The 190,178-nt window shown below is 70.8% G+C and carries 173 protein-coding genes, 4 tRNA genes, 1 pseudogene and 1 riboswitch; of the genes and pseudogenes, 97 read left to right on the forward strand and 81 right to left on the reverse strand.

Going from position 1 to position 190,178, the window contains the following annotated elements:
• From ACIRPX_RS22400 to ACIRPX_RS22475, 16 genes are all read right to left on the reverse strand, one after another.
• A partial coding sequence (locus tag ACIRPX_RS22400; RefSeq protein WP_404197279.1) for a carboxyl transferase domain-containing protein occupies positions 1 to 1,556 on the reverse strand: 1,556 nt, incomplete at its 3' end.
• Positions 1,553 to 2,533, reverse strand: a complete 981-nt coding sequence (fabD, locus tag ACIRPX_RS22405) for an ACP S-malonyltransferase (RefSeq protein WP_404197282.1) — start codon at positions 2,531 to 2,533, stop codon at positions 1,553 to 1,555. The genes fabD and ACIRPX_RS22400, both read right to left, overlap by 4 nt.
• 29 nt (positions 2,534 to 2,562) lie before the next feature.
• Entirely contained in the window at positions 2,563 to 4,131 is a 1,569-nt protein-coding gene (locus tag ACIRPX_RS22410) for an MFS transporter (protein WP_404197285.1), read from the reverse strand.
• Between the two features lie 6 nt (positions 4,132 to 4,137).
• Complete coding sequence (locus tag ACIRPX_RS22415) at positions 4,138 to 4,974, reverse strand: alpha/beta fold hydrolase (protein ID WP_404197288.1); 837 nt, start codon at positions 4,972 to 4,974, stop codon at positions 4,138 to 4,140.
• Positions 4,971 to 6,017: a beta-ketoacyl synthase N-terminal-like domain-containing protein gene (locus ACIRPX_RS22420; protein WP_404197291.1), complete on the reverse strand. Its 1,047-nt coding sequence runs from the start codon at positions 6,015 to 6,017 to the stop codon at positions 4,971 to 4,973. Before ACIRPX_RS22420 ends, ACIRPX_RS22415 begins: the two co-directional genes overlap by 4 nt.
• Complete coding sequence (locus tag ACIRPX_RS22425) at positions 6,014 to 7,216, reverse strand: beta-ketoacyl-[acyl-carrier-protein] synthase family protein (protein ID WP_404197293.1); 1,203 nt, start codon at positions 7,214 to 7,216, stop codon at positions 6,014 to 6,016. Before ACIRPX_RS22425 ends, ACIRPX_RS22420 begins: the two co-directional genes overlap by 4 nt.
• A complete protein-coding gene (locus tag ACIRPX_RS22430; RefSeq protein WP_404197295.1) occupies positions 7,216 to 7,695 on the reverse strand; it encodes a 3-hydroxyacyl-ACP dehydratase FabZ family protein in 480 nt (159 codons plus the stop codon). Before ACIRPX_RS22430 ends, ACIRPX_RS22425 begins: the two co-directional genes overlap by 1 nt.
• Positions 7,688 to 8,140: a 3-hydroxyacyl-ACP dehydratase FabZ family protein gene (locus tag ACIRPX_RS22435; RefSeq protein WP_404197298.1), complete on the reverse strand. Its 453-nt coding sequence runs from the start codon at positions 8,138 to 8,140 to the stop codon at positions 7,688 to 7,690. The genes ACIRPX_RS22430 and ACIRPX_RS22435 overlap by 8 nt, the downstream gene beginning before the upstream one ends.
• Positions 8,137 to 8,877 carry a 3-oxoacyl-[acyl-carrier-protein] reductase gene (gene fabG, locus ACIRPX_RS22440; RefSeq protein ID WP_404197300.1) on the reverse strand — a complete coding sequence of 247 codons (741 nt, stop codon included), beginning with the start codon at positions 8,875 to 8,877 and terminating at the stop codon, positions 8,137 to 8,139. The genes ACIRPX_RS22435 and fabG overlap by 4 nt, the downstream gene beginning before the upstream one ends.
• 31 nt (positions 8,878 to 8,908) lie before the next feature.
• Positions 8,909 to 9,625 (reverse strand): 2-hydroxychromene-2-carboxylate isomerase, encoded by a 717-nt coding sequence (locus ACIRPX_RS22445; RefSeq protein WP_404197302.1) that lies wholly within the window; start codon positions 9,623 to 9,625, stop codon positions 8,909 to 8,911.
• Positions 9,622 to 11,370, reverse strand: a complete 1,749-nt coding sequence (locus ACIRPX_RS22450; RefSeq protein WP_404197305.1) for an alpha/beta fold hydrolase — start codon at positions 11,368 to 11,370, stop codon at positions 9,622 to 9,624. The genes ACIRPX_RS22445 and ACIRPX_RS22450 overlap by 4 nt, the downstream gene beginning before the upstream one ends.
• On the reverse strand, positions 11,367 to 12,218 hold the full coding sequence (locus ACIRPX_RS22455; RefSeq protein WP_404197308.1) for a beta-ketoacyl synthase N-terminal-like domain-containing protein: 852 nt from the start codon (positions 12,216 to 12,218) through the stop codon (positions 11,367 to 11,369). The genes ACIRPX_RS22450 and ACIRPX_RS22455 overlap by 4 nt, the downstream gene beginning before the upstream one ends.
• Positions 12,215 to 13,369 (reverse strand): beta-ketoacyl synthase N-terminal-like domain-containing protein, encoded by a 1,155-nt coding sequence (locus ACIRPX_RS22460; protein ID WP_404197310.1) that lies wholly within the window; start codon positions 13,367 to 13,369, stop codon positions 12,215 to 12,217. The genes ACIRPX_RS22455 and ACIRPX_RS22460 overlap by 4 nt, the downstream gene beginning before the upstream one ends.
• Positions 13,347 to 14,516: a beta-ketoacyl synthase N-terminal-like domain-containing protein gene (locus ACIRPX_RS22465; protein WP_404197312.1), complete on the reverse strand. Its 1,170-nt coding sequence runs from the start codon at positions 14,514 to 14,516 to the stop codon at positions 13,347 to 13,349. The genes ACIRPX_RS22460 and ACIRPX_RS22465 overlap by 23 nt, the downstream gene beginning before the upstream one ends.
• A complete protein-coding gene (locus ACIRPX_RS22470; protein WP_404197314.1) occupies positions 14,513 to 15,718 on the reverse strand; it encodes a beta-ketoacyl-[acyl-carrier-protein] synthase family protein in 1,206 nt (401 codons plus the stop codon). Before ACIRPX_RS22470 ends, ACIRPX_RS22465 begins: the two co-directional genes overlap by 4 nt.
• A 4-nt stretch (positions 15,719 to 15,722) precedes the next feature.
• The gene (locus ACIRPX_RS22475; RefSeq protein WP_404197316.1) at positions 15,723 to 15,983 is read right to left on the reverse strand and encodes an acyl carrier protein; all 261 of its coding nucleotides are present in this window, start codon (positions 15,981 to 15,983) and stop codon (positions 15,723 to 15,725) included.
• A 244-nt stretch (positions 15,984 to 16,227) separates the two neighbouring features.
• Here ACIRPX_RS22475 and ACIRPX_RS22480 point away from each other — a divergent pair, with 244 nt between their 5' ends.
• Positions 16,228 to 17,028 (forward strand): 4'-phosphopantetheinyl transferase family protein, encoded by an 801-nt coding sequence (locus ACIRPX_RS22480; protein WP_404197318.1) that lies wholly within the window; start codon positions 16,228 to 16,230, stop codon positions 17,026 to 17,028.
• Here ACIRPX_RS22480 and ACIRPX_RS22485 read toward each other — a convergent pair.
• Positions 16,991 to 17,428 carry an ATP-binding protein gene (locus ACIRPX_RS22485; RefSeq protein WP_404197320.1) on the reverse strand — a complete coding sequence of 146 codons (438 nt, stop codon included), beginning with the start codon at positions 17,426 to 17,428 and terminating at the stop codon, positions 16,991 to 16,993. The two genes, ACIRPX_RS22480 and ACIRPX_RS22485, sit on opposite strands and share 38 nt — an antisense overlap.
• Positions 17,429 to 17,651: 223 nt before the next feature.
• Between ACIRPX_RS22485 and ACIRPX_RS22490 the strand changes: the two genes are divergently transcribed.
• From ACIRPX_RS22490 to ACIRPX_RS22530, 9 genes are all read left to right on the forward strand, one after another.
• Complete coding sequence (locus ACIRPX_RS22490) at positions 17,652 to 18,470, forward strand: hypothetical protein (protein WP_404197322.1); 819 nt, start codon at positions 17,652 to 17,654, stop codon at positions 18,468 to 18,470.
• A gap of 136 nt (positions 18,471 to 18,606) precedes the next feature.
• A complete protein-coding gene (locus tag ACIRPX_RS22495; RefSeq protein ID WP_404197325.1) occupies positions 18,607 to 19,338 on the forward strand; it encodes a YcnI family protein in 732 nt (243 codons plus the stop codon).
• Between the two features lie 89 nt (positions 19,339 to 19,427).
• A complete protein-coding gene (locus ACIRPX_RS22500; protein WP_404197328.1) occupies positions 19,428 to 20,078 on the forward strand; it encodes an SCO family protein in 651 nt (216 codons plus the stop codon).
• A complete protein-coding gene (locus tag ACIRPX_RS22505) occupies positions 20,075 to 20,524 on the forward strand; it encodes a copper chaperone PCu(A)C (protein ID WP_404197331.1) in 450 nt (149 codons plus the stop codon). Before ACIRPX_RS22500 ends, ACIRPX_RS22505 begins: the two co-directional genes overlap by 4 nt.
• A 13-nt stretch (positions 20,525 to 20,537) precedes the next feature.
• The gene (locus ACIRPX_RS22510) at positions 20,538 to 22,556 is read left to right on the forward strand and encodes a copper resistance CopC/CopD family protein (protein ID WP_404197334.1); all 2,019 of its coding nucleotides are present in this window, start codon (positions 20,538 to 20,540) and stop codon (positions 22,554 to 22,556) included.
• Positions 22,557 to 22,564: 8 nt separating this feature from the next.
• Complete coding sequence (gene efeB / locus ACIRPX_RS22515) at positions 22,565 to 23,854, forward strand: iron uptake transporter deferrochelatase/peroxidase subunit (protein WP_404197337.1); 1,290 nt, start codon at positions 22,565 to 22,567, stop codon at positions 23,852 to 23,854.
• An 81-nt stretch (positions 23,855 to 23,935) separates the two neighbouring features.
• A complete protein-coding gene (pheA, locus tag ACIRPX_RS22520) occupies positions 23,936 to 24,868 on the forward strand; it encodes a prephenate dehydratase (RefSeq protein WP_404197340.1) in 933 nt (310 codons plus the stop codon).
• A gap of 551 nt (positions 24,869 to 25,419) precedes the next feature.
• Positions 25,420 to 26,697: a serine--tRNA ligase gene (gene serS / locus ACIRPX_RS22525; RefSeq protein WP_404197343.1), complete on the forward strand. Its 1,278-nt coding sequence runs from the start codon at positions 25,420 to 25,422 to the stop codon at positions 26,695 to 26,697.
• Positions 26,694 to 27,512 (forward strand): HAD family hydrolase, encoded by an 819-nt coding sequence (locus tag ACIRPX_RS22530; protein WP_404197346.1) that lies wholly within the window; start codon positions 26,694 to 26,696, stop codon positions 27,510 to 27,512. The genes serS and ACIRPX_RS22530 overlap by 4 nt, the downstream gene beginning before the upstream one ends.
• 20 nt (positions 27,513 to 27,532) lie before the next feature.
• On the opposite strand, the gene ACIRPX_RS22535 is transcribed toward ACIRPX_RS22530, so the two are convergent.
• From ACIRPX_RS22535 to ACIRPX_RS22560, 6 genes are all read right to left on the reverse strand, one after another.
• Positions 27,533 to 27,620: transfer RNA gene (locus tag ACIRPX_RS22535), tRNA-Ser, on the reverse strand.
• 271 nt (positions 27,621 to 27,891) lie between these two features.
• Positions 27,892 to 28,092 carry a hypothetical protein gene (locus ACIRPX_RS22540; protein WP_404197348.1) on the reverse strand — a complete coding sequence of 67 codons (201 nt, stop codon included), beginning with the start codon at positions 28,090 to 28,092 and terminating at the stop codon, positions 27,892 to 27,894.
• Between the two features lie 94 nt (positions 28,093 to 28,186).
• Positions 28,187 to 28,906 carry an ABC transporter permease subunit gene (locus tag ACIRPX_RS22545; RefSeq protein WP_404197350.1) on the reverse strand — a complete coding sequence of 240 codons (720 nt, stop codon included), beginning with the start codon at positions 28,904 to 28,906 and terminating at the stop codon, positions 28,187 to 28,189.
• A 10-nt stretch (positions 28,907 to 28,916) separates the two neighbouring features.
• Positions 28,917 to 29,828, reverse strand: a complete 912-nt coding sequence (locus tag ACIRPX_RS22550) for an ABC transporter ATP-binding protein (protein ID WP_404197353.1) — start codon at positions 29,826 to 29,828, stop codon at positions 28,917 to 28,919.
• Positions 29,825 to 30,742, reverse strand: a complete 918-nt coding sequence (locus tag ACIRPX_RS22555; RefSeq protein WP_404197356.1) for an ABC transporter permease — start codon at positions 30,740 to 30,742, stop codon at positions 29,825 to 29,827. Before ACIRPX_RS22555 ends, ACIRPX_RS22550 begins: the two co-directional genes overlap by 4 nt.
• Complete coding sequence (locus ACIRPX_RS22560; protein ID WP_404197704.1) at positions 30,732 to 31,706, reverse strand: ABC transporter ATP-binding protein; 975 nt, start codon at positions 31,704 to 31,706, stop codon at positions 30,732 to 30,734. Before ACIRPX_RS22560 ends, ACIRPX_RS22555 begins: the two co-directional genes overlap by 11 nt.
• Positions 31,707 to 31,964: 258 nt before the next feature.
• Here ACIRPX_RS22560 and ACIRPX_RS22565 point away from each other — a divergent pair, with 258 nt between their 5' ends.
• The 7 genes from ACIRPX_RS22565 to ACIRPX_RS22595 all read left to right on the forward strand — a co-directional run bounded on the left by ACIRPX_RS22565 (position 31,965) and on the right by ACIRPX_RS22595 (position 38,627).
• Positions 31,965 to 32,807 (forward strand): M24 family metallopeptidase, encoded by an 843-nt coding sequence (locus ACIRPX_RS22565; RefSeq protein ID WP_404197359.1) that lies wholly within the window; start codon positions 31,965 to 31,967, stop codon positions 32,805 to 32,807.
• Positions 32,804 to 34,564, forward strand: coding sequence for an SDR family oxidoreductase (locus ACIRPX_RS22570; protein ID WP_404197361.1), 1,761 nt, complete (start codon positions 32,804 to 32,806; stop codon positions 34,562 to 34,564). Before ACIRPX_RS22565 ends, ACIRPX_RS22570 begins: the two co-directional genes overlap by 4 nt.
• A 61-nt stretch (positions 34,565 to 34,625) precedes the next feature.
• Entirely contained in the window at positions 34,626 to 35,558 is a 933-nt protein-coding gene (locus tag ACIRPX_RS22575) for a MerR family transcriptional regulator (RefSeq protein WP_404197364.1), read from the forward strand.
• A gap of 123 nt (positions 35,559 to 35,681) precedes the next feature.
• Complete coding sequence (locus tag ACIRPX_RS22580; RefSeq protein WP_404197366.1) at positions 35,682 to 36,260, forward strand: RNA 2'-phosphotransferase; 579 nt, start codon at positions 35,682 to 35,684, stop codon at positions 36,258 to 36,260.
• Positions 36,257 to 36,715 carry a hypothetical protein gene (locus ACIRPX_RS22585; protein ID WP_404197369.1) on the forward strand — a complete coding sequence of 153 codons (459 nt, stop codon included), beginning with the start codon at positions 36,257 to 36,259 and terminating at the stop codon, positions 36,713 to 36,715. Before ACIRPX_RS22580 ends, ACIRPX_RS22585 begins: the two co-directional genes overlap by 4 nt.
• Before the next feature lie 42 nt (positions 36,716 to 36,757).
• Positions 36,758 to 37,663 (forward strand): LLM class flavin-dependent oxidoreductase, encoded by a 906-nt coding sequence (locus ACIRPX_RS22590; RefSeq protein WP_404197372.1) that lies wholly within the window; start codon positions 36,758 to 36,760, stop codon positions 37,661 to 37,663.
• Between the two features lie 94 nt (positions 37,664 to 37,757).
• A complete protein-coding gene (locus ACIRPX_RS22595; protein ID WP_404197375.1) occupies positions 37,758 to 38,627 on the forward strand; it encodes a Cof-type HAD-IIB family hydrolase in 870 nt (289 codons plus the stop codon).
• A gap of 52 nt (positions 38,628 to 38,679) precedes the next feature.
• Here ACIRPX_RS22595 and ACIRPX_RS22600 read toward each other — a convergent pair whose 3' ends face one another.
• The 4 genes from ACIRPX_RS22600 to ACIRPX_RS22615 all read right to left on the reverse strand — a co-directional run bounded on the left by ACIRPX_RS22600 (position 38,680) and on the right by ACIRPX_RS22615 (position 46,472).
• Positions 38,680 to 40,365, reverse strand: a complete 1,686-nt coding sequence (locus tag ACIRPX_RS22600) for a GAF domain-containing sensor histidine kinase (protein WP_404197378.1) — start codon at positions 40,363 to 40,365, stop codon at positions 38,680 to 38,682.
• Positions 40,366 to 40,436: 71 nt separating this feature from the next.
• Positions 40,437 to 43,928: a thiol reductant ABC exporter subunit CydD gene (cydD, locus tag ACIRPX_RS22605; RefSeq protein ID WP_404197380.1), complete on the reverse strand. Its 3,492-nt coding sequence runs from the start codon at positions 43,926 to 43,928 to the stop codon at positions 40,437 to 40,439.
• Between the two features lie 12 nt (positions 43,929 to 43,940).
• Positions 43,941 to 44,945 carry a cytochrome d ubiquinol oxidase subunit II gene (gene cydB / locus ACIRPX_RS22610; RefSeq protein WP_404197383.1) on the reverse strand — a complete coding sequence of 335 codons (1,005 nt, stop codon included), beginning with the start codon at positions 44,943 to 44,945 and terminating at the stop codon, positions 43,941 to 43,943.
• A gap of 18 nt (positions 44,946 to 44,963) precedes the next feature.
• Positions 44,964 to 46,472: a cytochrome ubiquinol oxidase subunit I gene (locus tag ACIRPX_RS22615; RefSeq protein WP_404197386.1), complete on the reverse strand. Its 1,509-nt coding sequence runs from the start codon at positions 46,470 to 46,472 to the stop codon at positions 44,964 to 44,966.
• Positions 46,473 to 46,683: 211 nt separating this feature from the next.
• On the opposite strand from ACIRPX_RS22615, the gene ACIRPX_RS22620 reads away from it, so the two are divergent.
• Positions 46,684 to 47,058 carry a cyclophilin-like fold protein gene (locus ACIRPX_RS22620; RefSeq protein ID WP_404197389.1) on the forward strand — a complete coding sequence of 125 codons (375 nt, stop codon included), beginning with the start codon at positions 46,684 to 46,686 and terminating at the stop codon, positions 47,056 to 47,058.
• A gap of 16 nt (positions 47,059 to 47,074) precedes the next feature.
• Here ACIRPX_RS22620 and hisC read toward each other — a convergent pair whose 3' ends face one another.
• Positions 47,075 to 48,154, reverse strand: coding sequence for a histidinol-phosphate transaminase (hisC, locus tag ACIRPX_RS22625; RefSeq protein ID WP_404197392.1), 1,080 nt, complete (start codon positions 48,152 to 48,154; stop codon positions 47,075 to 47,077).
• 397 nt (positions 48,155 to 48,551) lie between these two features.
• Here hisC and ACIRPX_RS22630 point away from each other — a divergent pair, with 397 nt between their 5' ends.
• The 3 genes from ACIRPX_RS22630 to ACIRPX_RS22640 all read left to right on the forward strand — a co-directional run bounded on the left by ACIRPX_RS22630 (position 48,552) and on the right by ACIRPX_RS22640 (position 52,003).
• A complete protein-coding gene (locus ACIRPX_RS22630; protein ID WP_404197395.1) occupies positions 48,552 to 49,664 on the forward strand; it encodes a LacI family DNA-binding transcriptional regulator in 1,113 nt (370 codons plus the stop codon).
• A gap of 201 nt (positions 49,665 to 49,865) precedes the next feature.
• Entirely contained in the window at positions 49,866 to 50,942 is a 1,077-nt protein-coding gene (locus tag ACIRPX_RS22635; RefSeq protein WP_404197398.1) for a metallophosphoesterase, read from the forward strand.
• A 194-nt stretch (positions 50,943 to 51,136) separates the two neighbouring features.
• Positions 51,137 to 52,003 (forward strand): hypothetical protein, encoded by an 867-nt coding sequence (locus ACIRPX_RS22640; protein WP_404197400.1) that lies wholly within the window; start codon positions 51,137 to 51,139, stop codon positions 52,001 to 52,003.
• 104 nt (positions 52,004 to 52,107) lie between these two features.
• Here the strand turns inward: ACIRPX_RS22640 and ACIRPX_RS22645 are convergent, their stop codons facing one another.
• The 3 genes from ACIRPX_RS22645 to thiC form a co-directional block, all read right to left on the reverse strand.
• Entirely contained in the window at positions 52,108 to 52,806 is a 699-nt protein-coding gene (locus ACIRPX_RS22645) for a GAF and ANTAR domain-containing protein (protein WP_404197403.1), read from the reverse strand.
• A gap of 69 nt (positions 52,807 to 52,875) precedes the next feature.
• Positions 52,876 to 53,634: an ANTAR domain-containing protein gene (locus tag ACIRPX_RS22650; RefSeq protein WP_404197406.1), complete on the reverse strand. Its 759-nt coding sequence runs from the start codon at positions 53,632 to 53,634 to the stop codon at positions 52,876 to 52,878.
• Positions 53,635 to 54,379: 745 nt separating this feature from the next.
• Positions 54,380 to 56,212, reverse strand: a complete 1,833-nt coding sequence (gene thiC / locus ACIRPX_RS22655) for a phosphomethylpyrimidine synthase ThiC (RefSeq protein ID WP_404197408.1) — start codon at positions 56,210 to 56,212, stop codon at positions 54,380 to 54,382.
• A riboswitch (TPP riboswitch) is annotated at positions 56,205 to 56,393 on the reverse strand. (Overlaps the previous gene by 8 nt.)
• A gap of 70 nt (positions 56,394 to 56,463) precedes the next feature.
• Between thiC and ACIRPX_RS22660 the strand changes: the two genes are divergently transcribed.
• Positions 56,464 to 57,963: a YibE/F family protein gene (locus ACIRPX_RS22660; protein ID WP_404197411.1), complete on the forward strand. Its 1,500-nt coding sequence runs from the start codon at positions 56,464 to 56,466 to the stop codon at positions 57,961 to 57,963.
• Positions 57,964 to 58,063: 100 nt separating this feature from the next.
• Here ACIRPX_RS22660 and ACIRPX_RS22665 read toward each other — a convergent pair whose 3' ends face one another.
• From ACIRPX_RS22665 to ACIRPX_RS22680, 4 genes are all read right to left on the reverse strand, one after another.
• Positions 58,064 to 58,501, reverse strand: a complete 438-nt coding sequence (locus ACIRPX_RS22665; protein ID WP_404197414.1) for an SsgA family sporulation/cell division regulator — start codon at positions 58,499 to 58,501, stop codon at positions 58,064 to 58,066.
• 98 nt (positions 58,502 to 58,599) lie between these two features.
• Positions 58,600 to 59,334: an IclR family transcriptional regulator gene (locus ACIRPX_RS22670; protein ID WP_404197707.1), complete on the reverse strand. Its 735-nt coding sequence runs from the start codon at positions 59,332 to 59,334 to the stop codon at positions 58,600 to 58,602.
• 445 nt (positions 59,335 to 59,779) lie between these two features.
• Positions 59,780 to 59,992 (reverse strand): DUF5326 family protein, encoded by a 213-nt coding sequence (locus tag ACIRPX_RS22675; protein WP_393866393.1) that lies wholly within the window; start codon positions 59,990 to 59,992, stop codon positions 59,780 to 59,782.
• Between the two features lie 151 nt (positions 59,993 to 60,143).
• Entirely contained in the window at positions 60,144 to 60,461 is a 318-nt protein-coding gene (locus ACIRPX_RS22680) for a cupin domain-containing protein (protein ID WP_404197416.1), read from the reverse strand.
• A 59-nt stretch (positions 60,462 to 60,520) separates the two neighbouring features.
• On the opposite strand from ACIRPX_RS22680, the gene ACIRPX_RS22685 reads away from it, so the two are divergent.
• From ACIRPX_RS22685 to ACIRPX_RS22705, 5 genes are all read left to right on the forward strand, one after another.
• Positions 60,521 to 60,898: a phage holin family protein gene (locus ACIRPX_RS22685; protein ID WP_404197418.1), complete on the forward strand. Its 378-nt coding sequence runs from the start codon at positions 60,521 to 60,523 to the stop codon at positions 60,896 to 60,898.
• Positions 60,899 to 60,905: 7 nt separating this feature from the next.
• The gene (locus ACIRPX_RS22690; RefSeq protein WP_404197420.1) at positions 60,906 to 61,397 is read left to right on the forward strand and encodes a low molecular weight protein-tyrosine-phosphatase; all 492 of its coding nucleotides are present in this window, start codon (positions 60,906 to 60,908) and stop codon (positions 61,395 to 61,397) included.
• Entirely contained in the window at positions 61,394 to 62,563 is a 1,170-nt protein-coding gene (locus ACIRPX_RS22695) for a cystathionine gamma-lyase (RefSeq protein ID WP_404197423.1), read from the forward strand. The genes ACIRPX_RS22690 and ACIRPX_RS22695 overlap by 4 nt, the downstream gene beginning before the upstream one ends.
• A 256-nt stretch (positions 62,564 to 62,819) precedes the next feature.
• Entirely contained in the window at positions 62,820 to 63,725 is a 906-nt protein-coding gene (locus ACIRPX_RS22700; protein WP_404197426.1) for a LysR family transcriptional regulator, read from the forward strand.
• Between the two features lie 88 nt (positions 63,726 to 63,813).
• A complete protein-coding gene (locus tag ACIRPX_RS22705) occupies positions 63,814 to 64,296 on the forward strand; it encodes an NUDIX domain-containing protein (protein ID WP_404197429.1) in 483 nt (160 codons plus the stop codon).
• A 10-nt stretch (positions 64,297 to 64,306) separates the two neighbouring features.
• On the opposite strand, the gene ACIRPX_RS22710 is transcribed toward ACIRPX_RS22705, so the two are convergent.
• Positions 64,307 to 65,494: a globin domain-containing protein gene (locus ACIRPX_RS22710; protein WP_404197431.1), complete on the reverse strand. Its 1,188-nt coding sequence runs from the start codon at positions 65,492 to 65,494 to the stop codon at positions 64,307 to 64,309.
• 555 nt (positions 65,495 to 66,049) lie between these two features.
• Here ACIRPX_RS22710 and ACIRPX_RS22715 point away from each other — a divergent pair.
• The gene (locus tag ACIRPX_RS22715) at positions 66,050 to 66,916 is read left to right on the forward strand and encodes a GNAT family N-acetyltransferase (protein WP_404197434.1); all 867 of its coding nucleotides are present in this window, start codon (positions 66,050 to 66,052) and stop codon (positions 66,914 to 66,916) included.
• A 38-nt stretch (positions 66,917 to 66,954) separates the two neighbouring features.
• Complete coding sequence (locus ACIRPX_RS22720) at positions 66,955 to 67,407, forward strand: GNAT family N-acetyltransferase (protein WP_404197436.1); 453 nt, start codon at positions 66,955 to 66,957, stop codon at positions 67,405 to 67,407.
• Positions 67,408 to 67,491: 84 nt separating this feature from the next.
• Here the strand turns inward: ACIRPX_RS22720 and ACIRPX_RS22725 are convergent, their stop codons facing one another.
• Both ACIRPX_RS22725 and dnaB read right to left on the reverse strand, forming a co-directional pair.
• Positions 67,492 to 68,877, reverse strand: coding sequence for a serine hydrolase domain-containing protein (locus tag ACIRPX_RS22725; protein ID WP_404197438.1), 1,386 nt, complete (start codon positions 68,875 to 68,877; stop codon positions 67,492 to 67,494).
• A 95-nt stretch (positions 68,878 to 68,972) separates the two neighbouring features.
• Entirely contained in the window at positions 68,973 to 70,451 is a 1,479-nt protein-coding gene (gene dnaB, locus ACIRPX_RS22730; protein ID WP_404197440.1) for a replicative DNA helicase, read from the reverse strand.
• A gap of 452 nt (positions 70,452 to 70,903) precedes the next feature.
• On the opposite strand from dnaB, the gene ACIRPX_RS22735 reads away from it, so the two are divergent.
• Entirely contained in the window at positions 70,904 to 72,250 is a 1,347-nt protein-coding gene (locus ACIRPX_RS22735; protein WP_404197443.1) for an MATE family efflux transporter, read from the forward strand.
• 122 nt (positions 72,251 to 72,372) lie between these two features.
• On the opposite strand, the gene rplI is transcribed toward ACIRPX_RS22735, so the two are convergent.
• The 4 genes from rplI to rpsF form a co-directional block, all read right to left on the reverse strand.
• A complete protein-coding gene (rplI, locus tag ACIRPX_RS22740; RefSeq protein WP_010032778.1) occupies positions 72,373 to 72,819 on the reverse strand; it encodes a 50S ribosomal protein L9 in 447 nt (148 codons plus the stop codon).
• Between the two features lie 18 nt (positions 72,820 to 72,837).
• Complete coding sequence (gene rpsR, locus ACIRPX_RS22745) at positions 72,838 to 73,074, reverse strand: 30S ribosomal protein S18 (RefSeq protein ID WP_003949403.1); 237 nt, start codon at positions 73,072 to 73,074, stop codon at positions 72,838 to 72,840.
• 56 nt (positions 73,075 to 73,130) lie between these two features.
• Positions 73,131 to 73,727, reverse strand: coding sequence for a single-stranded DNA-binding protein (locus tag ACIRPX_RS22750; protein ID WP_404197446.1), 597 nt, complete (start codon positions 73,725 to 73,727; stop codon positions 73,131 to 73,133).
• Between the two features lie 74 nt (positions 73,728 to 73,801).
• Positions 73,802 to 74,092 carry a 30S ribosomal protein S6 gene (gene rpsF, locus ACIRPX_RS22755; RefSeq protein ID WP_006604399.1) on the reverse strand — a complete coding sequence of 97 codons (291 nt, stop codon included), beginning with the start codon at positions 74,090 to 74,092 and terminating at the stop codon, positions 73,802 to 73,804.
• Between the two features lie 286 nt (positions 74,093 to 74,378).
• Here rpsF and ACIRPX_RS22760 point away from each other — a divergent pair, with 286 nt between their 5' ends.
• From ACIRPX_RS22760 to ACIRPX_RS22770, 3 genes are all read left to right on the forward strand, one after another.
• Positions 74,379 to 74,693, forward strand: a complete 315-nt coding sequence (locus tag ACIRPX_RS22760; RefSeq protein ID WP_404197448.1) for a hypothetical protein — start codon at positions 74,379 to 74,381, stop codon at positions 74,691 to 74,693.
• A 179-nt stretch (positions 74,694 to 74,872) separates the two neighbouring features.
• Entirely contained in the window at positions 74,873 to 75,994 is a 1,122-nt protein-coding gene (gene femX, locus ACIRPX_RS22765; RefSeq protein ID WP_404197451.1) for a peptidoglycan bridge formation glycyltransferase FemX, read from the forward strand.
• Positions 75,995 to 76,095: 101 nt separating this feature from the next.
• A complete protein-coding gene (locus ACIRPX_RS22770) occupies positions 76,096 to 77,127 on the forward strand; it encodes an alanine racemase (RefSeq protein WP_404197453.1) in 1,032 nt (343 codons plus the stop codon).
• A gap of 113 nt (positions 77,128 to 77,240) precedes the next feature.
• Here ACIRPX_RS22770 and ACIRPX_RS22775 read toward each other — a convergent pair whose 3' ends face one another.
• Both ACIRPX_RS22775 and ACIRPX_RS22780 read right to left on the reverse strand, forming a co-directional pair.
• A complete protein-coding gene (locus ACIRPX_RS22775; RefSeq protein ID WP_404197456.1) occupies positions 77,241 to 78,749 on the reverse strand; it encodes a glycosyltransferase family 87 protein in 1,509 nt (502 codons plus the stop codon).
• A 148-nt stretch (positions 78,750 to 78,897) separates the two neighbouring features.
• On the reverse strand, positions 78,898 to 81,555 hold the full coding sequence (locus ACIRPX_RS22780) for a transglycosylase domain-containing protein (RefSeq protein ID WP_404197459.1): 2,658 nt from the start codon (positions 81,553 to 81,555) through the stop codon (positions 78,898 to 78,900).
• A 354-nt stretch (positions 81,556 to 81,909) separates the two neighbouring features.
• Between ACIRPX_RS22780 and ACIRPX_RS22785 the strand changes: the two genes are divergently transcribed.
• The 4 genes from ACIRPX_RS22785 to ACIRPX_RS22800 all read left to right on the forward strand — a co-directional run bounded on the left by ACIRPX_RS22785 (position 81,910) and on the right by ACIRPX_RS22800 (position 85,659).
• Complete coding sequence (locus ACIRPX_RS22785; RefSeq protein ID WP_404197462.1) at positions 81,910 to 82,593, forward strand: PadR family transcriptional regulator; 684 nt, start codon at positions 81,910 to 81,912, stop codon at positions 82,591 to 82,593.
• A gap of 44 nt (positions 82,594 to 82,637) precedes the next feature.
• Entirely contained in the window at positions 82,638 to 83,720 is a 1,083-nt protein-coding gene (locus tag ACIRPX_RS22790; RefSeq protein ID WP_404197465.1) for an inositol-3-phosphate synthase, read from the forward strand.
• Between the two features lie 93 nt (positions 83,721 to 83,813).
• Positions 83,814 to 85,076 (forward strand): MFS transporter, encoded by a 1,263-nt coding sequence (locus ACIRPX_RS22795; protein WP_404197468.1) that lies wholly within the window; start codon positions 83,814 to 83,816, stop codon positions 85,074 to 85,076.
• 124 nt (positions 85,077 to 85,200) lie between these two features.
• Positions 85,201 to 85,659 carry a hypothetical protein gene (locus tag ACIRPX_RS22800; RefSeq protein WP_404197471.1) on the forward strand — a complete coding sequence of 153 codons (459 nt, stop codon included), beginning with the start codon at positions 85,201 to 85,203 and terminating at the stop codon, positions 85,657 to 85,659.
• 136 nt (positions 85,660 to 85,795) lie between these two features.
• Here ACIRPX_RS22800 and ACIRPX_RS22805 read toward each other — a convergent pair whose 3' ends face one another.
• Complete coding sequence (locus tag ACIRPX_RS22805; protein ID WP_404197474.1) at positions 85,796 to 87,238, reverse strand: CCA tRNA nucleotidyltransferase; 1,443 nt, start codon at positions 87,236 to 87,238, stop codon at positions 85,796 to 85,798.
• Positions 87,239 to 87,515: 277 nt separating this feature from the next.
• On the opposite strand from ACIRPX_RS22805, the gene ACIRPX_RS22810 reads away from it, so the two are divergent.
• The 7 genes from ACIRPX_RS22810 to trxA all read left to right on the forward strand — a co-directional run bounded on the left by ACIRPX_RS22810 (position 87,516) and on the right by trxA (position 97,265).
• Entirely contained in the window at positions 87,516 to 89,906 is a 2,391-nt protein-coding gene (locus ACIRPX_RS22810; protein ID WP_404197477.1) for a DUF6049 family protein, read from the forward strand.
• A 43-nt stretch (positions 89,907 to 89,949) separates the two neighbouring features.
• On the forward strand, positions 89,950 to 92,223 hold the full coding sequence (gene murJ / locus ACIRPX_RS22815; RefSeq protein WP_404197479.1) for a murein biosynthesis integral membrane protein MurJ: 2,274 nt from the start codon (positions 89,950 to 89,952) through the stop codon (positions 92,221 to 92,223).
• 138 nt (positions 92,224 to 92,361) lie between these two features.
• Positions 92,362 to 94,080 carry a serine/threonine protein kinase gene (locus ACIRPX_RS22820; RefSeq protein ID WP_404197482.1) on the forward strand — a complete coding sequence of 573 codons (1,719 nt, stop codon included), beginning with the start codon at positions 92,362 to 92,364 and terminating at the stop codon, positions 94,078 to 94,080.
• Positions 94,081 to 94,111: 31 nt separating this feature from the next.
• Positions 94,112 to 94,837, forward strand: coding sequence for an RNA polymerase sigma factor SigM (gene sigM / locus ACIRPX_RS22825; RefSeq protein WP_404197485.1), 726 nt, complete (start codon positions 94,112 to 94,114; stop codon positions 94,835 to 94,837).
• Positions 94,834 to 95,751: an anti-sigma factor family protein gene (locus tag ACIRPX_RS22830; RefSeq protein WP_404197488.1), complete on the forward strand. Its 918-nt coding sequence runs from the start codon at positions 94,834 to 94,836 to the stop codon at positions 95,749 to 95,751. Before sigM ends, ACIRPX_RS22830 begins: the two co-directional genes overlap by 4 nt.
• A gap of 168 nt (positions 95,752 to 95,919) precedes the next feature.
• A complete protein-coding gene (gene trxB, locus ACIRPX_RS22835) occupies positions 95,920 to 96,888 on the forward strand; it encodes a thioredoxin-disulfide reductase (RefSeq protein ID WP_404197489.1) in 969 nt (322 codons plus the stop codon).
• 44 nt (positions 96,889 to 96,932) lie between these two features.
• Positions 96,933 to 97,265 carry a thioredoxin gene (trxA, locus tag ACIRPX_RS22840; RefSeq protein ID WP_384259281.1) on the forward strand — a complete coding sequence of 111 codons (333 nt, stop codon included), beginning with the start codon at positions 96,933 to 96,935 and terminating at the stop codon, positions 97,263 to 97,265.
• Between the two features lie 95 nt (positions 97,266 to 97,360).
• Here the strand turns inward: trxA and ACIRPX_RS22845 are convergent, their stop codons facing one another.
• From ACIRPX_RS22845 to rpmH, 9 genes are all read right to left on the reverse strand, one after another.
• Positions 97,361 to 97,978: a GNAT family N-acetyltransferase gene (locus ACIRPX_RS22845; protein ID WP_404197492.1), complete on the reverse strand. Its 618-nt coding sequence runs from the start codon at positions 97,976 to 97,978 to the stop codon at positions 97,361 to 97,363.
• A gap of 329 nt (positions 97,979 to 98,307) precedes the next feature.
• Positions 98,308 to 99,402, reverse strand: coding sequence for a ParB/RepB/Spo0J family partition protein (locus ACIRPX_RS22850; protein ID WP_404197495.1), 1,095 nt, complete (start codon positions 99,400 to 99,402; stop codon positions 98,308 to 98,310).
• Positions 99,399 to 100,472, reverse strand: a complete 1,074-nt coding sequence (locus ACIRPX_RS22855; protein WP_404197710.1) for an AAA family ATPase — start codon at positions 100,470 to 100,472, stop codon at positions 99,399 to 99,401. The genes ACIRPX_RS22850 and ACIRPX_RS22855 overlap by 4 nt, the downstream gene beginning before the upstream one ends.
• 298 nt (positions 100,473 to 100,770) lie before the next feature.
• Entirely contained in the window at positions 100,771 to 101,487 is a 717-nt protein-coding gene (rsmG, locus tag ACIRPX_RS22860; protein WP_384259289.1) for a 16S rRNA (guanine(527)-N(7))-methyltransferase RsmG, read from the reverse strand.
• A gap of 116 nt (positions 101,488 to 101,603) precedes the next feature.
• Entirely contained in the window at positions 101,604 to 102,116 is a 513-nt protein-coding gene (locus tag ACIRPX_RS22865; protein WP_404197497.1) for a protein jag, read from the reverse strand.
• A gap of 15 nt (positions 102,117 to 102,131) precedes the next feature.
• Entirely contained in the window at positions 102,132 to 103,412 is a 1,281-nt protein-coding gene (gene yidC, locus ACIRPX_RS22870; RefSeq protein WP_404197500.1) for a membrane protein insertase YidC, read from the reverse strand.
• A 3-nt stretch (positions 103,413 to 103,415) separates the two neighbouring features.
• Positions 103,416 to 103,769: a membrane protein insertion efficiency factor YidD gene (yidD, locus tag ACIRPX_RS22875; protein WP_404197503.1), complete on the reverse strand. Its 354-nt coding sequence runs from the start codon at positions 103,767 to 103,769 to the stop codon at positions 103,416 to 103,418.
• Entirely contained in the window at positions 103,766 to 104,137 is a 372-nt protein-coding gene (gene rnpA, locus ACIRPX_RS22880; RefSeq protein WP_404197506.1) for a ribonuclease P protein component, read from the reverse strand. Before rnpA ends, yidD begins: the two co-directional genes overlap by 4 nt.
• A 21-nt stretch (positions 104,138 to 104,158) precedes the next feature.
• Entirely contained in the window at positions 104,159 to 104,296 is a 138-nt protein-coding gene (gene rpmH, locus ACIRPX_RS22885) for a 50S ribosomal protein L34 (RefSeq protein WP_003956500.1), read from the reverse strand.
• A 385-nt stretch (positions 104,297 to 104,681) separates the two neighbouring features.
• On the opposite strand from rpmH, the gene dnaA reads away from it, so the two are divergent.
• The 10 genes from dnaA (at position 104,682) to ACIRPX_RS22935 (ending at position 117,980) form a co-directional block, all read left to right on the forward strand.
• Positions 104,682 to 106,706 carry a chromosomal replication initiator protein DnaA gene (gene dnaA / locus ACIRPX_RS22890; RefSeq protein WP_404197509.1) on the forward strand — a complete coding sequence of 675 codons (2,025 nt, stop codon included), beginning with the start codon at positions 104,682 to 104,684 and terminating at the stop codon, positions 106,704 to 106,706.
• 892 nt (positions 106,707 to 107,598) lie between these two features.
• Positions 107,599 to 108,729, forward strand: a complete 1,131-nt coding sequence (gene dnaN / locus ACIRPX_RS22895; RefSeq protein ID WP_404197512.1) for a DNA polymerase III subunit beta — start codon at positions 107,599 to 107,601, stop codon at positions 108,727 to 108,729.
• Positions 108,730 to 108,906: 177 nt separating this feature from the next.
• Positions 108,907 to 109,782 carry a phosphogluconate dehydrogenase (NAD(+)-dependent, decarboxylating) gene (gene gnd / locus ACIRPX_RS22900; protein WP_404197515.1) on the forward strand — a complete coding sequence of 292 codons (876 nt, stop codon included), beginning with the start codon at positions 108,907 to 108,909 and terminating at the stop codon, positions 109,780 to 109,782.
• 99 nt (positions 109,783 to 109,881) lie between these two features.
• Complete coding sequence (recF, locus tag ACIRPX_RS22905; RefSeq protein WP_404197518.1) at positions 109,882 to 111,003, forward strand: DNA replication/repair protein RecF; 1,122 nt, start codon at positions 109,882 to 109,884, stop codon at positions 111,001 to 111,003.
• Positions 111,000 to 111,533: a DUF721 domain-containing protein gene (locus ACIRPX_RS22910; protein WP_404197520.1), complete on the forward strand. Its 534-nt coding sequence runs from the start codon at positions 111,000 to 111,002 to the stop codon at positions 111,531 to 111,533. The genes recF and ACIRPX_RS22910 overlap by 4 nt, the downstream gene beginning before the upstream one ends.
• Positions 111,534 to 111,906: 373 nt before the next feature.
• Positions 111,907 to 113,991 carry a DNA topoisomerase (ATP-hydrolyzing) subunit B gene (gene gyrB / locus ACIRPX_RS22915; RefSeq protein ID WP_404197523.1) on the forward strand — a complete coding sequence of 695 codons (2,085 nt, stop codon included), beginning with the start codon at positions 111,907 to 111,909 and terminating at the stop codon, positions 113,989 to 113,991.
• A 42-nt stretch (positions 113,992 to 114,033) separates the two neighbouring features.
• Complete coding sequence (gene gyrA / locus ACIRPX_RS22920; RefSeq protein ID WP_404197526.1) at positions 114,034 to 116,625, forward strand: DNA gyrase subunit A; 2,592 nt, start codon at positions 114,034 to 114,036, stop codon at positions 116,623 to 116,625.
• An 18-nt stretch (positions 116,626 to 116,643) separates the two neighbouring features.
• On the forward strand, positions 116,644 to 117,420 hold the full coding sequence (locus tag ACIRPX_RS22925; RefSeq protein WP_404197529.1) for a DUF3566 domain-containing protein: 777 nt from the start codon (positions 116,644 to 116,646) through the stop codon (positions 117,418 to 117,420).
• A 124-nt stretch (positions 117,421 to 117,544) separates the two neighbouring features.
• Positions 117,545 to 117,618, forward strand: a tRNA-Ile gene (locus ACIRPX_RS22930).
• A gap of 104 nt (positions 117,619 to 117,722) precedes the next feature.
• A complete protein-coding gene (locus ACIRPX_RS22935; RefSeq protein WP_404197532.1) occupies positions 117,723 to 117,980 on the forward strand; it encodes a hypothetical protein in 258 nt (85 codons plus the stop codon).
• A 161-nt stretch (positions 117,981 to 118,141) separates the two neighbouring features.
• Here ACIRPX_RS22935 and ACIRPX_RS22940 read toward each other — a convergent pair whose 3' ends face one another.
• A complete protein-coding gene (locus ACIRPX_RS22940; RefSeq protein WP_404197535.1) occupies positions 118,142 to 118,507 on the reverse strand; it encodes a DUF6344 domain-containing protein in 366 nt (121 codons plus the stop codon).
• Positions 118,508 to 118,836: 329 nt separating this feature from the next.
• Here ACIRPX_RS22940 and ACIRPX_RS22945 point away from each other — a divergent pair, with 329 nt between their 5' ends.
• Both ACIRPX_RS22945 and ACIRPX_RS22950 read left to right on the forward strand, forming a co-directional pair.
• On the forward strand, positions 118,837 to 118,965 hold the full coding sequence (locus ACIRPX_RS22945; RefSeq protein WP_003999697.1) for a DLW-39 family protein: 129 nt from the start codon (positions 118,837 to 118,839) through the stop codon (positions 118,963 to 118,965).
• A 220-nt stretch (positions 118,966 to 119,185) separates the two neighbouring features.
• Entirely contained in the window at positions 119,186 to 120,478 is a 1,293-nt protein-coding gene (locus ACIRPX_RS22950) for a hypothetical protein (RefSeq protein ID WP_404197538.1), read from the forward strand.
• A 287-nt stretch (positions 120,479 to 120,765) separates the two neighbouring features.
• Here the strand turns inward: ACIRPX_RS22950 and ACIRPX_RS22955 are convergent, their stop codons facing one another.
• Positions 120,766 to 122,403, reverse strand: a complete 1,638-nt coding sequence (locus ACIRPX_RS22955; protein WP_404197541.1) for a protein kinase — start codon at positions 122,401 to 122,403, stop codon at positions 120,766 to 120,768.
• A 183-nt stretch (positions 122,404 to 122,586) separates the two neighbouring features.
• On the reverse strand, positions 122,587 to 123,135 hold the full coding sequence (locus ACIRPX_RS22960) for a helix-turn-helix domain-containing protein (RefSeq protein WP_384269150.1): 549 nt from the start codon (positions 123,133 to 123,135) through the stop codon (positions 122,587 to 122,589).
• Positions 123,136 to 123,317: 182 nt separating this feature from the next.
• Between ACIRPX_RS22960 and ACIRPX_RS22965 the strand changes: the two genes are divergently transcribed.
• Positions 123,318 to 123,390 (forward strand) — tRNA-Ala (locus ACIRPX_RS22965).
• Positions 123,391 to 123,491: 101 nt separating this feature from the next.
• Here the strand turns inward: ACIRPX_RS22965 and ACIRPX_RS22970 are convergent.
• Positions 123,492 to 124,187: a ScbR family autoregulator-binding transcription factor gene (locus ACIRPX_RS22970; RefSeq protein ID WP_404197544.1), complete on the reverse strand. Its 696-nt coding sequence runs from the start codon at positions 124,185 to 124,187 to the stop codon at positions 123,492 to 123,494.
• Between the two features lie 161 nt (positions 124,188 to 124,348).
• Here ACIRPX_RS22970 and ACIRPX_RS22975 point away from each other — a divergent pair, with 161 nt between their 5' ends.
• Positions 124,349 to 125,374 carry an NAD-dependent epimerase/dehydratase family protein gene (locus ACIRPX_RS22975; RefSeq protein WP_404197546.1) on the forward strand — a complete coding sequence of 342 codons (1,026 nt, stop codon included), beginning with the start codon at positions 124,349 to 124,351 and terminating at the stop codon, positions 125,372 to 125,374.
• A gap of 89 nt (positions 125,375 to 125,463) precedes the next feature.
• On the opposite strand, the gene ACIRPX_RS22980 is transcribed toward ACIRPX_RS22975, so the two are convergent.
• On the reverse strand, positions 125,464 to 126,165 hold the full coding sequence (locus ACIRPX_RS22980) for a DUF5324 family protein (RefSeq protein WP_404197549.1): 702 nt from the start codon (positions 126,163 to 126,165) through the stop codon (positions 125,464 to 125,466).
• Positions 126,166 to 126,539: 374 nt separating this feature from the next.
• Here ACIRPX_RS22980 and ACIRPX_RS22985 point away from each other — a divergent pair, with 374 nt between their 5' ends.
• Complete coding sequence (locus tag ACIRPX_RS22985; RefSeq protein ID WP_404197551.1) at positions 126,540 to 127,073, forward strand: peptidylprolyl isomerase; 534 nt, start codon at positions 126,540 to 126,542, stop codon at positions 127,071 to 127,073.
• A 98-nt stretch (positions 127,074 to 127,171) separates the two neighbouring features.
• Entirely contained in the window at positions 127,172 to 128,083 is a 912-nt protein-coding gene (locus tag ACIRPX_RS22990) for a rhomboid family intramembrane serine protease (RefSeq protein ID WP_404197554.1), read from the forward strand.
• Between the two features lie 281 nt (positions 128,084 to 128,364).
• Here the strand turns inward: ACIRPX_RS22990 and crgA are convergent, their stop codons facing one another.
• Positions 128,365 to 128,619, reverse strand: a complete 255-nt coding sequence (gene crgA, locus ACIRPX_RS22995) for a cell division protein CrgA (protein WP_404197557.1) — start codon at positions 128,617 to 128,619, stop codon at positions 128,365 to 128,367.
• Positions 128,620 to 128,760: 141 nt separating this feature from the next.
• Between crgA and ACIRPX_RS23000 the strand changes: the two genes are divergently transcribed.
• The 6 genes from ACIRPX_RS23000 to ACIRPX_RS23025 are packed head-to-tail and all read left to right on the forward strand — an operon-like array spanning position 128,761 to position 132,966.
• Positions 128,761 to 129,540: a DUF881 domain-containing protein gene (locus ACIRPX_RS23000; protein ID WP_404197560.1), complete on the forward strand. Its 780-nt coding sequence runs from the start codon at positions 128,761 to 128,763 to the stop codon at positions 129,538 to 129,540.
• Positions 129,541 to 129,564: 24 nt separating this feature from the next.
• Positions 129,565 to 130,257, forward strand: a complete 693-nt coding sequence (locus tag ACIRPX_RS23005; protein WP_404197563.1) for a class E sortase — start codon at positions 129,565 to 129,567, stop codon at positions 130,255 to 130,257.
• 53 nt (positions 130,258 to 130,310) lie between these two features.
• Positions 130,311 to 130,472 (forward strand): hypothetical protein, encoded by a 162-nt coding sequence (locus ACIRPX_RS23010; RefSeq protein WP_384256072.1) that lies wholly within the window; start codon positions 130,311 to 130,313, stop codon positions 130,470 to 130,472.
• Positions 130,469 to 131,107, forward strand: a complete 639-nt coding sequence (locus ACIRPX_RS23015; protein WP_404197566.1) for an aminodeoxychorismate/anthranilate synthase component II — start codon at positions 130,469 to 130,471, stop codon at positions 131,105 to 131,107. The genes ACIRPX_RS23010 and ACIRPX_RS23015 overlap by 4 nt, the downstream gene beginning before the upstream one ends.
• Positions 131,104 to 132,207 carry a class E sortase gene (locus ACIRPX_RS23020; RefSeq protein ID WP_404197569.1) on the forward strand — a complete coding sequence of 368 codons (1,104 nt, stop codon included), beginning with the start codon at positions 131,104 to 131,106 and terminating at the stop codon, positions 132,205 to 132,207. The genes ACIRPX_RS23015 and ACIRPX_RS23020 overlap by 4 nt, the downstream gene beginning before the upstream one ends.
• Before the next feature lie 6 nt (positions 132,208 to 132,213).
• A complete protein-coding gene (locus ACIRPX_RS23025; RefSeq protein WP_404197572.1) occupies positions 132,214 to 132,966 on the forward strand; it encodes a class E sortase in 753 nt (250 codons plus the stop codon).
• Between the two features lie 75 nt (positions 132,967 to 133,041).
• Here the strand turns inward: ACIRPX_RS23025 and pknB are convergent, their stop codons facing one another.
• From pknB to ACIRPX_RS23055, 6 genes are all read right to left on the reverse strand, one after another.
• A complete protein-coding gene (gene pknB / locus ACIRPX_RS23030; RefSeq protein ID WP_404197575.1) occupies positions 133,042 to 135,027 on the reverse strand; it encodes a Stk1 family PASTA domain-containing Ser/Thr kinase in 1,986 nt (661 codons plus the stop codon).
• 169 nt (positions 135,028 to 135,196) lie between these two features.
• Complete coding sequence (locus ACIRPX_RS23035; RefSeq protein WP_404197577.1) at positions 135,197 to 136,684, reverse strand: peptidoglycan D,D-transpeptidase FtsI family protein; 1,488 nt, start codon at positions 136,682 to 136,684, stop codon at positions 135,197 to 135,199.
• Positions 136,681 to 138,123: an FtsW/RodA/SpoVE family cell cycle protein gene (locus ACIRPX_RS23040; RefSeq protein ID WP_404197580.1), complete on the reverse strand. Its 1,443-nt coding sequence runs from the start codon at positions 138,121 to 138,123 to the stop codon at positions 136,681 to 136,683. Before ACIRPX_RS23040 ends, ACIRPX_RS23035 begins: the two co-directional genes overlap by 4 nt.
• Before the next feature lie 27 nt (positions 138,124 to 138,150).
• A complete protein-coding gene (locus ACIRPX_RS23045) occupies positions 138,151 to 139,707 on the reverse strand; it encodes a Stp1/IreP family PP2C-type Ser/Thr phosphatase (protein ID WP_404197713.1) in 1,557 nt (518 codons plus the stop codon).
• A 90-nt stretch (positions 139,708 to 139,797) separates the two neighbouring features.
• A complete protein-coding gene (locus ACIRPX_RS23050) occupies positions 139,798 to 140,313 on the reverse strand; it encodes an FHA domain-containing protein (RefSeq protein ID WP_384256089.1) in 516 nt (171 codons plus the stop codon).
• A gap of 10 nt (positions 140,314 to 140,323) precedes the next feature.
• Complete coding sequence (locus ACIRPX_RS23055; RefSeq protein WP_404197583.1) at positions 140,324 to 141,187, reverse strand: FhaA domain-containing protein; 864 nt, start codon at positions 141,185 to 141,187, stop codon at positions 140,324 to 140,326.
• Positions 141,188 to 141,688: 501 nt separating this feature from the next.
• On the opposite strand from ACIRPX_RS23055, the gene ACIRPX_RS23060 reads away from it, so the two are divergent.
• The 5 genes from ACIRPX_RS23060 (at position 141,689) to ACIRPX_RS23080 (ending at position 145,364) form a co-directional block, all read left to right on the forward strand.
• Positions 141,689 to 141,775, forward strand: a tRNA-Leu gene (locus ACIRPX_RS23060).
• 230 nt (positions 141,776 to 142,005) lie between these two features.
• A complete protein-coding gene (locus tag ACIRPX_RS23065; protein ID WP_404197716.1) occupies positions 142,006 to 143,442 on the forward strand; it encodes a DUF2252 domain-containing protein in 1,437 nt (478 codons plus the stop codon).
• A gap of 40 nt (positions 143,443 to 143,482) precedes the next feature.
• Positions 143,483 to 143,962 (forward strand): hypothetical protein, encoded by a 480-nt coding sequence (locus ACIRPX_RS23070; RefSeq protein ID WP_404197586.1) that lies wholly within the window; start codon positions 143,483 to 143,485, stop codon positions 143,960 to 143,962.
• 185 nt (positions 143,963 to 144,147) lie between these two features.
• The gene (locus tag ACIRPX_RS23075; protein WP_404197589.1) at positions 144,148 to 144,990 is read left to right on the forward strand and encodes a hypothetical protein; all 843 of its coding nucleotides are present in this window, start codon (positions 144,148 to 144,150) and stop codon (positions 144,988 to 144,990) included.
• A gap of 44 nt (positions 144,991 to 145,034) precedes the next feature.
• The gene (locus ACIRPX_RS23080; RefSeq protein WP_404197719.1) at positions 145,035 to 145,364 is read left to right on the forward strand and encodes a rhodanese-like domain-containing protein; all 330 of its coding nucleotides are present in this window, start codon (positions 145,035 to 145,037) and stop codon (positions 145,362 to 145,364) included.
• A gap of 197 nt (positions 145,365 to 145,561) precedes the next feature.
• Here the strand turns inward: ACIRPX_RS23080 and ACIRPX_RS23085 are convergent, their stop codons facing one another.
• Positions 145,562 to 146,695 carry an acyl-CoA dehydrogenase family protein gene (locus ACIRPX_RS23085; RefSeq protein WP_404197593.1) on the reverse strand — a complete coding sequence of 378 codons (1,134 nt, stop codon included), beginning with the start codon at positions 146,693 to 146,695 and terminating at the stop codon, positions 145,562 to 145,564.
• Between the two features lie 687 nt (positions 146,696 to 147,382).
• Between ACIRPX_RS23085 and ACIRPX_RS23090 the strand changes: the two genes are divergently transcribed.
• The 3 genes from ACIRPX_RS23090 (at position 147,383) to ACIRPX_RS23100 (ending at position 150,352) form a co-directional block, all read left to right on the forward strand.
• On the forward strand, positions 147,383 to 148,291 hold the full coding sequence (locus ACIRPX_RS23090) for a DUF5819 family protein (protein ID WP_404197722.1): 909 nt from the start codon (positions 147,383 to 147,385) through the stop codon (positions 148,289 to 148,291).
• Positions 148,288 to 149,502 (forward strand): HTTM domain-containing protein, encoded by a 1,215-nt coding sequence (locus ACIRPX_RS23095; RefSeq protein WP_404197596.1) that lies wholly within the window; start codon positions 148,288 to 148,290, stop codon positions 149,500 to 149,502. The genes ACIRPX_RS23090 and ACIRPX_RS23095 overlap by 4 nt, the downstream gene beginning before the upstream one ends.
• Before the next feature lie 79 nt (positions 149,503 to 149,581).
• A complete protein-coding gene (locus tag ACIRPX_RS23100; protein ID WP_404197599.1) occupies positions 149,582 to 150,352 on the forward strand; it encodes a TrmH family RNA methyltransferase in 771 nt (256 codons plus the stop codon).
• On the opposite strand, the gene paaN is transcribed toward ACIRPX_RS23100, so the two are convergent.
• The gene (gene paaN, locus ACIRPX_RS23105) at positions 150,349 to 152,052 is read right to left on the reverse strand and encodes a phenylacetic acid degradation protein PaaN (protein ID WP_404197602.1); all 1,704 of its coding nucleotides are present in this window, start codon (positions 152,050 to 152,052) and stop codon (positions 150,349 to 150,351) included. The two genes, ACIRPX_RS23100 and paaN, sit on opposite strands and share 4 nt — an antisense overlap.
• Before the next feature lie 160 nt (positions 152,053 to 152,212).
• On the opposite strand from paaN, the gene ACIRPX_RS23110 reads away from it, so the two are divergent.
• Positions 152,213 to 153,730, forward strand: coding sequence for a 3-hydroxyacyl-CoA dehydrogenase (locus ACIRPX_RS23110; RefSeq protein WP_404197605.1), 1,518 nt, complete (start codon positions 152,213 to 152,215; stop codon positions 153,728 to 153,730).
• A complete protein-coding gene (locus ACIRPX_RS23115; RefSeq protein ID WP_404197608.1) occupies positions 153,727 to 154,317 on the forward strand; it encodes a TetR/AcrR family transcriptional regulator in 591 nt (196 codons plus the stop codon). The genes ACIRPX_RS23110 and ACIRPX_RS23115 overlap by 4 nt, the downstream gene beginning before the upstream one ends.
• A 10-nt stretch (positions 154,318 to 154,327) precedes the next feature.
• Here the strand turns inward: ACIRPX_RS23115 and ACIRPX_RS23120 are convergent, their stop codons facing one another.
• Positions 154,328 to 154,828, reverse strand: coding sequence for an Lrp/AsnC family transcriptional regulator (locus tag ACIRPX_RS23120; RefSeq protein WP_404197611.1), 501 nt, complete (start codon positions 154,826 to 154,828; stop codon positions 154,328 to 154,330).
• A gap of 176 nt (positions 154,829 to 155,004) precedes the next feature.
• On the opposite strand from ACIRPX_RS23120, the gene pdhA (ACIRPX_RS23125) reads away from it, so the two are divergent.
• From pdhA (ACIRPX_RS23125) to ACIRPX_RS23155, 7 genes are read left to right on the forward strand one after another with little or no spacing between them, the layout of a single operon-like run.
• Complete coding sequence (pdhA, locus tag ACIRPX_RS23125; protein ID WP_404197613.1) at positions 155,005 to 156,141, forward strand: pyruvate dehydrogenase (acetyl-transferring) E1 component subunit alpha; 1,137 nt, start codon at positions 155,005 to 155,007, stop codon at positions 156,139 to 156,141.
• A complete protein-coding gene (locus ACIRPX_RS23130) occupies positions 156,138 to 157,142 on the forward strand; it encodes an alpha-ketoacid dehydrogenase subunit beta (protein ID WP_404197616.1) in 1,005 nt (334 codons plus the stop codon). Before pdhA (ACIRPX_RS23125) ends, ACIRPX_RS23130 begins: the two co-directional genes overlap by 4 nt.
• Complete coding sequence (locus ACIRPX_RS23135; RefSeq protein WP_404197619.1) at positions 157,142 to 158,458, forward strand: dihydrolipoamide acetyltransferase family protein; 1,317 nt, start codon at positions 157,142 to 157,144, stop codon at positions 158,456 to 158,458. Before ACIRPX_RS23130 ends, ACIRPX_RS23135 begins: the two co-directional genes overlap by 1 nt.
• A 54-nt stretch (positions 158,459 to 158,512) precedes the next feature.
• A complete protein-coding gene (locus tag ACIRPX_RS23140; protein ID WP_404197622.1) occupies positions 158,513 to 159,433 on the forward strand; it encodes an NTP transferase domain-containing protein in 921 nt (306 codons plus the stop codon).
• Positions 159,430 to 160,827: a molybdopterin molybdotransferase MoeA gene (locus ACIRPX_RS23145; RefSeq protein WP_404197625.1), complete on the forward strand. Its 1,398-nt coding sequence runs from the start codon at positions 159,430 to 159,432 to the stop codon at positions 160,825 to 160,827. Before ACIRPX_RS23140 ends, ACIRPX_RS23145 begins: the two co-directional genes overlap by 4 nt.
• Complete coding sequence (locus ACIRPX_RS23150; RefSeq protein WP_404197628.1) at positions 160,824 to 161,921, forward strand: potassium channel family protein; 1,098 nt, start codon at positions 160,824 to 160,826, stop codon at positions 161,919 to 161,921. The genes ACIRPX_RS23145 and ACIRPX_RS23150 overlap by 4 nt, the downstream gene beginning before the upstream one ends.
• A gap of 57 nt (positions 161,922 to 161,978) precedes the next feature.
• Positions 161,979 to 162,959, forward strand: coding sequence for an NAD(P)H-quinone oxidoreductase (locus tag ACIRPX_RS23155; protein WP_404197631.1), 981 nt, complete (start codon positions 161,979 to 161,981; stop codon positions 162,957 to 162,959).
• 21 nt (positions 162,960 to 162,980) lie between these two features.
• Here the strand turns inward: ACIRPX_RS23155 and ACIRPX_RS23160 are convergent, their stop codons facing one another.
• The gene (locus ACIRPX_RS23160; RefSeq protein ID WP_404197634.1) at positions 162,981 to 163,331 is read right to left on the reverse strand and encodes a hypothetical protein; all 351 of its coding nucleotides are present in this window, start codon (positions 163,329 to 163,331) and stop codon (positions 162,981 to 162,983) included.
• A gap of 645 nt (positions 163,332 to 163,976) precedes the next feature.
• On the opposite strand from ACIRPX_RS23160, the gene ACIRPX_RS23165 reads away from it, so the two are divergent.
• Both ACIRPX_RS23165 and ACIRPX_RS23170 read left to right on the forward strand, forming a co-directional pair.
• Entirely contained in the window at positions 163,977 to 164,525 is a 549-nt protein-coding gene (locus tag ACIRPX_RS23165) for a PadR family transcriptional regulator (protein ID WP_404197636.1), read from the forward strand.
• 66 nt (positions 164,526 to 164,591) lie between these two features.
• Complete coding sequence (locus ACIRPX_RS23170) at positions 164,592 to 165,131, forward strand: bacterial proteasome activator family protein (RefSeq protein ID WP_404197639.1); 540 nt, start codon at positions 164,592 to 164,594, stop codon at positions 165,129 to 165,131.
• Between the two features lie 139 nt (positions 165,132 to 165,270).
• Here ACIRPX_RS23170 and ACIRPX_RS23175 read toward each other — a convergent pair whose 3' ends face one another.
• Entirely contained in the window at positions 165,271 to 166,887 is a 1,617-nt protein-coding gene (locus ACIRPX_RS23175; protein ID WP_404197642.1) for a protein kinase, read from the reverse strand.
• A 334-nt stretch (positions 166,888 to 167,221) separates the two neighbouring features.
• Between ACIRPX_RS23175 and ACIRPX_RS23180 the strand changes: the two genes are divergently transcribed.
• Positions 167,222 to 168,799: a protein kinase gene (locus ACIRPX_RS23180; RefSeq protein ID WP_404197645.1), complete on the forward strand. Its 1,578-nt coding sequence runs from the start codon at positions 167,222 to 167,224 to the stop codon at positions 168,797 to 168,799.
• Between the two features lie 4 nt (positions 168,800 to 168,803).
• On the opposite strand, the gene ACIRPX_RS23185 is transcribed toward ACIRPX_RS23180, so the two are convergent.
• From ACIRPX_RS23185 to ACIRPX_RS23195, 3 genes are all read right to left on the reverse strand, one after another.
• A complete protein-coding gene (locus ACIRPX_RS23185; RefSeq protein ID WP_404197648.1) occupies positions 168,804 to 169,805 on the reverse strand; it encodes a phosphotransferase in 1,002 nt (333 codons plus the stop codon).
• Between the two features lie 92 nt (positions 169,806 to 169,897).
• Entirely contained in the window at positions 169,898 to 170,320 is a 423-nt protein-coding gene (locus ACIRPX_RS23190; RefSeq protein ID WP_404197651.1) for a pyridoxamine 5'-phosphate oxidase family protein, read from the reverse strand.
• A gap of 73 nt (positions 170,321 to 170,393) precedes the next feature.
• Positions 170,394 to 171,053, reverse strand: coding sequence for a response regulator (locus ACIRPX_RS23195; RefSeq protein ID WP_404197654.1), 660 nt, complete (start codon positions 171,051 to 171,053; stop codon positions 170,394 to 170,396).
• Positions 171,054 to 171,396: 343 nt separating this feature from the next.
• On the opposite strand from ACIRPX_RS23195, the gene pdhA (ACIRPX_RS23200) reads away from it, so the two are divergent.
• Genes pdhA (ACIRPX_RS23200) through ACIRPX_RS23210 form a run of 3 tightly spaced genes read left to right on the forward strand, consistent with a single transcriptional unit; the run spans position 171,397 to position 174,993 of the window.
• Positions 171,397 to 172,575, forward strand: a complete 1,179-nt coding sequence (gene pdhA, locus ACIRPX_RS23200) for a pyruvate dehydrogenase (acetyl-transferring) E1 component subunit alpha (RefSeq protein WP_404197657.1) — start codon at positions 171,397 to 171,399, stop codon at positions 172,573 to 172,575.
• Positions 172,576 to 172,577: 2 nt separating this feature from the next.
• Positions 172,578 to 173,558, forward strand: coding sequence for an alpha-ketoacid dehydrogenase subunit beta (locus ACIRPX_RS23205; RefSeq protein WP_404197660.1), 981 nt, complete (start codon positions 172,578 to 172,580; stop codon positions 173,556 to 173,558).
• 10 nt (positions 173,559 to 173,568) lie between these two features.
• Positions 173,569 to 174,993: a dihydrolipoamide acetyltransferase family protein gene (locus ACIRPX_RS23210; protein WP_404197662.1), complete on the forward strand. Its 1,425-nt coding sequence runs from the start codon at positions 173,569 to 173,571 to the stop codon at positions 174,991 to 174,993.
• Positions 174,994 to 175,079: 86 nt separating this feature from the next.
• On the opposite strand, the gene ACIRPX_RS23215 is transcribed toward ACIRPX_RS23210, so the two are convergent.
• Positions 175,080 to 175,967, reverse strand: coding sequence for a D-alanyl-D-alanine carboxypeptidase family protein (locus ACIRPX_RS23215; protein ID WP_404197665.1), 888 nt, complete (start codon positions 175,965 to 175,967; stop codon positions 175,080 to 175,082).
• Between the two features lie 216 nt (positions 175,968 to 176,183).
• Here ACIRPX_RS23215 and ACIRPX_RS23220 point away from each other — a divergent pair, with 216 nt between their 5' ends.
• Both ACIRPX_RS23220 and ACIRPX_RS23225 read left to right on the forward strand, forming a co-directional pair.
• On the forward strand, positions 176,184 to 176,846 hold the full coding sequence (locus ACIRPX_RS23220) for a GntR family transcriptional regulator (protein ID WP_404197668.1): 663 nt from the start codon (positions 176,184 to 176,186) through the stop codon (positions 176,844 to 176,846).
• A complete protein-coding gene (locus ACIRPX_RS23225) occupies positions 176,843 to 178,159 on the forward strand; it encodes a nitrate/nitrite transporter (protein ID WP_404197671.1) in 1,317 nt (438 codons plus the stop codon). The genes ACIRPX_RS23220 and ACIRPX_RS23225 overlap by 4 nt, the downstream gene beginning before the upstream one ends.
• 171 nt (positions 178,160 to 178,330) lie before the next feature.
• On the opposite strand, the gene ACIRPX_RS23230 is transcribed toward ACIRPX_RS23225, so the two are convergent.
• Positions 178,331 to 179,155 carry a maleylpyruvate isomerase family mycothiol-dependent enzyme gene (locus ACIRPX_RS23230; protein WP_404197674.1) on the reverse strand — a complete coding sequence of 275 codons (825 nt, stop codon included), beginning with the start codon at positions 179,153 to 179,155 and terminating at the stop codon, positions 178,331 to 178,333.
• Positions 179,156 to 179,337: 182 nt separating this feature from the next.
• Here ACIRPX_RS23230 and ACIRPX_RS23235 point away from each other — a divergent pair, with 182 nt between their 5' ends.
• Positions 179,338 to 180,135 (forward strand): carbon-nitrogen family hydrolase, encoded by a 798-nt coding sequence (locus tag ACIRPX_RS23235; RefSeq protein ID WP_404197677.1) that lies wholly within the window; start codon positions 179,338 to 179,340, stop codon positions 180,133 to 180,135.
• Positions 180,136 to 180,229: 94 nt separating this feature from the next.
• On the opposite strand, the gene ACIRPX_RS23240 is transcribed toward ACIRPX_RS23235, so the two are convergent.
• Complete coding sequence (locus ACIRPX_RS23240; protein ID WP_404197680.1) at positions 180,230 to 180,721, reverse strand: LURP-one-related/scramblase family protein; 492 nt, start codon at positions 180,719 to 180,721, stop codon at positions 180,230 to 180,232.
• Positions 180,718 to 181,779 (reverse strand): helix-turn-helix domain-containing protein, encoded by a 1,062-nt coding sequence (locus ACIRPX_RS23245; protein ID WP_404197683.1) that lies wholly within the window; start codon positions 181,777 to 181,779, stop codon positions 180,718 to 180,720. The genes ACIRPX_RS23240 and ACIRPX_RS23245 overlap by 4 nt, the downstream gene beginning before the upstream one ends.
• 52 nt (positions 181,780 to 181,831) lie before the next feature.
• Between ACIRPX_RS23245 and ACIRPX_RS23250 the strand changes: the two genes are divergently transcribed.
• On the forward strand, positions 181,832 to 182,224 hold the full coding sequence (locus ACIRPX_RS23250; protein ID WP_404197687.1) for a cupin domain-containing protein: 393 nt from the start codon (positions 181,832 to 181,834) through the stop codon (positions 182,222 to 182,224).
• A gap of 191 nt (positions 182,225 to 182,415) precedes the next feature.
• Positions 182,416 to 184,242, forward strand: coding sequence for an NHL domain-containing thioredoxin family protein (locus tag ACIRPX_RS23255; protein ID WP_404197690.1), 1,827 nt, complete (start codon positions 182,416 to 182,418; stop codon positions 184,240 to 184,242).
• On the opposite strand, the gene ACIRPX_RS23260 is transcribed toward ACIRPX_RS23255, so the two are convergent.
• The 3 genes from ACIRPX_RS23260 to ACIRPX_RS23270 all read right to left on the reverse strand — a co-directional run bounded on the left by ACIRPX_RS23260 (position 184,230) and on the right by ACIRPX_RS23270 (position 187,872).
• On the reverse strand, positions 184,230 to 184,484 hold the full coding sequence (locus ACIRPX_RS23260) for a DUF6458 family protein (RefSeq protein ID WP_404197693.1): 255 nt from the start codon (positions 184,482 to 184,484) through the stop codon (positions 184,230 to 184,232). The two genes, ACIRPX_RS23255 and ACIRPX_RS23260, sit on opposite strands and share 13 nt — an antisense overlap.
• Positions 184,485 to 184,595: 111 nt before the next feature.
• Positions 184,596 to 185,927 carry a M18 family aminopeptidase gene (locus tag ACIRPX_RS23265; RefSeq protein ID WP_404197695.1) on the reverse strand — a complete coding sequence of 444 codons (1,332 nt, stop codon included), beginning with the start codon at positions 185,925 to 185,927 and terminating at the stop codon, positions 184,596 to 184,598.
• Positions 185,928 to 186,045: 118 nt separating this feature from the next.
• On the reverse strand, positions 186,046 to 187,872 hold the full coding sequence (locus ACIRPX_RS23270) for an acyl-CoA dehydrogenase (RefSeq protein WP_404197698.1): 1,827 nt from the start codon (positions 187,870 to 187,872) through the stop codon (positions 186,046 to 186,048).
• Between the two features lie 156 nt (positions 187,873 to 188,028).
• Between ACIRPX_RS23270 and ACIRPX_RS23275 the strand changes: the two genes are divergently transcribed.
• The 3 genes and pseudogenes from ACIRPX_RS23275 (at position 188,029) to ACIRPX_RS23285 (ending at position 189,878) form a co-directional block, all read left to right on the forward strand.
• Positions 188,029 to 188,496 (forward strand): SseB family protein, encoded by a 468-nt coding sequence (locus ACIRPX_RS23275; RefSeq protein ID WP_384256189.1) that lies wholly within the window; start codon positions 188,029 to 188,031, stop codon positions 188,494 to 188,496.
• 107 nt (positions 188,497 to 188,603) lie between these two features.
• Positions 188,604 to 188,813, forward strand: a pseudogene (locus tag ACIRPX_RS23280) (pirin family protein); the annotation flags it as partial.
• 93 nt (positions 188,814 to 188,906) lie between these two features.
• Positions 188,907 to 189,878: a pirin family protein gene (locus tag ACIRPX_RS23285; RefSeq protein WP_404197701.1), complete on the forward strand. Its 972-nt coding sequence runs from the start codon at positions 188,907 to 188,909 to the stop codon at positions 189,876 to 189,878.
• The last annotated feature ends 300 nt before the right edge of the window (positions 189,879 to 190,178 follow it).

A 190,178-nucleotide genomic window follows, 5' to 3' on the forward strand; every position in this document is an offset into this window, starting at 1 on the left:
TCCAGGGCGCGGGCGGCGCGCTGGAGGGCTTGTTCGCGGGTGGCGCCGGTGACGATCAGTTTGGCGAGCAGGGAGTCCCAGGCGGGGCCGATGACATCGTCGACCAGGCCGCGTTCGGCGGCGTAGTACGGGCTCATCAGCTCGCTCCGGTACTCCTTGATCCGCTGGGCGCGCACCGACTCGGGGTCGTCCGAGGCGGCGATCTCGCGGCGGAAGATGACGTTGGCCGCGCCCTCCGCGCCCATCACGGCGATCTCGTTGGACGGCCAGGCGAGCGCGACGTCGGCGCCGATGGAGCGGGAGTCCATGACGATGTACGCGCCGCCGTACGCCTTGCGCAGGATCAGGGAGATCCGCGGGACGGTGGCGTTGCAGTAGGCGTACAGCAGCTTGGCGCCGCGGCGGATGATGCCGTCGTGCTCCTGGCCGACGCCCGGCAGGAAGCCCGGTACGTCCACCAGCGTCACCAGCGGGATGTTGAACGCGTCGCAGAACTGCACGAAGCGGGCGGCCTTCTCGGACGCCTCGATGTCGAGGACCCCGGCGAGGCCGGCGGGCTGGTTGGCCACGATCCCCACGACGTGGCCGCCGAGCCGGGCGAGCACGCACAGGACGTTGGTCGCCCAGCCCTCGCTGACCTCGAAGCACTCGCCGTGGTCGACGACCTCCTCGATGACCGCGCGCATGTCGTACGAGCGGCCGGGGTCGAGGGGCACCAGGTCGACGAGGGACTCGGTGGCACGGTCCGCCGGGTCGTCGCACGCCAGCTCGGGGGCCAGCTCACGGTTGTTGGAGGGGAGCAGGGACAGCAGGTAGCGGACCTCCTCCAGGCAGTGCTCCTCGTCGTCGTGGACGAAGGCGGCCACCCCGGAGGTGCTCGCGTGGACGTCGGCGCCGCCGAGGCCGTCCTGCGTGACCTGTTCACCGGTGACCGTCCGGACGACGTCGGGCCCGGTGATGAACATCTGCGAGGTGCCGCGCACCATGAACACGAAGTCCGTCAGGGCCGGCGCGTAGGCGGCACCGCCCGCGCACGGCCCGAGCATCACGCTGATCTGCGGGATCGCCCCGGAGCAGCGGGTGTTGCGGCGGAAGATACCGCCGTAGCCCGCGAGCGCGGTGACGCCTTCCTGGATCCGGGCGCCCGCGCCGTCGTTCAGCGAGACCAGCGGGGCGCCGGTCCGCTCGGCCAGGTCCATGACCTTGTGGATCTTCTCGGCGTGCGCCTCGCCGAGGGCGCCGCCGAAGATGCGGAAGTCATGGGCGTAGACGAAGACGGTCCGGCCGTGGACCGTGCCCCAGCCCGTGATCACCCCGTCGGAGTGCGGCCGGCGCCGCTCCAGGCCGAAGCCGGTGGCGCGGTGCCGGCGCAGCGGCTCGATCTCGGTGAACGACCCCTCGTCCAGGAGCAGTCCGACGCGCTCGTGGGCGGTGAGCTTGCCCTTGGCGTGCTGGCGCTCGGTCGCGGCGGGGTCGGGTCCCGCGCGCAGCGAGCCCTTCAGCTCCCGCAGTTCCGCCAGGCGCTCGCCGAGGGCGCCGGCCTCGGCCGTGCTCATGCGACCACCTCCGCCGGTGCGGCGCCGAAGCGCGCCAGGGTCTTGGACAGCGCGCGCTCGTCGTCGGTGCCGTGCACCTCCGCCTCGCGGGCGATACGGCGGCACAGTCCGCCCAGCACCTTGCCGGGCCCCACCTCGACGAAGGCGGTGACGCCGCTGCGGGTGAGGGTGCGCACGGCCTCGGTCCAGCGGACCCGGCCGGCGAGCTGGCGGCGCAGGCCCACGGCGATCTCGCCGGCGGTGGTGACGTGGTCGGCGGTCACGGTGGACACCAGCGGGACGCGCGGGGCGCGCAGGGGGACGCGGTCGAGTGCGGCCGCGAACTCCGCCTCGATGTCGGCCATCAGGCTGGAGTGGAAGGGCGCCGAGACGTCCAGGGCGATCGCCCGGACCGCGCCCGCCGCGTCGGCCGCGGTGCGCAGCCGCTCCACGGCGGTGCGCCGGCCGGAGACGACGACCTGGCGCGGTTCGTTGTCGTTGGCGACCTCCACCACGCCGGCGTCCGCGCCGAGTTCGGCGGTGACACGGGCGCACAGCGCCTCCACGACGGCGAGGTCCAGGCCGAGGACGGCGGCCATCCCTCCCGGAATCCGCTCGTTGACGCCCGCCATGAGGCGGCCCCGGTGCCGGACGAGACGCAGGGCGTCGCGCCAGTCGAGGACGTCCGCGGCGACGAGGGCGGTGTACTCGCCGAGGCTGTGGCCCGCGACGGCGTCCGGCGCGAGACCCTCGTCGCGCAGCACGTCCAGGGTGGCGAGGCTGGTCAGGAAGACGGCCGGCTGGGTGATCGCGGTGTTGCGCAGGGCGCTCGCCGGTCCCTCCCAGCACAGCGTGGACAGGGGGATGCCGAGGATGTCGTCGGCCTCCCGGTAGTAGGTGCCGAGCAGATCGGGCCGCCGGCCGAGCAGGTGGCGTCCCATGCCGACCCGCTGCGAGCCCTGACCCGGGAAGACGAACGCGGTCGTCGTGCCGGTCATGGGAGCCCCGCCTTTCTTGTCGGTTGGCTTCAGTTGGGGTGTGTCAGCTGATGTGCGTCGGCCGCCGGTGCCGCGGCCGGCTGCTGCTGCGCGGCGTGCGGCAGGTTGCGGACGAAGAGCAGGACGACGACCACGGCGGCGGCCGTCACCGCGGCGGCGAACCACACGCCGTGCTGGAGGCCCTCGGTGACGGCCCGCTGCCGGATCGCGGCGATCCGGTCGGGGGTGAGGGCGCCGCCCGCGGCCTGCCGCCTGATCTCGGCGGCGGCATCGTCGGCCCGCGAGGTCATCAGGACGCCCATGACGGCCACGCCCACCGAGTTGCCGACCTGGCGGAACATGGTGCCCGCGCTCGCGGCCACGCCGATCTGCTCCTGGGGCGCGGCGGCGACCGTCAGCTCCGAGGACAGCGGCATCAGGATGCCCAGGGTCAGGCCGGTGATCAGCAGGCCGGGCAGCAGGCGGGTCCACGAACCGGCGTCGCCCGCCGGGTCGACCAGCGCGTACAGGGCGATGCCGGCCGCCATCAGGCCGAAGGCCACGGCCATCGCGGCCCGCACCCCCAGCCTGGCGGCGAGGCGCCCGCCGAGCGGGGCCCCCAGGATGAGCATCAGGGTCAGCGGCAGCAGCCGTACGCCGGTCTCCAGGGCGTTCATGCCGAGACCGTTCTGCAGGTAGATGGAGAGGTAGAACATCACCGAGAACATCCCGGCGCCCAGCAGGAACCCGGCGAAGACGCTGCCGCCGAAGGACGGGCGGCGGAACCAGGCCAGGTTCATGATCGGCGCCGCCGAGCGGGCCTCCACGGCGAGGAAGGCCGACAGGAGGGCGACCGCGCCGGTGAACAGGCCGATCTCGCGGCCCGAGGTCCAGCCCCAGGACTGGCCGTTGATGAGCGCGAGGTTGAGGCAGAACAGGGAGCCGCTGACGGTGATCAGACCGCCCACGTCCAGCGAGGCGCGTCCGGCGCCGGGGGCGCGGCCGGGTTCGCGGATGCCGGTGGCGGCGGCGATCACGACGACGCCGATGGGCAGGTTGACCAGGAAGATCCACTCCCAGCCGGCGTGGTCGACCAGGACGCCGCCGATCAGCGGGCCGAGCGCGGTGGCCAGACCGCCGACCGCGCCCCACAGCATGATGCCGAGCCTGCGCAGCCTGCCCTCGAACGAGGAGTAGATGATGGCGAGCGTCAGCGGCATGATCACCGCGCCGCCGATGCCCTGCACCACCCGGCCGGCGTGCAGCGTGGTGATGTGCGAGAGGCCGAACAGACCGTACTTCCCGGCACCGCCGCAGATCAGCGAGCCGGCCAGGAAGATCAGGACGCCGACGGTGTAGATCCGGCGCTGCCCGTACAGGTCGCCGAGGCGGCCCGCGGTCACGATGAACACCGCGAGCGCCAGCATGTAGGCGTTGGCCACCCACTCCAGGTCGGAGAAGGAGGCGTGCAGGTCGGAGCCCATGGTGGGCAGCGCGACGGTGACGACGGTGACGTCCAGCAGGGCGATGAACAGGCCGAGCAGGGCGGCGACCATCGTCAGGGCCGGGTTGCCCGGCCTCCGGGTCTCGTGCGCCCGATGTGCTGCATGCGTAGGCACGGCGGGTCAACTCCTTTGCAGCGGTTGGGTGGTGGGGGCGTGGCCGGGTGAGGTGGTCGCGGTCCGGTCCAGGAACTGGAGGATCAGCCGGGCCACCTCGTCGGGCTGGTCCACGTGGCTGAAGTGCGACAGCCGCGGATCCAGGTGCAGTTCGGCCACGGGCAGGTCGGCCTGGAGCGCCTCGGCCCGCTCGCCGGCGAGTCCGAGGTCGTGGGGAGAGCCGACGATCAGCGTGGGGATGTCGATGTCCTGCAGCGCGAGCGTGGTGGCCGCGCTGTACTGGTCGAACAGGGCGATGAAGGCCTGCGGCCCCATCCCGTCGAGCATCTTGCGTGCCATCGCGGTGAAGACGTCGGGATCCATGGTCTGCGCCCGTGCCCCGAGGCGGGTGCGCAGCCCCATCGTCATCACGGTGGCGAAGTCCTCGCGGAACCCGTCGAAGGTCTGCCAGTCGGGGCGCTGCGACGGCGGCCAGTAGAACGGCGACAGCAGGACCAGCGCGTCCAGCTTCGGGCGGGCCCCGGCGGCGAGCCACTGCAGCACCGCGTTGGCACCGAAGGAGTGCGCCACGACGACGGAGACCGGGTCGGGCACCAGGCCGACGCCCGCCTCCACCCACTGCGCGGCGGCGCCGCGGCTGCGCCAGCGGTAGCTGCCGCCGGTGCGCCAGGGCAGATCGAGGGGGTAGCCCCGCAGCCGCCCGGCGAGGCGCGCGGCGAGCTGGTTCCAGCAGTCCCAGGCGTCCTCCAGGCCGTGCACGAACGCGGCGGCGGGCGGGGCGGCGAAGCGGTGGACGGCGACTTCCTCGCCGAAGAGGGTGGACTCGCTGACGGGCCCGCTCATGGCGTGCCCCCGTCCCGCGAGACGCGCAGCGCGACCAGGTGGCCCTGCGGGCCGAGGGTCACGAACGCGACGTCCCCGTACGGCAGTCGGCCCGCCGGGCGGGCCAGGTGCTGGGCCAGGGCGAGGACGCCGGTGGCGCCGGTCTGCGCGCCGCCGCGGATCACCGTCACGCCGTCCGGGACCTCACGCCGGGCGGCCCAGCGGCCGACGGCCTCCGTGGCGTGCGCGGCGGGCCCGCAGAAGGGGACGTGCAGGCGTACGGCGGAGAGGGGCTCCTCGCCGAGGCGGTCGAGGACGGACTCCAGCACGCGGGCGGCCGCGGCCGGTTCGTCCGGCAGCATGCGGTGCGCGCCGCCGGTGACCAGCCCGTGGACCGGGGCCCCGCGGTTCCGTGCCGCCTGGGCCGGCTCCAGATGCAGCAGACAGGCGCTGCCCTCGTCGGCCTCGGGGCCGCACAACGGCCCGGCGCCGTCCGGCGGAAGTCCCTCGACCGCGCCGGTGAGCACCGCCTGCGCGCGGCCCGCGCGCAGGGCGCGGGCACCGAGCAGCAGGGAGGTGCAGCCGGCGGTGAGCAGGTCGACCAGCGTGACGTTGAAGGCTTTCAGGCCGTACGTCAGCGAGACCTGGCTGACCGGGACGTTGACGGCGAAGTTGGGGCACTCGACCGGGCTGATGCCCGAGACGCCCTCGGCGAGGAGGGTGCGGTCGATGCGGTCCACGACCTCGTCGACGGCGAAGTTGGTGCCGATGACGACCCCGGTGCGCTCGGGGGGTGGCGCACCGAGGTCGTCCTGGCCCGGCAGGGCCAGCCGGGCGGCGGCCAGCGCCATCCGGGTCGCCCGCGGCAGCAGACGCCAGCCGCGGCGGCCGAGGAACTCCGCCGGATGGAAGTTGTCCAGCTCCCTGATCTCCGGCGCGCCCCCGGCCGGGCCGGCCGCCCCCGCGACGGTCGGCGCGGCGGCCAGTTCCTTGGCGCCGATGCCCAGCCGGCTCACGGGCCCGATGCCCGTGACCGCGACCTGTGCTGTCCCGTTGCCCCTCATGGGCTCTCCTCCCCCGGTGCGCCGATGGCGACGGAGATGTTGTTGCCGCCGAAGGCATAGGCGTTGACCAGGACCGTTCCGGCCGCCGGCGGCTCGGGGGCGTCGCTGACGACCCTGAGCGAGCAGGCCGGGTCCAGGCGGCGCAGGGTGCCGACCGGCGGCACGAGGCCGTGCCGGACGACCAGGGCCGCGGTCAGGCAGGCGAACGCCCCGGCCGCTCCTCCGCTGTGCCCGAGGGACGCCTTGACGGCGGTCACCGGGACGTCGGGGGTGCGCTCGCCGAGCAGGTGCGCGGTGACCCGGCTCTCCACGGCGTCGTTGGCGGGCGTGCCGGTGCCGTGCGCGAGGACGGCGCCGACGGCGGCGGGGGCGACACGGCCCCGGTCGAGGGCGTCCCGCACGGCGCGCAGGGACTGGGTGCCCTCCGGGTCCGGGGCCGTGACGTGGTAGGCGTCGCAGCTCCAGCCGGAACTGAGCACGCGCGCGTACGGCGTCCTGCCGCGGGCCGCCGCGTGCCCGGCGGACTCCAGGACCAGGAAGGCGGCGCCCTCGCCGTAGACGGTGCCCGCGCGGTCGGCGTCGAAGGGGCGGCAGTGCTCGCCGTCGCCCGCGCCCAGCCGCAGGAACGCCCCGACGGCCGGCCGTGAGACCGCCTCGGTGCCGCCGGCCAGGACCACGTCCGCCTCGCCCTCGGTGATCATCTCCGCGGCGACGGCGACCGCGTAGGCGCCGGCCGCGCAGGCCGTGGAGACCGTCAGCCCCGGCCCGTGCAGGCCGAGTCGGCGCGAGAGCAGTCCGGCGGTGCCGTACGGGTACCAGTCGAGTCCGGTGCTCTCCCGGCGCCCGTCGCGGCGGGCCTCCTGGAGATCGCTGTCGCCGTTGCCGGTGGCCACGCACAGGCCGACGTCGGTGAGGTCGCCGGTCCCCCGGGTGCCGAGCCCGGCGTCGGCGAGCGCGTCCCGGGCGGCGGCGAGCGCGAAGGCACCGGACCTGCCCGACGGGGCCGCGTCCGCGGCCGGTTCGGCTCCGGGCGCCTCCCGCACCAGATAGGCGACGGCTCCCGGCATCGCCGCCCCCGGGAAGGTGAGCGGCCGCACCGGGACCTCGCCGCGCAGCAGTCCGTGCCAGAAGGAGCGCACGTCGTGCCCCAGCGGCGAGACGACCCCCAGGCCCGTGACGACCACGTCGGGCGCGGACATCAGGCGGCGCCCCAGGTCAGTCCGTCGGCCGGGCGCAGGACGGCGATGGCGTAGCCGATCTCGGCGACCTGCTCGTCACCGACGTAGGACGCGCCGCTCATGATGACGCTGCTGCCGGAGTACTGGTCGACGCGGACGACGTGCCGCAGGGTGTCCCCGGGGAAGACCTCGCGCGCGAAGCGCATGCCGCGGGCCGCGGCGAGGATCGGCGCCCCGGCCTGCTCGCCCTCCTTGTCCCGGACGCGCTGCATCCACAGGATCGCGGCGCCCTGGCCCCAGGACTCCATCAGCAGGGAGGGCGGATAGGCGAAGGCGCGGTGGGGTGCGCCCGGTGCCAGGCCCTTGTAGCAGGGTTCGCTGCCGGTCACGTTCTTGACGGTGACGATGCGGTCGTAGGGCTGGATCTCCGTCACCCGGTCGACCAGGAGCATCGGGTGCGCGTGCGGGATCAGGCCGCGGATGTCGGCGTACTCAAGCATGGCTGCCGCCCTCCGGCGCCTTCGGTGTGCGGGCGAAGGTCATCCGCACCTGGGCGGCCTTGTTGCCGGCGGTGGTGCACACGGCCGTCGCCTCGATCTCGTCCGGGGCCTTCTCGGTGCACACGCAGTGCACGTCGAGGGTGTCGCCGGGGGCCAGCGCGCCGGTGAAGCGCACCGAGTCGACCGAGACGGGCCGCGCCCAGGCGTCCGTGCCGCGGGTGTGCCAGAGCAGATGGAGCACCGCCTGGTAGACGGACTCGACGATGAAGGCTCCCGGATAGACGGTGAACTCCGGGTAGTGGCCCTCCAGATAGGGGTCGTCGGCCGAGACGAGCCGGCTCACCGACACCTCGGTGGGCGAGTGCACCGTGACCGTGTGGGCCGGGTCGACCGAGGTGGCCCGCGGGCGGGGCCCGGTCACCACGACCGGGCCCGCTCCGCTCACAGCGCCACTCCGCCGTCGATCTGGACGACCTCGCCCGTGATGTAGGCGGCCCGGTCGGAGACCAGGAAGGAGACCAGGTCGGCGACCTCGTCCGCGCCGCCGTAGCGCCGCAGCGGGATCGACTTCAGGGCCTCGGCGCGCACCTTCTCGGGCAGCCGGTCGGTCATGTCGGTCTCGATGAAGCCGGGCGCGACGACGTTGACGCGGATGCCGTAGGGCGCGACCTCCTTGGCGAGGGAGGCGCTCATGCCCTGGATGCCGGCCTTGGACGCCGCGTAGTTGCTCTGCGTGGCGTGGCCGTAGACCCCGGCGATGGACGACATGTTGACGATGACGCCCTGCTTGCGCTTCATGAAGCCGAAGCCCACCGAGCGGCAGAAGTTGAAGGTGCCGGTGAGGTTGGTGTCGATGACGGTGTGCCAGTCCTCGACCGGCATCAGGACCATCGGGTTGTCCCGTACGACGCCCGCGGAGTTGACCAGCGCGGCGACGGGTCCGAGCCGCCTGCCGGTCTCGGCCACGAACTCCTGCACGGCGTCGAAGTCGGCGACGTCGCAGGGCGCGTGGTGGACCTGGGCCCCGGCCTCGCGCACCAGCTTCTCGGTCTCGGCGGCCGCGTCGGCGCCGCTGCGGTAGCAGAAGGCGATGTCGTAGCCGTCGGCGGCGAGCCGGACGGCCACGGCGCGTCCGATGCCGCGGGACCCGCCGGTGACGAGGGCTACCTGGCGTTCGGTCATGTCTGTTCTCCCTTCGCTGAGCCGGCGGCGGTCAGCCGCAGCCGCCCGCGGTGTCGTGGTCCATCGAGCCGGTCCGCTCGCGCAGTTGGCCGGGGACGCCGGCCAGGGGGTCGTCCGGCGCGGGGGCGAGGGTCCCCTCGAGGGCGTCCAGGAAGTCGTCGAGCCGGTCCAGGCCCCAGAAGCGGTGGCGGCCGAGGCGGAAGTAGGGGACGCCGAAGATGTCGTCCTCGTAGATCCGCATGAGGGCCTCCAGGCCCTGCTTGCGGATGTGCTCCTCGTCCGGCGCGGCGACCAGGAGGGCGCCGTCGAGGCCGGCCTCGTCGCAGACCCGGCGCAGGTTCCCGGGGTCGCAGATGTTCTCGCCGCGCTCCCAGCGGGCCGCCATCACCGCGTCGTAGTAGGCGCGTTCGGCTCCGAGCTCGCCGGCCTTGAACCAGGCCAGGTGCGGCAGGTCCCACCACTCGTCGCCCTGGTCGATGGGCCACTTCATGGCGTAGCCGTACTTGGCGGCCAGCCGCTTGGTGTCGTTGAGGATGTAGAGGTGCTTGGCCTTGGACATGGCCACGTAGTGGAACTCGCCGCCCGCGGCCTGAAGCGCCGCGGCGCTGGTGGCGTCCGGCTCGGAGAACGGCACGAACTCGATGAGCTCCCGGGCGTTCGGCACCCGCTCCTCCAGGCGCCGCAGCGCCATCCAGCTGAAGGGGCTGCGCAGCGAGAAGTACAGCCGGGGCGGCCTGCGCGGGCTCATGCGGCACCCCCGAGGAGGGCCGCCTGCGTCCGGTCGTCGAGGACGGCGACGGAACCGGCCTGCTCGCCGCGGCTGATGGCGTAGCCGTGCATGATCGTGGCGGTGGCGGCCCGCTCCAGGCGGTCGCCGCGGCGGACGTAGCAGTCCATCCGGGCCGTGTACATGGTGTCGCGCAGGATCTCGTCCACCCGGAAGACGGTGTGGACGGTCTCCTCCATGAAGACGTCGGACAGCAGCTGCACCCGGGCCCGGGAGACCACCGGGATCCAGCCGCGCTCCTGGAGCAGGTGCCCGATCGCGAGGCCGCGGTCGTGCAGGAAGCGGTCGACGACCTCCTCCAGGGTGCGGATGTACGCCGAGTGCTGCAGCCGGTCGGAGAAGTGGCAGTAGAAGTAGGGGGCGCGCCAGTCCCACAGGTAGGCGCCGGAGCCCTCGGGCGCGAGGACGTCGGCGACGTCCTGGCCCTCGGCGATCGGCAGGCTGCCGGCGGCCGCGTTGTGCAGGGCGGCCACCTCGGGCACCACGTACGGCTCCAGGAAGGGCGGGACGGGCTCGCTGCCCGAGCCGTCCTTGACCGCGACGAGGGCGGCGCGCACCTTGCCCTTGAGCACGGAGACGGTCTGCCCGTCGCGCTCCACCGTCAGGGTCACCGTGAACGGCGCGCCCTGGCCGGGCCTGGCCCGGCCGGAGACGACGGTGGCGTACACCTGCTCGCCGGCCTCCAGGGCCACCGGCAGCTGCACGGACGAGTCGACGATCTCCAGGCCGAGCCCGTAGGTGTGGTACAGCGTCCTGGCGTCCACGCCGCGGTCGGCGAAGTACTGCAGGACCGACTCCTCCACCAGGTACATGAAGTGCTTGAAGCCGATCCAGGTACGGATGTTGGCGCCTTCGTAGCGCGGCTGCCCCACGTAACTGGTGGGCTCGCCGTCGAGCAGTTCGGGCATGGGTGGATCTCCTTGAGGGGTACGGGCCAGGAACGCGGCGGCCTCGCGGCTCGTCGGCCCGGCCTGTGCGACATGGCAGAAGTGGCCCAGGGCCGGCAGCAGCCGCACCGTCGCGGCGGGCATGTCCCGGTCGAGGGCGGCGGCCCGCATCGGGGTGAGGGATTCGTCCCGGGTCCCGGCGACGACCAGGGTCGGCACGGTGATCCGGGTCAGGTCGAGGAGCCCGGAGCGCGCGAACTCCTCGTAGAACACCGGGAATCCGCCCGGTACGGCGCGCTCCAGGAGCTTGTCGACCATCAGGCGGCGCACCTCGGGGTCGAGCGCGTCGTACCGGCGGCCCAGGTTCAGCCGCAGCCCCTCGACGATCACCTTGCGCAGCGCGGCGAGCGAGCGTGTGCGCAGCTGCTCGGTGAGCGGGAAGTCGGCGGGCCGGTAGAAGGGGGCGGCGAGGACGACCGACGTGAGCTCCGGGTCCACCGGGCCGGTGGCCAGGTGCTCCAGGATGGCGTTGGCGCCGAAGGAGTGGCCGAGCAGCGTGACGGGCCGCTCGGGCACCAGGCCGAGCGCCCGGGCCAGCCACTCGCCGGGCGACCCCTGCGGCCGCCACTCGTAGGAGTTGCCGCCGTGCCAGGGCAGCTGGAGCGCGTACGGGGTGTGTCCGGGCAGCCGCTCGGTGAGCGCCTGCCAGCACCGCCAGGAGTCCTCGATGCCGTGCGCGGCGACCAGCGCCGGTCCGGTGCCGGGTCCGCGCCACACCTCCAGGCCGGTGTCGTCGGCGGCCACCTTGGTCCAGCTCATGCCGGGACCTCCGTCGCCTCGTCCGCGACGGTCAGGTCCACGGCGGCCCAGCCGTCCTCGGCGTCGCCGCAGCCGATGGTGCACGCCTCGCCGCGGGCGGCGGCGACGGCGGCGCGGATGACGCCGGCGGCTCCGTAGAAGTCGCCCGGCTCCGGACCGGGCGGAGCCTGCGGCCCGGTCGTGCGTCGTACGGCGCCGAGCCGCACCCCGGTGCCGCCGGGCCAGGCGCCCGGCTCACCGAGCAGCAGGCAGCCGGCCCCGGCGGCCAGCGGGGCCGGCCCCTCTTCGCGCAGCGCGGCCAGTCGGCCGGCGACCGGGTCGGCCGGTTCCACGCCGACGACGACCGCGCGCGGGGCGCGGCCCGCGAGGATCAGGCGCCGGGCCAGCGAGAGCGCGTCGAGCCCGGCCGTGGCGCCGCTGCACACGGCGAGGTTGGGCCCCGTGAAGCCGTAGCGGATGGCGAGGGTGCTGGCGATGACGTTGCTGGAGGCGTTCGGCGCGTCCAGCGGGCTGACCACGGAGCCGCCCCGGCCGCGCACGTCGGTGAGGACCGAGCAGACCGTCTCGACGTTGCCGAGGTTGGAGGCGACGACGACCGCGGTGCCGGGGGCGTAGGGCAGGGGTGCCGGCAGCGGGCCGGGCGGCAGCCCGAGGGCGCGGTGGACGGCGCACAGGGCGAGCCGGGTGGCGGGCTCCTTGCCGAGCAGTCCCTTGCGGCCGAGCACCTCCTTGGCGTCCTCGGGCGGGCAGGCGGGGCTCCCGGGCGAGCCGGGCAGGTCCGCCGCGGACAGCCCGGGGACGTGCACGGACCAGCCGGCCAGGTCGAGGGTGCGGGGGACGGCGGTCATCGGACGGCCTCCACGATCATGACGGCGTTGACCCCGCCGAACCCGAAGGCGTTGACCTGCGCGAGCCGGGCGTCGGTCGGCGCGGGCTTCCCGCGGACCAGGCCCAGCGTGGCGGCCTCGGCGACGGGGGTGCGCAGTCCGGTGACCGGCGGCACGAGACCGGCGTCGAGGGCGGCCACCGCGACCAGCAGGCTCATCAGGGCCGCACCGCCGGAGGTGTGCCCGACGGCGCCCTTGACTGCGGTGACGAGCGGGCCGCCCGCCTCCTCGGTGGCTTCGCGTCCGAAGGCCTCCTGCAACGCGGCCGCTTCGGTGGGGTCGTTCAGGGCGGTGGAGGTGCCGTGGGCGACGACGAGGCCGATCTCGTCCGGCTTCACCCCCGCACGCGCGTGCGCGTCCCGGATGGTGGCGACGATGCCGGCCCGGTCGGGCGCGGTCTCGTGATGCGCGTCGCAGCCCAGCCCGACGCCCCGCAGCAGCGCCGACGGGCGCCTGCCGTCCGGGAGTTCGTCCTGCCGTTCCAGTACGACGGCGACCGCGCCCTCGCCGAGCAGCACACCGTCGCGGTCCGCGTCGAACGGGCGGACCATGTCGGCCGTGGCCGTGCCGACCCGCCCGATCATGGCGAGCATGCTCTCCGTCATGGTGTCGCAGCCGGCCGCCACCACCGCGTCGGCCTCCCCGAGTTCGAGCAGGTCGGCGGCGAGCGCCAGCGCGTAGCCGGAGGCGGCGCAGGCGTTGGCCAGCGTGTGCACCTCGGTGACCTCCGGCGCGACGGAGCGCACCGCCGCGGCGAAGTGCAGCTGGGCCAGCCGCAGTCCGGCCCCGTCGGCGTGCCACTGCTCGACCGCGCGCAGCTCCCGCAGCCCGGTGCCCACGACGACGGCGACCCGCCGCCGCGCCGGATCGACACCGGCGTCGGCGAGGGCGGCGGCGACGGTGCGGGCGAGCCAGCCCGCGGCGAGGCGGGGGGTGCCCGCGTCGGCACCGTCCCCCTCGGTGATCGGGTAGGCGTTGCGGACGTTGAGCCGGTCCGGGTCGCCGCACCGCAGCGGCCCCACGCCGCTGCGGCCCTCCAGCAGGGCCTCGAAGGTCGCGTCGAGGTCGCCCAGGCAGCTGATCATCGCGCTACCCGTGATCGCCGTCGGCACGGCTCCACCCCCTGACGACCGCGGCACCGGCGGCGCCGTCCGCGCCCAGGGTGGTGATCACCGACAGCTCGCCGTCGCGCGCGGGCTGTGTGCGGTGGCGGGCCAGCAGCGCGGCGAGCTGGAAGGCTCCGGACGCGCTGAACGCCTCGCCCGTCACCTCCTTGATCCGCAGCCGCTCGGGGCCGGCCCCGAGGACGGCGGTGACGGCGGCCTCCTCGGCCTCGTCGAAGCGGGGCATCCCGCTCGCCGCGGTGGCCGCGGTGCTCACCTCGTCCGCCCGCACGCCCGCCCTCTGCAGGGCGCGGGCCAGGCAGGACGTCAGACCCTCGACGAACCGGTCGGTCCCCGGGGGGTCGTAGACGCCGGTCTCCACCGCGAGGATCTCCGCGTCGGGGCGGCGCCCGGCCGCCCGGACGGCGGCCGCGCTCTCCACCACGAACACCGCCGCTCCCTCGCCGGGGGCCAGGTGCCCGCCGTCGGTGCGCTGGGCGTAGTGCACCGCCCAGGCCGCCTGCGGGCTGAACTCCTCGACGGAGCCCGCCAGCAGCGCGTCCGCGTAACCGCAGCCGATCAGGTTGCGGCTGTAGCGCAGCACGTTGAGCATCGCCAGGTGCCCGCCCGCGATGGTGGCGTTCACGCCCTTGAGGCCGTAGCGGATCGCGCCCTGCCCGGCCGCGCAGTTCATCACGGCGTTCGGGAAGAGCAAGGGGTTGACCAGGTACGGCCGCTCCTGGACGAAGGTGTCGCGGCTGTAGTCGCTGGTGGACTTGACGCTGCCCGCGGTGGTGCCGAGGGTGATGCCGATCCGGTCCCGGTTGCCGTCGCCGACCTCCAGGTCCGTGTCGGCGAGCGCCTCCTTGCAGGCGACCATGGCGAGCGAGGTGCTGCGGTCGAAGAAGGACGTGCCCTTGCGCCCGAGGTGGTCGCGGACCTTGAAGTCCACGAGCGCGTGGGCCCGCCGGCGCGGCAGCGGGTCCTCGAACATCCCGGAGACGTCCGCCGCGGGCGCGTGCCCGGCGGCGAGCGCGCCCGCGAGTGCCTCGATGCCGATCCCGGGGCCGGAGAGCACACCGAACCCGGTGATCGCGAGGGCGAGCGGGGCGGTGGACGGGGCGGGGGCGGACAGCTGTGCGGCTGTCGCCGTCATGAGTACCTCCCGAGCATGACGATGGCGTTGTTGCCGCCGAACGCGAACCCGTTGACCTGGGCGATCGCCACGTCGGCGTGGCGCGCCTCGTTCGGTACGGGGTCGATCAGCGGCATCTCGGGGTCGGGGGTGCTGTAGTTGATCGTGGGCGGCAGGAACGACCCGGTGATGCCGAGCACCGACGCGATCGCGCCGAGCCCGCTCGCGGCGCCCATGGTGTGGCCGAGCATCGACTTGGTGGAGCTGATCGGCGGCGGCCTCTCGCCGAAGACGTCGACCACCGCTCCGGCCTCCACCTGGTCGTTGGCCGGCGTGCCGGTGCCGTGGGCGCAGATGTAGTCCACGTCCTTCGCCTCGACACCCGCGTTGCGGTGGGCGAGACGCATACAGGCGGCGATGGACTCCCGCAGCGGCGCCACCATGTGGTTGGCGTCGCAGTTGACGCCGTAGCCGAGCACCTCGGCGTGGATGCGGGCGCCGCGGGCGAGGGCCGAGTCGAGGCTCTCCAGGAACAGCGCCGCGCCGCCCTCGCCGGTGATGATCCCCGACCGGTTCTTGTCGAAGGGCGAGCACGCCTTCTCGGTGAGCGCGCCCAGCCGGTAGAAGCCGGCGTGCGACCAGCGGCCGACCGAGTCCGCGCCGCCCGCGATCATGTAGTCGGCCTCGCCCGTCCTGATCAGGTCGTAGGCGTAGCCGAGCGCGTAGTTGCTGGCGGAGCAGGCGGTGGAGAGCGTGACGGCCTCGCCGGTCAGGCCGAGCTCGCGGTTGACCGCCTGCGAGAGGCGGGCGCTGGAGACCTGGCGGACCAGCCCGGCGTCGAGCCGGTGGACGCCCTGCTCCAGCGCGTCGCCCGTCAGCCGCTCCAGCACCTGCGACTCGCCGCCGGTCGTGCCCATGCTCGACCCGGCGCGGGAGGCGGCCAGTTCCTCCTCGTCGATCCCGGCGTCCGCGACCGCGAGGCGGGCCGCGGAGGCCGCGAAAAGACTGGTGCGTCCCCATTCGTCGACGGACAGCCGTCGCACCAATTCCGTCGGCCGGAATTCGTGCACTTCACCGGCCATGAAGTAGGGAAAGCCAGTCGAGTCGAAACAGGCGATCGGCGAAACTCCGTTCACGCCCGAACGCAGCGCCTCGTCATATGCGGACGCCCCAATACCGATGCTCGACACGGGTCCGAGTCCCGTGATGACTACCCGTCGCATACGGTCAGTCCTGCCAGCCGGCGTGCTGGCCGAGTATCCGGTGCACCTCGGTCAGGTTGACCATCTTCGGCAGTTCGGACTGCGGGATCTCGACCTTGTACTTCTTCTCCAGGCGGGCCAGGATCTCGATCGCCCGCAGCGAGTCCGCCTCGTGGTCCTCGACGAACAGGCTGGTCTCGGTGATCTCCTCCGGCTCCAGTTCGAGCACCTCGGCGACAATCTCGCGGATTTCGTCGAGCTGCTGCTGCTTGCTTTCCTCAGACATGTGAAGCCCTTCTCCTGGATATTCCACCGACCGATTCGGTGAGTCCGACATTAGCCAGCGGCGCGACGGCGGAGCCAGCATCCATGGGCGTTCACAATTAACCGGGGGAATCCGGCGATTTCCTTTAACCGGGCCACGGAAAGGAGGCAAGAGACGGTGCAGGAAGCTGCCATGCCGAAGGCCGCGTGACCGGTTGCTGACACCGCGGCCGGGAACCGCGGGGGCGCGCCTACGGTGGGTTCACATGTCCCCGGTGTTCCCGCACGCTCCGTCGTCCCCGGCACGGGTGTGGTGGTGGCGGCTGCCGCTCACGTACACGCCCGCCGATCTGGCGCTGCTGAGCCCCGCCGAGCGCGACCGCGTCGACCGCACGCGCAGCACGCGCGCGAAGGCCTCCCTCGTCGTCACGCGCGCGCGGGCCCGCCGCGTCCTGGGCGAACTGCTCGGCGTCCCGCCCCGCCGGATCCGGCTGGGCCGGGCCCCCTGCCCGTGCTGCGACGCCCCGGACCAGGGCCCGCCCGTCGTCCTGCACCCCGGCGGCGCACCGCGCATCAGCCTCTCCCACACCACGGGCTGCGCCGCGCTGGCGGTCTGCGAGGGCCCGGTGGGCGTGGACGTCGAGGAACGACGCCCGCTGCCGGTCTCCACGCTGGCGGCCTCGACGCTCACCCCGGGCGAGGCGGAGCACCTGGCGGACATGCCCGCCGGTCCCGGACGCGACGCCGCCTTCCTGCGCTGCTGGACCCGCAAGGAGGCGGTGCTCAAGGCGGTGGGCACCGGCATCACGTCCGACCTGACGGTCCTGGAGACGCTCCCGGGCTCGTCCGGCCCCGTCCGGGTGGAGGCCGGCGCACACCCCGCGGCACCACGCCCCTGGTCGGTGACCGACCTGCCCCTGCCGGCCCCGTGGACCGCGTCCCTGGCGACACCGCACGGCACACCGGGACCACCGCTCGTGACGCGCTACGGCGACTCGGTGCTCACCCCGGACGGCGGCACGGCTCCGCTCACACCGCCATCAGCGGCGCGTCCTGGCGCCACTTGAGGATCTTGTCGAAGCTGACGATCGTGCCCTCGCGGCCGGGCTTGACGGCGATGTCGACGTGGTCGGCGAGTTCGCGGATCAGATAGAGGCCCCGGCCGTGCTCGGAGTCGGCGCGGACGGGGCGCAGGGCCGGGCGGGGGGCGAAGCCCGGTCCCGAGTCGGTGACCTCGATGCGGCACTTCTCGCCGTCTAGGTAGGCGGTGACCCGGTAGGCCTCCGAGGGCACGCCGCCTCCGCCGTGCTCGACGGCGTTCGCGCAGGCCTCGCTGAGGGCCACGGACAGGTCGTAGGAGATGTCGGGGTCGACGCCCGCGGACTCCATCGTGCCCAGCAGCAGCCGTCTCGCGAGCGGAACGCTCGCAGCTTCACGCCGCAAGTGGAGTGACCACCAGATGCTCATGCTCCAGCCTCCAGGCAGCGGCTCGACATACCGTTTCTTATTGCCGCGCGTACGCCGGTGTAAGCACAGAGTTGACGTGATGCAGCCCATATGGGCGATGCGTCCGGAACGGAATCGGTGTATGGGCGGGCGGCTCGTACCGGAGAGTGACCGTCCGGCCCCCGCGGAACCTTGCGGACCTGCCGTACGGCGCCGGCGGCGCCAGTGCGATGATGGGCCCGCCATGACTGCCCCCCACCAGCGCGCGGCGCGCTCCGGAAAAGGTCTCCGGACGTTCAGGGCCTCGGTGTTCGCCGCGGTCTGTGTCGTGCTGGCCGCGGGAGGCCACGTCCTCGCCTCCTGCGCGACGGTCCCGCTGTGGACCATGGGCGCGGGCTTCCTGGCCACCGCCCTGGTCGTGGTGCCGCTCGCCGGACGCGCCCGCTCCCTCCCCGGCATCGTGGCCCTGCTCGCGGCCGGGCAGGTCGCGCTGCACACGCTGTTCGGGCTGGGCCAGCACACGGCCGCCGCGGCCTCGGCGGCCGACGCCACCCTCGTCGAGCGCGCGGCGCACCTCGTCTGCGGCACCACGGCCGCCGCGATCAGTCCCGCCCAGGCCCGCAGGATCCTCGCCGACGCACGCCTGTCGCCGGACACCGCCACCGGCATGGACATGAGCTCCATGCGCCACCCGGGGGACGCGCTGTCCGCCTCCGGCACCATGAGCGCACTGCTGCCGTCGCTGCCGATGCTGCTCGCCCACGTCCTCGCGGCGATCGGCGCCGGCTGGCTGCTGCGCCGCGGCGACCTGGCCCTGCTCCAGCTCACCGAACTGTCCGCGCTGTCGGCCCAGTCGGTCGCCGAGAGCGCGCTCGTACGCTCCCTGCGCGGGGCGCTGGCGCTGGTGCGCGCCCTGCGTGCCGGGCTCCCGGCCGCGCCCGCCGCGCGCCCGCGCCCGCCGCGGCCCGCCCTGCTCGCGCCACCGAAGCCCCGTACCACCGCACTTCAGCACACGGTGATCAGGCGCGGCCCCCCGGCCGCCGCACTCTCCCTCGCCGCCTGACACGACGACACCGCCACTCCGCCGAGACCGGGAGAGGGGCCGCCGTCGTGCGGCACACGAGCGTGCCCGCGTCTTCGCGCCGCGCGTCCCCCGTCACCGGTCCTCACTCGAAACCCGAAGTGGAGTGCATCCGTTCATGAAGGCTTCCCGCCTCGCGGCCACCGGCGCCCTCGCCGCCTCGGCCGTCGTCGTCCTGTCGTCGCCCGCCTTCGCCCACGTCACCGTGCAGCCCGAGGGCACGGCCGCCAAGGGCGGCTACGCGGTCATCGACTTCAAGGTCCCCAACGAGCGGGACGACGCCTCGACCACCAAGCTCGAGGTCACGTTCCCCTCCGACCACCCGCTGGCCTCCGCCATGCCGCAGCCGATCGACGGCTGGGACGTCAAGGTCACCACGTCCAAGCTGGCCAAGCCGATCGAGATGCACGGCAAGACGATCGACGAGGCCGTCTCCAAGATCACCTGGACGGCGAAGAACGGCGGCGTCGGGCCCGGCTTCTTCCAGAAGTTCCCGGTCTCCGTCGGCACCCTGCCCGAGGACGCCGACCAGCTGACGTTCAAGGCGCTGCAGACCTACTCGGACAAGGACGTCGTCCGCTGGATCGAGGTGCAGCAGAAGGGCCAGGAGGAGCCGGAGCACCCGGCCCCGGAGCTCACCCTGACCGCGGCCGGGGACGGCCACCACGGCTCGACCGCCGAGGACGCGTCCGCCGGCTCCAAGAACTCGGAGAACACGGCCGCCGACACCTCCGCGGGCTCCGGCGGCAGTGACACGACCGCGCGCGTGCTGGGCGTCGTGGGCATCGCCGTCGGCGCGCTGGGCGTGGCGTACGGCGTGCTCGCCGGCCGTCGCCGCGGCGACGCCTGAGGACCGTCCGTCCGCGTGTGCCACCGGGGGCGCGTGCCGTGCACGCCCCCCGGTGCACACCAGAGCTCTCACATCTGGGACATTTTTCTATGCGCAAGAAGACGTTCGCCGCGGCCGCGCTGCTCGCCGCCGCCTCTTTGACCCTCTCCGCCTGCGGCAGCGGCGACGACGGGTCGCCCGTCTCCGTGGTCTCCGAGGACACCTCGCAGAAGGCCGTGACCATCCTCGACCAGCCCTTCGAGAAGCCGGACCTGGTCCTGACCGACACCCAGGGCAAGAAGTACGACCTCCGCAAGGAGACGGCGGGCCGCCCGACGCTGGTCTACTTCGGCTACACGCACTGCCCCGACGTCTGCCCGCTGACGATGAACAACATCGCGGTGGCGAAGAAGGCGCTGCCCAAGGCCGCACAGGACAAGCTGCGGGTCGTGTTCGTCACCACCGACCCGGGGCGCGACACCCCCTCCGAGCTCGGCAGGTGGCTCAAGGGCATCGATCCGCAGTTCGTGGGCCTGACCGGCGACTTCGCCACCATCCAGGCCGGCGCCCGCACCCTCGGCATCTCCATCGAGCCGACGCACAAGGACAAGAAGACCGGCAAGACGGTCTCGGTGCACGGCACCCAGGTCATCGTGTTCTCGCCGAGGACCGACGCCGGGTACGCCCTCTACGACGACCAGGCCACCGTCGACGACTACACCAAGGACCTCCCCAAGATCGTCAAGGGGGAGAACCCGTGAGGCACCTCGCCGCGCCGGCCGCGCTGATGGCCGGTGCCCTGGCCCTGACGGCCTGCTCCGGCTCCGGTGACGCGAAGGCCGACCTGTCCGTCAGCTCCTCCTACATGCCGCAGCCGGTCTCGGACATGGCCGCGGGTTTCCTCACGATCGCCAACGAGGGGGGTGCGAAGGACGAACTGACCTCCGTCACCAGCGACGCCGCGGGCAGCGTCACCGTCCACCGGACGGTGGGGCAGTCCATGGAGGAGGTCGCCTCGCTCGACGTCCCCGCCCACGGCCGGCTCGTGTTCCGCAGCGGCGGCAATCACCTGATGTTCGAGAACCTGAAGCGAAGGCCGAAGCAGGGCGAGAAGGTGACGGTCGAGCTCCACTTCGCCGACTCCGGTCCGATCAAGGTTGAGATGCCGGTGAAGTCCGCCACGTACACCCCCGCGACCGGACACTGAGGGAGGGACCACCGTGACGCAGCCCATCACCCCACGCCGTATGCGGACCCTGGCGCTGCTGTGCCTCACCGTCATCGGCGTGCTCCTCGCCGGGGCCGGGCCGGCCTCCGCGCACGCCGCGCTGACCGGCAGCGACCCCGCGCAGGGGGTGGTGGTCGACAAGGCCCCGGGCCAGGTCACGCTCACCTTCTCGGAGAAGGTCGCCACGTCGGACGACTCGCTGCGCGTGCTCGACCCCAAGGGCAAGCGCGTCGACGCCGGAAAGCCGTCCAACGTGAGCGGCACCTCCTACGCCGTGCAGCTCAGGAGCGGCCTGGCCGACGGCACCTACACGGTGTCCTGGCAGGTCGTCTCGGCGGACAGCCACCCCGTCGGCGGCGCCTTCACCTTCTCCATCGGCGCCCCGTCCACCACCTCGGTCAAGGTGGTCGGCCAGGAGGTCGGCGGCGGGGTGGTCGGCTGGCTGTACGGCTTCGGCCGCTACCTCTCGTACGCCGGCTTCATCGTCATGGTCGGCGGCGGCGCCTTCGTCCTCGCCTGCTGGCAGCGCGGTTCGGGGGTACGGCCGCTGCAGCGGCTCGTCGTCTCCGGCTGGCTGTCGCTGACCGCCGCGACCCTGCTGCTGCTCCTCCTGCGCGGCTCCTACACCAGCACCGGGAAGGCCGGCGACATCTTCGACCTGGGGCTGCTCGGGCAGGTGCTGCAGACCAAGACGGGCGCGGCACTGGTGTCCCGGATGCTGCTGCTCGCCGCGGCGGCGCTCTTCATCGCCGTGCTGTTCGGCGCCTACGCCCGCCCGCCCGCCACCACCCCGGCCGACGGCGCCGCGCCCCGGCAGGCCGATGCGCGCGACGACGAGGAGAAGGGGGACCTCACCTTCGGGCTCGCGATCGGCGGGTTCGTCGTGTCGGCGGGGCTCGCGGCGAGCTGGGCCATGGCCGAGCACGCCTCCACCGGGCTCCAGCCCGGCATCGCCATGCCGGTCGACGTCGTCCATCTGCTGGCCGTCGCCTCCTGGCTGGGCGGACTGTGCGCCCTCCTGGTCGCGCTGTACCGCTCGGAGACCCCGATCGAGTCCGCCGCGGTACGGCGCTTCTCCCGGGTCGCCTTCGGCAGCGTCCTCGCGCTCGTCGCGACCGGCATCTACCAGTCCTGGCGCCAGCTCGGCTCCTGGTCGGCCTTCACCGACACGTCGTACGGACAGCTGCTGCTGGTCAAGATCGGCCTGGTGGGCGTGATGGTCGGCATCGCGTGGTTCTCCCGGCGGTGGACGGCGCGGCTGGCGGACACGGCGCCCGCCGCGTCCCGCCGGCGGGAGAAGGCGCACGTCAGCGCCGGTTCCACCACGGCCCAGGAAGCCGTGGCCGAGGAAACCGCGGCCGAGGAAACCGCGGCCGAAGGCGGCACGAAGGGCAGGAAGCCGGCCGCCGGCCACGGGGCGTCCGGCGGCCCCGAGCGCGCCGCCCAACTCGCCCGCCAGCGGGCCGCCGTCGCCACCGCGGAGAAGAAGCGGCTGCGCGACGCGGACCCGCACCGCTTCGGACTGCGCCGCTCGGTGCTCGCCGAGGCGGGTGTCGCCGTCGCGCTGCTCGCCGTCACCACCGTCCTGACGCAGACCGAGCCGGGGCGCACCGAGCAGGACGCCGAAGCGGCCAGGGCGGCCTCGTCCCAGGCCTCCGACTCCTCGTCCGGGGCGCTGACGCTGACCATGCCGTTCGACACCGGCGGCACGGACGGCAAGGGCGTCGTGTCGGTGGACGTGGACCCCGCGCGCGTGGGCGGCAACGAACTGCACGTCTACGTCACGCGGCCCAACGGCCGCGCCTTCGACGTCCCGGAGGTGAAGCTCGCCCTCACGCTCGACGCCAGGAAGATCGGGCCGCTGCCCGTCACACCCGACCGTGTCAGCACCGGACACTGGACGGCGGACAACCTGCAGATCCCGATGGCCGGGGACTGGAAGGTCGCCGTGACCGTGCGCACCTCCGACATCGACCAGGTGACCGTCTCCAAGAACGCGCAGATCGGCTGAACCGCACCATGACAGACCCCTCCACCCCGCAGGCCCGCACTCCCGTGGACGCGGGTGCCCCGACCGAGGCCCCCGCCGCGCGGGGCGTCTCGCGGCGCGCCCTGATCGGCACCGCCGGCGCCACCGGGCTCGTCCTCGGCGTTTCCGGCGGCGCCGCCGGATACGCGGCCGCCCCCTCCACGGCCACACCGCTGACCTCCGTCGGCTCCGGGCGGGCGATGTTTCACGGGAAACATCAGCCCGGCATCACCGAGGGCCTGCAGGCCAAGGGCCACCTCGTCGCCTTCGACCTGACGGCGGGCGCGGGCCGCCCGGAGGCGGCGGCACTGCTGCGCCGCTGGTCGGCCACGGCCGAGCGGCTGATGGCGGGTGAGCCCGCGGCGCACGCCGACACGGGCGTGGCCCGGGACGCCGGGCCCTCGTCGCTGACGATCACCTTCGGCTTCGGGCACAGCTTCTTCGCCCGCACCGGACTGGAGAAGCAGCGCCCGGCCTCCCTCGACCCGCTGCCGGACTTCTCCTCCGACCAGCTCGACAAGGCCCGCAGCAACGGCGATCTGTGGGTCCAGATCGGCGCCGACGACGCCCTCGTGGCCTTCCACGCCCTGCGCGCGATCCAGAAGGACGCGGGCGGCGCCGCCCGGGTGCGCTGGCAGATGAACGGCTTCAACCGCACGCCGGGCGCCACCGCCCGCCCCATGACGGCACGCAACCTGATGGGCCAGATCGACGGCACCCGCAATCCGAGGCCGGGCGACTCCGACTTCGAGCGGCGGATCTTCGTGCCCGCGTCCGGCTCGGCCGGCCCGCCCTGGATGGCGAACGGTTCCTACGCCGTCGTACGCCGCATCCGCATGCTGCTCGACGACTGGGAGAAGCTGACGACGCAGGCCCAGGAGAACGTCATCGGCCGTCGCAAGGCCGACGGGGCGCCGCTGTCCGGCGGTTCCGAGACGACCGCGATGAACCTCGACAAGACCGACGCCCAGGGCGAGTACGTCGTCCCCGTCAACGCCCACGCGCGCATCACCCGGCCCGACCAGAACGGCGGTTCGGCGATCCTGCGGCGCCCGTTCTCCTACCACGACGGCATCGACGCGGACGGCGTGCCCGACGCGGGCCTGCTCTTCATCTGCTGGCAGGCCGACCCGCTGCGCGGTTTCGTCCCCCTGCAGCGCAAACTCGACCGCGGCGACGCCCTGTCGAAGTACATCCGGCACGAGGCGAGCGGCCTGTTCGCGGTGCCGGGCGGGGCCGCGCGGGGGGAGTACGTGGGGCAGCGGCTGCTGGAGGGATGAGAAACCGGCCCGGTTCACCCGCCCGAGGGGCCCGTGTGAGACGTGTGAGCCGCGTCCCCGTGAGCCCATTAGGGTGAAGGCATGCCAGCGAGCTACGCGTATCTCGGTCCCGAGGGCACCTTCACCGAAGCCGCCCTGCGCACCCTTCCCGAGGCGGCCACCCGGGAGCTGATCCCGTACGTGTCCGTGCAGTCCGCGCTGGACGCGGTCCGCGCCGGGGAGGCCGAGGCCGCGTTCGTGCCGATCGAGAACTCCGTCGAGGGCGGCATCACCACCACCCTCGACGAACTGGTCGCGGGCGCACCGCTGATGATCTACCGCGAGGTGCTGCTGTCGATCACCTTCGCGCTGCTGGTCAGGCCGGGCACCCGGCTCTCCGACATCAAGACGGTCTCCGCGCACCCGGCCGCCCAGCCGCAGGTGCGCAACTGGCTCAGGAACAACCTCCCCGACGCCCACTGGGAGTCGGCCGCCTCGAACGCGGACGCGGCCCGCCTGGTCCAGGAGGGGCAGTACGACGCCGCCTTCGCGGGCGAGTTCGCCGCCGCGCTGTACGGCCTGGAGGCGCTGGAGACCGGCATCCACGACGCCGAGAACGCGCAGACCCGCTTCGTGCTGGTCGGCCGGCCCGCCCGGCCCGCGGCGCCGAGCGGCGCGGACAAGACCTCCGTCGTGCTCTGGCAGCGCGACGACCACCCCGGCGGTCTGCGCGATCTGCTCGGCGAGTTCGCCACCCGCGGCATCAACCTGATGCTGCTGCAGTCCCGGCCCACCGGCGCCGGCATCGGCAACTACTGCTTCTGCATCGACGCCGAGGGCCACATCTTCGACCGCCGGGTGGCCGAGGCCCTGATGGGACTCAAGCGGATCTGCCTGGAGGTGCGGTTCCTCGGGTCGTACCCGCGTGCGGACCTCGGCTTCGAGGACGTGAGCGCACCGCGCAGGGGCACGTCCGACCAGGAGTTCGTGGCGGCGGCGGACTGGGTGGCCCGCTGCCAGGACGGCCGTTTCTAGCCAGTCGCACCCATCTGCCCGCCAGTCCTACCTGCAGATTTTCGTTGTCCACAGGAGTTATCCACAGACGCGCGTCTCGACCTGGGGACAAGTCGACAGTGAAGCGTCAGTCAGTCGACAAATCGCTGTGTGAGCCCCCACCGCGTCCACCCGCGCGCATGTCACCGTTCGTCCACTCGTTTCCTATAGGCAATCCTTTGGGGCGACCGCTTTCCACCGAAAGTGGCGGTAAAAGCTGGTTCGCTCGGGGAATCCACAGGGTGACGCGGCGGTTTCGGAGTGATCAATTCCGAAATCCACAGACCCTCCACACACCCTGTGGATAACTCTTGGGGGGTTGTGGACCGCTGTGGACAAACGGCCTCCCAAGTCCCGCTCCGCACAAGGGAATCGAGTCAACCCCACACCGGCCACCCCTCCCCGTTCCAGGGAGTGGGACACTTTTTGTTGACACTGTGCGCAATTCGCTCATAACGCAACGTACGCCGCAATTCAGGACCGGCGGCCGTGACGTGTCGTGGCCGTATCCCCGCACCGGTAGCCTTGACCGCGTGATTGACCTTCGCCTGCTCCGTGAGGACCCCGACCGTGTGCGCGCGTCCCAGCGCGCCCGTGGAGAGGACGTCGCGCTCGTCGACGCTCTCCTGTCTGCCGACGAGCGGCGCAGGTCGTCCGGCGTCCGCTTCGACGAGCTGCGCGCCGAGCAGAAGCAGCTCGGCAAGCTCATCCCCAAGGCCTCGGGCGACGAGAAGGCCGAGCTGCTGAAGAAGACCGGCCAGCTCGCCGCCGACGTCAAGGCCGCCGACGCCGAGCGCGACGCGGCCGACGCCGAGACCCAGGAACTCCTCCTCCGGCTCGGCAACCTCGTCCACCCGGACGTGCCGGTCGGCGGCGAGGAGGACTTCGTCACCCTCGAGACGCACGGCACGATCCGCGACTTCGGCGCCGAGGGCTTCGCCCCCAAGGACCATCTGGAGCTCGGCACGCTCCTCGGCGCGATCGACGTCGAGCGCGGCGCGAAGGTCTCCGGCTCCCGCTTCTACTTCCTCACCGGCGTCGGCGCCCTCCTGGAGCTCGCCCTCGTCAACGCGGCGATGGCCCAGGCCACGGCGGCCGGCTTCACCCCGATGCTGACGCCCGCCCTGGTCCGCCCCCAGTCGATGGCGGGCACCGGCTTCCTCGGCCAGGCGGCCCAGGACGTCTACCACCTCGACAAGGACGACCTCTACCTGGTCGGCACCTCCGAGGTCCCCCTCGCCGCGTACCACATGGACGAGATCCTGGACGCCGACCGGCTGCCCCTGCGCTACGCCGGCTTCTCGCCCTGCTTCCGCCGCGAGGCCGGCTCGCACGGCAAGGACACCCGGGGCATCTTCCGCGTCCACCAGTTCGACAAGGTGGAGATGTTCTCCTACGTCGCCCCCGAGGACTCGGAGGCGGAGCACCGGCGCCTGCTGGACTGGGAGAAGCAGTGGCTGACGTCGCTGGAGCTGCCGTTCCGCGTGATCGACGTCGCCTCGGCCGACCTCGGCGCCTCGGCGGCCCGCAAGTTCGACTGCGAGGCGTGGATCCCGACCCAGGGCAAGTACCGCGAGCTGACCTCGACCTCGGACTGCACCGAGTTCCAGTCCCGCCGCCTGTCCATCCGCGTCCGTGACGGCAAGCAGGTCAAGCCGCTCGCGACGCTCAACGGCACGCTGTGCGCCGTACCGCGCACGATCGTGGCGATCCTGGAGAACCACCAGCAGGCCGACGGCTCGATGTACGTGCCCAAGGTGCTGCGTCCGTTCCTCGGCGGCCGGGAGGTCCTGGAGCCGGTCGCCAAGTGAACGAGGCGTCTCCCGCGGGGGGTTTCCCGTACCGGCTGATCGCGACCGACCTCGACGGAACGCTTCTGCGCTCCGACGAGTCGGTCTCCCCGCGCACCCGTGAAGCGCTCGCCGCGGCCACCGCGGCGGGCGCCGCCCACATCGTCGTCACCGGCCGCGCGGTCCCCTGGACCCGGCACGTCCTCGACGACCTCGGCTACCAGGGCCTCGCGGTCTGCGGCCAGGGCGCCCAGGTCTACGACGCCGGGGCACACCGCCTGCTCACCTCCGTGACCCTGGACCGGCAGCTCGCGGGTGTGGCGCTGGCCAAGATCGAGTCGGAGGTCGGCCCGCTGCACCTGGCGGCGAGCCGTGACGGTCTGTCGGGCGAGGTGCTGGTCGGCCCGGGCTACGCGGTCACCGGCGCGCTCCCGGCCACCCCCTTCACGGACGCGTCCGACCTGTGGGCGGCCCCGCTGAACAAGATCTACATACAGCACCCGGACCTGACCGACGACGAGCTCGCGGAGGCGGCCCGCCGGGCCGCGGGCGGCTTCGTCACGGTCGCGATGGCGGGCGAGGGCATCGTCGAACTGCTGCCGCTGGGCCTGTCGAAGGCCACTGGCCTGTCCCTGGCGGCGCGCCGGCTCGGCCTGAAGGCCGCGGAGACGATCGCCTTCGGCGACATGCCGAACGACATCCCCCTGTTCGCCTGGGCGTCCCACGGCGTGGCCATGGCCAACGCCCACGAGCAACTCAAGGCGGTGGCCGACGAGATGACGTCCTCCAACGAGGAGGACGGGATCGCGGCGGTGCTGGAGCGGTTGCTGGGCTGAGCCGGCTGGACCGCTGTCCGCGGAGGATGCACGGATCGAACGTGCGCGGGCTTTCCAGGCCCGACCTTGGCTTAGCAAGCCAGTGCCTTACCACTCGGCCAATCCTCCGGGTGGGCGGCCCACGCGAGAGACACATCGCGTGCTCGAAGCGGCCGCCCCGGGCAGCTCCGGGTGTGCGGAGCGGGCTCGACGGTGGGGTGACTACACCGGAGACCGCCGCGGGCTGCCCTGTCGGGAGCTGGACGTACTGTCGTGCATGGACATCGCCCGGCTCCTCTCCCCGTGTGCGGCGCCGGACTCACCGTCCGGCGACGTGGACACCACCACTGTGCCTGTCGGGCGAGTCGGGCGCCACCGAATAAGACGGCCCCCGCGAGGGTCAGGGCCGGCGCCACCTGCGCCGGCGCGCCTTGCTGAAGAACCAGCCCGCGGGCGGCTCGTCGGAGCGCCAGGGCTGCGGCTCGGGCTCCTCCTCGCGCCAGCGGGCGGCGAGCATACGGGCCCGGGCAGACGGCTCGGTGGTCCCGGCGGACCGTACGAAGTCCTCGTCGAGGACCAGGTCGTCGAAGTCGTCTGCCATCCCTGCTGCCTCCTGTGCGTCCTTCCAGCCGTACGTCCGTACATGTCCAGTCTGCCCGGACACGGGTGAAGTCCCTGTCAAGAGCCGGGACCTGTCACTCCTCGCCGGCCAGCGTCAGCGACCGCAGCTTCTGGCCCGCGTACCAGGTGGCCAGCACGGTCACCGCGATCAGCAGCACCGTCGCCGTCGTGAGCCCGACGTCCGAGGTCACCAGGTCCCCGCCGGCCACCTTGTGGGCGACGGCGAGCGACCACTGCTGGACGCTCAGCGTGCGCGCGCCGGGCACCAGGGAGCCGAACAGGGCTTCCCAGACCAGCGCGTAGACGAGCCCGAAGACCACGGCGTGCCGGGAGACCGTGCCGAGCAGCAGGAAGAGCGCCGCGTAGGCGATGGAGGAGACGAGGGCGGCGACCGTGTAGGCGACCGCGATCTGCTGGCCGTTGCCGTTCAGGATGAAGCCCGCGACGAACGTGGGCAGCGCCGAGAACACCATGGTCACCGCGATCGCCACGATCAGCTTGGTGAAGATGATCGTCGGCCGCTTCAGCGGCTTGGACAGCAGGTACACCACCGAGCCGTCGTCGATCTCGGGCCCGATCGCGCCGGTGCCGGCGATGACGCCGATGATCGGCACCATGGTGGCGAGCGCGAGCCCGCCCAGCAGGTCGGAGGCCGTCTGGTCGTCGGCGCCGGCCAGGGCGCGGACGACGACGGAGATCGCGATCAGCAGCAGGGGCAGGGCGCCCAGGATGAGGGCCCGGCGACGGCCGAGCAGGGCCCGGTAGGTGAGCCGGGCGACTGTGGGGTCGTACATCTTCGGCCTCCTACGCCGCGACCAGGTACGAGAAGACGGACTCGAGGGACTCGTCGGACGGCGAGACCGTGAGCAGCCGGATGCCGTGGTCCCTGGCCACCCGCGGCAGCAGGACCGTGAAGCGGCCGAAGTCGACGGCCTGGACGCGCAGCGCGCCCTCGGCGAGGTCGACCTCGATGCCGGACGTCGACGGGTCGGCGATCAGCGCGGCCGCGAGCGCGCGGTCGTCGCTGGAACGCACCAGGTAGCGGTGCGGCCGGTCGGTCATCAGGCGGCGGATCTTGCGGAAGTCGCCGCTGGCCGCGTGCCGTCCGGCGACCACGACCTCGATGTGCCAGGCGAGTTGCTCGACCTCTTCGAGGATGTGGGACGAGAACAGCACCGTGCGGCCCTCGTCGCCCATGCGCCGCAGCAGGTCCATCAGCTGCATGCGCTGACGCGGGTCCATGCCGTTGAACGGCTCGTCGAGCAGCAGCAGCGAGGGGTCGTGCACCAGGGCGGAGGCCATCTTCACGCGCTGGCGCATGCCCTTGGAGTAGGTGGAGATCTTGCGGTCCTGCGCGTACTCCATCTCGACCGTGGCGAGGGCCCGTTGGGCGGCCTTGGCGCCCAGGCCGTGCAACTCGGCGTTGGCCACGACGAATTCACGCCCGGTGAGGAAGTCGTACATCGCCTCGCGCTCGGGGACGATGCCGATGTGCCGGTAGATGTCCTCGTTGCGCCACACCTGCTGCCCGTCGAGGGTGACGGTGCCGGTGGAGGGGGCCAGGAAGCCGCCCATCATGTTGATGAGGGTGGACTTTCCGGCGCCGTTGGGGCCCAGCAGGCCGGTGACGCCGGGGCCGATGGTCATGGTGATGTCGTTGACGGCGACCACGTTGCCGAACCAGCGGGAGACGTGGTCGATGCTGAGCGTGGTCACAGTCCGACCTTTCGGTAGCGGCGCATCAGGAGGCCGTAGCAGGCGGCGATCAGGCCGAGGACGACGAGGACGTAGACGACGCCCTGGCCGTGGCTCGGGCCGACCTCCCCGGGGAAGGCCGAACTCGCGCCCAGGAAGGCCGACTGCACCCCGTCGACGAGCGTGACCGGCGAGAAGAGGCCGATCCAGGGGATGGCGCCCGAGCTGTTCTGGGTGTCCGCGATCGCCTGGAGGGTGGAGACGGCGCCGTAGGAGATGGTCATGACGGCGATGACGGCCGCGATGCCGAAGCCGCGGCGCGGGGTCACCGAGGCGATGACCAGGCCGATGCCGGCGAAGAGGAGTGAGAGCAGTGCCACGGAGACGAGTCCCTGCGCGAATCCCTTGGTCTGGTCGGCGAAGTCGAGCTTGGCCAGCAGCGCGCCCACGTAGAGCACGATCAGGGGGGCCGCGGTGAGGACGAACAGCGCGGAGGCCAGGGCGGCGTACTTCGCCCGAACGTAGTCGGCGATCTCGATCGGCCGCGAGAAGTACAGCGGCACGGTCTTGAAGCGCAGGTCGCGCGAGACGGACTGCGGTGCCTGCGAGGCGACGTACAGGCTGATGACGGCCTGCATGATGATCGCGTAGCGCGTGTAGTCGACCGGCAGGTCCTTGGCCTTCGTGGCGACCGCGACGGCCACCATGATGGCGGCGGGCACGCACATCACCACGAACAGCAGCATCGGCAGCACCTTGGACTTGATGGAGCGTCCGAGGCCGTAGGCGCCGCGCAGCGACTGCGAGTAGAGCGAGCGGGTGGCGTAGGCGCGGCCGAGGCGGGGCCCGTCGTAGTTGCGGTAGCCGATGTTGTGGATACGGGTCTGGTCGCCCGGCCCGCCGGCTGCTGTCTGCATCGGCTGCTCAACCGCCATGGACGGCCGCCTCCTTCGTCACGTCCCGGTCCTCGGCGCCCGTGTGGAAGACCTCCGAGATGTGGTGCCTGCGCTGCTCCATGCGCACCAGGCCCAGGCCGAGGTCGGCGACGACGTCGCGCACGAGGTCGTAGGTCTGGTCGCCCTGTGCGGTGAGCAGCAGGATGTGTCCGGCGCCCGGCAGGCCGTCGCTGCCGTCGAGGACCTCCACCCCGCGCGCGTGCAGCGCCTCGCGCACCGCGCGCGTGCCGTCCGGGTGGTCGTCGGTGTCGGTGACCTCGATCGCGAGCGTCGTGGTGGTCTGGGTGAAGTCCGTGGTGGAGCTGGACCGCAGCAGCTTGCCGCCGTCGATGATCACCACGTGGTCGCAGGTGCGCTCCAGTTCGCCCAGCAGGTGCGAGGTGACCAGGACCGAGATGCCGAAGTCGGTGTGGATGCGGCGGATGAGGCCGAGCATCTCGTCGCGGCCGACCGGGTCGAGGCCGTTGGTCGGCTCGTCCAGGAAGACCAGCCGCGGGTCGTGCACCAGGGCCTGGGCGAGCTTGACGCGCTGCTTCATGCCGGTCGAGTAGCCGCCGATGGGGCGGTAGCGCTCCTCGTACAGACCGACGTGGCGCAGCGTGTCCGCGGTGCGCTCGCGCGCGGCCGTGGGCGGCAGCCCGGACATGCGCGCCATGTGGACGACGAACTCGGTGGCCGAGACGTCCGGCGGCAGGCAGTCGTGCTCCGGCATGTAGCCGACCCGCTCACGGATGGCGGCACCCTTGGTCGCGACGTCGAGCCCGAGCACTTCGGCGCGGCCCTCGGAGGCGGGGGACAGACCCAGCAGGATCTTGATCAACGTGGACTTGCCGGCTCCGTTGGCTCCGACGAGGCCGGTCACACCGGGCCCGACGTCGACGGAGAGCCAGTCAAGCGCGGTCACCCGGGGGAACCGCTTGCTCAGGCTTTCGGTCGCGATCACAGTCACGTCCCCGACGATAGTGACGCGCACCACGCCGGTCGTCAGACCGCAGAGCTGTCTTGGCCTCAGACTCCAGATGTACGGGTCCGTAGGGGAGTCCCCTACCTGAGAGTTACGGAGCGTGGTCCACCGCCCCGGCCGTGCCGTCGTCCACAGCCCCGGCCTCCCCATTGACGCGACCTCTAACAACTGTCACATTCATCGGTGTCAAGTTACGGACACGTACCGCAGTCGGCTCGGGCGAGGTTGGGCGGTGGCATGACGACGGCAGTGGCAGGCGAACTCTCCGCGCGGCTGGCGGGGTTCAGGCGGGTGCAGCGCCTCGCCTACGAGTGCGCGGAGGCGGTCGCCGCGCAGCTCCGGCCCGGTGTGACCGAGCGCGAGGCGGCCCGCATGCAGCGGGAATGGCTGCGCGAGCGGGGCGTGCGGGACTGGTTCCATCTGCCCTTCGCCTGGTTCGGCGACCGCACGGCGTTCGCGGACTTCCGCATCCCGCTCCAGTTCTTCCCCACCGGCCGGCGGCTGGAGCCCGGGATGCCGTTCATCCTCGACATGGCCCCGGTGTACGACGGCTTCACGGCCGACATCGGCTACTCGGGCTCGCTCGGGATCAACCCCGTGCAGGACCGGCTCATGGCCGACCTGGAGGCGCACCGCGAGCTGATCCTGCGCGAGGTGCGCGAGCGGCGGTCGCTGCGCACGATCTACGAGGACGTCGACCGCCTCATGGTCCGCCAGGGCTACGCCAACCGGCACCGCGCGTACCCCTTCGGCGTGATCGCGCACAAGGTGGACCAGGTGAAGGAGCGCCGCTGGTCGCCGCGTCTGTTCGGGTTCGGCACGCAGTCCCTGAAGGGACTCGCCTCGGACGCGCTGCACGGCCACCGCGACGGCTGGTCCCCGCTGTGGTCGCCGTACCGCTTCTCCGACCACCCGCCGCGGCCGGGCCTGTGGGCGGTCGAACCCCACCTCGGATTCCGGGGGACGGGCGCGAAGTTCGAGGAGATCCTGGTCGTCACCGACTCCCGGGACCCCGCGCAGAGCGCCTTCTGGCTGGACGACGATCTGCCGCACGTGCGGCGCTGGGCGGAGGACGCGTGACGTTGCTGAAGGGCGCCCGGGAGCGCCGGATCCGGACCGGCGGCGTCGAGCTGCAGGTGGCCGAGATGGGAGACGCCGCACAGCCCACGGTGGTCCTCGTCCACGGCTACCCGGACAGCAAGGAGGTGTGGTCCGAGGTCGCCGTCCGGCTCGCGGAGCGCTTCCACGTCGTGCTCTACGACGTCCGGGGCCACGGCCGCTCGACGGCACCGAAGCCGCTGCGCGGCGGCTTCACCCTGGAGAAGCTGACCGACGACTTCCTGGCCGTGGCCGACGCGGTCAGCCCCGGCAGGCCGGTGCACGTGGTCGGGCACGACTGGGGCTCGGTGCAGTCCTGGGAGTTCGTCACCGTCCGGCGCACCGAGGGACGCATCGCCTCCTTCACCTCGCTGTCGGGCCCCTCCCTCGACCACTTCGGCCACTGGATCGACCAGCGGCTGAAGCGGCCCACGCCGCGCCGGGTCGGCCAGCTCCTCGGCCAGGGCGCCAAGTCCTGGTACGTGTACCTGCTGCACACGCCCGTGCTGCCCGAACTGGCCTGGCGCGGCCCCCTCAGCAAGCGCTGGCCGGGCCTGCTGCGGCGCGTGGAGAAGATCCCCGCGGGCGACTACCCGACCGCCTCGCTGCCCTCGGACGCGGCCCACGGCGCCTGGCTGTACCGCGACAACGTGCGCCCCCGGCTGCGCAGGCCCCGCCAGGACGCGTACGCCCACGCGCCCGTACAGCTCATCACCCCCCTCGGCGACGCGTTCCTGTCGGAGCGGCTCTACGACGACCTGGAGCACTGGGTCCCGCAGCTGACCCGCCGCACCCTGCCGGCCAAGCACTGGGTCCCCCGCACCCGCCCCGACCAGCTGTCGTCCTGGATCACCGAGTTCGTCACCTCCGTCGAGGGCGGGCGGCCCGAGACGGCGCGGCCCACCGGCAGGTACGCCGAACGCTTCGGCGGGCAGCTCGTCCTCGTCACCGGCGCGGGCAGCGGCATCGGACGGGCCACGGCGTTCGCCTTCGCCGAGGCGGGTGCGCGCGTGGTGGCCGTCGACCGGGACGCCGAGGCGGCGGCCCGCACCGCCGAGCTGTCCCGCCTGGTCGGCGCGCCCGAGGCCTGGGCGGAGACCGTCGACGTCTCCGACGAGCAGGCCATGGAGAAGCTCGCCGACAAGGTCGCCGCCGAGTACGGCGTGGTGGACGTCCTGGTGAACAACGCCGGCATCGGACTGGGCGGTTCCTTCTTCGACACCACTCCGGCGGACTGGAAGAAGGTCCTCGACGTCAACCTGTGGGGCGTGATCCACGGCTGCCGGCTGTTCGGACGGCGGATGGCCGAGCGCGGACAGGGCGGCCACATCGTCAACACCGCCTCGGCGGCGGCGTATCAGCCCTCCCGGGCGCTGCCCGCCTACAGCACCTCCAAGGCGGCCGTGCTGATGCTCAGCGAGTGCCTGCGCGCGGAACTGGCGGGCCAGGGGATAGGCGTGAGCGCGATCTGCCCCGGCTTCGTCAACACCAACATCACCTCCACCGCGCGCTTCGCGGGCGTGGACGCCGACGAGGAGCAGCGGCGCCGGAGGAGGACGGCGCGCCTGTACGGCCTCAGGAACTACCCGCCGGAGAAGGTCGCCGACGCCGTCCTGCGCGCGGTCGTGCGCAACGAGGCCGTCGTGCCGGTCACTCCGGAGGCCCGGGGCGCCCACCTGATGTCCCGGTTCACCCCACGCGCGCTGCGGGCGATCGCGCGGATGGAACCACCGCTGTGAGCGCGCGGACCGGGCCGCCCGTGGCGGTCGCCCGGCCCAGCCGCTGAGGGAGGCCGCGAGGATGCCGGCGCCGTACCGGATCGAGGACCTGGCGCACGCCAGCGGCGCCTCGGTCCGCACCATCCGCGCCTACCAGGACCGCGGCCTGCTCCCCCGGCCCGAGCGCAGCGGCCGTGCCAACCTCTACTCGGACACGCACCTGGCCCGGCTGCGCCAGATCGCCGAACTCCTGGACCGCGGCTACACCCTGGCCTCCGTCAAGGAACTCCTCCAGGCCTGGGACGCGGGGCGCGGCCTGGGCGGGGTGCTCGGTCTGGTCGCGGAGGTCAACCGGCCGTGGACCGACGAGGAGGCGGTACGGATCTCCCGCGCCGACCTGGACGAGCGCTTCGGCGGCTCGCCCGACGACGCGGCCGTCGCCGAGGCCGTCGAACTCGGCGTGCTGGAACCGGTCCCGGGCGACCCCGGCTCCTTCCTGGTGCCGAGCCCCCAAGAGCTGTCCGTGGCGGTGGAGTTGCACGCGGCAGGCGTACCGCTGTCGGCGATTTCAGCCCATTTGCGGGAATTGAGGGTCCAGGTCGAGCATATCGCCGCCCGTTTCCTGGAGTTCACCACCGAGCACGTCTTCGCCCGGTACCTCGACGGATCGCACCGTCCGACCGATGCGGACGCGGCGGAAGCGGCTTCCCTGGTGCGACGGCTGCGGCCGCTCGCCCAGCGGACGGTGGACGCTGAACTGGCCCGCGCCATGCGGGTGTTGGCGGTGGGGCAGCTGCGGCGGCAGCTGGGGGAGGAGGGGCCGCGGACGACCCGCCGAACGTCACGCTCCGTGTCCTTGCCCGAGGAGACAATGCGCGCGGTGGAGGAGCTGGTTGGGGTGCGGGACGCCGCACGGTTCGTGGCACTGGCGGCCGAACGGGAGGTGCGGGCACGGGCGTTGGATGCGCTCACGTCAAGGGGCTTGCCCCCGAACGATCTTGACGAACAGGGCTGACGTGTCGGGAAGTTGTCCACAGATTCTCCAACTGGCCTGTGGATAACTACAGTTGGTTGTGGATCAAACCTGCCCGGCATAATTGATCCGCGTGATCCGCGTCTCTCCCGTCATGCTGAGCGGATGGACGAAAGACGCACCGTGAAGGTGTCGAAGTATCTCGCGAAGCACCTGCGCCACCAGCCCGAGCGGATCGGGCTGACGCTCGACGAGGCGGGCTGGGTGGAGATCGACGTGCTGATGGCGGCCGCCGCCGCACACGGCTTCCGCATCACCCGCGACGAGCTGGACCACGTCGTCGCCGGGAACGACAAGCGGCGCTTCGCGGTCGACGGCACCAGGATCCGCGCCAGCCAGGGCCACAGCGTCGAGGTCGACCTCGGACTGCCCCCGGCGACCCCGCCCGCCTACCTCTACCACGGCACCGTGGCCCGCAGCCTGGACGCGATCCGCGCCGAGGGGCTGCGCCCCATGAACCGCCACGCCGTGCACCTCTCGCCCGACCGCGAGACCGCCACCCGCGTGGGCGCCCGGCGCGGCCGGCCGGTGGTCCTCCCGGTCGACGCCGGCGCGATGCACCGCGACGGGCACGTCTTCCACGTCAGCGCGAACGGCGTGTGGCTGACACAGGCCGTTCCGCCGCGCTACCTGCGCTTCCCCGAGGCGCACCGGCGCCCGCCGGGCCGCACCGCTCCGGCATGATCAAGGGCATGGACCACCTCCCCACCACCGAGGCCGCCGTCGCCGCCCTGCGTGCCCTCGCCGACGCGTACGCGCGCGAGTTCGAGGTCGACCACGACATCGGCGCCGACCGGACCTCGCGCCGCAGCGCCGCGGGCGTCGGCGTCACCGCCGACCCGGACGGCTCCCTGCCGCACGAGGCCCACGTCGAGTTCGGCGGCCTGCCCCGGGTGAGCGTCAGGCTCTACCCCGACGACGACGCGCTGATCACCGTCGAGGGCGTCGAGTGCCCCGACGTCGACCGGGACGACGTCCCCGCCTTCGTCCGCTCCCTCTTCGACGACCGCGCCTTCGTCAGGGCACGCCGCTTCCCGCCCGGCCACTTCCTGGTCGTCCCCCTGCCCCGCGACCGCACGCACCGGGAGTACCTGCCGCTGATCGGCCTCACTCCGTGGCTGAGCGCACGCGTGAGGTGACCGTTTCGTCCACCGCCGGCACGGGCCCGTAGGCTCGCACGCATGAGTCTGCGTCTGAGCACCGTGATCCTCCCCCACCGCCGCTGGCACGAAGGCGGCCGTTCGGCGTGGCAGCGGGCCGAGCAGCTGGGTTTCCACACCGCCTACACCTACGACCACCTGTCCTGGCGCGTGCCGTTCCGCGACGGGCCGTGGTTCGGCGCCCTGCCGACCCTGACCGCCGCCGCGGCCGTCACCGACCGGCTGCGCCTGGGCACCCTGGTGACCTCGCCGAACTTCCGGCACCCGGTCACCCTGGCCAAGGAACTCATCTCCCTCGACGACATCTCCGGCGGCCGCGTCACCCTCGGCATCGGCGCGGGCGGCACCGGCTTCGACTCCACCGCGCTCGGCCAGGAGCCCTGGACCCCGCGGGAGCGGGCCGACCGCTTCGCCGAGTTCGTGCCGCTGCTCGACCGGCTGCTCACCGAGGACACCGTGTCGCACGAGGGCGCCTTCTACTCGGCGCACGGCGCGCAGAACATCCCGGGCTGTGTGCAGCGGCCCCGGCTGCCCTTCGCGGTGGCCGCCACCGGGCCGCGCGGACTGCGGCTCGCCGCGCGCCACGGACAGGCATGGGTGACCACCGGCGACCCGAAACTGTACGAGAACGGCACTTCTGAACAGTCGATTCAAGCCATTCGCGGACAGGTCGCGAAACTCGCCGACGCCTGCGCCGAGACCGGCCGGAACGTGGCCGAAATGGACAAGGTGCTGCTCACCGGCTTCACCCCGGACCGGGCCCGCCCGCTGGAGTCGCTCGACGCGTTCGTGGACTTCGCGGGCCGCCACCACGAGCTGGGCTTCACCGAGATCGTGATCCACTGGCCCGTCCCCGGCACCTCCTTCGCCGCCGACCGGAAGGTCTTCGAGCAGATCGCCATGGACGCCCCGGCCCAGCTCGGCTGAGCCGACGGAGGGTGACGGTGCCGGAGAGGGCGGTAACCACTCAGATGTGCGCGGTCCCGCACGGTCGTGCAGGCATATGCGGGAGAATGGCCCGGTGACCTCAGCGACTCGACAGCCCGAGACCCCGGCCCCGGCCGTCCCGCCGCGGCTCATAGCCACCGATCTCGACGGCACGCTCCTGCGCGACGACAAGTCGGTCTCCCCCCGTACGGTCGCCGCCCTCGCGGCCGCCGAGCAGGCCGGCATCGAGGTCTTCTTCGTCACCGGCCGGCCGGCCCGCTGGATGGACGTCGTCAGCGACCACGTGCACGGCCACGGCCTCGCGATCTGCGGCAACGGCGCGGCCGTGGTCGACCTGCACGGCGGCCCCGGCGCCCACCGGTTCGTGAAGGTGCGCGAGCTGGCGCGGGACAACGCGCTGGACGCCGTACGGCTGCTGCGCGACGCGGCTCCCGGCACCATGTACGCGGTGGAGCAGACCTACGGCTTCCACCAGGAGCCGGACTACCCGAAGATGCACATGGAGACCCCGGACCACCTCGCGCGGGCCGAGGAGCTGCTGGCGCCGGACGGTCCGGGCGGCGCCGAGCCGGTGCTCAAGATCCTCGCCTACCACCCGTCCCTCGACCCGGACGCCTTCCTCGCGACGGCCCGGCTCGCCGTCGCCGACCGGGCCAACGTCACCCGCTCCAGCCCCAGCGCCCTGCTGGAGATCAGCGGCCCCGGCGTGTCCAAGGCCAGCACGCTCGCGCTGTGCTGCGCCGAGCGCGGCATCTCGTACGAGGAGGTCGTCGCCTTCGGGGACATGCCGAACGACGTCGAGATGCTGACCTGGGCGGGCCGGTCGTTCGCGATGGGCAACGCGCACCCGGACGTCGTCGCCGCCGCCTCCGGGCGCACGGTCGCCAACAACGACGACGGTGTGGCGGTCGTGATCGAGCGGATGCTGGCCGCCCGCCCGTAGCGCCACCCGGCCCACCGGGGCCGCCCGCCCCGGACAGGGCGGCGCGGGTGGTTCAGTAGGGCGCCTGCCACACCACCGTCGTACCGCCGCCGTTCCCGCCGAGCCCGGGACCGTGTCCGGCGTCGCCGCCCAGGGACTCGGCGCGCCGCTTCAGGTTGCTCAGGCCGCTGCGCCGGCCGCCCTCGGGAATGCCGACGCCGTCGTCCGCCACGGTCAGGCGTACGCCGCGGCGGCCGTCCGGCAGGATCGCGGTCGCGTCCACGACGACGTCGATCCGGGTGGCACCCGCGTGCCGGAAGGCGTTGGAGAGCGCCTCGCGCAGGGCGGCGACGAGGTTCTTGCCGGTCAGCTCGCCGACCAGGGCGTCGACCGGGCCGACGAGACGGTGCGAGGGCCGGAAACCGAGCGGCACGGCGGCCATGTTGATCTCCCGCAGCACGCGGGTGCGCAGCCCGGAGGGCACCTCGGCGGGCCCCTGCCGGAGGGCGAAGATCGCGCTGCGGATCTCCTGGATGGTGATGTCGAGCTCGTCGACGGCCTTGCCGACCCCGTCCCGCACCTCGGGCACGACCGAACCGCGCTGGGCGCTCTCCAGCAGCATCCCGGTGGCGAACAGCCGCTGGATCACCAGATCGTGCAGGTCGCGGGCGATACGGTCGCGGTCCTCGAACACCGCGAGCCGTTCCCGGTCGCGCTGCGCCTCGGCCATCATCAGCGCGAGCGCGGCCTGCGCGGCGAACTGGACCGCGAGTGTGCGCTCCGCCTCGGTGAAGGGGTGCTCCCCCCGTGCGCGCGGCATGACGAGACTCCCGAGCACCCGGCCGTCGCTGTGCAGGGGCAGCATCATGGCCGGCCCGTAGCGGCGGGCGAGCCCGGTGACCATGCGCCGGTCGGTGGCCGCGTCATCGGTGAACACGGCGCGTCCGGCGAGGAGTGCGGCGACGACCTCACTCTGCGGCGGGACGACCGTGCCGAGCAGCCCCGACGGCCGGTCGGCGGCCACGGCGACGATCTCCAGGCCGCCCTCGTCGGCGGGCAGCAGCACGATCCCCGCCGCGGACCCGGACAGCCGGCGGGCCTGTTCGGCGACGACCTGGAGGGCGTCGTCGGCGTCGCCGCCGGCCAGCAGGGCGGTGGTGACGGCGACCGACCCGTCGATCCAGCGCTCCCGCTGCTGGGCCGCCTCGTACAGCCGGGCGTTGCCGATGGCGATACCGGCCTCGGTGGCCAGCACCCGGACCATGTCGAGGTCCTCGTCGTCGAACGGGCCGCCGCCGTGCTTCTCCGTCAGGTACAGGTTCCCGAAGACCTCGCCCTGCACCCGGATCGGCAGACCGAGGAAGCTGCGCATCGGCGGATGGTGCTCGGGGAGGCCCCGAAAGCGCGGATCGGCCGTCAGATCCGTGAGGCGGACCGGCTCCGGGTCGCGGACGAGCGCGCCGAGCAGCCCCCTGTGCCCGTCGGGCGGCCGCCCGATCAAGCGGGCGGCCGTCTCGTCGACGCCCTGCTGGACGAAGTCGGCGAGACCGTCCCCGTGCGCGTCGACGACGCCGATGGCCGCGTAGCGGGCACCGGTCAGCGCGGCCGCGGTCTCGCAGATCCGCTCCAGGGTGGAGTGCAGTTCCAGCCCGCTGCCGACGGACCGCATGGCCGCCAGCAGCCGGGGCACGCGGGCGACGGGGTCGGCCGGGAGTCCCGGGGCCGGCCGCCCGGGGCCGGGGAGCGGTACGACGGACATGCTCCGAGCGTAATAAGTCCTGTTTGACGCAGAAAGTCGGGAGCTGCGGGCGCGGCGCCCGTGCGCCGCGGTCACGCCGGTGTGAGCAGCGACTCGGCCTCCGCCTCCCGCTCCGCCATCCGCCGCAACGGCCCCGGAACGGCGGCCAGTCCCGCGTACGTCCCGCGCTGCACCACGCGCCCCTCGTCCAGGACGACGACCTCGTCGACCGCCTCCAGGCCGGCCAGCCGGTGCGTGATCAGCAGCGTCGTACGGCCTTCGGTCGCGGCCAGCAGGTCGGCGGTCAGGGCGTCGGCGGTCGGCAGGTCGAGGTGTTCGGCGGGCTCGTCCAGGACGAGGACGGGGAAGTCGGCGAGCAGCGCGCGGGCCAGCGCCAGCCGCTGCCGCTGCCCGCCCGACAGCCTGGCCCCGTGCTCGCCGACCAGGGTGTCGAGCCCGTCGGGCAGCCGGTCGGCCCACTCCAGCAGCCGGGCCCGCCCGAGCGCGTCGCGCAGGTCGTCCTCGGTGGCGTCCTTCTTCGCCAGCAGCAGGTTCTCGCGCACCGAGCTGTCGAAGAGATGCGCGTCCTGCGCGCACAGCCCGACCAGCCGCCGTACGGCGTCCCCGTCGAGCGCGTACGCGTCCACGCCGGCCAGCGTGTACGAACCGGCGCCCGCGTCCAGGAAGCGCAGCAGCACCTGTGCCAGGGTCGTCTTGCCGGAGCCGGACGGCCCGACCACGGCGATCCTGCGCCCCTGGCCGAGCGTCAGGTCGAGGCCGTCGAGCGCCGCGCGCCGCTGCCCCTCGTACCGGGCCGTCAGGCCCTTGAGGACCACCGGGAAGGGGGAGGCGGGTGCCTGCCGGGGCCGCTCCGGCTCCCGTACCGGCTCGGGCGCGTCCAGGACCTCGTACACGCGCTCCGCGCTCCTGCGCACCCGTCGGCGGTACTGGACGGCCAGGGGGAGTGCCATGACGGCCTCGAAGGCGGCCAGCGGGGTCAGGACCACGACGGCCATCGCCACGCCGCCGAGCCGCCCGTCCGCGACGGCCCGGGCGCCCACGAGGGCGGCCGCCGCGACCGTCAGACCGGAGACCAGCGAGGTGAGTCCGTCGCCGAGCGCCGTGGCGGTGGCGGCGCGCGAGGCGATCCGGGTGAGGGTGTGGTCGGCGCGCCGGGCCTCGGCGGTACGGGCGGGCAGGGCACCCGCGACCGTCAGCTCCGCGGTGCCGCTGAGCAGATCGGTCACCCGCGTCGCGAGCGCCCCGCGGGCGGGTGCCAGCCTGCGGTCGGCGCGACGGGCCACGGCACCGGTGACCAGCGGGACGCCGACTCCGGCCGCCAGCAGCCCGACGGCGAGCACGAGACCCGCCCCGGGCAGCAGCCACGCCGTGAACGCCACGGCCCCGGCGGACACGATCGCCGCGGAGCCGGCGGGCAGCAGCCAGCGCAGCCAGTAGTCCTGCAGGGCGTCCACGTCGGCGACCAGGCGGGAGAGCAGGTCGCCCCGGCGGGTGCGGCGCAGCCCGGCGGGAGCCAGCCGTTCCAGGCGCCGGTAGACGGCGACCCTGGTGTCGGCGAGCATCCGCAGCACGACGTCGTGCGACACGAGCCGCTCGGCGTACCGGAAGACGGCCCGGCCGATGCCGAAGGCGCGCGTCGCCGTGACGGCCACCATCAGGTACAGCACGGGCGGCTGCTGCGAGGCCCGCGAGATGAGCCACCCGGAGGTGGCCATGAGCCCGACGGCGCTGCCCAGCGCGAGGCTGCCGAGCAGCAGGGCCAGCGCGAGCCGGCTGCGCCGCGGGCCGGACAGGGACCGGACACGGGACAGCACACCGCGGCTGCTCACGGCGGACACGGCGGCTTCGGGCCGGTAGGGCACGGACGTCCCGTGCGCCTCCCGCGGGGCCGGGCGCGCCTCGGCCGGCTTGGGCTCCACGGGCGCCGGAACCGCCGGAGCGTCCAGCCGGACCACGCGGTCCGCCGGTGCGAGCAGGGCCGGACGGTGCACCACCAGCAGGACCGTGCGCCCCGCCGACAGCCGCCGTACCGCCGCCACGACCTCGGCCTCGGTGGCACCGTCCAGCGCGGCCGTCGGCTCGTCGAGAAGGAGCACGGGCCGGTCCGCGAGGAACGCCCGGGCCAGCGCGAGCCGCTGGCGCTGCCCGGCGGAGAGCCCGGCGCCGTCCTCACCGAGCAGGGTGTCCGTGCCGTCGGGCAGCGCCCGGACGAACTCCAGGGCTCCCGCGTCCGCCAGCGCCTGCTCCACGGCCGGGCCGTCGGCGTCCGGACGTGCGAGCCGGACGTTCTCGGCGACCGTCCCGGCGAACAGGTGCGGACGCTGCGGCACCCAGGCGATCCGCGAGCGCCACCGCTCCAGGTCGGCCTCACGGAGATCGACTCCCCCGATCCGCACCCGTCCCTCGGCCGGCCGCACAAAGCCCAGCAGGACGTTGAGCAGCGTCGACTTGCCGATGCCGCTCGGCCCGACGAGGGCGACGGTCTCTCCCGGCCCGACCGTGAAGGACACCGCCGACACGGCGTCCTCGGAGCGCCCGGGGTAGCGGACCGTCACGTCCTCGAAGGCGATGGCGCCCGCCGGGACGTCCGCCGTGCCCGAGGCCGGCACCGGCGTCTCCAGGACGGTGAAGATCTCCTCCGCCGCCGCGAGTCCCTCCGCCGCCGCGTGGTACTGCGCCCCGACCTGGCGCAGCGGCAGATACGCCTCCGGCGCGAGCACGAGGATGACCAGGCCGGTGTAGAGGTCCATCTCCCCGTGCACGAGCCGCATGCCGATCGTCACGGCGACCAGGGCCACGGACAGCGTGGACAGCAGCTCCAGCGCGAAGGACGAGATGAAGGCGATCCGCAGCGTGCGCATCGTGGCCTGCCGGTACTCGCCCGTGATCCGGCGGATCGACTCGGCCTGTGCCTTGGCCCGCCCGAACACCTTCAGCGTCGGCAGTCCCGCGACCACGTCCAGGAAGTGCCCGGACAGACGGGACAGCAGCCGCCACTGCCGGTCCATCCGGGACTGCGTGGCCCAGCCGATCAGCACCATGAAGACGGGGATCAGCGGCAGGGTGCCGACGATGATCGCCGCCGACACCCAGTCCTCGGTGACGACCCGCGCCAGCACCGCGACCGGCACGACCACCGCGAGCCCCAGCTGCGGCAGATAGCGCGCGAAGTAGTCGTCGAGGGCGTCGACTCCCCGGGTGGCCAGGGCGACCAGGGAGCCCGTCCGCTGCCCGCCCAGCCATCCGGGCCCGAGCGCGGCCGACCGCTCCAGCAGCCGGCCGCGCAGCTCCGACTTCACCGCCGCGCTCGCCCGGTGCGCGGCGAGCTCGGTGAGCCAGGACACCAGCGCACGGCCGCAGGCGACGGCGGCCAGCAGCAGCAGGGGAGTGCCGAGTCCGGACACGGGCATCCGGTGCTGGAAGGCGCCCACCACCACCTCGGCGATGAGCATCGCCTGGGCGATGACCAGGCCCGCTCCGACGACCCCCAGGCCGACGACCGCCACCATGAACCGGCGGGTGGCGCGGGCGTACCGGAGCAGACGCGGGTCGATTGGTTTCACGTGAAACACACCTCAGTGCACAGTCTCGGCGATGTGCTGCGTTCCGATGCGCTTGCGGAACACCCAGTAGGTCCATCCCTGGTAGAGCAGGACGATCGGGGTGGCGATACCGGCACACCAGGTCATGATCTTCAGGGTGTACGGACTCGACGAGGCGTTGGTGACGGTGAGGCTCCAGTCCTCGTTGAGCGACGAGGGCATGACGTTCGGGAACAGCGTCAGGAAGAGCATCGCGACCGCCGCCACGATGGTGACGCCGGACAGGGCGAACGACCAGCCCTCGCGCCCTGCCTGGTTGGCCGCCAGCGCGGCCACCAGCGCGGCCACCGCCACGATCATGGCCACCAGACTCTTGCCGTCCCCCCGGTCGACCTGGGTCCACAGCAGGAAGACCAGCGCCGCCACGGCGGTCACCACACCGACCTGAAGGGCCAGCTTCCGCGCCCGCTCACGGATCTCACCGACGGTCTTCAGGGCCGTGAACACCGCACCGTGGAAGGTGAACAGCGTCAGGGTGACCAGACCGCCGAGCAGGGCGTACGGGTTGAGCAGGTCCCAGAGGTTCCCGACGTACTCGAAGTTCTTGTCGATCTTCACGCCGTGCACGATGTTGCCGAAGGCGACGCCCCACAGGAACGCGGGGATCAGCGAGGTCCAGAAGATCGCGTGCTCCCAGTTGCGCTGCCAGTTCTCCTCCGGCCGCTTGGCCCGGTACTCGAAGGCGACGCCGCGCACGATCAGGCAGACCAGGATGATCAGCAGCGGCAGGTAGAAGCCGGAGAAGAGCGTGGCGTACCACTCGGGGAAGGCGGCGAAGGTCGCGCCGCCCGCCGTGAGCAGCCACACCTCGTTGCCGTCCCAGACCGGGCCGATCGTGTTGATCAGCACCCGCCTCTCGGGCCGGTTGCGGGCCAGCAGCCTGGTGAGCACGCCGACCCCGAAGTCGAAGCCCTCCAGGAAGAAGTAGCCGATCCACAGGACGGCGATCAGGACGAACCAGACGTCGTGCAGTTCCATGACTCGATCTCCCTCGGCCTAGTACGAGAAGGCCATCGGCTTGTCGGCGTCACGGGTGTCGCCGCCGATCTTCGTGGGCGGGTTGAGGTCGGCCTCGGTGAGCTCGGGCGGTCCTGCCTTCACGTACTTCACCAGCAGCTTGACCTCGACGACCGCGAGGACGGCGTACAGCAGGGTGAAGACGGTCATCGAGGTCAGCACCTCGCCCTGGGAGACTCCGGGGGAGACCGCGTGCCGGGTCTGCAGGACGCCGTAGACGACCCACGGCTGGCGGCCCATCTCGGTGAAGATCCAGCCCCAGGAGTTGGCGATCAGCGGGAAGCCCAGGGTCCAGATGGCCAGCAGCCAGTAGAGCCGGCCGAGCTTGGGGCTGAGGGCCTTGTTGCGGAACAGGACCAGATGCGGCACCTCGTCCTCACCGACCCGCAGGTGCTGCGGCAGCATGAACTTCTTGCGGGTCAGCCACAGTCCGAGCAGGCCGACTCCGAAGGACGCCATGCCGAAGCCGATCATCCAGCGGAACGCCCAGAAGGTGACCGGGATGATGGGCCGGTAGTCGCCGGGGCCGTACTTCTCCTGCTCGGCCTTGTTGGTGTCGTTGATGCCGGGGACGTAGGAGTTGAAGTTGTCGTCGGCGAGGAACGACAGTATGCCGGGGACGGACAGTTCGACGCTGTTGTGTCCCTTGCTCACGTCTCCGTAGGCGAAGACCGAGAACGGCGCGGAGTCCTGGCCGTCCCACAGGGCCTCGGCCGCCGCCATCTTCATCGGCTGCTGCTTGAACATGACCTTGCCGAGCGTGTCACCGCTGATCGCGGTGAGCAGGCCGGCGATGACGACGGTGACCAGCCCCAGCCGCAACGAAGTCTTCATCACCGGGACGTGCTTCTTGCGGAACAGGTGGAAGGCCGCGATGCCGACCATGAACGCGCCGCCGGTCAGGAAGGAGGCCGTGAGCGTGTGGAACGCCTGGGCGAGCGCGGTGTTCTGGGTCAGCACGTGCCAGAAGTCGGTGAGCTCGGCGCGCCCCCTGGCCTTGTTGATCCGGTAGCCGACGGGGTGCTGCATCCAGGAGTTGGCCGCGAGGATGAAGTACGCCGACAGGATCGTGCCGATCGACACCATCCAGATGCAGGCCAGATGGATCTTCTTGGGCAGCCTGTCCCAGCCGAAGATCCACAGGCCGATGAAGGTCGACTCGAAGAAGAAGGCGATCAGGGCCTCGAAGGCGAGCGGCGCTCCGAAGATGTCACCGACGAAGCGCGAGTAGTCGGACCAGTTCATGCCGAACTGGAACTCCTGCACGATGCCCGTGACCACACCCATCGCGATGTTGATCAGGAAGAGCTTGCCCCAGAACTTCGTCGCTCTGAGGTACTTCTCCTTCTCCGTTCGCACCCAGGCGGTCTGCAGGCCGGCCGTGAGGGCGGCCAGGGAGATCGTCAGGGGGACGAACAGGAAGTGGTAGACGGTGGTGATGCCGAACTGCCATCGCGCCAGTGTCTCCGGCGCCAGAGCCAGGTCCACGTCGTCATTCTCCTTACGTCGCCGTGGTACAGCGGCAGTTTGCCCCTTTTGTTACACACATCACTGGAGCAACCGGGACACGCTTGTGAACGCGTTCACATTCACAAGCAATTATGACGCACTGATTATCGAAGCCCGCAGGGGGGTCGCGCTTGGGCCGATCGGCACCCCGTCTTGGCAGCAAGTTCAACATCTTGTTGAATTGCCACTCGTGCAGATACGGATCTCGTGGCCCGCCGGCCACCTCACCGCGACCCTCGACGACACCCCGACCGCCCGGTCCCTGGGCACGGCACTGCCCATGACCTCCACCGCCCGCACCTGGGGCGAGGAGGTCTACTTCGACACGGGTGTGCGTGTTCCACGTGAAACGACGGCCCGGCAGGTCGTGGAGGCGGGCACCGTCGCCTTCTGGACCGACGGGGACGCGCTCGCCCTCCCCTACGGGCCCACACCGATCTCGCGAGGCGCCGAGTGCCGCCTCGCGAGTCCCTGCAACGTCCTCGGCCGCCTCGACGGCGACCACCGGCTCCTCGCCACGGTCCGCGACGGCGACCCCGTACGCGTGGAACTCGTGGCCGGCTGAGGCCGGCCGCGCGGTCTCACCACTCCTTGCGGAACGCTTCCGTCACCTTCAGGAAGATGTCGTTCGCCTCGGTCTCGCCGACCGTCACCCGCACACCCTCGCCGGGGAACGGCCGGACCACGACGCCGTGCTGCTCACACGCCTGCGCGAACGCCGCCGTGCGCTCCCCCAGCCGCAGCCACACGAAGTTGGCCTGGGTCTCGGGCACCGTCCAGCCCTGCGCGTGCAGCGCCTCGACCACGCGGTTGCGCTCGCAGACCAGGGAGCCCACCCGGCCGAGCAGTTCGTCCTCGGCCCGCAGCGAGGCGATGGCCGCCTCCTGCGCGAGCTGGCTCACCCCGAACGGCACCGCCGTCTTGCGCAGCGCCGCCGCGACCGGCTCCTGGGCGATCGCGAAGCCGACGCGCAGTCCCGCGAGGCCGTACGCCTTGGAGAAGGTGCGCAGCACGCAGACGTTCGGCCGGCTGCGGTAGAACTCCACGCCGTCGGGCACCTCGGGGTCGCGGATGAACTCGCGGTAGGCCTCGTCCAGCACCACCAGCACATCGCCCGGCACCCGGTCGAGGAACCGCTCCAGCTCCGCCCGCCGGACGACCGTGCCGGTCGGGTTGTTGGGGTTGCAGACGAAGACCAGCCGCGTCCGGTCAGTGATCGCGTCCGCCATCGCGTCCAGGTCGTGCACATCGCCCGCGGTCAGCGGCACCTGCACCGACCGCGCGCCGCTGATCTGGGTGATGATCGGGTACGCCTCGAAGGACCGCCAGGCGTAGACGACCTCGTCACCGGGGCCGCTGGTGGCCTGGATCAGCTGCTGGGCGACGCCGACCGAGCCGGTGCCGGTGGCCAGATGGGACAGGGGCACCCCGAAGCGCTCGGAGAGCTCGCTCATCAGGCCCGAGCAGGCCATGTCCGGGTAGCGGTTGAACGACGAGACCGCGGCCGTCACCGTCTCCATCACACCGGGCAGGGGCGGATAGGGGTTCTCGTTGGAGGACAGCTTGTAGGCCACCGGCCCACCGGCCGCGGCGGGCTTGCCCGGCTTGTAGGTGGGGATACCCTCCAGCTCGGCGCGCAGCTTGGGGCTCGTCTCGCTCACCGCAGTCCTCCTCATGACCCACCGGCTTCCAATACTCCTTACCTTATGAGGATTCGGCGTCCGTGCGTACAGCTGGGCCGGACCTCCTCCGTCACAGCCGCATCAGGGGCAACACCACCCTTAGGCAGACGAATCGTGGGGCGCCTTCACATATATCTACGCGCCGGTGGCTCACGCCGTAGCGCGCATCACCCGTGCAGGTGAGTTGAGACCTCTTCGAGACATCCGGAGCTTGGCAGGCTCATGCGTGCAGACAAGTCACGTAGTGCCATTGGATCGTTCAACTATCTTGGTTTCAAAGGCAGTTGACGTCTGATGACCTTGCAGAAACGTGCCTGTCAACGCGTGCATATGCGTCCGCCCTACCCCACTGCATGAGCCCTACTATCGGCTCGCCATGACAGCAGCAGGGAAGCACCAGGTGAGCCGCGCGGAAACCTCACGCCGAGGCAGCCGGCCGGGCCGGGCGGGCATCAGGGACGTTGCCGCCGCCGCCGGAGTCTCCATCACGACCGTCTCGGACGCCCTCAACGGCAAGGGCCGGCTCCCGGACGCCACCCGACGCCATGTCCGCGAGGTCGCAGACCGGCTGGGCTACCGCCCGTCGGCGGCGGCCCGAACGCTCCGTACCGGCAAGTCGGGCCTCATCGGCCTGACCGTGACGACGTACGGGGATGAACCTTTCACCTTCACCGAGTTCGCCTACTTCGCCGAGATGGCGCGCGCCGCCACCTCGGCCGCCCTCGCCCGCGGCTACGCGCTGGTCATCCTGCCCGCGACCTCGCGCCACGACGTGTGGTCCAACGTCGCGCTGGACGGCACGGTCGTCATCGACCCCTCCGACCAGGACCCGGTCGTCAGCGAGCTGGTCCGGCAGGGTTTACCGGTCGTCTCCGACGGCCGCCCGGCAGGCGCCCTCCCGGTCACCGCCTGGGTCGACAACGACCACGAGGCCGCCGTCCTCGGCATCCTCGACCATCTGGCCGCCGCCGGCGCCCGCCGTATCGGCCTGCTGACCGGGACGACGACCGACACGTACACGCATCTGTCGACGACGGCCTACCTGCGCTGGTGCGAACGCGTCGGCCAGGACCCGGTGTACGAGGCCTACCCGGCGCACGACCCCTGTGCGGGCGCCGTCGCCGCCGACCGCCTGCTCGCCCGCCCCGACCGGCCCGACGCCGTCTACGGCCTGTTCGACCCGAACGGCACCGACCTGCTTGCCGCGGCCCGCCGCTACGGCATGCGCGTACCGGACGACCTGCTTCTGGTCTGCTGCAGCGAGTCCACCGTGTACGCCAACACCGAGCCGCCGATCACCACGCTCTCGCTCAAGCCGCGGCGCATCGGCACGGCGGTCGTGCAGCTCCTCATCGACGCGATCGAGGGGGTCGACTCGGACCGGCCGGTCGAGCAGGTGATACCGACGGAGCTGATCGTGCGCACCTCCTCGCAGCGGCGCCCGCCGCGGACGACGGTCAGTGCGCCGCGATCACCCGAGGAGGAGTAGGGCAGAGTCGGTCAGCATGCGGTCCAAGCCCTGCCCAATCGGGGCGAAAGCCGCGGTGAACTGGACTCTTACTCCGATTCACCACCCCTGGGTCATCACATGGCGCGATCGGCATTCCTATGATGGGCCCACGACACCGCGGGCCGCTGCGACCAGGCAGTCCGAAGCGGTGCAGATGCGGCGCGATGGTGGAGGGGTCTGATGACTCAGGGGGCCGGTCAGGGACCCGAAGCGGAACGGACGGCGACGTTGCGCGACTTCCGGGTACCGGCGTACGTCCACGAGACCGGTCCGTACGGCCAGAACGCCCGTCCCGGTGACGTCGTCCCGCCCGAGGAGACCGCCCTTCCCGAGGGGTACACACCGACCGAGCGCGACCTGCCCGTCATCAACCGCGGTGACACGCTCCAGGTGCCCGTCGCGCCCGGGCCCCAGGCCGCCCCGCAGGAGACGGACGGCAGCGGCCCCCTGTACGTCGTCGGCGACGTGCACGGCTATCTGGACGAGCTGCTCGCCGCCCTCCGGGAGCAGGGCCTCGTCGACGCCGCGGGACAGTGGTGCGCCGGCACCTCCCGGCTGTGGTTCCTCGGCGACTTCACCGACCGCGGCCCCGACGGCATCGGCGTCATCGAGCTCGTGATGCGCCTGTCGGCGGAGGCGGCCGCGGCCGGCGGCTACTGCAAGGCGCTCATGGGCAACCACGAGCTGCTGCTGCTCGGCGCCAAGCGGTTCGGCGACACCCCCGTCAACTCCGGCGCGGGCACGGCCACGTTCCAGGCCGCCTGGCTCCTCAACGGCGGCCAGAAGACCGACATGGACCGCCTGCAGGACCACCATCTGCAGTGGATGGCCCGCCTCGACGCCATGGAGTCGGTCGACGGCTATCTGCTCGTCCACTCGGACACCACCGCCTACCTCGACTACGGCGACTCGATCGAGGCGGTCAACGACACCGTCCGCGAGACGCTCACGCGCAACGACGCCGACGAGTGCTGGGATCTGTTCCGCAAGTTCACCAAGCGGTTCTCCTTCCGCGACGAAGGTGGTGCAGACGCCGTCCGTTCCCTGCTGGATACGTACGGCGGCACACGGATCGTTCACGGCCACAGCCCCATCCCGTACCTGCTGGGCGAGGTCGGGTCCGAGGACGGCGAGGACAGCGCGGGCCCGGTGGTCGAGGGGCCGCACGTCTACGCCGAGGGGCTGGCCATCGCGATGGACGGCGGAGTGACCATGGCCGGAAAGCTACTGGTGCAACAACTTCCCCTGGATATCTGAACGTTCACAGGGCAGGCGACCTCCCGCAGGAGGAATCACGACGAACGGTGCAGGCCGGCGGCCAATTTCTGGAAACCCCCTGTCACCACGTGCCGTGACCGCTCTACCATCGGCTTATCCGTAGCAGGCTCCCCTCCGTTTCTGCCCGACGGCTCGTTGGCATGCGAGCCCCAAGCCCTACGGAGCATCGGGGGATGCACATGAACAGCGTTCCGCAGCACCTGCTGAGTGAGGACCGCCAGGAATACGAGCGGGTCCTCGACGAGGCGCTGCGCTCCGCCCCAAACCGCCCGGAACTGGCCGCTGTGGGACAGCGGCTCAACGCCGAACAGCTGCGCACCATGGCGCTCAACGCCTCCGCGCTCATCACGGCGGCCGCGGCGACCGAGTACCAGCACTACGTGAAGGTGCGCGAGGAACTGCGCCAGCCGGCGTCGTCCACCCCGTCGTCCACCCGCGAGGCGGGCTCCTCGGAGCCCGGCGGGCCGGCGATGGGGCTCGCCACCACCCTCGGCGAGGCCGCCGAGACAGCCGGCGCGGGCGCCGTCGCCGTCGCCGCCGTCCTCACGCCGGTCCTCGCCGGAACAGCCGCGGTGATCTTCCTGCTCGTCGGCTATGTCATCAGGTCGCTCGACCCCGGCCAGGTGTTCGGCAAGACCATGATCACCGCCGGCTGGGTGTTCGGCGCCCTGACCGCGGCGGCGATCCTGGTCGCCGCCGTCGGACTGCTGCTCACCGCTCTGCGCAACAGGCCGTCGTCGGAGAGCGGGCCGTACGGCGAACTGCGCGGGGACGTGGCGCTGGCCAGAGAGGCCTGGCGCGAGGCGCTTCTGGAGCGCGGCATCATGCCGTTCCTCGGGGAGGCCCTCGCCGACCCGGGCGCCGCAGCGGCGCTGCACAGCACCACACCGCGGACGCCGACCAGCCGTATGCCGAGTCTGGGCTACGACCGCCCCGGCTTCAGCAGCCCGGACGACGGCGCCACCGGACCGCGCCCGAGCTTCTCGAGCCCCGACTACACCAGCCCGGAGTTCGGAGGCCCGGAACACCAGCCGGAGTGACGGCCGGCTTGCGCCCTCCGCAGCGGAACCGTCCGCCGGGGCCGGCCGGGGGAGCGCAGGCCGAACACCCCTTGCGCCGTGCCCGCCTCGATCCCCTCACGTGGTCAGCGGGGTAGACCGTCCAGGTCGAACCCGTGGTCGACGACGTCGTGTGCCACGTCCATGAGGGGAATGTCGTGGGTGAAGGCGTAGGCGCGCAGGCGCGCGAGGGCTTCCTCCACGGAGATGCCGAGCAGAACGGTCAGGGCGCCGGTCGCCTGGTGGATCAGGGCACGATGCAGCGGCAGCGGGTTGCTGCTGCTCATGTCGTGGATGCCGTGGGGCGTGGTGAGGATCGCCGTGACGCCTTCGGCGAGGGCGAGCAGATCGCTCATCTCGGGGCGGGTGAGCATGCCGACGGTACTGCGGTGGCCGGTGAGGACGCCGAGCCGGGCCACCCCCAGATGGACGGGGACGGCATGTGCGGCCTGCGCGGGCTTGGGGTGCGTGGCGGCGAGCAGGGCAGGCCACCGGTCCTCGGGCACGGCGTGCAGATCGGGGACGAGTACGACGTCACCGGTGCGGGCCGCGTCCACGGTGGGGCCCTCACCGAGGGTGAACTGGAGATCCTCGAAGGCGACCCCGGCGGTGTCCGCCGGGTCGTACCAGACGAGTTCGAGGCCGGAGTGGTCGAGCAGGCAGAGGGTGAGGCTGTCGAGGCCGAGGGCGGTCGCGCAGGCTCCGGGCGAGAGCGCCGTCAGGCCGTGGCCCTCCTGGGTGGCGACGGCCAGCAGGCCGGGGATGTCGGGGGTTTCTGCGGGCACCGCGGGGCTCCTTGACTGAGTGCGGTGGGGCGCCGGCGGCGCGGGCCGCAGGACGGCACGAAACAAGCGTCACGAGCGGCGCGGGCGATCCTGCGCGGTGGCGAAGATCCCGGCGGACACGCGGCCCTCGACGACGAGTCGGCACAGGTCGGTCAGTGACCTCCGGTTGCTGCGGGCGTGGGCGCGCAGGCGGTCGAAGGCGATGTCGGGCGAGATGTCCAGCTGGGCCCCGAGGGCGCCTTTGGCCTGCTCGATGATGATCCGGCTGTTCAGCGCGGTCTGCAGCTGGCCGACCCGTTCGGCCTGGTCCTGGGCCAGGCGCTGGTGCAGGATGCCGATGGTCGCAGCGTCCGCGAGGGCCTGTCCCAGGCGCAGGCTCGCCGGGTGGAGGCCGACGGGGAGGGCGTGGAAGACGTTCACCGCGCCGATGACCTCCTCGCGCAGGCGCAGCGGGATGGCGGCCACCGCGGCGAATCCGGCCGTGCGGGCCGCCTTGGTGAAGCGTGGCCAGCGTTCGGCGGCGGCCTGCCGGGTCAGGTCCACGGGGCCGACCTGCTCGTGCTGACGGCAGCAGTCCTTCGACGGTCCCTCGTCGAACTCGATCTGCGCCTCTTCCAGTTGGTGCGCGGTGTGCGTGGACGCGGTCACGTCCACCAGCCGTCCCCGGGTGTCGACCATGATCACCCCGATCGCCGTCACATCCAGCAGTTCGAGCATGTGATCGGTGAGGACATGCAGGAAATCGACCAGGTAGAAGCCCTCCACCAGGGTGTCGGCCAACTCCAGGAATGCTTGCGCGATTCGTTCGTCGCGCTCCCCTTGCGCCATCGAGCACTCCTCCTTCGCCCCCTGCCACCGTCGCTGTGCGACGATCCGGCCCGGGGGCTTGGCCCGCTGTCATTGTCCCGCTGTCCCGCACGGGCGGGAACAGAACCACCGCATTCGCGACAACCGGCTCATGGAGCCCGACAGCCGTCAGGCGGTACTCCCCGGACGCACTCGTACGAACAGCTCGCGACCGGCGCCACGGCCCGCGGTGGGGGAAACGCGACGACCGGCCGGCCGCTGGGCACACGCCGGAGCCACGACACTCCGTGGCGCGGCACCGCGACGCCGTGGCGCGGCACCGCGACGCTCCGTGGCGCGCCGGCCGTCGTCTCCGGCGCGCGGCCCGTCGCGGTGGGCGTGCCCGGCTCGAACGGCTCCCTCCCTGGGGTGGGCCGGCCCGCCCGCCGCGCACGCCTTCGACCTCTAAGGACGGCGCCGGGCCGGACCCCTCCCGTACGGCGCCGGGCCGGACCCCTCCCGTACGGCGCCGGGCCGGACCCCTCCCGTACGGCGCCGGCAGGCGGGCCCTCTCCTCGGAGCCGTCCCGCAGTCCGCGTCGCAGCAAGCGGCGTCGGCGTGTCTTCTCCGTCCGGGCGATCACCCCGGAAACGGCGCCCGCGCGGACGCCGGCCGTGAAGGCGCCGGCCACCACGCCCACCCACGGCGGGTGCCGTGCCGCACCGCACGGGCCCTTCCCTCGCCGTCGGGGAGGGAAGGGCCCGTGGAGTGCGGACGCGCCGGGGGCTCAGTCCGCCAGGGGCAGATACACACGGTTCCCGCTCGCCGCGAACTCCTTCGACTTCTGGAGCATGCCCTCGGCGATCTCCTCGGGCGAGGCCCCCTCAGCCGCCGCACCACCGAACCGCTCCGTGATGCTCTGGCTGATCTTCATCGAGCAGAACTTCGGCCCGCACATCGAGCAGAAGTGGGCGGTCTTGGCGGGCTCGGCCGGCAGGGTCTCGTCGTGGAACTCCCGTGCCGTGTCCGGGTCCAGGGCGAGATTGAACTGGTCCTCCCACCGGAACTCGAACCGGGCGTCGGACAGCGCGTCGTCCCACTCCTGGGCACCGGGGTGCCCCTTGGCGAGGTCGGCCGCGTGCGCGGCGATCTTGTAGGTGATGACGCCGGTCTTGACGTCGTCACGGTTGGGCAGGCCCAGGTGCTCCTTGGGCGTGACGTAGCAGAGCATGGCCGTGCCCCACCAGGCGATCATCGCGGCACCGATGCCGGAGGTGATGTGGTCGTACGCCGGCGCGACGTCCGTGGTCAGCGGGCCGAGCGTGTAGAACGGCGCCTCCTCGCAGATCTCCTGCTGAAGGTCGATGTTCTCCTTGATCTTGTGCATCGGGACGTGTCCCGGACCTTCGATCATGGTCTGCACGTGGAAGCGCTTGGCGATCGTGTTGAGCTCCCCGAGCGTGCGCAGCTCGGCGAACTGCGCCTCGTCGTTGGCGTCCGCGATCGAACCCGGCCGCAGACCGTCGCCCAGCGAGTACGTGACGTCGTAGGCGGCGAGGATCTCGCAGAGCTCCTCGAAGTTCTCGTACAGGAACGACTCCTTGTGGTGCGCGAGGCACCAGGCGGCCATGATCGAGCCGCCGCGCGAGACGATGCCGGTCTTGCGGTTCGCGGTGAGCGGGACGTACGGCAGGCGGACCCCCGCGTGGACCGTCATGTAGTCCACGCCCTGCTCGGCCTGCTCGATGACGGTGTCCTTGTAGATCTCCCAGGTGAGCTCCTCCGCCCGGCCGTCGACCTTCTCCAGGGCCTGGTAGAGCGGCACGGTGCCGATGGGCACGGGGGAGTTGCGCAGCACCCATTCACGTGTCGTGTGGATGTTGCGGCCGGTGGACAGGTCCATGACCGTGTCGGCGCCCCAGCGGGTCGCCCAGGTCATCTTCTCGACCTCCTCCTCGATGGAGGACGTCACCGCGGAATTGCCGATGTTGGCGTTGACCTTCACCAGGAACCTCTTGCCGATGATCATCGGCTCGATCTCCGGGTGGTTGACGTTGGCCGGCAGCACCGCGCGGCCCGCCGCGATCTCCTCGCGGACCACCTCCGGCGCCACGTTCTCCCGGAGCGCCACGAACTCCATCTCGGGTGTGATCTCGCCCTGGCGTGCGTAGGCGAGCTGGGTGACCGCCTTCCCTTCGCGTCCGCGCCGCGGCTGGCGCGGACGTCCGGGGAAGACCGCGTCGAGGTTGCGCAGCCCGCCACGCGGCGAGGTGTGCTTGATGCCGTCGTCCTCCGGGCGTACGGGGCGGCCCGCGTACTCCTCGGTGTCGCCACGGGCGACGATCCAGTTCTCCCGCAGCGGGGCGAGCCCCCTGCGGACATCGGTGTGGGTGAGCGGATCGGTGTACGGGCCGGAGGTGTCGTACAGCGTGACCGACTGCCCGTTGGTGAGGTGCACCTGACGGACCGGCACCCGCAGATCGGGGCGTGAGCCCTCGACATACGCCTTGTGCCAGCCGACGGACTTCCCGGCCTCCGAGGACTGTTCTGCGGACTGTTCGCCCGGAAGGGACGGTGCGTCCTGGTCGGAGGCAGGCGTGCGTACGTCCTTGTTGGTCATGAGACCTACTCCCTACGCCGGCATTACCCGGTAACAGGTTCGGCGGTCGACGCAGCGATATCCGTCTGTCGACGTCTCGTCGGACCATCACCCGACTTCGGTGATGTTCCACGTGAAACATCGCAGGGACGGAGGTCAGCGCCCTCTCAGCCCGGTGCTCCGAGCTCCCGCGTGTGCAAAGGTGTCTCCACGCTAGCGTCAATTCCGGCGAGCTGAACAGGGGGCCCCGGCGTTCTTGCAATGATCGGGCCGTGACCACGACACACCGGCACCCCTACCCATCCCCGGAGCCGCCCCACGGTCCCGGCTCCGACAGCGGCCAGGGGTACGGCCACGATGCCCACCACGATCACGGCGCCGGACCACGTACCGGCCGTGATCACAGCGGGCACGCCGGCGGGCAGGGCAGCGGCCACGGGCACGGCGGCCATGCCGGCGCCGCTCACGGGCACTCGCACAGCCACGGTCCCGCCGCGCCCGTCTCCCGGCACCTGCGCAAGGTCATCGCGGCGGTGCTCATCCCGTTCGCCGCGGCCGTGGTGGTCGGGCTCGTGGTGCTGTGGCCCGGGGGCGCACCGGCCCACCAGCGATCCGGCGTGGGATTCGACCGGCAGACCCAGCAGGCGACGGTCGCCCAGGTCGTGAACGTGAGCTGCACGGCGGTGAACGGCTCCGGACAGGCCTCGGCGGGCGACACCTCCGGCACCGCGGGCTCCTCCGCCCGGCAGCCGGAGAAGGGCACCTGCAAGAAGGCGACGATCCACGTCGACACCGGCAAGGACAAGGGCCGCACGTTCACCGAGATCGTGCAGCCGGACCAGTCGCGGCAGCTGCACGAGGGCGAGAAGGTCGTGGCCGCCTACGAGCCCTCCGCACCCAAGGAACTGCAGTACTCGGTCACCGACGTCGACCGCCGCTTCCCCATGGCGCTGCTCGCCGGCATCTTCGCGCTCGCCGTCGTGGTCGTCGGGCGGCTGCGCGGTGTCATGGCGCTGGTCGCGCTGGCCGTCAGCTTCATGGTGCTGACCTTCTTCATCCTGCCCGCGATCCTGCAGGGCTCGAACCCGCTGCTCGTGGCGGTGGTCGGGGCGAGCGCCATCATGCTGCTCGCCCTCTACATGTGCCACGGCCTGTCCGCCCGTACGTCCGTGGCGGTGCTCGGCACGCTGCTCTCCCTCGCACTGATCGGCGTGCTCGGCTCGGGGTTCATCGGCTGGGCCGCCCTGACCGGCAACACGGACGACAGCACCGGCCTGATCCACGGCCTCTACCCGTCGATCGACATGAGCGGTCTGCTGCTCGCGGGCGTCATCATCGGCTCGCTCGGCGTCCTCGACGACGTGACGGTCACCCAGACCTCGGCGGTCTGGGAGCTGCACGAGGCGAACCCCTCGATGGGCCGCCGTGAGCTGTACCGGGCCGGAATCCGCATCGGCCGGGACCACATCGCGTCCGTCGTCAACACCCTCGTCCTCGCCTACGCGGGCGCCGCACTGCCGTTGCTGCTGCTCTTCTCCATCGCGCAGAGCGGCGTGGGGACGGTCGCCAACAGCGAGCTGGTCGCCGAGGAGATCGTCCGCACCCTGGTGGGCTCGATCGGCCTGGTCGCCTCCGTACCCGTCACCACGCTGCTCGCGGCCGTGGTGGTCGCGGCCGACCGGCCGGGGCCCGAGCCGGTCGCGGCGAGGGCGCCGGGAGCCGCCGCACCGGCTCCGGCACGGTCGGGCAGGGGCCGGCGCCGCAAGCGCTGAGCCGGCTGCTTCCGCGCCGGCGGACAGGCCCGGCGCAGAAGCGTTCCTGCAACCCTCCGCCGCGCGCAGAAGCGTTACGGCCGCTGCCTGGCGCCGGCCGTCAGCCCGCGCTCTGCTCCTCCGCCAGAATCCGGTCCAGCGCCTCGTCGAGATGGGCGTCGAAGTCCGCGAGGGAGCCCTCCTGGCCGAGCGGCACGAGCTTGTCGGTACGGTCCAGGAAGGCGATGAGCGGCACCGTGGACGAGCGGAACAGCGCCTGGTCACAGCCCACCTGAAGCCGGATCAGCACCTCGGTGAGCGAGTCCGGTTCGGCGGGCGAGACCCGTACGTCTCCCTCGCCGCACGGCCGGCCCACCCCGTCGATGAGCAGTTCACGGCCGAACGCCCAGGTCACCGGAGCATCACCGGGCAGGTGGAAGGTCAGCCGTACGGCATACGGATCAGAGGCCTCGTAGCGCAGTTCCACCGGGATGCGGAACGAGAGCTCCTCGGAGACGAGAAAGCTCATCATGACCTCTGCCTGTACGGACTCGCGCATCGCCTACCCCGTCTTGTGAAACCGAACGGCCGGGAATCATCCCCAGCCTCTGAGGGCATCTTGCTGAAAGTACACAGCAGATCACAAGGAGTGAGTTTTCAGATGCTGATAGAGAGCGCCAGTGACCCCAGCAGCTGTCCGATCTCGCGCTGGAGCTGCTCGACCGCCGGCACCAGCCGATCAGCCTGATGAGCAGGCAGGGAGATGGCCATCGTCCCGGCCGCGGTGCCCACGGTGATCGGGATCGCCGCGCAGACCGTCCCGAGTGCGTACTCCTGGCGTTCCGTCACCGGTTCCCGCCGATTAGCCCGTTCGAGTCGCCTCAGCAGCGCCTGGTTGTCACGCACCGTGTACGGGGTGAGGGGCCGCACGGGGTAGCGGTCGAGGTGGTCGCGGCGGGCGGTCTCGTCCAGCTGGGAGAGCAGGCACTGGCCGACCGCATGTGCGTGTGCGGTCTCACGGAAGTCGGCCCACTCCTCGACCGCCGGATTGCCCGGGGTGTCGGAGACGCACACGACCTCGATCTCGCCCTCCCGGTACACCGCGTAGTACACGGGCGCACCGAGCGCGTCCCGCCAGCGGGCGAGCGCGTCCACGATCGTGCCGCGACGTTTCTGCTGGGCCGCGCCGCTGCTCAGCCGGACCGCCGCGTCACCGAGGAAGAACAGGCCCCGGTCGCGGCACAGATAGCCCTCGTGGACCAGGGTGCGCAGCAGGTGGTACGCCGTCGGCAGTGCCAGGCCCGTCTCGCGGGCCAGCTGTTTGGCCGGAGCTCCGTTCTCGTGCCCGGCGACGCATTCCAGAAGGCGCATCGCGCGCTGGACGGACCCGATGAGGGTCGCGGACGGCGAGGGTGCGCAAGAGGCGTCCGTGGACGGCTCCGCGGGTGCCGCCGGACGGGACGGCGGAGGTGAGTGCGGACGCGACGGCGGTGGTGGCGCGGCCGGACGCGAGCGGGCGGGCGCCGGCGTCGCGCGCTCCTGCGTCGAAGGCCCCGGCTGTTCCGGGGGCCTGATGCGGTGTCGCGGAGGTGGAGCGGGAGGTGCGTGGGGATCCGCGAGTGCGGTGTCTACCGTGACCAAGGATTACTCCCGTAGCGCGAGGGGCAGACCGTGCCGGGGAACACGGGTGGGAAGGTACGCCGCCGACGGGGTCTTCCCCGCGTCGATTTCCGGACTCTAATGGCCGGTAGCCGCCTGGAGACGGCCTGTCCGGAAAACTTCCCTCGCGCGAGGGACCCGGTGATTCCCGTTACCGGTCACCGGAGTCCCAGGGGCCTCACCAGTCGCTTCGTGACGACGAGCTCGACATGAACTTCCGCACGACGTAGATCAGTCCGCCGACCAGTGCCACGAAGACCAGCACCTTGAAGAGCAGTCCGATGACGAAGCCGACCACGCTGGCTATCAGCCCGCCGAACACGACCAGGGCGATGACCGGCACCGCGACCCACTTCACCCACCACGGCAGTCCGCCGAAAATCTCTCCCATTGCCCTCGTCCTCATCTTTCCGCCCGGCTGCTGTGCGCAGGGCTCCATCGATGTCCTGCACTCAATGCTAGAGCCGGCAGGGGTGCCGGCGGGGGTCCCGCACCCCTTGTCCTCCCCTGACTGAACCCCTAGGGAACCCCGAGAGGGCGCCTCAGCTTTCGGGCGGAGAGAACACCACCAGGACCCGCAGGTCCTCGCTGATGTGGTGGAACTTGTGGGAGACGCCGGCCGGCACGTACACCACGCTGCCGCGCGCCACCTCCGTGGTCTCCTGGCCGACGGAGACGGAGGCGCGGCCGCTCACGACGAAGTAGACCTCGTCCTGATTGTGCGGCTTCTGCGGATCATGTTCGCCGGCATTGAGCGCGTACAGCCCGACGGACATGTTCCGCTCGCGCAGAAACTGCAGGTATGCGCCCTCGTTGGCGGCACGTTCCGCCTCAAGTTCGTCCAGCCGGAATGCCTTCATCGCGGTTGCCGCCCTCGCCCCACTGCTCGTAGCCGATCTCGTCTGCCACGATCAGACACATGAAGAATTTCGTAGTCAAGACGATCGCCAACGCGGGTGCCCTGGCGGTCGCCGTGTGGCTGCTCGACAAGATCACCCTGACCGGTGACAGCACGGGCAAGAAGGCCGGCACCCTGATCATCGTCGCGTTGATCTTCGGCTTGGTGAACTTCCTGGTCAAGCCGATAGTGAAGCTGCTGAGCCTGCCGCTGATGATTCTGACGCTGGGGCTGTTCACCCTGGTCGTGAACGCCCTGATGCTGCTGCTCACCTCGTGGCTGGCCGGCAAGTTCGACCTGAGTTTCCACGTCGACGGCTTCTGGACCGCGGTCCTGGGCGGCCTGATCATCTCGATCGTCTCGTGGGCACTGCACGTCGTCCTGCCCGACGAGGACTGAGACGGCGATGAGCTACCGCGTCTGCTTCGTCTGCACGGGCAACATCTGCCGCTCCCCGATGGCCGAGTCCGTGTTCCGCGCCCGGGTCGCGGAGGCCGGTCTCGACGGCCGCGTCGAGGTCGACAGCGCCGGCACCGGCGGCTGGCACGAAGGCGACGGCGCCGATCCGCGCACCGTCTCCGTCCTGGAGGGGAGCGGCTACGACACCGATCACCGGGCGCGCCGGTTCGAGGCGTCGTGGTTCTCCCGCCTCGACCTCGTCATCGCCCTCGACACCGGCCACCTCAAGGCGCTGCGCCGCCTCGCGCCCGCCCAGGAGGACGCGGCCAAGGTACGGCTGCTGCGCTCCTACGACCCGGCGGCCGGCCACGACCTCGACGTCCCGGACCCGTACTACGGGGGCCTGGACGGATTCGAGGAGTGCCTTGAGATGGTGGAAGCAGCGAGCGAGGGCCTCCTCGCCGCGGTACGCGAGCACCTGGAGGGACGGGCGGCATGAGTGATTCCGCGGAGGGCGGGCCCGCGGGCGACGGTGACGGCACGCGCGCGGTGCGGGCGGGCCTGCCCGAAGCGGTCAAGAACGAACCGACGCTGCCCGGACCGGTGTTCGCCGCCCACTTCCATCTGCCGGGCGAGGTGGGCGGCCCGTACACCTACGGCCGGGACGAGAACCCCACCTGGACGCTGCTGGAGCGGGCCGTCGGCGAGCTGGAGGCACCGGGGCAGGACGGCGCAGCCGGGCAGGACCGCGTGGAGACGCTGGTGTTCGCCTCCGGCATGGCCGCCGTCTCCTCCGTCCTGTTCTCCTTGCTGCGCGCCGGGGACACGGCGGTGCTGCCCGCCGACGGCTACCAGGCCCTGCCCCTGGTGCGCGCACAGCTGGAGGCGTACGGCATCGAGGTGCGTACGGCACCGACCGGCCAGGACGCCCAGCTGGACGTCCTCGACGGCGCGAAGCTGCTGTGGCTGGAGACGCCCTCGAACCCCGGGCTCGACGTGTGCGACGTCCGCCGTCTCGTCGAGGCGGCACACGCGCGGGGCGCACGCGTCGCCGTCGACAACACGCTCGCGACGCCACTTGGGCAGCGCCCGCTGGAGCTCGGCGCGGACTTCGCCGTGGCCAGCGGCACCAAGCAGCTCACCGGGCACGGGGACGTCCTGCTCGGCTACGTCGTCGGCCGCGACGCCGAGGCCATGGCCGCCGTACGCCGCTGGCGCAAGATCGTCGGCGCGATTCCGGGGCCGATGGAGGCCTGGCTCGCACACCGCTCGATCGCCACGCTCCAGCTCCGCGTCGACCGGCAGTGCGCGACGGCCCAGACCCTCGCCGAGGCGCTGCTGCGGCGGCCCGAGGTCACCGGGCTGCGCTACCCGGGGCTGCCCGGCGACCCCTCGCACGAGATCGCCTCGCGGCAGATGCGCCGCTACGGCTGCGTGGTGTCCTTCACCCTGCCCACGCGCGCGCGTGCCGAGCGTTTCCTCGACGCGCTGCGGCTCGTGGACGACGCGACGAGCTTCGGCGGGGTGCGGTCCACGGCCGAGCGGCGCGGACGCTGGGGCGGGGACGCCGTGCCCGAGGGCTTCATCCGCTTCTCCGTCGGCGCCGAGGACCCCGAGGACCTGGTGGCCGACGTGTACCGCGCGCTGGACGCGTCGGCGCGATGACCGCGGCGGAGCGCGGTCCGGCGGCCTCCGCGCGGCACGCGACCGCGTACCGCGCGGCCCCGTCGACGGACGGTCCGAGCCTCCCCCCTCGTGGCTCGGACCGTCCCCGGTCCCGCGCGCGAAGAACCGCGCGAACAAGGCTAGTTGACTCTGTGTCAGTGTCCAATCACTGTAGCGACAGAGACCTATCGACTTATTTATAGTTGGGCCCTGCCTGGGGGCCGGGAGAAGGGCAGGGAACTGGGGAGGACGAACGATGGATCTGGCCTTGCTGCGCACTTTCGTGACCGTGCACCGGGCCGGCTCCTTCACCCGCGCCGCCGCCCTGCTCGGCCTGTCGCAACCGGCCGTGACCTCGCAGATCCGCACGCTGGAGCGGCAGCTGGGCCGCCCTCTGTTCCTGCGGCAGGCCCGCGGCGTCACTCCGACGACCATCGGCGACGAACTCGCGCACAAGGCCGCCCCACATCTGGACGCCCTGGTGGAGATCGCCGAGACCGGCGTCGACGACGAGTCCTCCTTACGGACGCTGCATCTCGCCGGCCCCCCCGAGTTCACCGCCGAGCGGGCCCTTCCCGCGCTCACGGAGCTGACCGGCGAGGAAGGCCAGGGATTCGCCCTGCGCGCCTCCTTCGGCAACGCCGAAGAAATCCTGGAGGGGCTGGCCGCCGGACATCACGATCTGGCCATCAGCACCGCCCGTCCGCGCGGCGCCCTGCTCACGGCGACTCCGCTGTGCGACGAGGAACATGTCCTCGTCGCCGCCCCGCAGCGGGCCGAGCAGATCGGCTCCGGCAAGCCCGATCTCAAGGGAGCGCCGGCCCTGGAGGACGTCCCGGTGATCGAGGTGCACGAGTCGCTGCCTTTCGTCTCCCGCTACTGGGCCTCCGTCTTCGACTGCCGCCCCGGCGCCCCGGGCACCGTCATCGTTCCCGATCTGCGTGCCGTCCTCGCCTGCGCCGTCGCGGGCGCGGGGCTCGCGGTCCTGCCCCGCTATCTGTGCGTCACCGCGCTCGAACGCGGCGAGATCGTCGCTCTGCACGAACCGGCGGTGCCTCCGCTGCGGACCTACTTCCTGGTGGTGCGTACCGGCACTCTCGCGATGCCGCACATCGCGCGGGCTCACGAATGGCTGCTGCGGGCCGCCGACCGCTGGTGCTGACCTGCGCCTTTCCGCCCGTCACGGGGAGATCCCGGCCGGTCACGTCCCGCGATGTTTCACGTGGAACCAGCCGGGCCACATTTCCCCCATGACCGTCCGACCCGTGGTCAAGCGCACCGCCCGTGCCGTTCTGCTGGACGGCGACCATCTGATCCTGATCAAGCGCACCAAGCCCGGTGTCGATCCGTACTGGATCACCCCCGGTGGCGGGGTCGAGCCCGAGGACTCGACCGTCGTCGACGCCCTGCACCGCGAGGTGTACGAGGAACTCGGCGCCAAGATCACCGACGTGGTGCCCTGCTTCGTGGACACCGTGGAGCACATCGGTGAGGACGGCGGCGCGACCGGCGTGAAGGTGCAGCACTTCTTCGTCTGCCATCTGGAGTCCATGGACACGTCCCTGCGGCACGGCCCCGAAGTGGACGAGCCCGCCGGCGAGTACGAGATCGTACGGATCCCGTTCACCCGGGTGGGGATCGCGTCGGTCCATCTCGTGCCGCTGTCCCTGCGTCACTACCTCGACGGGAACATCGAGGGCGTGCGCGCCATGCACGCGCCGGACCTGGGCTGACGCCGCCGGGTCAGTCCCCCGCGACGCCGAGGTCCTCGACCGCGTCGTGCCTGATGCGCTCCGACGGGATGCCGGCGTACCTCAGGGCGCTCACACCGCTGCGGATCATCCCGGGTGGACCCGACAGATAGGCGTCGTACCCGTTCCAGGGCCCGTGCTCACGAAGGGCGTCCGGGAGCCGGCGCCGCGTCTGCTGGTCGACGACCGCGCGGACCGAGAGCCAGGGATGGGACTGCTGCAGCCTGAGCATCGTCTCGATGTCGTACAGGTCGTTGCCGGTACGGGCGCCGTAGAACACCTCGACCGTCCGCCGTGCGCCGTGCTCGGCCACGTCCTCGACGAGAGCCTTGATGGGCGCGATGCCCGTGCCGCCGCCCAGGCAGAGCAGTCCGTTGTCGGTGGTGTGGTCGACGGTCATCGAACCGGCCGGCGGCCCGAGCCGGATGACGTCACCACGGCGGGCACGGTGCACCAGCGCGGTCGAGACCCAGCCGGTGGGAACGGCCTTCACATGGAACGTCAGCAGACCGTCGGAACGCGGCGTGGAGGCGAAGGAGTAGTGCCGCCAGATCCGCGGCCACCACGGCGTCTCCAGGCTCGTGTACTGCCCGGCGAGGAACGGGTACGGCTGGTCGGGGCGGACCGTCACGACCGCCACGTCCGGGGTTCTGCGCTCGTGCGCGACGATCTCTGCGTGCCACCAGGCCGGCGCACGCCGTTCGTCCGCCGCCGCGGCGTCGATCATGATCTGCGAGATCGCCGTGTACGCCCGGACCCAGGCAGCCTCCGTCTCGGCGTCCCAGTGGACGGATGCATGCCTGCTCAGCGCATTCATGAGGCACTCGCCGACGGCCGGGTAGTGCGCGGCCGTGGCCCCGTACTTGCGGTGGCCGCGGCCGAGGCTGTGCAGCTGCGCGACGAGGGCCTCGGGGTCGTCGATGTGCTCGGCCGCGCCGAGCAGGGCCCTGAACAGCCGGTCCCGCTGCATGTCCATCGCCGCCGGGAACAGCGGTCGCAGATCCGGACGACGGACGAAGAGCAGCGCGTAGAAGTACGAGATGACCTGGTCGGCGATCGGTGCCACCTCGGCCATGGTCCGGCGGATGAGCAGGGCATCCGGCGAACCGCCGTCCCCGGCACCCTTGGTGCCGTCGGTGCCCTCGGTGCTCTTGTCGTCCGGTGTCGTCGAAGCGTTCATGGTGTGCCTCGCCTCGAACGGCTTTCAGTCGGTCTGCGCGCTTGCGCCGGGCGGTGAGTGAGGGATGAGCGCGGCGCTCTTTCCGCGGCACTGCTGGCACAGCGTCCCATCGTGCTGGGGCGCCCCTTTCACAAAACCGGGTATACGGGTCTTCGATCTCCTCGTGCCGTTAAACTGCGTCCACCCGTCTCCCCGTCGGTGCCGGATTCGGTCACCGGACGCGGCGCACCCGTTCATACGCCTCCCAGAAGGCGATGCAGTCGGCCCGCGCCACTCCGAATTCCCGGCGCAGCCGGTCGGCCGTCTCGACTTTGATCCGAACGCCGCGTACGCACCGAACGCGCTTCGGTGGAATGACGTCGCGCCATGGGGCCAGAGGGCGGACGCTCCGTCCCTGCGGCCCGGATCCTCCCCGCTCCAGGACGGTCCACGTTTCACGTGAAACGTCCACCGCATGCCGTCGGCTATGCGCTTGGCCACGACATGGCCAAAAGCTCCTGCTTCTCGTCGGAAACGGGTGGACGACGAGGGGGCCTGTCGGACAGCCTGACCTGCGTGCCCACTGACTCCCTCTCCCGTCTCCCCATCCGCCGTCTGACGCTCCGGGATCTCGCCGCCTGCGCCGACTTGTCCGAGAACCGGGGGTGGCCACGCGAGGAGCACAAATGGGGCTTCCTCCTCACGGCAGGAAAGGGCTACGGCATCGACGACCCTGACGGGGGCCTGGTCAGCGCCTGCGTCGTCACGGAGTACGGAGCTCAGGACCAGCCTTCCCTGGGGGCCGTCGGCATGGTTCTGGTCGCCGAACGGCATGCCCGCCAGGGCCTCGGGCGCCGGCTGATGCGGCACGTCGTCTCGTCGATGGGCACCACGCCGCTGACCCTGCACGCGACCCCCAACGGACGCCCGCTCTACGAGGAGCTCGGTTTCAAGGTCACCGGCCGGGCCGAGATGCTCAGAGGTCACTTCACGCCCGGCGATCCGGTGCCCGGGGTCGTGACACGGGCGGCCACCGCCGAGGACCTCACCGCGATCCTCCGCCTCGACGAGGAGGTGTTCGGCGCCGACCGCACGCCCGTCATCACGCGGCTGCCGGCGTTCGCGGACCGCATGCGGGTCGCCGAGGACGACGGCCGGCTCATCGGCTACGCGGCCGCCTGGCCCAACATGGACACCCATGTCGTCGGTCCGTTGATCGCCCGCGACACGGAGACGGCCAAGGCGCTCATCGCCACTCTCGCCGCCCACACCGACCGTCCCCTGCGCACCGACATCGACGTACGGCACGCAGAGCTGCTGACGTGGGCGAAGGAGCGCGGGCTGGCGGGCGTCTCCTTCAACTCGGTGATGACGTACGGGATCACGGAGCTGCCCGGTGACTGGACCAGGCGGTTCGCTCCGTTGACGGTGGCAGCGGGCTGAGCCCTGCCCACAAGCTCGGCTGTGCGTAGGGTGCGGGCATGGGAGATCTTGAGATACGGCCCGCCACGGAGGCCGACGTGGCCGCGATCGTCGCGATGCTCGCCGACGACCCTCTGGGGGCCCAGCGCGAGTCACCGGACGATCTGACGCCCTACCTGACGGCGTTGCGACGCCTCGCCTCCGACCCGAACCAGTATCTGATCGTCGCGGTGCGCGAGAGCAGCGTCGTCGGCACGCTGCAGCTCTCGGTCGTCCCCGGACTGTCGCGCCGCGGCGCCACCAGATCGATCATCGAGGCCGTCCGTGTCCACACCGACGAGCGCGGCAGCGGCCTGGGCACGCGGCTGATCGAGTGGGCGATCGACGAGTCCCGGCGCCAGGGCTGCCAGTTGGTCCAGCTGACCTCCGACAGCTCCCGCACCGACGCCCATCGCTTCTACGAGCGGCTCGGCTTCACGGCCTCACACGTGGGCTTCAAGCTTCCACTGTGAGGCCGTGCGGTGCGGTATCAGGTGATGCACGGTGCCCTGAGGTCATGTTTCACGTGAAACAGCCTTCGCGCCGGGCCAGCGGCGTCAGCCGATCCCCCGCCACCCCTCCGGGTCCACCCCACCCGGCGCAGAAGCCTCCTCGTCGTACGGCCGGCGGGTGAACACGAACGACCCGAGGTCCAGGTGACTCACGGTTCCGTCCGCGCGCCGTACGGCCTTCAGAAGCTCCCCGGCGTAGTAGCCCTCCCGGCCGGTCCAGGTGCCGTCGCCGTTCGCCGTGAAGCGCGAACGGCGGCCACTGCCGGACAGCGGCTCCAATGAGACCCCCTCGTCGGCGGACAGCCGCACGGCGAAGGCATACGTTCCCCAGTACCACGGTCCCGCCACCTCCAGAGTCGACGCGTCGACCTCGGACATCGGCCTCCATGGATCGGGAATGCGCGGCTCGGCGTCCGCCACGATCCGCACCAGGTCGGCACCGACGTCGGACAGCTGTGGTCCGGACGTGCAGTTGGCCAGCACCACCGCCGCGACATCGTCCTCGACACTGATGGTGAGGTTGGCGAGAAAGCCCGGCAGCGACCCGGAGTGTCCCACGAGCAACCGGCCGTCCTGGCGCCGGATCTGCAGCCCCAGCCCGTACGCCGAGCCGTCCAGCACATCGGACGCTTCGGCCGGCGCCGCGGGCGTCCGCATCTCCCGCACGGTCTCGGCACTCAGCACCCTGTCGTCGCCGCGGGCCAGGAAGACGGCAAAGCGTGCCAGGTCACCCGTGGTGGACCAGAGCTGCCCGGCGGGGGCCATCCGTCCCAGGTCCTCAGTGGGTTCGGGCAGCAGAACGTCGGCCCAGGGATGTACCGCCCAGCCGCCGGCGTGCGGTGCCCTCGGCCGGGCGCTCGTGCGGTCGAGGCCCAGGGGTTCGAGCACGTCACCCCGGAGTACCTCCTCCCAGGGCTCCCCGCGCAGCTTCTCGACGAGCGCGCCCAGCACGGTGTAGCCCGGATTGGAGTAGTGGAAGCGTCGGCCCACCGGATGCAGAAGGGGCTGCTCGCCCAGCACGTCGGCGAGTTCGGGGCGCAGCGATCCTGGAGTGCGCTCCCACCAGGGGGCCGGCGACTCCGCCGCCAATCCGCTCGTATGGGCGAGGAGATCGGCGATGGTCGCCTCCCCCGCGCCGGTTCCCGGGAGGTGCTTCTCCAGCGGATCGCCGAGGTCGAGAGCGCCCTCGTCCCGCAGCCGCAGCACGAGAACGGCCGTGAACGTCTTGGTGATCGAGCCGACGCGGTACTGCACGTGCTCGTCCGGACCGTGCCCCTCCACCGAGGTCCGCGCACCGTGCCAGACCGCGCGGCCGTCCCTCGCGACCGCCGCGACCAGGGACGGCGCGCGCCCTTCGGCCTGGGCCAGGGCGATCCGGCGCAGCAACGCCCGACGTGTACCGGGGAGCAGGTCTTCCTGAGGTGTCGTCATGCACACAGTCCATCCCGCGGGACGCGAGAGAGTCGAGTGCATGGGTGCGGGTCAGCGATCGGCGCACGAAGGGGCCGGCCCCGGCGGCGGACGGATCAGGTCTGCGCCATGTCCACGAACCGCGAGTAGTGGCCCTGGAAGGCGACCGTGATCGTCGCCGTCGGGCCGTTACGGTGTTTGGCCACGATCAGGTCGGCCTCGCCCGCGCGCGGCGACTCCTTCTCGTAGGCGTCCTCGCGGTGCAGCAGGATGACCATGTCGGCGTCCTGCTCGATCGATCCGGATTCACGCAGGTCGGAGACCATCGGCTTCTTGTCGGTGCGCTGCTCGGGACCGCGGTTGAGCTGGGACAGCGCGATGACCGGGATCTCCAGCTCCTTCGCGAGGAGCTTGAGGTTACGGGACATGTCCGAGACCTCCTGCTGGCGGTTCTCGGCGCGCTTGGAGCCGCCGGACTGCATCAGCTGGAGATAGTCGATGACGACCAGCCGGATGTCGTTGCGCTGTTTGAGGCGGCGGCACTTGGCCCGGATCTCCATCATCGACAGGTTCGGCGAGTCGTCGATGAACAGCGGTGCGGCCGAGACGTCCGGCATCCGGCGGGCCAGACGCGTCCAGTCCTCGTCGGTCATGGTGCCGGAGCGCATGTGATGCAGTGCCACGCGGGCCTCGGCGGACAGCAGACGCATCGCGATCTCGTTGCGTCCCATCTCGAGCGAGAAGATGACGCTCGGGAGATTGTGCTTGATCGAGGCGGCCCGGGCGAAGTCCAGCGCCAGGGTGGACTTGCCCATCGCCGGACGGGCCGCGATGACCACCATCTGGCCCGGGTGCAGACCGTTGGTGAGCGAGTCGAAGTCGGTGAAGCCCGTGGGTACCCCGGTCATCTCCCCGGAGCGGGAGCCGATCGCCTCGATCTCGTCGAGCGCGCCCTCCATGATGTCGCCGAGCGGCAGGTAGTCCTCGCTGGTGCGCTGTTCGGTGACCGCGTAGATCTCCGCCTGGGCGCGGTTGACGATCTCGTCGACGTCGTCGTCGGCCGCGTATCCCATCTGCGTGATGCGGGTGCCGGCCTCGACCAGGCGGCGCAGGACCGCCCGCTCGTGCACGATCTCCGCGTAGTACTCGGCGTTGGCCGCCGTCGGCACGGTCTGGACGAGGGTGTGCAGATACGACGCCCCGCCCACCTTGTTGATCTCGCCGCGCTTGGTGAGCTCGGCGGCGATGGTGATGGGGTCGGCCGGCTCGCCCTTGGCGTAGACGTCGAGGATCGCGACGAAGATCGTCTCGTGCGCGGGCTTGTAGAAGTCGTGGCCCTTGAGGATCTCCACGACGTCGGCGATGGCGTCCTTGGAGAGCAGCATGCCGCCGAGAACGGACTGCTCGGCGTCGAGGTCCTGGGGCGGCACCCGCTCGAAGGAGGTGCTCCCGCCCTCCCACTCGCCGCTGTCGCGGCCCCGGTCGTGCTGCTCGTCGCGACCGCGTCCTGCGTCGCCGCGACGACGGGAGGCGGGCAGACGATCGCTGGGACCGCTGTCGGCCCACGGGTCGTCCAAGGGCTCGGAAATGCTCACCGAGCCACCTCCTCCCGTCCGCCCCCGAGCGGACCTAGCCATGCCCTTATTTCTACGGCACGGCACTGACAAATGAGAGGCCCAACTCCGGTTGGTGGACGTCGGTTCTGGGTTGGTCTCCCTGCCGACGAACGGAGCGGGCGCCGGACCACGGTAGGCCCGCGGACGGCGTCAGCCAATCTGGTTATCCACAGGCCATGTGGACGACGGCCCCGATGCTGTGGAGAACTCCGCAAAACCTGTGCACGACCCGGTGGACAGCCCTGTGAACAAGCGCGTACATCACCCAGAAAACCTCTTCTGACCTGCAACTTTCCCATCCACCGGCTGTGCAGAAGAAAAACTTCCCCGGTCGGACCAAGATCTCTTCGAACGACGCCCGAATGCGTAGACACAGCGTGACGAGGTAAGGGTCACATTGCCGTTGTATCTCTTACCTGTGGACGATTACATTGGTGCACATGACACAGGCTCCAGCGCCCCCCAAGGCCACCCGGCGACAGCACGATCGAGAGATCGTCGCGCTGGCCGTCCCGGCCTTCGGTGCGCTCGTCGCCGAGCCCCTGTTCGTCATGGCCGACAGCGCGATCGTCGGCCACCTGGGCACCGCACCACTCGCCGGTCTCGGTGTCGCCTCCGCCCTCCTGACGACAGCGGTCAGCGTCTTCGTCTTCCTCGCGTACGCCACCACCGCGGCCGTCGCCCGACGCGTCGGCGCCGGCGACCTCCAGGCCGCCATCCGGCAAGGCATGGACGGCATCTGGCTGGCACTCCTGCTCGGCACGGCCGTCATCGCCACCGTCCTTCCCGCAGCGCCGTTCCTCGTGAACCTCTTCGGCGCTTCGGGCACCGCGGCGCCCTACGCCACCACCTACCTCCGCATCTCGGCCCTCGGCATCCCGGCCATGCTCGTCGTCCTCGCCTCGACCGGCGTGCTCCGCGGCCTCCAGGACACGAAGACACCCCTCTACGTCGCCGTCGGCGGCTTCGTCGCCAACGCCGCCCTCAACGCATGCCTGGTCTATGGCGCCGACCTCGGCATCGCAGGTTCCGCCTGGGGCACGGTCATCGCCCAGTACGGCATGGCCCTCGTCTACCTCACGGTGGTCGTCCGAGGAGCACAGCGGCACGGAGCCTCCTTGCTCCCCGATGCCGCCGGGATCCGGCTCTCGGCCCAGGCCGGTGTGCCCCTGCTGGTCCGCACGTTGTCCCTGCGGGCGATCCTGCTGATCGCCACCGCCGTCGCCGCCCGCCTGGGGGACGCCGACATCGCGGCCCACCAGATCATCCTGTCCCTGTGGAGCCTGCTGGCCTTCGCACTGGACGCCATCGCCATCGCCGGCCAAGCCATCATCGGACGGCATCTCGGCGCAGGTGACGGGCAGGGCGCCCGGGACGCCTGCCGCAGGATGGTCGAGTGGGGCATCGCGGTCGGGATCGTGCTCGGCGCCCTGGTGATCGTGGCGCGCCCCGTGTTCCTGCCGCTGTTCACCAGTGACTCCGTGGTCAAGGACACGGCCCTGCCCGCTCTGGTGATCGTGGCGCTCTCACAGCCGATCAGCGGCGTGGTCTTCGTCCTGGACGGCATCCTGATGGGCGCGGGCGACGGGCCCTACCTGGCCTGGGCCATGGTGGTCACCCTGGCGGTCTTCAGCCCGGTGGCGCTCCTGGTCCCGGCCCTCGGCGGCGGACTCACCGCGCTGTGGGGAGCGATGACCCTGATGATGACGGTCCGCCTGATCACGCTCTGGCTGCGTGCCCGCTCGGACCGCTGGATCGTCACCGGCGCGACGCGTTGAGCCGTTTCACGTGAAACATCGCGGTTGCCGCGTTTCACGTGAAACCAGCGCCACAGCATGAAAGAGGGGCCGCACCTCAGGGGTGCGGCCCCTCTCACCACTGCACAGGCAGACCGCAGCGATCAGGCCGCGACGACCTCGATGTTGACCTTGGCGGCAACCTCGGGGTGCAGACGCACGGACGTCTCGTGGGCGCCCAGCGTCTTGATCGGCGAGCCCAGCTCGATGCGGCGCTTGTCGACCTCGGGACCACCGGAGGCCTTGATCGCGGAAGCGATGTCGGCCGGGGTGACGGAACCGAAAAGACGACCGGCGTCGCCGGAGCGGACGGCCAGGCGGACCTTGACGCCCTCGAGCTGGGCCTTCACCTGGTTGGCCTGCTCGATGGTCTGGATCTCGTGGATCTTGCGAGCACGACGGATCTGCTCGACGTCCTTCTCGCCGCCCTTGGTCCAGCGGATGGCGAACTTCCGCGGGATCAGGTAGTTGCGAGCGTAACCGTCCTTGACGTCGACGACGTCGCCGGCGGCACCGAGGCCAGAGACCTCGTGGGTGAGGATGATCTTCATGATTCGGTCACCCTTCCCTTAGCGCGCGGTGGACGTGTAGGGCAGCAGCGCCATCTCACGGCTGTTCTTCACGGCCGTGGCGACGTCACGCTGGTGCTGCGTGCAGTTGCCGGTCACGCGGCGGGCACGGATCTTGCCGCGGTCGGAAATGAACTTCCGCAGCATGTTCGTGTCCTTGTAGTCCACGTACGTGACCTTGTCCTTGCAGAAAGCGCAGACCTTCTTCTTAGGCTTGCGCACAGGCGGCTTCGCCATGGTGTTTCTCCTGTGTGATCAAGAAGTTTGGGTACGACCCGCCCTCGGCCCGAGGCCTAGAAGGGGGGCTCGTCCGAGTAGCCGCCGCCACCGCCACCGCCGCCGGAGTTTCCACCCCAGCCGCCACCGCCGCCCTGGTTGCCACCGGCGGGAGCGCCGGTCGCCCACGGGTCGTCAGCGGGAGCGCCGCCGCCCTGCTGACCGCCGCCGGGGCCACCGCCCCAGCCGCCGCCACCCTGGCCGCCGCCACCGCCGCCGCCACCGTTGTAACCACCCTGGCCACCGCGGCCGCTGGTCTTGGTGACCTTGGCCGTGGCGTTGCGCAGGCTGGCGCCGACCTCGTCGACGTCCAGCTCGTAGACCGTGCGCTTGACGCCCTCACGGTCCTCGTAGGACCGCTGCTTCAGCCGGCCCTGCACGATGACGCGCATGCCTCGCTGGAGCGACTCGGCGACGTTCTCCGCCGCCTGACGCCAGACCGAGCAGGTCAGGAACAGGCTCTCGCCGTCCTTCCACTCGTTCGTCTGACGGTCGAAGGTGCGGGGAGTGGACGCGACACGGAACTTCGCGACCGCCGCACCGGAAGGGGTGAAGCGCAGCTCGGGGTCATCGACAAGATTGCCGACGACCGTGATGACGGTCTCGCCTGCCATGGGGAACCTCTCGGCGGGTTTGCTGCTGGCTGCTTGTGCTGCTACTCGAATCCCGGGATCGACTGAGCCGGAGCTCAGTGGGTCTCGGGACGGAGGACCTTGGTCCGGAGGACCGACTCGTTCAGGTTCATCTGGCGGTCGAGCTCCTTGACGACCGCAGGCTCGGCCTGCAGATCGATGACCGAGTAGATGCCCTCGGGCTTCTTCTTGATCTCGTACGAGAGACGACGACGGCCCCAGGTGTCGACCTTCTCGACCTTTCCGTTGCCCTCACGGACGACGGAGAGGAAGTTCTCGATCAGCGGGGAGACAGCGCGCTCCTCGAGATCGGGGTCGAGGATGACCATCACCTCGTAGTGACGCATGTGGAACCCACCTCCTTTGGACTCAGCGGCCACGGTCGTTCCGTGGCAGGAGGGTTGTGATGCGTACGCAACGGTATCGGCCGCCACTGACAATCGGGGGCCGTCGAGCGGCTCCCCGGTCTGGCCTGGGCGGTTTCCCCGGCTGTGCCTGGGCAGACACCGGTGCAGACCGTACAGAGTACCCGCACACCGGCTTCCGGTTGAAATCCGAGCACCAGGGCCGTCAGTCTGTACACATCGGGTGTGCATGGCGCTACGATGCGCCGTCTTCCGCAGGAGGTGCCCCATGGCACAAGCATTGCGACCCAATACCGTCGGAGGTCTCTTCGCCACGGACGGAAAGCCCCATCCCCTCCAGGACACGCTGCTCGCGGTGACCCTGGTGCTCGGCCTGGTGGCGTTCGTGACGGGCTTCTTCAACCACCTGCATCTGCTGAGCTCCTGGGCCGGCCTGGTGGGGATTCTCACCGGCGCGTACGGCCAGTGGATCTCGGAGACGACCCGCGAACGCTTCGGCCTCATCCTGGGCCTCGGCGCTTCGGGTGTCGGATTCTTCCTCGGCATGGCGCACGGCGGTCTCTTCGGCGGGGTCATCAGCTGACGCCAGGGACACCGTCTCCCCAACTCTCCATAAAACGCCACGGAACGCCACGGCGGCCCACGAGCCGGGGCGCGGGTTTCGTACGCCCACTCGGGGCGCTCGCACGGCGCAGTAGGCTTCGGCGCGAGAGCCGGAGCCCCTGAACCCATGGGGACACACCAGCCCGAGGAGCGCCCCGAATGAGCCTGACCCTGAGGACGATCAGCCGCGAGCAGCATCTGGCGTACATCCAGAGCCTGCCGTCGGCGAGCCACATGCAGGTTCCGGCCTGGGCGGACGTCAAGGCGGAGTGGCGCTCGGAGAACCTCGGCTGGTTCGACGGGCGCACCGGCGAGATGGTCGGCGCGGGTCTCGTCCTCTACCGTCAGCTGCCCAAGATCAAGCGCTACCTCGCCTACCTGCCCGAGGGACCGGTCATCAACTGGTTCGCGCCGAATCTGAACGAGTGGCTGGAACCGATGCTCGCGCACCTCAAGCAGCAGGGTGCCTTCTCCGTGAAGATGGGCCCGCCGGTGATCATCCGGCGCTGGGAGGCCGGCTCCATCAAGCAGGGCATCCAGAACCCGGACGTGAAACGGCTGCGCGACATCGAGGCCGACTTCATCGAGCCGCGGGCCTTCGAGGTCTCCGACAAGCTGCGCCGGATGGGCTGGCAGCAGGGCGAGGACGGCGGGGCCGGCTTCGGCGACGTCCAGCCGCGGTACGTCTTCCAGGTGCCGTTGGCCAACCGCTCCCTGGAAGAGGTCCACAAGAACTTCAACCAGCTGTGGCGCCGCAACATCAAGAAGGCCGAGAAGGCCGGTGTCGAGGTGGTCCAGGGCGGCTACCAGGACCTCGAGGAATGGCAGCGGCTGTACGAGATCACGGCTGTGCGCGACCACTTCCGGCCCCGCCCGCTGTCGTACTTCCAGCGCATGTGGTCGGCCCTCAACTCCGAGGACCCCAACCGCATGCGGCTGTACTTCGCCCGGCACAACGGCGTGAACCTGTCGGCGGCGACCATGCTGATCGTCGGCGGGCACGTCTGGTACTCCTACGGCGCCTCCGACAACATCGGCCGTGAGGTCCGGCCCTCGAACGCGATGCAGTGGCGGATGCTGCGGGACGCCTATGCGCTCGGCGCGACCGTCTACGACCTGCGCGGCATCTCCGACTCGCTGGACGAGACCGACCATCTCTTCGGCCTCATCCAGTTCAAGGTGGGCACGGGCGGCCAGGCCGCCGAGTACCTCGGCGAGTGGGACTTCCCGCTCAACAAGCTGCTCCACAAGGCGCTCGACATCTACATGTCGCGCCGCTGAGCCCCATCGGACCCGGACGTTTACTTCGATAAGTCCGACAGCTTCGTTCGCTTCCATACCTCTGATACACCGCAGCCACCAGAAAGGTTCCAGGTCCGGCCATGGCGCTCACGCTCTACGTCGACACCGCGCGCTGGCGGGCGCATCACAAGCACGTACAGGAGCAGTTCCCCGGGCTCGTCCCGGTCTGCAAGGGCAACGGCTACGGCTTCGGGCACGAGCGGCTGGCGGAAGAGGCCACGCGGCTCGGCTCGGACATCCTCGCCGTCGGCACGACGTACGAGGCCGCGCGCATCAAGGACTTCTTCAGCGGGGACCTGCTGGTGCTGACGCCGTACCGGCGCGGCGAGGAGCCCGTGCCGCTGCCCGACCGCGTCATCCGTTCCGTGTCCTCGGTGGACGGCGTCTACGGCCTCGTGGGTGCCCGCGTGGTCATCGAGGTGATGTCCTCGATGAGGCGGCACGGCATCAGCGCGCAGGAACTGCCCCAGCTGCACGCCGCCATAGAGAACGTCCGCCTCGAAGGCTTCGCCATCCACCTGCCGCTGGACCGCACCGACGGCTCGGACGCCGTCGAGGAGGTCATCAGCTGGATGGACCACCTGCGGGCGGCCCGCCTGCCGCTGCACACGATGTTCGTCAGCCACCTCAAGGCCGAGGAACTGCACCGGCTTCAGCAGCAGTTCCCGCAGACCCGCTTCCGTGCCCGCATCGGCACGCGGCTGTGGCTGGGGGACCACGACGCCACCGAGTACCGCGGGGCGGTCCTGGACGTCACGCGCGTCGCCAAGGGCGACCGCTTCGGCTACCGCCAGCAGAAGGCGGCCTCCGACGGTTTCCTGGTCGTCGTGGCGGGCGGAACGTCGCACGGGGTGGGTCTGGAGGCCCCGAAGGCGCTGCACGGCGTCATGCCGCGCGCCAAGGGCGTCGCACGCGCCGGCCTCGCCACGGTGAACCGGAACCTTTCTCCGTTCGTCTGGGGCGGCAAGCAGCGCTGGTTCGCGGAGCCGCCGCACATGCAGGTGTCCATCCTCTTCGTACCGTCGGACGCGCCCGAACCGCAGGTCGGCGAAGAGCTGGTGGCCCATCTGCGGCACACCACCACGCAGTTCGACCGGCTCATGGACCGCTGAGCGGGGCGTCGCGCAGCCGAAAGGCCGTGCACGGGCCTTCCCGTGCACGGCCTTTCGCATGGCTCATCGATGGCTCGTGGAGGTCGTGCGCCCGCCCGCCCCGGACTGTTCGCTCAGAGCGAACGTTCCGTGGAGGATGCCGTTCCACCGCTTCCCCACTCGACCGGCGGTCCGTCGAAGTGGGCGGCGTGCCGCGGCGGATGGGCCGCCGGACCCAGGGCGAAGGCGTCCTGCGCGCCGTCGAGCACACCCCCTGACGGATCGTCGTCGCCGGCCCGGCGCACCGGGTCATGTTCCGGCATGAGGATGTCGCGCACGATGACGGCGCACAGGTACAGCGTCGCCAGCAGGTGCACGCCGATGGCCCAGTGGTAGCCGTCCTGCGGCAGTCCCTTGTGGGCGTCGCCGCTGGTCGTGTACGCGAGGTACAGCCAGATGCCGAGGAAGTACGCCACCTCGCCCGCCTGCCAGATCAGGAAGTCCCGCCACTTCGGCCGGGCCAGCGTGGCCAGCGGGACCAGCCACAGCACGTACTGCGGGGAGTAGACCTTGTTGGTGAGGATGAACGCCGCGACGATCAGGAAGGCGAGCTGGGCGAAGCGCGGGCGGCGCGGCGCGGTCATCGTGAGCACCGCGATGCCCACGCAGCACAGCGCCATCAGGGCCGTGGCCAGGTTGTTGACCGTGTCGGTGGTCAGCGGGCTGTCCGAGTTCTGGGCCAGGATCAGCCAGAAGGACCCGAAGTCCACGCCCCGGTCGTGGCTGAACCGGTAGAACTGCGACCAGCCGTCCCAGGCGAAGAGCATCACCGGCAGGTTCACCACGATCCAGGCGACGGCCGCTCCCGCCAGAGCTCTGCCGAAGTCCCGCCACCTGCCCGCACGCCAGCACAGCAGGAGCAGGGGACCGAGCAGCAGGACCGGATAGAGCTTGGCGGCCGTGGCAAGGCCCAGGAGGACGCCGAAGGCGAGGGAACGCCCCCGGGACCACATCAGCATCGCGGCGGCCGTCAGAGCGACCGCCAGCAGGTCCCAGTTGATGGTGGCGGTCAGCGCGAAGGCGGGCGCCAGAGCGACCAGCAGGCCGTCCCAGGGGCGCCGGGCGTGCGTACGGGCCACGCAGACCGCGATGACGGCCGCGCACACCATCAGCAGTCCGGCGTTGACCATCCAGTACCACTGCTCCTGGTCCTGGATGCTGCCGCTCCCGGGCGTGAGCCAGGCGGCCACCTCCATGAACACACCGGTCAGCACCGGATACTCGAGGTACGGCATGTCACCGGTGAGCTTGTCGAAGTACGGCACGAGCCCGTCCGCGAAACCGCGCCCCTGATAGAGGTGCGGGATGTCGGAGTAGCACGCCTTCGTGTACTGCGAGCTGGCACCGAAGAACCAGGCGCCGTTGTAGCACGGCGCCTTCTGGACCAGTCCGAGGGCGAACATGCCGATCGCCACCAGCGCGACGACCCGGACGGGAGTCCACCAGGACGTCCCGAGCAGGGCACGCCGCCCGAGGGGGCCACCGATCAGCTCGCTGCCGGACGCGGCGACCTCGTCCTCCTTGGTCGGCCGCACCGGGTCCGGTTCGTGCACGCTCGTTTGCGTCGATTCTGCGCTGGGCATGCCGCACATCCTGCCGTACGTGTCTAGGTATACGCCGAGGGTCTAGGTATACGCCGAGGGCCGCCGCACCGTTCAGGTGCGGCGGCCCTCGTTTCACGTGAAACATCGACCTGTTCCACGTGAAACACCCATGCCGGGCGTTTCGGTGCTAGCCGTTGCCTCCGAAGAGGCCTCCATTGCCGTTGCCTCTGCTGTTGCCGGTCCCGCTCGTGTCCGTGACCGTCGGCGACGGGGAGACACCTCCGTCCGTGCCACCTGTGGTGGTGCCGCCCGTGTCGGTGCACTGCCAGCTGAAGCGGCAGGAGTCGGTAGGCGTCGGCGTCGGACTCGTCAGCGTCTCGCTGGGCGTCGGAGTCGGGGTCGGCGTGGCTTCCTGGGTGTCGCTCACCGTCGGACTGGGAGTGGGCGACGGCACGTCGTTGACGACCTCACCGAAGGGCTCCGGCTCGGGGAAGTGCTTCGCCGGCTCGTTCTTCAGTGCTTCCGCCATGTAGTCGTGCCAGATTTCCGCCGGGAACGAGGCACCGTGGATCTTCTTCTGGCCACCCGTCCCGTACATCTCCAGGAACTCGCGCTTCTTGTTCTTCTCGTTGTCGTCCAGGCGGAACATCGTGACGGCCGTGGACAGCTGCGGGGTGTAGCCCACGAACCAGGCGGACTTGTTGCCGTCGGTGGTACCGGTCTTGCCGGCCACATCGCGGCCGGGCAGCCTGGCGTTCGTACCCGTGCCCTTGTCGACCACCGTCTTCAGCACGTCGGTGACGTTGTCGGCCACCTGTGAGGTGAAAGCCTGCTTCGGCTTGTCCTCGTGGGTGAAGATCGTCCCGTCCTTGTTCGTGACCTTCTTGACGGAGAACGGTTCGTGCTGCTCACCGCTGGCCGCGAAGGTGCCGTACGCACCCGCCATGCGAATCGCGCTCGGGTCGGAGATACCGATGGAGAACGACGGGAAATTGGTGCCGGTCAGGCTGCTCTTCAGGATGCCCGCGTCCTCCGCGGACTCCTCGACCTTGTCCAGACCCACGTCCATGCCCAGCTGGACGTAGGCGGAGTTCACCGAGAACTGCATCGCCTCACGAAGGTCGATCTTGTAGTCCGGAGCGTTGCCCACCGACTCGTTGCCGTCGTTCGTCTGCAGCCACTCCTTGCCCTTGTCGTCCTTCCAGAAGTCCCCGTTGTACTCCTTGATCTTCAGCTTGTTCTTGCCGCTGTAGAGGCTCTTGGGTGAGATCTGGGTGCGCTCGTCCTGCGCCTGCTCCTGTCCGAGGTCAGGGTCACGCACCCCCCACTTCATGGCCGCCGCGAGCACGAACGGCTTGAACGTCGAACCCACCTGGGCGCCCGTCGCGTCGGCGTTGTCCGTGAAGTGCTTGGTCGCGTCCTCACCGCCGTAGATGGCCTTGATGGCGCCGCTCGTCGGGTCCACCGAGGCCCCGCCGAACTGGACGTGAGTGTCCGTGTCCGGGCGATCCTTGGGCTTGATGTTGGCCTTCTGGACCTTCTTGACCGAGGCCTCGAGCTCCTTGACCTTCTTCTTGTCGAAGGTCGTGTAGATCGAGTAACCGCCCCGCTGCAGGTCGTCAGCGGTGATCTTGGTGTTGTTGATCAGATAGCTCTTGGCCAGGTCGACGAGATAGCCGGTCTGACCGCTGAGGGCGGTGTTCGACCGTGGATTCTTCACGTCCGGGAGCTTGGTGTACTTGGCCCGTTCCGCCTGGCTCAGGTGCCCGTAGTTCACCATCTTGTCGAGGGTGTTCTGCATCTGGTTCAAGGCACGCCTCTGGTTGGCCTCGGGCGTGGCGGCCGGGTCGATGGAGGTCGCCCCTGCCGGGTCGAAGTAGGTGGCGCCCTTGAGCATCGCCGCCAGGAAGGCGCACTCGCCCGGATTCAGCTTGACGGCGTCCTTGTTGAAGTACGCCCGCGCCGCCGCCTGAATGCCGTAGGCGTTGCGTCCGTAGTACGCGGAGTTCAGGTAGCCGGCCATGATCTGGTCCTTGGGGACCGTGGCGCCCACCTTGATGGAGATGAAGATCTCCTTGAACTTACGCGTGATCGTCTGCGACTGGTCGTCCAGTCGCGCGTTCTTGACGTACTGCTGGGTGATGGTGGAGCCACCCTGCGTCTCGCCGCCCTTGGCCATGTTGAAGACCGCGCGGGCGATACCCTTCGGGTCGATGCCGCTGTCGGTGTAGAAGGACTTGTTCTCCTGGGAGACGACGGCGTACTGCATGGATTTGGGGATCTGCGAGAGGTTGACGATCTGGCGGTTCGTCTCGCCACCCGTCGCAACCATCTGGCTGCCGTCGCTCCAGTAGAAGACGTTGTTCTGCGCCTTCGCCGCCAGCGCCACGTTCGGGACGCCCACCATGGCGTACCCGATGCCCGCCACCGCCACGATGCTGCCGAAGAAGCCGATGAACAGGCCTGTCACCAGCTTCCACGACGGCATCCAGCGTGCCGCTCCGTATTTGCCCGCGCGCGGGTAGTCGATGAAGCGCTTGCGGGCCGGACCCGCGGCACGTCCCCTGCCCGGCCCCCCAGGGCCGCCGGGTGCGCCGCGTCGACCTCCGCGGCCCGGCTCGGCCGCTCTGCGACGGCCGCCTCCAGTTCTCTGCGCCGCGCGGCGGGCCTCGGCGCGGCCACTGTAGGGCCGCTCCTCGTCTCCCGACCCATACGCGTCGGAGGGAGATCCGGTGGCGCCTCGCGGTGCCGCACGGCGGCCGGAGGACGAGCCGGACGGGCCGCGTCGTGCCGCGGCGCGCCCTCCTCCCTGCGGCTGCGGCGGTTTGCGACGGTGCTCGCTCATCGAACGACTACTCCTCGGGCAGGCGCACCCCTGTGCACCTGGAAACGGCAGCTGGTTTCCGGTCCCCCCGAAATACGGATGGGGTCGATCGCTCATTCATCCGTACGGCACCTAGGACGAGGACGCCCCCCTTGCGCCACTCGGTTCCCGCTGGTGTCCATGGCGCACAGACTACGCACCGTCAAAACCCACCGAGCCCCGAAGTTCACCCCAAATCAGGCAACTTGCCTCGGATGAATAAGTGGTGTGATCCCGTTCACGGTCTCCCCACTTGTCGCATCCGGAAGGCCGTTCTATCGTCTAGATGTATCGAGTCGATACATCGGAGCGAGATAAGGACGAGGAGGCGAGGGGATGAGCCGGAGGTCCGGGATCCTCGAGTTCGCCGTACTCGGTCTGCTCCGCGAGTCCCCGATGCACGGCTACGAGCTGCGCAAACGGCTCAACACGTCACTGGGCGTGTTCCGTGCGTTCAGCTACGGGACGCTCTACCCCTGCCTCAAGACGCTGGTCGCCAACGGCTGGTTGATCGAGGAGTCGGGGCACTCTCCTGAGGACGCCCTCGCCGCACCACTCGCAGGGCGTCGCGCCAAGATCGTCTATCGGTTGACGGCGGAAGGTAAGGAGCACTTCGAGGAACTGCTCTCGCAGACGGGTCCGGACGCGTACGAGGACGAGCACTTCGCCGCCCGTTTCGCCTTCTTCGGGCAGACGTCACGCGATGTGCGCATGCGCGTCCTCGAGGGCCGTCGCAGCCGGCTGGAGGAGCGTCTGGAGAAGATGAGCGCCTCCCTGGCGCGCACCAGGGAGCGCCTCGACGACTACACGCTCGAGCTCCAGCGCCACGGGATGGAGTCCGTGGAGCGCGAAGTGCGCTGGCTGAACGAGCTCATCGAGAGCGAGCGGGCCGGACGGGACCGGAAGGGTCCCGCCTCCGGGGGGTCCGCTCAGCAGGACAACACCACTGGATCGACGGGCGGCCTGCCCCGTCCCGGGGAGACCCCCAGGACGGATACGCCCGGCGACACCGCCACGTGAGAGCCCGGTCAGGGCCTCACTCGTACACACAGGGAGCAACCGGAATGGGTTCGGTTCGCGTAGCCGTCGTCGGCGTGGGCAACTGCGCCGCGTCGCTGGTGCAGGGAGTCGAGTACTACAAGGACGCCGACCCGGCGTCGAAGGTCCCCGGCCTGATGCATGTGCAGTTCGGTGACTACCACGTGCGCGACATCGAGTTCGTCGCCGCGTTCGATGTCGACGCGAAGAAGGTCGGCCTCGACCTGGCGGACGCGATCGGCGCCTCCGAGAACAACACCATCAAGATCTGCGACGTGCCCTCCACCGGTGTCACGGTGCAGCGCGGCCACACCCTCGACGGTCTCGGCAAGTACTACCGCCAGACGATCGAGGAGTCCGACGCCGAGCCGGCCGACGTCGTCCAGGTCCTCAAGGACAAGCAGGTCGACGTCCTGGTCTGCTACCTGCCGGTCGGGTCCGAGGACGCGGCGAAGTTCTACGCCCAGTGCGCCATCGACGCCAAGGTCGCCTTCGTCAACGCCCTTCCGGTCTTCATCGCCGGCACCAAGGAGTGGGCGGACAAGTTCACCGCGGCGGGCGTCCCGATCGTCGGCGACGACATCAAGTCCCAGGTCGGCGCCACCATCACGCACCGCGTCATGGCGAAGCTGTTCGAGGACCGGGGTGTCATCCTCGACCGCACGATGCAGCTGAACGTCGGCGGCAACATGGACTTCAAGAACATGCTCGAGCGCGAGCGCCTGGAGTCCAAGAAGATCTCCAAGACGCAGGCGGTCACCTCGCAGATCCGCGACCGCGAGCTCGGCGAGGGCAACGTCCACATCGGCCCGTCGGACTGGGTGGCCTGGCTCGACGACCGCAAGTGGGCGTACGTCCGCCTCGAGGGCCGTGCCTTCGGCGACGTCCCGCTGAACCTGGAGTACAAGCTCGAGGTCTGGGACTCCCCGAACTCCGCCGGTGTCATCATCGACGCCGTGCGCGCCGCGAAGATCGCCAAGGACCGCGGCATCGCGGGCCCGATCCTGTCGGCGTCCTCGTACTTCATGAAGTCCCCGCCGGTCCAGTACTTCGACGACGAGGCCCGCGAGAACGTCGAGAAGTTCATCAAGGGAGAGGTCGAGCGCTAAATCGCGCCCCCCTCGCTCAAAACGCTCCTGCCAGGGCTGAAGGTCCCCGGGTCACCCGACCCGGGGACCTCCCCATGTGTGAAGCTGTGCCTCATGGCCGTCGTCCGTGATCTGCGCGTCCTTCTGCGCTTCGCGGACTTCCGGCGCCTGCTCGCCGTCCGGCTGCTCTCCCAGGGCTCCGACGGCGTGTACCAGGTCGCACTGGCCGCCTACGTCGTCTTCTCGCCGGAGAAGCAGACCTCGGCCGCCGCGATCGCCTCGGCGATGGCCGTCCTGCTGCTCCCGTACTCCCTCGTGGGCCCCTTCGCCGGCGTCCTGCTGGACCGCTGGCGCCGCCGCCAGGTCTTCCTCTACGGCAACCTGCTGCGCGCCGTGCTGGCCTCGGGGACCGCCCTGCTGATCCTCGGCCACGTCCCCGACTGGCTCTTCTACGTCTCCGCGCTGTGCGTGACCGCCGTCAACCGGTTCGTCCTCGCGGGGCTGTCCGCCGCGCTGCCGCGCGTCGTGGACGACGAGCGCCTCGTGATGGCCAACTCGCTGTCTCCGACCGCCGGCACCCTCGCCGCGACCGCGGGCGGAGGCCTCGCCTTCGTCGTACGGCTCGTGGGGGCGGACTCCGACGCGGCGGTGGTCCTGCTCGGCGCGGTCCTCTATCTGTGCGCGGCACTGGCGTCCCTGCGCCTGAAGCCGGAACAGCTCGGCCCCGACCAGGAACTGGTGCAGCCGCACCTGGCAGCGGCTCTCGGCGGCACGGCCCGGGACCTGGCGGCAGCGGTACGGCATCTCGCCACGCCACCCCGGCGGGAGGCCGCCTGGTCGCTCCTCGCGATGACCCTGATGCGCTTCTGCTACGGCGCTCTGCTGGTCATGTTGCTGATGCTGTGCCGGTACACCTTCACCTCGGACACGGACCAGGGACTGCGGCTGCTGGGGACCGCGCTGGGGACGTCGGCGGCCGGCTTCTTCGCGGCGGCCGTGGTGACTCCCTGGGCCGCGGGACGGCTCGGCCCGGGCCGCTGGATCGCCGTGTGCGCCGCCGCGGCCGCGGTCCTGGAGCCGGCTCTCGGCCTTCCGTTCGCCGTCGGCCCGATGCTCGTCGCGACGTTCGTCCTGGGGCTGACGACCCAGGGCGCGAAGATCGCGACGGACACGGTCGTCCAGTCCTGCGTGGAGGACGGCTTCCGCGGCCGGATCTTCTCCGTCTACGACGTGCTCTTCAACGTCGCCTTCGTCGGCGCCGCCGCGGTGGCCGCGCTGATGCTGCCGCCGGACGGCCGTTCCGTACCGCTCGTGATCGCTGTCGCCGCTGTCTACGGAGCGGTTGCTGTGGCTATGGCCCGCTTTGAACGTCGGTAAGTGTCACATCAAAGCCACAGAGTCCCCCTCAACTGCAGAAGTGTCAGTGGGGCCCGGTAACTTACGTGCGTCTTACGCACCTCTTATGCGTGCAGCTCATCCACTCCTCCAGGGGGATCCCCAAGTGACGACTCCGCCGCCTCAGGGCCAAAACCCGTTCGCACAGGGCCAGCAGCAGCCTTACGGCCAGGCCCCGGCCCCGGCCCCGTACCCGCCCCAGGGTGGCGCGCCCTACACTCCGGCGCCTCCGGCGCCGCCCGCCCGACGCTTCAACAAGAAGCTGCTGCGCATCGTCGGGATCATCGTGCTCGCGATAATCATCGGCGTGGTCAAGTGGCAGCTCGGCAAGACCGACGCCGAGACCACCTCCAAGGGCAGCTGCATGCACAACTCGGGCACGCAGAGCGACCCGGACCTCAAGACGGTCGACTGCTCCTCGAGTGACGCCCAGTACAAGGTCGTCGAGAAGTTCGACAACACCAGCGACGACAGCAAGTGCAAGAACGTCGCCGACGCGGAGATCGCCTACTACCAGACGGGCGACAGCCATGACGTCGTCCTGTGCCTGAAGGCAGTCAAGTAGGTCGAGAACGCCATGCCTTGAGCGATGTTTCACGTGAAACATCGCCGCTGAAACCCTGAGAGCGCCGCACCGGAAACATCCGGTGCGGCGCTCTCGTGCGGGCATGTTTCACGTGAAACATGACCCCTCTGCCATGTCAGCTCTGCCCGGCCCACCACTCCTTGAGTGCCGCCACCGCCGCGTCGCGCTCCATCGGCCCGTTCTCCAGCCGCAGTTCCAGCATCTGCTTGTACGCCCGACCGACGACCGGGCCGGGGCCGACCCCCAGGATCTCCATGATCTGGTTGCCGTCGAGATCCGGGCGGATGGAGTCCAGCTCTTCCTGCTCCTGGAGCTGGGCGATGCGGTCCTCCAGGCCGTCGTACGCACGCGACAGGGTCGCCGCCTTGCGCTTGTTGCGGGTCGTGCAGTCCGAGCGGGTCAGCTTGTGGAGGCGGTCGAGGAGCGGGCCCGCGTCCCGGACGTAGCGGCGGACGGCCGAGTCCGTCCACTCGCCGGTGCCGTAGCCATGGAAGCGCAAGTGGAGCTCGACCAGTCGTGAGACGTCCTTCACGAGCTCGTTGGAGTACTTGAGCGCCGTCATGCGCTTCTTCGTCATCTTCGCGCCGACCACCTCGTGGTGGTGGAACGAGACCCGGCCGTCCTTCTCGAACCGGCGGGTGCGCGGCTTGCCGATGTCGTGCAGCAGCGCCGCCAGCCGGAGGGTCAGATCGGGACCGTTCTCCTCCAGCGCGATCGCCTGCTCCAGGACGATCAGCGTGTGCTCGTAGACGTCCTTGTGCCGATGGTGCTCGTCGCTCTCCAGGCGCAGCGCCGGCAGCTCCGGCAGGACGTACGAGGCCAGGCCGGTATCGACGAGCAGCGTCAGGCCCTTGCGCGGGTGCGCGGAAAGGATCAGCTTGTTGAGCTCCTCCCGCACCCGCTCCGCCGACACGATCTCGATCCGCCCGGCCATCTCCTTCATCGCCGCCACGACCTCGGGAGCCACCTCGAAGTCGAGCTGTGCGGCGAAGCGCGCCGCGCGCATCATCCGCAGCGGGTCGTCGGAGAAGGACGCCTCGGGAGTGCCGGGGGTGCGCAGTACACGTGCCGCCAGATCGGCCTGTCCGTCGTGCGGATCGATGAACTTCTTCTCGGGAAGCGCGAGGGCCATGGCGTTGACGGTGAAGTCGCGCCGGACGAGATCTTCCTCGATGGAGTCGCCGTACGACACCTCGGGCTTGCGCGAGGTCCGGTCGTAGGCCTCCGACCGGTAGGTCGTCACCTCGATCTGATAGCCGTCCTTCTGCGCCCCGACCGTGCCGAAGGCGATGCCGACCTCCCACAGGGCGTCCGCCCACGGCCGGACGATCTTGAGGACGTCTTCGGGGCGGGCGTCGGTCGTGAAGTCGAGGTCGTTGCCGAGCCGGCCGAGCAGCGCGTCCCGCACCGAACCGCCGACGAGGGCGAGTGAAAATCCCGCCTCCTGGAAACGGCGGGCGAGGTCGTCGGCGACAGGGGCAACCCGCAGTGACTCGCTCGGCACGCGGTGCGACTCCTGGCCCGGGACACTGAGGTGAGCTTCGTTGGCGTTCGGCACAACAGAAGAGGGTACGTGGCCCCGGCATGCGCGAGCGCCCCTATTGGGCCCGAGCGACTCCACCGGGAGGGAACGCACATCTCCCTGGATACACGTGCGGGACCTGCCCCGGACACGTACGGTGGCGCTCTGCTTTATACACCTACATAAGGGACGACCTGCCTCCGTTCCCCGATCTTGAGGACCGGTCCGCGGCACTTCCCCTCAGCGCGCATCGTTACCATGCGTGGACGCACATTCCGACGACCACTGACGACGACGAGGGACGGGCGAGCGCGTGGCCGAGGCGGCAGACTTCCAGGGGACGACTCCCTCACCTGCCCGCCGCTGGCTGCGGCGCACCGGAGCGCTGCTCGCCGCGGCGCCCCTCCTGGCCGGCCTCCTCCAGCTACCCCTCGCCGCATCCGCGGAAGCCGCAGGTCAGACGTCGGTGAAGGACGCCTCCGGCTCGGGTTCCGTGGCGGTCTCCGTGGACACGCTCACCCCCAGCGTGCCCATGGACGGCGACACGGTGACCGTGTCGGGCACGGTGACCAACAACGGCAGGCAGACGGTCACCGACGCCCATGTGGGCCTGCGCGTGGGGCCCAAGCTGACCACGCGCTCGGCCGTGGACGACGCCGCCGGCAGCAGCGACAGCCTCCGGGACGCGATCGGCATCGAGGTCGATGGCAAGTACGTCGAGAAGTTCCCCAAGCTCACTCCGGGAGTCGCCGAACACTTCAGCATCTCCGTGCCGGTGACCAAGCTGGACCTGGGAAGCGACGGGATCTACGAGTTCGCCGTGTCGCTGAACGGCCAGACGTCCGCCGAGCCCTGGGACCACGTCCTCGGCATCCGGCGGACCTTCCTGCCGTGGCAGCCCGGCGAGGCCGACACGAAGCTGCGGACGACGTTCCTGTGGCCGCTCGTCTCCACGGTCCACATGACCGCGGAGACGGGCTCGGACGAGCAGCAGACGCCGGTCTTCCTCAACGACGACCTCGCCAAGGAGATCTCCCCGGGCGGCCGTCTCGACGAGATGCTGTCCCTGGGCAGGGAACTCGACGTCACCTGGGTGATCGACCCGGATCTGCTCGCCTCCGTGGACGCGATGACCCGCAACTACCGCGTCCGGACGGGCGACAACACCACGGCGGCGGGCACCCACCAGGCGGTCGCCAAGCAGTGGCTGGCCGACCTGCAGACGGCGGTGGCGGACAAGGAGGTCGTCGCCCTGCCCTTCGCCGACCCGGACGTGGCCTCCCTCGCCCACAACGGCACGAGGGTCACCGGTTCCCTGAGTCACCTCAAGGACGCCACCGACGTCATCGACAACACGGTCGAGCCGATCCTCCACGTGAAGCCGGTCACCGACTTCGCCTGGCCCGTGGACGGAGCCGTCGACCCGTCCATCGTCAAGGTCGCCACCTCCGCGGGTGCCGATCAGGTGATCGCGCGCAGCGACAGCCTCCGGGAGACCGGCGGCCTGCCCTACACGCCGTCCGCCGCCCGCCCGATCGGCGGCGGAACCACGGCGGTGGTCGCCGACGCCCGCCTGTCGACGGCCTTCCAGGGCGATCTCACGACCGCGTCCGCCGGCACGCTCGCCGTGCAGCGGTTCCTCGCCCAGAGCCTCTCCCTCGACCGCCAGTCGAACAAGCAGCGCAGCATCGTCGTGGCCCCGCAGCGCATGCCGACAACGGCCCAGGCCCAGACGATGGCTGCCGCGATCACCGCCCTCGAGGGCGGCACCTGGTCCGAGCCCCAGCAGCTCATGGCGGCCGCCAAGGCCAAGCCGGACCCGGGTGCCACGACGAAGGTGCCGTCGACCGCCGCGTACCCCTCCTCTCTGCGCAAGCAGGAGCTGCCGCGTGCGGCCTTCGAGGCGATCGCGGCCACGCAGGACAAGCTCGACAACTTCAGGGTGGTCCTCTCCGACGAGTCCCGGGTGGTGACGCCGTTCGGACGGGCGACGAACCGCGGGATGTCCACGTCGTGGCGCGGCCGCCCGGAAGCGGCGCAGAGCTTCCGCACCAACGTGGAAGAGCACCTCAACGTTCTGGCGGGCCAGGTCAAGCTGATCGACAAGTCCCCCACCAAGCTGTCCGGACGCAGCGCCACGATCCCCGTGACCGTCCAGAACAACCTGGTCCAAGGCGTCGGCCACCTGGTGCTGCGCCTCACCTCGACGAACCCCACCCGCCTCCAGGTGGGCGGTCACGCCTACGACGAGCAGCCCGTGACGGTCGCCGGCGGGCACAGCCAGACGGTGAAGTTCACCACCTCGGCCAAGGCCAACGGACAGGCGACGCTGGTCGCCCAGCTGTACACGGAGGACGGCCAGGAGTACGGCCAGGCCGTCACGTTCGACGTCAAGGTCACCGAGTTCACGGCCACCGTGATGCTGGTCATCGGCGGCGGCTTCCTCCTGCTGGTCCTCGCCGGCTTCCGCATGTACACGCAGCGCAAGCGGGCGGCCGCCCGCGAGGCCGAGGACGACGGCCCCGACGAGGCGGGCGAGGCCGCTGAAGGGCCTGAGAACCCCGAGGGCCCGAACGACCGTCTCACTGAGGAGTCCGGCGTCGACGGCCGGGCGGACGAGCCCGAGCAGCCGAGTGACCCGACACCGGACACCGCATCCGAAAGCGCCGACCCGTCCGGCACGGGTGAGAGAGTGGACCGTTGAGGATGCGTGGCCGGTGGGCCCGGGACGATGAGGTGGGGTAACCATGAACGCGCCGTACGACGGTGACCGCGGCCGGTCCGCGGGCGACTCGGGTCCACCCGAGGGTCCGCGGCCCGAGCACGGCCAGGCGCAGCAGCAGCCGCCCGCCGACATGTACCTCCAGGACGCGTACGACCAGGACCCCTACCGCGCACAGGACCTCTCCGCGCAGGACCCGGTCGCCGAGGCCCTCTACGACCGCGCCGCGCACCCTCCGCCGCCCCCGGGCACGCAGCAGCCGCAGCAGCCGCTGTACTCCCCGCCGCCGCAGTCCCCGTACGCGCCCGACCCGCGTGTCTGGGCCCAGACGCCCGCGCCGGAACCGGACGGCCCCGGCCAGCAGTACCTGCCGTACGGCGACGATCCCCGCAGAACCCAGTTCGTGGGCGTCGACGACCTGGTCACCCAGGCCGGCGAGGAGCACCAGGAGCCGGACGCCTTCGCGCACCTCTTCCGCGACCAGCAGCAGGGCAGCGGCTACCTGCCGTCGGACACTCCGTCGGTGCCGGGCCCGGCGCCTGCCCCGGGCGGACCGGCACAGGCGCCGCAGTACCGTGCGCCGAACGCCCCCGTACCGGCGGCCGACCAGACCCTGAATCTCGGCGCCGCGCCCGCCGCGGCCCCCGCGCCCGTCCCCGCGCAGAAGGGCGGAAAGGCCGGAAGCCTGCTCAAGTCGAGCGCCGTGATGGCGGCGGGCACGATGGTCTCCCGCCTGACGGGCTTCATCCGCTCCGCGCTGATCGTCTCGGCGCTCGGCGTCGGCCTGCTCGGTGACACCTTCCAGGTTGCCTACCAGCTGCCGACGATGATCTACATCCTCACCGTCGGCGGCGGACTGAACTCGGTCTTCGTGCCGCAGCTGGTGCGCGCGATGAAGGAGGACGAGGACGGCGGCGAGTCCTACGCCAACCGGCTGCTGACCCTGGTCATGGTCGCGCTGGGCGGCCTCACGGTGCTGGCGGTCCTCGGAGCCCCGCTCCTGATCCGCCTGCTGTCCGACTCGGTCGCCGGCGATCCCGCGGCCAACGAGGTCAGCGTCACCTTCGTCCGCTACTTCCTGCCCTCGATCTTCTTCATGGGCGTCCACGTGGTGATGGGCCAGGTCCTCAACGCCCGCGGGAAGTTCGGCGCGATGATGTGGACGCCGGTCCTGAACAACGTCGTCATCATCGTGACGCTCGGCATGTTCATCTGGGTCTACGGCACCGCGGCCGACTCCGGCATGAAGGTCTCCACCATCCCGCCGGAGGGGCAGCGGCTCCTCGGCATCGGCGTGCTGCTCGGCCTGGTCGTCCAGGCACTGGCGATGATCCCTTACCTGCGCGAGACCGGGTTCCGGCTGCGCCTGCGGTTCGACTGGCGGGGCCACGGCCTCGGCAAGGCCGTCACGCTCGCCAAGTGGACGGTCCTGTTCGTCCTCGCCAACCAGGCCGGAGCCATCGTCGTCACGCAGCTGTCCACCGCCGCGGGCAAGAAGTCACCCGTCGACGGAACGGGCTTCGCCGCCTACGCCAACGCCCAGCTGATCTGGGGTCTGCCGCAGGCCATCATCACGGTGTCCCTGATGGCGGCCCTGCTGCCGCGGATCTCGCGCTCCGCCGCCGAGAGCGACAGCGGCGCCGTACGCGACGACGTCTCGCAGGGCCTGCGCACCACGGCCGTCGCCATCGTGCCGATCGCCTTCGGCTTCCTCGCCCTCGGCATCCCGATGTGCACGCTGATCTTCGGCTCCTCGGGCACCAGCGAAGCCACCAACATGGGCTACATGCTGATGGCCTTCGCGCTCGGCCTGATCCCGTACTCGGTGCAGTACGTCGTCCTGCGTGCGTTCTACGCCTACGAGGACACCCGCACGCCCTTCTACAACACGGTCATCGTGGCCGCCGTCAACGCGGGCGCCTCGGTGCTCTGCTACGTGGCGCTGCCGGCGCGCTGGGCCGTGGCCGGCATGGCCGCCTCGTACGGTCTCGCCTACGCCATCGGCGTCGGTGTGGCCTGGAACCGGCTGCGCAAGCGGCTGGACGGCGATCTGGACGGCGCCCGCGTCCTGCGGACGTACGCGCGGCTCGCCATCGCCTCGGTGCCGGCGGCGCTCCTCAGCGGCGCGGCCTGTTACGAGATCGGCCACACACTGGGCCAGGGTGTCGTCGGATCCTTTGCCGCGCTGCTGGTCGGCGGAGCGGTTCTGCTCGGGATCTTCTTCGTCGCCGCCCGCAAGATGCGTATCGAGGAGCTGAACTCGCTGGTCGGCATGGTGCGCGGACGTCTGGGTCGCTGACAGAGGGGTACGCGCACAACCATCGTCCGCCACCGTGTGTCGTGCATAGCGGCGGACTGTGGGCACAATTGGTTTCGGCGTCGGACGGCGCGCACGGAAGTCGGTCGGCGCGCAAGGAATGGGGAGGCAGGAACGACGGTGGCGGAACGGAGCACGGCTGCCGTCGACGTGGCAGACAACAGCGGTGACGAGCCGCTGACCGCAGAGGCGGACCAGTCCACGGCCGACGGGGTGGCCCAGAACCGGGAGCGGGACACGGAGATCGACGAGGCACAGGGGAGCGGCGGGACCGAGGGTCCTGAGAAGGCCTCACCACTCGAGCTGCACAGTGGCCACAAACTTGCCAGACGGTACCGGCTCGAGGAGTGCGTCACCCGTCTGGACGGATTCAGCAGCTGGCGTGCCGTGGACGAGAAGCTTCGACGTGCCGTCGGCGTTCATCTTCTGCCCGCGGACCATGCGCGGGCGCGTTCGGTACTGGCCGCGGCCCGTTCCGCGGCGCTGCTCGGCGATCCTCGCTTCGTCCAGGTACTGGACGCCGTCGAGGAGAACGAACTCGTCTACGTGGTCCACGAGTGGCTGCCCGACGCCGTCGAGCTGACCACCCTGATCGCCACCGGCCCCATGGAGCCGCACGACGCCTACCAGATGGTCAACCAGATCGGCTCGGCGATGGCGGCCGCTCATCGCGAGGGCCTGGCCCATCTGCGGCTGAACCCCAACGCCGTGCTGCGTACCTCCAGTGGTCAGTGGCGCATCCGTGGCCTCGCCGTGAGTGCCGCGCTGCGCGGCATCAGTTCCGCGACGCCGCAGCGCACCGACACGGAAGCCATCGGCGCCCTGCTGTACGCGGGACTCACACAGCGCTGGCCGTACGAGAGCGACGCCTACGGCCTGTCGGGGCTGCCCAAGGACGTCGGCCTGATCGCACCCGACCAGGTGCGGGCCAATGTCCACCGCGGTCTGTCCGAGCTCTCCATGCGCGCGCTCGCCAACGACGGGGCGACCGCCTCGCGGCACGAGTCGCCGTGCACGACGCCGGAGGAGCTGGTGAAGGCGATCGGTGAGATGCCCCGCATCCGCCCGCCGGAGTCCACCTTCGCGGCACCCCCGGAGTACCAGCGCACCACCTACCAGCAGGGCACGTACGGCCGTCCGGCACCGCACCCCGGTGTCACGCAGCCGGTGCCGGCGCCCCCGGCCCCGCTGCAGAGCCGTACGGGCAAGGCGCTGAAGTGGGCCGTGTCGGCCCTTCTGATCGCGGCCCTGGGTCTGGGCAGCTGGCAGCTGGCGGACGCCCTCATGGACAACGGCAACCAGTCCGACGACACGCACAAGACCCAGACCACCGACGGCAACGACAAGAGCGGCGGCAAGCAGGCGCCGGTCAAACCGCTCAAGATCGACAACGCCCAGGAGTACGCCGCCGAGGGGTCCCTCCAGGCTCCTGAGGACGTCAAGCAGACGTACGACGGCAGCAGCTCCACCTTCTGGCGGACGAAGAGCTACAACTCCGGTCCCAAGCTGGCTCCGTACAAGCCGGGCGTGGGCATCGTCTACCAGCTCGGCTCTCCTCAGACGATCGCGACGGCGACCATAGGGCTTCGGTACGCGGGCGACCACACCACGGTCCACCTGTACGCCACCGACTCCCTGTCCCCCTCGACGTCGGTCGACGGGATGAAGGAGATCGGAACCGCCACCACGAGTGGCACCTCTCTCACGGTGAAGGCCTCGAACAAGGTCAAGACCCAGTACGTGCTGCTGTGGATCACGGACGTGCCGAAGGCGCCCCAGGACAGCTACAGCGGCGCCGGCTACAAGCAGGCCGTCACGGACGTGAAGTTCACCGGCTGATCAGGCACCGCATCCCAGGGGAGGGGGTCCGATGGCAGATGACACCGCATACGGCGACGCAAGCGATCAGGACCTCCTGGCCCGCCATGTGAAGGGCGACCCGGACGCCTTCGGTGAGCTCGTGCGGCGTCATCGCGACCGCCTCTGGGCCGTGGCCCTCCGGACGCTGGGGGACCGCGAGGAAGCCGCTGACGCCGTCCAGGACGCCCTGGTGTCCGCCTACCGGGCCGCCCACACTTTCCGGGGGCAGTCGGCCGTCACGACGTGGCTGCACCGGATCACGGTGAACGCCTGCCTCGACCGTGCGCGGAAAGCAGCCTCACGGAAGACCTCCCCGGTCGACGACACCGAGCGGCTGGAGCAGCTGCTGGAGCCGCACGAGGAGGCATCGGCACCGGCCGAGCGCAATGATCTGCACCGTCAGCTGCTGGAAGCTCTCGGCACGCTCCCTCCCGACCAGCGCGCCGCCCTCGTCCTGGTGGACATGCAGGGGTATCCGGTCGCCGAGGCCGCGCGCCTGCTCGATGTGCCGACCGGCACGGTGAAGAGCCGATGCGCCCGTGGCAGAGCCAGACTGCTGCCGCTGCTCACCCATCTGCGACCGCAGAACTCCGGCGAAGGAAAGGAACGGGGTGCAGGGCGGAACCGGACGCAGGGGACATCCGTCCCACCGGCAGCGGGGCCGCCGACCCACGGTCCACGCGATACCGGGCCGAGCGATTCAGCTGCTGTGAAGGGCGGAGGTGGGCGAGCGTGACATCCACGACGGACATGGCCGGGCACCCGGACGTCACCGAGATCTCCGACCTCACCGAAGGACTGCTCGAGCCGTCCCGGACCGCCGACATCCGGCAGCACCTGGACGCGTGCGAGCTGTGCGCGGACGTGTACGCGTCGCTGGAGGAGATCCGGGGCCTGCTCGGTTCCCTGCCGGGACCGGCGCACATGCCCGCGGAGGTCGCCGAGCGCATCGATGCCGCCCTCGCCGCCGAGGCGCCGCTGACCGCAACGGCGTCCGGTGACACGGACGCTCCGGCGCTCGTCGACGCGTCCCCTCCTACGAGTGACACCGGAGACGGCCCGCATGTTTCACGTGAAACATCCACGGGGGGCCGTCCCGTAGGCCACGCCCGTGCCTCCACCACCGGTCCGGGCCGCAAGCACCACGAGCGCAAGCGGAGCGGTCGCCGCAGGATCGCCGTTCTGGGCACTGTCTTCACCGTCGCCGCACTGGGCCTCGGCTCCGTCCTGCTGTCGACGCTGGACGACAGCGATCCGCAGTCCCAGGCTCAGGGCCGGCCGTCCGCCCCTGCGGACACCTTCTCGGAGGGCAAGCTGGGGAACCAGATCGCCGGTCTCCTCAAGGACCAGGGTTCGGGGAGCGGCTCCCACGCTCCGCACAGCCTCGGCGTGGAGGGCGGCACCAACCAGCCCAAGGTCTTCAAGGAGCCCACGGTCCCGCCCTGCGTCCAGAAGGGGATCGGACGGACCGATCCGGCGCTCGCCACCCGGCAGGGGACCTACCAAGGGACGGACGCGCTCCTCGTCGTGATGCCGGACCCGTCCGCCGCCACGCGGGTGAACGCGTACATCGTCGACGCGACGTGTGTGACCCATCCGTCGTCCGCCAAGGCGAAGGTCCTCCTGAAGCACTCCTACACCCGTCCCTGAACGCACACGCCTGGTCCTGTCGATGCGTGGTATCCCCTACGGTGTGGCGGCCCGTGTGCCCGGACACAGCGGGAATGCGCGCCCCTTAGGATCCGTTGGGTGGGGTGAGAGCTTCGAGAGAGGCTCCCTCCGGTCCGACGACGCAGTCCAGAGACGAGGAATCAAGCCGTGAGCGACGTCCGTAACGTGATCATCATCGGCTCCGGGCCCGCCGGCTACACGGCGGCGCTCTACACCGCGCGCGCGTCGCTGAAGCCGCTGGTGTTCGAGGGCGCCGTCACCGCCGGTGGCGCCCTGATGAACACCACCGACGTGGAGAACTTCCCGGGCTTCCGGGACGGCATCATGGGCCCCGAACTCATGGACAACATGCGGGCCCAGGCCGAGCGGTTCGGCGCCGAGCTCGTCCCGGACGACATCGTCTCCGTCGACCTGACCGGTGAGATCAAGACCGTCACCGACACCTCGGGCACCGTCCACAAGGCGAAGGCCGTCATCGTCACCACCGGCTCCCAGCACCGCAAGCTCGGCCTGCCGAACGAGGACGCGCTCTCCGGGCGCGGTGTCTCCTGGTGCGCCACCTGTGACGGCTTCTTCTTCAAGGACCAGGACATCGCCGTCATCGGCGGCGGTGACACCGCGATGGAGGAGGCGACCTTCCTCTCCCGCTTCGCCAAGTCCGTGACCATCGTCCACCGCCGGGACACCCTGCGCGCCTCCAAGGCGATGCAGGAGCGCGCCCTCGCCGACCCGAAGATCAAGTTCGTGTGGGACAGCGAGGTCGCCGAGATCCAGGGCGACCCGAAGCTCTCCGGGCTGAAGCTGCGCAACATCAAGACCGGCGAACTGTCGGACCTGGCGGTCACCGGGCTGTTCATCGCCATCGGCCACGACCCGCGCACCGAACTCTTCAAGGGCCAGCTCGACCTCGACGCGGAGGGCTACCTCAAGGTCGCCGCTCCCTCGACCCGCACGAACCTGACGGGTGTCTTCGCCGCCGGTGACGTGGTCGACCACACCTACCGCCAGGCCATCACCGCGGCCGGCACCGGCTGCTCCTCCGCCCTCGACGCCGAGCGCTTCCTCGCCGCCCTCGCGGACGAGGAGCAGGCCGAGCCCGAGAAGACCTCTGTCTGATCCTCACCATCCGCCTCACGCACCAACCAGTTAAGGAGCCCGCCGTGGCCGGCACCCTGAAGAACGTGACCGACGACTCCTTCGAGCAGGACGTCCTCAAGAGCGACAAGCCCGTACTGGTGGACTTCTGGGCCGCCTGGTGCGGCCCGTGCCGCCAGATCGCGCCGTCCCTCGAGGCGATCGCCGCCGAGTACGGCGACAAGATCGAGGTCGTCAAGCTCAACATCGACGAGAACCCGGGTACGGCCGCCAAGTACGGCGTCATGTCCATCCCGACGCTCAACGTCTACCAGGGCGGCGAGGTCGCCAAGACCATCGTCGGTGCGAAGCCCAAGGCCGCGATCGTCCGCGACCTGGAGACCTTCATCGCCGAGTAGTCGGCCGGAGCCCGTCGAACGGGCGGCGATGTTTCACGTGAAACACGAAGGGGCCAACCCCGTGGGGTTGGCCCCTTCGCTTGCCCGGACGCCTTTCACAGCGGTCTCAGCACCGGCTCCTTCTGCACCGCCCCCAACAGCCGGTCGAGTGCCATCTCCACGTCTTCCTTCCAGGAGAGGGTCGTCCGCAGCTCCAGCCTGAGGCGAGGGTGTGTCGGGTGGGGACGGACCGTCTTGAAGCCCACGGCCAGAAGATGGTCGGCCGGCAACATGCACGCGGGTTCTTTCCACCGGGCATCCCCGAAGACCTCGATCGCCTTGAAGCCACGCCGCAGCAGATCCTTGGCGACCGTCTGGACCATCACTCTCCCGAGCCCCTGTCCCTGGTGACCCGGCATGATGAACGCGGTCATGAGCTGTACCGCGTCCGGAGAGACGGGACTGGTGGGGAACGCGGTCGAGCGGGGCACATAGGCCGGAGGGGCGTAGAGGACGAAGCCGACCGGTACATCGTCGACGTAGACGACCCGACCGCATGATCCCCAGTCCAGCAGGACCGCCGAGATCCACGCTTCCTTCTCCAGTGCGGACGTGCCCGCCTTTACCGCGGCCTCACCGCTGACTGGGTCCAACTCCCAGAAGACGCACGCCCGGCAACGGTTGGGGAGGTCCGGAAGGTTGTCCAGCGTGAGCGGTACGAGCCGACGCCCCATGAAGCCTGTTCCTCGCTTCCCTCGCCCACGGCGTCGCGGGCGGCCGTCAGAGCGCTCCGTTCCCTGAGGAGGCTGCCGACGAAGCCGCCGACCGCGCCCAGCCCCAGGCCCGCGCTCACCAGTCCGGTGCGGCTCATCGTTCGCATGGCCCCTGCCTCCCTCTCAGAGGTATTGCCAGGTGGGATGCGCCATACCCGAACGCATCGTATCCACCAGGGGATTGCATCGATACCGCCTGAAAGCAAAGAGCAGGCCGTGTTCCGGTACACACCGGACACGGCCTGCTCTGGTGGCCGGACACGTGCATCACCTCGCCGGCCGGCGGCCTTCTACTCCTCGGTCTCCTCGGACTCGCCGTCCAGGAGACTTTTCTGCAGGACTGGTCCCTCGCCCGGAGCGAGGGAGCTGAGGATCCGCTCGAGGTCCTCCATGGAGGCGAACTCGACCGTGATCTTGCCCTTCTTCTGCCCCAGGTCGACCTTCACCCGCGTCTCGAAACGGTCCGAGAGACGGGTCGCGAGGTCCGTCAACGCCGGGGAGACCCGGGCGCCGGCCCGCGGGCCCTTGGAGCGCTGAGTGGTCTGCGGCCGCGAGCCCATCAAGGTCACGATCTCCTCGACGGCCCGCACCGACAGGCCCTCGGCGACGATCCGATGAGCCAGCCGGTCCTGCTCCTCCGAGTCCTCGACGGAGAGCAGCGCCCTGGCGTGACCGGCGGACAGAACACCGGCGGCCACCCGTCGCTGGACGGCGGGTGAGAGCTTCAGCAGACGCAGAGTGTTGGAGACCTGCGGACGGGAGCGACCGATACGGTCGGCCAGCTGGTCATGTGTGCAGTTGAAGTCCTTCAGGAGCTGGTCGTAGGCCGCGGCCTCTTCCAGCGGGTTCAGCTGGGCCCGGTGCAGGTTCTCCAGGAGGGCGTCCAGCAGGAGCTTCTCGTCGTCCGTGGCCCGCACGATCGCCGGGATCGCCTCAAGGCCGGCCTCACGGCAGGCCCGCCAGCGCCGCTCGCCCATGATGAGCTCGTAGCGGTTGGCGTTCAGCTGCCGGACGACGACGGGCTGGAGGAGACCGACCTCCTTGATGGAGGTGACCAGTTCCTGCAGCGCGTCCTCGTCGAAGACCTCACGCGGCTGACGCGGGTTCGGCGTGATGGAGTCGAGCGGGATCTCCGCGAAATGGGCGCCCATGGGCGGGGCGGGAGTCTCCGCGAAGCCGTTGACCGACGGCTCCTCGGTTTCACGTGAAACAGGCGGCAGGGTAGCCACCTTCGCCGCGGCCACCCCGCGATCGTTCGCCAGCACCGACGACGGGGACGCGGAACCAGCGCCCCCCGTCGCAGCCGGGGCCGGTGTCTTCTCCGTCGGTGCAGCAGGGATCAGTGCGCCGAGACCACGGCCCAAACCCCTCCGTCGCTCGCTCACTGAATACCCTCCACCATGCTGGGATCGCTCTGGGCGCCGATATGGGCATGCGGCGCCTCGTACGCCACGCCGACGCCCTTCAACGCGATTTCTCGTGCTGCCTCAAGGTAGGACAGCGCACCGCTCGAACCCGGATCGTAGGTCAGCACTGTCTGTCCGTAGCTCGGCGCCTCGGAGATACGGACCGAGCGGGGAATGCTCGTCCGCAGCACCTCTTCGCCGAAGTGGCTGCGCACCTCGTCCGCGACCTGGGACGCAAGACGCGTCCGGCCGTCGTACATGGTGAGCAGGATCGTCGATACATGCAGGTTGGGGTTGAGGTGCCCCCGCACCAGGTCGACGTTCCGCAGCAGCTGCCCCAGGCCCTCCAGCGCGTAGTACTCGCACTGGATCGGGATGAGTACCTCTGCTCCAGCCACCAGCGCGTTGACCGTCAGCAGGCCCAGCGACGGAGGGCAGTCGATCAGGATGTAGTCCAGAGGCTGCTCGTAGGCCTGAATGGCCCGCTGCAACCGGCTCTCCCGCGCCACCAGGGACACCAGCTCGATCTCCGCACCGGCGAGATCGATCGTGGCGGGGGCACAGAACAGACCTTCGACATCCGGGACGGGCTGGACCACCTCTGCGAGGGGCCTGCTCTCGACCAGAACGTCGTAGATGGAAGGAACTTCGGCGTGATGGTCGATCCCCAGCGCGGTGGATGCGTTGCCCTGTGGGTCGAGGTCGATCACCAGGACACGGCCGCCGTGCAGGGCCAGGGAGGCGGCAAGATTGACAGTCGTCGTCGTCTTGCCCACGCCACCCTTCTGATTGGCGACGACCATGACGCGTGTCTGCTCGGGCCGTGGCAGGCCCTCGCCGGCACGGCCCAGAGCCTCCACTGCCAATTGGGCAGCACGACCGATCGGGGTGTCGTCCATCGGGGGCGGTGTTTCACGTGAAACATCCTCCCCGAGTGACTCGGTACGGGGACCAGGGACCGGATCGGTCATCGGTCCCGCGATGTTGGCGTCGGACCGCAAGGATTCACTCTCCTCGACTTCAGGCTCGCAATGAACAGAGCCTCCCATGTCTTCGGGGTCGCGAACCAGTGAGGCCTGTTCTTCTGTGGAGAAATCCACCTCTGTGGACAACTCCGTGCCCCTCACGGGGGCCCGAGCGCCACCGGTGGGCGCCTCTTCCAATGACCCGAGAGGCTTGCGGTCGCGGGGTTCGGCCGCGGCGCGTCCGCGACTGATGATGCCGTGCAGCAGTGAGCGACGTTTCACGTGAAACACGATGCACAGCGGCGGTGGCCGAACTGTCGCGACACTCCGGCGTGTGTCGGTTTGGCAGCTTGTGTGGAGTACGTCTCGTCGTCAGCTCGGATCAGCGGCGCCGTCGTACCCGTCCGGCACGAGCGGCCTTGGCCTTCTTCGCGGCGAAGCGCACACCACCCGGGCTCTCCCCGACTTCGACCCGCACCACGGTGGACAGCGGATCGACCACGCCCTCGCCCACATGGAGGATCGACGTCTCCACGGCACCGAGCTTGCTCAGTGCCGTGGCCGCACTCTTGAGCTCCTCCTCGGCCGTGTCGCCCTTGAGGGCGAGCATCTCGCCGTACGGCCGCAGCAGGGGGATGCCCCAGGTGGCCAGACGGTCCAGCGGCGCCACAGCCCGTGCCGTCACGACGTGCACCGTCGGGATCTTGCCCAGAACCTCCTCCGCGCGGCCGCGCACCACCGTCACATGATCCAGGCCCAGCAGCTCCACGACCTCGGTGAGGAAGTTCGTCCGACGGAGCAGGGGCTCCAGCAGCGTGATCTTCAGGTCCTCGCGGACGAGGGCCAGGGGGATGCCCGGCAGGCCGGCGCCCGAGCCGACATCGCACACGGTCACGCCCTCGGGCACGACCTCGGACAGCACCGCACAGTTCAGCAGGTGCCTCTCCCACAGGCGGGGCACCTCGCGCGGCCCGATCAGACCGCGCTGCACGCCCGCCTCAGCGAGCAGCTCCGCATAGCGGACCGCGTCCGCGAAGCGATCGCCGAACACCTCACGCGCCTGCTCGGGCGCGGGGGGAAGCTCCGCTGCCTCCGTCACGGGAACCGTCCTTCCGTACCGCACGGGCGCGCTCGGCGCCGGCCACCAGAACTATCAGGCTGACAAAGTTCGGCCCCGTCTGCGCTACAGACGGGGCCGGGGAACGTACGAACCGATCAGGCGGGCAGCACGACGACGAAGCGCTGCGGCTCCTCGCCCTCGGACTCGCTGCGCAGCCCCGCGGCCTTGACCGCGTCATGCACGACCTTGCGCTCGAACGGGGTCATGGGCTTCATCTTCACCGGCTCGCCGGTGTTCTTGACGTCGGCGGCCGCCTTGGCGCCCAGCTCTGAGAGCTCGGCACGCTTCTTGGCGCGGTATCCCGCGATGTCCAGCATCAGCCGGCTGCGATCGCCGGTTTCCCGGTGCACGGCCAGTCGCGTGAGCTCCTGGAGGGCCTCCAGCACCTCGCCGTCACGGCCGACCAGCTTCTGCAGGTCTCGGCCGCCCGCGTCGCTGATGATCGAGACAGCGGCGCGGTCGGCCTCGACGTCCATGTCGATGTCGCCGTCGAGATCGGCGATGTCCAGCAGACCCTCGAGGTAGTCCGCCGCGATCTCGCCCTCCTGCTCCAGGCGGGACAGGGTGTCTGCACCCTCGGCAGCAGCGGAGGTGGTGCCTTCCGTCACGGGATGGGCTCCTTCTTACTTCTTGGACGGGGACTTGGGGCGCTGCGGGCCCTTGCGCTGCCCGGACTGGGCCTTGCTGCGAGCGCCGCTGCCGGGCTGCGAAGTGGTCTTCTTGGCAGCCGCTTCCGGCTTGGCGTCCTCGGGCTCGCCGGACTTGCTCAGCGATGTCGGAGATCCGGAGTCGGCCGGCTTCGTACCACCGGACTGACGCTGGGACTTCGACTGGCGCTTGGGCTGCTGGCGCTTGGGGGCGGCGCCGGTCGTCGGCGTACCGTCCTCGGCCACGGTCTGGGCAGCGGCGGCGTTGTCGCTCTGCACCACGGTGCCGTCGGCCTGAGCCGCGAGACCCGCCTTGTTCAGGGCGTTGATGAACTTGCGCTCGAACTCGTTGCGGTCACGGCCCTTGGTGACGATCGCCTTGATGATCGTGCGCTCGCTGCGCCGGCGGGTCTTGCCGTGGTGCGTGACGTGCTTGGTCAGGCGCTCCAGGTAGGCGGCCTGGGCCTTGGAACCCGGGGTCGGGTTGTTGTGGATGACGTACATCTGCTGGCCCATGGTCCACACGTTGGTGGTCAGCCAGTAGACGAGGACACCGACCGGGAAGTTGATGCCGAAGACGGCGAACATGACCGGGAAGACGTACATCAGCATCTTCTGCTGCTGCATGAACGGCGTCTTCACGGTGGTGTCGACGTTCTTCGTCATCAGCTGGCGCTGCGTGTAGAACTGCGACGCAGACATCAGGACGATCATGATCGCGGTGACGACGCGGACGTCGGTCAGGGTGGCGCCGAGCGCCGCGACCTTGTCGGAGCTGTCCGTGAACTTCGCGGCGAGCGGGGCACCGAAGATGTGCGCCTTACGGGCGCTGGCGAGCAGCTGATCGTCGATGACGCCGATCGTCTTGCCCGTCGCGATGCCGTTGAGCACGTGGTACAGGGCGAAGAAGAACGGCGACTGCGCCAGGATGGGAAGGCACGAGGAGAGCGGGTTGGTGCCCGTCTCCTTGTACAGCTTCATCATCTCTTCGGACTGGCGCTGCTTGTCGCTCTTGTAGCGCTCCTGGATCTTCTTCATCTCGGGCTGCAGCGTCTGCATGGCCCGGGTCGCCTTGATCTGCTTCACGAAGAGCGGGATCAGACAGATACGGATCAGAATCACCAGGGACACGATGGACAGGCCCCAGGCCCAGCCCGTGTCGGGACCGAAGATCTTCCCGTACACCGAGTGGAACTGGACGATGACCCATGAGACGGGTGTCGTGATGAAGCTGAAGAGGCTGGCAATCGTGTCCACTAATCATGCTCCTTGGACATGGGACGAGGTCTCTGCGGCCGGGCTCGAAGGATCGCTGCCTTCGGTGGCCGATTCGGCGGCGGAGGACCCGCCCTTGCGTGCACGCCAGGTGTTGCGCAGCATTTCGTGCCACCGCGGGCGCTTGCGCGGCGGGACATGGTCCACGCCGCCCAGCGACCACGGATTGCACCGAAGGATGCGCCAGGCGGTGAGTGCCGTGCCCTTGATCGCACCATGCCGGTCGATGGCCGTGTAGCCGTAGTGGGAACACGACGGGTAGTACTTGCAGACCGGCCCCAGCAGTGGACTGATCGTCCACTGGTACAGCTTGATCAGAGCCAGCAGCGGGTACTTCATCGCGCGCCCCCTCCCAGCAGCCGCTCCATGGCGGCATCCAGGTCTCGGGCCAGTTGTGCATGGTCGGCGTCGCCCGCACCGGGCAGCGCTCGTACGACTACCAGGCTACCGGGGGGCAACTGGGCTACTCGGTCCCGCATCAGATGACGCAGTCTGCGCTTGACCTTGTTGCGTACGACCGCTCCCCCCACGGCTTTGCTCACGACGAAACCCGCACGCGTCGGGGGAGCACTCTCCCCGGGTGCGTGCGGGTCCGTGGAACCGCTACGAAGATGGACGACGAGGGACGGGCGGCCCGCCCGGCGCCCCCGTCGTACCGCGGTCGCGAAGTCCTCGCGCCGCCTCAGCCGGTTCTCGGTGGGCAGCACGACGGCATGACCTGACCGTGATCAGGCGGACAGGCGGGCGCGACCCTTGCTGCGGCGGGACGCGAGAATCGCGCGGCCGGCACGGGTGCGCATACGCAGCCGGAAGCCGTGGGTCTTGGCGCGACGACGGTTGTTCGGCTGGAAGGTGCGCTTGCTCACTCGGGGGCTCCAGAAATCAAATCGGTGGTGGCGGGTGCCGTGCTGGCTGTCACCGTGCGCCCACGAGTAGCTCGCAGTAACGCCCGAGTGCACCGCTTCCCGATCACCTGACGCGATCTGTGCCCATCGGAGGCAGGCGGCAGCAGCCATCGACAACTCGACCTGGTTACGGTACGCGGGGCTACGCCATCCGGTCAAACCAGCGGTCACTGAGAGACACTATCCACAGGCTGGGGACAACAACTTGAACCGCACGGGCCGCGCTGACTACCGTGGCTGAACTCCGATTCGTTCCTGTGATCCCTTCTTCTTGGGCTCCACCCCATTTCCATCCCGACCCGTCCCACAACCACACGTTCGTGGGACCCGTGAGAGAGCGTGCCCTGTGGCTGACGTACCTGCCGATCTTGCCGCAGTGTGGCCACGCGTACTCGAGCAACTTCTCGGTGAGGGCCGCGGGCAGGGTGTGGAGACCAAGGACGAGCACTGGATCCGCCGCTGCCAGCCGCTCGCGCTGGTCGCCGACACCGCGCTGCTCGCCGTACCGAACGAATTCGCCAAGGGCGTGCTCGAAGGCCGCCTCGCCCCCATCGTGAGCGAGACGCTGAGCCGCGAGTGCGGCCGGCCGATCCGCATCGCGATCACCGTCGACGACTCCGCCGGCGAGCCGCCCGCCCCGCCGGCCCCGGCCCGCCCCCAGTCGCGCTACGAGGAGCCCGAACTCCCGTCCGGGCAGTACGAGGGCTACGGCCGCCACCGTGCCGACGAGCACCGGTCCGGCCGCCCCGAGCAGCTCCCCGACGACCAGCTGCCCGGTCCCCGCGGAGACCGCGGAGACCGCGGAGACCGCGGAGACCGCGGAGACCGCGGAGACCGTGGGGAGCAGCTGCCCACCGCGCGCCCGGCCTACCCCTCGGAGTACCAGCGCCCCGAGCCAGGGTCCTGGCCGCGCCCTTCGCAGGACGAGTACAGCTGGCAGCAACAGCGTCTCGGCTTCCCCGAGCGGGACCCGTACGCATCACCGCGCCAGGACTCCTACGGGGCGTCCGCCCAGGACTCGTACGGCTCGCCGGTCCAGGACTCCTACGGGCCCCCGGTCCAGGACGCGTACGCACCGCCGTCCCAGGACTACCGCCCGCAGTCGATGGAGCGCCCGCCGTACGACACGCAGCGCTCCGACTACGACCAGCCCCGCCCGGACTACGACCAGCCCCGCCCGGACTACGACCAGCGCGACGCGCGCCGCGAGCTGCCCGAGCAGCGGACCGGCACCGGGCATGTGCACCGGGGCGGGCCGGTCGGCCCCCATCTGCCCGCCAGTGGCGCGCCCGGCCCGCTGGCCGCTCAGCCCGCGCCGGCGCCCGGCCCCGGTGAGCCCACGGCGCGGCTGAACCCGAAGTACCTCTTCGACACCTTTGTCATCGGCGCCTCCAACCGCTTCGCGCACGCGGCCGCGGTCGCCGTCGCCGAGGCGCCGGCGAAGGCCTACAACCCCCTGTTCATCTACGGGGAGTCGGGGCTCGGCAAGACGCACCTGCTGCACGCGATCGGGCACTACGCGCGCAGCCTGTACCCGGGCACGCGCGTGCGGTACGTGAGCTCGGAGGAGTTCACCAACGAGTTCATCAACTCCATCCGCGACGGCAAGGGCGACAGCTTCCGCAAGCGGTACCGCGAGATGGACATCCTGCTCGTCGACGACATCCAGTTCCTGGCGGACAAGGAGTCGACGCAGGAGGAGTTCTTCCACACCTTCAACACCCTCCACAACGCAAACAAGCAGATCGTGCTCTCCAGCGACCGGCCGCCCAAGCAGCTGGTGACCCTGGAGGACCGGCTGCGGAACCGTTTCGAGTGGGGTCTGATCACCGACGTCCAGCCGCCCGAGCTGGAGACGCGGATCGCGATCCTCCGCAAGAAGGCGGTGCAGGAACAGCTCAACGCCCCGCCGGAGGTCCTTGAGTTCATCGCCTCCCGGATCTCGCGCAACATCCGCGAGCTGGAGGGCGCGCTGATCCGGGTGACGGCGTTCGCGTCGCTCAACCGGCAGCCGGTGGACCTGGGCCTCACGGAGATCGTCCTCAAGGACCTGATCCCCGGCGGCGAGGACTCGGCGCCCGAGATCACCTCCACGGCCATCATGAGCGCGACGGCCGACTACTTCGGCCTCACCGTCGAGGACCTGTGCGGCACCTCGCGCGGCCGCGCGCTGGTCACGGCCCGCCAGATCGCCATGTACCTGTGCCGGGAGCTCACGGATCTCTCCCTGCCGAAGATCGGGGCCCTGTTCGGCGGCCGCGACCACACCACGGTGATGCACGCGGACCGCAAGATCCGCAATCTGATGGCCGAGCGGCGTTCCATCTACAACCAGGTCACCGAGCTGACGAACCGCATCAAGAACGGCTGACAGCCGCGGGGACACGTTCCACGCACGTCGCCAGGGCGCCTCCGGAGGACATCCGGAGGCGCCCTTCCGCGTGCCGGCACCGGCCACGGCCCTCCTGTCCGCGTTGTCCGTTGTTCGATTACCCGCCGGGTTACGGCCTCTCTCCACAGATCGCGGTACTTTTTCCCGTCCACATCCTGGGGACTGCGAAGTTGTCCAGATCGCCGTCCACAGGAAGCCTGTTGAAGAACCATCAAGCCAGCTCAGGTGGTTGTGGATTCGTGGACGAAGGATCTCCACAGACTGTGGACAGCCGCGTGATCCACAAGCTGTGCACGAAGTTGTCCACCGGCAACCCACAGGAAGAGGGCGGTTGTCCCCAGGGATCGGCGTCTTCTCCACATCGCTGTCCACTGTTCGGCAACGTGACGCGCCTGCTCACCGTGTCGAGTGAAAGCCGTCACATGAAGGTGCCGGGTTGGGCTGTGGGAAAGGTGGGGAAAGCTGGGGACGGCGCTGGGGAGAAGTCGCCTCAGGCTGTGCACGGGGTGTGCAGAACTTCTTGTTCTCCACAGAACCCCGGAGTTGTCCACCGCCTCCGCCCACAGGGCCCGTGGACAAAATCTCGCCTCTGAGCTGGGAAAACGGGGTTATCCACTGTTTCCACAGCCCCTACTACTACTCCCAACTAGAGAGAGCGAGAAGTTCGTTTCGAAGAGGGGGCTGTGCACAACTCGCCGTCCGGTGCCCGGCTGCCCCTCGTCACGACTTGACCCCGAGAGGCACCTACTGTCAGTGCCGTGCGTCAGACTGGTCCCCGGTGTTCTTCCCCCGGCAGGGGCCGACGACACCGACACAGACCACGAAAGCCAGGCAGGGCGGGCAGCGCCGGCAACAGCAGGAGGCGGCAACAGTGAAGATCCGGGTGGAACGCGACGTACTCGCGGAGGCCGTGGCCTGGGCGGCACGCAGTCTCCCGGCCCGTCCGCCGGCGCCTGTCCTCGCCGGCCTCCTGCTGAAGGCCGAGGACGGCGCTCTGAGCCTCTCCAGCTTCGACTACGAGGTCTCCGCGCGCGTGTCCGTGGAGGCGGAGGTCGAGGAGGAGGGCACCGTCCTCGTCTCCGGCCGGCTGCTCGCCGACATCTGCCGCGCCCTCCCCAACCGCCCGGTGGAGATTTCCACAGACGGTGTACGGGCGACCGTGGTCTGCGGCTCCTCGCGGTTCACCCTCCACACCCTGCCTGTGGAGGAGTACCCGGCGCTGCCGCAGATGCCGACCGCGACCGGCACCGTCCCCGGTGAGGTCTTCGCCTCCGCCGCCTCGCAGGTGGCCATCGCCGCGGGCCGTGACGACACGCTCCCCGTCCTGACCGGTGTGCGCATCGAGATCGAGGGCGACACCGTCACCCTGGCCTCCACCGACCGCTACCGCTTCGCGGTCCGCGAGTTCCTGTGGAAGCCGGAGAACCCCGAGGCGTCCGCGGTCGCCCTGGTGCCCGCCAAGACGCTCCTGGACACCGCCAAGGCACTCACGAGCGGCGACAGCGTCACCCTGGCCCTCTCCGGCTCGGGTGCGGGCGAGGGCCTGATCGGTTTCGAGGGCGCCGGCCGCCGCACGACCACCCGCCTGCTGGAGGGCGACCTCCCGAAGTACCGCTCGCTGTTCCCGACGGAGTTCAACTCCGTCGCCGTGATCGAGACCGCCCCCTTCGTGGAGGCCGTCAAGCGTGTGGCCCTGGTCGCCGAGCGCAACACCCCGGTGCGGCTCAGCTTCGAGCAGGGCGTGCTGATCCTGGAGGCCGGTTCCAGCGACGACGCACAGGCTGTGGAGAGGGTCGACGCCCAGCTGGAGGGCGACGACGTCTCGATCGCCTTCAACCCGACCTTCCTGCTGGACGGCCTGAGCGCCATCGACTCCCCGGTGGCCCAGCTGTCGTTCACGACGTCCACCAAGCCCGCGCTGCTGAGCGGCAAGCCCGCCCTGGACGCGGAGGCGGACGAGGCCTACAAGTACCTGATCATGCCGGTCCGGCTGAGCGGCTGAGGCGCCGGGACGTTGTCCACAGGCCGTGGACGAAACTCCACGGCTCTGGGGAAACCCGCAGGTGGGGCCGTACGTATGAGCGCGTAGGCCCACAGCTGTGCGCGAGGGCCCGGGTTTAGGCTCGGACACAGGTACGAACGTGCCCCACACGCCACACAGCAACCTAAGGAACAACTGATGGAGCTCGGTCTCGTCGGCCTCGGCAAGATGGGCGGCAACATGCGCGAGCGGATCCGCCGCGCGGGCCACACCGTCGTCGGATACGACCGCAACCCGGACCTTGCCGATGTCCACAGCCTCGCGGACCTCGTGGGCAAGCTCAGCGGTCCGCGCGTGGTCTGGGTGATGGTCCCGGCCGGTGCGCCCACCCAGTCCACGATCGACGAGCTGGCCGAGCTCCTGGAGCCGGGCGACGTCGTCGTGGACGGCGGGAACTCCCGCTGGACGGACGACGAGAAGCACGCGGAGGAGCTGGCCGCCCAGGGCATCGGCTTCGTCGACTGCGGTGTCTCGGGCGGTGTCTGGGGCCTGGAGAACGGCTACGCGCTGATGTACGGCGGCGACGCGGAGCACGTCGCCACGGTGCAGCCGGTGTTCGACGCCCTCAAGCCCGAGGGCACGTTCGGCGCGGTGCACGCCGGCAGGGTCGGCGCGGGCCACTTCGCGAAGATGGTCCACAACGGCATCGAGTACGCGATGATGCAGGCCTACGCCGAGGGCTGGGAGCTGCTGGAGAAGGTCGACTCGGTCACGGACGTGCGCGAGGTCTTCCGCTCCTGGCAGGAGGGCACCGTCATCCGCTCCTGGCTGCTGGACCTCGCGGTGAACGCCCTCGACGAGGACGAGCACCTCGACAGGCTGAAGGGTTTTGCACAGGACTCCGGTGAGGGACGCTGGACTGTGGAAGCCGCGGTCGACCACGCCGTGCCGCTGCCCGCGATCACGGCCTCCCTCTTCGCGCGGTTCGCCTCGCGGCAGGAGGACTCGCCGCAGATGAAGATGGTCGCGGCGCTGCGCAACCAGTTCGGCGGCCACGCGGTCACCGCCAAGTGACGCACGCTACGAAGTAATCCACAGGACGAGAAGAAATCCACAGATCCGCCGGCCGCCCGGCCACGGATCCGGAGCGCAGGGGGAGGTCGGCGAACGACCATGCACGTCACGCATCTGTCGCTGGCCGACTTCCGCTCGTACGCCCGGGTCGAGGTTCCGCTCGACCCGGGTGTCACCGCGTTCGTCGGCCCCAACGGTCAGGGCAAGACCAACCTGGTCGAGGCCGTCGGCTATCTCGCCACCCTCGGCAGCCACCGCGTGGCCTCGGACGCCCCCCTGGTGCGCATGGGCGCCGACCGTGCCGTCATCCGCGCGCAGGTCAGACAGGGCGACCGGCAGCAGCTCGTCGAGCTGGAGCTGAACCCCGGCAAGGCCAACCGCGCCCGTATCAACAGGTCGTCGCAGGTCAGACCCCGTGACGTGCTGGGCATCGTACGGACCGTGCTGTTCGCCCCCGAGGACCTGGCCCTGGTCAAGGGCGATCCCGGCGAGCGGCGCCGCTTCCTCGACGAGCTGGTCACCGCCCGGTCCCCGCGCATGGCCGGCGTGCGCTCCGACTACGAGCGGGTCCTCAAGCAGCGCAACACCCTGCTGAAGTCGGCCGCGCTGGCCCGCCGCCACGGCGGCCGCTCCATGGACCTGTCCACCCTCGACGTCTGGGACCAGCACCTCGCGCGCGCGGGCGCCGAGTTGCTCGCCCAGCGCCTCGACCTGATCGCCGCGATCCAGCCGCTGGCCGACAAGGCCTACGAGCAACTGGCCCCGGGCGGCGGCCCGGTGACCCTGGAGTACAAGCCGTCGGCCCCCGGTGAGGCGCACACGCGCGAGGACCTCTACGAGCAGCTGACGGCCGCGCTCGCCGAGGCGCGCAAGCAGGAGATCGAGCGGGGCGTCACCCTCGTGGGACCCCACCGGGACGATCTGCTGCTCAGACTCGGCCAGTTGCCCGCCAAGGGATACGCCTCCCACGGGGAGTCCTGGTCGTACGCGCTGGCCCTGCGGCTGGCCTCCTACGACCTGCTGCGGACCGAGGGCAACGAACCGGTGCTCGTCCTCGACGACGTCTTCGCCGAGCTCGACACCCGCCGCCGCGAGCGGCTGGCGGAGCTGGTCGCCCCCGGTGAGCAGGTGCTCGTGACGGCCGCGGTCGACGACGACGTACCGCATGTACTGACCGGGACGCGGTACACCGTGTCGGGCGGGGCGGTGGAGCGCGTATGACGAACGAGGACCCCGCCCCCGAGAAGGCCGCCGAGCCGTCCGGCGTCGACCTCGCGCGCGTGGCGCTCAGGGCGGCGAAGGAACAGGCACGCGCGCGTGGGGACGCGGCGCGGCAGAAGAAGCAGGCACGGCGCGGCGGCCTGCGCTCCGGCGCGCGCGCGGACGGGCGCGACCCCATGGCGCTGGGTGCTGCGATCAACCGGCTCCTCACCGAGCGCGGCTGGGAGACCCCGGCGGCGGTGGGCGGAGTGATGGGCCGCTGGCCGCAGATCGTCGGCGAGGACGTGGCCAAGCACTGCGAGCCGGAGAAGTACGACGAGGACGAGCGGGTGCTCGTCGTGCGGTGCGACTCCACGGCCTGGGCGACGAATCTGCGCCTGCTCGCCCCGACGCTCGTCGCCCGCCTCAACGAGGACCTCGGGCACGGCGCGGTGGAGATGATCAAGGTGAACGGCCCCGCCGGCCCCACCCGTCGCTACGGCCCCCTGCGTGCCTCTGGCAGCACGGGACCCGGCGACACGTATGGGTGACAGACCTCACATCCACAGGCGGTCGTCGCTGTCCACAGGACGCCGGCGGACGCGTCGCCGCGCTCCTGCGTGCGGGTGCGAATCCCTACCTGACTCCCAAGTAGCCATGGGTTGACAGTCGGAAGCGCTGAGTGCCGCTGTGAGCCTCTTGGAGCCCTGCTCCGTATATGGGGACCCGGCAGACGGCGGTTGAGGGCGGCACATGAGGACTCAGGTACCGGCAAACCCCCATCACTGTCGGCGCTACCGGTAGACTGGAAGCCAATCCCGCCCCACTCGTGGGGACCGTCCGGGAAAAGCTGAGCAACGCTGACAAGGCTTACCAACGCAACATGCCGCAGCCGCTCCGGCAACCTGCCGACGAGCCTGGCTGGTGCTGTGCCAGAAAGGGCGCTTCGTGGCCGATTCCGGCAACCCCAACGAGAACATCCCGTCCACCGACGCCGGCGAGAACGGCGCGGTGACCTCGTCGAACGGCGAGGTCACCGCCTCGTACGACGCCAGCGCCATCACTGTGCTCGAAGGCCTGGACGCGGTCCGCAAGCGCCCCGGTATGTACATCGGCTCCACCGGTGAGCGGGGGCTGCACCACCTCGTGTACGAGGTGGTCGACAACTCCGTCGACGAGGCGCTGGCCGGCCACGCGGACACCATCGACGTGACGATCCTCGCCGACGGCGGCGTCCGCGTCGTCGACAACGGCCGCGGCATCCCGGTGGGCATCGTCGCCTCCGAGGGCAAGCCGGCCCTCGAGGTCGTGCTGACCGTGCTGCACGCGGGCGGCAAGTTCGGCGGTGGCGGCTACGCGGTCTCCGGTGGTCTGCACGGCGTGGGTGTGTCCGTCGTCAACGCGCTGTCGGCGAAGGTCGCCGTCGAGGTCAACACCGACGGCCACCGCTGGACGCAGGACTACAAGATGGGCGTCCCCACGGCGCCGCTCGCCCAGCACGAGGCCACCGAGGTGACCGGCACGTCGGTCACCTTCTGGGCCGACCCGGACATCTTCGAGACCACCGAGTACTCCTTCGAGACGCTCTCGCGGCGCTTCCAGGAGATGGCGTTCCTCAACAAGGGTTTGACGATCAAACTCACCGACGAGCGCGAGTCGGCGAAGGCCACCAGCGGTGCGGACGAGGCGGGTGCGGACGAGAAGGACGAGGTCAAGACCGTCACGTACCACTACGAGGGCGGCATCGTCGACTTCGTGAAGTACCTCAACTCCCGCAAGGGGGACGTGGTCCACAACACCGTCATCGACCTCGATGCCGAGGACAAGGACAAGAGCCTGTCCCTCGAGGTCGCGATGCAGTGGAACAGCGGTTACAGCGAGGGTGTGTACTCCTTCGCCAACATCATCCACACGCACGAGGGCGGTACGCACGAGGAGGGCTTCCGCGCGGCCCTGACCTCGCTGATCAACAAGTACGCCCGCGACAAGAAGCTGCTGCGCGAGAAGGACGACAACCTCACCGGTGACGACATCCGCGAGGGTCTGACCGCGATCATCTCGGTCAAACTGAGCGAACCGCAGTTCGAGGGCCAGACGAAGACCAAGCTCGGCAACACGGAGGCCAAGACCTTCGTGCAGCGTGCGGTCTACGAGCACCTCAACGACTGGCTGGACCGCAACCCCGTCGAGGCCGCGGACATCATCCGCAAGGGCATCCAGGCGGCCACCGCGCGCGTGGCGGCCCGCAAGGCCCGCGACCTGACCCGCCGCAAGGGCCTGCTGGAGTCGGCGTCGCTGCCGGGCAAGCTGTCGGACTGCCAGTCCAACGACCCGACCAAGTGCGAGATCTTCATCGTCGAGGGTGACTCCGCCGGCGGCTCGGCCAAGTCCGGCCGCAACCCGCAGTACCAGGCGATCCTCCCGATCCGCGGCAAGATCCTGAACGTGGAGAAGGCCAGGATCGACAAGATCCTGCAGAACCAGGAGATCCAGGCGCTCATCTCGGCCTTCGGCACGGGCGTGCACGAGGACTTCGACATCGAGAAGCTCCGCTATCACAAGATCATCCTGATGGCGGACGCCGACGTCGACGGCCAGCACATCAACACCCTGCTGCTGACCTTCCTGTTCCGCTTCATGCGGCCGCTGGTCGAGGCCGGGCACGTCTTCCTGTCCCGTCCGCCGCTCTACAAGATCAAGTGGGGCCGGGACGAGGTCGAGTACGCCTACTCCGACCGCGAGCGCGACGCGCTGCTGGAGATGGGCCGCCAGCGGGGCAAGCGCGTGCGCGAGGACTCCATCCAGCGCTTCAAGGGCCTCGGCGAGATGAACGCCGAGGAACTGCGCGTGACCACCATGGACCAGGAGCACCGCGTCCTCGGCCAGGTCACCCTGGACGACGCCGCCCAGGCCGACGACCTGTTCTCGGTCCTGATGGGCGAGGACGTCGAGGCCCGGCGCCAGTTCATCCAGCGCAACGCCAAGGACGTCCGGTTCCTCGACATCTGAGTCGGTCTCAGCTGACCGCACCAGGAAGGATCTTCACCAGCAATGGCCGACGAGAACACTCCCGTCACCCCTGAAGAGGGCGGCGACCTCGCGATGCGCGTCGAGCCCGTCGGGCTCGAGACGGAGATGCAGCGCTCGTACCTCGACTACGCGATGTCCGTCATCGTCTCGCGTGCGCTGCCCGACGTCCGGGACGGTCTCAAGCCCGTCCACCGCCGCGTCCTGTACGCCATGTACGACGGCGGCTACCGACCCGAGCGCGGCTTCTACAAGTGCGCCCGCGTCGTCGGCGACGTCATGGGCAACTACCACCCGCACGGCGACAGTTCGATCTACGACGCGCTGGTCCGCCTCGCGCAGCCGTGGTCGATGCGGATGCCGCTGGTGGACTCCAACGGCAACTTCGGCTCTCCGGGCAACGACCCGGCGGCGGCCATGCGCTACACCGAGTGCAAGATGGCGCCGCTGTCGATGGAGATGGTCCGTGACATCGACGAGGAGACCGTCGACTTCACGGACAACTACGACGGCCGCTCCCAGGAGCCGACCGTCCTGCCCGCCCGCTTCCCGAACCTGCTGATCAACGGCTCGGCCGGCATCGCGGTCGGCATGGCGACCAACATCCCGCCGCACAACCTGCGCGAGGTCGCGGCCGGCGCCCAGTGGTACCTGGAGAACCCGGAGGCCTCGCACGAGGAGCTCCTGGACGCGCTCATCGAGCGCATCAAGGGCCCGGACTTCCCGACCGGCGCCCTCGTGGTCGGCCGCAAGGGCATCGAGGAGGCGTACCGCACCGGTCGTGGCTCGATCACCATGCGCGCGGTCGTCGAGGTCGAGGAGATCCAGAACCGCCAGTGCCTGGTGGTCACGGAGCTGCCCTACCAGGTCAACCCCGACAACCTCGCCCAGAAGATCGCCGACCTGGTGAAGGACGGCAAGATCGGCGGCATCGCGGACGTCCGCGACGAGACCTCCTCGCGCACCGGCCAGCGCCTGGTCATCGTGCTGAAGCGGGACGCGGTCGCCAAGGTCGTCCTGAACAACCTCTACAAGCACACGGACCTGCAGACGAACTTCGGCGCCAACATGCTGGCGCTCGTCGACGGCGTCCCGCGCACCCTCTCCCTCGACGCGTTCATCCGCCACTGGGTGACGCACCAGATCGAGGTCATCGTCCGCCGTACGCGCTTCCGGCTGCGCAAGGCCGAGGAGCGCGCCCACATCCTGCGCGGCCTGCTGAAGGCCCTGGACGCCATCGACGAGGTCATCGCGCTGATCCGGCGCAGTGACACCGTCGAGATCGCGCGCACGGGCCTGATGGACCTCCTGGAGATCGACGAGATCCAGGCGAACGCCATCCTCGAGATGCAGCTGCGCCGACTGGCCGCCCTGGAGCGCCGGAAGATCGTCCAGGAGCACGACGAGCTCCAGGCGAAGATCACCGAGTACAACGAGATCCTGGCCTCCTCGGTCCGCCAGCGCGGCATCGTCAGCGAGGAACTCGCCGCGATCGTCGAGAAGTACGGCGACGACCGCAAGACGATGCTGGTGCCCTTCGACGGCGACATGTCCATCGAGGACCTCATCGCCGAGGAGGACATCGTCGTCACCGTCTCGCGCGGCGGTTACGTGAAGCGCACCAAGACGGACGACTACCGGGCGCAGAAGCGCGGCGGCAAGGGCGTACGCGGCACGAAGCTGAAGGAAGACGACATCGTCGACCACTTCTTCGTCTCCACCACCCACCACTGGCTGCTCTTCTTCACCAACAAGGGCCGCGTGTACCGCGCGAAGGCCTACGAGCTGCCCGACGCCGGCCGGGACGCCCGCGGCCAGCACGTCGCCAACCTGCTGGCCTTCCAGCCCGACGAGGCGATCGCCGAGATCCTCGCCATCCGCGACTACGAGGCGGTGCCGTACCTGGTCCTGGCCACCAAGGGCGGCCTGGTCAAGAAGACGCCTCTGAAGGATTACGATTCGCCGCGTTCCGGCGGTGTCATCGCGATCAACCTCCGTGAGATGGAGGATGGTTCCGATGACGAACTGATCGGAGCCGAGCTCGTTTCGGCCGATGACGATCTGCTTCTGATCAGCAAGAAGGCGCAGTCGATCAGGTTCACGGCCACGGACGACAGTCTCCGGCCCATGGGCCGGGCGACCTCGGGTGTCAAGGGCATGAGTTTCCGTGAGGGCGACGAACTTCTGTCGATGAATGTTGTTCGACCCGGTACGTTCGTGTTCACTGCCACAGACGGCGGGTACGCGAAGCGGACCAACGTCGACGAGTACCGCGTCCAGGGTCGTGGCGGCCTCGGTATCAAGGCTGCCAAGATCGTGGAGGACCGCGGATCGCTCGTCGGCGCGCTGGTGGTCGAGGAGACCGACGAGATCCTCGCCATCACGTTGTCGGGTGGTGTGATTCGTACGCGAGTCAACGAGGTCAGGGAGACGGGCCGTGACACCATGGGCGTCCAACTGATCAACCTGGGCAAGCGCGATGCCGTGGTCGGCATCGCTCGAAACGCCGAGGCGGGACGTGAGGCGGAGGAGGTCGACGGCGATGCCGTGGACGAGACCGCCGAAGGTGCCGCGGACACCGGCACGGACGAGGGTGAGGCGCCCTCGGCCGAGTAGCACGAGGAGAGAGTCATCGTGAGCGGAGCCACGGGCGCCGGATCTGCCGGTACCTCCACTGGTACGGATGCGGACGGCGGCGGCCGTGGCTCCGCCGCGCGTGCGGCGGATCCGCACACCACCCAGCTGCGCAAGATCGACGCCGACGCGGAGAACTCCTCCTCGCCCGGCACCCATGGATCCCAGGGGGGAACTGTGACGGACTCCCGAGGTCCGCAGACCCAGCAGTACGAGGCCGGAGCGGGCCCGGCCGCGCCGGGCGCCCAGCCCGCAGCACCGCAGGCGGCCTCTCCGCTCCCCGGGGACCGGCAGCCGCAGCAGCCCGCCGGGCCCTACCACCCGCCGCAGGCCTACCAGAACCAGCAGGCTCCGGGCCCGGCCGGCGCCGTACGGCGGCCGCGCACCGGGGCGCGCACCACGCCCCGTATCCGCAAGGCACGCCTGCGTGTGGCGAAGGCCGACCCGTGGTCGGTGATGAAGGTGAGCTTCCTGCTCTCCATCGCGCTGGGCATCTGCACGATCGTCGCGTCCGCCGTGCTGTGGATGGTGATGGACGCGATGGGCGTCTTCTCGACGGTCGGCGGCACGATCTCCGAGGCGACCGGCTCCAACGAGTCGAACGGCTTCGACCTGCAGTCCTTCCTGTCGCTTCCGCATGTCCTGATGTTCACGTCGATCATCGCGGTCATCGACGTCGTCCTCGCGACGGCCCTGGCGACCCTCGGCGCGTTCATCTACAACCTCTCCGCGGGCTTCGTCGGCGGTGTCGAACTGACCCTCGCCGAGGACGAGTGACCTTCACTCCGACAGCCGCTTCAAACCTCCTCCGCCCGCCCGGGGACAACCGATTTTGGGACTGCGCACGTCGTGCGCTAATCTTCAGGGGTCAGCGCGCGGGACATACACCGCAGAGCGCGGCGGGGCTATAGCTCAGTTGGTTAGAGCGCATCCCTGATAAGGATGAGGCCACAGGTTCAAATCCTGTTAGCCCCACCGGACGGAAGACCCCCGGTCCCCTCGGACCGGGGGTCTTCGACGTCATGGGCGTGAACGCCGACTGCCCGGTGAAGTGCGCGCCCTCGAGGGGGAGGGGAACCATGCCGGACGGCACGAGGCCTTGGCGCACACCGCGGCTCTGGGTGGGGCTCGGGGGAGCCGCGCTGCTGTCCGCGGCAGTCCTCAAGGGCGTGATCGAGGGAAACGGGAACGCGCGGATAGAAGGCGTCATGCTCCTGGTGGTCTGGTCCTTCCTCGCCGGTCTTGTGATCGGTCACCGCTCGGGCGTGCGCCGCGTCCTCGCCCAGGACGGGGTGACCGACGCCGACGGTGCCTCACGGCCGACCCGGCAAGGATGAGGCCGGAGGCCAGAGGTTCACGTCGTGATCGGCCCGCCAGGGTCCGCGCGCCCGCGGCCCGGTGGTGACAGCGGAAGACCCCCGACCGGCTCCCGGTCGGGGGTCTTGCTGAGACGGATGAGTACGCAAACTCGCCGCTGGGTCGGAGATGCGGGGCCGGCTCAGAGTTGAAGCGGAGTGCCTTGCTTGGGGACGGTGACGAATGCGTCCGTCGGCAGGTCGATCTCCATGCTCACGGTTCCCACGCACTCGTCCGTGTCCACCTGTGGACGGAGCCGGCAGCTGGGGGCCTTTCCGTGGGCCTCGGCGTGAATGCGCTGTTTCATCGTGGGGGGCAGGGCGCCGGCGCTGGACCAGGACCATGGGGGCACCGTCGGCGTCGCCGTGGGAGTGGCGCTGTTGCCGGTCGGCTCGGTCTGCGGTACTGCCGCGGCGGCGGTCGTCGTGATGAGTCCGAGCGCCGTGCACAGCGCGAGGAAGACGGTGACGATGGCGGTCCACAGCTTCATGACCTGGTTCTGGGCCATGGCCCCTCACTTTCGGGTCTGGGCGATTTGCGTACTTTCCTCATGATGTGTATGTGGGCCGCGAAGTGTGGGACCGACGCCCGCGCCGTGTCGAAGTTCGGATGAACACCACTCGGATGGGCGTAAACAGCAAGAAAAGATAAGAATCAGGTGCAAAATCACCGCGCGTGAGGGTGTGATCACCGTCAGATCGGAGCGGTGGGCTCCCCTTCTACGGCGTTGTCCCGGACGGGAGTTGGGGGGCCCACGCAGGTCACCGATCGGTATCGGCCGGTGTGTATAGTCGGGCGCCAGAGGTCCCCTACGTCAAGGAAAGACGAGGTCGCGCGGTGAAGAAGCTTCTCCTGGTCGCACTGGCCGCCATCGGCGGGCTCCTCGTGTACCGCCAGATCCAGGCGGATCGCGCCGAGCAGGATCTGTGGACGGAGGCGACTGACTCCGTGCCCACGGGTTCGTGAGTACCGACAACGGAATCTGAGCAGACCCCGGCCGTCTTGCGGTCGGGGTTTTGTGTTGCGCGGATGAGGCGCCTCCGGCCGGGGCAGGATGGGCCACGGTCCGGCTGACACCCGGCCATCGCGGTCCGGATGGGGCCGGGGGACGAGGAGGGGGCGCGTGATGGGGCGGGGTACGGCGCGGTGGCGCGCGGGGGCTTGGCGCGGGCGTCCGTCCGCACGCGTGCGCGTGGCGGCCGCGGCGGCCGTGCTGTATACGGCGGCGGTACCCGCGTCCTGGCCCGCCGAGGCGGCCCCTGCCGCCGGAGCCCCCGGCGCCTCCGCGCGCTCGGACGCCTCCTACGCCTTCGCGGAGGGCGCCCAGCACGTCACCGGGGCGAGCGGGACGACGGACGCGCCCCGCCTCCAGGTCGGCAGGACGTACCGCAGCTCCCTGGCGAAGGGCGCGAAGGTCTACTACAGCCTCGACCTCGACGCCGACTCGAACACCTACGTCTCCGCCACGGCCGTCCCCGGCAAGGGCGCCAAGCTCTCCGTGACCGACGGCATCAGGGTGTCGGTGCAGAACACCGACAGCAATTCCTGCTCGTACCAGAGCGCGAGCTTCGGCGCCGCCAAGAGCCCGCACCCTGTCACGGCCTGGGGCGCCCGTACGGTTTCCCCGGCCAGCCCGGTGTGCAAGGGCGCGGGTGCGTACTACGTGGTCGTCGAGCGCGTCGGCATGGCGGACTCCGCACCCGGCGCCTGGGATCTCGAACTCACGGCCGTTGCCGAGCCGCCGGTGGACAAGGCCGGTTCGACCAGTGCGCCCAAGGTGTGGGACTCCGCCTCGCCCACGCCCGTCTCCGGAGCGCCCAGGACCAGCCAGGGCGGCGCGGGGTACTCCCGGGCGACCGCCGTGGGCCAGGGCGTCTGGCGTGCCGACATCTCGCCCGGGCAGACGCTCTTCTACAAGGTCCCGGTCGACTGGGGCCGCCAGCTGTCCGCCACCGCCGAACTCGGCACGACGAGCGGTGGCGGCCGGGGCTATGCGGTCGAGGCGCTGGCACTGGCGCTCTACAACCCCGTGCGCGCCCACGTCGAGGACACGACCGTCGGCTACGACGGCCGGCAGCAGTCGGTCTCCCTCGCACCGGTGCCGCCCGTCGAGTACGCCAACCGCTACGCCGTCGGCGACCAGCTGAGCGGGATGCGGTTCGCCGGCTCGTACTACCTGGTGCTGCACCTCTCCAAGGGGGTGGCCGACGCCTTCGGCGACGGGCCGTTCGGGCTGACGCTGCGCGTACGGCTCCGGGGTGCGGCGCAGGACGGTCCCGGGTACACGGGGCAGTCCGTGCCGCGGAACGTCTTCCAGGTCACGGAGGAGGACCGGCACGACGCGGCGGCGGGGGGAGCCGGGGGCGGGAACGCCGCGATGACGGCGGTCGCCGCCGCCGGGATCGGCGCGGGCACGGTGGTGCTGGTCGTGCTCGGGGCGTGGACGGTCGTGGCACGGCGCCGGGCTGCCAGGGCTTGAGTTGGCGCGGCGTCCCCGGCGGGCGGGGCCTGGAGGCACGGGGGTTACAGCTGGCGGGCCTTCAAGAGGCGCGAGCTCCAGAGCGGGGTCGCCGGGGCCCGACGAGGCTCGGGGGACAGAACAGGCGGACGAGGCCTGAGCAGGCGTGGGTCGATGCCGGCGAAGGGTCCGGACGCGAAGGGCTGAGCGTCCGGCCGGCGACCGGCTCACGCCCGGCCGGTGACCGGCTCACGCCCGGCCGGTGAGCGGTGACCGGCTCATGCCCCGCCCAGGGACCGGCGACCGGTTCAGATCCGGGTCAGTGCCCAGAACCCCACGGCGTAGCAGGCCAGGGCGAGCAGCAGGAGTGGGATCGCCACCTTGGGCGGCGGGCCGGGGCGGCGTGCGGGGCGGGCACGGTGGGTGCGGCGTGTGGGTTCCTGCGAAATCTCCTGGCCTGGAGAGGGAACCTGAGGGACCTGGGCGGTGTACGAAGCAGTAGAGGCATCGGCACGCAGATGCGGCGCCGGATTCAGGGGCTCGGCGGCATACAGCGGTGCGCGCGACGGAGGGGAGGGCAGCACATGCGTGGGGTCGTGGGGGGAGACGTAGGCGGGCTGCTGGTGGCTGTCCTGACGGAGCTGTGTCTGCTGCGCCTGTGCGTGGGGCGGGGCCGGCTTCTGCGGCGCGGGAGTTCGGGCGGAGGAACCGGTCGCCTCCGGGGGCGGCAGATGGAAGCTGCCGGTGTCCGACATGGAGGGCGGCCCGGTGAGACCGGTGGGGACACGTGGCCCGGCGGGGTCGGCGGGGACGGGCGGACCGGACTCGGGCCCGGAGGGCCCGGTGTCCTGACGCGGGTCGCGCGGGTCGCGCGGGCCGCGCGGAGAGGCACCGCCTGTGGGCGACGCGGCGCCCGTGTCCGACGAGGACGGCACGGAGGACCCGCCCGTCCCAACGGACCACGAACGGGGCTCATTTGTGCCGTCGCCGCTGGAGCCGGTTCCCCCGCCGGTGCCGGTGCCGGAGGTGTCCGGCTCTCTCCTGGTCGCGGCGCCCGGAGCGGGTTTGAGAGGACCGGCGGGACCGAACCCGGGCGGCAGCGGCCCGACTTGGTCGAAGATCTCGATCAACTCGTCGTCGGGACCGGGATCCGGCAGGAGTTCGGCCGCCGCGGCGAGCGCCTTGCGCGCCCCCGTGGCCGTACGGAAGCGGGCCTGCGGGTCGGGCTGGAGCAGCGTGGCCACGACCTCCCACAGGGGCTCGGGGATGCCCTTGGGGGCGTTCGGCGTCCCGTGCGCGGCGAAGTACTGCACGAGTGCCTTGGCGTCCGGCTTGGCGCCCTCCAGCAGATACAGCGCGACCAGTCCGACGGCGAACAGGTCGGCGGGGAAGTCCGGTTCCGAGCCCATCATCTGCTCGGGCGCGAGATAGCCCGGCGTGCCGACGACGAGGTTGGTCTCCGTCAGGCGCGGCTCACCCAGTCGCATGGCGATTCCGAAGTCGGACAGCCGCAGTCGCGGCCGGCCCGTTCCGGTCGCCTCCAGGAGCACGTTGGCGGGTTTGATGTCGCGGTGCACGACGCCTTCCCCGTGCACCGCGGACAGCCCGGACAGGAGCTGGTCGAGCAGGACGCAGACGTAGCCCGGGGGCAGGGGGCCGTAGTCCCCGATCAGATGGACCAGGGAGCCGCCGGCGACGAGGTCCATGGTGAACAGGACCTTGTCGTCGTCGGCGGCCCAGCTGGCGGGGGCGAGCACATGCGGGTGATCGATCCGCAGGGCCTGTTCGCGCACGAAGCGCAGCAGGGAGTGCGCGTCGCTCTGCTGGAGGACCTTGGCGGCCACATAGCGGCGGCGGCGGTGGTCCCAGGCGCGCCAGACGGCGCCGACCCCTCCGCGTCCGATCGGGTCGACCAGTTCGTACCGGCCGGCGAAGACCTCACCCATGGCTGTGCGTCGCTCCTCCCCCTGCGGCTACCCCCTTGCTTGCCCCTCGACGAGCGATACGACTCCCCCGTGTGCCCCCTCGCGTCGTTTCCCGACGAGTGCGATGAGTGAGACGGACCCCGGCACCCCGCTCCGCCGTCGGCCCGGCTGCCGAACCCCCCTCGGCGACCGGGCCCCGGGGGCTCAGCTCTGGTGCGCCTGGTAGTGCGTGACCGCGTCCGAGGTGCGGCCGGCTCCATACACCCGGAGGAACTCTGCCAGCTCGGGGTGGCTCGGGGCGAGGGTGTCCGCGGCGTCGATGATGTCGCCCGCGGCGGCCACCGAGCGCAGCAGCGACTGGATCTCGCGGACCACCCGCTTGACCGTGGGTGCGCCCGAACTGCTGGTCGTGGTCGTGGTGTTGCTGAGCACCGATCCCCCCTGCGACTTCTTGATCTCTTCCATGCGCTCGGTGGCCTCGGCCGCGCTCACGCTGCCGTCCGCGACCTGCCCGGCCAGGTCCTGCAGCAGCTGCACCCGCTGTACGACGGCCGGGTTGCCGATCTTCGCCCGCTGGCCGCTCATCAGCTGCGACAGCATCGGCGCGGACAGGCCCAGTACCCCCGCAAGACGGGCCTGATTGAGACCGAGGTCTTCTATGAGCTTACGGAAGAGCGCCCCCAGCGGCTCCCCGTACCAGTTCCGCTGCAGTTCCCGCGCTCTTGCGGTGGCTTCCTGCTGTGCGGCGTCCATTGCGTCTCCCCATCGCTTCCCCAAGTACTGTGGTTCGCTGTAGCGAACCACGCCGAGCATCTTACGAAGCGTGGTGGTTCACCGGGACCCCCAATCTTTTTGCGAGATCCCGGGGGTGACCCGGTACTCTGGTCTGCGGCGCCCGCCGGTACGCGGTTTTTCCGGGGGGATGCTCCCATTCCGGGGCCTTAGCTCAGTTGGTAGAGCGCTGTCTTTGCATGGCAGATGTCAGGGGTTCGACTCCCCTAGGCTCCACCGCGAAAAGCCCCTCCACCTGCGGAAACACAGGGGGAGGGGCCTTTGCGTGGCCGGATCCGCCCGCGCGGTGCGGCACGATCGCGGTCCGCGGGACCGACTCAGCCCGTGCCGGCCCCGACCCCCGCTTCGGCGCCCTCCGCGGTCTCGGCCTCGTTCCGGACGTCGTCCAATGCGGTCGCGGTCACGGCCGCCGGGTCCGTGACACCCTCCGGGCGCAGCCGGGTGATCATGGCGGGGTGGGCGACGGACGGCAGGATGTGACGCCACATCACGGCGACGCGTCCGCGCAGATCGGCCCGCCGGTTGATGGCCTCGGACACCAGTTGGACCCCGGTGAAGGTGGCGACGATGAACTCCCCGGTCTCCCGGGGGACGACCTGAGGCAGCACCTCGCCCTGCTCCTGTCCTTCGGCCAGCAGCCGGGTGGTGAGGTCGAACCAGTCGCCCCACGGGTGCGTGCCGTTGAAGAAGACGCCCTCGATGGACAGCCGTGTGCCGGCCCGGGCGATGGCGTCGTGCCGCAGGCGATGGGCGAACTGGTGCGTGATGTCGATGATCGACTGCAGGGGGGAGAGCTGCGGCTCCACGGTCACCAGGCCGGTCTGCTCGTCCATGATCGCCTGGGCGAGCGACTCCTTGGAGGGGAAGTGGAAGTACATCGCGCCCTTGGTGACGTTCGCCCGGCGCAGGATCTCCGAGGTGGCCGCACGTTCGTAGCCGTACTCGGCGAACACGCTCGCTGCGGCTTCCACGATCGAGCGCCGTGTCTGCAGCGCGCGAGCCTGCTTGGCCATTTCTTTCCCTCCGGCCCGTAGTTTTGCGCCAACTCTACCCGACCAGACGGTCTGTTTTCGATAGTCGTTCCTCAAGGTCAGCGCGGGGCTATGTGCCCTCCCTGACAGCGCGTCTGATCCGCCGGTGAGCTGAGACACGGAGCCTGTGTCATAGTTTTGCGGTGAGAAGAGACCAGGTGGTCTGTTTCGGGTCCGGTGGGCCCGCACCGTCGGCCGAGCCCGAGACCGTTCTCGTCGTCGGCGGTACGGGGTTCATCGGCTCCTCCGCCCTGCGGGCCCTCACCGCCCCACAGCAGCGGTCCCGCACGGTGAAGGCACTGGTCAGACGGGTGCCCGAGGTGTCCGAGGCGGTGCCCGGCGTCGAGTACACGACCGGCGACCTCACGAACCCGGCCTCCCTGCGAGGGGCCTGCCGCGGCATCCGTACCGTGCTCCACTGCGCCTCGTACATCGGCGGTGACGAGGCGCGGTGCCGGGCGGTCAACGTCGACGGCACCCACGCGCTGCTGGCCGAGGCGGAGGACGCCGGGGTCCGGCGGACCGTCCTGGTCAGCACCACCGCCGTCTACGGCGCCGGTCCGCACCGTGATCTCACCGAACACGAGCACACCCCGCTGCCCGTCTCTCCCACCAGTCGCAGCCGGCTTGAGGCCGAGCGGGCCGTCCTGGCCGCCGGCGGCACGGTGCTCCGAGCTCCGCTCGTCTACGGCGCCGGGGACAGGTGGGTGGTCCCCTCCGTCGCCGAACTCCTGCGGCGTGTACCGGCGTTGCCCGGGGACGGCACGGCCCGGCTGTCGCTGGTGGCGGTCGACGATCTGGGGCGGCTGCTGGCCGTCCTTGCGCGGGTACCCGAACGTGTCCCGTCCCGCAGCGTCCATCACGCCGCCCACCCGCACGCACCGACCCTGCGTGAGTTCGTCTCGCTGCTCGGTGACACGGTCGGTCTGCCGGTCCCCACCGAGGTGCTCGCCCTCGACTCCTACCTGGCGCGGCTGCGCGATGCGCCCGGGAAGGTCAGTGCGCACCAAGCCGGTCTGCTCGCCGAGGACCGCTGGTACCGCTCCACGCTGTGGTCCCGGCTCGACTGCGCGACCGGGCCGGGGCACCGTGTCCGGCTGGCCGAGGCGGCAGCGTGGTACCGAGGCGTCCTCCCGCCGCGGCCGCCCTCGACGAGCGACACGGTGTGACCGGACACCCATGTTTCACGTGAAACACAGCCGTGGGACGGGAGACTCTCAAGTCTCCCGTCCCACGGGGAAGTTCGGCACGCGGAAGATCACCGGCCGTCGTCGTGCTTCGCAGCCTCCTCCTCGGCCTCCTTGGCCTGCACCTCGGGGTCCAGCACCGACTTGCCGCTGCCGTCCACCGAGGTCAGCCGGCTCGACTCCGGAACCTCCGTCGCCGCGGGCGGCTCGACCAGCCAGTCCGGGTTGGCCTGCTTGTCCCACCACTTCCAGGCGGCGAAGGCGCCGCCGGCGACTGCGCCGACCATCAGCAGGAACTTCACCGCACGGCCGGCCTTCTCGCGCCGCTCGTGCCGGCGGACCAGCTTCCGGATCTCCTTGGACGACACCTGGCCGCGCAGTGCGACCAGCGCGGCGGCACCGCGTGCGGTGGCCTCGTCCTTGATGGGACCGGCGGCGGCGACCGCCTGCTCGATCCTGGGCCGGGAATAGTCGGCGGCCTGCCGGGCGGCCAGCCGGGTGCGGACCGCGGCCTCATGGGCGGCCTGGTCGACCTTCGGCGGCACATGGGTCATGGCCTGCTCAAGGCGTGGCGCGACATGGGCGTCGTACTGGACGCGGGCCTGGTCGGCGGCCTGCGACACCTTCGGCGCGAGCCGTACGCGTGCCTCGTGTGCGTAGTGCGCGGCCCTGTCCTTGGCCGTGTCGGCGTAGGGCGCCACCACTTCCGCGGCGTGCAGCACGCTGTCCTTCGCCGAACCGGTCGCGGCGCGCACGCTGTCGATGCGGGTCACGGGTTCCTCCTCCTCGGTGGCGTACGGTATTTCGACTTTCCACCCTTTTACGGATCATGCCTTCGAACAGACCCCGGGGCATGTGAGGGCGGGCATCCGGGTCATGCAAACCGACTCCGACCGACTGCGACCGGGAGACGATCAAAAGCTGATCAAGAGCCGAGCGAGTCCAATAGAGGATGAATACGGGGCAACAGGCGCTTGTCGTCGACAATGCCACGGATCGCCGCCGAGCGCTCCCGGCCCGGACGGACTCGGCTGTTTTTACTGCAACCGGCTTCCCCATATCCGTATCTGTAGACGGCCGTCAGGCCACGAGTGACGTGGGCCGTGCGAGGATCGGGGCGTTACAGCAAGACAACGGAAGGCACACCGTGGCCGAGCAGCTCTACGCCACCCTGAAGACCAGCAGTGGCGACATCGAAGTCCGGCTTCTGCCGAACCACGCGCCCAAGACGGTCCGCAACTTCGTCGAGCTCGCCACGGGCGGGCGGGAGTGGACCAACCCGTCGACGGGCCAGAAGTCCACGGACAAGCTGTACGACGGCACGGTCTTCCACCGGGTGATCAGCGGATTCATGATCCAGGGCGGTGACCCGCTGGGCAACGGCACCGGCGGCCCCGGGTACCAGTTCGAGGACGAGTTCCACCCCGACCTCTCCTTCAACAAGCCCTACCTGCTCGCCATGGCCAACGCCGGCCCGGGCACCAACGGCTCGCAGTTCTTCATCACGGTCTCCCCCACGACGTGGCTGAACCGCAAGCACACGATCTTCGGCGAGGTCACCGACCCCGCCAGCCAGAAGGTCGTGGACGCGATCGCCGCCGCGCAGTCCAACCCGCGCACCGACCGCCCGCTCAACGACGTCGTCATCGAGTCGGTGGTCGTGGAGACCCGCCAGAGCTGACTCGCCGCAGGGCAGGAACCAAACGCCCCGCTCATCCGTAAAGATGGGCGGGGCGGTGCATTTCTGCACGGCGCACCAACGACGACGTAGGGGAACTCATGGACCAGGCGCCAGGCAGCCCGCAGGGCCCGGAGGATCAGGGACCCCAGCATGCCCAGAGCCTGCCCGGCTGCTACCGCCATCCCGATCGCGAGACCGGCGTCCGCTGCACCCGGTGCGAGCGGCCGATCTGTCCGGAGTGCATGATCGACGCCTCCGTGGGCTTCCAGTGCCCCGAGTGCGCCCGCGGCGACTCCGGCACCGGCCACTCCCCGGCGGCGTCGCGCCCCCGCACCCTCGCCGGGGGCAGCGTGGCCGCCGATCCGCGGCTGGTCACCAAGGTGCTGATCGGTATCAACCTGGCCGCGTTCCTCGTCCAGAGGTCCGTCGGGGACCGCTTCACCAACCGGTTCGAGCTGATCGGCCAGGCCTACGTGCCCCTCCTCGGCGACATCGAGGGCATCGCGCACGGCCAGTACTACCGGATGCTGACCGCGATGTTCCTGCACGGCAGCTACATCCACATCCTGTTCAACATGCTCAGCCTGTGGTGGATCGGCGGTCCCCTGGAAGCCGCGCTCGGCCGCGCCCGCTACGTGACCCTCTACTTCGTCTCCGGACTGGCCGGCAGCGCGCTCACCTATCTGATCGCCGCCCCCAACCAGCCCTCTCTCGGCGCGTCCGGTGCGATCTTCGGCCTCTTCGGCGCCACCGCGGTGCTCATGCGCCGCCTCCGCTACGACATGCGGCCGGTCATCGCGCTCCTGGTGATCAACCTGATCTTCACGTTCAGCTGGAGCAACATCGCCTGGCAGGCGCACATCGGCGGCCTGGTCGCCGGCGTGATCACCGGGTACGCGATGGTGCACGCCCCGCGCAAGCATCGCACCCTCGTGCAGTACGGCACCTGTGCGCTCGTCCTGGTCGTCGCCGTGGTCATGACCCTGGTCAGGACGTCCCAGCTCACCTGATGTGCCTGGTTGTCCACAGCGGGTGGCGAATCTTGTGCATAGCGTGCGGGAACAGCTGTGCCCCCTGTCACTGACCGTGTTTACGCAGGTCAGGCAGGGGGCGAACATGCTTGCGAAGAGCCTTGTGATGGTCGTACCAGCGTCAACGCCCGATGGGTTATCCACAGATCGTCGTTCTTTATCCCCAGGGGCTCTGTGGATTCTTCCGGAGGCTGTGGATAACTCTGCGGATAGCCCTGGGCAGAGCTGTGTTCACCGGGTCGTGGCCCCGGCTTCGGCCGCTACTTCCACTGCGTGGAGACGCCGAATCCGGCGGCGATGAAGCCGAAGCCCACCACGATGTTCCAGTTGTCCAGCTGGTCGATGGGCAGGGAGCCGTCGCTCACGTAGAAGACGACGATCCAGGCGAGCCCGATGAGGAACATGGCCAGCATCACGGGCGCGACCCAGGCACGGCTGTTCAGCTTGATGCTGGCCGTCTGCTTCGCCGGCGGCGGCGTGTAATCGGCCTTCTTGCGGATACGTGACTTCGGCACGAGGGTCTCTCCTGTCGATGCGCTGCGTGGCCGCGCAGGGAACTGTGGCTGGCTCCGGGGCAGCGTACAAGGGGACTCTTTGACTCCCCCGGGCGTCCGTTAGCGTAGTGCTTCCGCGGCGCCGAAGGAGATAAGGGTACGTTGAGCAATTCTGCCGACTCCCCCCAGGCCGGATCCAGCCCTGACCGCAAGCGGGGTTTCCGGCCCGTCCGTGTGCTCACGGTGGCCGTCTTCGCCCTCGCCGGGCTCATCTTCTTCACCAGCTTCAACACGGCCAAGGGCACCAACATCCGCACGGACACGTCCTTGCTGAAGCTTTCCGACCTCATCCAGGAGCGCAGCCGCAAGAACGGCGGACTGGACGACTCCAACGCCCGCCTGCGCCACGAGGTGGAGTCCTTCGCCCGGCGTGACGGCGGCAGCGGCACGGCGCAGGACGAGAAGCTCGCGGGCCTGGAGAAGGGAGCGGGCACGCAGAAGGTGAAGGGCACGGCGATCACCGTCACGCTCAACGACGCTCCGCCGGACGCCACCGCCAAGCTCCCCGGCTACCCCGACCCGCAGCCCGACTACCTGGTCATCCACCAGCAGGACCTGCAGGCCGTGGTGAACGCGCTGTGGCAGGGCGGGGCCAAGGGCATCAAGGTGATGGACCAGCGGCTGATCTCCACCAGCGCCGTGCGCTGCGTGGGCAACACCCTGATCCTCCAGGGCCGCGTCTACTCGCCGCCGTACAAGATCACGGCGGTCGGGGACCCCGGCAAACTGAACAAGGCGCTCTCGGCGTCCAAGGCGATCCAGAACTACATGGTCTACGTGAATGTCTACGGCCTCGGCTGGAAAGTCACTCAGGACGGGACGGTGACTCTGCCCGGCTACTCGGGCACAGTGGATCTGCACTACGCCCAGCCCGTGGAGTGAACCGGATCGTCTCGGGAGCTGCCGGTGCGTCTCGTCATCAGGACCGTCAGCGAACTGTGCATCACCGTGGGCACGCTGATCGTCCTGTTCGTCGTCTACGTCCTGTTCTGGACCGGTGTGAGCGCGAACGGCGCGATGAACCACCAGATCGACGTCCTGCACAACCAGTGGTCCAGGCAGACCGCCCACCCCACGGCGACGGCCGCGGCGGGCAGCCCGGCGAGCCCCCCGAAGCCGGCGCCGTACGTCGCGGGAAAGCCCTTCGCGATCATGTACATCCCGCGGCTCGGTTTCACGTGGAACAAGCCCGTGCTGGAGAACACCGAGGTGAGCACCCTGAAGAAGGGGCTCGGGCACTACGCGAACACCGCCCAGCTCGGCCAGGAGGGCAACTTCGCGGTCGCCGGGCACCGGCGCACGTACGGCGATCCGTTCGTGGACTTCCCCAGGCTGCGGCCCGGTGACGCGGTCGTGCTGACCGACGGGACGACCTGGTTCACGTATCGGATCGACAAAGGCCCCTACAAAACGGTGCCCACGGACGTTGAGGTGATCGACCCTGTGCCACGTAAGTCGGGGTATACGCGCGAGGGCCGCTATCTCACGCTGACCACGTGCGATCCGGAGTGGGGACACAGCCATCGCCTGATCGTGTGGGCGCATCTGGATTCCACACAGCCTGTGGAGGCCGGGAAACCAGCGGCTCTGCGCCGTTAGTCTGGTGCGGGTACGGCGGGCATCTGGTGCCGTGACGGAACGGAAGGGACGGCATGTACGGCTGGATCTGGCGGCATCTGCCGGGGAACGCGTGGTTGAAGGCGCTGATCTCCCTCGCGCTGGTCCTGCTGATTGTCTACGTCCTCTTCCAGTACGTCTTCCCGTGGGCCGAGCCGCTGCTGCCCTTCAACGATGTGACGGTGGACAACCAGTGAGCGCACGGATTCTCGTCGTCGACAACTACGACAGCTTCGTCTTCAACCTCGTCCAGTACCTGTACCAGCTGGGTGCCGAGTGCGAGGTGGTGCGCAACGACGAGGTGTCGACGGCGCACGCCCAGGACGGCTTCGACGGGGTGCTGCTGTCCCCGGGGCCGGGCAAGCCGGAGGAGGCGGGCGTCTGCATCGAGATGGTGCGGCACTGCGCGGCGACCGGGGTACCGGTCTTCGGCGTGTGCCTGGGCATGCAGTCGATGCAGGTGGCGTACGGCGGTGTGGTGGACCGCGCGCCGGAGCTGCTGCACGGCAAGACCTCGCTGGTCGAGCACGGAGGCAAGGGTGTCTTCGCCGGCCTGCCGACACCGTTCACCGCGACCCGCTACCACTCCCTCGCCGCCGAGCCGGGGACCGTGCCGGCCGAGCTGGAGGTCACGGCCCGCACCCACGACGGGATCGTCATGGGCCTCAGACACCGTGAACTCCCGGTCGAAGGCGTGCAGTTCCACCCCGAGTCGGTGCTGACCGAGCACGGCCACCGGATGCTGGCCAACTGGCTGGTGGAGTGCGGTCACCAGGACGCGGTGGCGAGGTCGGCGGGGCTCGCCCCGGTGGTGGGCAGGGCCACGGCGTGACCGCGCTGCGCCCCGAGCGCGAGTCCGGCGCCTCGTACGGGCAGGAGCCGTACGAGGCGTCCGGCGCGTTCGAGGAGTGGTCTGTCGGGCAGCAGGCGTACGAGCCGTCGGCCGACGAGACCGCGTATCTGCCACCCGTCGACGAGGAGACGGTCGCGCTGCGGATACCGGAGCCGCCGCCCAGCGGGTCCATAGCGTCCTCTGCCGCCTCAACAACCTCATCCGCCACAGGAACCGCCACGGGCGGCCGTGCGGCCCGCAGAAAGGCCGCCAAGCGCCGTCACGGGCGTCGTGGAGGTCATGCGGCGGGTGCCGCGGCTTCGGCCGGGGCCTCCGCGGGGAGTTCGGCCGGGCCTTCGGGTGCCGGTGACACCTCGTCGGCGCCGCTGTCGCGCGTCGAGGCGCGACGGCAGGCCCGCGCCCGCAGACCCGGCCCGGCGGTCGTGGCGAGCCGGGCGATCGGCGAGCTGTTCATCACCACCGGCGTGCTGATGCTGCTGTTCGTCAGCTACCAGCTGTGGTGGACGAACGTCCGGGCGCACGCGGCGGCGGACAAGGAGGCCAGCAGCCTGCAGAACGACTGGGCCAGCGGCAAGCGCGCGCCGGGCACGTTCGCGCCGGGGCAGGGCTTCGCGATCCTCCACATCCCCGAGCTGGACGTGGTCGTACCGATCGCCGAGGGCGTCAGCAACAAGAAGGTGCTCGACAAGGGCATGGTCGGCCACTACAGCGAGGGCAGGCTGAAGACGGCGATGCCCTCCGCCAAGACCGGCAACTTCGCGCTCGCGGGCCACCGCAACACCCACGGCGAACCGTTCCGGTACATCAACCGGCTGAAGAAGGGCGACGAGGTCGTCGTCGAGACGCAGGACAAGTACTACGTCTACAAGATGACGTCGACGCTGCCGGTGACGTCGCCGAGCAACACGAGCGTGATCTCGCCCGTGCCGCCGCAGTCGGGATTCACCGAGCCGGGGCGGTACATCACGCTGACGACCTGCACCCCGGAGTTCACCAGCAAGTACCGGTTGATCGTCTGGGGCAAGATGGTCGAGGAACGGCCGCGCAGCAAGGGCAAGCCGGATGCGCTCGTCGAGTAGGGGCGGATGAACGTGGCAGCGACCACCGACGGCACTCATGAGGACACCGACGTGCCGGTGGCACCACCGGCAGGGCGCCGGCGAGCGGGACCCGTCGCGACGGCGGTGAGCGTCTTCGGTGAACTCCTCATCACGGCGGGCCTGATCCTGGGCCTGTTCGTCGTCTACTCCCTGTGGTGGACGAACGTGATCGCCGACCGCAAGGCGGACCGGCAGGCCGACCGGGTCCGTGACACCTGGAGCCACCAGGACACCGGACCCGGCGCGCTGGACACGAAGAACGGCGTCGGCTTCCTGCACGTCCCCGCCATGAAGAACGGCGAGGTCCTGGTCGAGAAGGGCACCTCGACGGACGTCCTCAACGACGGCGTCGCCGGGTACTACACCGACCCCGTCAAGGCCGCCCTGCCGATGACCGGCAAGAAGGGCAACTTCACCCTCGCCGCCCACCGCGACGGCCACGGAGCGAAGTTCCACAACATCGACAAGCTCAAGAAGGGCGACCCGATCGTCTTCGAGACGCGCGACAAGTGGTACGTCTACAAGGTCTACGACATCCTCGCGGAGACGTCGAAGTACAACGTCAAGGTCCTCGCGCAGGTCCCGAAGGAGTCGGGGAAGACCAAGGCCGGCCACTACATCACGCTGACGACGTGCACGCCGGTCTACACGAGCCGCTACCGCTACATCGTCTGGGGCGAGCTGGTCCGCGTCGACAAGGTCGACAGCAGGCGGACACCGCCGAAGGAACTGCGCTAGGAACTCCGACGCCGTGAGCCCCGGTCCCCTGCGAACAGGGGGCCGGGGCTCTCGGCGTGACTGCCGGGGGAGGAACTAGCCGGTACCGCCGAAGAAGTTGGTGCCGCCGTTGTTCCCGCCGTTGTTGTTGCCCCCGATGGTGACCAGGTTGACCGAGGTGCCCTGGTCGACCGTGCTGCCGGGGGACGGGTTCGAGTTGACCACGATGGCGTTGTCGTCCTGGGAACCCTGGATGTTGCCCACCTGCAGATTCGCCTGCTGGAGGGCGTTCTTCACGTCCTTGAGCTTCTGGCCCTGGATGGCCGGAACCTGGGTCTGCTGGTTCTGCTGGGCCTTGCCGATCTGGATGTTGACCGAGGAGTTCTTCTTGACCTGGGTGCCCGCCTGCGGGTCCGTGCTGACGACCTTGCCGACGAGGTTGGGGTCCTGGGTCTCGACCTCGGTGCAGTTGCCGGTCAGGTTGTTGGCCGTCATCTGTGCCTTGGCCTCGTCGCAGCTCTTGCCGGAGACGTCGGGGACGACCGACTTCTCGGCGGCCTTGGCGATGGTGAGGGTGATCGTGGAGCCCTTCTGGACTTCCTTGCCGAGATCGGGGTTCTGGGCCAGGACGGTGTTCGGCTCCTCCGAGGACTCCTGCGTCTTCGTCTCGACGTTGAACTTGTACTTGTCGGCCTCGAGGATCTGCTTCGCCTCGTCGAGGCTCTTGCCGAGGACACTCGGCACCGCCACCTTCGGCGCACCCGTCGACACCACGAAGTCGACGGCCGACCCCTTCTTGACGTCGGAGTTCTTCGCCGGGTCCTGCGAGCAGACGTTGCCCTTCGACTGGTCTTCGCACGGCTGCCGCTTGATGGTGCCGACCTTCAGGTCGCTGTTGGTCAGCAGTTGCTTGGCGTCCGCCTCGCTCTGGCTGACCAGGTTCGGGACGGCCACCGTGTCGTTGCCGACACCGCCGTTGCCGCTGAACGCCCACTTGCCGATCAGGATCGCGCCCACCAGCACCAGGATGCCCGCCAGGATCAGCAGGATCGTCGAGGTGTTGGACTTCTTCTGGCGGCGGCGGTCCGGGCGTTCGTCGTAGCCGTAACCGCCGTCGTCCGGGTTCATCGGCGGCAGCATCGACGTGGCGCCGCCGTCGGCGGAGCGCAGGGCCGTGGTCGGCTGGTCGTCGCCGTAGCCGCCGTAGCCGACCGAGCCCATCGCCGCGGTGGCCGCGACGGGCTGGCCGTCGAGGCAGGCCTCGATGTCGGCGCGCATCTCGTCGGCGGACTGGTAGCGGTAGTTGGGGTCCTTGACCAGGGCCTTCAGTACGATCGCGTCCATCTCGGGCGTGATCTCGGGATCGAAGACCGACGGTGCCTGGGCCTCCTCCCGCACGTGCTGGTACGCCACCGCCACCGGGGAGTCCCCGACGAACGGGGGCCGCACGGTGAGCAGTTCGTAGAGCAGACAGCCCGTGGAGTACAGGTCGGAGCGGGCGTCGACCTGCTCGCCCTTGGCCTGCTCGGGCGAGAGGTACTGCGCGGTGCCGATGACCGCCGCGGTCTGCGTCATCGTCATGCCGGAGTCGCCCATGGCGCGGGCGATGCCGAAGTCCATGACCTTGACCTGGCCGTTGCGCGTGAGCATGACGTTGGCCGGCTTGATGTCGCGGTGGACGATGCCGTTGCGGTGGGCGTACTCCAGGCCCTGGAGGATGCCGACGGTCATCTCCATCGCCCGCTCGGGTAGGAGCTTGCGGCCGGAGTGCAGGAGCTCGCGGAGCGTGGAGCCGTCCACGTACTCCATCACGATGTACGGGATCGACACCCCGTCGATGTAGTCCTCGCCCGTGTCGTAGACCGCGACGATCGCGGGATGGTTGAGCGAGGCGGCCGACTGGGCCTCCCGGCGGAACCGGGCCTGGAAGGACGGGTCGCGTGCGAGGTCCGCGCGCAGCGTCTTCACCGCCACCTGGCGCCCGAGCCGGGTGTCATGAGCGTGGTAAACCTCCGCCATGCCACCACGGCCGAGCACTGGGCCCAGCTCGTACCGGCCGCCGAGGCGACGCGGCTCTTCCATAGCTACCTACCAGCCCTCTCCGTCGGTCCCGGCCGTCACTCGTGTGCGGCCGGAGGCTGCCGTCCGGGCCTACCGTACCCGGATCGCATTGTGTGACCTGGCCAAGCCCGTCACCCGATACAGGACCGGTATCGCAACGTGCACCGATGTGAAGGGGACGTGAGCGGGGTCACTTCTTGGAGTTGATGACCGCCTCCATCACGCTCTTGGCGATGGGCGCCGCGAGACCGCCGCCGGAGATGTCGTCACGGTTGGCGTTGTCGTCCTCGATGACCGTGGCCACGGCCACCGGCGAACTGCCGTCGGGGAGCTTGGCGTAGGAGATGAACCAGGCGTACGGGTTCTTGCTGTTGGCGACGCCGTGCTGCGCGGTACCGGTCTTGCCGCCGACGGTCACGCCGTTGATCTGCGCGTGCGTACCCGTGCCCTTCTGGACGACCGTCTCCATCATCGACTGCAGGATCTGCGCGTTCTTCGACGACAGGGGCTGGCTCAGCTCCTGCGGGTCGGTCTGCGCGATGGTGTCGAGGTTCGACGACTGGAGCTTGTCGACCATGTACGGCTTCATCAGCTTGCCGTCGTTGGCGACCGCGGAGGCGACCATGGCCATCTGCAGCGGGGTCGCGGCGGTGTTGTACTGGCCGATCGAGGACAGCGCGGTCTGCGAGGAGTTCATGTTGTCGGAGAAGACCGAGGCGGCGGAGCGCACCGGCGTGAACTGCTCCTCGTCGAAGCCGAACTTCTTGGCCTCGGCGAGCATCTTGTCGTTGCCGAGGTCGGATCCGATCTTGCCGAAGACGGTGTTGCACGAGTACTGCAGTGCGACCCGCATGGTCGCGTTCTTGCAGGGGATGTTGCCCTCGTTCTTCAGCTCGGTCGTGGTGCCCTTCATGATGTAGGGCAGCGGCGAGTCGGTCTTCTCGTCGGCGGAGTTGTAGAGGCCGTTCTCCAGCGCGGCCGCGGCCGTGACCACCTTGAAGGTCGAGCCGGGCGGGTAGGTCTCGCGCAGCGCCCGGTTGAGCATCGGGTCGGCCGGGTTGGCCTTCTTCTGCAGCTTCTGCCAGGCCTTGGCGTCCGTGTTCGTCGAGTTGCCGGCGAAGGACGAGGGGTCGTACGACGGGTAGGAGGCCAGGGCCAGGATCTTGCCCGTCGACGGGTCGATCGCGGCGACCGCGCCCTTGCCGCCCTGCTGCTTCAGCCCGTCGTACGCGGCCTTCTGCGCGGCCGCGTTGAGCGTGGTGACGACGTTGCCGCCCTGCTTCTGCTTGCCCGTGATCATGTCGAGGGTGTTGCGGAAGAAGAGCCGGTCGTCGGTGCCGGTGAGGATGCCGTCCTCGATGGACTCCAGCTGGTTGGCGCCGAAGGCCTGCGAGGCGTACCCGGTGACCGGCGCCCACATCGGGCCGTTCTTGTAGGTGCGCTTGTACTCGAGGTCGTTCAGGCCGCTCTTGCTGGTCTTGGTGGAGCCGGTGACCGGGTCGCCGTCGACGATGATGTCGCCGCGCGGCGTGGAGTAGCGGGCGATGGTGACGCGGCGGTTCTTCGGGTCGTCCTTGAGGCTGTCGGCCTTGAGGTACTGGAGCCAGTTGTCGCGCAGCAGCAGCGTGAGGACCAGCAGGCCGCAGAAGAGCGCGATCCGGCGCAGGGGCTTGTTCATGACGGGCGGACCACCTGGGTCATCTCGGCGTCGGGGTTGCCGGCGGGCGCGGGCGCCGGGCGGCGGGCGGTGTCGCTGATGCGGATGAGGATGCCGATCAGCGCCCAGTTGGCGAGGACCGACGAACCGCCGTAGGCCATGAACGGCATGGTCATACCGGTGAGCGGGATGAGTCCCATCACACCGCCGGCCACGACGAAGACCTGGAGCGCGAAGGCGCCGGACAGGCCGACGGCGAGCAGCTTGCCGAACGGGTCGCGCGCGGCGAGGGCGGTGCGTACGCCGCGTTCCACGATCAGGCCGTAGATCAGCAGGATCGCCATGATGCCGGCCAGGCCCAGCTCCTCGCCGAAGGTGGCGAGGATGAAGTCGGAGTTGGCGGCGAACCGGATCAGGTCCGAGTGGCCCTGGCCGAGGCCGGTGCCGAGGGTGCCGCCGGAGCCGAAGGCCCACAGCGCCTGCATGGACTGCTCGGAGTGGCCGATGACGCCCTGCTGGCTGAGCGTGTACTCCTTCATCGGGTCCAGCCAGGCCTGGACACGCTGCTGCACGTGCGGTTCGAAGCTCGCCACACCGACGGCGCCCGCCGCGGACATCAGCAGACCGAAGACGATCCAGCTGGTCCGCTCGGTGGCGACGTACAGCATGATGACGAACATTCCGAAGAACAGCAGCGAGGTACCGAGGTCGGTCTCGAAGACCAGGATGAGGATCGACATCAGCCAGACGACCAGGATCGGTCCGAGGTCGCGGCCGCGCGGCAGGTACAGGCCCATGAAGCGGCGGCTGGCGAGGGCGAGCGCGTCGCGCTTCACCATCAGGTAGCCGGCGAAGAAGATCGCCAGGGCGATCTTCGCGAACTCACCGGGCTGCAGGGAGCCGAAACCCGGGACGCGGATCCAGATCTTGGCGCCGTAGATGTTGGCGCCGAGGCCGGGCACCAGGGGCAGGACGAGCAGCAGCAGAGCGCCGAACATCGAGATGTACGTGTAGCGCTGCAGGACGCGGTGGTCCTTCAGGAAGATCAGCACGACCACGAACAGGCCGATGCCCAGCGCGGTGTAGAGCAGCTGGCGGGGCGCGGCCTGGAAGTAGTTGGGCAGCGACTGCAGCAGCTTCGACTGGTCCAGACGCCAGATCACCACCAGGCCGAGGCCGTTGAGCAGGGTGGCCAGCGGCAGCAGCATCGGGTCGGCGTACGGCGCGAACTTCCGTACGGCGAGGTGGCCGACGGCGGCGAGCAGACCGAGCCCGAGCCCGTAGCTCAGCAGCCCGGCCGGCACCTTGTCGTCGATGGCCAGGCCCACGTTGGCGTAGGCGAACACGGGGATGACCACCGCGAACACCAGGAGCGCGAGCTCCGTGTTGCGCCGGCTCGGTGCGCCGATCGCGCCGATCGTGGACGTGTGATGCGTCGATGTGTTGGTAGTACTGCTCATCGTGTGACGGGGCCTCTCACGGCTTGCCTACTGCTTACCGCACAGCGAGACGACCTTCTGCTCATCCTCCGAGAGGCTGGGGCCGGGGCTGGGGGTGGGAGCGGTCGCTGACGTGGACGGGGTCGGTGAGGTCGAGGGGCTCGGTGATGCCTTGGACGTGAGGGAGGCCTTCGTGGTTCCCGTGGTGCCGCCCGCCTGGCCCGTGCCGGTCTTCGAGCTGTTCTCGCTCTCGGCCGCCTGCCGTTCGGACTCCTTCTTGCACGCGGAGGCCTGCACGGCCAGCTCGTCGATCTTCGACCGGGCGTCGGCCAGACCGCCCTCGGCGATCGTGTTCTTGACCTGCTTCTGCTGGTACGGCGGCAGGTACTTGAGTTCGATCTCGGGGTGGTCCTTCTCCACCTTCGACAGCGAGACCCAGGCCAGGTCCTGGCTGATGCCCCGGTACAGCGCGACGTGTTCGTCCTTGGCGCCGACGTAGTACTGCGTCTGCGTCCAGCGCCAGCCGCCGTACAGGCCGCCGCCGATGACGGCGAGCGCGAGGACGATGTAGAAGGATCTCTTCGCCCACTTGCGGCCCTTGCGGGGCTTGACGAAGTCCTCGTCGGTGTAGTCGTCGAAGCCGCCCGCCGGGACGTAGCCGGTGGTGTCGCCGGAGCCGGGCGGGCCGAACTCGCCGCCCCCGCCCTGCCCGGGCAGCTGGCGGCCGAGGCCGGAGGCGCGGCCCGCGGGGGTCTGCATGATGCCGTTGTCGTGCAGCTGGTGCTGGTTCTCGGCGACCGCGCCGACCACGACCGGGGTGTCCGAGAGCTGCCCGGCGAGGGTGTCGGAGGTGTCCAGGTCCAGCACGTCGGCGACGATGACCGTGATGTTGTCCGGGCCGCCGCCGCGCAGCGCGAGCTGGATCAGCTCCTGCACGGTCTCCTGCGGTCCCTGGTAGCTGGCGAGGGTGTCCTCGAGCGTCTGGTGCGAGACCACGCCGGACAGGCCGTCGGAGCAGATCAAGTAGCGGTCGCCGGCGCGGACTTCACGGATCGACAGATCGGGCTCGACGTGCTCGCCGCTGCCCAGCGCCCGCATCAGCAGGGAGCGCTGGGGGTGCGTGGTGGCCTCTTCCTCGGTGATGCGGCCCTCGTCGACCAGGCGCTGCACCCAGGTGTGGTCCTGCGTGATCTGGGTGAGGACGCCGTCGCGCAGCAGGTACGCGCGCGAGTCGCCGACGTGCACGAGGCCGAGCCGCTGGCCGGTCCACAGCAGGGCGGTGAGGGTGGTGCCCATGCCCTCCAGCTGCGGGTCCTCCTCGACCATTCCGCGCAGCTGGTCGTTGGCGCGCTGCACGGCGGTGCCGAGGGAGGTGAGGATGTCGGAGCCCGGCACGTCGTCGTCGAGCGCGACGATGGTGGAGATGGCCTCGGAGGAGGCGACCTCGCCGGCCGCGGCGCCGCCCATGCCGTCGGCGATCGCGAGCAGGCGCGGACCGGCGTATCCGGAGTCCTCGTTGCCCTCCCGGATCATGCCTTTGTGCGATCCGGCGGCGAAGCGCAGTGACAGACTCATGCGCACCTCGCCCGTCGGCTCCGGGTACATCCGCACGGTGCCCACCCTCCGGTCGGGAGCGCGCCGAGGCCCCTGGTGGGGGCCGCCGCTGCGTGCTCGCTCCGCTCGCTCATTGTCGTACTACTTCCGCAGCTCGATGACTGTCTTGCCGATGCGGATCGGCGCGCCCAGCGGAATCGGCGTGGGGGTCGTCAGCCGGCTCCGGTCGAGGTATGTGCCATTGGTGGAACCCAGGTCCTCGACGATCCAGTTGCCGTCGCGGTCCGGGTAGATCCTGGCATGGCGGCTGGATGCGTAGTCGTCGTCCAGCACGATCGTGCTGTCGTGCGCCCGCCCCAGGGTGATGGTCTGGCCCTGCAGCGCGACGGTCGTGCCGGTGAGGGTGCCCTCGGACACGACCAGCTTGGTGGGGGCGTTGCGGCGCTGGCGCCCGCCGCCGCCCTGCTGACGCTGCTGCGGGGGCGCGGCCTGCTGCCGGGCGGCCTGCTGGGGCCGTCCGCTCTCGCGCCGGGACCCGCGCTGAGTGACGCGCGTTCCGAACAGGTCGCTGCGGATGACCTGCACGGCCACGATCACGAACAGCCACAGTACGGCCAGGAAACCCAGCCGCATGACCGTGAGGGTCAGCTCTGACATTGCCCCCGCTTCACCCTTCGGCTTGCCGGTAAATGATGGTGGTGCTGCCCACGACGATCCGCGAGCCGTCGCGGAGCGTAGCGCGGGTGGTGTGCTGCCCGTCCACCACGATGCCGTTGGTGGACCCTAGATCCTGGATCGTCGAGGGCGTTCCGGTCCGGATCTCACAGTGCCGGCGCGAGACGCCGGGGTCGTCGATCCGCACGTCGGCCTCGGTGCTGCGGCCCAGCACCAGGGTCGCGCGGGAGATCTGGTGGCGGGTGCCGTTGATCTCGACCCAGTGGCGGGTGCGGCCGCCGGCCGCGGGGGCGGCAGGGGGCCGCTGACCGCCGGCGGGCTGCGGGTAGCCGTAGGCGCCGGGGCGCGCGCCGGGCGGCGGCGCGGCCGGCATGGGCGGGGCGCCCGTGGGCGGCGCGGCCGGCGGATAGCCGTAACCTCCGCCGGGGCGGCCCGCGGCCGGCGCCGGCGGCGCGGCGGGCCCGCCCGCCTGCTGGTTCGTGGTGGAGGCGAGCGTGCGGCTGCGCACCCGGTACAGGCCGGTGTCGAGGTCGTCCGCCTTCTCGAGGTGGACCTTGATGGGGCCCATGAAGGTGTAGCGCTGCTGCTTGGCGTAGTCGCGCACCATGCCGGCGAGCTCGTCGCCGAGCTGGCCGGAGTACGGGCTGAGCCGCTCGAAGTCCGGCGTGCTCAGCTCCACGATGAAGTCGTTGGGTACCACGGTCCGGTCGCGGTTCCAGATCGTCGCGTTGTTGTCGCACTCGCGCTGGAGCGCGCCGGCGATCTCCACGGGCTGGACCTCTGACTTGAACACCTTGGCGAAGGTGCCGTTGACCAGACCTTCGAGACGCTGCTCGAACTTCTTCAGGACTCCCATGAGGCACCTCCTCCGATGTCGCTGCCGTCCTGCGTCCCGCCTGGCGGGCGCTGCCTTACCTGGTACTGCTTACTGATCGTATCCACGCGCGGGTGAATCGGCTGGTTCCCCCTGTCGGCCTGGTCGACGGGTGTCGACGCTGGACGAAGTCCGCTTCGGAGGTTCCCTCCGGAGCCGTCCTTCGAACTCCTCCCACGCTCTCCTTCTGCCCAGGATCGTAGAGGCGGCCGCAGACCAGTGTCCCGCACCTGACTGTGGACTCTGCCCGGCTCCTGGGGAGACGGACAGGACCGGTACGAGGTTGATACGTGAACCGGCCTCCGTCGACACCGAACGCCGGCCCCGGACGATCGACCGCTTCCGGGACCGGATCGGCAGACGTGCCTGGTGGGCGGCTGCCCCGGGGAAAGGGATGTGAACCCACCCCTGCCAGCGTGCTAATGTTCTGGATGTCGGAAGGCACCAGGTCCCAAGGGGCGGAGGCCGGAAGACACACCCAATGCGCGGGTGGCGGAATAGGCAGACGCGCTGGATTCAGGTTCCAGTGCCCGCAAGGGCGTGGGGGTTCAACTCCCCCCTCGCGCACCAGCCGGAAGCCCCCAGGTCCCAGACCTGGGGGCTTCCGCGTTTCTCCGGAGCGGTGTGAGGCTCCTTACCCCGTGAGGACAATCACAACCCTCGTTCCACATGATCGTGAACCGGGGTTTTCCACAGGCGCGTAGTTCTCCACAGGGTCTGACGCGCTCCGGCCACCGGCTGTACGGTCTCCACGAGTTGATGTTCGTGCGGGTGCGGGGGAGGTGGTCGGCGTGACCGGAATCGGTGAGGCACAGACCGGAATCGGTGCGGCACAAACGGCGGAGCCGGCGGTACGCCGGCTTCCGCAGGTGCGGGGGTTCGCCACCTGGCCGCCCGAGGGGTCGCCCAAGGCGGAGGGCAAGGCGCTGCGCAAGAGCGTGCCGCGCGGTGCGCACTCCGCGCTCGACCTCGACGGCGCCCGGCCGCACGCGGTCGCCGCGCTGGAGGAGTCCCACCGCGGCCGGATCCCCGAGCTCACGCCGATACGGGCGGGCCGGATGGCCGCCACCCCCTTCGCCTTCCTGCGCGGCTCGGCGGGCCTCATGGCGTACGACCTCGCGCGTACGCCCATGACCCGCATCCGCGCCCAGATCTGCGGCGACGCCCACGCCGGGAATTTCGGCCTCTACGGTGACCCGCGCGGCGGCCTGGTCATCGACCTGAACGACTTCGACGAGACGGTCCACGGCCCCTGGGAGTGGGACCTCAAGCGGCTCGCCGCCTCCCTTGTGCTCGCCGGCCGGGAGGCGGGCGCCGACGAGGACCAGTGCCGCAGGGCGGCCTTCGACGCGACCGGCGCCTACCGCCGCACCATGCGCCTGCTCGCCAAGCTCCCGGCCCTGGACGCGTGGAACGCCATCGCGGACGAGGAGCTCGTCTCCCACACCGACGCACACGACCTGCTCGGCACGCTGGATCGGGTCTCCGAGAAGGCGCGGGCCAACACCAGCGGGCGCTTCGCGGCGAAGTCGACGGAGGAGGCCGAGGAGGGCGGGCGCCGCTTCGTGGAGTCCCTTCCGGTGCTGCGGGGGGTGCCGGACGCCGAGGCCGTGGCGGTGGCGGCGGCCCTTGAGGAGTACGTGACGACGCTCGCCGAGGACCGGCTCCCGCTCCTGGCCCGGCACGCGGTGCACGACGTCGCGTTCCGCGTCGTCGGCACGGGCAGCGTGGGCACCCGGTCGTACGTCGTGCTGCTCCTGGACCACCGGGGGAAGCCGCTCGTCCTCCAGGTGAAGGAGTCGCGTCCCTCGGCGCTGGTGCCGCATCTGGTGACCGCGGGCTTCGCGGTGCCGGAGGTGGCGCACGAGGGCCGCCGGGTGGTGCTCGGGCAGAAGCGCATGCAGGTCGTCAGCGACATCCTGCTGGGCTGGACGTCGGTGGACGGACGGCCCTTCCAGGTGCGGCAGTTCCGCAACCGCAAGGGCAGCGTGGACCCCGCGGCCCTGGCCGCCGACCAGATAGACGACTACGGCCGCATGACCGGCGCCCTGCTGGCCCGGGCCCACTCGCACAGCGCGGACCCGCGGCTGATCGCCGGGTACTGCGGCAAGAACGAGGAGCTGGACGAGGCGATCGCGGACTTCGCCGTCGCCTACGCCGACCGCACGGAGGCCGACCACGCCGATCTGACCGCCGCGGTGCGGTCGGGGAAGGTCGCGGCGGAGCTCGGGGTGTGAGCGGCGGGGCCGGGAGGGACGGGGCCGGGAGGGGCACCGGATGAAGTACGTCGACCTCGACGCACGGGACGGTGAGGTGACGGGGATCGTGGACCCGCGCCCCTACCTGGCGCGGCTTCCGGTGCTGGCGGGGCAACTGCCGCCGGGGGCACGGGCGTTCGCCACGGACCCGGGGCACTACGACTTCACCGGCAAACGGTGCGTCAAGGACCTCGCGCCGCAGGGGGTCCGCCGGACCGGGGACGACGAGATCGAGATCCGCTTCGGCCACAACTGCTTCAAGCACGACGAGGACCTGCTCGTCCGCTACACCGGGGTCTCCCGCTTCCAGGTGGACGTCCTGGACGTCTGTGACGTGACCGCCCTGGGCGAGGTGATCCTGGACGAGGTCCTCCCGCACGACGGCGGCTGCACGCACGAGATCGCGTGCCGGCCCGGGACGATGGTGGTGGCCTGCCGGGACCTGGCGGCGCAGTGGGTGGAGGCCGACTGCCCCGAGGCACGGGGGCGCGGACGGTGAGCCGCGGATCGGCGGGGGCAGGACCGGTGCCGGCCGGGCCGTGCGTGGCCGCGACGGCGGTGCCGGCGGGGCGGCTGCGGGCGGTGTGGGTGTCGTCGGCGGATCCGCGCTGACGTCGTCGCTGGTCGGGGAGGTTGCCGTCGGTGCGGCGGAGGGCCCGGCGGGCCGTGGCCTAGGCTGGTCGCGTGACGAGCCCGGATGCTGAGCAGGGTGGTGTCGCCGGTGAGACGCGGGCGACGCCCGAGGACGGTGCGCCGCGCCCCGAGGAGCGCCTGGAACGGGCCGTTCGGGCGGCCGAGCAGGCACTGATCGAGTACGAGATCGCGGTGGAGACCTTCCGGGTGGAGGTCGAGAACTTCTCCCGGCTGCACCACCAGAAGCTCGGCCCGATGTACGCCCGCCTCGACGAGCTGGACGCACAGATCGCGGAGGCGCGGGCCGAGCGCACCGGCGACCCCGAGGACCGCCGCAAGGCCGAAGAGGCACGTGCCAGGGTGCTGCCGATGCCCGGCGTGGAGGAGCTGTTCCACGGCTGGATGGACGGCGACGGGCTCTTCCCCGAGGCCGCGGCGATGCTCACGGACCAGCCGGTGCGGCCCCCGCAGCGGGTCCGCCCCAGCGACGAGGCCCGCAAGCTCTACCGGGAGCTGGCCCGCAAGGCGCACCCGGACCTGGCGCAGGAGGACTCCGAGCGGGCGCGCCGCGAGGAGTTCATCACCCGGGTCAACGCCGCCTACGCGCGCGGCGACGAGCCCCTGCTGCGGGAGCTGGCCGAGGAGTGGGCGAAGGGGCCGCTGCCCGCGGAGCGCCGTCCCAGCGAGAGCGAGGAGCTCTACGCCCGTCTCGAATGGCTGGCGGAGCGCAAGGAGATGCTGACCCTGGTCGCCAAGGAGCTGGAGGAGAGCGCGATCGGCGCGATGCTCCGGCTGGCGCCGGACGATCCCGACCAGCTTCTGGAGGAGATCGCCGAGAAGCTGCTGGCGGACGTCTCCCGGCGCGAGGAGGAGCTGGCCGAGCTGCTGGCCTAGGCGGTCCGTCGGGTAACGTCTCGGACATGCATTTCGGAGCTGGTGTGCCCACGGTCGAGGTCTCGGACCTCAAGGACGGCGACTTCCTGCTGGATGTCCGCGAGGACGACGAGTGGCAGGCGGGCCATGCCGACGGGGCGCTGCACATTCCCATCGGCGAGTTCGTGGCCCGCTACGGCGAGCTGACCGAGGCCGCCCCGCAGGACGGCCGAGTCAACGTCATCTGCCGCTCGGGCGGCCGATCGGCGCAGGTCGCGATGTACCTCGTCCAGCAGGGCGTGGACGCGGTGAACGTCGACGGCGGCATGCAGGTGTGGGCGGCGGCGGGGCGGCCCGTCGTGACGGACGGGGGCCAGCCCGGGTTCGTCCTGTAGCCCTGTCTGCGGGGTCTCGGGGTCTCGGGGTTCTCGGCGGTATTGGGGGGGGCTCGCGGGTCTCGGCGGTATGGGGGGCTCGGGGGTCTGGCGTTTCTTCGGGGTGTCCTGGTTCTCCAGGGTGTCCCGGTTCTCCAGGGTGTCCGGGTTGGCGTGAGGGGCGGGTTCTTCGGACTCCGCGCCGGGTGGGCCGCAGGTCAGCCGAGCTGGTGGGCCGCCAGCAGGTCGCCCAGCGCCTCCTCGTGCGCCGCCGCCGGGCCCAGCTGGAGCTCCAGGTGCTTGGCCCAGGCGTGGTACCGGTGCAGCGGGTATTCGACGTCCGCGCCGAACCCGCCGTGCAGATGCTGTGCCGTCTGCACGACCCGTCGTACGCCCTCCGAGGCCCAGATCTTGGCGACCGCCAGGTCGCCGGAGGCGGGCAGCACGCCGGACGCCCCCGAGGCGATGCGCCACGCGGCCTGCCACAGGGTGACCTCCATCGCGCGCAGGTCGATGAAGCGGTCGGCGGCCTGCACGGCGACGGCCTGGAAGGTGGCCACGGGAAAGCCGAACTGCTCGCGTTGGCCGGTGTACTCACTCGTCATGGCCAGGACCCGTTCGCCCAGGCCGAGGGCGAGTGCACAGGTGCCGCAGGTCAGCAGGGAGCGCAGCCACTCCCAGGCGCCGTCGGCGTCGATGACGTCGTGGGCCGCGATCCGCGCCGACTCCAGGCGCAGTTCGCCGAGCCGTTCGCCGGCGGTGGAGATCTGCTCGCCGAGGCGGACGCCCGGGTGGGTCCGGGGGATCACGGCGAGGAGTGTGCACTCGGCGGCGGTACGGGCCGGTACGACGAGGAAGTCGGCGGTGTGGGCCCACGGCACCGCCGTCTGCACGCCGTCCAGAATCCATGCGTCGCCGTCCTGCCGCGCCGTCACGGCGAGTTCGGCCGGGTCGTGGCCGCTGCGGCCGTTCGCGGCGACGGTCAGCACCGCCTCGCCCCGCCCGGCCCGGGCGGGCAGCTCTGACGTCAACCTCTCGCCGCCGTAGGCCTGTACGGCGGCCGCGGCCGCCGCGGACTCCAGCAGCGGCACACGTGCCAGCACCTTGGCCGACTCCCGCAGCACCAGGCAGAAGGCGATGGCGTCCAGGCCCGCGCCGCCGTGTTCCGGAGGGAGCAGCAGGCTGAGCAGGTCCGCCTCGGCGAGTTTCGCCCACAGCCCGCGGTCGAAGTCGTCGGCGACGGCGCCCGCGACGAGCGAGGGACTGGGCACCGTGTCCGGCGCGACCGGGGCGAACACTCCGCGTGCGGCCTCGGCCGCCGCCTGCTGCTCCTTGGTGAAGGTGAAGTCCACGGTCCTGTCCCTCCGGCGGTCCGCTGAGCTGACGGGTCGTCAAGATAGAACAGGTTCTAGAAGAAGGGAACGGTGTGGCGGGGGTTCGGAATCTCTCCGACCGACCGTTCGGTTCTGTGGGCCGGGACTGGGCCGGACGCCGTAAGGTGTCACCCGCTGTGGACGACCCGTGCGCGTGGCCTGTGGACAACTGGGGGCGGCCTCGTGTGCGCCGCGGCGAGGTGGACCGTCCGGGCTGCACCGAGCAGGCGGCCTGAGTACCGTGCCCTGCGAATGCGGCGGCGCGGTACGGCGCGGCGCGGGCGGGCGGTACGGCGCTCCACGGCCGGCACCGGAAAACTGACCGGGATCGAAAGACGGGCGGCAATGGACGCGTACGGCACAGACTCCGACGCCCGGTACGGGCCGGACGGTCCTGGTGGTACGTCCGAGCCGGCAGCCCGGCCCGAGCCCGCCGCCCGGCCTGAACCGGCGGCCCGGCCCGAGCCCGCCGCCCGGCCCGAACCGGCCGCCCACCCCATACCGGCGGCTCGTCCCGAACCGGGTGGCCCCTCCGAACCGGTCCTCCGGCCAGAACCGGCAGTCCCCCAGGAGCCGGATGGTCGGCCCGCCCCGGATGGTCGGCCCGCCCCGGATGGTCGGCCCGCCCCGGATGGTCGGACCCAACCGGGTGCTGATGCTGAACCGATCCCGCACGCCGAACCGATCGCCCACACCGAGCCGGTCGTCCATCCCGAGCCTGACCATCACCCCGAGCCTGACCGGCTCCCCGAAACGAACCGTTACCCCGAAACGGACCGTCACCCCGAACCAGGCAGCCCTCCGGAACCAGGCAGCCCTCCGGAACCCGAACCAGGCAACCCTCCCGAAGCGGGCCGTCGCCCCGACCCTCACCTTCCCCCCGAGCCGATCGTCCCGTCGCCGTCGGGTGCCTCGTACGGCGAGGCCCGTGGCGGCGTCGCCGCGCTCTCTCCCCGGTACCAGATCGGGGCCGCGCTGGCGCTCGCGGTCGTCGCCGTCGCCGTCTGCGTGCACCTCGGGATGGTCTTCCTGCACGTCGCGCCGTCGAACACCCTGACCAAGGCGCACGGCAAGGCGATCGACGAGTGGGTCTACCCGGAGTTCGAGCAGAACTGGAAGCTCTTCGCACCCAACCCGCTCCAGCAGAACATCGCCGTCCAGGTCCGCGCCGAGGTGCAGGCGAAGGACGGCTCGGTGCGCACCACCGGCTGGTACGACCTGTCCGCCGAGGACGGCCGGGCCATCGACGGCAATCTGCTGCCCAGCCACACCCAGCAGAACGAGCTGCGCCGGGCCTGGGACTTCTTCGTCGCCACGCACGACAGCGACAACCGGCCCTCGGGCCTGCGCGGCGCCCTGTCCGAGAACTACCTGCGGCGCATCGTGGCGCTGCGCCTGGAGCGCGACGACGCGGCCGGGAAGGGCGGCGTCGTCGAGCGGGTCCAGGTCCGCTCCCGTACCACCAACGTGACCCCGCCCCGCTGGAGCGCCGAGAAGGTCTCGGACAAGCCCCTGTACCGTGTGCTGCCCTGGTGGCCGGTCACGGCCGCCGACACCGACGGAGGCGCCGAGTGAACCGCTTCGCCCTGTCGGTCTCCTCCGCCATCGCCCGCGTCACCGAGTCGGCGCTCGGCCCGCACCAGACGGCCGTCGTCCGTATCGGCTTCAGTGCGACCTGGCTGCTGTTCTTGGTGCGCGAGTTCCCCCACCGCGAGGAGCTCTACGGCCCCGGCGGCCCGTGGAGCTGGGACGACGCCCAGCAGCTGATCGCGGTCAACCATGCCTTCTCGGCCCTGATGTGGTCGGACGGCCGCGCCTGGTTCGAGATCGTCTACGTGCTCGCCGTGCTGTCCAGCGCGCTGCTGCTGCTCGGGTGGCGCACCCGCACCATGTCGGTGCTGTTCATGATCGGCGTGCTCTCGCTGCAGAACCGCAGCGTCTTCGTGGGGGACGGCGGCGACAACGTCCTGCACCTGATGTCGGTCTACCTCGTGTTCACGCGCTGCGGCCAGGTCTGGTCGATGGACGCGCGGCGGGCCCGGCGCGCGTCCGAGGCGCACGCGCGTGGCGAGCGTGTCGCCGACCGGATCGGTCCGGCGCTGTGGGCCGTGCTCGGGTTCGCGCTGGTCGCGGTGACCGCCGGCGGCAGGTTCGACGGCATCGACGCGACCGTGCCGGTGATCGTCTGGGTGGTGTGGCTCGCGCTCGCCGTGCGATGGGTCGTCGGGCACCGCGCGAAGAGCGACGAGCCCCGGATACTGCTCGACGTCGTCGGCAACATCGCGCACAACGGCGCCGTCCTCGTGATCATGGCCGAGGCCTGCCTGATCTACGCGACGGCCGGCTGGTACAAGATCCAGGGCACTCGCTGGCAGGACGGCACCGCGGTCTACTACCCCCTCCACCTCGACTACTTCTCGCCCTGGCCCGCGCTCGCCGACCTGATGTCGTCCAGCGGCACGATGGTGATGATCGTGACGTACGGGACCGTGATCGTGCAGGTCGCCTTCCCGTTCACGCTGTTCAACCGGCGGGTGAAGAACATCCTGCTGGCGGTGATGATGACCGAGCACGCTGTGATCGCCGTGGTCCTCGGCCTGCCGTTCTTCTCCCTCGCGATGATCACGGCCGACTCGGTGTTCCTGCCGACGTCGTTCCTGCGCCGGCTCGGCGGCTGGGCGGCACGCGCGCGTGGCAGCGCCCTCGCCCGCGGCGGCCGGGTGCTCCTGCCCGGGCCGCGCGTCCCCGAGGACCACGTACCCACGCACGCGAACTCCACGGCGTGAGCCCGCGCCGCACGCGCGCCTGAGCTCCGGGCGGGTGCGCAGGCGGGCCCCGGCCGGACGCACACGTAGGCTGCCCACCATGACCGACCCCACCGCCGACACCGTGAGCGCCTGGCGCCGGCTGGCCGGCGCCTGCGTGCTGCTCGACGGTTTCCACGCTCTCAAGCACGCCCTGCGCTTCGCGGCGGAGGTCCCGGTGGCGGTCACCGCCGACCGGCGGGCGGCCCTCGCGCTCGCCGGCGAACTCGCTCCCGACGTACGGGAGGAGCTGGCCGCGCTCCTGACCGAGGTGCCGGAGCAGACGTACCGGAGCCTGGTCCCGCGCCCGCACCCCACGGCCGTGGCGGCCCTGGCCGTACGGCCCTCCCGCGCGGCCGGGATCGAGAAGCTGGCGCACACGCCCCGCACCGCGCCCGTCGTGGTCCTGGACAACCCGCGCAACCTCGGCAACGCGGGCGCCGTGATCCGGCTGGCCGCCGGGTTCGGCGCGACCGGTGTGGTCACCACCGGCACGCTCGACCCCTGGCACCCCACCGTGGTCCGCGGTGGGGCGGGGCTGCACTTCGCGACCGTCGTGGAGCGGCTGTCCGCCGAGGAGCTGCCCGCGGGCCCGCTGTTCGCCCTCGACCCGGAGGGCGACGACATCCGGGGCGTGAAGCTTCCGGACGACGCCGTCCTCGCCTTCGGCTCCGAGCGCAGCGGCCTGTCGGCCGGACTGCGCGCCCGGACCGACCACCTGCTGTCCCTGCCGATGCGCCCCCAGGTCTCCAGCTACAACCTCGCGACCAGCGTGGCCATGACGCTGTACCACTGGAGCGCCACCGGGTACGGCTCCCAGGGCGTGGCCTAGGCCTGGCCCTCGGCCTCCCGGCGGACCTCGACCACCCGGAAGCGGTTCGCCACGAACGCGCCGTCGCACAGCGCCGCGTTGGCCGCCGGGTTGCCGCCCGAACCGTGGAAGTCGGAGAACGCGGCCGTCTGGTTGACGTACACCCCGCCCGTGAGGTTCAGCGACAACTGCGCCGCCTCCTCCAGGCAGACCTCCTGGACCGCGTCCTCGACCTCGCCGTCGGTCGTGTACGCGCCGACCGTCATCGCGCCCTTCTCGCGGATCGTGCGCCGCAGGAGCTCCACGCCGTCCGCCGCCGAGTCGACCGCGACGGCGAAGGAGACCGGGCCGAAGCACTCGCTCATGTAGGCGGCCTCGTCGTCCGGCTTGGCGCCGTCCAGCTTCACGATCACGGGCGTGCGCACCACCGCGCCCGGGAACTCGGGGTTGCTGATCTCCCGCGAGGCCAGGGCGACTTCGCCGAGCCCGGCCGCGGCCTCCAGGCGCGTCTTCACGTCCGGGTTGACGATCGCGCCGAGCAGCGCGTTCGCGCGCGCGTCGTCGCCGAGCAGGCCGTCGACCGCGCGGGCGAGGTCGGCGACCACCTCGTCGAAGGTCTTCGGGCCCTCGTCGGTGCGGATGCCGTCGCGGGGGATGAGCAGGTTCTGCGGGGTGGTGCACATCTGGCCGCTGTACAGGGACAGCGAGAAGGCCAGGTTGGAGAGCATGCCCTGGTAGTTCGCCGCCGAGTCCACCAGCACGGTGTTGACGCCGGCCTTCTCCGTGTAGACCTGCGCCTGCCGGGCGTTCGCCTCCAGCCAGTCGCCGAACGCCGTCGAGCCCGTGTAGTCGATGATCCGGATCTCCGGGCGCGTGGCGAGCGTCTTCGCGATGCCCTCGCCGGGGCGCTCGGCCGCCAGCGCCACGAGGTTCGGGTCGAAGCCGGACTCGGCGAGCACCTGGCGCGCCACCTGCACGGTGAGCGCGAGCGGCAGCACCGCGCGCGGGTGGGGCTTGACCAGGACCGCGTTGCCGGTGGCCAGGGAGGCGAACAGGCCCGGGTAGCCGTTCCACGTCGGGAAGGTGTTGCAGCCGATCATCAGCGAGACGCCGCGGGGAACCGGGGTGAACTGCTTGGTCAGCGCGAGCGGGGCGCGCTTGCCCTGCGGCTTGGTCCACTCCGCGGTGTCGGGCGTGCGGACCTGCTCCACGTACGCGTACGCGACCGCCTCCAGACCGCGGTCCTGCGCGTGCGGGCCGCCCGCCTGGAACGCCATCATGAACGCCTGGCCGGAGGTGTGCATGACCGCGTGCGCGAACTCGTGCGTGCGGTCGCTGATCCGCTTGAGGATCTCCAGGCACACCACCGCGCGCATTTCCGCGCCCGCGTCGCGCCACGCGCGCTGTCCGGACTTCATGGCGGGCAGCAGCTCGTCCAGGTCCGCGTGCGGGTAGCTCACGCCCAGCTCGATGCCGTACGGCGACGTCTCGCCGCCCACCCAGTCGTCCGTGCCGGGCTGGCCGAGGTCGAGGCGGGTGCCCAGGAGGGCGTCGAAGGCGGCCTTGCCCGCCGCCATGTCCAGGCTGCCGCTCTCGCCGTAGGCCTTGGGGTGTTCGGGGTGCGGTGACCAGTAAGCGCGCGTGCGGATCGCTTCCAGCGCCTGGTCGAGGGTGGGCCGGTGCCTGGCGATCAGCTCGTGCGTGGTCAGTTCGGCGGCCATGCGGGACCAACTCCTCGTCTTGTGAACTCTTCGTCGAGCCCATGACCTGGGCAGAAATAGGGGCGGAAACAGCCGGTCAGAGTTAGAGTAACCGAACGATCGGTCGGGACAAGGGGGTCCGCCGCTTCTGTGGAAAACCCCGTGCGGGAGGATCGCGCACATGACAGCACTGGACCTCAGCAGCCCTGTGGCCGTCGTCGGCACCGGCACCATGGGCCAGGGCATCGCCCAGGTCGCGCTGGTGGCGGGCCATCGGGTACGGCTGTACGACGCCGTCCCGGGGCGCGCGCGAGAAGCGGCCGCGGCGATCGGCGCCCGACTGGACCGGCTCGTGGCGAAGGAGCGGCTCACCGCGGCCGACCGGGACGCCGCGCACGGCCGGCTGCTGCCGGCCGCGGACCTCGCCGAGCTCGCGGACTGCTCCCTGGTCGTCGAGGCCGTCCTGGAGCGGCTCGACGCCAAGCAGGAGCTGCTGCGGGCGCTGGAGGACATCGTCGGCGAGGACTGTCTGCTCGCCACCAACACCTCCTCCCTGTCCGTCACGGCCATCGGCGGCGCGCTGCGCAGCCCCGGGCGCCTCGTCGGCCTGCACTTCTTCAACCCGGCGCCGCTCCTGCCCCTGGTCGAGGTCGTCTCCGGGTTCGCCACCGACGTCTCGTCGGCCACGCGCGCGTACGAGATGGCGCGCGCCTGGGGCAAGACACCGGTCGCCTGCGCCGACACCCCCGGATTCATCGTCAACCGCATCGCGCGGCCCTTCTACGCCGAGGCCTTCGCGGTCTACGAGGCCCAGGGCGCCGACCCGGCCACCATCGACGCGGTGCTGCGCGAGTCCGGCGGCTTCCGGATGGGCGCCTTCGAACTGACCGACCTGATCGGCCAGGACGTCAACGAGTCGGTCACGCACTCCGTGTGGCAGAGCTTCTTCCAGGACGTGCGCTTCACCCCCTCGCTCGCCCAGCGCCGGCTGGTCGAGTCGGGCCGGCTCGGCCGCAAGAGCGGGCAGGGCTGGTACGACTACGGCGACGACGCCGAGCCCGCCGAGCCGCACACCGCGGAGAAGGCGCGCCCGCCCGCGTACGTCGTCGCCGAGGGCGACCTGGGCCCCGCCGGCGAGCTGCTCGCGCTGGTCCGCGAGGCGGGCATCGCCGTGCGCGAGGAGGAGGAGGACCACGGCACCCGCCTGGTGCTGCCCGGCGGCGGCCAACTGGCGCTCGCCGACGGCCAGACCTCGGTGGAGTTCCGCGACGTCGTCTACTTCGACCTCGCCCTCGACTACCGCCGGGCCACCCGCATCGCCCTGTCCGCCTCCCAGGACACCGCGCCGCAGACGCTCGCCGAGGCCATCGGCCTCTTCCAGGCGCTCGGCAAGGACGTCAGCGTCATCGGCGACGTCCCCGGCATGATCGTCGCGCGCACGGTCGCCCGGATCGTCGACCTCGCGCACGACGCCGTCGCCAAGGGCGTGGCCACCGAGGAGGACATCGACACGGCGATGCGCCTGGGCGTCAACTACCCGCTCGGCCCCTTCGAGTGGAGCCGCAGGCTCGGCCGCAACTGGGCGTATGCCCTCCTCGACGACCTGCACCTGCGCGACCCCTCCGGGCGCTATGCGCCCTCCCTCGCGCTGTACCGCCACGCCTACGCCTCCGACAAGCGGGAGGGCAGCAGCTCATGACCACCGCCAAGCGCGACACGTACACCCCGGAGACGCTGCTGTCGGTGGCCGTCCAGGTCTTCAACGACCGCGGTTACGACGGCACCTCGATGGAGCACCTCTCCCGGGCGGCCGGAATCTCCAAGTCGTCGATATACCACCACGTGTCCGGCAAGGAGGAACTGCTGCGCCGCGCCGTCAGCCGGGCGATCGACGGCCTCTTCGGCATTCTCGACGAGGAGCACGCGCGCGTGGGAAGCGCCGCCCGGCGCCTGGAGTACGTGGTGCGGCGCATGGTCGAGGTGCTGATCGGCGAGCTGCCGTACGTGACGCTGCTGCTGCGGGTGCGCGGCAACACCGACACCGAGCGCTGGGCCCTGGAGCGGCGCCGCGACTTCGACCACCGGGTGGCCGAGCTGCTGAGGGCGGCGGCGGCCGAGGGGGACGTGCGTGGGGACGTGGAGGTGCGGCTCGCGACGCGCCTGGTCTTCGGGATGATCAACTCGATCGTCGAGTGGTACCGGCCGGACGGACGGGGCATGGACGAGCGCGAGGTGGCCGACGCGGTCGTGCGGCTGGTCTTCGGAGGGCTGCGGAAGGAGGGCTGACCGGCCGCACTCAGCCCTGCGGCTCCAGATCCTCCTCCTCGAACACCAGCAGGGTGCGCGTGCTGAGCACCTCGGGCATGGCCTGCAGCCGGGTGAGCACCAGCTCGCGCAGCGCCCGGTTGTCCGAGGTGTGCACCAGCAGCAGCACGTCGAAGTCGCCGCCCACCAGAGCGATGTGGGAGGCCCCGGGCAGCTGCCTGAGCTGCTCGCGCACCGTCCGCCAGGAGTTCTGGATGATCTTCAGGGTGATGTAGGCCGAGGTCCCCTGACCGGCCCGTTCGTGGTTGACGCGGGCGCCGAACCCGCGGATGACGCCGTCGTCGATGAGACGGTTGATGCGCGCGTAGGCGTTGGCGCGCGAGACGTGCACCCGCTCCGCGACCGACCGTATCGACGCGCGGCCGTCCGTCTGGAGCATCTGGAGGATGTCCAGATCGATGGCGTCGAGGGGACGGGCGGGCGGTGCGGCACCCGTTCCCTCCGGCCCCTCGGCCATTTGTTCAGGTGCCATGTCCCCCCGCCTCCCTGCCGTGGACGTACTGCTTTCATTCCAGGCTGTGGAGAACCGTTTGTCCACAGCGTGGAGCCGCCTGTAGCCAAAATGTGTCGGCGACCGAACAATCGGTAGGTGAGGCGCACCACAATGCCGTGGTACGCCCGAAGCCGCTCCCACGAGGAGGTGCCGTCATGACGGTCATGGAGCAGCGGGGCGCCTACCGGCCATCCCCGCCGCCCGCCTGGCAGCCCCGCACGGACCCCGCTCCGCTGCTGCCCGACGCGGAGCCCGTCCGCGTCCTCGGCACCGAGGCGGCCGCGAAGACCGACCCGGCGCTGCTGCGCCGCCTGTACGCGGAGCTGGTCCGCGGCCGCAGGTACAACGCGCAGGCCACCGCGCTCACCAAGCAGGGCCGCCTCGCCGTCTATCCCTCCAGCACCGGCCAGGAGGCCTGCGAGGTCGCCGCCGCGCTGGCCCTGGAGGACCGCGACTGGCTCTTCCCCAGCTACCGCGACACGCTCGCCGCCGTCGCCCGCGGCCTGGACCCCGTCCAGGCGCTCACGCTGCTGCGCGGCGACTGGCACACCGGCTACGACCCGCACGAGTATCGCGTGGCCCCCCTGAGCACCCCGCTCGCCACCCAGCTCCCGCACGCCGTCGGCCTCGCGCACGCCGCCCGCCTCAAGGGCGACGACGTGGTCGCCCTCGCCATGGTCGGCGACGGCGGCACCAGCGAGGGCGACTTCCACGAGGCGCTGAACTTCGCCGCCGTCTGGCAGGCCCCGGTCGTCTTCCTGGTCCAGAACAACGGCTTCGCCATCTCCGTCCCGCTCGCCAAGCAGACCGCGGCCCCCTCGCTGGCCCACAAGGCCGTCGGCTACGGCATGCCCGGCCGCCTGGTCGACGGCAACGACGCGGCCGCGGTGCACGAGGTGCTCGGCGCCGCGGTGCGCCGCGCGCGTGAGGGCGGCGGCCCCACCCTGGTCGAGGCGATCACGTACCGCATCGAGGCCCACACCAACGCCGACGACGCGACCCGCTACCGCGGCGACACCGAGGTGGACGCCTGGCGCGCGCACGACCCGATCGCGCTCCTGGAGCACGAGCTGACCGAGCGCGGACTGATCGACGAGGACGGCATACGGGCCGCCCGCGACGCCGCCGAGACCATGGCCGGCGACCTGCGCGAGCGGATGAACCAGGACCCGGTGCTCGACCCCATGGACCTCTTCGCCCATGTGTACGCCGAGCCCACCGCGCAACTGCGCGAACAGCAGGCCCAGCTGCAGGCGGAGCTCCACGCGGAACAGGAAGGCGGCCACCGATGACCACCGTCGCCGTCAAGCCGGCCACCATGGCGCAGGCCCTCACGCGCGCGTTGCGCGACGCCATGGCCGAGGACCCCGCCGTGCACGTCATGGGCGAGGACGTCGGCACCCTCGGCGGCGTCTTCCGGGTCACCGACGGGCTCGCCAAGGAGTTCGGCGAGGACCGCTGCACGGACACCCCGCTGGCCGAGGCGGGCATCCTCGGCACGGCCGTGGGCATGGCGATGTACGGCCTCAGGCCGGTCGTGGAGATGCAGTTCGACGCCTTCGCCTACCCGGCCTTCGAGCAGCTGATCAGCCATGTGGCCCGGATGCGCAACCGCACCCGCGGCGCCATGCCGCTGCCGATCACCATCCGCGTCCCCTACGGCGGCGGCATCGGCGGCGTCGAGCACCACAGCGACTCCTCCGAGGCGTACTACATGGCGACTCCGGGGCTCCATGTCGTCACGCCCGCCACGGTCGCCGACGCCTACGGCCTGCTGCGCGCCGCGATCGCCTCCGACGACCCGGTCGTCTTCCTCGAGCCCAAGCGCCTGTACTGGTCCAAGGACTCCTGGAACCCGGAGCACCCGACGGACGTCGAGCCGATCGGCCGCGCGGTGGTGCGGCGCGCCGGCCGCAGCGCCACGCTCCTCACCTACGGGCCGTCGGTGCCCGTCTGCCTGGAGGCTGCCGAGGCCGCGGCGGCCGAGGGCTGGGACCTCGAAGTCGTCGACCTGCGCTCCCTGGTGCCGTTCGACGACGAGACGGTCTGCGCCTCGGTGCGGCGGACCGGACGCGCGGTCGTCGTGCACGAGTCCGGCTCCTACGGCGGCCCGGGCGGGGAGATCGCGGCCCGCGTCATGGAGCGCTGCTTCCACCATCTGGAGGCACCGGTGCTGCGCGTGGCCGGGTTCGACATCCCCTACCCGCCGCCGATGCTGGAGCGTCACCACCTGCCCGGCGTCGACCGGATCCTGGACGCCGTGGCGCGCCTGCAGTGGGAGGCCGAGAGCTGATGTCACGCGCTTCTGACATGCACAGCCTGGAGTTCAGGCTCCCCGACCTCGGCGAAGGACTCACCGAGGCGGAGATCGTGCGGTGGCTGGTCGAGGTCGGCGACCTCGTCACGGTCGACCAGCCGGTCGTCGAGGTGGAGACGGCCAAGGCGATGGTCGAGGTGCCCTGCCCCTACGGCGGCGTGGTCACCGCCCGCTTCGGCGAGGAGGGCACGGAGCTGCCCGTCGGCGCCCCGCTGATCACGGTCGCGGTGGGCGCTCCGGCCGCCGCCGAGACCGAGGGCTCGGGCAACGTCCTGGTGGGATACGGCACCTCGCAGGCGCCCGCGCGCCGCCGCAGGGTGACGCCGGAGCGGACGGCGGCCGTCGCCCCGCCCCGCGAGGCGAACGGGCACGGCGGCACTCCGGGGCCGGTGGACGGCCCCGTCCCCGTGATCTCGCCCCTGGTGCGCAGGCTCGCCCGGCAGAACGGCCTGGACCTGCGCGAGATGACCGGCTCCGGCCCCGACGGGCTGATCCTGCGGGCGGACGTGGAGTACGCGCTGCGTGCCGCCGGGGCGCAGGCAGGCCCGTCCGAGGCCCCGGCCGAGGCCCCCGCGCGCGTGACGCCCGCCCCGGCCGCCGGCAACGGCCTGCGCGTCCCCCTCAAGGGGATCCGGGGCGCCGTCGCCGACAAGCTCTCCCGCAGCCGCCGCGAGATACCGGACGCGACCTGCTGGGTGGACGCCGACGCCACCGAACTCATGCGCACGCGTGCCGCCATGAACGCGGCCGGCGGCCCGAAGATCTCCCTGCTCGCCCTGCTGGCCCGCATCTGCACCGCCGCCCTCGCCCGCTTCCCCGAGCTCAACTCCACGGTCGACATGGAGGCGAGGGAGGTCGTCCAGCTCGACCAGGTGCACCTCGGCTTCGCCGCGCAGACCGAGCGGGGCCTGGTCGTGCCGGTCGTCCGGGACGCGCACGCCCGGGACGCGGAGGCGCTGACCGCGGAGTTCGCCCGGCTGACCGAGTCGGCCAGGACGGGAACCCTCACCCCCGGCGACCTCACCGGCGGCACGTTCACGCTGAACAACTACGGCGTCTTCGGGGTCGACGGCTCCACGCCGATCATCAACCACCCCGAGGCGGCCATGCTCGGCGTCGGCCGCATCGTCCCCAAGCCGTGGGTGCACGAGGGCGAGCTGGCGGTGCGTCAGGTCGTCCAGCTCTCGCTCACCTTCGACCACCGGGTGTGCGACGGCGGCACCGCGGGCGGATTCCTGCGGTACGTGGCGGACTGCGTGGAACAACCGGCGGTCCTGCTGCGCACGCTGTGATTGCGCGGCCGCCCACACGTTCCCTGTGATCGCCACGGCACGCATACTCGGGGGGTGACCTCGTACGAGCCCTCCGGCGACCGCGCCGACGCCGTGCCGTACGACGCCGTCGTGCTCGCGGGCGGCGTCGCCCGGCGGCTCGGCGGCGCGGACAAGCCCGGCGTCCGTGTGGGCGGCCGGGCGCTGCTCGACCGGGTCCTGACCGCCTGCGCCGACGCCCGCACGACCGTCGTCGTGGCCGACGCCCGGCCCACCGCCCGGCCCGTGCTGTGGACCCGCGAGGACCCGCCCGGCGGGGGACCCGTCGCCGCGCTCGGCGCCGGGCTGCACCACACCACGGCGGGAGAGCTCGTCGTCCTCTCCGCCGATCTGCCGTTCCTCGGGGCGGCCACGGTACGGCGGCTGCTGACCGCGCTGGACGCGAGCGGCGCCGACGGCGTCCTGCTCACCGACGCGGACGGCCGCGACCAGCCCCTCGTGGCCGCCTACCGCTCTCAGGCGCTGCGCCGCGGGCTGGCCGCGCTGTCCACGGAGCACGGCGGCCTCACCGGCCTCCCGCTGCGCCGGCTGACCGGCGCCCTCGACCTCACCCGTGTCCCGGACCCCGTCGCGTCCTTCGACTGCGACACCTGGGACGACATCGCCGCCGCCAGGGCACGTATCAGGGAGCATGGGCACGTGTTGGATGAATGGATTTCCGCAGCCAAGGACGAGCTGGGCATCGACCTCGACGTCGACACGCGCCTCCTGCTCGACCTCGCCCGCGACGCCGCCCACGGTGTGGCCAGGCCCGCGGCGCCCCTGACCACCTTCCTCGTCGGCTACGCGGCCGGCCGCGCGGGCGGTGGTCCCGAAGCCGTCGCCGAGGCCGCCCGCACGGCCGCCGCCCTCGCCCAGCGCTGGGCCGAAGAGGCCGCCGCCCAGGCGGACGCCGCACCGGGCGCCACGCCCGACGACCACCCGGACGCCGGATGACCGCCCGCTCCGCCCGCACCGGCGAGGACGCCGGGGACCTGGACGTCGAGGAGGTGCTCGCCCTGGTGAACGACCATGACGGCCGCATCGCCGGCGACAGCGTGCCCGCAGCGTCCGGCCCCCCTCACGGGGCGCCGCACCGGCCCGACGCCCGGCAGCACCGGGCCACCCCCTGGCCCGAGGCCCGGGAGATCGCCGCCCGTGCCGCCCGCACCCGTGGCCCCAAGGGCAGGGGAGATGCCTCCGGCGGGGCCCGGCGCGCCCTCGTCTCGGTCCCCCTCGACGCCTCCCTCGGGCTCACCCTCGCCGCCCCCCTCACCGCCCTCACCGACCTGCCCTCCTTCGACACCTCCGCGATGGACGGCTGGGCGGTCGCGGGCCCCGGCCCCTGGGAGGTACGGGACGAGGGCGTCCTGGCCGGGCACGCCGAGTCCGCGGCCCTCACCGACGGCGAGGCCGTCCGGATCGCCACCGGCGCCCGGATCCCCCTCGACACCACCGCGGTGATCCGCACCGAGCACGGCCGCACCGACGACAAGGGCCGGCTGCACGCCGTCCGCGCCATGCACCACGGCCAGGACATCCGCCCGCGCGGCCAGGAGTGCCGCTCCGGAGACCAGCTCCTGCCCGTCGGCGCCCTGGTGACCCCGGCTGTGCTCGGTCTCGCCGCGGCCGCCGGCTACGACACCGTCACCGCGGTCCCCCGCCCCCGGGTCCATGTCCTGGTACTGGGCGACGAGTTGCTCACCGAAGGCACCCCGCACGACGGACTGATCAGGGATGCCCTCGGCCCGATGCTGCCGCCCTGGCTGCGCGCGCTGGGGGCCGACGTCACCTCCGTACGACGGCTCGGCGACGACGAGAAGGCCCTGCGCAAGGCGGTCACCGGCTCGGACGCCGACCTGATCGTCACCACCGGCGGCACCGCCTCCGGCCCCGTCGACCACGTCCATCCCACCCTGCGCCGCATCGGCGCCGAACTGCTCGTGGACGGCGTGAAGGTGCGCCCCGGCCATCCCATGCTGCTGGCCCGCACCAAGGACGACCAGCATCTGGTGGGCCTGCCCGGCAACCCCCTCGCCGCGGTGTCCGGCCTGCTCACCCTCGCCGAGCCCCTGCTGCGCACGCTCGCCGCGCGCCCGGCCCCGGAGCCGTACACCCTGCCGCTCCAGGAAGCGGCCCACGGACATCCCCACGACACCCGGCTCATCCCCGTCGTGCTGCGCGGCGACCGTGCCGTGCCGCTGCACTACAACGGGCCCGCCATGCTGCGCGGCATCGCGGCGGCCGACGCCCTCGCCGTCGTGCCACCGGGCGGCGCCGGCTCCGGCCAGGAGCTGGAACTCCTCGATCTGCCCTGGGCCTCCGCCGGAATCGGAGTGTGTTTCACGTGAAACTGCCGGGCCATGACGCGATCGCCCGCCAGGCGGACGAGCATCTCGTGACCCACCGGGTGGAACTCCCGAAGAAGGTGATCGAGCGGCCGATCCGGCAGGTGGCCAGACGCCTGCTGCTGGCACTGCTGGTGCTGTTCGCGACCGCCCTGATCGTCTACGCCGACCGCGAGGGCTACAACGACACCTCCGACCAGTCGGTCGACCTGCTCGACGCCTTCTACTACGCGACCGTCACGCTCTCCACCACCGGATACGGCGACATCACCCCGGTCAGTGACGCCGCCCGGTTCACCAACATCTTCGTCGTCACGCCGCTGCGGGTGCTCTTCCTGATCATCCTGGTCGGCACCACGCTGGAGGTTCTCACCGAACGCACCCGCGACGAATGGCGACTCAACCGCTGGAGGTCCACCTTGCGCGACCACACCGTCGTCGTCGGCTTCGGGACGAAGGGGCGCTCGGCGGTCCAGACCGTCTGCGCGACGGGTCTGAAGAAAGAGCAGGTCGTCGTGGTCGACCCCAGCTCCAAGGTGATCGACGCCGCGACGGCCGACGGCTTCGCCGGCGTGATCGGGGACGCGACGCGCAGCGAAGTGCTCAAGCGGGCCGAGGTGCACCGGGCACGGCAGATCATCATCGCCACCCAGCGCGACGACACCGCCGTGCTGGTCACCCTGACGGCACGGCAGCTCAACCGCGGGGCGAAGATCGTGGCCGCGGTGCGGGAGGAGGAGAACGCCCCGCTGCTGAAGCAGTCCGGCGCCGACGCCGTCATCACCAGCGCGAGCGCGGCCGGCCGCCTGCTCGGCCTGTCCGTGCTCAGCCCCGTGGCCGGCATGGTGCTGGAGGATCTCATCCAGCAGGGCACCGGGCTCGACATGGTCGAACGGCCGGTCGTGAAGGCCGAGGTGGGCCGCAGCCCGCGGGAGACGGAGGACCTGGTGGTGAGCGTCATACGCGGCCACCGGGTGCTCGGCTACGACGATCCGGCCATCGGGACACTGCAGTTGACGGACCGTCTGATCACCATCGTCCGGGCCACGCCGGGCGCGCGGGTCACACCCGGCATCCGGACCCTGCCCCAGGAGTGATCACGTGCCGTGGCCCGCTCCCGTGCCGCCCGGACGGCGAGGAGTAGCGTCCCCCTCATGCATGCGATCACGATTCCCGAACCTGGTGGGCCCGAGGCGCTGGTGTGGGACGAGGTCCCCGATCCGGTGGCCGGTGAGGGCGAGGTGCTGGTCGAGGTGGCGGCCGGCGCCGTCAACCGCGCCGACATCCTGCAACGGCAGGGTTTCTACGACCCACCGCCGGGATCGTCCCCCTACCCCGGCCTGGAGTGTTCCGGCCGTATCGCCGCGCTCGGCCCCGGAGTCTCCGGCTGGGCCGTCGGCGACGAGGTGTGCGCGCTGCTCGCGGGCGGTGGCTACGCCGAGAAGGTCGCGATCCCGGCCGGCCAGCTGCTGCCCGTGCCCGGGGACATCGGCCTCACGCAGGCCGCGGCGCTGCCCGAGGTGGTCTGCACCGTCTGGTCGAACGTCTTCATGATCGCCCATCTGCGTCCCGGTGAGACGCTGCTGGTGCACGGCGGCTCCAGCGGCATCGGCACCATGGCGATCCAGCTGGCCAAGTCGATCGGCGCCAAGGTCGCCGTCACGGCGGGCAGCAAGGAGAAGCTGGAGCGGTGCGCCGCGCTGGGCGCGGACATCCTGATCAACTACAGGGAGCAGGACTTCGTCGAGGAGGTCAGGAGGGCCACGGACGGCGCGGGCGCCGACGTCATCCTCGACAACATGGGCGCCAAGTACCTGGACCGCAACGTCCAGGCCCTCGCCGTCAACGGCCGCCTCGCCATCATCGGCATGCAGGGCGGCATCAAGGGCGAGCTGAACATCGCCACGCTCCTGACCAAGCGGGGCGCGATCAGCGCGACCTCGCTGCGCGCGCGCCCGCTCGGCGAGAAGGCGGCGATCGTCGCGGCCGTGCGCGAGCACGTGTGGCCCCTGCTCGACGGCGGCCACGTCCGCCCGGTCGTCGACCGGGAACTCCCGATGAGCGACGCCGCCGCGGCCCACCGGGTCGTGGAGGAGAGCCGTCACGTGGGCAAGGTGCTGCTGGTCGTGCCCTGAGGCCCGTGACGGCCGGGATTCCTAGGCGCGCCGCAGCCGCAGCCCGATGAAGGCGAACCCGAGGCCGAGCCCGATCAGGACCAGTCCGCCGCCCAGCGGCAGGATGCGCAGAACGGGCTCGGCCGGGGTCGCGGCCTGCTGAGCGGGGGGCCGCGCCGGCCGGGACGGAACCAGTCCCGCCTCCGCGGGCGGCGACGCGGAGTCGTCGTCCGTGCCGTCTCCCGCGTCCTCCCCCTGCGGGTACGCGCCGTCCCCGCTCTCCTCGCTCTGGTTCTCGCTCTGCTCCTCGCCCTGGTCCGAGGAGCCGCCCGCCGACTCGTCGGCCGGCGGAGTCTCCCGGCGTCCGGGCCGCTCCCGCCCCTCACCCGCCACGCTCCCGGCGCGCGACGGCTCGGGCGTGGCCTTGGCGGAGCCGGACCGGCGCGGCGCGGCCTGCGGGGTGCCGGCACCGTGCGAGTGCCCGGTGTGGGACCCCCTGCCGGTCCCGTCCCCGGTCCCGGCCTCGTCCCCGTCACCGTCCAGGTCCGCCGATGCGACCGCGTCCGGAGCGGCGGGTCCGTGCGCGGAGCCGGGCCTGTGCGTCGATCCGGGGGCGTGTGTCGATTTGGGGGCGTGCGTCGTCTCAGGCCCGTGCCCGGCGGAACGGGAGAGACCAGGTGGTCCGGAGAGACCGGATGGGCCGGACAGACCTGACAGACCTGACAGACCTGAGAGACCGGAGTCCGCCGATACGCCCGCGTACGACGAAACGGCCCGGTACGGCGAGACGGCGCGGTCCGACGAAACGCCTCCGTACGACGAAACGCTCCCGTACGACGCGGCGGCCCGGAACGCCTCGGCCCCGTACGCCGCCCCATCCCCGCACGGGGACACGAGCACGCCGGCCCCCACCCCCATCACCAGTCCGGCCCCCTGCAAAGCACGCAGCCATGGAGTCACGTCTCAAGGCTCACACCGGCCCGCACTTCCGGCACGCCGTGTTCCGCCAAAAATCCGAAGTCGCTGCACAATCCGGGTATGTCGATACGTCACGGACTGCTGGCGCTCCTCGAACAGGGCCCCCGCTACGGCTCACGGCTGCGTACCGAGTTCGAGGTGCGCACCGGTGGTACCTGGCCGCTGAACGTCGGACAGGTCTACACCACGCTCGGCCGGCTGGAGCGGGACGGGATGGTCGTCCGCGACGGCGAGGACGAGGCCGGCCGGGCGCTCTACACACTCACGGGGACGGGCCGGACCGAGCTGGCGGCCTGGTTCGCGCGACCCGTGGAGCGGGCCGGTCCGCCGCGCGACGAGCTGGCGATCAAGCTGGCGCTGGCGGTCGGCGCACCCGGCGTCGACGTGCGGGCGGTCGTCGAGACGCAGCGCCACCATGTGGCGGAGGCGCTGCACGAGTACGTGCGGCAGCGGGCACGGGCGCTCGCGCAGACGGCCGGCCACCCGGACGAGGTGGCGCGGCTGCTGGTCCTGGAGCAGATCATCTGTCATGCGGAGGCCGAGATCCGCTGGCTGGAGCACTGCGAGGCCCGGCTGCTGCGGCTGCGGACGGAAACTCCCGCACCGTAAACGGTGGATCACCACGTACGGGGGGCACCACGGTGATGAGATGCACGGGTGCGAGAGAATGGCGGCATGGAGATGCCGAGGAACGACAGGTCGCCGGAGAATCCCCAGATCCTGGTCGTGGGCCAGGACGGTATGGCGATTGGCGGCGGCACGGGCGAGGACTCCCGCGAGATTCCGGTGACGGAGCAGGTCGAGCAGCCGGCCAAGGTGATGCGGATCGGCAGCATGATCAAACAGCTCCTGGAGGAGGTGCGTGCGGCTCCCCTGGACGAGGCGAGCCGGGCCCGGCTGAAGGACATCCACCGCAGCTCGGTCAAGGAACTGGAGGACGGCCTGGCGCCGGAGCTGGTGGAGGAGCTGGAGCGGCTCTCCCTGCCCTTCACGGACGACGGCACCCCGAGCGACGCCGAACTGCGCATCGCGCAGGCCCAGTTGGTGGGCTGGCTGGAGGGCCTCTTCCACGGGATCCAGACCACGCTGTTCGCCCAGCAGATGGCCGCGCGGGCCCAGTTGGAGCAGATGCGGCGCGCGCTGCCGCCGGGTGTGGGCCCCGACGGCGCCGAGGACCGCCAGGCCGGCGGGCACTCGGGCGGACCGTACCTGTAGGACGCCGACCGTACGTCCGGGGAGCGGGCCGTACCTCTGGACGCGCACGCCCCTGGGAGCCCGACACCTCAGGGACCCGACGGGAAGGGCCCGGCGGCCTCGGCCGCCGGGCCCTTCCCTTTCCTGCGCGCCGCGCGGGTCAGGACGGCGGGTTGCCCGTAGAGACGCTGAGCTCGATCTGCGGCATGTTCTTCGGGTCGACGTCCGTGCGGGCGGAGGGGAACTGGTCGATGACCGTGCCCTCGCCGTACGTGTTCTCGTCCAGCTTCTTGGTCTTCAGGTGCCAGCCCGCGGCCTGCAGGCACTCCTTGACCGATCCGATGTACTTGAACCGGAAGTCGGGCAGCTGGATCTTGTCGGGGTCGTTGTACGACTCCTGCGGCTCCTTGCACTCGTTCACGTCGATCTTCTTCGACGTGTCGGGCCCGCGGTAGCCCGCCGCCTTCGTCGTCGAGGCGCTCGCGCTGCCGCCGCCGTCCTTGCTCTCGTCGCCGCTGCCGCCGCCGTTGAGCATCAGCGCGGCGATCAGGCCGCCGACGGCGATGATCGAGACGACGATCGAGCCGATGACCACCGGCTTGTTGTTCTTGCCGCCGCCGGCCGGGGACGGGGCGGGCTGGGGCGTCATGTTGTACGGCGGCGGGGTCGAGGGCTGCCCGTACGGGGACGGCGTCTGGTAGCCGCCCTGCTGCGGGTAGCCGTAGGCCGGGGACGGCGCGGACGGGGCGCCGTACGGGTTCGGGGTCGGCTGGTACGGCGTCTGCACGGGGCCCGTCGGCGCCGGGGTCGCCTGGTCGACCGGCGGGAAGACCGCGGAGCCGACGCCGGAGCCGGCCTGGGCGGGCGCACCCGGCACGATGCTCGGCGGGGCCGCCTGGAAGGACGCGGCCACGCGCAGGCACTCGTCGCGCATCGACTCGGAGCTCGGGAAACGCTCGTTGGGGTTCTTCTTCAGCGCGCGGGCGACCAGCGCGTCCACCGCCGGGGGCAGCGAACGGTTGATCGACGAGGGCGCGACCGGCTCCTCCTGCACATGCGCGTAGGCGATCGCCAGGGGGGAGTCCGCGTCGAACGGCAGCCGCCCGGTGACCAGTTGGAACAGCATGATGCCGACCGAGTAGAGGTCGGAGCGGGCGTCCACGCCCCGCCCGAGCGCCTGCTCCGGCGAGAGGTACTGGGGGGTGCCCACGACCATGCCGGTCTGCGTCATCGAGGTCACACCGGACTGCATGGCACGCGCGATGCCGAAGTCCATGACCTTGACCACGCCGCGCTTGGTCATCATGACGTTGCCCGGCTTGATGTCACGGTGGACCAGGCCCATCTCGTGGCTGATCTCCAGCGCGGCGAGCACGTCCGCGGTGATCTTCAGCGCCTTGTCGGCGGGCATCGCGCCGGACTGCCGTACGTCCTCGTCGAGCACCGCACCGAGCGGGCGGCCCTCGATGTACTCCATGACGATGTACGGCGTCGTCATGCCGTCGAGGCTGTCCTCGCCGGTGTCGAAGACCGAGACGATGTTGGTGTGCGTGAGCTTGGCCACGGCCTGGGCCTCACGGCGGAAGCGCTCGCGGAAGGCCTGTTCCCGCCCCAGGTCCGTGTGGAGCGTCTTGATCGCGACCTGGCGGTCGAGCACGCTGTCGTACGCGAGGTGGACCGAGGCCATGCCGCCTTCGCCGAGCAGATCGCGCAGCTGATAGCGGCCGCCGGCCAACGCCCGTCCCTGGTACCGGCCCTGTGCGCCGTCCTGGCTCATGTTCCGTTTCCCCCGTGGGCCGTCAGGCGCCGTTGACTGTCAGTGATCCAGAGTGCTATTCCCGGCCAAGTCTGCCCCAGGGCGGTGACACGTCAAGTTCGGTGCCCGATCCGTGACCGTACGCGAGACAAGCGTCGCGGGAGCGTTACAGAGGCCGTACGGGCGGTACACACAATTTGCACGGGAGTCCCGGATGACGGTTTGATGGCCGGTCCGTCCCGATCCGGTTCCGGCACTCTTCTCGGACCGGCGGCTTGCGTTGAGGCTGTAGCGTGGCCGACGGAGACCGTAACAACACCGCGCTCACCGCGGGCAGAAACGACGGCGAGGACTGATGGCACAGCAGCAGCGCGCCCAGGGCCCGTCCGACCCCGAGGCGACTGGCGGCGGCATGTCAGATGCGCCGGAGACGTGGGGCAACGGCGGGCTTGTCGGCGACGGCCGGTACCGGCTGACCCGCAGACTCGGCCGCGGCGGCATGGCAGAGGTGTTCGCCGCCGAGGACGTGCGTCTGGGGCGCACCGTCGCGGTCAAGCTGCTGCGCGCCGACCTCGCCGAGGACCCGGTCTCCAAGGCCCGGTTCACGCGCGAGGCCCAGTCCGTGGCCGGCCTCAACCACCACGCGATCGTCGCCGTGTACGACTCCGGCGAGGACTACGTGGGCGGCCAGGCGGTCCCGTACATCGTCATGGAGATCGTCGAAGGCCGCACCATCCGCGACCTGTTGATCAACGCCGAGGCGCCGGGCCCCGAGCAGGCCCTGATCATCGTCTCCGGTGTGCTGGAGGCGCTCGCCTACTCGCACCAGCACGGCATCGTGCACCGCGACATCAAGCCGGCGAACGTCATCATCACCGACACCGGCGCCGTCAAGGTGATGGACTTCGGCATCGCCCGCGCCCTGCACGGCGCGTCCACCACGATGACGCAGACCGGCATGGTCATGGGCACCCCCCAGTACCTCTCCCCGGAGCAGGCGCTCGGCAAGGCCGTCGACCACCGTTCCGACCTCTACGCGACGGGCTGCCTGCTCTACGAACTCCTCGCCCTGCGGCCCCCGTTCGTCGGCGAGACCCCGCTGTCGGTGGTCTACCAGCACGTCCAGGACGCGCCGGTGCCGCCGTCGCAGACCTCGGGCGGCGCGTCCCCGCCGGAGCTCGACGGCCTGGTCATGCGCTCCCTGGCGAAGGAGCCGGACGACCGCTTCCAGACCGCCGAGGAGATGCGCGGGCTCGTCCAGTACGGCCTGCAGATGCTCTACGACCAGGGCGGCCACACCGGCACCTGGAACACCGGCCCGGTCGCCGTGCACGAGGGCCGGCACACGCCCGCCGGGGGCTTCGCCGGCACCCAGGTGCTGCCGCACCCCGGAGACGCCTCCGGGACCGCGCAGATCCCGCAGCAGGGCATGATCGGCGGCTACGGCGGGCCGGACGACGGCGGCTTCGAGGGGCACGGCAACCGGGGCAGCGGCCGCGGAAAGCTGTGGATCCTCGCCGTGCTCGCGGTGATCGCCATCGCGGCGGGCGTCGCGCTGGCCCTGAACAACGGCGGCGGCGGAGGCGGCGGCACGGGCACCACCAAGTCGCCCAGCGCCGAGCAGTCCACGAAGGACGACTCGGCCAGCCGGACGCCCAGCTCCGAGCCGAGCGACGACCCGACGGACACCTCCACGGACGACAACTCCACGCGCGGCGGCTCGGGGGACTACACGCCCTCGTACACGCCGTCGTACACGCCGTCCCAGAGCGCCACGGACGAGCCCACGGACGAGCCGACGGACCAGCCGACGTCCTCGAAGCCGACGGCGCAGCCGACGCAGACGCAGACCGACCCGACGGGCGATCCGACGGGTGACCCGACGGACGGCGGCGCCGGCAACGGCGGCGGGACCCAGGGCAGCGGCGGCTGACGGCTCAGTCCACGAACGCCCCGCACACCGCGTCGTACTCCCGCGTCCACCACACCGCCAGGGCGGAGGCGGCCGGGAACTGGGGGTCGGCGCGGGTGTCGCCGCGTTCGTAGTGCCAGCGCAGCATCCAGAAGTCGTTGAGGCGCTCCCACCACACGCGGTGCACGGCCGCCGCGAGCTCGGAGGGCGTGGCGCCCGCCGCCCGCCGGTACGCACGCGCGTAGGCGCGCACCTTGGGCAGGTCGAGGGCCCCGGCGGGCCGTACGAAGAAGATCGCGGCGGCACGCACGGCCTCCTCCGCGCGCGGGCGGAGGCCCAGCCGGTCCCAGTCGACGATCGCGGCGGGCGCGTCACCCTGGTAGAGCAGGTTGAACGGGTGGAAGTCGCCGTGCACCCAGCCCACCGGACTCCCGCACGGAGGACGCCGGTCGGCGTGCTGTTCCAGCAGCGTGCGCCGTTCCAGCAGGCGGTGGCGGGCCAGTTCGTCGAAGGAGTCGGCGGGGCGGTGCCTGCCCACCCGGCCGAGCAGGTCGTCGATGAGGGTGAAGGTGTCGGCGGGGTCGGCGGCCGCGGGCGCGGTGCGGGCACGCGCGTGTGCCGGCATCACGCGCTCCAGGCTCGCGTGCACCACCCCCAGCAGCGCGCCGAGCCGGCCGCACTGCGCGGGGGTGAGCTGCCCGCCGTGCCGGTGCCGCCCCTCGACCCAGGGGTGCAGCGCGTAGGCGTGCCCGCCGACGACGGCGACGGTACGGCCGTCCCGGCCGGGCAGCGGGGGCGCGACCGGCACGCCGAGGTCGGCCAGACGCTGGGTGGCGCGGTGCTGGCGGGCGATGGCGGCCGGATCGGCGGTCTCGGGGTCGAAGTGGTGCTTGAGGAAGTAGCGGCCGCGCGTGGTGCACAGCCGGTAGCCCCGGTTGAGCAGGCCCTGGTCGACGGGCTCGCAGGCGACGGCGGAACCGGCGGTGTACTGGCGCAGCACGTCGCCCAGCGGGGGCGCGTGAGGCACGGGGGGTGGTACGGAGGAGCGCGGCACGCGCCAGATGGTAGGGCACGAGCCGGGCCCGTGAACTGGGCGTTGTCACAGGCAGTCGCAATCGGTCACAGCATGTGCGCGAAATGGCGTTCCAGGCCGTCGTCGGCCGAGTGCACGCTCCCGAACTGCGGCTCGATGCGCAGATGGACGGGTTCGTAGGGCACTCCGTCCACCGTCCGGGGCGCCGCCCCGAACCGCTCGGACTCGGCGGCCGTCGGCTCGTGGTCCGCGCACGCGCCGACGATCTGGACGGACCACAGGCCCTCGCCCGGCCGCGCCGAGCTCAGGTTGTCGGAGCCGTAGGCGACGACGCTGCCGACGCAGGCCCGGTGGCAGCCGCAGCTGCGGGGCAGCCGCAGCAGCACCCGGCCGTCCTGGACGACGTGCCGGGCGAAGGCCAGGAAGGGCAGGGCGCGCACGCTGGTGGCGATGTGGCCGTGGCCGGTGCGGGCGAGCAGGTCGACGGCGAGCCGTGCGTCGGAGTGCATGGACTCACTGTGCGTGCGGGAGGCGGGTGGCAACAGGGACGTAAGTCCCCATTTGCTCGCCATCCGATCACTCTCAGTGCTTTTCCGCCTGCATGCGTGCCACGTACGCGGCCGCCTGGGAGCGCCGCTGCATCCCGAGTTTGGACAGCAGGCCGGACACGTAGTTCTTGATCGTCTTCTCGGCCAGGTGCAGCTGCTCGCCGATCTGGCGGTTGGTGAGACCCTCGCCGATCAGGTCGAGGATCCTGCGCTCCTGGCCGGTGAGGTGGGCGAGCCGGTCGTCCTCCCGGGGGCCGCCCCCGCCGCGCAGCCGCTCCAGCACGCGCGCGGTGGCCACCGGGTCGAGCAGGGACCTCCCGGCCGCCACGTCCCGCACGGCCGTCAGCAGTTCGGTCCCTCGGATGGCCTTGAGGACGTAGCCGGAGGCGCCCGCCATGATCGCGTCGAACAGCGCCTCGTCGTCGGCGTACGAGGTGAGCATCAGGCACCGCACGGACGCGTCCCGGGAGCGGACGTCCCGGCACACCTCGACGCCGCTGCCGTCCGGGAGCCGTACGTCGAGCACCGCGACGTCGGGCCGGGTGGCCGGAATGCGCGCCAGCGCCTCGGCGGCCGTACCCGCCTCGCCGACCACCTCGATGTCGTCCTCGCCCGCCAGCAACTCGTGCACGCCACGCCGGACCACTTCGTGATCGTCGAGGAGGAATACCCGGATTTTTCCATCTTCGCGCACAATGCGCAGTCTCACACAGGGGAAGGAGGGCCGCCCGAGGGGGACTCTTCCCGTGAGCTGGGTCACCGGGATAACGTGCCGTTGTTCCGGCCCCCTGCAAGGCTGTGACCAGGACTTGTTCCAGGCTTTCGCGATTTACTTGGAAATCCAAGCAAAATCGCAGGTCAGGAGGGGTTTCACAGAATTGTGGAGCACTGGGTAACGTGCCTTCTGCAGGGCGCTCGCCGGGGCACCTGTCACGCCTGTCCCCGACCGGGCCGCACCCACCCTGTGCGTCTGGGGGAAAGGTGAGCCGCACTGGCACCCGGCGAACCCGGGTAGCCGGACCGACGGAGGAGCACACGTGACCGTGGAGAGCACTGCCGCGCGCAAACCGCGACGCAGCGCCGGAACCAAGAGCACGGCCGGCAAGCGCACGACCGCAAAGAACGCGCCCGGCACCGACCCCGAACTCGTACAGCTGCTGACGCCCGAGGGCGAGCGGCTGAAGAACGCCGAGTACGACAAGTACGTCGCCGGCATCACCCCCGACGAGCTCCGCGGCCTGTACCGCGACATGGTGCTCACCCGGCGCTTCGACGCCGAGGCCACCGCGCTGCAGCGCCAGGGCGAGCTGGGCCTGTGGGCCTCGCTGCTGGGCCAGGAGGCCGCCCAGATCGGCTCCGGCCGGGCCACCCGCGTGGACGACTACGTCTTCCCGACCTACCGCGAGCACGGCGTCGCCTGGTGCCGCGGGGTCGACCCCACCAACCTGCTGGGCATGTTCCGCGGCGTGAACAACGGCGGCTGGGACCCCAACGGCAACAACTTCCACCTCTACACCATCGTCATCGGCTCCCAGACGCTGCACGCGACGGGCTATGCGATGGGCGTGGCCAAGGACGGCGCGGACAGCGCGGTGATCGCCTACTTCGGCGACGGCGCCTCCAGCCAGGGCGACGTCGCGGAGTCCTTCACCTTCTCCGCGGTCTACAACGCCCCGGTGGTGTTCTTCTGCCAGAACAACCAGTGGGCGATCTCCGAGCCCACCGAGAAGCAGACCCGCGTCCCGCTCTACCAGCGCGCGCAGGGCTACGGCTTCCCGGGCGTGCGGGTGGACGGCAACGACGTGCTGGCCTGCCTCGCGGTCACCCGGTGGGCGCTGGAGCGGGCCCGTGGCGGCGAGGGCCCGACGCTCGTCGAGGCGTACACCTACCGCATGGGGGCGCACACCACCTCCGACGACCCGACGAAGTACCGGGCCGACGAGGAGCGCGAGGCCTGGGAGGCGAAGGACCCGATCCTGCGCCTGCGCCGGTACCTGGAGTCCGCAAACCACGCGGACGAGGGATTCTTCGCGGAACTCGAGGCCGAGAGCGAAGCGTTGGGCAAGCGAGTGCGTGAGGCGGTCCGCGCCATGCCGGACCCGGACCACTTCGCCATCTTCGAGAACGTGTACGCGGACGGGCACGCGCTCGTCGACGAGGAGCGCGCCCAGTTCGCCGCCTACCAGGCGTCGTTCACGGACGCAGAGGGGGTCTGACCATGGCGGCGGAGAAGCTGGCTCTGGCCAAGGCGATCAACGAGTCGCTGCGGCGTGCCCTGGAGACCGACCCCAAGGTCCTCGTCATGGGCGAGGACGTCGGCAAGCTCGGCGGTGTCTTCCGGGTGACGGACGGCCTGCAGAAGGACTTCGGCGAGAGCCGGGTGATCGACACCCCACTGGCCGAGTCCGGCATCGTCGGCACCGCGATCGGCCTGGCCCTGCGCGGCTACCGCCCGGTCGTGGAGATCCAGTTCGACGGTTTCGTCTTCCCGGCCTACGACCAGATCGTCACCCAGCTCGCGAAGATGCACGCGCGCTCGCTGGGCAAGGTCAAGCTCCCGGTCGTCGTCCGCATCCCCTACGGCGGCGGCATCGGCGCGGTCGAGCACCACTCCGAGTCCCCGGAGTCGCTGTTCGCGCACGTGGCGGGCCTGAAGGTCGTCTCGCCGTCCAACGCCTCGGACGCCTACTGGATGATGCAGCAGGCCATCCAGAGCGACGACCCGGTGATCTTCTTCGAGCCGAAGCGGCGCTACTGGGACAAGGCCGAGGTCAACACCGAGGCGATCCCGGGGCCGCTGCACAAGGCGCGGATCGTCCGCCCGGGCACCGACCTCACCCTCGCCGCGTACGGCCCCATGGTGAAGCTCTGCCAGGAGGTGGCCGACGCGGCCGCCGAGGAGGGCAAGTCCCTGGAGGTCCTGGACCTGCGGTCGGTGTCCCCGCTGGACTTCGACTCCCTCCAGGCCTCGGTGGAGAGGACGCGCCGCCTGGTCGTGGTCCACGAGGCGCCGGTGTTCTTCGGCTCGGGCGCGGAGATCGCCGCCCGGATCACGGAGCGCTGCTTCTACCACCTGGAGGCCCCGGTGCTCCGGGTCGGCGGCTACCACGCCCCGTACCCGCCGGCCCGCCTGGAGGAGGAGTACCTGCCGGGCCTGGACCGGGTGCTCGACGCCGTCGACCGCGCCCTGGCGTACTGAGGAGAGGGTCGTGACGACGATGACGGAAGCGTCCGTACGCGAGTTCAGGATGCCGGACGTGGGCGAGGGCCTCACCGAGGCCGAGATCCTCAAGTGGTTCGTCCAGCCCGGTGACACGGTCACCGACGGCCAGGTGGTCTGCGAGGTCGAGACGGCGAAGGCGGCGGTCGAACTGCCCATCCCGTACGACGGGGTGGTCCGTGGCCTGCACTTCCCCGAGGGCACCACGGTGGACGTGGGCACGGCGATCATCGCGGTGGACGTGTCCGGCTCGGCGGCCGCCGAGCCGGAGCCCGAGGAGACGGCCCCGGAGGTCCCGGACGCCCCCCGGGAGGCGGCGCCCGAGGGCTCGGGCCGCCAGCCGGTCCTGGTGGGCTACGGCGTGGCGGCGTCGTCCACCAAGCGCCGCCCGCGCAAGGGCCCCGAGGTCGAGGTCGCCCAGGCCTCCACGGCGATCCAGTCGGAGCTGAACGGCCACGGTCCGGCCGGCGCACCCGCCGCCCCCCTGGCGGAGACCGCCGAGAAGCCGCGCCCGCTGGCCAAGCCGCCGGTGCGCAAGCTGGCGAAGGACCTGGGCGTCGACCTGGCGACGGTCATCCCGTCCGGCCCGGACGGCGTCATCACGCGCGAGGACGTGCACGCCGCGCTCGCTCCGGCCCAGGCCCCGCAGCCCGTGGTGGAGGCCCCCGCGGCCCCCGTCCCCGCCGCGGCACCCGCGCCGGCCTACGACGCGGCCCGTGAGACGCGCATCCCGATCAAGGGGGTGCGCAAGGCCACGGCCCAGGCCATGATCGGCTCGGCGTTCACGGCACCGCACGTCACGGAGTTCGTGACGGTGGACGTGACCCGCACGATGAAGCTGGTCGAGGAGCTCAAGCAGGACAAGGAGTTCGCGGGCCTGCGGGTGAACCCGCTCCTGCTGATCGCCAAGGCGCTGCTGGTCGCGATCCGGCGCAATCCGGACGTCAACGCCTCCTGGGACGAGGCGGCGCAGGAGATCGTGGTCAAGCACTACGTCAACCTGGGCATCGCGGCGGCCACCCCGCGTGGCCTGATCGTCCCGAACATCAAGGACGCGCACGCCCAGACCCTGCCGCAACTGGCCGGGTCACTCGGCGAACTGGTGTCCACCGCGCGCGAGGGCAAGACGTCCCCGGGCGCGATGCAGGGCGGCACGGTCACCATCACGAACGTCGGCGTCTTCGGCGTCGACACCGGGACGCCCATCCTCAACCCCGGCGAGTCCGCGATCCTCGCGGTCGGCGCGATCAAGCTCCAGCCGTGGGTCCACAAGGGCAAGGTGAAGCCCCGTCAGGTCACCACCCTGGCACTGAGCTTCGACCACCGTCTGGTCGACGGTGAGCTGGGCTCCAAGGTCCTGGCCGACGTGGCGGCGGTCCTGGAGCAGCCGAAGCGGCTGATGACCTGGTCGTGACGGTCCGGCAGAGCGCCGGCTGAGCCGGGAAGGGCCCCGTCGCCGACGGCGACGGGGCCCTGTGTGTCCTGCGTGCCGCAAGGGCGTCAGATCTTGGCGAAGCCGTAGCTCATGAGCTTCTTCGCGTCCGACTCGCGCCGGGCGATGGACGAGGAGGCGAGGACGGTGCCGATGACCGTCTTGCCGCCGCGGGTGGCGGCGAAGACGAGGCAGTACTTCGCCTCGGGGCCGGAGCCCGTCTTCACGCCGATCGTGCCGCTGTAGCTGCTGAGCAGCCCGTTGGTGTTCTTCCACGTGGCCATCGTGCGGGTGCTGCCCGTCTTGGTGACGGTCTTCGCCCGGTACGACTTCGTCTTGACGATCGTGCGGAACATGGAGTTCTTCATCGCGCTGCTGGCGATCTTCGTCAGGTCGCGCGGCGTCGAGTAGTTGTGCCCGTTCCCTATGCCGTCGAACGAGTCGAAGTGGGTGTTCTTCAGGCCCAGGTTCTTCGCGGCGGTGTTCATCTTGCCGATGAACGACTTCACCCGGGCGGCCCGCGTCGAGCCCGCGCCGAACTTGTCCGCGAGCGCGTAGGCGGCGTCGCAGCCGGACGGCAGCATCAGGCCGTACAGGAGCTGGCGGACCGTCACCTTGTCGCCGACGATCAGGTGCGCCTGGGAGGCGTTCCTGGAGACGACGTAGTCGCTGTACGCCTTCTGGATCGTCACCTTGGAGTCGAGGTTCAGGTGCGACGCCGAGAGCACGACCTTCGCGGTCATGATCTTGGTGGTCGAACCGGTGGAGCGCTTGGTGTCCGCCGCCTTGGTGTAGAGCGTCTTGGCGTTGGAGTTGTTCATCACGAAGCCGCCCTTGGCCGCAATGGAGGGCTTCGTGACCGCCTGTGCGGGCGCGGCGGCCAGGGCGCCGGTCGCGAGCACCGCGCCCGCGGTGACGCTGACCGCTGCGGCTCTGCGCAGGCGGCGACCCTTCATGCCGATATTGGCACTAATCAACTGAGATACCCCGATTACGTTGAATGCCCCTGATGTGCGGCCAAGTTGAAGGGAAATGCAGTCGAGCCGCACGTGTGTGACACGTAAGTAGCACAGAAGGTTGTGTTCTTGCTGGGGCGGATTATCTCCGACGGAGGGCCGTCCGGATGATGGACGGGATCCTTCATGCGTACGTGTTGTATCTATGCTGTCCGCATGAGCGCCTCGGGGACCCTGACCAGCAAGCGGCCACCGGCCGCCGATCGTGTGTACGCCCACGTCAAGCAGGGCGTCCTGGAGCGCCGCTACGAGGGCGGCACCCTGCTGACCGAGGGCGAACTCGCCGACGCCGTGGGGGTGTCGCGCACCCCGGTGCGCGAGGCGCTGCTGCGCCTGGAGGTGGAAGGGCTGATCAGGCTCTACCCGAAGAAGGGAGCCCTGGTCCTGCCCGTGTCCGCGCAGGAGATCGCGGACGTGGTCGAGACCCGGCTGCTGGTCGAGGAGCACGCGGCGCGCAAGGCCGTGCCCGCCCCCGCGGGGCTGGTGGAACGGCTCGAGGAACTGCTGGCGAAACAGCGCGAACAGGTAGCCGCGGGCGACCTCGCCGCGGCCGCCGTGACCGACCGCTGCTTCCACGCCGAGATCGTCCGCAGCGGCGGCAACGAGATCCTCTCCCGGCTCTACGACCAGCTGCGCGACCGCCAGTTGCGGATGGGCGTCGCCGTCATGCACTCCCACCCCGACCGGGTCGCCAAGACCCTCGCCGAGCACGCGGAGATCCTCGAGGCGCTGCGCTCCGGGGACGTGGGGGCGGCGGTCGACGTCGTCCACCGGCACGTCAGCTGGTTCTCGCACCTGGCGCGGGGTGAGGTCCGATGAGCTCCACCTCCTCCTCGTCCCCGGCCGTCGCCCTGCCGGGTGATCCGCCGGGCGGCCGCCGCGCGACGGCCGTGTGGAGCATCGGCGTCTCCGTCTACTTCGTCGCCGTGATCTTCCGTACGTCCCTCGGGGTCGCGGGCCTCGACGCCGCCGACCGCTTCCACGTCAACGCCTCGGCCCTGTCCACGTTCTCGATCCTCCAGCTGCTGGTCTACGCCGGCATGCAGATACCCGTCGGCCTGCTGGTGGACCGGCTCGGCACCAAGAAGGTGCTGACCATCGGGGTGGTGCTGTTCACGGCGGGCCAGCTCGGCTTCGCCTTCTCCCCCTCCTACGGCATGGCCCTCGCCTCGCGCGCGCTGCTCGGCTGCGGCGACGCGCTGACCTTCATCAGCGTGCTGCGGCTGGGCACCCGCTGGTTCCCGGCCCGCCGCGGGCCGATGATCGCGCAGCTCGCGGGCCTGGTCGGCATGGCGGGCAACCTGGTCTCCACCCTGGTGCTGTCCCGGCTGCTGCACGGCCTGGGATGGACGGCCGCCTTCGCGGGCAGCGCGCTCGCCGGCGTCGTCGTCCTCGTCCTGCTCCTGCTGTTCCTGAAGGACCACCCCGAGGGCCACGAGCCGGAGCCGCTGCCGCATCAGGGCGCCCTGTACGTACGGCGGCAGATCGCCGCCTCCTGGCGGGAGCCGGGGACCCGCCTCGGGCTCTGGGTGCACTTCACGACCCAGTTCCCGGCGATGGTGTTCCTGCTGCTGTGGGGCATGCCGTTCCTGGTCCAGGCGCAGGGCCTGTCCCGCGCCACGGCCGGCGAACTGCTGACGCTGGTCGTCCTGTCGAACATGGTCGTGGGCCTCGTCTACGGCCAGGTCATCGCCCGGCACCACGTGGCGCGGCTGCCGCTGGCGCTCGGGACCGTGGCGGCGACGGCGACGGTGTGGGCGGCGGCCCTCGCCTACCCGGCCGACACGGCGCCGATGTGGCTGCTGATCGTGCTGTGCACGGTGCTCGGCGCCTGCGGCCCGGCGTCGATGATCGGCTTCGACTTCGCGCGGCCCGCCAACCCGGCCGAGCGTCAGGGGACGGCCTCCGGGATCACCAACATGGGGGGTTTCGTCGCGTCGATGACCACCCTGTTCGCGATCGGCGTCCTGCTCGACGCCACCGGCGACGACTACACCATCGCCTTCTCCGCGGTGTTCGTGCTCCAGGCGCTCGGGGTCAGCCAGATCCTGCGGCTGCGCAGAAGGGTCGCCCGACGCGAGCGGGAACGGCTGGTGGCGAGCCGGGTGGAGACGGTGCACGTGCCGGTGTGAGGCGGGGCCGTACACCGCGACCGGCTCCGCGCGGCGCGGGTGCCGCTCCGTCCCGGCGGGTGACGGCCACCGGGAAGGCGGCCGTCACCCGCCGCCCGGCGCCGGTGCCGTCCGCGGCCGCCCGGTGAGGACCGGTGAGGACCGGTGAGGACCGCTGAGCCGGACCGCTCCCTACGAGGTCACCGAGATGTTCCGGAGGATCGCCGACGTCAGCTCCGCGTCGCCCTCCGTCTTCACCCGGTCCGCCACGGCCTCCGGCGCCACCCGGCCGCAGGCCAGCCGGAAGAAGGTCTCCCAGTCCAGGGTGAGGGTGGCGGCGGGGCCGAGCGCGGGTGCGGTCTCCAGGGTGCCCCGGCCCTGGATGTCGACGCGGATGGTGCGCAGGAACTCGATCGGGCCGTGCACGTCGAAGACGATCGCCGAACTGCGCGGTGCGGACGCCATGTCGGCGACGACCTCCGGCAGCTTGGCGAGGAGCACGTCCCGGGCGATGTGCGCGCCGGGGGAGTCGAGGTTGCCCGGGCGCCCGAGCGCGGCACGCAGGTCCTGTTCGTGCACCCACACGTCGAAGGCGTGCTTGCGCATGGACTCCTCGAGCGTGGTCTCGGCGCCGAGCGGGCCGCGCACCTTGGTGCCGGGGTCCCTGTTCTCGTTCCGCAGCTGGCGGTTGCGGCGGATGATCACGTACTCCAGCTCGGAGGTCATCTCCGGTGCCGTGTGGTGGCGGCGGACGTCGACCTGGATCTCCGTGTAGCGCTGCTGGTCGTTGGTGACGTGGTACAGGTCGCGTGGCAGCGTGTGGATGGGGCGCGGGTCGCCGAGCATCTCGCAGTCGAGGCCGATGACATGGGAGACCACGTCACGGACGGACCAGCCCGGGCACGGCGTTCGCCTGTTCCACTCTCCCTCCGCAAGCGGCCCCACCAGTTCGGATATCGCTTCGATGGAGTGGGTCCAGGCGTCGGCGTAGGGCTGGAGGGTGGGATGCAGACTCACGGAACGGGACCCCTCGGCGGTCGGTACACGGGCGGTTGGTGGCAGCGTTGCCAGCGGGAGGTGGCTGCACTCGGCGGGTGTCTTAAGGCGCTAAGTTACGCTGCCCTGAGGCACCCCGGCAGTGCTTTCGTGTGACGATCGTAGGCCCGTGTGGACGGCTCGAATGCCAGGACGGTGGTAGTGTGCGCGCCTCTCTGTTCCAGATCGACGTGAACGAGGGCGAATCGGTCGATTCACGCCGACGGCGCGTGGCGTCGCTGGTGGGTGAACAGGCCGGAGCCGACCTGGTCGTCCTGCCGGAGCTGTGGACCACGGGCGCCTTCGCCTACCAGGCGTTCGCCGACGAGGCCGAACCGCTGCGGGGCCCGACCCACGAAGCGATGGCGAAGGCCGCGAGCGACGCGGGCGTGTGGCTGCACGCGGGCTCGATCCCCGAACGTGACCCCGAGGGCACCCTCTACAACACCTCCCTCCTCTTCTCCCCCACCGGCGATCTCGCCGCCGCCTACCGCAAGATCCACCGCTTCGGCTTCGACAAGGGCGAGGCCGTGCTGATGGGCGCGGGCCGGGATCTGGTGACGGTCCGTCTGCCCGGCACCACACTGGGCCTCGCGACCTGCTACGACCTCCGCTTCCCCGAGCTCTTCCGCGGTCTCGTCGACGCCGGCGCCGAGACCCTCGTCGTCCCGGCGGGCTGGCCGGAGCGCCGCCGGTCGCACTGGACGCTGCTGGCCCAGGCGCGGGCGGTCGAGAACCAGGCGTTCGTGCTCGCCTGCGGAACGGCCGGGACCCATGCGGGAGTTCCGCAGGCGGGTCACTCGATCGTGGTGGATCCCTGGGGCGAGGTGCTGGCCCGGGCGGGCGCCGGCGAGGAGGTCCTCACGGTGGAGTTCGAGCCCGGAAAGGTCGCGACGACCCGGGAGCAGTTCCCCGCCCTCAAGGACCGCATGCTCGGCCTGGAGCCGCCGCGCCGCCGCTAGGGGGTGTTGCGACATGGGCCCAGGGCCCGGGACCCAGGGCCCAGGGCCCGGGACCCAGGGCCCAGGGCCCGCAGGGCGGGCCCGGTCCCGCTCCTCAGTCCTCCCGTTCCTTCTCCGCCAGGTGGATCACGCACACCGCCACGGCGATCAGCAGCGCCGGGTCCGCGTCGTCGCGCACCACGTCGACGCCGTAGGTCTCCCGGACGCGCAGCCACCGCCGGGAGATCACGGCGAGCAGTTCGCCGTCGTACTCGACGGCGAACTCCCGGTCGAGGATCTTGCCGCTGACGTCGAGCTCGGTACCGTCGGCCAGCGCGACCCGGTAGTGGTTGCGCAGCAGCGACAGGCGCTTGCGCCGGATGGTCGCCAGGGCCTCGCCCTCGCGCTCGATCACCATCGTGTCGCGCAGGGCGAACATCTTCTGGTGGATGTCGATCAGGACGCGCCCGCGCGTGTCCTTGATCTCGAAGGTGTCCCTGAGGCGCATGGCCTTGCCGTCGACGAGGAACACCTTGTTGCCGTGCTCGTCCTCGATCCAGTAGTCGTCACCGAAGCCGAGGAGCCGGTCGCGTACGAGGAATCTCATACCGTCACCGCTTCCCCGGCGGCCGGTCCGAAACGCCGCCGGTAGGCCGACGGGCTGAGTCCGGTGCCGGCCCGCACGCGCGCGCGGAGGTTCGCCGCGGTCCCCAGGCCGCTCTGCGCCGCCACCACGTCCAGCCGCTCCTCCCCGCGCTCGATCAGCCGGCAGGCGAGCGCCACCCGCTCCCCCGTCAGCCAGGCCAGCGGGGTCGTGCCCAGCTCACTCCTGAAGCGGCGGTGCAGGGTCGCGGGGGAGACGGCCGCGCGGGCCGCCAGCTCCGCCACCGTCAGCGGCTCCCCCAGCCGCTCCTGCGCCCACGCCAGCAGGGGAGCGAGCGACTCCTCGGGCACCTCGGGCACCGGCCGTTCCACGAACTGCCGCTGCCCGCCGTCCCGGTGGGCGGCGAAGACCAGACGCCGGGACACGGCGTTGGCGACCTCCGCGCCGTGGTCCTGCCGTACGACGTGCAGACCGAGGTCGAGCGCGGCCGCGCTGCCCGCGGCGGTCAGCACCCGGCCCTCGTCGACGAAGAGCACGTCGGGCTCCAGCAGGACCTTCGGATGCAGCTCGTGGAAGGTCCGGGCCCACATCCAGTGGGTGGTGGCCCGGCGTCCGTCGAGCAGCCCGGCCTCGGCGAGCGCGAAGGTGCCGGTGCACAGGCTCATGACGCGCGCCCCACGCGCGTGGGTGCGCCGGACGGCCTCCAGGACGGCCGCGCCGCGGGGCACGACGTTGTCCGGCCGGCCGGGCACGACGAGGGTGTCCGCGTCGTCCACGGCGTCCAGGCCCGCCACCCCCGTCAGGGTGAAGAAGCCGTGGTTCATGCGCACCTCGCGCGTGGGCGCGCACAGCGTCACCTCGTACAGCGGTGCGGGCAGTCCGAGCTCCGGCCGCGGCAGCCCGAAGATCTCGGTCGCCACGCCCACCTCGAAGGGGTTGGTGCCCTCGTCGACGATCACGGCGACCCGGTGCGGCGGCCTGTGCCGCGTCCGGGCGCCTCGGGTCCGGGCGCCTCGGGTCCGGGCGCCTCGGGTCCGGGGTTGCGAGGATCCTTGCGGCATGTGCGATTTCTAGCACTCGCGCCGGCGCCGGGCCACCGCGGACGATGGGGCCATGACCGACGAACCCGTCTTCCTGGACCGGGCCCTGGCCTCCTTCACCGAGCAGTGGAGCCCCCGCATCGTCACCACCGTCAACGACTACGACGTCCGCGTCGCCAAGGTCGAGGGCGAGCACCTCTGGCACGTCCACGACCACACCGACGAGTTCTTCCTGGTGCTCTCGGGCGAACTGCACATCTCCCTGCGCGAACCGGCCGGCGAGCGCACGGTCGTCCTGCCGCGCGGCGCGGTCTTCACCGTCCCCCGCGGCACCGAGCACAAGCCGTACGCGAGCGTGCCCACCGAGATCCTGCTGCTCGAACCCACCGGCACCTCCACGGTCGGCGACCGGCACGACGAGGTTCCCGGGCACGTGGACGCGACCACCGGGCACGCCCTGCGCTGACGGGCCCGGAAGCGGGCGCCGGTCCGGCTGCCGGCGCCGGGCCGTCCGTGCCGTGCCGGGCCGTCCGTGCCGTGCCGGGCCGTCCGTGCCGTGCCGTCCGTGCCGTGCCGTGCCGTGCCGTCCGTGCCGTGCCGTCCGTGCCGTGCGCCGCTGCCGGGCCGTTTGTCGGTGCCGGGTGGCACCCTTGATCCATGACCGACTCCCCTCGCCGCCGCGTCCGGGTACGCGCCCCCGAGCTGACCGGCAAGGGCGGCTGGATCAACACGGGTGACCAGGACCTCGGGCTGAGCCGGCTTCGCGGGCGCATCGTCGTCGTCGATTTCTGGACGTTCTGCTGCGTCAACTGCCTGCACGTCCTGGACGAGCTGCGTGAGCTGGAGGAGAAGCACGCGGACACCGTCGTGGTGATCGGTGTGCACTCGCCGAAGTTCGCGCACGAGACGGAGCACGCGGCGGTGGTCGACGCCGTCGAGCGGTACGGGGTGGCGCACCCGGTGCTCGACGACCCGGAGCTCGCGACCTGGAAGCAGTACGCGGTGCGCGCGTGGCCGACGCTCGTGGTGATCGACCCCGAGGGGTACGTCGTCGCGCAGCACGCCGGTGAGGGCCATGTGCACGCCATCGAGAGCCTGGTGACGGAACTGGAGGCCGAGCACGCGGCGAAGGGCACGCTGCGGCGGGGTGACGGGCCGTACGTCGCACCGGAGCCGCGGCCGACCACCCTGCGCTTCCCCGGCAAGGCGCTCGTGCTGCCCTCCGGGAACTTCCTGGTGAGCGACACCACCCGCCATCGGCTGGTGGAGCTGGCGGCGGACGGGGAGAGCGTCGTCCGGCGGATCGGATCCGGCACGCGTGGATTCACGGACGGCCCGGCCCCTTCGGCCGCGTTCAGCGAGCCGCAGGGACTCGCCCTGCTCGACGAGGGAGCGGTCGTCGTCGCCGACACCGTCAACCACGCCCTGCGGCGGCTCGACCTCGCCTCCGGCGAGGTCACCACCCTGGCGGGCACGGGCCGGCCGTGGCGGCGGGGTTCACCCACCTCCGGCCCGGCCCGTGAGATCGACCTGTCCTCCCCGTGGGACGTGGCCCTCTTCGGCGGCAGGGTCTGGATCGCCATGGCGGGCGTGCACCAGCTGTGGGCCTACGACCCACGGGCGCGGACGGTCGCCGTCACGGCGGGCACGACGAACGAGGGGCTCGTGGACGGCCCCGCCGCCGAAGCCTGGTTCGCGCAGCCCTCCGGGCTCGCCGCCACCGCCGACCGCCTCTGGCTCGCCGACTCCGAGACGTCCTCGCTGCGCTGGGTGGACCTCGACGGCGGCGTGCACACCGCCGTCGGCACCGGGCTGTTCGACTTCGGGCACCGCGACGGCGCCGCGGAGCAGGCCCTGTTGCAGCACCCTCTCGGCGTCACCGCGCTGCCCGACGGCTCGGTCGCCGTCAGCGACACCTACAACCACGCCCTGCGCCGCTTCGACCCGGCGACCGGCGAGGTCACCACCCTGGCCACGGACCTGCGGGAGCCGAGCGACGCGGTTCTCGCCGGCGAGGACATCGTGGTGGTCGAGTCGGCCCGGCACCGGCTGACCCGGCTGCGGCTGCCGGAGGAGGCCGTCAAGGTGGCCTCCTCCGCCCGCCGCACCCGGCGGGCCGCCACCGACGTCGCCCCCGGCGGCCTGGAGCTGGACGTGATCTTCCAGGTACCGGCGGGCCAGAGACCCGACACCCGGTACGGCCCCTCGACCCGTCTGCTGGTCTCCGCCACCCCGCCGGAGCTGTTGCGCGCGGGTGCGGGCGCGGGCACCGGCCTCAGCCGCCGCCTGGAGTTCGATCCCGGGGTCGGCGAGGGCGTCCTGCACGTCTCCGCGACGGCGGCCTCGTGCGACGACGGCGACTCCGCCGCGTACCCGGCCTGCCGTGTCCACCAGCAGGAGTGGGGCCTTCCGGTCCGCCTCGCGGATGGGGGAGCGGACCGCCTGCCGCTGGTCCTCGCCGGGATGGACGATCAGACGCCGTAGCCGTCGCTGTAGCCGTTCCGGTGATGGTGGTGGTGGCCCTCCTCCTCCACCACCGGCGTCGCCGGCGGCACCACCACGCGCCGCCGGCGCGCGATGCTGCTGAAGGTGGTGACGCCGATCAGCCCGACGATCATGAGGATGATGCCGACCAGGTCGAGGTTGACCCCCTTCATGTGCCAGTCGGTCGCGAAGGTGAGTATCGCTCCCGCGGCGATGAGGACGATGCATCCGCCCAGGCCCATGAGTGTCGCCTTCCTGTCCGGTCCGGTTGGTTCCGGACGTTCGGTCAACTCCGGGTACCCGGAGGTCCGCTGGTCATGCGGAGGCGACCGCTCACGTCGGCCCGGCGCGGCTCACATCACGTCGGGCGCGCCCTCCAGGAAGGCCACCAGGGCGTTCGCCAGCAGGTGCGGGTCGTCCGCCCCGCACAGCTCGCGGGCGCTGTGCATCGACAGGATCGCCACGCCGATGTCGACCGTCCTGATGCCGTGCCGGGCCGCGGTGATCGGGCCGATCGTGGTGCCGCACGGCATGGAGTTGTTGGAGACGAACGACTGGAAGGGGACCTTCGCCCGCTCACAGGCCGCGGCGAAGACCGCGCGGCCGGAACCGTCGGTGGCGTAGCGGTTGTTGACGTTGACCTTGAGGATCGGTCCGCCGTTGACCCGCGGGTGGTGCGTCGGGTCGTGCCGCTCGGCGTAGTTGGGGTGGACCGCGTGGCCGGTGTCCGACGACAGGCACACCGTGCCCGCGAAGGCTCTCGCCCGGTCCTCGAAGGTCCCGCCGCGCGCGAACACCGAACGCTCCAGCACGCTGCCGAGCAGCGGCCCGTCCGCGCCGGTGTCCGACTGCGAGCCGTTCTCCTCGTGGTCGAAGGCGGCGAGCACGGGGATGTAGGGCAGGTCGTGCCCGGCGACCCCCGCCAGGGCGGCCACGCCCGCGTGGACCGAGAGCAGGTTGTCCATGCGCGGCCCCGCGACCAGCTCCTTGTCCCGGCCCAGGTAGGACGGCGCCTCCACGGAGTGCGTCATCAGGTCCCAGCCGGTGACCTGGCCGGCGTCGAGCCCGGACTCCTCCTCCAGGAAGGCGATCAGATCGCCCTCGCGCACGTCGTCGCCCAGCCCCCAGATCGGCAGCATGTGGCGCTGCTTGTCGAGCTTGAGGCCCTCCGCCGACACCGAGCGGTCCAGGTGGATGGCGAGCTGGGGAACCCTCAGCAGCGGCCGGTCCACGTTGACCAGGCGCGTCGACCCGTCCCGCAGGGTGAGCCGGCCCGCGAGGCCCAGGTCGCGGTCGAGCCAGGAGTTCAGCAGCGGCCCGCCGTAGATCTCCACCGCCACCTGGCGCCAGCCGTGCGCGCCGGTGTCCGGCTGCGGCTTGACCCGCAGGTTCGGCGAGTCGGTGTGCGCGCCGACGATGCGGAACGGCGTGTGGGGCGCCGCGCCCTCGGGGACGTACCAGGCCACGATCGCGCCGCCGCGCAGCACGTACCTGCCGCCGCTGCCCGAGGCGGAGACCGCCGACGCGTCCGAGTCCCAGGCATCCGTCTCCACGACCTGCCGGAACCCGGCCTTCTCCAGCCGCTCGGCGGCACTCGCCACCGCGTGGTAGGGCGACGGGCTCGCCGCGAGGAAGGACATCAGGTCGTCGGTGTGGCCGCGGTCGAAGCGGGGGGGTTCGCTCATGGGGTTCACCTTAACGACGTACGAGGGCCCACTCCTCGTCCCGGGAGCGGGCCCTCGTGAGGGCGATATGAAATTCTGGCTACCCAGACCCGGGCGGCCGGAACCCGTGCCGGGTGTGCTAGAACGCGGCCTCGTCCAGCTCCATCAGGTCCAGCGCGACACCCTCGGCGAGCTTGCGCGCGCCGGTGACGCCGGGCAGGACGTTCGCCGCGAAGAACTTCGCCGCGGCGATCTTGCCCTGGTAGAACGCCTTGTCCTTGCCGGCCGCCGTCGGGAGCTTCTCGGCGGCGATCGCGGCCCCCTTCAGCAGCAGGTGGCCGACGACCACGTCACCGGAGGCCATGAGCAGGCGGGTGGTGTTCAGGCCCACCTTGTAGATGTTCTTGACGTCCTGCTCGGTGGCCGCGAGGTCGGTCAGCATCAGGCCGACGATGGCCTCCAGTTCGACGGCGGCCTTCGCCAGGTGCTCGCGGGCGCCCGCCAGGTCCTCGCCGCCCTCGCCGAGCGCCAGGAACTTCTTGATGTCCTCGGCGAGCGAGTTCAGCGCGGCGCCCTGGTTGCGGACGATCTTCCGGAAGAAGAAGTCCTGGCCCTGGATGGCGGTGGTGCCCTCGTACAGGGTGTCGATCTTGGCGTCGCGGATGTACTGCTCGATCGGGTACTCCTGCAGGAAGCCGGAGCCGCCGAAGGTCTGCAGCGACTGGGCGAGCTGCTCGTAGCCCTTCTCGGAGCCGTAGCCCTTCACGATCGGCAGGAGCAGGTCGTTGAGCGCGTGCTCGGCCTTGGCGTCCTCGCCGGCCGCCTCCTTGACCTGGATGTCGTCCTGGATCGAGGCGGTGTACATGACCAGGGCGCGCATGCCCTCGGCGTACGCCTTCTGCGTCATCAGCGAGCGGCGGACGTCCGGGTGGTGCGTGACGGTGACCTTGGGCGCGGTCTTGTCCATGAAGTTCGCGAGGTCGGGGCCCTGGACGCGCTCCTTGGCGTACTCAAGGGCGTTGAGGTAGCCCGTCGAGAGGGTGGAGATGGCCTTCGTGCCGACCATCATCCGCGCGAACTCGATGATCCGGAACATCTGCCGGATGCCGTCGTGCTTGTCGCCGATCAGCCAGCCCTTGGCGGGGTGCTGGTCGCCGAAGGTCATCTCACAGGTGTTGGAGGCCTTCAGGCCCATCTTGTGCTCGACGTTGGTGGCGTAGACGCCGTTGCGCTCGCCCAGCTCGCCGGTCTCGAAGTCGAAGAGGTACTTCGGCACGAGGAAGAGGGACAGGCCCTTGGTGCCGGGGCCGGCGCCCTCGGGCCGCGCCAGCACGTAGTGGAGGATGTTCTCCTCCATGTCGTGCTCGCCGGAGGTGATGAAGCGCTTGACGCCCTCGATGTGCCAGGAGCCGTCCTCCTGCTGCACGGCCTTGGTCCGCCCGGCACCCACGTCCGAACCGGCGTCCGGCTCGGTCAGCACCATGGTGGAGCCCCAGGTCTTCTCCACGGCGATCTTGGCGATGTGCTTCTGCACGTCGTTGCCCTCGTCGAAGAGGATGCCGGCGAAGGCCGGGCCGGAGGCGTACATCCACACGGCCGGGTTCGAGCCGAGCACCAGCTCCGCGTACGCCCAGATCAGGGAGCGCGGGGAGGTGGTGCCGCCGATCTCCTCGGGCAGGCCCAGGCGCCAGTACTCCGAGTCCATGAAGGCCTGGTAGCTCTTGCGGAACGTCTCGGGGACCGGGGCGGTGTTCGTCTCCGGGTCGAAGACCGGCGGGGTGCGGTCGGCGTCCGCGAAGGATTCGGCCAGCTCGTTCTCCGCGAGACGGGTCAGCTCCTCCAGGATGCTCTTCGCGGTCTCGGTGTCCATCTCGGCGAACGGTCCGGAGCCGTACACCTTGTCCCGTCCGAGGACTTCGAACAGGTTGAACTCGATGTCGCGGAGATTCGACTTGTAGTGCCCCATGGCGACGGCTCCGTTGAGAGATATCGGCGAGGCACTGGTTGTGGATCCTCGCGCTGCTTCTAGTTCACGTACCAACAAGTAGCTACGATGATGCTACCCGTCGGTAATAAGAAGCAACCCCGAATGGGTCATCTGTGACTCAGTACTCTTGCGCTCATGTACGGCTACGACCAGAACGTGGGTGCGGGTGCTCAGCAGCAGTACGCCCAGGCGCCGCCGGGCCCGGGCGGTTACGGGCAGCAGCCACCGCTGTATCCCGAGCCGTCCCCGCCGTCGCTCGCCGACGCGGTACGGGCCTTCACCACCGGCCAGTTGTCCGCGGAGGACTTCCAGCAGGTCTTCGCCACGTCGAAGGTCTACTGCCCGCGCGGCGACAACCCCGGATTCCTCGCGCTGCACAACACCCAGCAGCCGGTCATCCCGATGTTCACCTCCCTCAAGGAGCTGCGCCGGTACGCCGGCAAGGAGTCCAAGTACTTCGTGATCACCGGGGCCGAGGTCATCGACCTGCTCCCCACCGGCTACGGCTTCGTCCTCGACATGGAGGGTGAGCACCGGATGGTCTTCGACGCGAAGGCCGTGGAGCAGATGGTCGAGTTCGCCATGCGCAGGATGTACGGCTGACACCCACCCAAGGGAGCCCGGAGGGAATGCCCTCCGGGCTCCCTCTGTTGTGGGTGGCAGAAAGTTCAATGCTCAACTAAACTGGCCGCACACAAGGAGGTACCGACATGCCTGCAGTGACCGTCGAGAACCCGCTGACGCTGCCGCGCGTGGCCGCGTCGGCGGATGCCGTGGCACGTCCCGTGCTCGCCGTCACGACCGCGCCGAGCGGTTTCGAGGGCGAGGGCTTCCCGGTGCGCCGGGCGTTCGCCGGGATCAACTACAAGTACCTCGACCCGTTCATCATGATGGACCAGATGGGCGAGGTGGAGTACGCGCCGGGCGAGCCCGAGGACTCTACCAGTTGGGGGATTATCTCGACGGATGCTCGCTGACCTGCGGAAACTTCCACCTAGAGGAGAGTCGGACCCATGCCTGCTGTAACTGTCGAGAACCCGCTGACCCTGCCGCGCGTGGCCGCGTCGGCGGATGCCGTGGCGCGTCCCGTGCTGGCCGTTACGACCGCGCCGAGCGGCTTCGAAGGTGAGGGTTTCCCCGTCCGTCGGGCGTTCGCGGGGATCAACTATCGCCACCTGGATCCGTTCATCATGATGGATCAGATGGGTGAGGTTGAGTATCAGCCTGGGGAGCCGAAAGGGACCCCGTGGCACCCGCACCGCGGCTTCGAGACCGTCACCTACATCATCGACGGGATCTTCGACCACCAGGATTCCAACGGTGGTGGCGGCACCATCACCAATGGCGACACGCAGTGGATGACGGCGGGCGCGGGCCTGCTGCACATCGAGGCGCCGCCGGAGCACCTGGTCACGTCCGGCGGCCTCTTCCACGGCCTCCAGCTGTGGGTGAACCTCCCCGCCAAGGACAAGATGATGCCTCCGCGCTACCAGGACATCCGCGGCGGCAACGTTCAGCTGCTGACCACGCCCGACGGCGGCGCGCTGCTCCGTGTCATCGCCGGTGAGCTGGACGGCCACGCCGGTCCCGGCATCACGCACACCCCGATCACGATGATCCACGCGACGGTGGCGCCGGGTGCGGAGGTCACGCTGCCGTGGCGGGAGGACTTCAATGGGCTGGCGTACGTGCTGGCGGGCAAGGGCTCGGTCGGTGCCGAGCGCCGTCCGATCCACCTCGGCCAGACGGCGGTCTTCGGCACCGGCGGTTCGCTGACCGTCCGCGCGGACGAGAAGCAGGACTCGCACACGCCGGACCTGGAGGTCGTCCTCCTTGGCGGGCAGCCGATCCGTGAGCCCATGGCTCACTACGGCCCGTTCGTCATGAACACCAGGGAAGAGCTTCAGCAGGCGTTCGAGGACTTCCAGAAGGGCCGGCTGGGGACGATCCCCGCTGTGCACGGGATGTCTGAGGGCGGACTGTAGGGCTCGCTGAAGCTACATGCGGACGAGCCCAGCCCGGACAGGGAAGGGCTCGCTCCGCGCTGGCTGCCGCCTTCTCGATCTCCTAGTAATTGGCCGGGACGGTGACCTGCGGGGATCTTTCCTGTGGGTCGCTGACCTGGTCTTTTGGTGATTGGTGGCGATGGGGTGCGACGGTCTTGAGCGGGTGTCTTGCGGATCGGGCGCGGGGGGGTGCCTCTATGTCTTTCGTCAAGCGAGGCGTGGGGTTCGGGGTTCGTAGAAGGTGCCGTCGCGGAGCATCGCGAACAGCACGTTGATCCG

The sequence above is a fragment of the Streptomyces sp. NPDC101225 genome, assembly GCF_044767585.1.
Classification (GTDB): domain Bacteria; phylum Actinomycetota; class Actinomycetes; order Streptomycetales; family Streptomycetaceae; genus Streptomyces.

What these genes read in the sequence shown, in the direction of transcription:
- ACIRPX_RS23255 (WP_404197690.1), top strand. Translation starts at nt 182,416, where the DNA reads ATGACCGACTCCCCTCGCCGCCGCGTCCGGGTACGCGCCCCCGAGCTG.
- ACIRPX_RS22970 (WP_404197544.1), bottom strand. Translation starts at nt 124,187, where the DNA reads ATGGCCAAGCAGGCTCGCGCGCTGCAGACACGGCGCTCGATCGTGGAA.
- rpsF (WP_006604399.1), bottom strand. Translation starts at nt 74,092, where the DNA reads ATGCGTCACTACGAGGTGATGGTCATCCTCGACCCCGATCTCGAGGAG.
- ACIRPX_RS23220 (WP_404197668.1), top strand. Translation starts at nt 176,184, where the DNA reads ATGAGCGCCTCGGGGACCCTGACCAGCAAGCGGCCACCGGCCGCCGAT.
- ACIRPX_RS22425 (WP_404197293.1), bottom strand. Translation starts at nt 7,216, where the DNA reads ATGTCCGCGCCCGACGTGGTCGTCACGGGCCTGGGGGTCGTCTCGCCG.
- ACIRPX_RS23135 (WP_404197619.1), top strand. Translation starts at nt 157,142, where the DNA reads ATGTCACGCGCTTCTGACATGCACAGCCTGGAGTTCAGGCTCCCCGAC.
- ACIRPX_RS22690 (WP_404197420.1), top strand. Translation starts at nt 60,906, where the DNA reads ATGAGCTACCGCGTCTGCTTCGTCTGCACGGGCAACATCTGCCGCTCC.
- ACIRPX_RS22780 (WP_404197459.1), bottom strand. Translation starts at nt 81,555, where the DNA reads ATGAGCGAGCACCGTCGCAAACCGCCGCAGCCGCAGGGAGGAGGGCGC.
- ACIRPX_RS22675 (WP_393866393.1), bottom strand. Translation starts at nt 59,992, where the DNA reads ATGGGAGAGATTTTCGGCGGACTGCCGTGGTGGGTGAAGTGGGTCGCG.
- ACIRPX_RS22475 (WP_404197316.1), bottom strand. Translation starts at nt 15,983, where the DNA reads ATGTCTGAGGAAAGCAAGCAGCAGCAGCTCGACGAAATCCGCGAGATT.
- ACIRPX_RS23260 (WP_404197693.1), bottom strand. Translation starts at nt 184,484, where the DNA reads ATGGGCCTGGGCGGATGCATCGTCCTCATCGCCGCGGGAGCGATACTC.
- rplI (WP_010032778.1), bottom strand. Translation starts at nt 72,819, where the DNA reads ATGAAGATCATCCTCACCCACGAGGTCTCTGGCCTCGGTGCCGCCGGC.
- ACIRPX_RS22790 (WP_404197465.1), top strand. Translation starts at nt 82,638, where the DNA reads ATGGGTTCGGTTCGCGTAGCCGTCGTCGGCGTGGGCAACTGCGCCGCG.
- pdhA (WP_404197613.1), top strand. Translation starts at nt 155,005, where the DNA reads ATGACGGTCATGGAGCAGCGGGGCGCCTACCGGCCATCCCCGCCGCCC.
- ACIRPX_RS22430 (WP_404197295.1), bottom strand. Translation starts at nt 7,695, where the DNA reads ATGCTTGAGTACGCCGACATCCGCGGCCTGATCCCGCACGCGCACCCG.
- ACIRPX_RS22565 (WP_404197359.1), top strand. Translation starts at nt 31,965, where the DNA reads ATGACGACGGCAGTGGCAGGCGAACTCTCCGCGCGGCTGGCGGGGTTC.
- ACIRPX_RS22465 (WP_404197312.1), bottom strand. Translation starts at nt 14,516, where the DNA reads ATGACGGCGACAGCCGCACAGCTGTCCGCCCCCGCCCCGTCCACCGCC.
- ACIRPX_RS22575 (WP_404197364.1), top strand. Translation starts at nt 34,626, where the DNA reads ATGCCGGCGCCGTACCGGATCGAGGACCTGGCGCACGCCAGCGGCGCC.
- ACIRPX_RS22990 (WP_404197554.1), top strand. Translation starts at nt 127,172, where the DNA reads ATGGACCAGGCGCCAGGCAGCCCGCAGGGCCCGGAGGATCAGGGACCC.
- ACIRPX_RS22935 (WP_404197532.1), top strand. Translation starts at nt 117,723, where the DNA reads ATGCCGGACGGCACGAGGCCTTGGCGCACACCGCGGCTCTGGGTGGGG.
- ACIRPX_RS22500 (WP_404197328.1), top strand. Translation starts at nt 19,428, where the DNA reads ATGCGCAAGAAGACGTTCGCCGCGGCCGCGCTGCTCGCCGCCGCCTCT.
- ACIRPX_RS23025 (WP_404197572.1), top strand. Translation starts at nt 132,214, where the DNA reads ATGAACGTGGCAGCGACCACCGACGGCACTCATGAGGACACCGACGTG.
- fabD (WP_404197282.1), bottom strand. Translation starts at nt 2,533, where the DNA reads ATGACCGGCACGACGACCGCGTTCGTCTTCCCGGGTCAGGGCTCGCAG.
- ACIRPX_RS22750 (WP_404197446.1), bottom strand. Translation starts at nt 73,727, where the DNA reads ATGGCAGGCGAGACCGTCATCACGGTCGTCGGCAATCTTGTCGATGAC.
- cydB (WP_404197383.1), bottom strand. Translation starts at nt 44,945, where the DNA reads ATGGAACTGCACGACGTCTGGTTCGTCCTGATCGCCGTCCTGTGGATC.
- ACIRPX_RS22495 (WP_404197325.1), top strand. Translation starts at nt 18,607, where the DNA reads ATGAAGGCTTCCCGCCTCGCGGCCACCGGCGCCCTCGCCGCCTCGGCC.
- ACIRPX_RS22960 (WP_384269150.1), bottom strand. Translation starts at nt 123,135, where the DNA reads ATGGACGCCGCACAGCAGGAAGCCACCGCAAGAGCGCGGGAACTGCAG.
- ACIRPX_RS23165 (WP_404197636.1), top strand. Translation starts at nt 163,977, where the DNA reads ATGTCGATACGTCACGGACTGCTGGCGCTCCTCGAACAGGGCCCCCGC.
- ACIRPX_RS22710 (WP_404197431.1), bottom strand. Translation starts at nt 65,494, where the DNA reads ATGAACGCTTCGACGACACCGGACGACAAGAGCACCGAGGGCACCGAC.
- ACIRPX_RS22455 (WP_404197308.1), bottom strand. Translation starts at nt 12,218, where the DNA reads ATGACCGCCGTCCCCCGCACCCTCGACCTGGCCGGCTGGTCCGTGCAC.
- pheA (WP_404197340.1), top strand. Translation starts at nt 23,936, where the DNA reads ATGCCAGCGAGCTACGCGTATCTCGGTCCCGAGGGCACCTTCACCGAA.
- ACIRPX_RS22665 (WP_404197414.1), bottom strand. Translation starts at nt 58,501, where the DNA reads ATGCGCGAGTCCGTACAGGCAGAGGTCATGATGAGCTTTCTCGTCTCC.
- ACIRPX_RS23035 (WP_404197577.1), bottom strand. Translation starts at nt 136,684, where the DNA reads ATGAACAAGCCCCTGCGCCGGATCGCGCTCTTCTGCGGCCTGCTGGTC.
- ACIRPX_RS23265 (WP_404197695.1), bottom strand. Translation starts at nt 185,927, where the DNA reads ATGAGCGAACCCCCCCGCTTCGACCGCGGCCACACCGACGACCTGATG.
- ACIRPX_RS23225 (WP_404197671.1), top strand. Translation starts at nt 176,843, where the DNA reads ATGAGCTCCACCTCCTCCTCGTCCCCGGCCGTCGCCCTGCCGGGTGAT.
- ACIRPX_RS23250 (WP_404197687.1), top strand. Translation starts at nt 181,832, where the DNA reads ATGACCGACGAACCCGTCTTCCTGGACCGGGCCCTGGCCTCCTTCACC.
- ACIRPX_RS23115 (WP_404197608.1), top strand. Translation starts at nt 153,727, where the DNA reads ATGACCACCGCCAAGCGCGACACGTACACCCCGGAGACGCTGCTGTCG.
- ACIRPX_RS22600 (WP_404197378.1), bottom strand. Translation starts at nt 40,365, where the DNA reads ATGTCCGTCGTACCGCTCCCCGGCCCCGGGCGGCCGGCCCCGGGACTC.
- ACIRPX_RS22955 (WP_404197541.1), bottom strand. Translation starts at nt 122,403, where the DNA reads ATGGGTGAGGTCTTCGCCGGCCGGTACGAACTGGTCGACCCGATCGGA.
- ACIRPX_RS23275 (WP_384256189.1), top strand. Translation starts at nt 188,029, where the DNA reads ATGTACGGCTACGACCAGAACGTGGGTGCGGGTGCTCAGCAGCAGTAC.
- ACIRPX_RS23145 (WP_404197625.1), top strand. Translation starts at nt 159,430, where the DNA reads ATGACCGCCCGCTCCGCCCGCACCGGCGAGGACGCCGGGGACCTGGAC.
- ACIRPX_RS22640 (WP_404197400.1), top strand. Translation starts at nt 51,137, where the DNA reads ATGCACATGAACAGCGTTCCGCAGCACCTGCTGAGTGAGGACCGCCAG.
- ACIRPX_RS23240 (WP_404197680.1), bottom strand. Translation starts at nt 180,721, where the DNA reads ATGAGATTCCTCGTACGCGACCGGCTCCTCGGCTTCGGTGACGACTAC.
- ACIRPX_RS23285 (WP_404197701.1), top strand. Translation starts at nt 188,907, where the DNA reads ATGCCTGCTGTAACTGTCGAGAACCCGCTGACCCTGCCGCGCGTGGCC.
- ACIRPX_RS22725 (WP_404197438.1), bottom strand. Translation starts at nt 68,877, where the DNA reads ATGACGACACCTCAGGAAGACCTGCTCCCCGGTACACGTCGGGCGTTG.
- thiC (WP_404197408.1), bottom strand. Translation starts at nt 56,212, where the DNA reads ATGACCAACAAGGACGTACGCACGCCTGCCTCCGACCAGGACGCACCG.
- ACIRPX_RS22555 (WP_404197356.1), bottom strand. Translation starts at nt 30,742, where the DNA reads ATGGCGGTTGAGCAGCCGATGCAGACAGCAGCCGGCGGGCCGGGCGAC.
- rpsR (WP_003949403.1), bottom strand. Translation starts at nt 73,074, where the DNA reads ATGGCGAAGCCGCCTGTGCGCAAGCCTAAGAAGAAGGTCTGCGCTTTC.
- pknB (WP_404197575.1), bottom strand. Translation starts at nt 135,027, where the DNA reads ATGGAAGAGCCGCGTCGCCTCGGCGGCCGGTACGAGCTGGGCCCAGTG.
- ACIRPX_RS23215 (WP_404197665.1), bottom strand. Translation starts at nt 175,967, where the DNA reads ATGAAGGGTCGCCGCCTGCGCAGAGCCGCAGCGGTCAGCGTCACCGCG.
- ACIRPX_RS22480 (WP_404197318.1), top strand. Translation starts at nt 16,228, where the DNA reads ATGTCCCCGGTGTTCCCGCACGCTCCGTCGTCCCCGGCACGGGTGTGG.
- ACIRPX_RS22420 (WP_404197291.1), bottom strand. Translation starts at nt 6,017, where the DNA reads ATGAGGGGCAACGGGACAGCACAGGTCGCGGTCACGGGCATCGGGCCC.
- ACIRPX_RS22700 (WP_404197426.1), top strand. Translation starts at nt 62,820, where the DNA reads ATGGATCTGGCCTTGCTGCGCACTTTCGTGACCGTGCACCGGGCCGGC.
- ACIRPX_RS23055 (WP_404197583.1), bottom strand. Translation starts at nt 141,187, where the DNA reads ATGGGAGTCCTGAAGAAGTTCGAGCAGCGTCTCGAAGGTCTGGTCAAC.
- ACIRPX_RS22695 (WP_404197423.1), top strand. Translation starts at nt 61,394, where the DNA reads ATGAGTGATTCCGCGGAGGGCGGGCCCGCGGGCGACGGTGACGGCACG.
- ACIRPX_RS22450 (WP_404197305.1), bottom strand. Translation starts at nt 11,370, where the DNA reads ATGAGCTGGACCAAGGTGGCCGCCGACGACACCGGCCTGGAGGTGTGG.
- ACIRPX_RS22485 (WP_404197320.1), bottom strand. Translation starts at nt 17,428, where the DNA reads ATGAGCATCTGGTGGTCACTCCACTTGCGGCGTGAAGCTGCGAGCGTT.
- ACIRPX_RS23190 (WP_404197651.1), bottom strand. Translation starts at nt 170,320, where the DNA reads ATGCACTCCGACGCACGGCTCGCCGTCGACCTGCTCGCCCGCACCGGC.
- ACIRPX_RS22635 (WP_404197398.1), top strand. Translation starts at nt 49,866, where the DNA reads ATGACTCAGGGGGCCGGTCAGGGACCCGAAGCGGAACGGACGGCGACG.
- ACIRPX_RS23120 (WP_404197611.1), bottom strand. Translation starts at nt 154,828, where the DNA reads ATGGCACCTGAACAAATGGCCGAGGGGCCGGAGGGAACGGGTGCCGCA.
- ACIRPX_RS23070 (WP_404197586.1), top strand. Translation starts at nt 143,483, where the DNA reads ATGAAGTACGTCGACCTCGACGCACGGGACGGTGAGGTGACGGGGATC.
- ACIRPX_RS22720 (WP_404197436.1), top strand. Translation starts at nt 66,955, where the DNA reads ATGGGAGATCTTGAGATACGGCCCGCCACGGAGGCCGACGTGGCCGCG.
- ACIRPX_RS23205 (WP_404197660.1), top strand. Translation starts at nt 172,578, where the DNA reads ATGGCGGCGGAGAAGCTGGCTCTGGCCAAGGCGATCAACGAGTCGCTG.
- ACIRPX_RS23050 (WP_384256089.1), bottom strand. Translation starts at nt 140,313, where the DNA reads ATGTCAGAGCTGACCCTCACGGTCATGCGGCTGGGTTTCCTGGCCGTA.
- ACIRPX_RS22940 (WP_404197535.1), bottom strand. Translation starts at nt 118,507, where the DNA reads ATGGCCCAGAACCAGGTCATGAAGCTGTGGACCGCCATCGTCACCGTC.
- ACIRPX_RS22795 (WP_404197468.1), top strand. Translation starts at nt 83,814, where the DNA reads ATGGCCGTCGTCCGTGATCTGCGCGTCCTTCTGCGCTTCGCGGACTTC.
- ACIRPX_RS23110 (WP_404197605.1), top strand. Translation starts at nt 152,213, where the DNA reads ATGACAGCACTGGACCTCAGCAGCCCTGTGGCCGTCGTCGGCACCGGC.
- ACIRPX_RS22540 (WP_404197348.1), bottom strand. Translation starts at nt 28,092, where the DNA reads ATGGCAGACGACTTCGACGACCTGGTCCTCGACGAGGACTTCGTACGG.
- ACIRPX_RS22855 (WP_404197710.1), bottom strand. Translation starts at nt 100,472, where the DNA reads ATGGGAGGCTCTGTTCATTGCGAGCCTGAAGTCGAGGAGAGTGAATCC.
- ACIRPX_RS22650 (WP_404197406.1), bottom strand. Translation starts at nt 53,634, where the DNA reads ATGGCGCAAGGGGAGCGCGACGAACGAATCGCGCAAGCATTCCTGGAG.
- yidD (WP_404197503.1), bottom strand. Translation starts at nt 103,769, where the DNA reads ATGAAGTACCCGCTGCTGGCTCTGATCAAGCTGTACCAGTGGACGATC.
- ACIRPX_RS22775 (WP_404197456.1), bottom strand. Translation starts at nt 78,749, where the DNA reads ATGCCCAGCGCAGAATCGACGCAAACGAGCGTGCACGAACCGGACCCG.
- ACIRPX_RS22785 (WP_404197462.1), top strand. Translation starts at nt 81,910, where the DNA reads ATGAGCCGGAGGTCCGGGATCCTCGAGTTCGCCGTACTCGGTCTGCTC.
- ACIRPX_RS22770 (WP_404197453.1), top strand. Translation starts at nt 76,096, where the DNA reads ATGGCGCTCACGCTCTACGTCGACACCGCGCGCTGGCGGGCGCATCAC.
- ACIRPX_RS22590 (WP_404197372.1), top strand. Translation starts at nt 36,758, where the DNA reads ATGAGTCTGCGTCTGAGCACCGTGATCCTCCCCCACCGCCGCTGGCAC.
- ACIRPX_RS22680 (WP_404197416.1), bottom strand. Translation starts at nt 60,461, where the DNA reads ATGAAGGCATTCCGGCTGGACGAACTTGAGGCGGAACGTGCCGCCAAC.
- gyrA (WP_404197526.1), top strand. Translation starts at nt 114,034, where the DNA reads ATGGCCGACGAGAACACTCCCGTCACCCCTGAAGAGGGCGGCGACCTC.
- ACIRPX_RS23040 (WP_404197580.1), bottom strand. Translation starts at nt 138,123, where the DNA reads ATGAGCAGTACTACCAACACATCGACGCATCACACGTCCACGATCGGC.
- ACIRPX_RS22470 (WP_404197314.1), bottom strand. Translation starts at nt 15,718, where the DNA reads ATGCGACGGGTAGTCATCACGGGACTCGGACCCGTGTCGAGCATCGGT.
- ACIRPX_RS22760 (WP_404197448.1), top strand. Translation starts at nt 74,379, where the DNA reads ATGGCACAAGCATTGCGACCCAATACCGTCGGAGGTCTCTTCGCCACG.
- gnd (WP_404197515.1), top strand. Translation starts at nt 108,907, where the DNA reads ATGGAGCTCGGTCTCGTCGGCCTCGGCAAGATGGGCGGCAACATGCGC.
- ACIRPX_RS22545 (WP_404197350.1), bottom strand. Translation starts at nt 28,906, where the DNA reads ATGTACGACCCCACAGTCGCCCGGCTCACCTACCGGGCCCTGCTCGGC.
- fabG (WP_404197300.1), bottom strand. Translation starts at nt 8,877, where the DNA reads ATGACCGAACGCCAGGTAGCCCTCGTCACCGGCGGGTCCCGCGGCATC.
- ACIRPX_RS22630 (WP_404197395.1), top strand. Translation starts at nt 48,552, where the DNA reads ATGACAGCAGCAGGGAAGCACCAGGTGAGCCGCGCGGAAACCTCACGC.
- paaN (WP_404197602.1), bottom strand. Translation starts at nt 152,052, where the DNA reads ATGGCCGCCGAACTGACCACGCACGAGCTGATCGCCAGGCACCGGCCC.
- ACIRPX_RS22445 (WP_404197302.1), bottom strand. Translation starts at nt 9,625, where the DNA reads ATGAGCCCGCGCAGGCCGCCCCGGCTGTACTTCTCGCTGCGCAGCCCC.
- ACIRPX_RS22585 (WP_404197369.1), top strand. Translation starts at nt 36,257, where the DNA reads ATGATCAAGGGCATGGACCACCTCCCCACCACCGAGGCCGCCGTCGCC.
- ACIRPX_RS22490 (WP_404197322.1), top strand. Translation starts at nt 17,652, where the DNA reads ATGACTGCCCCCCACCAGCGCGCGGCGCGCTCCGGAAAAGGTCTCCGG.
- ACIRPX_RS23010 (WP_384256072.1), top strand. Translation starts at nt 130,311, where the DNA reads ATGTACGGCTGGATCTGGCGGCATCTGCCGGGGAACGCGTGGTTGAAG.
- ACIRPX_RS22580 (WP_404197366.1), top strand. Translation starts at nt 35,682, where the DNA reads ATGGACGAAAGACGCACCGTGAAGGTGTCGAAGTATCTCGCGAAGCAC.
- ACIRPX_RS23170 (WP_404197639.1), top strand. Translation starts at nt 164,592, where the DNA reads ATGGAGATGCCGAGGAACGACAGGTCGCCGGAGAATCCCCAGATCCTG.
- ACIRPX_RS22910 (WP_404197520.1), top strand. Translation starts at nt 111,000, where the DNA reads ATGACGAACGAGGACCCCGCCCCCGAGAAGGCCGCCGAGCCGTCCGGC.
- recF (WP_404197518.1), top strand. Translation starts at nt 109,882, where the DNA reads ATGCACGTCACGCATCTGTCGCTGGCCGACTTCCGCTCGTACGCCCGG.
- ACIRPX_RS23130 (WP_404197616.1), top strand. Translation starts at nt 156,138, where the DNA reads ATGACCACCGTCGCCGTCAAGCCGGCCACCATGGCGCAGGCCCTCACG.
- efeB (WP_404197337.1), top strand. Translation starts at nt 22,565, where the DNA reads ATGACAGACCCCTCCACCCCGCAGGCCCGCACTCCCGTGGACGCGGGT.
- sigM (WP_404197485.1), top strand. Translation starts at nt 94,112, where the DNA reads ATGGCAGATGACACCGCATACGGCGACGCAAGCGATCAGGACCTCCTG.
- femX (WP_404197451.1), top strand. Translation starts at nt 74,873, where the DNA reads ATGAGCCTGACCCTGAGGACGATCAGCCGCGAGCAGCATCTGGCGTAC.
- ACIRPX_RS23270 (WP_404197698.1), bottom strand. Translation starts at nt 187,872, where the DNA reads ATGGGGCACTACAAGTCGAATCTCCGCGACATCGAGTTCAACCTGTTC.
- ACIRPX_RS23245 (WP_404197683.1), bottom strand. Translation starts at nt 181,779, where the DNA reads ATGCCGCAAGGATCCTCGCAACCCCGGACCCGAGGCGCCCGGACCCGA.
- ACIRPX_RS23180 (WP_404197645.1), top strand. Translation starts at nt 167,222, where the DNA reads ATGGCACAGCAGCAGCGCGCCCAGGGCCCGTCCGACCCCGAGGCGACT.
- ACIRPX_RS23175 (WP_404197642.1), bottom strand. Translation starts at nt 166,887, where the DNA reads ATGAGCCAGGACGGCGCACAGGGCCGGTACCAGGGACGGGCGTTGGCC.
- ACIRPX_RS23045 (WP_404197713.1), bottom strand. Translation starts at nt 139,707, where the DNA reads ATGTACCCGGAGCCGACGGGCGAGGTGCGCATGAGTCTGTCACTGCGC.
- ACIRPX_RS22415 (WP_404197288.1), bottom strand. Translation starts at nt 4,974, where the DNA reads ATGAGCGGGCCCGTCAGCGAGTCCACCCTCTTCGGCGAGGAAGTCGCC.
- ACIRPX_RS22845 (WP_404197492.1), bottom strand. Translation starts at nt 97,978, where the DNA reads ATGGGGCGTCGGCTCGTACCGCTCACGCTGGACAACCTTCCGGACCTC.
- ACIRPX_RS23155 (WP_404197631.1), top strand. Translation starts at nt 161,979, where the DNA reads ATGCATGCGATCACGATTCCCGAACCTGGTGGGCCCGAGGCGCTGGTG.
- ACIRPX_RS23100 (WP_404197599.1), top strand. Translation starts at nt 149,582, where the DNA reads ATGACCGACCCCACCGCCGACACCGTGAGCGCCTGGCGCCGGCTGGCC.
- ACIRPX_RS22705 (WP_404197429.1), top strand. Translation starts at nt 63,814, where the DNA reads ATGACCGTCCGACCCGTGGTCAAGCGCACCGCCCGTGCCGTTCTGCTG.
- murJ (WP_404197479.1), top strand. Translation starts at nt 89,950, where the DNA reads ATGAACGCGCCGTACGACGGTGACCGCGGCCGGTCCGCGGGCGACTCG.
- ACIRPX_RS22685 (WP_404197418.1), top strand. Translation starts at nt 60,521, where the DNA reads ATGAAGAATTTCGTAGTCAAGACGATCGCCAACGCGGGTGCCCTGGCG.